At 56.2% G+C, this 230686-nt stretch carries 191 protein-coding genes, 10 tRNA genes, 6 rRNA genes, 1 pseudogene and 1 riboswitch (2 of these 209 only partly in view); of the genes and pseudogenes, 77 read left to right on the top strand and 131 right to left on the bottom strand.

The window, feature by feature from the left end; genetic code table 11:
- Positions 1–1747: the 5' portion of an oligopeptidase A gene (prlC, locus tag M2422_RS15790; protein ID WP_064673676.1), read on the bottom strand. The gene continues 296 nt to the left of window position 1, outside the view; only the first 1747 of its 2043 coding nucleotides appear in the window; the start codon lies at positions 1745–1747; its stop codon lies off the left edge, out of view.
- A 206-nt stretch (positions 1748–1953) separates the two neighbouring features.
- On the opposite strand from prlC, the gene M2422_RS15785 reads away from it, so the two are divergent.
- The 3 genes from M2422_RS15785 to M2422_RS15775 all read left to right on the top strand — a co-directional run bounded on the left by M2422_RS15785 (position 1954) and on the right by M2422_RS15775 (position 6051).
- Positions 1954–2796 (top strand): 23S rRNA (adenine(2030)-N(6))-methyltransferase RlmJ, encoded by an 843-nt coding sequence (locus tag M2422_RS15785; RefSeq protein ID WP_032640380.1) that lies wholly within the window; start codon positions 1954–1956, stop codon positions 2794–2796.
- 71 nt (positions 2797–2867) lie between these two features.
- Positions 2868–4220, top strand: a complete 1353-nt coding sequence (gene gorA / locus M2422_RS15780; RefSeq protein ID WP_033146863.1) for a glutathione-disulfide reductase — start codon at positions 2868–2870, stop codon at positions 4218–4220.
- A gap of 181 nt (positions 4221–4401) precedes the next feature.
- A complete protein-coding gene (locus M2422_RS15775) occupies positions 4402–6051 on the top strand; it encodes an alpha,alpha-trehalase (RefSeq protein WP_045355923.1) in 1650 nt (549 codons plus the stop codon).
- Positions 6052–6171: 120 nt separating this feature from the next.
- Here M2422_RS15775 and M2422_RS15770 read toward each other — a convergent pair whose 3' ends face one another.
- Positions 6172–7761: an STY4199 family HEPN domain-containing protein gene (locus M2422_RS15770; protein WP_032662140.1), complete on the bottom strand. Its 1590-nt coding sequence runs from the start codon at positions 7759–7761 to the stop codon at positions 6172–6174.
- A gap of 148 nt (positions 7762–7909) precedes the next feature.
- On the opposite strand from M2422_RS15770, the gene M2422_RS15765 reads away from it, so the two are divergent.
- The gene (locus M2422_RS15765; RefSeq protein WP_064673675.1) at positions 7910–8449 is read left to right on the top strand and encodes a GNAT family N-acetyltransferase; all 540 of its coding nucleotides are present in this window, start codon (positions 7910–7912) and stop codon (positions 8447–8449) included.
- Between the two features lie 71 nt (positions 8450–8520).
- A pseudogene (locus M2422_RS23890) lies at positions 8521–8619 on the top strand (lysozyme); the annotation flags it as partial.
- Between the two features lie 97 nt (positions 8620–8716).
- Here the strand turns inward: M2422_RS23890 and M2422_RS15760 are convergent.
- A complete protein-coding gene (locus M2422_RS15760; protein WP_259142586.1) occupies positions 8717–9475 on the bottom strand; it encodes an SDR family oxidoreductase in 759 nt (252 codons plus the stop codon).
- A 119-nt stretch (positions 9476–9594) separates the two neighbouring features.
- Here M2422_RS15760 and M2422_RS15755 point away from each other — a divergent pair, with 119 nt between their 5' ends.
- From M2422_RS15755 to M2422_RS15745, 3 genes are all read left to right on the top strand, one after another.
- On the top strand, positions 9595–10494 hold the full coding sequence (locus M2422_RS15755) for a LysR family transcriptional regulator (RefSeq protein WP_045404754.1): 900 nt from the start codon (positions 9595–9597) through the stop codon (positions 10492–10494).
- A 52-nt stretch (positions 10495–10546) separates the two neighbouring features.
- Positions 10547–11572, top strand: a complete 1026-nt coding sequence (gene yhjD, locus M2422_RS15750) for an inner membrane protein YhjD (protein ID WP_039263097.1) — start codon at positions 10547–10549, stop codon at positions 11570–11572.
- Between the two features lie 260 nt (positions 11573–11832).
- The gene (locus tag M2422_RS15745; protein ID WP_023309582.1) at positions 11833–13155 is read left to right on the top strand and encodes an MFS transporter; all 1323 of its coding nucleotides are present in this window, start codon (positions 11833–11835) and stop codon (positions 13153–13155) included.
- Between the two features lie 92 nt (positions 13156–13247).
- Here the strand turns inward: M2422_RS15745 and M2422_RS15740 are convergent, their stop codons facing one another.
- The gene (locus M2422_RS15740; protein ID WP_064673673.1) at positions 13248–15290 is read right to left on the bottom strand and encodes an AsmA family protein; all 2043 of its coding nucleotides are present in this window, start codon (positions 15288–15290) and stop codon (positions 13248–13250) included.
- A gap of 65 nt (positions 15291–15355) precedes the next feature.
- Entirely contained in the window at positions 15356–16129 is a 774-nt protein-coding gene (gene pdeH, locus M2422_RS15735; protein WP_064673672.1) for a cyclic-guanylate-specific phosphodiesterase, read from the bottom strand.
- Between the two features lie 229 nt (positions 16130–16358).
- Here pdeH and M2422_RS15730 point away from each other — a divergent pair, with 229 nt between their 5' ends.
- The gene (locus tag M2422_RS15730) at positions 16359–17288 is read left to right on the top strand and encodes a sugar kinase (protein WP_064673671.1); all 930 of its coding nucleotides are present in this window, start codon (positions 16359–16361) and stop codon (positions 17286–17288) included.
- A gap of 63 nt (positions 17289–17351) precedes the next feature.
- Here M2422_RS15730 and M2422_RS15725 read toward each other — a convergent pair whose 3' ends face one another.
- From M2422_RS15725 to bcsR, 9 genes are all read right to left on the bottom strand, one after another.
- Positions 17352–18845 (bottom strand): pitrilysin family protein, encoded by a 1494-nt coding sequence (locus M2422_RS15725; protein ID WP_064673670.1) that lies wholly within the window; start codon positions 18843–18845, stop codon positions 17352–17354.
- Between the two features lie 227 nt (positions 18846–19072).
- Complete coding sequence (locus M2422_RS15720; RefSeq protein WP_023309587.1) at positions 19073–20359, bottom strand: dicarboxylate/amino acid:cation symporter; 1287 nt, start codon at positions 20357–20359, stop codon at positions 19073–19075.
- Positions 20360–20518: 159 nt separating this feature from the next.
- On the bottom strand, positions 20519–22525 hold the full coding sequence (hmsP, locus tag M2422_RS15715) for a biofilm formation regulator HmsP (protein ID WP_064673669.1): 2007 nt from the start codon (positions 22523–22525) through the stop codon (positions 20519–20521).
- Between the two features lie 119 nt (positions 22526–22644).
- Positions 22645–26127 (bottom strand): cellulose synthase complex outer membrane protein BcsC, encoded by a 3483-nt coding sequence (gene bcsC / locus M2422_RS15710; protein WP_039263029.1) that lies wholly within the window; start codon positions 26125–26127, stop codon positions 22645–22647.
- Positions 26109–27215 carry a cellulose synthase complex periplasmic endoglucanase BcsZ gene (bcsZ, locus tag M2422_RS15705; RefSeq protein ID WP_064673668.1) on the bottom strand — a complete coding sequence of 369 codons (1107 nt, stop codon included), beginning with the start codon at positions 27213–27215 and terminating at the stop codon, positions 26109–26111. Before bcsZ ends, bcsC begins: the two co-directional genes overlap by 19 nt.
- 6 nt (positions 27216–27221) lie before the next feature.
- Positions 27222–29642 carry a cellulose biosynthesis cyclic di-GMP-binding regulatory protein BcsB gene (gene bcsB, locus M2422_RS15700; protein WP_064673667.1) on the bottom strand — a complete coding sequence of 807 codons (2421 nt, stop codon included), beginning with the start codon at positions 29640–29642 and terminating at the stop codon, positions 27222–27224.
- 10 nt (positions 29643–29652) lie between these two features.
- Positions 29653–32268 carry a UDP-forming cellulose synthase catalytic subunit gene (gene bcsA, locus M2422_RS15695; protein ID WP_029740462.1) on the bottom strand — a complete coding sequence of 872 codons (2616 nt, stop codon included), beginning with the start codon at positions 32266–32268 and terminating at the stop codon, positions 29653–29655.
- On the bottom strand, positions 32265–33017 hold the full coding sequence (bcsQ, locus tag M2422_RS15690; RefSeq protein ID WP_023333774.1) for a cellulose biosynthesis protein BcsQ: 753 nt from the start codon (positions 33015–33017) through the stop codon (positions 32265–32267). The genes bcsA and bcsQ overlap by 4 nt, the downstream gene beginning before the upstream one ends.
- An 11-nt stretch (positions 33018–33028) precedes the next feature.
- Positions 33029–33217, bottom strand: a complete 189-nt coding sequence (gene bcsR, locus M2422_RS15685; RefSeq protein WP_008503237.1) for a cellulose biosynthesis protein BcsR — start codon at positions 33215–33217, stop codon at positions 33029–33031.
- A 175-nt stretch (positions 33218–33392) separates the two neighbouring features.
- On the opposite strand from bcsR, the gene bcsE reads away from it, so the two are divergent.
- Genes bcsE through bcsG form a run of 3 tightly spaced genes read left to right on the top strand, consistent with a single transcriptional unit; the run spans position 33393 to position 36818 of the window.
- A complete protein-coding gene (gene bcsE, locus M2422_RS15680; RefSeq protein WP_064673666.1) occupies positions 33393–34955 on the top strand; it encodes a cellulose biosynthesis c-di-GMP-binding protein BcsE in 1563 nt (520 codons plus the stop codon).
- Complete coding sequence (bcsF, locus tag M2422_RS15675) at positions 34949–35146, top strand: cellulose biosynthesis protein BcsF (RefSeq protein WP_024908822.1); 198 nt, start codon at positions 34949–34951, stop codon at positions 35144–35146. Before bcsE ends, bcsF begins: the two co-directional genes overlap by 7 nt.
- Positions 35139–36818: a cellulose biosynthesis protein BcsG gene (bcsG, locus tag M2422_RS15670; protein WP_033146878.1), complete on the top strand. Its 1680-nt coding sequence runs from the start codon at positions 35139–35141 to the stop codon at positions 36816–36818. The genes bcsF and bcsG overlap by 8 nt, the downstream gene beginning before the upstream one ends.
- A gap of 48 nt (positions 36819–36866) precedes the next feature.
- Here the strand turns inward: bcsG and M2422_RS15665 are convergent, their stop codons facing one another.
- From M2422_RS15665 to pepQ, 12 genes are all read right to left on the bottom strand, one after another.
- Complete coding sequence (locus M2422_RS15665; RefSeq protein ID WP_064673665.1) at positions 36867–37859, bottom strand: glycosyl hydrolase family 8; 993 nt, start codon at positions 37857–37859, stop codon at positions 36867–36869.
- Between the two features lie 16 nt (positions 37860–37875).
- Positions 37876–38838, bottom strand: coding sequence for a bifunctional biotin--[acetyl-CoA-carboxylase] ligase/biotin operon repressor BirA (birA, locus tag M2422_RS15660; RefSeq protein ID WP_033146880.1), 963 nt, complete (start codon positions 38836–38838; stop codon positions 37876–37878).
- Positions 38835–39863 carry a UDP-N-acetylmuramate dehydrogenase gene (gene murB, locus M2422_RS15655; protein ID WP_064673664.1) on the bottom strand — a complete coding sequence of 343 codons (1029 nt, stop codon included), beginning with the start codon at positions 39861–39863 and terminating at the stop codon, positions 38835–38837. Before murB ends, birA begins: the two co-directional genes overlap by 4 nt.
- Before the next feature lie 126 nt (positions 39864–39989).
- Positions 39990–40105 (bottom strand): 5S ribosomal RNA (gene rrf / locus M2422_RS15650).
- Between the two features lie 67 nt (positions 40106–40172).
- A 23S ribosomal RNA gene (locus M2422_RS15645) occupies positions 40173–43078 on the bottom strand.
- Between the two features lie 171 nt (positions 43079–43249).
- Positions 43250–43325, bottom strand: a tRNA-Ala gene (locus M2422_RS15640).
- 42 nt (positions 43326–43367) lie between these two features.
- Positions 43368–43444, bottom strand: a tRNA-Ile gene (locus M2422_RS15635).
- A 69-nt stretch (positions 43445–43513) separates the two neighbouring features.
- Positions 43514–45055, bottom strand: a 16S ribosomal RNA gene (locus M2422_RS15630).
- Together the 16S, 23S and 5S rRNA genes with 2 tRNA genes alongside form the textbook arrangement of a ribosomal RNA operon.
- 354 nt (positions 45056–45409) lie before the next feature.
- On the bottom strand, positions 45410–45955 hold the full coding sequence (gene hemG / locus M2422_RS15625; RefSeq protein ID WP_048980580.1) for a menaquinone-dependent protoporphyrinogen IX dehydrogenase: 546 nt from the start codon (positions 45953–45955) through the stop codon (positions 45410–45412).
- Between the two features lie 10 nt (positions 45956–45965).
- Positions 45966–47417, bottom strand: a complete 1452-nt coding sequence (gene trkH / locus M2422_RS15620) for a Trk system potassium transporter TrkH (protein WP_023309600.1) — start codon at positions 47415–47417, stop codon at positions 45966–45968.
- Between the two features lie 41 nt (positions 47418–47458).
- Entirely contained in the window at positions 47459–48073 is a 615-nt protein-coding gene (locus M2422_RS15615) for an IMPACT family protein (RefSeq protein ID WP_064673075.1), read from the bottom strand.
- A complete protein-coding gene (pepQ, locus tag M2422_RS15610; RefSeq protein ID WP_045888442.1) occupies positions 48073–49404 on the bottom strand; it encodes a Xaa-Pro dipeptidase in 1332 nt (443 codons plus the stop codon). Before pepQ ends, M2422_RS15615 begins: the two co-directional genes overlap by 1 nt.
- A gap of 190 nt (positions 49405–49594) precedes the next feature.
- Here pepQ and fadB point away from each other — a divergent pair, with 190 nt between their 5' ends.
- Together fadB and fadA are read left to right on the top strand one after the other, a co-directional pair.
- Positions 49595–51784, top strand: coding sequence for a fatty acid oxidation complex subunit alpha FadB (gene fadB / locus M2422_RS15605; RefSeq protein ID WP_064673076.1), 2190 nt, complete (start codon positions 49595–49597; stop codon positions 51782–51784).
- A 9-nt stretch (positions 51785–51793) separates the two neighbouring features.
- Positions 51794–52957: an acetyl-CoA C-acyltransferase FadA gene (fadA, locus tag M2422_RS15600; RefSeq protein WP_008501515.1), complete on the top strand. Its 1164-nt coding sequence runs from the start codon at positions 51794–51796 to the stop codon at positions 52955–52957.
- A gap of 161 nt (positions 52958–53118) precedes the next feature.
- Here fadA and fre read toward each other — a convergent pair whose 3' ends face one another.
- Entirely contained in the window at positions 53119–53820 is a 702-nt protein-coding gene (gene fre / locus M2422_RS15595; protein WP_008501516.1) for an NAD(P)H-flavin reductase, read from the bottom strand.
- A gap of 42 nt (positions 53821–53862) precedes the next feature.
- Positions 53863–55353, bottom strand: coding sequence for a 4-hydroxy-3-polyprenylbenzoate decarboxylase (ubiD, locus tag M2422_RS15590; protein ID WP_161496003.1), 1491 nt, complete (start codon positions 55351–55353; stop codon positions 53863–53865).
- A gap of 173 nt (positions 55354–55526) precedes the next feature.
- Here ubiD and rfaH point away from each other — a divergent pair, with 173 nt between their 5' ends.
- The gene (gene rfaH / locus M2422_RS15585; RefSeq protein WP_033146887.1) at positions 55527–56018 is read left to right on the top strand and encodes a transcription/translation regulatory transformer protein RfaH; all 492 of its coding nucleotides are present in this window, start codon (positions 55527–55529) and stop codon (positions 56016–56018) included.
- Here rfaH and tatD read toward each other — a convergent pair.
- The 9 genes from tatD to udp form a co-directional block, all read right to left on the bottom strand.
- Positions 56015–56797, bottom strand: a complete 783-nt coding sequence (gene tatD, locus M2422_RS15580; RefSeq protein WP_064673077.1) for a 3'-5' ssDNA/RNA exonuclease TatD — start codon at positions 56795–56797, stop codon at positions 56015–56017. The two genes, rfaH and tatD, sit on opposite strands and share 4 nt — an antisense overlap.
- A gap of 41 nt (positions 56798–56838) precedes the next feature.
- A complete protein-coding gene (gene tatC / locus M2422_RS15575) occupies positions 56839–57609 on the bottom strand; it encodes a Sec-independent protein translocase subunit TatC (protein WP_023309607.1) in 771 nt (256 codons plus the stop codon).
- 2 nt (positions 57610–57611) lie between these two features.
- Positions 57612–58154, bottom strand: a complete 543-nt coding sequence (gene tatB, locus M2422_RS15570; protein WP_064673078.1) for a Sec-independent protein translocase protein TatB — start codon at positions 58152–58154, stop codon at positions 57612–57614.
- A gap of 3 nt (positions 58155–58157) precedes the next feature.
- Positions 58158–58412 carry a Sec-independent protein translocase subunit TatA gene (tatA, locus tag M2422_RS15565; protein WP_024908000.1) on the bottom strand — a complete coding sequence of 85 codons (255 nt, stop codon included), beginning with the start codon at positions 58410–58412 and terminating at the stop codon, positions 58158–58160.
- Between the two features lie 76 nt (positions 58413–58488).
- Positions 58489–60129: a ubiquinone biosynthesis regulatory protein kinase UbiB gene (gene ubiB, locus M2422_RS15560; RefSeq protein WP_064673079.1), complete on the bottom strand. Its 1641-nt coding sequence runs from the start codon at positions 60127–60129 to the stop codon at positions 58489–58491.
- On the bottom strand, positions 60126–60731 hold the full coding sequence (gene ubiJ, locus M2422_RS15555; RefSeq protein WP_064673080.1) for a ubiquinone biosynthesis protein UbiJ: 606 nt from the start codon (positions 60729–60731) through the stop codon (positions 60126–60128). Before ubiJ ends, ubiB begins: the two co-directional genes overlap by 4 nt.
- Before the next feature lie 13 nt (positions 60732–60744).
- The gene (gene ubiE, locus M2422_RS15550; protein WP_023309612.1) at positions 60745–61500 is read right to left on the bottom strand and encodes a bifunctional demethylmenaquinone methyltransferase/2-methoxy-6-polyprenyl-1,4-benzoquinol methylase UbiE; all 756 of its coding nucleotides are present in this window, start codon (positions 61498–61500) and stop codon (positions 60745–60747) included.
- 66 nt (positions 61501–61566) lie between these two features.
- The gene (gene rmuC / locus M2422_RS15545) at positions 61567–63024 is read right to left on the bottom strand and encodes a DNA recombination protein RmuC (protein WP_064673081.1); all 1458 of its coding nucleotides are present in this window, start codon (positions 63022–63024) and stop codon (positions 61567–61569) included.
- Positions 63025–63163: 139 nt separating this feature from the next.
- Entirely contained in the window at positions 63164–63925 is a 762-nt protein-coding gene (udp, locus tag M2422_RS15540; RefSeq protein WP_003860792.1) for a uridine phosphorylase, read from the bottom strand.
- A 255-nt stretch (positions 63926–64180) separates the two neighbouring features.
- On the opposite strand from udp, the gene M2422_RS15535 reads away from it, so the two are divergent.
- Positions 64181–64987 (top strand): dienelactone hydrolase family protein, encoded by an 807-nt coding sequence (locus M2422_RS15535; protein ID WP_023333795.1) that lies wholly within the window; start codon positions 64181–64183, stop codon positions 64985–64987.
- A 46-nt stretch (positions 64988–65033) separates the two neighbouring features.
- Here M2422_RS15535 and metE read toward each other — a convergent pair whose 3' ends face one another.
- The gene (metE, locus tag M2422_RS15530) at positions 65034–67295 is read right to left on the bottom strand and encodes a 5-methyltetrahydropteroyltriglutamate--homocysteine S-methyltransferase (protein ID WP_064673082.1); all 2262 of its coding nucleotides are present in this window, start codon (positions 67293–67295) and stop codon (positions 65034–65036) included.
- Between the two features lie 115 nt (positions 67296–67410).
- On the opposite strand from metE, the gene metR reads away from it, so the two are divergent.
- Positions 67411–68364, top strand: a complete 954-nt coding sequence (metR, locus tag M2422_RS15525; protein ID WP_023309616.1) for an HTH-type transcriptional regulator MetR — start codon at positions 67411–67413, stop codon at positions 68362–68364.
- On the opposite strand, the gene M2422_RS15520 is transcribed toward metR, so the two are convergent.
- The 3 genes from M2422_RS15520 to pldB all read right to left on the bottom strand — a co-directional run bounded on the left by M2422_RS15520 (position 68252) and on the right by pldB (position 71058).
- Positions 68252–69151 (bottom strand): carboxylate/amino acid/amine transporter, encoded by a 900-nt coding sequence (locus M2422_RS15520; protein WP_064673083.1) that lies wholly within the window; start codon positions 69149–69151, stop codon positions 68252–68254. The genes metR and M2422_RS15520 overlap by 113 nt on opposite strands.
- An 82-nt stretch (positions 69152–69233) precedes the next feature.
- A complete protein-coding gene (gene yigL, locus M2422_RS15515; protein ID WP_029741831.1) occupies positions 69234–70034 on the bottom strand; it encodes a sugar/pyridoxal phosphate phosphatase YigL in 801 nt (266 codons plus the stop codon).
- A gap of 31 nt (positions 70035–70065) precedes the next feature.
- On the bottom strand, positions 70066–71058 hold the full coding sequence (gene pldB, locus M2422_RS15510) for a lysophospholipase L2 (protein WP_033146896.1): 993 nt from the start codon (positions 71056–71058) through the stop codon (positions 70066–70068).
- 110 nt (positions 71059–71168) lie between these two features.
- Here pldB and rhtB point away from each other — a divergent pair, with 110 nt between their 5' ends.
- On the top strand, positions 71169–71789 hold the full coding sequence (gene rhtB, locus M2422_RS15505; protein ID WP_008501533.1) for a homoserine/homoserine lactone efflux protein: 621 nt from the start codon (positions 71169–71171) through the stop codon (positions 71787–71789).
- On the opposite strand, the gene rhtC is transcribed toward rhtB, so the two are convergent.
- From rhtC to pldA, 3 genes are all read right to left on the bottom strand, one after another.
- Complete coding sequence (gene rhtC, locus M2422_RS15500; protein ID WP_025757538.1) at positions 71786–72406, bottom strand: threonine export protein RhtC; 621 nt, start codon at positions 72404–72406, stop codon at positions 71786–71788. The two genes, rhtB and rhtC, sit on opposite strands and share 4 nt — an antisense overlap.
- Before the next feature lie 61 nt (positions 72407–72467).
- On the bottom strand, positions 72468–74297 hold the full coding sequence (gene recQ / locus M2422_RS15495; RefSeq protein WP_064673084.1) for an ATP-dependent DNA helicase RecQ: 1830 nt from the start codon (positions 74295–74297) through the stop codon (positions 72468–72470).
- 90 nt (positions 74298–74387) lie between these two features.
- Positions 74388–75257, bottom strand: a complete 870-nt coding sequence (pldA, locus tag M2422_RS15490) for a phospholipase A (RefSeq protein WP_023333803.1) — start codon at positions 75255–75257, stop codon at positions 74388–74390.
- A gap of 163 nt (positions 75258–75420) precedes the next feature.
- Between pldA and yigI the strand changes: the two genes are divergently transcribed.
- Together yigI and rarD are read left to right on the top strand one after the other, a co-directional pair.
- Positions 75421–75888 (top strand): acyl-CoA thioesterase YigI, encoded by a 468-nt coding sequence (gene yigI, locus M2422_RS15485; protein ID WP_008501538.1) that lies wholly within the window; start codon positions 75421–75423, stop codon positions 75886–75888.
- 51 nt (positions 75889–75939) lie between these two features.
- Positions 75940–76836: an EamA family transporter RarD gene (rarD, locus tag M2422_RS15480; RefSeq protein ID WP_023309622.1), complete on the top strand. Its 897-nt coding sequence runs from the start codon at positions 75940–75942 to the stop codon at positions 76834–76836.
- Between the two features lie 83 nt (positions 76837–76919).
- Here rarD and corA read toward each other — a convergent pair whose 3' ends face one another.
- From corA to M2422_RS15440, 8 genes are all read right to left on the bottom strand, one after another.
- On the bottom strand, positions 76920–77870 hold the full coding sequence (gene corA, locus M2422_RS15475) for a magnesium/cobalt transporter CorA (RefSeq protein WP_008501540.1): 951 nt from the start codon (positions 77868–77870) through the stop codon (positions 76920–76922).
- A gap of 151 nt (positions 77871–78021) precedes the next feature.
- Positions 78022–78078: a YsgD/CorL family protein gene (gene ysgD / locus M2422_RS15470; RefSeq protein ID WP_212743980.1), complete on the bottom strand. Its 57-nt coding sequence runs from the start codon at positions 78076–78078 to the stop codon at positions 78022–78024.
- A 149-nt stretch (positions 78079–78227) separates the two neighbouring features.
- Positions 78228–80390 (bottom strand): DNA helicase II, encoded by a 2163-nt coding sequence (gene uvrD / locus M2422_RS15465; RefSeq protein WP_033146899.1) that lies wholly within the window; start codon positions 80388–80390, stop codon positions 78228–78230.
- A gap of 107 nt (positions 80391–80497) precedes the next feature.
- Positions 80498–81214 (bottom strand): 5-amino-6-(5-phospho-D-ribitylamino)uracil phosphatase YigB, encoded by a 717-nt coding sequence (gene yigB / locus M2422_RS15460; protein WP_064673085.1) that lies wholly within the window; start codon positions 81212–81214, stop codon positions 80498–80500.
- On the bottom strand, positions 81214–82116 hold the full coding sequence (gene xerC, locus M2422_RS15455; RefSeq protein ID WP_064673086.1) for a tyrosine recombinase XerC: 903 nt from the start codon (positions 82114–82116) through the stop codon (positions 81214–81216). Before xerC ends, yigB begins: the two co-directional genes overlap by 1 nt.
- Positions 82113–82820 (bottom strand): DUF484 domain-containing protein, encoded by a 708-nt coding sequence (locus tag M2422_RS15450; protein WP_023309626.1) that lies wholly within the window; start codon positions 82818–82820, stop codon positions 82113–82115. The genes xerC and M2422_RS15450 overlap by 4 nt, the downstream gene beginning before the upstream one ends.
- Positions 82817–83641, bottom strand: coding sequence for a diaminopimelate epimerase (dapF, locus tag M2422_RS15445; protein ID WP_008501545.1), 825 nt, complete (start codon positions 83639–83641; stop codon positions 82817–82819). The genes M2422_RS15450 and dapF overlap by 4 nt, the downstream gene beginning before the upstream one ends.
- A gap of 35 nt (positions 83642–83676) precedes the next feature.
- Entirely contained in the window at positions 83677–83880 is a 204-nt protein-coding gene (locus M2422_RS15440; protein WP_048976899.1) for an LPS translocon maturation chaperone LptM, read from the bottom strand.
- Between the two features lie 135 nt (positions 83881–84015).
- Here M2422_RS15440 and cyaY point away from each other — a divergent pair, with 135 nt between their 5' ends.
- Entirely contained in the window at positions 84016–84336 is a 321-nt protein-coding gene (gene cyaY / locus M2422_RS15435) for an iron donor protein CyaY (RefSeq protein ID WP_023333807.1), read from the top strand.
- Between the two features lie 95 nt (positions 84337–84431).
- On the opposite strand, the gene cyaA is transcribed toward cyaY, so the two are convergent.
- Positions 84432–86975 carry a class I adenylate cyclase gene (gene cyaA / locus M2422_RS15430; RefSeq protein WP_023309629.1) on the bottom strand — a complete coding sequence of 848 codons (2544 nt, stop codon included), beginning with the start codon at positions 86973–86975 and terminating at the stop codon, positions 84432–84434.
- Between the two features lie 350 nt (positions 86976–87325).
- Here cyaA and hemC point away from each other — a divergent pair, with 350 nt between their 5' ends.
- The 5 genes from hemC to M2422_RS15405 all read left to right on the top strand — a co-directional run bounded on the left by hemC (position 87326) and on the right by M2422_RS15405 (position 92831).
- Positions 87326–88267, top strand: a complete 942-nt coding sequence (hemC, locus tag M2422_RS15425) for a hydroxymethylbilane synthase (RefSeq protein ID WP_059347446.1) — start codon at positions 87326–87328, stop codon at positions 88265–88267.
- On the top strand, positions 88264–89004 hold the full coding sequence (gene hemD, locus M2422_RS15420) for a uroporphyrinogen-III synthase (RefSeq protein ID WP_033146904.1): 741 nt from the start codon (positions 88264–88266) through the stop codon (positions 89002–89004). Before hemC ends, hemD begins: the two co-directional genes overlap by 4 nt.
- Positions 89005–89024: 20 nt before the next feature.
- Positions 89025–90245, top strand: coding sequence for a uroporphyrinogen-III C-methyltransferase (hemX, locus tag M2422_RS15415; protein ID WP_259141417.1), 1221 nt, complete (start codon positions 89025–89027; stop codon positions 90243–90245).
- 2 nt (positions 90246–90247) lie between these two features.
- Positions 90248–91447 carry a protoheme IX biogenesis protein HemY gene (hemY, locus tag M2422_RS15410; RefSeq protein WP_064673088.1) on the top strand — a complete coding sequence of 400 codons (1200 nt, stop codon included), beginning with the start codon at positions 90248–90250 and terminating at the stop codon, positions 91445–91447.
- 172 nt (positions 91448–91619) lie between these two features.
- Positions 91620–92831 carry a hypothetical protein gene (locus M2422_RS15405; RefSeq protein WP_064673089.1) on the top strand — a complete coding sequence of 404 codons (1212 nt, stop codon included), beginning with the start codon at positions 91620–91622 and terminating at the stop codon, positions 92829–92831.
- 507 nt (positions 92832–93338) lie between these two features.
- On the opposite strand, the gene M2422_RS15400 is transcribed toward M2422_RS15405, so the two are convergent.
- From M2422_RS15400 to trxA, 17 genes are all read right to left on the bottom strand, one after another.
- A tRNA-Pro gene (locus M2422_RS15400) sits at positions 93339–93415 on the bottom strand.
- A 45-nt stretch (positions 93416–93460) separates the two neighbouring features.
- Positions 93461–93546 (bottom strand) — tRNA-Leu (locus tag M2422_RS15395).
- 22 nt (positions 93547–93568) lie between these two features.
- A tRNA-His gene (locus tag M2422_RS15390) sits at positions 93569–93644 on the bottom strand.
- Positions 93645–93711: 67 nt separating this feature from the next.
- Positions 93712–93788: transfer RNA gene (locus M2422_RS15385), tRNA-Arg, on the bottom strand.
- Between the two features lie 102 nt (positions 93789–93890).
- Positions 93891–95276, bottom strand: a complete 1386-nt coding sequence (locus M2422_RS15380) for an amino acid permease (RefSeq protein WP_064673090.1) — start codon at positions 95274–95276, stop codon at positions 93891–93893.
- Positions 95277–95473: 197 nt separating this feature from the next.
- Positions 95474–96214 carry a lipopolysaccharide N-acetylmannosaminouronosyltransferase gene (gene wecG / locus M2422_RS15375; protein ID WP_029739560.1) on the bottom strand — a complete coding sequence of 247 codons (741 nt, stop codon included), beginning with the start codon at positions 96212–96214 and terminating at the stop codon, positions 95474–95476.
- A gap of 12 nt (positions 96215–96226) precedes the next feature.
- A complete protein-coding gene (wzyE, locus tag M2422_RS15370) occupies positions 96227–97579 on the bottom strand; it encodes an ECA oligosaccharide polymerase (protein ID WP_064673091.1) in 1353 nt (450 codons plus the stop codon).
- On the bottom strand, positions 97576–98655 hold the full coding sequence (locus M2422_RS15365) for a TDP-N-acetylfucosamine:lipid II N-acetylfucosaminyltransferase (protein WP_033146909.1): 1080 nt from the start codon (positions 98653–98655) through the stop codon (positions 97576–97578). The genes wzyE and M2422_RS15365 overlap by 4 nt, the downstream gene beginning before the upstream one ends.
- A complete protein-coding gene (gene wzxE / locus M2422_RS15360; protein ID WP_045888450.1) occupies positions 98652–99902 on the bottom strand; it encodes a lipid III flippase WzxE in 1251 nt (416 codons plus the stop codon). Before wzxE ends, M2422_RS15365 begins: the two co-directional genes overlap by 4 nt.
- A 1-nt stretch (position 99903) precedes the next feature.
- Positions 99904–101034: a dTDP-4-amino-4,6-dideoxygalactose transaminase gene (gene rffA, locus M2422_RS15355; RefSeq protein WP_023309640.1), complete on the bottom strand. Its 1131-nt coding sequence runs from the start codon at positions 101032–101034 to the stop codon at positions 99904–99906.
- A 4-nt stretch (positions 101035–101038) separates the two neighbouring features.
- A complete protein-coding gene (rffC, locus tag M2422_RS15350; protein WP_064673092.1) occupies positions 101039–101716 on the bottom strand; it encodes a dTDP-4-amino-4,6-dideoxy-D-galactose acyltransferase in 678 nt (225 codons plus the stop codon).
- Positions 101713–102978, bottom strand: a complete 1266-nt coding sequence (gene wecC / locus M2422_RS15345; RefSeq protein WP_064673093.1) for a UDP-N-acetyl-D-mannosamine dehydrogenase — start codon at positions 102976–102978, stop codon at positions 101713–101715. The genes rffC and wecC overlap by 4 nt, the downstream gene beginning before the upstream one ends.
- Positions 102975–104105: a non-hydrolyzing UDP-N-acetylglucosamine 2-epimerase gene (wecB, locus tag M2422_RS15340; protein ID WP_039264262.1), complete on the bottom strand. Its 1131-nt coding sequence runs from the start codon at positions 104103–104105 to the stop codon at positions 102975–102977. The genes wecC and wecB overlap by 4 nt, the downstream gene beginning before the upstream one ends.
- A 56-nt stretch (positions 104106–104161) precedes the next feature.
- Entirely contained in the window at positions 104162–105208 is a 1047-nt protein-coding gene (gene wzzE, locus M2422_RS15335; RefSeq protein ID WP_033146914.1) for an ECA polysaccharide chain length modulation protein, read from the bottom strand.
- Positions 105209–105221: 13 nt separating this feature from the next.
- Positions 105222–106325, bottom strand: coding sequence for a UDP-N-acetylglucosamine--undecaprenyl-phosphate N-acetylglucosaminephosphotransferase (gene wecA, locus M2422_RS15330; RefSeq protein ID WP_023309645.1), 1104 nt, complete (start codon positions 106323–106325; stop codon positions 105222–105224).
- Positions 106326–106567: 242 nt separating this feature from the next.
- Positions 106568–107827, bottom strand: coding sequence for a transcription termination factor Rho (gene rho / locus M2422_RS15325; RefSeq protein WP_008501566.1), 1260 nt, complete (start codon positions 107825–107827; stop codon positions 106568–106570).
- Positions 107828–108172: 345 nt separating this feature from the next.
- Positions 108173–108502, bottom strand: coding sequence for a thioredoxin TrxA (gene trxA / locus M2422_RS15320; protein WP_006179218.1), 330 nt, complete (start codon positions 108500–108502; stop codon positions 108173–108175).
- A 144-nt stretch (positions 108503–108646) separates the two neighbouring features.
- On the opposite strand from trxA, the gene rhlB reads away from it, so the two are divergent.
- Both rhlB and gppA read left to right on the top strand, forming a co-directional pair.
- On the top strand, positions 108647–109915 hold the full coding sequence (rhlB, locus tag M2422_RS15315) for an ATP-dependent RNA helicase RhlB (RefSeq protein ID WP_023309646.1): 1269 nt from the start codon (positions 108647–108649) through the stop codon (positions 109913–109915).
- Between the two features lie 6 nt (positions 109916–109921).
- Positions 109922–111406 carry a guanosine-5'-triphosphate,3'-diphosphate diphosphatase gene (gppA, locus tag M2422_RS15310; protein WP_048975637.1) on the top strand — a complete coding sequence of 495 codons (1485 nt, stop codon included), beginning with the start codon at positions 109922–109924 and terminating at the stop codon, positions 111404–111406.
- 58 nt (positions 111407–111464) lie between these two features.
- On the opposite strand, the gene rep is transcribed toward gppA, so the two are convergent.
- A complete protein-coding gene (gene rep, locus M2422_RS15305; protein ID WP_023309648.1) occupies positions 111465–113489 on the bottom strand; it encodes a DNA helicase Rep in 2025 nt (674 codons plus the stop codon).
- 112 nt (positions 113490–113601) lie between these two features.
- Between rep and ppiC (M2422_RS15300) the strand changes: the two genes are divergently transcribed.
- Positions 113602–113883 carry a peptidylprolyl isomerase PpiC gene (gene ppiC / locus M2422_RS15300; protein ID WP_064673095.1) on the top strand — a complete coding sequence of 94 codons (282 nt, stop codon included), beginning with the start codon at positions 113602–113604 and terminating at the stop codon, positions 113881–113883.
- Positions 113884–113933: 50 nt separating this feature from the next.
- Complete coding sequence (ppiC, locus tag M2422_RS15295) at positions 113934–114215, top strand: peptidylprolyl isomerase PpiC (RefSeq protein ID WP_023309650.1); 282 nt, start codon at positions 113934–113936, stop codon at positions 114213–114215.
- A gap of 92 nt (positions 114216–114307) precedes the next feature.
- Here ppiC (M2422_RS15295) and ilvC read toward each other — a convergent pair whose 3' ends face one another.
- On the bottom strand, positions 114308–115783 hold the full coding sequence (ilvC, locus tag M2422_RS15290) for a ketol-acid reductoisomerase (protein ID WP_023333828.1): 1476 nt from the start codon (positions 115781–115783) through the stop codon (positions 114308–114310).
- A 152-nt stretch (positions 115784–115935) separates the two neighbouring features.
- Between ilvC and ilvY the strand changes: the two genes are divergently transcribed.
- The gene (ilvY, locus tag M2422_RS15285) at positions 115936–116826 is read left to right on the top strand and encodes an HTH-type transcriptional activator IlvY (RefSeq protein WP_023333829.1); all 891 of its coding nucleotides are present in this window, start codon (positions 115936–115938) and stop codon (positions 116824–116826) included.
- Here ilvY and ilvA read toward each other — a convergent pair.
- The 7 genes from ilvA to ilvL form a co-directional block, all read right to left on the bottom strand.
- Positions 116823–118367 (bottom strand): threonine ammonia-lyase, biosynthetic, encoded by a 1545-nt coding sequence (gene ilvA / locus M2422_RS15280; RefSeq protein WP_155739947.1) that lies wholly within the window; start codon positions 118365–118367, stop codon positions 116823–116825. The two genes, ilvY and ilvA, sit on opposite strands and share 4 nt — an antisense overlap.
- A 2-nt stretch (positions 118368–118369) precedes the next feature.
- On the bottom strand, positions 118370–120220 hold the full coding sequence (gene ilvD / locus M2422_RS15275; RefSeq protein WP_064673097.1) for a dihydroxy-acid dehydratase: 1851 nt from the start codon (positions 120218–120220) through the stop codon (positions 118370–118372).
- A gap of 60 nt (positions 120221–120280) precedes the next feature.
- A complete protein-coding gene (ilvE, locus tag M2422_RS15270) occupies positions 120281–121210 on the bottom strand; it encodes a branched-chain-amino-acid transaminase (RefSeq protein WP_023309654.1) in 930 nt (309 codons plus the stop codon).
- Positions 121211–121228: 18 nt separating this feature from the next.
- Positions 121229–121492: an acetolactate synthase 2 small subunit gene (gene ilvM, locus M2422_RS15265; protein ID WP_024907956.1), complete on the bottom strand. Its 264-nt coding sequence runs from the start codon at positions 121490–121492 to the stop codon at positions 121229–121231.
- Positions 121489–123135, bottom strand: coding sequence for an acetolactate synthase 2 catalytic subunit (gene ilvG / locus M2422_RS15260; protein ID WP_064673098.1), 1647 nt, complete (start codon positions 123133–123135; stop codon positions 121489–121491). Before ilvG ends, ilvM begins: the two co-directional genes overlap by 4 nt.
- Positions 123136–123137: 2 nt before the next feature.
- Positions 123138–123188, bottom strand: a complete 51-nt coding sequence (gene ilvX / locus M2422_RS15255) for a peptide IlvX (protein ID WP_207389462.1) — start codon at positions 123186–123188, stop codon at positions 123138–123140.
- Positions 123189–123274: 86 nt separating this feature from the next.
- Positions 123275–123373, bottom strand: a complete 99-nt coding sequence (gene ilvL, locus M2422_RS15250) for an ilv operon leader peptide (RefSeq protein WP_001311244.1) — start codon at positions 123371–123373, stop codon at positions 123275–123277.
- A 341-nt stretch (positions 123374–123714) separates the two neighbouring features.
- On the opposite strand from ilvL, the gene M2422_RS15245 reads away from it, so the two are divergent.
- The gene (locus tag M2422_RS15245; protein WP_048975639.1) at positions 123715–125235 is read left to right on the top strand and encodes a YifB family Mg chelatase-like AAA ATPase; all 1521 of its coding nucleotides are present in this window, start codon (positions 123715–123717) and stop codon (positions 125233–125235) included.
- A gap of 30 nt (positions 125236–125265) precedes the next feature.
- Here M2422_RS15245 and M2422_RS15240 read toward each other — a convergent pair whose 3' ends face one another.
- The gene (locus M2422_RS15240) at positions 125266–125604 is read right to left on the bottom strand and encodes a DUF413 domain-containing protein (RefSeq protein WP_023309658.1); all 339 of its coding nucleotides are present in this window, start codon (positions 125602–125604) and stop codon (positions 125266–125268) included.
- Positions 125605–125722: 118 nt separating this feature from the next.
- Here M2422_RS15240 and hdfR point away from each other — a divergent pair, with 118 nt between their 5' ends.
- On the top strand, positions 125723–126544 hold the full coding sequence (hdfR, locus tag M2422_RS15235) for an HTH-type transcriptional regulator HdfR (protein WP_064673099.1): 822 nt from the start codon (positions 125723–125725) through the stop codon (positions 126542–126544).
- Between the two features lie 97 nt (positions 126545–126641).
- Here the strand turns inward: hdfR and M2422_RS15230 are convergent.
- The 9 genes from M2422_RS15230 to btuB all read right to left on the bottom strand — a co-directional run bounded on the left by M2422_RS15230 (position 126642) and on the right by btuB (position 134998).
- Positions 126642–126717, bottom strand: a tRNA-Trp gene (locus M2422_RS15230).
- Positions 126718–126770: 53 nt separating this feature from the next.
- Positions 126771–126847, bottom strand: a tRNA-Asp gene (locus M2422_RS15225).
- A gap of 55 nt (positions 126848–126902) precedes the next feature.
- A 5S ribosomal RNA gene (rrf, locus tag M2422_RS15220) occupies positions 126903–127018 on the bottom strand.
- 70 nt (positions 127019–127088) lie between these two features.
- A 23S ribosomal RNA gene (locus M2422_RS15215) occupies positions 127089–129994 on the bottom strand.
- 171 nt (positions 129995–130165) lie between these two features.
- A tRNA-Ala gene (locus tag M2422_RS15210) sits at positions 130166–130241 on the bottom strand.
- 42 nt (positions 130242–130283) lie between these two features.
- Positions 130284–130360, bottom strand: a tRNA-Ile gene (locus M2422_RS15205).
- 69 nt (positions 130361–130429) lie between these two features.
- Positions 130430–131971: ribosomal RNA gene (locus M2422_RS15200) — 16S ribosomal RNA — on the bottom strand.
- Positions 131972–132354: 383 nt separating this feature from the next.
- The gene (murI, locus tag M2422_RS15195; protein ID WP_259141389.1) at positions 132355–133206 is read right to left on the bottom strand and encodes a glutamate racemase; all 852 of its coding nucleotides are present in this window, start codon (positions 133204–133206) and stop codon (positions 132355–132357) included.
- The gene (gene btuB / locus M2422_RS15190; protein ID WP_047059189.1) at positions 133151–134998 is read right to left on the bottom strand and encodes a TonB-dependent vitamin B12 receptor BtuB; all 1848 of its coding nucleotides are present in this window, start codon (positions 134996–134998) and stop codon (positions 133151–133153) included. The genes murI and btuB overlap by 56 nt, the downstream gene beginning before the upstream one ends.
- 65 nt (positions 134999–135063) lie before the next feature.
- Positions 135064–135240, bottom strand: a riboswitch (cobalamin riboswitch).
- A 104-nt stretch (positions 135241–135344) separates the two neighbouring features.
- Between btuB and trmA the strand changes: the two genes are divergently transcribed.
- Entirely contained in the window at positions 135345–136445 is a 1101-nt protein-coding gene (trmA, locus tag M2422_RS15185; protein ID WP_047059188.1) for a tRNA (uridine(54)-C5)-methyltransferase TrmA, read from the top strand.
- 80 nt (positions 136446–136525) lie between these two features.
- Here trmA and M2422_RS15180 read toward each other — a convergent pair whose 3' ends face one another.
- Positions 136526–136885, bottom strand: coding sequence for a YijD family membrane protein (locus M2422_RS15180; protein WP_008501783.1), 360 nt, complete (start codon positions 136883–136885; stop codon positions 136526–136528).
- 9 nt (positions 136886–136894) lie between these two features.
- Positions 136895–137533: an HTH-type transcriptional repressor FabR gene (gene fabR, locus M2422_RS15175; protein WP_008501784.1), complete on the bottom strand. Its 639-nt coding sequence runs from the start codon at positions 137531–137533 to the stop codon at positions 136895–136897.
- Between the two features lie 196 nt (positions 137534–137729).
- Here fabR and sthA point away from each other — a divergent pair, with 196 nt between their 5' ends.
- Positions 137730–139130: a Si-specific NAD(P)(+) transhydrogenase gene (gene sthA, locus M2422_RS15170; protein WP_064673073.1), complete on the top strand. Its 1401-nt coding sequence runs from the start codon at positions 137730–137732 to the stop codon at positions 139128–139130.
- Here sthA and oxyR read toward each other — a convergent pair.
- From oxyR to argC, 4 genes are all read right to left on the bottom strand, one after another.
- Positions 139113–140030, bottom strand: coding sequence for a DNA-binding transcriptional regulator OxyR (gene oxyR, locus M2422_RS15165; RefSeq protein WP_023309664.1), 918 nt, complete (start codon positions 140028–140030; stop codon positions 139113–139115). The genes sthA and oxyR overlap by 18 nt on opposite strands.
- 336 nt (positions 140031–140366) lie before the next feature.
- Positions 140367–141740, bottom strand: a complete 1374-nt coding sequence (argH, locus tag M2422_RS15160) for an argininosuccinate lyase (protein WP_064673072.1) — start codon at positions 141738–141740, stop codon at positions 140367–140369.
- 103 nt (positions 141741–141843) lie between these two features.
- Entirely contained in the window at positions 141844–142620 is a 777-nt protein-coding gene (gene argB, locus M2422_RS15155) for an acetylglutamate kinase (protein WP_090420882.1), read from the bottom strand.
- Positions 142621–142626: 6 nt separating this feature from the next.
- Positions 142627–143631, bottom strand: coding sequence for an N-acetyl-gamma-glutamyl-phosphate reductase (gene argC / locus M2422_RS15150; protein WP_032662767.1), 1005 nt, complete (start codon positions 143629–143631; stop codon positions 142627–142629).
- A gap of 88 nt (positions 143632–143719) precedes the next feature.
- Here argC and argE point away from each other — a divergent pair, with 88 nt between their 5' ends.
- The 5 genes from argE to M2422_RS15125 all read left to right on the top strand — a co-directional run bounded on the left by argE (position 143720) and on the right by M2422_RS15125 (position 150560).
- A complete protein-coding gene (argE, locus tag M2422_RS15145; protein WP_064673071.1) occupies positions 143720–144871 on the top strand; it encodes an acetylornithine deacetylase in 1152 nt (383 codons plus the stop codon).
- Between the two features lie 271 nt (positions 144872–145142).
- Positions 145143–147794: a phosphoenolpyruvate carboxylase gene (ppc, locus tag M2422_RS15140; protein ID WP_023309665.1), complete on the top strand. Its 2652-nt coding sequence runs from the start codon at positions 145143–145145 to the stop codon at positions 147792–147794.
- A gap of 94 nt (positions 147795–147888) precedes the next feature.
- Entirely contained in the window at positions 147889–148653 is a 765-nt protein-coding gene (locus tag M2422_RS15135; RefSeq protein ID WP_064673070.1) for an AraC family transcriptional regulator, read from the top strand.
- A gap of 128 nt (positions 148654–148781) precedes the next feature.
- Entirely contained in the window at positions 148782–149444 is a 663-nt protein-coding gene (fsa, locus tag M2422_RS15130; RefSeq protein ID WP_033146928.1) for a fructose-6-phosphate aldolase, read from the top strand.
- Positions 149445–149456: 12 nt separating this feature from the next.
- The gene (locus M2422_RS15125) at positions 149457–150560 is read left to right on the top strand and encodes a glycerol dehydrogenase (RefSeq protein ID WP_064673069.1); all 1104 of its coding nucleotides are present in this window, start codon (positions 149457–149459) and stop codon (positions 150558–150560) included.
- 83 nt (positions 150561–150643) lie between these two features.
- Here the strand turns inward: M2422_RS15125 and katG are convergent, their stop codons facing one another.
- The 4 genes from katG to metB all read right to left on the bottom strand — a co-directional run bounded on the left by katG (position 150644) and on the right by metB (position 157681).
- Positions 150644–152824, bottom strand: coding sequence for a catalase/peroxidase HPI (gene katG, locus M2422_RS15120; RefSeq protein WP_033146930.1), 2181 nt, complete (start codon positions 152822–152824; stop codon positions 150644–150646).
- 147 nt (positions 152825–152971) lie between these two features.
- Entirely contained in the window at positions 152972–153859 is an 888-nt protein-coding gene (gene metF / locus M2422_RS15115) for a methylenetetrahydrofolate reductase (RefSeq protein WP_064673068.1), read from the bottom strand.
- Between the two features lie 226 nt (positions 153860–154085).
- Entirely contained in the window at positions 154086–156518 is a 2433-nt protein-coding gene (locus tag M2422_RS15110; protein ID WP_032662744.1) for a bifunctional aspartate kinase/homoserine dehydrogenase II, read from the bottom strand.
- Positions 156519–156520: 2 nt separating this feature from the next.
- Positions 156521–157681: a cystathionine gamma-synthase gene (metB, locus tag M2422_RS15105; RefSeq protein WP_033146933.1), complete on the bottom strand. Its 1161-nt coding sequence runs from the start codon at positions 157679–157681 to the stop codon at positions 156521–156523.
- A gap of 276 nt (positions 157682–157957) precedes the next feature.
- On the opposite strand from metB, the gene metJ reads away from it, so the two are divergent.
- Entirely contained in the window at positions 157958–158275 is a 318-nt protein-coding gene (gene metJ, locus M2422_RS15100) for a met regulon transcriptional regulator MetJ (protein ID WP_007369220.1), read from the top strand.
- A gap of 48 nt (positions 158276–158323) precedes the next feature.
- On the opposite strand, the gene rpmE is transcribed toward metJ, so the two are convergent.
- Positions 158324–158536 (bottom strand): 50S ribosomal protein L31, encoded by a 213-nt coding sequence (rpmE, locus tag M2422_RS15095; RefSeq protein WP_003862040.1) that lies wholly within the window; start codon positions 158534–158536, stop codon positions 158324–158326.
- Between the two features lie 200 nt (positions 158537–158736).
- Between rpmE and priA the strand changes: the two genes are divergently transcribed.
- The 7 genes from priA to rraA all read left to right on the top strand — a co-directional run bounded on the left by priA (position 158737) and on the right by rraA (position 166696).
- On the top strand, positions 158737–160932 hold the full coding sequence (priA, locus tag M2422_RS15090) for a primosomal protein N' (RefSeq protein ID WP_029739193.1): 2196 nt from the start codon (positions 158737–158739) through the stop codon (positions 160930–160932).
- A 119-nt stretch (positions 160933–161051) separates the two neighbouring features.
- Positions 161052–162077, top strand: a complete 1026-nt coding sequence (gene cytR, locus M2422_RS15085; protein ID WP_259141347.1) for a DNA-binding transcriptional regulator CytR — start codon at positions 161052–161054, stop codon at positions 162075–162077.
- A gap of 93 nt (positions 162078–162170) precedes the next feature.
- Positions 162171–163160 carry a cell division protein FtsN gene (gene ftsN / locus M2422_RS15080; RefSeq protein ID WP_064673067.1) on the top strand — a complete coding sequence of 330 codons (990 nt, stop codon included), beginning with the start codon at positions 162171–162173 and terminating at the stop codon, positions 163158–163160.
- A gap of 94 nt (positions 163161–163254) precedes the next feature.
- Entirely contained in the window at positions 163255–163785 is a 531-nt protein-coding gene (hslV, locus tag M2422_RS15075; protein WP_008501802.1) for an ATP-dependent protease subunit HslV, read from the top strand.
- A gap of 9 nt (positions 163786–163794) precedes the next feature.
- Positions 163795–165129, top strand: a complete 1335-nt coding sequence (hslU, locus tag M2422_RS15070) for an HslU--HslV peptidase ATPase subunit (RefSeq protein WP_023309685.1) — start codon at positions 163795–163797, stop codon at positions 165127–165129.
- Between the two features lie 68 nt (positions 165130–165197).
- The gene (gene menA, locus M2422_RS15065) at positions 165198–166118 is read left to right on the top strand and encodes a 1,4-dihydroxy-2-naphthoate polyprenyltransferase (RefSeq protein WP_033146936.1); all 921 of its coding nucleotides are present in this window, start codon (positions 165198–165200) and stop codon (positions 166116–166118) included.
- 92 nt (positions 166119–166210) lie between these two features.
- The gene (gene rraA, locus M2422_RS15060; RefSeq protein WP_032662736.1) at positions 166211–166696 is read left to right on the top strand and encodes a ribonuclease E activity regulator RraA; all 486 of its coding nucleotides are present in this window, start codon (positions 166211–166213) and stop codon (positions 166694–166696) included.
- A 586-nt stretch (positions 166697–167282) separates the two neighbouring features.
- Here the strand turns inward: rraA and zapB are convergent.
- Positions 167283–167522 carry a septal ring assembly protein ZapB gene (gene zapB, locus M2422_RS15055; RefSeq protein WP_010436935.1) on the bottom strand — a complete coding sequence of 80 codons (240 nt, stop codon included), beginning with the start codon at positions 167520–167522 and terminating at the stop codon, positions 167283–167285.
- Positions 167523–167932: 410 nt separating this feature from the next.
- Between zapB and M2422_RS15050 the strand changes: the two genes are divergently transcribed.
- The 4 genes from M2422_RS15050 to fpr all read left to right on the top strand — a co-directional run bounded on the left by M2422_RS15050 (position 167933) and on the right by fpr (position 172315).
- Entirely contained in the window at positions 167933–168778 is an 846-nt protein-coding gene (locus M2422_RS15050; RefSeq protein WP_014885705.1) for an MIP/aquaporin family protein, read from the top strand.
- 21 nt (positions 168779–168799) lie between these two features.
- Positions 168800–170308: a glycerol kinase GlpK gene (gene glpK / locus M2422_RS15045; protein WP_023309688.1), complete on the top strand. Its 1509-nt coding sequence runs from the start codon at positions 168800–168802 to the stop codon at positions 170306–170308.
- A gap of 153 nt (positions 170309–170461) precedes the next feature.
- Complete coding sequence (gene glpX / locus M2422_RS15040) at positions 170462–171472, top strand: class II fructose-bisphosphatase (RefSeq protein WP_032662725.1); 1011 nt, start codon at positions 170462–170464, stop codon at positions 171470–171472.
- A gap of 96 nt (positions 171473–171568) precedes the next feature.
- Positions 171569–172315 carry a ferredoxin--NADP(+) reductase gene (gene fpr / locus M2422_RS15035; protein WP_029739198.1) on the top strand — a complete coding sequence of 249 codons (747 nt, stop codon included), beginning with the start codon at positions 171569–171571 and terminating at the stop codon, positions 172313–172315.
- On the opposite strand, the gene M2422_RS15030 is transcribed toward fpr, so the two are convergent.
- A complete protein-coding gene (locus M2422_RS15030) occupies positions 172316–172735 on the bottom strand; it encodes a DUF805 domain-containing protein (protein WP_023293600.1) in 420 nt (139 codons plus the stop codon).
- A gap of 112 nt (positions 172736–172847) precedes the next feature.
- Between M2422_RS15030 and M2422_RS15025 the strand changes: the two genes are divergently transcribed.
- Together M2422_RS15025 and tpiA are read left to right on the top strand one after the other, a co-directional pair.
- The gene (locus M2422_RS15025) at positions 172848–173444 is read left to right on the top strand and encodes a DUF1454 family protein (RefSeq protein ID WP_033146940.1); all 597 of its coding nucleotides are present in this window, start codon (positions 172848–172850) and stop codon (positions 173442–173444) included.
- 111 nt (positions 173445–173555) lie between these two features.
- The gene (gene tpiA, locus M2422_RS15020) at positions 173556–174323 is read left to right on the top strand and encodes a triose-phosphate isomerase (protein WP_014172206.1); all 768 of its coding nucleotides are present in this window, start codon (positions 173556–173558) and stop codon (positions 174321–174323) included.
- 99 nt (positions 174324–174422) lie between these two features.
- Here the strand turns inward: tpiA and M2422_RS15015 are convergent, their stop codons facing one another.
- From M2422_RS15015 to cpxP, 6 genes are all read right to left on the bottom strand, one after another.
- Positions 174423–175727, bottom strand: coding sequence for an SLC13 family permease (locus tag M2422_RS15015; RefSeq protein ID WP_064673066.1), 1305 nt, complete (start codon positions 175725–175727; stop codon positions 174423–174425).
- Positions 175728–175800: 73 nt separating this feature from the next.
- On the bottom strand, positions 175801–176544 hold the full coding sequence (locus M2422_RS15010; protein ID WP_064673065.1) for a CDP-diacylglycerol diphosphatase: 744 nt from the start codon (positions 176542–176544) through the stop codon (positions 175801–175803).
- A gap of 107 nt (positions 176545–176651) precedes the next feature.
- Entirely contained in the window at positions 176652–177641 is a 990-nt protein-coding gene (locus M2422_RS15005) for a sulfate ABC transporter substrate-binding protein (protein ID WP_023309695.1), read from the bottom strand.
- Between the two features lie 208 nt (positions 177642–177849).
- Positions 177850–178812, bottom strand: coding sequence for a 6-phosphofructokinase (gene pfkA / locus M2422_RS15000; protein ID WP_023309696.1), 963 nt, complete (start codon positions 178810–178812; stop codon positions 177850–177852).
- Between the two features lie 174 nt (positions 178813–178986).
- Complete coding sequence (fieF, locus tag M2422_RS14995) at positions 178987–179880, bottom strand: CDF family cation-efflux transporter FieF (protein WP_064673064.1); 894 nt, start codon at positions 179878–179880, stop codon at positions 178987–178989.
- Positions 179881–180032: 152 nt separating this feature from the next.
- On the bottom strand, positions 180033–180539 hold the full coding sequence (cpxP, locus tag M2422_RS14990; protein WP_032662714.1) for a cell-envelope stress modulator CpxP: 507 nt from the start codon (positions 180537–180539) through the stop codon (positions 180033–180035).
- A 150-nt stretch (positions 180540–180689) separates the two neighbouring features.
- Here cpxP and cpxR point away from each other — a divergent pair, with 150 nt between their 5' ends.
- Together cpxR and cpxA are read left to right on the top strand one after the other, a co-directional pair.
- Positions 180690–181388 carry an envelope stress response regulator transcription factor CpxR gene (gene cpxR / locus M2422_RS14985; RefSeq protein ID WP_006179159.1) on the top strand — a complete coding sequence of 233 codons (699 nt, stop codon included), beginning with the start codon at positions 180690–180692 and terminating at the stop codon, positions 181386–181388.
- Positions 181385–182758, top strand: coding sequence for an envelope stress sensor histidine kinase CpxA (gene cpxA / locus M2422_RS14980; protein WP_023309731.1), 1374 nt, complete (start codon positions 181385–181387; stop codon positions 182756–182758). Before cpxR ends, cpxA begins: the two co-directional genes overlap by 4 nt.
- A 53-nt stretch (positions 182759–182811) precedes the next feature.
- Here cpxA and yiiM read toward each other — a convergent pair whose 3' ends face one another.
- Positions 182812–183486 carry a 6-hydroxyaminopurine reductase gene (gene yiiM / locus M2422_RS14975; protein ID WP_064673063.1) on the bottom strand — a complete coding sequence of 225 codons (675 nt, stop codon included), beginning with the start codon at positions 183484–183486 and terminating at the stop codon, positions 182812–182814.
- Positions 183487–183681: 195 nt separating this feature from the next.
- Positions 183682–184302 (bottom strand): superoxide dismutase [Mn], encoded by a 621-nt coding sequence (sodA, locus tag M2422_RS14970; RefSeq protein ID WP_004203668.1) that lies wholly within the window; start codon positions 184300–184302, stop codon positions 183682–183684.
- Between the two features lie 288 nt (positions 184303–184590).
- On the opposite strand from sodA, the gene rhaT reads away from it, so the two are divergent.
- Positions 184591–185625 (top strand): L-rhamnose/proton symporter RhaT, encoded by a 1035-nt coding sequence (gene rhaT, locus M2422_RS14965; protein WP_039264206.1) that lies wholly within the window; start codon positions 184591–184593, stop codon positions 185623–185625.
- On the opposite strand, the gene rhaR is transcribed toward rhaT, so the two are convergent.
- Positions 185626–186474, bottom strand: coding sequence for an HTH-type transcriptional activator RhaR (gene rhaR, locus M2422_RS14960; protein ID WP_064673062.1), 849 nt, complete (start codon positions 186472–186474; stop codon positions 185626–185628).
- A gap of 73 nt (positions 186475–186547) precedes the next feature.
- The gene (rhaS, locus tag M2422_RS14955; protein ID WP_064673061.1) at positions 186548–187384 is read right to left on the bottom strand and encodes an HTH-type transcriptional activator RhaS; all 837 of its coding nucleotides are present in this window, start codon (positions 187382–187384) and stop codon (positions 186548–186550) included.
- Positions 187385–187685: 301 nt separating this feature from the next.
- Between rhaS and rhaB the strand changes: the two genes are divergently transcribed.
- The 5 genes from rhaB (at position 187686) to rhaM (ending at position 192859) form a co-directional block, all read left to right on the top strand.
- The gene (gene rhaB / locus M2422_RS14950) at positions 187686–189155 is read left to right on the top strand and encodes a rhamnulokinase (protein ID WP_069303430.1); all 1470 of its coding nucleotides are present in this window, start codon (positions 187686–187688) and stop codon (positions 189153–189155) included.
- On the top strand, positions 189152–190411 hold the full coding sequence (gene rhaA / locus M2422_RS14945; protein WP_064673058.1) for an L-rhamnose isomerase: 1260 nt from the start codon (positions 189152–189154) through the stop codon (positions 190409–190411). Before rhaB ends, rhaA begins: the two co-directional genes overlap by 4 nt.
- 116 nt (positions 190412–190527) lie before the next feature.
- Positions 190528–191358 carry a rhamnulose-1-phosphate aldolase gene (gene rhaD, locus M2422_RS14940; RefSeq protein ID WP_047059155.1) on the top strand — a complete coding sequence of 277 codons (831 nt, stop codon included), beginning with the start codon at positions 190528–190530 and terminating at the stop codon, positions 191356–191358.
- A 41-nt stretch (positions 191359–191399) separates the two neighbouring features.
- Positions 191400–192548: a lactaldehyde reductase gene (gene fucO, locus M2422_RS14935; protein ID WP_064673057.1), complete on the top strand. Its 1149-nt coding sequence runs from the start codon at positions 191400–191402 to the stop codon at positions 192546–192548.
- A complete protein-coding gene (gene rhaM / locus M2422_RS14930) occupies positions 192545–192859 on the top strand; it encodes an L-rhamnose mutarotase (RefSeq protein WP_045888508.1) in 315 nt (104 codons plus the stop codon). The genes fucO and rhaM overlap by 4 nt, the downstream gene beginning before the upstream one ends.
- On the opposite strand, the gene M2422_RS14925 is transcribed toward rhaM, so the two are convergent.
- The 4 genes from M2422_RS14925 to M2422_RS14910 form a co-directional block, all read right to left on the bottom strand.
- On the bottom strand, positions 192847–194124 hold the full coding sequence (locus M2422_RS14925) for an MFS transporter (RefSeq protein WP_064673056.1): 1278 nt from the start codon (positions 194122–194124) through the stop codon (positions 192847–192849). The genes rhaM and M2422_RS14925 overlap by 13 nt on opposite strands.
- Before the next feature lie 44 nt (positions 194125–194168).
- The gene (locus M2422_RS14920) at positions 194169–196292 is read right to left on the bottom strand and encodes an alpha-galactosidase (RefSeq protein WP_064673055.1); all 2124 of its coding nucleotides are present in this window, start codon (positions 196290–196292) and stop codon (positions 194169–194171) included.
- Between the two features lie 104 nt (positions 196293–196396).
- Complete coding sequence (locus tag M2422_RS14915) at positions 196397–197392, bottom strand: LacI family DNA-binding transcriptional regulator (RefSeq protein ID WP_064673054.1); 996 nt, start codon at positions 197390–197392, stop codon at positions 196397–196399.
- 17 nt (positions 197393–197409) lie between these two features.
- The gene (locus tag M2422_RS14910; protein WP_033146956.1) at positions 197410–197958 is read right to left on the bottom strand and encodes a helix-turn-helix domain-containing protein; all 549 of its coding nucleotides are present in this window, start codon (positions 197956–197958) and stop codon (positions 197410–197412) included.
- 103 nt (positions 197959–198061) lie between these two features.
- Between M2422_RS14910 and M2422_RS14905 the strand changes: the two genes are divergently transcribed.
- Both M2422_RS14905 and M2422_RS14900 read left to right on the top strand, forming a co-directional pair.
- Positions 198062–198721 (top strand): AzlC family ABC transporter permease, encoded by a 660-nt coding sequence (locus M2422_RS14905; RefSeq protein WP_023309745.1) that lies wholly within the window; start codon positions 198062–198064, stop codon positions 198719–198721.
- Positions 198721–199044: an AzlD domain-containing protein gene (locus tag M2422_RS14900; RefSeq protein WP_033146957.1), complete on the top strand. Its 324-nt coding sequence runs from the start codon at positions 198721–198723 to the stop codon at positions 199042–199044. Before M2422_RS14905 ends, M2422_RS14900 begins: the two co-directional genes overlap by 1 nt.
- Positions 199045–199083: 39 nt before the next feature.
- Here the strand turns inward: M2422_RS14900 and M2422_RS14895 are convergent, their stop codons facing one another.
- A complete protein-coding gene (locus tag M2422_RS14895; RefSeq protein ID WP_033146958.1) occupies positions 199084–199296 on the bottom strand; it encodes a DUF1471 domain-containing protein in 213 nt (70 codons plus the stop codon).
- 114 nt (positions 199297–199410) lie between these two features.
- On the bottom strand, positions 199411–200247 hold the full coding sequence (fdhD, locus tag M2422_RS14890; RefSeq protein ID WP_064673053.1) for a formate dehydrogenase accessory sulfurtransferase FdhD: 837 nt from the start codon (positions 200245–200247) through the stop codon (positions 199411–199413).
- A gap of 373 nt (positions 200248–200620) precedes the next feature.
- Between fdhD and fdnG the strand changes: the two genes are divergently transcribed.
- The 4 genes from fdnG to fdhE are packed head-to-tail and all read left to right on the top strand — an operon-like array spanning position 200621 to position 206144.
- The gene (gene fdnG, locus M2422_RS14885) at positions 200621–203671 is read left to right on the top strand and encodes a formate dehydrogenase-N subunit alpha (RefSeq protein ID WP_259141308.1); all 3051 of its coding nucleotides are present in this window, start codon (positions 200621–200623) and stop codon (positions 203669–203671) included.
- 12 nt (positions 203672–203683) lie between these two features.
- Complete coding sequence (fdxH, locus tag M2422_RS14880; protein WP_010436855.1) at positions 203684–204586, top strand: formate dehydrogenase subunit beta; 903 nt, start codon at positions 203684–203686, stop codon at positions 204584–204586.
- The gene (fdoI, locus tag M2422_RS14875; protein WP_010436852.1) at positions 204583–205218 is read left to right on the top strand and encodes a formate dehydrogenase cytochrome b556 subunit; all 636 of its coding nucleotides are present in this window, start codon (positions 204583–204585) and stop codon (positions 205216–205218) included. The genes fdxH and fdoI overlap by 4 nt, the downstream gene beginning before the upstream one ends.
- Positions 205215–206144, top strand: coding sequence for a formate dehydrogenase accessory protein FdhE (fdhE, locus tag M2422_RS14870; RefSeq protein WP_023309751.1), 930 nt, complete (start codon positions 205215–205217; stop codon positions 206142–206144). Before fdoI ends, fdhE begins: the two co-directional genes overlap by 4 nt.
- Before the next feature lie 39 nt (positions 206145–206183).
- On the opposite strand, the gene M2422_RS14865 is transcribed toward fdhE, so the two are convergent.
- The gene (locus M2422_RS14865; RefSeq protein WP_080298642.1) at positions 206184–206555 is read right to left on the bottom strand and encodes a type II toxin-antitoxin system VapC family toxin; all 372 of its coding nucleotides are present in this window, start codon (positions 206553–206555) and stop codon (positions 206184–206186) included.
- Positions 206556–206557: 2 nt separating this feature from the next.
- On the bottom strand, positions 206558–206800 hold the full coding sequence (locus M2422_RS14860; RefSeq protein WP_023309753.1) for a ribbon-helix-helix protein, CopG family: 243 nt from the start codon (positions 206798–206800) through the stop codon (positions 206558–206560).
- A gap of 199 nt (positions 206801–206999) precedes the next feature.
- Here M2422_RS14860 and M2422_RS14855 point away from each other — a divergent pair, with 199 nt between their 5' ends.
- Positions 207000–207920 carry an alpha/beta hydrolase gene (locus M2422_RS14855; protein ID WP_064673052.1) on the top strand — a complete coding sequence of 307 codons (921 nt, stop codon included), beginning with the start codon at positions 207000–207002 and terminating at the stop codon, positions 207918–207920.
- An 8-nt stretch (positions 207921–207928) separates the two neighbouring features.
- On the opposite strand, the gene fabY is transcribed toward M2422_RS14855, so the two are convergent.
- The 6 genes from fabY to M2422_RS14825 all read right to left on the bottom strand — a co-directional run bounded on the left by fabY (position 207929) and on the right by M2422_RS14825 (position 212122).
- Positions 207929–208870, bottom strand: coding sequence for a fatty acid biosynthesis protein FabY (fabY, locus tag M2422_RS14850; protein ID WP_039264191.1), 942 nt, complete (start codon positions 208868–208870; stop codon positions 207929–207931).
- Positions 208871–208914: 44 nt separating this feature from the next.
- Positions 208915–209352 carry a D-aminoacyl-tRNA deacylase gene (gene dtd / locus M2422_RS14845; RefSeq protein ID WP_008501836.1) on the bottom strand — a complete coding sequence of 146 codons (438 nt, stop codon included), beginning with the start codon at positions 209350–209352 and terminating at the stop codon, positions 208915–208917.
- Positions 209349–210230, bottom strand: a complete 882-nt coding sequence (locus M2422_RS14840) for a virulence factor BrkB family protein (protein ID WP_033146965.1) — start codon at positions 210228–210230, stop codon at positions 209349–209351. Before M2422_RS14840 ends, dtd begins: the two co-directional genes overlap by 4 nt.
- Positions 210224–210823 carry a glucose-1-phosphatase gene (yihX, locus tag M2422_RS14835; protein ID WP_064673051.1) on the bottom strand — a complete coding sequence of 200 codons (600 nt, stop codon included), beginning with the start codon at positions 210821–210823 and terminating at the stop codon, positions 210224–210226. Before yihX ends, M2422_RS14840 begins: the two co-directional genes overlap by 7 nt.
- An 88-nt stretch (positions 210824–210911) precedes the next feature.
- Positions 210912–211382, bottom strand: coding sequence for a hypothetical protein (locus M2422_RS14830; RefSeq protein WP_033146967.1), 471 nt, complete (start codon positions 211380–211382; stop codon positions 210912–210914).
- Positions 211379–212122 carry a transcriptional regulator gene (locus M2422_RS14825; protein ID WP_064673050.1) on the bottom strand — a complete coding sequence of 248 codons (744 nt, stop codon included), beginning with the start codon at positions 212120–212122 and terminating at the stop codon, positions 211379–211381. Before M2422_RS14825 ends, M2422_RS14830 begins: the two co-directional genes overlap by 4 nt.
- Positions 212123–212667: 545 nt before the next feature.
- Between M2422_RS14825 and M2422_RS14820 the strand changes: the two genes are divergently transcribed.
- Together M2422_RS14820 and M2422_RS14815 are read left to right on the top strand one after the other, a co-directional pair.
- Positions 212668–213285, top strand: a complete 618-nt coding sequence (locus M2422_RS14820) for a hypothetical protein (RefSeq protein WP_064673049.1) — start codon at positions 212668–212670, stop codon at positions 213283–213285.
- Between the two features lie 71 nt (positions 213286–213356).
- Positions 213357–216203, top strand: a complete 2847-nt coding sequence (locus M2422_RS14815; protein WP_064673048.1) for an autotransporter outer membrane beta-barrel domain-containing protein — start codon at positions 213357–213359, stop codon at positions 216201–216203.
- A gap of 82 nt (positions 216204–216285) precedes the next feature.
- Here the strand turns inward: M2422_RS14815 and typA are convergent, their stop codons facing one another.
- Positions 216286–218109 carry a ribosome-dependent GTPase TypA gene (typA, locus tag M2422_RS14810; RefSeq protein WP_023333895.1) on the bottom strand — a complete coding sequence of 608 codons (1824 nt, stop codon included), beginning with the start codon at positions 218107–218109 and terminating at the stop codon, positions 216286–216288.
- A 378-nt stretch (positions 218110–218487) separates the two neighbouring features.
- On the opposite strand from typA, the gene glnA reads away from it, so the two are divergent.
- From glnA to M2422_RS14790, 4 genes are all read left to right on the top strand, one after another.
- Complete coding sequence (glnA, locus tag M2422_RS14805; RefSeq protein ID WP_023309763.1) at positions 218488–219897, top strand: glutamate--ammonia ligase; 1410 nt, start codon at positions 218488–218490, stop codon at positions 219895–219897.
- A gap of 171 nt (positions 219898–220068) precedes the next feature.
- Positions 220069–221118, top strand: coding sequence for a nitrogen regulation protein NR(II) (gene glnL, locus M2422_RS14800; protein ID WP_048981034.1), 1050 nt, complete (start codon positions 220069–220071; stop codon positions 221116–221118).
- Positions 221119–221129: 11 nt separating this feature from the next.
- Complete coding sequence (gene glnG / locus M2422_RS14795) at positions 221130–222542, top strand: nitrogen regulation protein NR(I) (RefSeq protein ID WP_023309765.1); 1413 nt, start codon at positions 221130–221132, stop codon at positions 222540–222542.
- A gap of 111 nt (positions 222543–222653) precedes the next feature.
- On the top strand, positions 222654–222764 hold the full coding sequence (locus M2422_RS14790) for a YshB family small membrane protein (protein ID WP_023333898.1): 111 nt from the start codon (positions 222654–222656) through the stop codon (positions 222762–222764).
- A gap of 72 nt (positions 222765–222836) precedes the next feature.
- On the opposite strand, the gene hemN is transcribed toward M2422_RS14790, so the two are convergent.
- Both hemN and yihI read right to left on the bottom strand, forming a co-directional pair.
- Positions 222837–224210 (bottom strand): oxygen-independent coproporphyrinogen III oxidase, encoded by a 1374-nt coding sequence (gene hemN, locus M2422_RS14785; protein WP_039264183.1) that lies wholly within the window; start codon positions 224208–224210, stop codon positions 222837–222839.
- Positions 224211–224398: 188 nt separating this feature from the next.
- Positions 224399–224914 carry a Der GTPase-activating protein YihI gene (yihI, locus tag M2422_RS14780; protein WP_064673047.1) on the bottom strand — a complete coding sequence of 172 codons (516 nt, stop codon included), beginning with the start codon at positions 224912–224914 and terminating at the stop codon, positions 224399–224401.
- Positions 224915–225491: 577 nt separating this feature from the next.
- On the opposite strand from yihI, the gene yihA reads away from it, so the two are divergent.
- Positions 225492–226121: a ribosome biogenesis GTP-binding protein YihA/YsxC gene (gene yihA / locus M2422_RS14775; RefSeq protein WP_029741470.1), complete on the top strand. Its 630-nt coding sequence runs from the start codon at positions 225492–225494 to the stop codon at positions 226119–226121.
- A gap of 312 nt (positions 226122–226433) precedes the next feature.
- Here the strand turns inward: yihA and polA are convergent, their stop codons facing one another.
- Positions 226434–229226, bottom strand: a complete 2793-nt coding sequence (polA, locus tag M2422_RS14770) for a DNA polymerase I (protein ID WP_259141287.1) — start codon at positions 229224–229226, stop codon at positions 226434–226436.
- A gap of 440 nt (positions 229227–229666) precedes the next feature.
- Between polA and M2422_RS14765 the strand changes: the two genes are divergently transcribed.
- A complete protein-coding gene (locus M2422_RS14765) occupies positions 229667–230575 on the top strand; it encodes an acyltransferase (protein ID WP_064673045.1) in 909 nt (302 codons plus the stop codon).
- Between the two features lie 23 nt (positions 230576–230598).
- On the opposite strand, the gene dsbA is transcribed toward M2422_RS14765, so the two are convergent.
- Positions 230599–230686: the 3' portion of a thiol:disulfide interchange protein DsbA gene (dsbA, locus tag M2422_RS14760; RefSeq protein WP_033146975.1), read on the bottom strand. The gene runs 536 nt beyond the window's last position; the window shows 88 of its 624 coding nt (coding positions 537–624); its start codon lies beyond the right edge, outside the window; its stop codon occupies positions 230599–230601.

Here is a 230686-nt window from a genome sequence, read left to right as displayed (position 1 = left end):
GCTTTTTAATCTCGGCCAGGGTCTCAAGGATTTTCGCACCCTGCTCCGGGCTAAACTCGGCGTGCAGGCGGAAATCGAACAGGCCGAACTCCAGCTGGCGCAGAATGAACATCGCCGCCTGGTAGTTTTTCGCCGCCAGCATTTTATCCAGCAGCTCTTTCGGCAGCGGTTCGCCGGTCTCGTAGTGGCCGGAGATAAACGCCAGCGCGTCCGGCTCCCAGCACCAGTTTTCCATAAACTGGCTTGGCAGCTCGACCGCATCCCACGGCACGCCGCTGATACCGGCTACGCCTGCGGTTTCGATACGGGTCAGCATGTGGTGCAGACCATGACCGAACTCGTGGAAAAGGGTGATCACTTCGTCGTGGGTGAACAGCGCCGGTTTGCCGCTTACCGGACGGTTGAAGTTACAGGTCAGGTAGGCGACCGGTTTTTGCAGGGAACCGTCGGCTTTACGCATCTGGCCTACGCAGTCGTCCATCCACGCCCCGCCGCGCTTGTTCTCACGCGCGTAGAGATCGAGGTAGAAGCTGCCGCGCAGCTCGTTTTTCTCGTCATACAGCTCGAAGAAGCGCACGTCCGGGTGCCAGACGTCAATATCGGTACGCTCTTTGGCGGTGATGCCATAGATGCGCTTTACCACTTCGAACAGGCCGTTAACGGCTTTGTTTTCCGGGAAGTACGGGCGCAGCTGCTCGTCGCTGATGCTGTAGAGGTGCTGCTTCTGTTTTTCGCTGTAGTACGCGATATCCCACGGCTGCAGCTCGTCCACGCCGAACTCGGCTTTCGCGAAGGCGCGCAGCTGGGCCAGCTCTTTCTCACCCTGCGGACGGGCGCGTTTCGCCAGATCGGTCAGGAAGTCGAGCACCTGCTGCGGGTTCTCCGCCATTTTGGTGGCGAGGGATTTATCGGCGTAGTTTTCGAAGCCCAGCAGCTGCGCCAGCTCGTGACGCAGGGCGAGGATTTCCGCCATTACCGGGCTGTTGTCCCACTTACCGGCATTCGGCCCCTGATCGGAGGCGCGGGTGCTGTACGCGCGGTACATCTCTTCGCGCAGGGCCTGGTTGTCGCAGTAGGTCATCACCGGCAGATAGCTCGGGATATCCAGCGTCAACAGGAAGCCTTCCTGCTCTTTCGCTTCAGCCTGGGCTTTTGCCGCCGCCAGCGCGCTTTCCGGCATACCGGCCAGTTCCGCTTCGTCGGTAATCAGCTTCGTCCAACCCATGGTGGCGTCGAGCACGTTGTTGCTGTACTGGTTACCCAGCTCGGACAGGCGCGCGGCAATTTCGCCGTAGCGGGTTTGTTTCTCTTTTGGCAGGCCAATCCCGGACAGCTCAAAATCACGCAGGGCGTTATCGACCGATTTTTTCTGCGCCGTGTTCAGTTCGGCATAGTGGTCGCCGTCGCGCAGGTCGCGGTAGGCTTTGTACAGCCCTTCGTGCTGCCCGACCCAGGTGCTGTACTCAGAGAGCAGCGGCAGGGTCTGTTCGTAGGCTTCGCGCAGTTCCGGGCTGTTTTTTACCGAGTTCAGGTGGCTCACCGGGGAGAAGATACGCCCCAGCACGTCGTCCACTTCGGCCAGCGGCTGACACAGATTTTCCCAGGTGTACGGCGCGCCCTGCGCTACCACGCTTTCTACCGCCGCGCGGCAGTTGTCCAGAGATTGCGTAACGGCTGGAACCACATGCTCAGGGAGGATTTTAGAAAACGGCGGCAACGAAAAAGGCGTCAGTAATGGATTGGTCATAAACGCTGTCCTGTTGAAATAGGTGAATGAAGCGCGCATCCGGCGCTGTGCATATGAGATCTAGAATGGGGTTAAGTGTAGAGGATTTCAATGCCGGACGTTGCGGAAAAGAGCCCGTGGCGCTGCGCTTACCGGGCCTACGGGTAATCTGCGCCGTTCTGCTGTAAACTGTGGCAAATCGTCAATTCAGCGGAATATCATTACCCATGCTCAGTTATCGCCATAGCTTCCACGCAGGCAACCACGCCGACGTCCTTAAACACACCGTTCAGAGCCTGATCATCGAATCGCTCAAAGAGAAAGAGAAGCCGTTTCTCTATCTGGACACGCACGCGGGCGCGGGCCGTTATCAGCTGAGCGGCGAGCATGCCGAGCGTACCGGTGAATATCTGGAAGGGATTGCCCGCATCTGGCAGCAGGACGACCTGCCTGCCGAGCTGGAGCCTTACATCGGCGTGGTGAATCACTTCAACCGCAACGGCCAGCTGCGCTACTACCCTGGCTCACCGCTGATTGCACGCCAGCTGCTGCGCGAGCAGGACAGCCTCCAGTTGACCGAACTGCATCCGAGCGACTTCCCGCTGCTGCGTTCCGAATTCCAGAAAGACAGCCGCGCCCGCGTGGAAAAAGCCGACGGTTACCAGCAGCTGAAGGCCAAACTGCCGCCGGTTTCCCGTCGTGGCCTGGTGCTGATCGACCCGCCGTACGAAATCAAAACCGACTATCAGGCAGTGGTAACCGGCATCCACGAAGGCTACAAACGCTTTGCTACCGGCACCTATGCCCTGTGGTACCCGGTGGTGCTGCGCGCGCAGATCAAACGCATGATCAAAGACCTGGAAGCGACCGGCATCCGCAAGATCCTGCAGATCGAGCTGGCGGTACGCCCTGACAGCGATCAGCGCGGCATGACCGCCTCCGGCATGATTGTGATCAACCCGCCGTGGAAGCTCGAAGCGCAGATGAACAACGTGCTGCCGTGGCTGCATAAAACGCTGGTCCCCGCCGGTACAGGCCACGCCACCGTCAGTTGGATCGTGCCGGAGTAATCGCAGTCATCGGTGGAAACTATTGATTTCAGGTATACAATCGCGGCAATTCACGATTAAGGACAAAAGCAATGACTAAGCATTATGACTACATCGCAATCGGCGGCGGCAGCGGCGGCATCGCCTCCATCAACCGTGCGGCCATGTACGGCCAGAAGTGCGCGCTGATTGAAGCCAAAGCGCTGGGCGGCACCTGCGTGAACGTGGGTTGTGTACCGAAGAAAGTGATGTGGCATGCGGCGCAGATCCGTGAAGCTATCCATATGTATGGCCCGGACTACGGCTTTGACACCACCATCAACCGCTTCGACTGGGACAAACTGATCGCCAGCCGTACCGCCTACATCGACCGCATTCACACCTCGTACGACAACGTGCTGGGTAAAAATAACGTCGATGTTATCCACGGTTTCGCCCGCTTTGTGGACGCGAAAACGATCGAAGTGAACGGCGAGACGATCACCGCCGATCACATCCTGATCGCCACCGGCGGTCGTCCGAGCCACCCGAACATCCCGGGCGTGGAATACGGCATCGACTCCGACGGTTTCTTCGAGCTGCCTGCCCTGCCAAAACGCGTTGCCGTTGTTGGCGCGGGCTATATCGCGGTGGAACTGGCTGGCGTGATTAACGGCCTGGGCGCGGAAGCGCACCTGTTCGTACGTAAACACGCGCCGCTGCGCAGCTTTGACCCGCTGATTGTCGATACGCTGGTTGAAGTGATGAACACGGAAGGCCCGACCCTGCACACCAACGCCGTGCCAAAAGCGGTGGTGAAAAACGCGGATGGTAGCCTGACGCTTGAGCTGGAAGATGGCCGCAGCCAGACCGTCGATTGCCTGATCTGGGCGATTGGCCGTGAACCTGCGAACGATAACTTCAACCTAGGCGTGACGGGCGTGAAAACCGACGAAAAAGGCTATATCGTCGTCGATAAATTCCAGAACACCAGCGTACCGGGCATTTATGCGGTCGGCGACAACACCGGCGCGGTTGAGCTGACGCCGGTCGCCGTTGCGGCGGGTCGTCGTCTCTCCGAGCGCCTGTTCAACAACAAGCCGGACGAGCATCTTGACTACAGCAACATCCCGACCGTGGTCTTCAGCCATCCGCCAATCGGCACCGTCGGCTTAACCGAGCCGCAGGCGCGCGAACAGTACGGCGACGACCAGGTGAAAGTGTATAAATCGGCGTTTACCGCGATGTACACCGCCGTCACCTCTCACCGTCAGCCGTGCCGCATGAAGCTGGTCTGCGTGGGCCCGGAAGAGAAGATTGTCGGCATCCACGGCATCGGCTTCGGCATGGACGAGATCCTGCAGGGCTTCGCCGTGGCGCTGAAGATGGGCGCAACCAAGAAAGACTTCGACAACACCGTGGCCATCCACCCGACGGCCGCGGAAGAGTTTGTGACCATGCGTTAATCCTGATGCCCCTCTCCGGAGGGGCATTTTTTTAACATTCATAAATCGTTGCAAAACGAATGCTCCGAAAATAGTGATCTACCGCACATATCCCTCCCCATCTACCGAAGCGAATGTCTACGCTTATAAGACGCCCGGATAAACCTGTCTTTTGAACACACAACCGGAGGTCCCTATCACCATGTTCAACCAGAAACTACAGGCTACCGAGAACATCGAGTTCGAGATTGCAGAAGAGCTGCGCTACGAGACCGATCCCTGCGAGTTGAAACTGGATGAAATGATTGAGGCGGAGCCGGAACCCGAAATGATCGAGGGGCTACCCGCCTCCGATGCGTTGACGCCCGCAGACCGCTATCTTGAACTGTTCGAGCATGTGCAGTCGACGCGGCTGTTTGCGGACAGTAAAACCTTCCCCGACTGCGCGCCGAAGATGGATCCGCTGGATATCCTGATCCGCTACCGCAAGGTCAGACGCCACCGGGATTTCGACCTGCGCCAGTTCGTGGAGAACCACTTCTGGATGCCGGAAACGTACGGCACAGAATATGTCTCCGACCCGGGACTCTCCCTGAAAGAGCATATTGATAACCTGTGGCCGGTGCTGACGCGCGAGCCGCAGGATCATATTCCCTGGTCTTCCCTGCTGGCCCTGCCGCAGGCCTATATCGTCCCCGGCGGGCGATTCAGCGAGACCTACTACTGGGATTCCTATTTCTCCATGCTGGGGCTGGCGGAGAGCGGCCGTAACGATCTGCTCAAATGTATGGCGGACAACTTCGCCTGGCTGATTGAACGCTACGGGCATATCCCCAACGGCAACCGCACCTATTACCTCAGCCGCTCACAGCCGCCGGTCTTTGCCCTGATGGTGGAGCTGTTCGAGGAGGACGGCGTGCGCGGTGCGAAACGCTATCTGGATCACCTCAAAATGGAGTACGCCTTCTGGATGGACGGCGCGGAGTCGCTGCTGCTTAACCAGGCTTACCGCAGCGCCGTGCGTATGCCGGACGGTTCACTGCTCAACCGCTACTGGGACGACCGTGATACCCCGCGCGACGAATCGTGGATCGAGGACGTTGAAACCGCGCGCCACTCGGGTCGTCCGCCCAATGAGGTTTACCGCGATCTGCGCGCGGGGGCGGCGTCCGGCTGGGATTATTCGTCCCGCTGGCTGCGCGATCCGTCGCGGCTCGCCAGCATCCGCACGACGCAGTTTATTCCCATCGATCTGAACGCCTTCCTGTTCAAGCTGGAAAGCGCTATCGCCAACATCTCGGCGTCGAAAGGGGATAAAGAGACGGCAGAGGCGTTCCGCCAGAAAGCCAACGATCGCCGCGCGGCGGTGAACCGCTATCTGTGGGACGAGGAGAGCGGCTGCTACCGAGATTACGACTGGCGACGCGAAGAGCTGGCGCTGTTTTCTGCCGCCAGCATTGTGCCGCTGTACGTTGGAATGGCGACGCACGAGCAGGCAGAACGTTTGTCGGATGCGGTCAAATCGCGGCTGCTGACCCCGGGCGGAATTCTGGCGACCGAATACGAAACCGGCGAGCAGTGGGATAAACCCAACGGCTGGGCGCCGCTGCAATGGATGGCGATTCAGGGGTTCAAGCAGTACGGCAACGACTCGCTGGGCGATGAGATCGCCTGGAGCTGGCTGCATACGGTGAACCATTTTTATAAGACGCATCACAAGCTGATTGAGAAGTACCACATCGCCAGCAGCACGCCGCGCGAAGGTGGCGGGGGTGAGTATCCGCTGCAGGACGGTTTTGGCTGGACGAACGGCGTGGTGCGGCGGCTGATTGGGTTGTATGGGGAGCCTTAAGCGGGGTGCGGTCTGGTGCCCTCACCCTAACCCTCTCCCCAGAGGGGAGAGGGGACTGCACGGTGCGCTCTTCATCTCCCTCGCCCCTATGGGGAGAGGGCTGGGGTGAGGGGAAAAATTTTAGCGAATCACTTCATAAATGGCAGTCTGAATGGACTGCCATTTTTTCGTGGTGGCATCCGGCTGCGACTGCGCGCGGCGTGTGGCCATGTCGAGATCGTGCTGCTGGCGTTTCACCACGGCAGGTACGGTGCAGAACGCTTTGAGATACTCTTTACGAACCGAGGTCAGAGACTCGCCGTTCGACATGGCGTGGCTGAGCGTGTTGATGAAGCGACGACACGGCTTCTCTTCCACCATGTTCTGGCGGTAGCGTAGCATCAGCTCCAGCACATCGTCATAGCCTGCCGACATCGCCTCTTCGGTCCAGGACAGCTTCCAGTCCATACCGCCCTGCAAAAATAGCAGGGTCACTCGGGTATCGTTGCGGTTAATGGCCGAGCGGAAATTATTCTCGTCCCAGGTGACCCCCATGCGCGTGAGCGTTTCGCGCGAGGAAGGCGTCTCGCGCATTTCCTGCGGAGGAGCCGCTTCAGCCGCGCTGGCGGTTGCAGGCTGCGGTTTGCTGCTGGTCACCAGCCAGAAGCCACCCGCCACGATGGCAATCACCATGACGCCAACCGCCCCCCATAGCGCACCGGAAATGAGCTGCTCGCGTTGTTCAGGGGTACGCGGCGCGCGCTGGGTCGGCTTTTCAATGGTGTCACGGACTTCAAACAGATCCCCACCGGTGACCCGATCCATTTTCTGTGCCTTTTCCCAGAAGGTATGCAATTCGCTGGCATCTACCGCCATGAATCCGGCCGGATTGACGCGCGTTCTCCCCTCTTCAAACGCGCGCTGAACGGGCCGCGCGATCTGCGCGTAGTAGTTATCCAGCAGCTGAATTTGCGCCGAGCTTAACGTTTTCTGAACGGTGATGCTGTTGCGGATTTGCCGGATGTCATCGAGGAAGGTTTGCAGCGTTTTGCGCGGTTCAACCAGCAGCGTCAGCATGGACGGGTCGCTGAACAGCGAAGCGTAATAGCGGCTGAACTCTTTTTTATCCACCAGCATCTGCGCCAGTTCACTGAACATCATGCCGCTCAGGACATCATTGATCTCGCCAAGCTTCAGCCAGCGCCGTACGCGGTCAGCGTTAAACAGGGTCTTAAGATGGTTGTTCAGCCGCACCTGATCGGGCCAGGCCTGCTGGATGAGCCCTTTGATCATCAGCTCAATCGCGCGTACCTGCTTGTGCGCCTGCTGCTGCTGGAGTTCGCTTCCCGGTGCCAGGTCGGTGCTGTAGGTCAACAGCGGCTGCTGCAGGCGAAGATGTTCCAGCGCGGTCACAAACCGCATCGCCGCAATAAGCTGGTTTTCACTCACATCCTGTCCGCTTTCATACTGCGGAACGCGCTGCTGCAGCAGGCGCAGCTGGAGCGTAAATTCCGACATCTCGGCATCATTGAGGTTGAGTTTTTTCGCAACGGCTCCCCAGCCGCCCAGAGCTAATCGCGCGCTGTCGAGTTGTTCCAGGAACCAGCGTGGATCTTTGCCCTCAGAAGCATGTACATTCAGAAGGAGTAAAATTTCCACCGACGCATGGCGAATGACCGCCAGACAGTGTTCAAACTGTTCGCGAATATGATGTGATGTGCTGAGAGTCATTGTTTTCCTTAAGCGACAACGAAGACATCCGGAATGGGCACGAAACGCCCTTTATTCTTTTTATTTATACGCGGTTAACCATACCTGACTTTCTGTTGAAATAAAGTGACAACCCTAAAATGATTTAAAATGTTTCAGGAGAATCTGAATGCCGGTTTTAATTACCTCTCGCCTGACCTGTTCGCCCCTGCAGGAGCAAGACTGGCCCTTTTTTCTGGCGCTACAGCAGCACCCGGACGTGATGCGCTTTGTGGCGGAAGGCCGCCCCGTCGCGGCGATCCGCGAGGCGTTTGATTCGCGCCTGGCCCCATGGGCACCGGGCAGCGCGCACTGGCTTTGTCTCGTCGTACGTGACACCGCCTCACAGGCCCCGCTGGGCGTTACCGGGTATATTCATCGGGAGGAAGACTGCGCCGAAGTGGGCTTCCTTTTCGCACCCGAGGCGCAGGGGAAAGGTTACGGCTTTGAATCCCTGAAAGCGCTTTGCGATTACGCTTTTGATCAGGGCGGTATACGGCGACTCACCGCCACCGTCACCGCGGGAAATGTCGCGTCAAGACGCCTGCTGGAAAAAGCCCGCTTTCGTCTGGAAGGTGAATTACACGAGAGCTATTACCTTGCGGGGCGCTGGCAAAATGACTGGCTATTTGGTTTATTACAGCAGGAATACCTGAATAATAATTCCTGACCAACCGCTTTTTAGCAGATATTTCCCGGACGTCGTTTCCTCTTCAGTGTCGCTATTAAGAGGAAACGAATATCAAACGTCATTCTCTGAAAATATTTTCTGCCGCCATTGCGTTAATAAATAAACATCAGGGTCTTTCTCTGGAGAAATATCGTGATGAAAAGGGGTTATCGGCTATGGCTGCCTGCGTTCTTTATCACTGTCAGTATGCAGACACATCCATACTAAGGGTTTCATTAAGGGGTTCCTTCCCCTTAAGCCCGTGCATCACAGGAACATACCGCCTGATACTTCAATACGTTGCGCATTCATCCAGCCCAATTTATCGCTGAGCAGTGCCGCAATGGCATCGCCAATATCGTCCGGCAGCCCCACCCGGCCCAGCGCCGTCTGCGAGGCCAGAAGCTGATTCAGCTCCGCGTTGTCGCGCACGCGTCCGCCGCCAAAGTCGGTTTCAATCGCGCCCGGCGCAATGATATTGACGGAAATTCCGCGCGCGCCCAGCTCTTTCGCCTGATAACGCGTCAGCACTTCCATCGCTCCCTTCATGGCCGCGTAGGTCCCAGAGCCCGGCTGGGTAAAACGGGCCAGCCCGCTGGAGACGTTGAGGATACGTCCCCCGTCGTTAAGCAGCGGCAGCAGGCGCTGGGTCAGGAAGAAAGGTCCTTTGAAATGAATGTTCAGCGCTTCATCAAACTGGGCTTCCGTCGTGTCAGCATAGGGCGCATATAAACCCGTTCCGGCATTGTTCAATAAATAGTCAAAGGTTTCGCGCTGCCAGACGGTCTTAAGGGTTTCCTGAAGCTGTCGGGCAAAATGATCAAAACTCGTGATATCCCCGACGTTGAGCTGTAATGCCGCTGCGTTGACGCCTTTTTCCTGAATTTCATGCACAATATCCAGCGCTTCCTGCTGGCTACTGTTGTATGTCAGGACAATTCCCGTTCCGTCTGCCGCCAGCTTTAACGCAGCGTTTTTACCCAGACCACGGCTACCACCCGTCATTAATGCGATACGTTCACTCATCATAAACCTCGTTTTGGCTGTTAAGGAGATTGAGAAAGAGCTTATTAGGTGATAGAAAATCAATAAAGATGGGTTAAAACGCTTCACTGTTTCATCAGAAACAACAATGAGCTTCCTCTATGGATAAAATTCACGCAATGCAGTTGTTCGTCCGCGTCGCGGAACTGGAGAGTTTTTCCCGCGCGGCCGAAACATTAACCCTGCCGAAAGGCAGCGTCTCGCGGCAAATTCAGGCCCTGGAAAACCGGCTTGGCACCCAGCTATTGCACCGCACCACGCGACGCGTCAGCCTGACGCAGGACGGCATGGTCTATTACGAACGGGCAAAAGATCTGCTGGCAAACCTTGATGAACTCGACGGTATGTTTCAGCACGATCCTTCCAGCATCAGCGGTCGGCTCCGCGTGGATATGCCCGTCGGCGTTGCTCGAAATTTAGTCATCCCCAAACTGCCTGCTTTTCTGCAGCACTATCCGGGCATTGAACTGGAGCTCAGCAGCAGCGATCGTCTGGTGGATGTGATCCGCGAAGGGTTTGATTGCGTGGTGCGCGTCGGCACATTGAAGGATTCAGGGCTGATTGCACGTCCGCTGGGCAAGCTGTCGGTGATTAATTGCGCCAGCCCGGATTATCTGGCGCGATTTGGCTACCCGGAAACGCTCGACGATTTAGGCTCGCACGCCGTGATCCACTACGCCGCGATGCTGGGAACCCGCCCGCAGGGCTTTGAGTTTTATAACGGCAGTGCGACGCAGTGGATAAAAACGGGCGGGGTGTTAACCGTCAACAGCACGGAAACTTACCAGGCTGCCTGTCTCGCCGGGCTGGGCATTATTCAGGTTCCGCGGGTTGGGGTGCGTGATTTACTGCGCGCGAAGAAACTGATTGAGATCCTCCCGCAATACCGGGCCGAACCGATGCCTGTCTCCCTGATTTACCCCCACCGCCGCAACCTCTCCCGCCGGGTCCATCTGTTCATGGAGTGGCTTACCGAACTCACAAAAGCTTACGTGGACTAGCCGCAAGCTATAATTCAAAAACACATCCAGCTCAACGAAAAGGAAAATGCGCGTGACGCCGGAAAACAATCCGCAACGACCGACTCAACATTTAGAGTATGACCCCATCAAAAAGATGGAAACCGAGCCTGAAGCGCCCGCAACGCCGGGAACAGCCAGCAAAGCGCTGGGTACGGTTACCAGCATGGCAGAAAAGATCCAGCAGCTTCCCATGATTGCGCACCTGATACGCGCCACAGAACGGTTTAATGACCGCATGGGGAACCAGTTTGGTGCCGCCATCACCTATTTTTCCTTCCTGTCGATGATTCCCATCCTGATGGTGTCGTTTGCGGCAGCCGGTTTTGTGCTCGCGTCGCACCCGACGCTGCTGCAGGATATCTTCAGTAAGATCCTGAATAACGTCAGTGACCCAACCCTTGCCAGCACGCTCAAGAGCACCATCAATACCGCCGTTCAGCAGCGTACCACCGTCGGCATCGTCGGTTTGCTGATTGCCCTTTACTCCGGCGTTAACTGGATGGGCAACCTGCGCGAGGCCATTCGCGCCCAGTCGCGCGACGTCTGGGAGCGTAAGCCGCAGGACCAGGAGAAAATCTGGGTGAAGTATCTCCGCGATTTTGTTTCGCTGATTGGCCTGCTCGTCGCGCTGATCGTGACGCTTTCCATTACCTCCGTGGCGGGCTCGGCGCAGCAGATGATCATCTCCGCGCTGTATCTTGATTACATCGAATGGCTCAAGCCCGCCTGGCGCGGCATTGGGCTGGCCATTTCCATCTTCGCCAACTACCTGCTGTTCTTCTGGATCTTCTGGCGCTTGCCTCGCCATCGTCCGCGCAAGAAGGCGCTGATCCGCGGCACGTTGATTGCGGCGATCGGCTTTGAGGTGATCAAAATCGTGATGACCTACACGCTGCCGTCGCTGGTGAAATCCCCTTCTGGCGCGGCGTTTGGCTCGGTGCTGGGACTGATGGCCTTCTTCTATTTCTTCGCCCGTCTGACCCTGTTCTGCGCGGCATGGATTGCCACCGCCGAGTACAAAGGCGACACGCGAATGCCCGGTAAAACGCACCGCTAGCCCCGCTCTCGGGCTGAAATTTCAGCCCGATTCATCATTTCAGCATATAAATCCAGTCCGTAACTTTTATTTAACTGAAAACCAGTTTAATTGACTGATATTTAAAATCTGTGAAGCATTTCATAGACGTGTTTTCGCTGGCCTGAAAATTATCCGCTTTTTGTTGCTTTTATCACCAGCACGCGGCTTTGTTACAGATTGAAATGTCGCTTTTGCTGTGCGTAATATGGCCTTTCGTTCGACAAAAATAAGAAAATATTATGCAAGCAACAGCCACCACACTCGACTCAGGAACGGAAAACGTTCCGGTAAACTCGCGCAATAAAGTTGTCGTCGCCTCGCTGATTGGCACCGCCATTGAGTTCTTCGACTTTTATATTTATGCCACCGCCGCGGTCATCGTCTTCCCGCATATTTTCTTCCCTCAGGGCGATCCGACGGCGGCCACGCTGCAGTCTCTGGCGACCTTTGCCATCGCGTTTGTTGCGCGTCCGATTGGCTCTGCGCTGTTTGGACACTTTGGCGATCGCATTGGCCGAAAAGTCACCCTGGTGGCCTCGCTGCTGACGATGGGCATCTCCACCGTAGCCATCGGTCTGCTGCCGACCTATGAAACCATCGGCATTCTGGCGCCGGTCCTGCTGGCGCTGGCGCGTTTCGGTCAGGGTCTGGGGCTGGGCGGTGAATGGGGCGGCGCGGCGCTGCTGGCCACCGAGAACGCCCCGGCGCGCAAGCGCGCGCTGTACGGTTCATTCCCGCAGCTGGGCGCGCCGATTGGCTTCTTCTTTGCCAACGGGACGTTCCTGCTGCTCTCCTGGCTGCTGACGGATGAACAGTTCATGAGCTGGGGGTGGCGTCTCCCGTTTATCTTCTCAGCCGTGCTGGTGCTGATTGGCCTGTATGTGCGTGTTTCGCTGCATGAGACTCCTGTTTTTGCGAAAGTGGCCGCGGCGAACAAGCAGGTGAAAGTGCCGCTGGGTACGCTGCTGACCAAACACGTCCGCGTGACCGTGCTGGGCACGTTTATCATGCTGGCAACCTATACGCTGTTCTACATCATGACCGTCTACTCCATGACGTTCAGTACCGCCGCCGCGCCGGTTGGCCTGGGCCTGCCGCGTAACGAAGTGCTGTGGATGCTGATGATGGCGGTGATCGGGTTTGGCGTGATGGTACCGATTGCGGGCCTGCTGGCGGACAAATTCGGTCGTCGTGCGAGCATGATTACGATCACCACGCTGATCATTCTGTTTGCTCTGTTCGTCTTCCCGCCGCTGCTGGGTTCCGGTAGCCCGGCGCTGGTGATGGCCTATCTGCTGATTGGCCTGAGCCTGATGGGGCTGACCTTCGGCCCGATGGGCGCGCTGCTGCCTGAGCTGTTCCCGACGGAAGTGCGTTATACCGGCGCGTCGTTCTCCTACAACGTTGCCTCTATTCTGGGCGCGTCCGTTGCGCCGTATATCGCCACCTGGCTGCAGGCGAACTATGGTCTGTTCTATGTGGGGGTCTATCTGGCGGCCATGGCGGCGCTGACGCTGATTGCGCTGCTGCTGACGCACGAGACGAAGCACCAGGCTCTGTAAGCTAAGCCGGGTGGCGGCTACGCCTTACCCGGCCTACGATTCAAATGTAGGCCGGGTAAGCGCAGCGCCACCCGGCAAAAACAGGCCGCACATTACTTCTTCATCTGCGACAAAATAGTCCGGCACTGATTGGCCTCGCCTTCTGACGGCGAAATCAACGCCAGCAGCGCTGCGGCCGGGGTGACCAGCGTCGCCAGGGCCGCAGCCACCGCACCGCGCGCAATCAGCGGTCCGGGCTTCACGCCCGCCTGCGGGTTTTTGAAGGTTCCGCGCACGTAAAGCGGCGAGCGCAGGGTGATGATGCGGATCCCCTTACTTTCCGGGTCAATCGTCAAATCAAGCTGCTCCGAGGCCATGCTAGCGGTCCCGGTCACGTTAATCACCGCGTTTTCCGTGTCGAAGGCAAATATCTGCGGACGCGCCACGCCGTTAACCAGATCCAGATTGGCCGCCGCGCAGTTCACCCGCACCTCGTCATCACCGAAGATTTGCCCGATGACGTAGTTACCGACGTTCAGCCCCAGGATCTCCATCAGGTTTCGGCTCACCAGCCCGTCGTTCATCAGCAGCTTCAGGTTACCATTGCCGCTGCCCAGCAGCGCCGCCACCGAGTTCCCCACACCGCGAATGTCGGCATCACCGTTCATTTCACCGAGGGTTTTCTGCATCAGCTCTACGTTCGGCATAAGCTCTTTCAGCTTCAATCGACGCGCCTGGATCTCCGCCCGTCCCTGCATCGGCTTCTTATCGCCTTCCAGATGAATGTTCGAGGAAATTGTCCCGCCCGCCATGCCGAACTTCAGCGGCTGCAGGCGCAGGTCGGCATTTTTGAGGAGAATATGGGTCGAAAGATTGCTGATCGGCAGCGTACTGCCATGTTCAATTTTTCCGCCTTTGAAGCGCACATCCGCATCCATCACGTTCCATTTGTCTGTTTCGAAACGATCGTATGGCAGCACTTTGCCCGCAGGCTGAACATCCTTTTTGACCTCTTTCGACCTGGTACCTTTACCCGAATCCACGCCAATCAGCGGACCAAGATCGGCCAGACGCAGCTGACGGGACTCGACATCCCCTTCCAGTTTCGGGCGCGGTTTTCCGGTGGTGTAGGTCAGCGTGCCGTGGATATCACTGTCGCCGATGCGGCCGTTGAAATCCCGGTAGTCAAAAACGGACGCTTTTTCGGTTTCGATTTTGGCAACCAGATGCCCGTCCGTTTCGAACGGCGGGGTATCCGGCAGCAGCACGCCGGTCAGTTCATACAGCTCGCCCAGAGAATCGCCGGCAAATTTGAGCTGAAGGTCGACGCCGCCCATATTCATCGGATCGTTGACCGTGCCAACGAACGCCACGCGGGTGTTACCGGAACGGAAGTCCGCCTGCACCGGGAACGGCGTGCCTTCGCTCCGCAGCGCCAGCATGCCGCCTATTTTCCCTTTACCACTGAGAGGCCGATCGTTGTAGCGTCCTTTTGCCGTCAGGCCGAAGACATAGTCACCTACGCTTGCCGCGTCGCCTTTTGCTTTTGTGCCCGTGACCTCGCTAAACGGCAGCGGTTTGCCCAGCGGATCGACGAGGATCTCCACATCCGCCTTGCTGACCTTATCGTCGATGGCGATCCGTCCGCGATCGAAAAGAATATTGTCGAGACGGAATGACCAGGAGGAAGGCTGGGCATTCGGATCTTTTTCGCTGTCGCTGGCAAGGTTAAACGTCCAGTTGTTGTTTTTTTCTGAAAGTCGGATCAGGCGCGCATCGGGCTGCTGAAGTTTGATCCACGGCAGATAGACCGTTTTGGTGAGGAGCGCCAGCGGAGCCAGCGTGGCTTCAACGCGCGGCAGGTGGATCATGGTGACGTCCGGGATATCCGGCGGGTTGCCGAGAATGATGTCGTCGGCATGGACGTGAGGCCAGGGGATCCAGCTGCGCCAGCCGGGCTCCTCTTTCTGACGCTCCCATACCACCCCTAAATCGCCGCGTATGGCGAAGGGGCGGTTCAGTTCGGTTGAGACTTTCTGGTTGATGGTCGGCTTGAGACGGTTCCAGTCAAACGTCGCAATAATGATGGCGACGACCACGATCAACAACAAGAAAATCCCTGCTGTCCAGGAGATTACCCTGGTTGTTCTCGTCATTTTTATCCCCTTTCCTGATGACCTGTCCTGTAAAACTATAGTCCAGACAAAGGGAAGCGGGCTTATCAGAGGGCCGTTATCACGCTATCGAGGCGATCCATGGGTACCGGGCGGGAGAGATAATAGCCTTGCGCCGCCGCTGCGGGGGAGTTTTGCACATCACGCCACTCTTCCAGTGTTTCCACACCTTCAACAATCACGCCCTGGCAATAGCGGTTCATCAGCTGTAATAACAGCGTAAACAGATTCCGCCCTTCCGGGGTTTGACGCAGCATAATGAACAGGTCGCGGGCCACTTTGATGTAGTCGTAGCGCACCTCACTCAGGGCGGAGAAGTTCGCCATGCCGGTGCCAAAGTCATCCAGCCACAGCGGGCCGTATTCGCATATCGACGCAAACGAGGAGTCCTGCGGCAGGCGGACATGCTCCACCAGCTCAAAGCGCATCCACGGCAGGGTGGCGATCAGCTCCTGCAATTTTGCGTTCTGACGCAGCGCCAGCAGGGTTGGACCATCGACGTTCACCGAGGCGAGGATATCGTGCTGTTCGAAAAAAGGTTGCTTCGTCGCCAGCATACGAAGCTGCTCTTCCAGCACGTCCAGACGCTGGCGAACGGCAACTTCGGCAAAATAGCGATCCGGCGCGATGCGCTGAGTAGGGTTTGAGGGATGCGTAACGACGGTCAAAATTTCAATTGCCATCAGTCGACCATCTGTTCGGTAGATCGGCTGATAGGTGTACGCACGCTCACATTGCAGCCAGTAGCGATGCTCCTGCAAGTTCTCAATACTTGCCTCAGGCGTAGTGCTCAGCCGCTGGATAACCTGCTCTGACTTCATTTCAGATGTCCTGTTGTTGGGATAGCCTTTCTGGACTCGTCACAGGATTATCGGCGCGACAATTGAGAACTTTATGTTCAATTCACCGGGAAAATGAAATTAAGATGACAGAAATGCGCGGGAACACGCGCTGGCTCAAATAAAATAATGGAACGTTGTTTTAATATAGTTGACCGGTTAATTCACTCAGCGCACACTGCTGATAATTCTTCTGTTCAGGTTCACGACTATGTCCAAAAAAATTGCCGTGATTGGCGAATGCATGATTGAGCTGTCACAAAAAGGCGCGGAAGTCAGCCGCGGATTTGGTGGCGATACGTTAAACACGTCCGTTTATATTGCCCGTCAGGTCGCGCCTGAGGCGCTCACCGTGAACTACGTGACCGCCCTGGGTACGGACAGCTTCAGCCAGCAAATGCTGGAGGCCTGGCAGAGTGAACATGTCGAAACGTCGCTGATTCAACGTATGGAGAACCGCCTCCCGGGGCTTTATTACATCGAAACCGACAGCACCGGCGAACGCACGTTTTATTACTGGCGTAACGAAGCCGCGGCCAAATTCTGGCTGGAGAGCGACGCGGCCGCAGCCATCTGCGAAGAGCTGGCGACCTTTGATTACCTCTATCTGAGCGGGATTAGCCTGGCGATCCTGAGCCCTACCAGCCGTGAAAAGCTGCTCTCGCTGCTGCGCGAATGCCGTGCAAACGGCGGCAAGGTTATTTTCGATAACAACTACCGCCCGCGCCTGTGGGCCAGCCGCGAAGAGACGCAGCAGGTCTATCAGCAGATGCTGCAGTGCACCGACATCGCCTTCCTCACGCTCGACGATGAAGACGCTCTGTGGGGTGAGAAACCGGTAGAGGACGTGATTGCACGCACGCAGGCGGCTGGCGTGAGCGAAGTGGTGATTAAGCGCGGGGCGGATTCGTGCCTGGTCGCGGTGGTGGGCGAAGCGCTGGTTGACGTTCCGGCAGTGAAGCTTGCCAGAGAGAAAGTGATTGATACCACGGCGGCCGGTGATTCATTCAGCGCGGGCTATCTGGCGGTACGTCTGACGGGTGGAACGCCGGAAGCGGCGGCACAGCGTGGGCACCTGACGGCCAGCACGGTGATTCAGTATCGCGGGGCGATTATTCCGCGTGAGGCGATGCCTGTTTAAGGAGGGTGCGGGCTGATGCCCTCACCCTAACCCTCTCCCACAGGGAGAGGGAATGTTTAAGCATTACTGCCCCTGCGGAATATCCGTCGCGTCCGGATGTAAATCATCAGCCGTGGCGGCCTGCGCGGGCTGCGGCGCGGTAGCCATAATGGAATCCCAGGTCTTCTGAAGTTCCTTCATGTCATATTCCGGCTCGCCCTTCGGTTGCAGGAGGATCAACGCCATCTCCTGCGACAGCTGCTGACGGAGGTCCTGATTGAGCATCTCGACGGTCAGACCGTTCAGGAAGTCCTGACGCAGTTTCTGATACTGTTCCGGCGCAATGTCCACCACCTGATTCTGCAGGGAGCGAATACGCTGGCTGATCAGAATGTCGGTATCGGCGCGAGCGTAGGTCGCAAACAGCTTCTGCAGCTCAAGTTTTTTCTGCGCCACGAGAGCGTTGAATTCCTCTTCGGAAAGCCCCTCTTTACGCACTTTTGCCAGCTCTTTTGCGACCACGCCCAGATTAGCATTCAGCTTATCGCCCGGCGATTCAACGTTGATGGCACACTGCGCACGCTGGAACAGCACGCGGCAGTCAAAACCAAGACCGATATTCTTCACGTTGTTCTTGCTCAGCGTCTGCTGAACGTGCCAGAACAGCGCTTCACGCGCCAGATCGGCACGCCAGTAGCGCAGCATCGCCGCGGACTCGCGGATGGGCTGCCAGGCGTAATCCCACATGACGGAGAGGCGATCCTGACGCACGGCGTCCGTCATAATGCTGACAGGCTCTGCACGCAGCGGAGAGAGCGTCGGGACAGGGGCTGGCGTTTCACGCTTGCCTTTCAGATCACCAAACGCTTTGTTGATCTGCTCCACCACCGCGCGGCTGTCCACGTTACCCACCACGATCAGCGTCATCGCGTCCGGGGTGTACCACTTCTGGTAGAACGATTTTACCTGTTCGGCATCCACCGGCTGTTTCAGCGGTTCGGCCGGGTCATGTCCCAGCAGCGTCGAGCCCTTCAGGCGGTAACGCCACCAGCCCTCTTTGGTATCCCCGGGCCAGGTCGCCACCATGTCGCTGTTGCTCAGCGCATAGTTGACGGTGTCCGGCGTAATCGCCAGATTGCCAGAGGCATCGGAGAGATACGTAAGCGCTTCTTTAAGCAGGTCGTTACGGTTATTAGGCAGGCTCAGGTTAAACATGGTGTAGTCATACGAGACCACAGCCGGAGGGAGCGGGCGTTTCGGATCGATGGCCTGCTGCCAAAGCGAACGCACCTGAACCGCTTGCAGGCTGCCGCTCTGCGTGAGCGCCAGCCGGGGAATAAAATGGCTAAAACCGGTTTGCTGAGTGCTTTCCGCGAGGGAACCGGTATTAATGGACAGACGGATTTCTACACGGTCACTGGGACGTTGCGGAGTGGCTAAAACCTGCCACTGAAAACCGTTCGCTAATGTCCCTTGTTGCCAGGCCGGGTCTGGCTGGAGCGCATCTGCCTGCACATAACTGGCTGCTGCCATCATCAGCAAACCGCCGGTTAAGAGTCGAATTTTTGTGCCCTGCATGTGAACCCCTGATCAACATTCCTGGTTAAAAAAGAGTGTTTCGCGACGCGCTTCACTCTTAAAGATGACGATGAAAACACGTCGATTAGACCGCGCGTTCGGCAAAACGTCACGGTCAGAAGTGAAATATACCCAAAAAAAATCTTGTCGAATTATGACAGGAACGAACAGTTATTATGCGCAGGAGCCCGCATCCCTACAAGGGAATACGGGCATTTGTGACAAGATTAAGAGGTTAAGCCAGGATTTTTGCTGTCAGTTGAACGGTTATTCAGAGTATCGTCGAGCTTTTTGTGATCCAGCTCTTTCACCCATTTCGCCACCACCACCGTCGCCACGCCGTTACCCACCAGGTTGGTTAACGCACGCGCCTCTGACATGAAGCGGTCGATACCGAGAATCAACGCCAGACCCGCCACCGGCAGGTGACCCACAGCGGAAATAGTAGCAGCCAGCACGATAAAGCCACTGCCCGTCACGCCTGCCGCGCCTTTAGAGGAGAGCAGGAGCACCACCAGCAGGGTAATCTGATGGAAAATATCCATATGGCTGTTGGTCGCCTGAGCGATAAACACGGCCGCCATCGTCAGGTATATCGAGGTGCCGTCCAGGTTGAAGGAGTAGCCCGTCGGGATCACCAGCCCGACCACCGATTTACGGCACCCCAGCTTTTCCATCTTGTCGAGCATACGCGGCAGCGCCGATTCTGAAGAGGAAGTCCCCAGAACGATCAGCAGCTCTTCGCGGATGTAGCGGATAAATTTGAAGATGTTGAAACCCGTCGCGCGCGCGATGGAGCCCAGCACCACGACCACGAAAAGGATACAGGTGATATAGAAGCAGATAATCAGCTGACCCAGCTGCACCAGCGTACCGACGCCATATTTACCGATGGTGAAGGCCATCGCGCCGAAAGCACCGATCGGCGCCAGGCGCATGATCATATTGATGATGCCGAAAATTACCTGGGAGAAGCTTTCGATCACATTAAAGATAAGCTGGCCTTTGCTGCCCAGACGGTGCAGAGCAAAGCCAAACATCACGGCGAACAGCAGAACCTGCAGGATGTTTCCGCTGGCGAACGCGCCAATGACGCTGCCCGGTATCACGTCCAGCAGGAAGGCCACCACGCCCTGATCCTTCGCCTGCTCGGCATACACCGCGACCGCTTTGGCATCCAGCGTTGACGGGTCTACGTTCATCCCCGCGCCCGGCTGCACCACGTTGACGATGATCAGACCGATAATCAGCGCAAGGGTACTGACCACTTCAAAATAGAGAAGCGCCACTGCACCGGTACGACCGACCGCCTTCATGCTTTCCATGCCAGCGATGCCCGTTACTACGGTACAGAAGATCACCGGAGCGATGACCATTTTGATGAGCTTAACGAACGCGTCGCCAAGCGGTTTCATTTGCGCGCCCAGCTCAGGGTAATAGTGACCCAGCAGAATACCGATGGCGATGGCTGTCAGGACCTGGAAATAAAGACTTTTGAAGAGTGAGGTTTTCATAAGGTGTCCTTGGGAAGAAAAACCACAGGCTTTGTAAGGTTATGGTTAACCTGCGGCTTTAAAATAACACCCACATAACAGGACAGAAATAAACTCAGTTCAAATTTGAAACACAAATGTTAAGAACTTTGAGCTGGCTCGCACAAGCCAGCAACAAAATTACACTTTTGCGTTATTGTCAGCACCAGAAAGGTATCGTTCTTCAAAGACATCCGAAGGAACAGCAGGGGCAAAAAGGAAGCCTTGTCCGCTCTCCACGCCCGCCTCTGCCAGCCATGCGCGTTGCGCTTCGGTTTCAATCCCCTCGGCAATAAGATGCAGGTTGAGGCTGCGCGCCATCTGGATAATCGCCTGCACCATGCTGCTGTCGCCAGGCAGACCGTCGACAAACGCTTTATCAATTTTGAGCACATCCACCGGAAGGGTTTTCATGTGCTGAAGCTGACGCAGCCCGGCGTATCCCATACCAAAATCGTCCAGCGCAATGCGAATGCCGGCATTACGCAGCGGTTTCAGAATTGCGACTGCCTGATTAGGATCGTCGATGCGTCGGCTCTCCGTCACTTCCAGAGTTAACGTATCAGGCTTGATTCGGTAACGATGGATCAGCTCCAGCATCTCTGAAACCATGGTCGGGTGCATAAGCTGCAGGGCAGACAAATTGACCGACAGCGGCAGCGTCACGCCGCGCTCCTGCCAGGCGGCAAGCTGACGGCAGGACTCCTCCAGCACCCAGTAGCCGACGGTAACCATCAGGCCGCAGGATTCAATGCGCTCAATCAGCCCTTCCGGCAGCTCCCATGAACCATCCGGCTGCTGCACGCGCAGCAGTGCCTCGGCGCTTTTCACTTCTCCCGTCAGCAAATTCACCTGCGGCTGTAGCCAGAGGGCAAACTGGCGGTTATCCAGCGCGGTCAGGATGTCGCTCTCTTCCGTCAGGCGCTGCTGCGCCTTTTCCATCTCTTCCGGCGCGAAGAACTGGATCTGATTTTTCCCTTTGCGCCGGGCGGTGAACGCCGCCGAGAACGCGCGATGATAAAGCTGCTCTGCCGTTAAATCGCCATAGTACATCGCAATACCGATACTGGCGCTTGGACGAAGCTGGATACCCTGAATGGGCAACCGCTCATTAATGACAGTGAGTACTTGCTGACCTAAAGTGATCGCATGCCAGGGTTCTTTTACGCCGTTGGCAATCACCACAAGGTCGTAACCGCTGACCTGGGTCAGCACCATGCGCGGGGCAAGGACAGACTTCACTTTTTCCACCAGGGTCAGCAGCAGCATTTCGCGCTGGCTCTCCCTGAGCACGCCAGCCGTGTCCTGCAGGGTTTCACAGGCGATAACCATCAGCGCCGTGGTTTGCTGACGGGCAACGGTCTGCTCCAGCATCGCCATCAGGAAGGCTTTATTGGGAAGCTCCGACACCGGGAAGCGCGTGGCGCTGCTGTTTAACTCATCCTGCTGGCGCTGAATGCGCTGCTGGTTGAGGTTGTAGCTGCGCACCAGCATGCCTATCTCATCGTCATGATGCAGACGCGGCAGCTCAAGCTGATGCCCCATCTGATCCTGCGGCGCAAGCGTATTCAGCTCGCGGGCGATACGGCGCAGCGGATGAACAATCAGCCGGTTAATGCACCAGGTAAGCGCCACGCTGAGAATAAGCGTCATAAGTAAGCAAGTGGTCACTAACGTAACCACCCAGCTCATGACGAATTTATACATGCGGTAGGAATCCGCCTGTAATACCAGGTAGGCCAGCGGCTGCGGATTGGCAGGGCGTTCAAGCGAATAAACGGGCAGCGAAATCTGCACCGGCAGTTCAAACAGGCGCATCACCATCATCGGGACGGGACGCTCCGGGATAAAGCTCATCCGCAGCGCCTGAAACTGATTGGGCAAGACCACATCGGCGCGGCTAACGACGCCGGCAGGCTGAATGCGTTTTAAAATGGTTTCCGCTTCGGGAATATCCCCTTTCAGGATAGCGGCAGAGAGCGGGCCGCGCACCGATCGCGCGATACTTTCTAACTGCGAAGCCGTGTTATAGCGATTCTGCTGTACGGAATGAAACAGCAAAATTACGCAGAAGAGCAGTACAAACAGCACGGTGACGGCAGAAACCATCGCCATCTGTTTGATTGTTAAGGAACGGCTGACACGCAAAATGACTCTCCACAAAACTCGAAGCGCAGGGCGCGCCAGGGTGTAAACCTGGCGCGCCTGAGTATACCCGATTGCCGCGCTATTAAGAGAGACTTACAAATGGATTAAGGATAATCCGATTACCAGTCCGCGTAAGGGATGAGCGGCTGCGGCGGTAAGTCCATATCGCCCTGCCAGCCTGCAGCAGAGTAACGCACATAGATCAGCGCATGGCTTGGGGTATAGTCTTTCGCTTCCTGAATATCCACGCCCATGCCCACAAACCAGTTGGACGTTACGCGGCGTTCGATAATGGCCCGCGCGGTATAACCCGTGCCTGAGGAGCTGCTGCCGGTTTCCATCACGCCCCGGTCGGTATAGCGGTCTGGCTCATCGGTCGGGATCAGATTCTGGATCGGGTAGCGCAGTTCGTCTTTGGTTTTCGAGTGAGACCAGGACACCGAGCCGCCCAGCTCCCAGGACCAGTTCTCCGTGCGTTTACGCCAGGTCACCGGCAGTGCGAAGGAGACATACTCCTGAGGACTGTAGTAGCCGCCCTGACCCAGGGTATAACCGCTCAGGTCTTTGTCGTAGTGCCAGAGCATATTGGAGACGCCGACCGTCAGGCGCTCGTTGTTTTTATTAATGAGCTTGTAGTAGTAACCCGTCATCCAGCGGACGCGCCAGTTATCTTCCACATTTTTACCCGTCAGCGTTTCCGCGTTCAGGCTTGACCAGACGCCGTTCGCTTCCCCTTTGTCATAGCTCATGCTTACGCCGCCACCGGTGGCACGTACGCCGCCCCAGGTGGTGCCGGTGTTGGTATCTTTTTGCCCGGCGAACGCCAGCAGAGAGCTGGAGATGGGGCGGCGGTGGGCGTTAACGGTATAGCCGATGGGGCCCAGATCGCTGCTGTAGCTGATGCCGCCCACCACGTCGACGACGTCAAAGCCCATTGGCGTGGTGCCAATATCCATCGCCCAGGTTTTATTCTGCCAGCCGACGGCGACGCTTGCGCCATTGTCGGACTGATGGGTGTTGCCGCTACACGGCGTTTCGTAGCAGGTCCCCCATTTTGGATCGTAGGTCCCGTTATTGTTATCAAATGAACCGGCGTCCATGTTGACCAGATCGCTTCTGAAGAACATGCGCCCGTCAGACAGCGGAGCATCCACCTGCAGCATGGTAGTGTGCGCTTTCAGGTCAGAATAGCCGCCCGTGCCGCTGGAGCCCCAGTAGTCGTGCTGCAGCGTGACGTTAACATCCTGCTGACGGTACAAGTCACCGGCATCGCTGCGCACGCCGCGCTTCAGCCAGTCGTCTTTTTCATCGTTACGCGTCAGACGAGTGAAACTGTCGTTGTCGGCCGGACGCGTCGTGGTGATGCCCGTCGACACCATCGCGTCTTTATAGGTTTCCAGCGCCTGCTGAGGCTGACCGTTTTGCGCCTGGAAACGCGCGGCATCACGTAACACCAGCGCGTTTTCCATGGAGCCGGGCTGCGATTTAGCCTGCGGAATGATTTTGTTGAAGGTCTGTTCTGCGGCAGCGGAATCGCCCAGACCTGCCTGCGCCATCGCGATCCGGCGCTGCATGTTGAGCGACAGCGGCTGGCCGTTTTGCGCGGCGGGCAGTTTCGCCAGCTCTGCGCGCGCGGCATCTTTGTCGCCCTGCGCGCTATAAATCTCGGTCAGGCCGAGGATCGCGTCTTCGTTCTGCGGTTCACGCTGCAGAACGGCGTTATACGTCGTTTTTGCCGACGCCAGATCGCCACGCTGCTGCGCCCAGTCCGCCAGCGTCAGGTCGATGCGGGTGGAGGTCGGCTGCTGACGCAGAAGGTTTTCCGCCTCCTGCTCTTTGCCGCTATCGCGCAGACGGTTGGCGGTTTCCAGCACCTGGTTGCTTTGCAGGCGGTCGGCAAGCTCCTGAATATTGCCGTTCCACTGGCTGCGCGGCAGCGTGTCCAGATGCGCCAGCGCGGCGCGGTCCTGATCGTTACCGGAAAGATAGAGCCCGCTGGCGTACACCTGATCCGGATCGGTCGGTTTCTGGCTGGCAAGCTGACGCATCAGGGTATCCGCCTGGCTGCGCTGACCCGCGCTGTAGAGATCGCGCGAGAGACGATAGGTTATCCAAACGTCGCCGGGAGAGAGCGCCAGACGACGGCGCTGAATCTCTGCCGCCTGGGCGTATTTTCCCTGATTTTCCAGCTGTTCTGCCTGAGCGGAGAGCTGCTCGTTGGTCAGACTGCGTTCAATATCATCAATGCTCCGGCGCTGGCTGGCGGAGAGAGACTGGATAAACTGCGAGGCCTTCTCCGGGGACTGCGCGCGGTAAATATTAGCCAGGCCGCGGACCGCATTGCTGTTGCCGCTGTCCATACGCAGCGCCTGGCGATAGTAACGTTCCGCCGCGTCATTATCTTTACGCGCCGCGGCGGCATCGCCCAACCCCAGCACGGCATAACTGTCGGTATTGTCGATACTGCGCGCCTGCTGATAGTAACGCTCCGCCTGCGCAGGGTTATTCGCCTTCAGGGCCGCATCGCCCTGCTGGATCAGCAGCCAGTAGCGGTTGACCTTCAGCAGACTGTCCCATTTACCCCGGTTATCGCTCTGGGGATCGAGGGCAATCGCCTTTTCAAACTGCGCCACCGCGCGGGCGCGGTCGCCTTTCTGGGAATAGGCCTGGCCAAGGGCACCCACCGCTTCACTGTCGGCATGGTTGGCGCTGACGGCTTTTTGCAGCTCAGCCACCGCCTTACTTCCCTGCCCGGCATCCACCGCCGCCAGCCCTTCCGCTTTCGCGCGGAACGCCGGGTCAGCGAGCTGTTTTTGCTGTTCTTCGAGCTGGGCACGCGCCGCCGCGACGCTATCGCCGTCACTGAATACGCTCAGGTATTTTTGCAGCGCGCTGACGCTGGCGCTGCTGGCAGGCTGGCCTTTGATTTGGTCATACCACATATCAGACGCCTGGCTGCGCCCGTTGGTCGATTTAGCCATCTCCTGCAATACCGCAAAGCCTTCATCACGGCGTCCGCTCTGGAACAAAAGCTGGGACAGCGTCGCCTGCAGCTGCGTATTTCCGGGGCTGCTGGTATTGATTTTCTTGAGCTGGTTAATGGCCGCATTCCGGCGAGCAGGATCTTTGGCGACCACATTCCAGTATTCCGTCGCCACGTCGCCGCCCGGCGGGTTGCCGTCAAACAGCTTGTCATAGGCTGCAATCGCCTCCTGCGTGTGTCCCGTGGTGGCGAGCAAACGCGCCTGCTGGAGCTGCTGGCGGCCATCCGGCGTGGACAGCAGCATCGTGTTGCGTGATGACTGGTATGCACTCGAGCCCGGCGCGATCCCTTTCAGACGATCCAGCTCTTTTTGCGCACCGGCGTTATCGCCCTGGCGCAGCAGGTAGCGAAAGCGTGCGGCAATGACGTCAGGGTTGTTCGGGTCAATCAGCTCAAGACGGTAAAGCGACTGACGAACCAAATCCTCACGCTGTGTCGATTCGCCCAGCCGAACCTGTTCCAGCAGCTGTTTCTGCTGCGGAGAGTTAGCGGCTTCAGCCATCGGCATCAGTGCCAGGCCAAGCGATAAAGTGAGTAGATTTACTGTGAACTTGCGCATTCCTGGCCCCAATCCGGTATTAATTCACCTTTTGCGGTGAAGCGAAAACGATGCTGATCCCATCCTTGCCCAAAGAGAGTCAGCACGTAGCTGTAATAGGCATTGTTATCGGGAAAATGGTCCGCAACGCGCTGGCGCTGAACCGCCTGGGCATCACGTTGTTGTAAAAACGGTAGCATGGCGGCAGAGAACCCGACCGGGCCATTCCCGGTGCGTTTACCCGTCGCCACATCCACTTTCTCCGGCGGCACACCCCGTTTCATTGTCTTTGCCGCCATCGGCTGGAAGCGCGTCAGCAGCCGGGCTTTCTGAGGATCTTTATCACTCATCATTCCCACCCAGAGATAAACGCGGATGGCGTCGTAGCCGCCCACCAGCGATTTATCCTGCTGTAACCGCCAGCCTTTGTTTTTCTGATACTGAACCCAGTCCGGCGAAAACCCTTTCGGCGCGCTCTCCAGCAGCAGACGCTGATTGGTTTCACGAAGCTGGGTCCACGGGGGACCAAAGCGCGTGAAATAACTCGCTAACTGCGGAGGAAGATAGCTGGGGTTAAAACGCCAGACGTTTTCATCGGCAAAACCGACTTTACCGGGAAGCAGCATTGCGCCGAGCCCCGGCACTTTCACCACTTCCTCACTGACAATGTGTTTCAGCAGCGCCTTACCCGTGCGGGTATAGTCCGGATGTTTCCACAACCGGCCCGCTTCGAGCAGAGACCAGGCGATCCAGACATCGGCGTCAGAGGCGGAGTTGGTATCAATCACCGCCCACGTCTCTTTATCTTTCTGGCCCCATAGCCAGGCGGGCAGATGGTCGTTGAGATTGCCGCTGGCAAGATTATCGCGCGTCCAGGTCAGCAGCTGGTCAAACGCGCTGCGATCGTTCGCCGCAAGGGCAAAGAACAAGGCGTAGCTTTGCCCTTCAGAGGTCGTAATTTTGCGCGTGTCGCTGGGATCAACGACACGCCCGCCCTCACTGATGTAATCCTTTTTAAACTGCTCCCAGGCAGGCCAGGTACAGGCGGCGCGAAGAGGAAGCGCCGCCAGCATCAACGCTGCTAATGCACACCAGCGAAAGGCTTTCATCACATCTTACTCATCCGGGTTCAGGCGACGACGGCTGATGATACGCAGCAGACGCCACAGCACCCATGCCAGCAAGACCACGCTGACCGCCGCCAGGATGGCGAGCAGAACCGGATGGTTAGCCAGCGCATACCACAGGCGTTCGAACCACGGCAGATGGCCCACGTAGTACACGTCGCCCACGCGCAGGCTATTGACGCCGGACTCACGGATCACCGAAACGGATCCAAACATCGCGGCACGTTTACCGCTGTCGTTCATGGCCGTATTGAGCAGTTCATATCCGCGCGGGCTGTCCGCCAGGAGAGCCACCACGCTACGCTGTTCGTTGTAAGGTGACTGGAAGCCCACCACCGCGGCCATTGCCCCCTGAGACGTTACCGTCGTCTGCGCGCTGGCCTGACGGTCGTTCATATCCGGCATAATGCTCGGGAACTCGGTCTGACGCAGCGGCGTGTTAACCCAGGACTGGGCCGCTTTCACCAGCAGATCGATACGTTTGTCATCCTTCAGCTTATCCGGAATGGTACCGATCACCATGATGTCAGCATCTTTGTTCTGGATCTGGCTGCCATCGTCCGTCAACGTGACGTTAATCGCCGGTAATCCCGTCTGTCCCCCAACGGTCGCCATGGTATCCAGCAGGGTCGTAACCTGCCCTTCGCTTGGCGCTTTTGGCATCACAACGATGGACTCAGAGAGATCGGCCATGCGGCTGAACGGGAAGCCCGCGTTAGCAAAGGCGCGCAGATCCGGCATCGCCAGGAAGTGATAGTACTTCGAGAAGTCGATAGTCGACTCATCGCCAATCACGACGTGGTTCTGTACGGGCTGGAAGGTGATGCAGTTTTCCGCAGAACCGCCAGGCATTGGGTTCATGTACTGGAAGTCAAAGCGCAGCTGGTTTATCGCGCCCAGCTTCAGTGCCGGGATGGAGACATCCGTTTTACCGTCCAGCAGCCCCTGCAACACCGGCAGGCGAAGCATCAGGCGGTTAGTATCCTGCGTGCTTTGCAGGCTGAACGATTGCAGGAACTGGTTGTTCAGGCTGATATCCATGCGCGAGCTGTCTTTGGTCGCTGGCGCGGTATAACGGTAGTTCAGATTGATATCAATGCCGTTGGTACGCAGCAGATACAGATCCGGCGGCAGATTCAGTGACAGGCTAATCGGCGCTGGCTCAAGCCCCGTCGCCTGCAGCTGTTCTTCATAGGTTTTCAGTTCGCCAAATGTCACCGCACGGTCGGTACGCACCCAGTTTGGCGCATCATAAGGTTTACGCGCCAGCAGCGGTTTGACCTCATCCACTACAACGCTGTTGCCACGGAAAAGGACGTTGCCCTGGGCAATCGCTTTTGCTGCCTGCACCAGATCTTTATCATCACGGCCAAACACCACCAGCAGCTTCACGTACGGGTTTTCCGGGTGGCTTATCATCTCAACGGTCGGCGCTTTGACGTCCGGATGATCGCGCAGGAAGGCCGGGCGTTTCGAGTTGGTCGCAAACACAATCGCATTTCTGTCCGGCAGTTTGTCATACATCGCCGGGAAGCTCTGTCCACGCCAGCCGGCACGTGAACCAAACCAGGACGCCACAATGGTGGCCGCCAGCTGCTCGGTCACGTCCGGGGATGATGCAAACACCATCGGCAGCGTGAGCGGACGGTTATCACGCGGATCGAAGAACGGAACCGGGAATGCCGAGAGATCGTTTTTCAGCGCCAGCGACTGGTAGGTCATCTGCAGCGAGGAGTTACGCCCGACGTCCATCCACAGCGTGTTGCTGGCCGGGTTTTCGCAGACATCGCGGTAGTGGCCGACAAATTCCAGACGGATACGGTTAAAGTCGGTGATGAACAGCGGGTTGATCGGCACCTGCGCCTGGGTTTTCTTGCCCAGCTGCTCTTTGGTGACCGGCAGTACGTCCATCAGCTCATCATTCAGGTAGACCTTCAGCTGGGACTGCGTCGGCAGCAGAGACGGCGACGGCGTGTATTCCAGGTTCAGCACCGCATTAGAAACGACCTCATCGCTACGCATGCCAAACTCAATGCCGCCGTTAGGGTTGATGCCGCGCAGCACCATACTGCCCGGAGGCGGTGCAATTTGCGCGAAGGTCAGCTTCACGTCCCGCGACGGCGCATTGTCCGCAACGACGGGCGCATTCGCCCCCCGGACGCCAGGCATCACCTGCCCGATGACCTGGCCGTCTGCCGGCAGGGTGTTCCCCTCCGTTGGCTGGTTCGGCATGATATTTTCTGTTTGACCAGGTGCCGCGGTGACAACCGGATCGGTTGCTTGCGCGACGACAGGTACCGTTGGCGCAGGCGTTGCCGCTGCGTTACCAGGAGCTGCGTTAGCCATTGTTGCGGGGAGAACATTCATCCCCATTGCCACTGCACATAACCAGGAAAGTTTTGTTTTCATCGCGTTATCATCATTGTTGAGCCATAACCGGGTCCGCCTGCTTCGCCTCATCCCGCTCAGGACGACGAGGAATGAACGACACGACCCAGGAAACCAGCGAAGTAAGTGACCGGAAAATTAATTTCACCGACGACGGGGCGAATTCTGCAAGGTGACGATAGCCACGGAACCCCAGCTTCAGAATATCCAGCAGGCTTTCCAGAGGTTTATCTTCCGGGAAGCTGTCCTGCCAGAGAGCCCACGTATCCGCGCGGGCAAACGTACACTGCACAAAATCGATATGTTGCTTTTTGGTCAACGGCATCAGCTGCAAACCGACTTCATTGCCCGCCACGCGCACAACCTGCGTCGGGAAGACATACTCCTGCTGGCCGCGCTTAAGCAGCAGGTTAACTTTCTGGCCTTCCAGCACCTTCGCCTGGCCGTTGATTTTGATCCCCAGACCACCGTCAGAGAAGTCGTGCACGGTACAGGAGAAGAGGTGGCCATCTTCACGGGCGATCGCCGCAGGCATGCAGATTTCAACGCGATGCGCGCGACGAACCTGTTTACTCTCCACCGACACCGCTACCGCGCCGCCGAGGATAATCAGGTTGTAGAAGACCCAGGCCATACTCACAAAGACGGTCAGGATTTCGTTTTCCGGGCCGTAGAAGTAACGCCAGATACCGGCGATGACGCCAACGATATTCAGCAATACCAGGAAGATATACGGACGGGAGATCACCCAGTCGACGTACTCTTCTTCCACCAGGCCGCCCTTGGCGGTGACGTTAAATTTCCCTTTGTGCGGGTTAATCAGCGCCACCATCGTCGGCGGTGCGATATACCAGGCCAGCACCGTTTCGTAGATTTCACTCCAGAAGGAATGGCGGTATTTACCCTGTATCTTCGAGTTCGTCAGGCTCGCGTGGATCATGTGCGGCAGAACAAACAGCGCAATCATCAGCGCCGGGGCGTAAATGATATAAGCGTGAAGGAGCAGGAACGCCAGCGGCGCGGTCAGGAAGATCAGCCGCGGGATACCGGATAAGAAGTGGAACATGGCGTTGACGTAGCAGAGACGTTGCGCCAGCTTGAGCCCTTTCCCAATCAGTGGGTTATCGAGACGGAAAATCTGCACCATGCCGCGCGCCCAGCGAATACGCTGACCAATGTGCGCCGACAGTGACTCCGTTGCCAGACCGGCGGCCTGCGGAATACGCATATACGCCGAGGTATAGCCACGACGGTGCAGGCGCAAAGAGGTATGCGCATCTTCAGTGACCGTTTCGACGGCGATACCGCCAATTTCATCCAGCGGCTTACGGCGGATAACCGCACAGGAGCCGCAGAAGAAGGTGGCATCCCACATGTCGTTTCCGTCCTGCACCAGGCCATAGAACAGCGTGCCTTCGTTCGGGGTTTTGCGGAAGCGGCCAAGGTTACGTTCAAACGGATCCGGCGAGAAGAAGTGGTGCGGCGTCTGCATCATCGCCAGCTCTTTCTCCTTCAGGAACCAGCCCATGGTCATCTGCAGGAACGAGCGCGTCGGCACGTGGTCGCAGTCAAAGATTGAGACAAACTCCCCTGTGGCATACTTCAACGCGTTGTTGATGTTCCCGGCTTTCGCATGCTCGTGAGTCGGACGGGCGATGTACTCGACGCCGACCTCCTCTGCGAACTGGCGGAACGCCGGACGGTTGCCGTCATCCAGGATCCAGACCTTGAGCTTGTCTTTCGGCCAGTCGATGCCCAGCGCGGCATAAATGGTGTTTTTCACCACGCTCAGATCTTCGTTGTAGGTCGGTACAAAGAGATCAACAGACGGCCACTGCGCGGTGTCTTTTGGCAGCGGAACCGGCTGGCGGTTGAGCGGCCAAATGACCTGGAAATAGCCCAGTACCAGCACGATCCAGGCGTAGGTTTCGGCAAACAACAGCACCAGGCCGCACACCAGGCTGACCGGGTCGTCCCAGTTCAGGGTTGAGGTATAACGCCACCAGATGTAGCGACAGGAGACGGTCAACGACAACACAATCAGCATCAGCGCCGAGAAGCGGCCCGGAATACGGCGGACCAGCAGCGCCACGCCCCACAGCAGGATCAGGAAGGTGAACTGCGCCAGAGGGTTGAAAGGCTGCGTAATACAGACCAGCGCCAGAATGAGCGAGAACACGACGATCACGCCGAGGATAAAACGCCGCAGGCCCGGGTGAAGATGCCCGAGCTCTTTATGGTTATCCAGATGGCTGGTCTTATCGCTTACGCTGTTGGGCAGTCTGTCCAGCCACTGGTGGTAGCGCTCACGTAACTGCTGAACCCGGGAGAAGCTGCGCCAGTGCGGCGTTATTTTCTCTGAGCGGGATGACGTGACCACCAGCCAGATGGCCTGAATGAGATAGCGCGCCGGATCCAAAGGACGCGGCCGGTTGGGATTAATATGCGGATATAGCTCACTGTGCCGGGCACGTATGCGCTGCCAGCGCGGGTGTTCGAGTGGAATAAACATCCAGGCCAGAATCATCCAGAAGCAGCCGAGCGCGGCGCTAAATGCCGAAGCACCGTGCCGGCGGAAATGCCGGTAATGTTCGCTCAAACGCGAACTGACCGGTGGGATGAGTAACCAGCTGGCGAGACGACTCATACAGAACTCCCTGCATGCTCCGCCCTGTTGGCAAAGTTCAGCAGACACCAGTTAGCCAGCGTCAGGATCTCTTCTGCCGCCAGTGAATCGCTGCGGTATTCGCCGAGCGGTTGCTTAGACGCTAGGCATTCCGCCATCCCCTCATCACGATGGATGACAATGGGAAGCAGACGGCGCTGGCTTTGCAGCCAGACCTGATACAGATCGTCCTGGATCTGGCTGCCAATGCGCAAATCGTTAATCAGAAGATGAGCGTTCTGAGGCAGCCCCTGCTGATGCAGGCGGATATGGCAGTTCGCATCGACGTTGACGATGGAAAGTATATGATCGCACTGGGCGATAAGCTGTCGAGTGAGCGTGCCGGCGCCGTGCGGCAGATCCAGCAGGATCCACTTGTAGTGCCCCTTTTCTTTCAGGGTTTGCAGCGCCAGCGTGAATTGCGAAAACAGGCGCTGATACGCGGCTTCATTCTCGCGTTCCGTGGTGGTCAGTTGCCCAAACGGCAGCAGATCAAGCTGGGAGGTATAGCGCATCCCCGCATCCTGCCAGTCTTTATCATCAAGCAGCGCGCGGGCCCAGCCCTCTTCACGAGAAAAGTCGACGTTAAACGACATACGCAACAAATTATCGGCGCAGGCGTCAATAACCAGCACCGATTCACCTAAAAGCTGTAATGACCACGCCAGCGCCGCGGTAACTGATGTGGTACCCACACCGCCACGGACACCCTGTAATCCGAGTATGGCCATCAATGGCTCCCTTATTGTTGATGGGCGAATTCAGCTAATAACGGCCAGCGTTTAATAGCCGCGGCCAACTGTTCCCGCTGGGAAATATCGGTGTAATCTATTTCAGGTAAAGAAAAGGCCTGCGTCAGCGCCAGAAAATCGTTTTGGAATGTGTAACCCAGAGTCGAGTCGACTGGGGTTCCAGGTTCGTTATTATCCATTCTTTTTCCATCCCTTTAAGGAAAATCGCACGCTAAAGAAGTTGCGGGGCTTCCTGCCCTGACAAATTTCATTTACATGCTAAATCTGATGTTCTTTAATTTCAATGTTAGGTTTATTTCTACGCTTTCGCTAGTAAACTGAGATACAGATAAATTAGACGAAAAGAGGGACACCGTGGACTCCATATTTTCTATTGGCATCCAGTCATTATGGGACGAATTGAGCCACATGCCAGTCGGAGGAGTCTGGTGGATTAATACGGACCGTAATGAAGATGCTATCAGTCTGGTAAACCAGACAATTGCTGCTCAGGATAAGGATTCCCGCGTGGCCGTCATTAGCATGGGCGAAGATCCGAAGAAAATTATTACGCTTGAAAGTGGTCGCGGCCCCCAGACGGTGCGATTATTTTCCATGACATCGGAAGCCGATAGTCTATACTTTTTGTCCCGCGACGTTCAGTGCTCTATTGATCCGGATCACTATTTTGTGATTCTGAAATGCGCAAATAACGTCCTGCAAAATATGCCCGCTGAAAAACTACTGCCCTGGCTGGAAAAAATCAATAAATGGGCAAAATTTCAAAATTGCACGCTATTGATAGTCAATCCCGGCAGTAATAATGACAAGCTGTTCTCACTTTTAATGGGCGAATATCGCTCCCTGTTCGGTCTGGCAAGCGTTCGTGACCAGGCAGGCAGCTATCTCTACGATATTGCATTCTGGTGTAATGAAAAAGGCGTGAGCGCCAGGCAACAGCTTACGCTGAAACATATTGAGGGCAAGTGGCACCTGGCGCAGCAGGAAGAAACCGTGGTGCAGCCGCGTAGTGATGAAAAACGCATCCTGAGCCATATCGCGGTTTTAGAGGGGGCACCCGCCCTGTCGGAAAACTGGACGCTGTTTGAATCTAACGAAGCCCTTTTCCATGAAGCCCGCACAACCCAGGCGGCAACCCTTATTTTCTCGCTGATGCAGAATAACCAGATTGAGACGCTGGCACGACAAATCCACACCTTACGCCGCCAGCGCGGCAGTGCGTTGAAAATCATCGTGCGCGAAAATAATACCAGCCTGCGCGCCACCGATGAGCGCCTGCTTCTCGGCTGCGGCGCCAATATGGTTATTCCATGGAATGCGCCGTTGTCACGCTGCCTGACGCTTATCGAAAGCGTTCAGGGCCAGCAGTTTAGCCGCCACGTACCGGAAGATATTTCCACGCTGCTCTCCATGACGCAGCCGATGAAGCTGCGTGGGTACCAAAAATGGGATACCTTCTGCGACGCCGTCGGCAACATGATGAACAACACGCTTCTTCCTGCTGACGGAAAAGGGGTCATGGTTGCCCTGCGTCCTGTACCGGGTATTCGCGTTGAACAGGCTCTCACCTTATGTCGCCCGAACCGTACAGGGGACATCATGACCATTGGCGACAATCGCCTGGTGCTGTTTTTGTCCTTCTGCCGGGTAAACGATCTCGATACGGCGCTTAACCACATCTTCCCTCTGCCTACAGGGGATATTTTCTCGAACCGTATGATTTGGTTCGAAGATAATACGATTAGCGCGGAGCTGGTGCAGATGCGTGCGCTCCAGCCTGAACAATGGGTTAAGCCGCTCGCTATCAAGAGCGATGCCAAACCGATCCTCAATGCCAGGCATGATGGACACGTCTGGCGTCGGGTTCCGGAACCCCTTCGCTTATTAACAGACAACGCGGAGAACGCATCATCATGAACATCAGCGATATCATTCAACTGGTTATATTCTGTGCGCTGATCTTTTTCCCGCTTGGCTACTATGCGCGCCATTCCATCCGCCGTATCCGTGATACGGCCAGAGTGCTGTTTATTAAACCTCGCTATGTAAAACCAGCCGGAACACTGACACGGGCATCACACGTCAAGGCAGACCGAAAACATGACTAATTCTACCTATACCGCTTCGTCACCCTCGCCGCTCTGGCAATACTGGCGCGGCCTTTCCGGCTGGAACTTCTACTTTCTGGTGAAGTTTGGCCTGCTGTGGGCAGGCTATCTGAATTTCCATCCCCTTCTCAACCTCGTGTTTATGGCCTTCCTGCTGATGCCGCTGCCGAATATCAGGCTACATCGCTTGCGCCACTGGGTCGCTATACCTGTCGGCTTTGCGCTGTTCTGGCATGATACCTGGCTACCGGGGCCGGACAGCATTATGAGCCAGGGGTCGCAGGTGGCGGGCTTTAGCGCCAGCTATGTCCTCGATCTGACCGAGCGCTTTATTAACTGGCAGATGATTGGCGCGGTATTTGTGCTGCTGGTTGCCTGGCTGTTCCTGTCACAGTGGATCCGCGTCACGGTGTTTGTCGTCGCGATTATGATCTGGCTTAACGTGCTGACGCTGGCTGGGCCGAACTTTTCGCTGTGGCCTGCCGGTCAACCGACCACCACGGTGACCACCACAGGGGGAAGCGCGGCGGCAACCGTCACAACGGCAGGCGATACGCCTGTGGTGGGTGATATCCCAACCCAGACCGCACCGCCTACTTCTACAAACCTGAACGCCTGGCTCTCCAGTTTCTATACCGCGGAAGACAAGCGACAGACTAAATTCCCGGATGCGCTGCCGGCGGATGCTCAGCCGTTTGAACTGCTGGTGATCAACATCTGCTCTCTCTCCTGGGCCGACGTGGACGCCGCCGGTTTGATGTCTCATCCGCTGTGGTCACACTTCGATATTCAGTTTAAAGATTTCAACTCTGCCACCTCGTACAGCGGCCCGGCGGCGATCCGCCTGCTGCGTGCAAGCTGTGGTCAGACATCGCATAAAAACCTGTATCAACCCGCCGGCAACCAGTGTTATCTGTTCGATAACCTCGCAAAACTGGGCTTTACGCAACACCTGATGCTGGGGCATAACGGCCAGTTCGGTAACTTCCTGAAAGAGGTGCGCGAACAGGGTGGTATGCAGGCACCGCTGATGGATCAAACCGGTCTTCCCGTCTCTCTGCTGGGCTTCGACGGTTCGCCCGTTTATGACGATACTGCCGTCCTGCAGCGCTGGCTTCAGACCATCGAAAAAGACAGCAATCCACGCAGCGCGACGTTCTTTAACACCCTGCCGCTACACGACGGTAACCATTTCCCGGGCGTGAGCAAAACGGCTGATTATAAAGTGCGTGCGCAGAAGTTCTTTGACGAGCTGGACGCGTTCTTCACGGAGCTGGAAAAATCAGGCCGTAAAGTGATGGTGGTTGTGGTACCTGAGCACGGTGGTGCGCTGAAAGGTGACAGAATGCAGGTGTCGGGTCTGCGTGATATCCCAAGCCCGTCCATCACCAACGTGCCTGCCGGCATTAAATTCTTTGGTATGAAGGCACCGCATCAGGGCGCACCGATTGAGATTACACAGCCAACCAGCTATCTGGCGATCTCAGAGCTGGTTGCCCGCGCCGTTGACGGGAAGCTGTTTGTGGAGGATAGCGTGAACTGGGATCAGCTCACCAGCAACCTGCCGCAAACCGCAGAGGTCTCAGAAAACGCTAACGCGGTCGTCATTCAGTATCAGAACAAACCGTACGTTCGCCTGAACGGCGGGGATTGGGTACCGTATCCGCAGTAACAAGGTATGACTTCCCTCTCCCCATCGGGGAGAGGGATAATGTCGACATTATTGCTGGGCGATCCACACCAGCATTTTCAGACTTGCCGAATAGTAGTCGTCTTTAGAGGTGATTTCGGGTTCACCGGAAGACTGCCCCATCGTGAAATCACGTACAGCCAGCAGGCCGCCTTCCATCATGTAGGGCGCATATTCGTTGGTCGCGACGTTAACCCAGGCGGGCGTTTGTTCCCGGGGGAACTGACCGAACCAGGCCTTCCACGGCGTCAGCAGTGGGCTTTGCTTATCAGACCAGGCAACGTACAGCGGAACACGAATCGCGTCATAGCTCATTCGCGGCGGCCAGCCTTTGGCAGGAGCCAGCTTGCCACCTGATGCCAGTGAAACCCAGTCAGTGGGCAGATTCGCTTTACCCGAGCCCATTTTCCCCAGCAGGCGTTTCCCGTCCTTAATCAAATCGCGCCAGACCGGCAAATGGCTGCGTCTGGCGAAAGCTTGCCAGGCCGGAAACACGAAATAGGAAGGATTAAGGACGACTTCACCCTCAAGCTTAAACCCCTGGACGCCGGGCAGCATCACGCGGTAACCGGCATAGCGGATCACGCTGTGGTCAATCAGTGCTTTGGTAATTGCATCCGATGCGGCGCTGTAGCGCTTGTCATGCCAGCGGGCGTCGGCTTTCAGCAACGCCCAGGCAATCAGCACGTCGCCATCTGCAGCGTTGTTTTTGTCGGCGACCGGGTTGGACTCTGCGGGGTTATAGCGCCAGTAAAACAGACCATTTTCTTTGTTCTTTAGCCGACTGTCTGTCCATTGCCAGAGCTTATCGAACGTGGCTTTATCGTCGTTGGCCACCGCCATCAGCATGGCAAAACCCTGACCTTCCGTATGCGACACGCCGCCATTACCGGTATCAACAATACGGCCTTCCGGTTTGAAAAAGCGGGCCTTGTAACTCTCCCAGGCCCGATCCGCATGAGAGAGAGGCGAAAACAGCACACTCATCATGACGGCCAGCGTTGCGCAGACGGGTTTTCGCATAATTAACTCGATCCGGTTATTCGGCACTTCGCAGTGAAATCTCACCGCCCATCCAGGGTTTGATCACGCCATCCTGCTCAAGAAGCAGCGCGCCCTGTGCGTCAATACCGCGCGAAGTTCCGTAGATCTCTTTATCACCAATCAGCAATTTCACCGGGCGGTTGATGAAGTTATCCAGCTTTTCCCAACGAGACAGGAACGATGCCAGCCCTTCCTGCTCAAAAAGCGTGAGTGAACTGCGCAACTCTTTAATCATACGCACGGCAAGGGTGTTGCGATCGATGACGATCCCCGCCTCCTGGAGGTTAGTCCAGGCCTGATTCACCACATCATTTTGTACATTGCGCATTACCATGTTGAGGCCTGCGCCGATGACGATTTGCGCTGCATCGCCCGTTTTTCCCGTCAGTTCGACCAGAATGCCGGCAAGTTTACGATCGTTGAGGTAGAGGTCATTAGGCCATTTAACGCGTACTTTATCCGCCCCCAGATCGTGCAGCACTTCCGCCATGACGATGCCGATGACCAGACTCAGACCAATGGCAGCGGCCGGGCCCTGCTCGAGTCGCCAGTACATGGACAGATAGAGGTTAGCGCCAAATGGCGAAAACCATTTGCGACCGCGACGGCCGCGACCGGCCTGTTGATATTCAGCAACGCAGGCATCGCCGGATTTCAGCTCAGGCAGACGATCCAGAAGATACTGGTTCGTCGAATCAATCACCGGCAGCACCGCAACATTGCCGTGTCCGATCTGGCTGCGGATCGCTTCTTCATTCAGCAATTGAATCGGCTCCGGCAGGCTGTAGCCTTTTCCGGGAACCGTGAACACATCAACACCCCAGTCGCGAAGCGTCTGGATATGTTTATTGATAGCAGCACGGCTCATGCCAAGCTGCTCACCCAGCTGCTCGCCAGAATGAAACTCACCGTCAGCAAGGATGCTAATCAGGGTTAAGGGAACGGTATTGTCCTTCACGCGATAGCCTCCACGGCATTAACTTCGCCTGTGCAGCCAATGAAGCGAACTTCTGGCTCCAGCCAGACGTTAAATTTTTCGCCCACACGCTGACGAACATAATGAGCCAGCTGTACAACATCATCGCTGGTCGCATCGCGTTGATTAATCAGCACCAGAGCCTGCTGCTGGTGAACGGCAGCACCGCCTACTGAAGTGCCTTTTAGCTGGCATTGATCGATAAGCCATCCTGCGGCAAGCTTCACGCTGCCATCAGCCTGAGGATAACGTGGCGCGGCTGGCCATCCTTCAAGAAAGACTTTTGCATTTTCGCTGCTGATAACCGGGTTTTTGAAGAAGCTTCCTGCGTTTCCGTTTACTTTTGGATCGGGAAGTTTGGTCATCCGCATATGGCAAACGGAATCAAAAACGTCGCGGGCGGTTACGGTAGCCGGATCGAGACGCGTTAAATCCCCGTAGGTCAACACGGGCTGCCAGTCCTTCGACAGACGCAGGCCCACGGCAACAATCACGTAGCGATCCTGATATTCATGTTTGAAGATACTGTCACGATAGCCAAACCGGCACTGTTCCGCCGTTAAACGCTTTGCCGTTCCGGTTGCCAGTTCGATGCAGTCGACATATTCACAGACATGTTTCAGTTCGATGCCGTAGGCACCGATGTTTTGAATAGGTGACGATCCGGCGCAGCCTGGAATAAGCGCAAGGTTTTCCAGGCCCGGCATCCCTTTTTCGAGGGTGAATTGCACCAGATGATGCCAGTTTTCTCCGGCCCCCACGTGCAGGTGCCAGCTGTCGGCACGCTCTTCCACATCAATTCCCATGATGCGGTTAACGATCACCGTTCCCGCAAAATCATCGAGAAACAGGACATTACTTCCTTCGCCCAGAATCAGTACGGGTTCGTTATTTTCAGTTGCGCTTTGCCATGCATCCAGCAATTGCTGTGCAGTATCGGCACGTACAATTTGTTTAGCATTGCGTTGAATGCCAAAGGTATTCCAGGGCTTAAGGGAGTGGTTCATAGACGCTATCCTGATGCAAAAACGCAGGTAGTTTACCGTATAAGCAGGGCGTTGGGGGATTAGTTTGTGCAGCCTATAAAAACGCAAAAAGGCCATCCTTGCGGATGGCCTCTTCACTTATTTGATGCCTGGCAGTTCCCTACTCTCACATGGGGAGACCCCACACTACCATCGGCGCTACGGCGTTTCACTTCTGAGTTCGGCATGGGGTCAGGTGGGACCACCGCGCTAAAGCCGCCAGGCAAATTCTGTTAATCTGTATCAGGCTGAAAATCGTGTCTGTCTTCGCCGAAACAGCTTCGGCGTTGTAAGGTTAAGCCTCACGGTTCATTAGTATCGGTTAGCTCAACGCATCGCTGCGCTTACACACCCGACCTATCAACGTCGTAGTCTTCAACGTTCCTTCAGGACCCTTAAAGGGTCAGGGAGAACTCATCTCGGGGCAAGTTTCGTGCTTAGATGCTTTCAGCACTTATCTTTTCCGCATTTAGCTACCGGGCAGTGCCATTGGCATGACAACCCGAACACCAGTGATGCGTCCACTCCGGTCCTCTCGTACTAGGAGCAGCCCCCCTCAATTCTCCAGCGCCCACGGCAGATAGGGACCGAACTGTCTCACGACGTTCTAAACCCAGCTCGCGTACCACTTTAAATGGCGAACAGCCATACCCTTGGGACCTACTTCAGCCCCAGGATGTGATGAGCCGACATCGAGGTGCCAAACACCGCCGTCGATATGAACTCTTGGGCGGTATCAGCCTGTTATCCCCGGAGTACCTTTTATCCGTTGAGCGATGGCCCTTCCATTCAGAACCACCGGATCACTATGACCTGCTTTCGCACCTGCTCGAGCCGTCACTCTCGCAGTCAAGCTAGCTTATGCCATTGCACTAACCTCCTGATGTCCGACCAGGATTAGCTAACCTTCGTGCTCCTCCGTTACTCTTTGGGAGGAGACCGCCCCAGTCAAACTACCCACCAGACACTGTCCGCAACCCGGATTACGGGTCTACGTTAGAACACCAGCCATTAAAGGGTGGTATTTCAAGGTTGGCTCCACGCAGACTGGCGTCCACGCTTCAAAGCCTCCCACCTATCCTACACATCAAGGACCAGTGTTCAGTGTCAAGCTATAGTAAAGGTTCACGGGGTCTTTCCGTCTTGCCGCGGGTACACTGCATCTTCACAGCGAGTTCAATTTCACTGAGTCTCGGGTGGAGACAGCCTGGCCATCATTACGCCATTCGTGCAGGTCGGAACTTACCCGACAAGGAATTTCGCTACCTTAGGACCGTTATAGTTACGGCCGCCGTTTACCGGGGCTTCGATCAAGAGCTTCGCGTTGCCGCTAACCCCATCAATTAACCTTCCGGCACCGGGCAGGCGTCACACCGTATACGTCCACTTTCGTGTTTGCACAGTGCTGTGTTTTTAATAAACAGTTGCAGCCAGCTGGTATCTTCGACTGATTTCAGCTCCACCCGCAGGGGCTTCACCTACATATCAGCGTGCCTTCTCCCGAAGTTACGGCACCATTTTGCCTAGTTCCTTCACCCGAGTTCTCTCAAGCGCCTTGGTATTCTCTACCTGACCACCTGTGTCGGTTTGGGGTACGATTTGATGTTACCTGATGCTTAGAGGCTTTTCCTGGAAGCAGGGCATTTGTTACTTCAGCACCGTAGTGCCTCGTCATCACACCTCAGCGTTAATAAGGTACCGGATTTACCTGGAACCTCCGCCTACATGCTTAAACCGGGACAACCGTCGCCCGGCTAACATAGCCTTCTCCGTCCCCCCTTCGCAGTAACACCAAGTACAGGAATATTAACCTGTTTCCCATCGACTACGCCTTTCGGCCTCGCCTTAGGGGTCGACTCACCCTGCCCCGATTAACGTTGGACAGGAACCCTTGGTCTTCCGGCGAGCGGGCTTTTCACCCGCTTTATCGTTACTTATGTCAGCATTCGCACTTCTGATACCTCCAGCATGCCTCACAGCACACCTTCAACGGCTTACAGAACGCTCCCCTACCCAACAACGCATAAGCGTCGCTGCCGCAGCTTCGGTGCATGGTTTAGCCCCGTTACATCTTCCGCGCAGGCCGACTCGACCAGTGAGCTATTACGCTTTCTTTAAATGATGGCTGCTTCTAAGCCAACATCCTGGCTGTCTGTGCCTTCCCACATCGTTTCCCACTTAACCATGACTTTGGGACCTTAGCTGGCGGTCTGGGTTGTTTCCCTCTTCACGACGGACGTTAGCACCCGCCGTGTGTCTCCCGTGATAACATTCTTCGGTATTCGTAGTTTGCATCGGGTTGGTAAGCCGGGATGGCCCCCTAGCCGAAACAGTGCTCTACCCCCGAAGATGAGTTCACGAGGCGCTACCTAAATAGCTTTCGGGGAGAACCAGCTATCTCCCGGTTTGATTGGCCTTTCACCCCCAGCCACAAGTCATCCGCTAATTTTTCAACATTAGTCGGTTCGGTCCTCCAGTTAGTGTTACCCAACCTTCAACCTGCCTATGGCTAGATCACCGGGTTTCGGGTCTATACCCTGCAACTTAACGCCCAGTTAAGACTCGGTTTCCCTTCGGCTCCCCTATACGGTTAACCTTGCTACAGAATATAAGTCGCTGACCCATTATACAAAAGGTACGCAGTCACACCACGAAGGTGCTCCCACTGCTTGTACGTACACGGTTTCAGGTTCTTTTTCACTCCCCTCGCCGGGGTTCTTTTCGCCTTTCCCTCACGGTACTGGTTCACTATCGGTCAGTCAGGAGTATTTAGCCTTGGAGGATGGTCCCCCCATATTCAGACAGGATACCACGTGTCCCGCCCTACTCTTCGAGTTCACAACCTGTGCATTTTCGTGTACGGGACTGTCACCCTGTACCGTGCGACTTTCCAGACGCTTCCACTAACACACAAGCTGATTCAGACTCTGGGCTGCTCCCCGTTCGCTCGCCGCTACTGGGGGAATCTCGGTTGATTTCTTTTCCTCGGGGTACTTAGATGTTTCAGTTCCCCCGGTTCGCCTCGTTAACCTATGTATTCAGTTAACGATAGTGTGACGAATCACACTGGGTTTCCCCATTCGGACATCGCCGGGTCAAAGGTTCATATCACCTCGCCGGCGCTTTTCGCAGATTAGCACGTCCTTCATCGCCTCTGACTGCCAGGGCATCCACCGTGTACGCTTAGTCGCTTAACCTCACAACCCGAAGATGTTTCACTTCTGATTGCGAAAATTTGAGAGACTCGAACACACCAATTAAGATGTGTCGTTTCAATTTTCAGCTTGATCCAGATTTTTAAAGAGCAAAACTTCGCAGTGCACCTTTTCAGGTTCACTCTGAAGTTTTCTTGTGTTCGCAGTAAAAGATGGTGGAGCTATGCGGGATCGAACCGCAGACCTCCTGCGTGCAAAGCAGGCGCTCTCCCAGCTGAGCTATAGCCCCATCGTTTATCATCTCTGTACCGCTCATCCTTTAAAAGGAGTTTGGTAGGCCTGAGTGGACTTGAACCACCGACCTCACCCTTATCAGGGGTGCGCTCTAACCACCTGAGCTACAAGCCTGCAGAGATTTTTACTGCTGTTTTTCATCAGACAATCTGTGTGAGCACTGCAAAGGCAGGTTCTTTAAGGTAAGGAGGTGATCCAACCGCAGGTTCCCCTACGGTTACCTTGTTACGACTTCACCCCAGTCATGAATCACAAAGTGGTAAGCGCCCTCCCGAAGGTTAAGCTACCTACTTCTTTTGCAACCCACTCCCATGGTGTGACGGGCGGTGTGTACAAGGCCCGGGAACGTATTCACCGTAGCATTCTGATCTACGATTACTAGCGATTCCGACTTCATGGAGTCGAGTTGCAGACTCCAATCCGGACTACGACGCACTTTATGAGGTCCGCTTGCTCTCGCGAGGTCGCTTCTCTTTGTATGCGCCATTGTAGCACGTGTGTAGCCCTACTCGTAAGGGCCATGATGACTTGACGTCATCCCCACCTTCCTCCAGTTTATCACTGGCAGTCTCCTTTGAGTTCCCGGCCGGACCGCTGGCAACAAAGGATAAGGGTTGCGCTCGTTGCGGGACTTAACCCAACATTTCACAACACGAGCTGACGACAGCCATGCAGCACCTGTCTCAGAGTTCCCGAAGGCACCAATCCATCTCTGGAAAGTTCTCTGGATGTCAAGAGTAGGTAAGGTTCTTCGCGTTGCATCGAATTAAACCACATGCTCCACCGCTTGTGCGGGCCCCCGTCAATTCATTTGAGTTTTAACCTTGCGGCCGTACTCCCCAGGCGGTCGACTTAACGCGTTAGCTCCGGAAGCCACGCCTCAAGGGCACAACCTCCAAGTCGACATCGTTTACGGCGTGGACTACCAGGGTATCTAATCCTGTTTGCTCCCCACGCTTTCGCACCTGAGCGTCAGTCTTTGTCCAGGGGGCCGCCTTCGCCACCGGTATTCCTCCAGATCTCTACGCATTTCACCGCTACACCTGGAATTCTACCCCCCTCTACAAGACTCTAGCCTGCCAGTTTCGAATGCAGTTCCCAGGTTGAGCCCGGGGATTTCACATCCGACTTGACAGACCGCCTGCGTGCGCTTTACGCCCAGTAATTCCGATTAACGCTTGCACCCTCCGTATTACCGCGGCTGCTGGCACGGAGTTAGCCGGTGCTTCTTCTGCGGGTAACGTCAATCGACAAGGTTATTAACCTTATCGCCTTCCTCCCCGCTGAAAGTACTTTACAACCCGAAGGCCTTCTTCATACACGCGGCATGGCTGCATCAGGCTTGCGCCCATTGTGCAATATTCCCCACTGCTGCCTCCCGTAGGAGTCTGGACCGTGTCTCAGTTCCAGTGTGGCTGGTCATCCTCTCAGACCAGCTAGGGATCGTCGCCTAGGTGAGCCGTTACCCCACCTACTAGCTAATCCCATCTGGGCACATCTGATGGCAAGAGGCCCGAAGGTCCCCCTCTTTGGTCTTGCGACATTATGCGGTATTAGCTACCGTTTCCAGTAGTTATCCCCCTCCATCAGGCAGTTTCCCAGACATTACTCACCCGTCCGCCGCTCGCCGGCAAAGTAGCAAGCTACTTTCCGCTGCCGCTCGACTTGCATGTGTTAGGCCTGCCGCCAGCGTTCAATCTGAGCCATGATCAAACTCTTCAATTTAAGTTTGATGCTCGTGAATTAAACTTCGTAATGAATTACGTATGTTCACTCAGAGACTTGGTATTCATTTATTGTCCGAAGACATTAAGAATCCATGTCACTTTGAGTGCCCACACAGATTGTCTGATAAATTGTTAAAGAGCAGTGCCGCTTCGCTTTTCGCAGCGGCGCGGGGTGTGCATATTACGCTTTCCCGCTTCAGAGTCAAGTGATTAATTTCGCTTTTCTCTGCTGACCCGGCGGCGTGTGTGCCGTTGTTCCGTGTCAGTGGAGGCGCATTATAGGGAGTTATTCCGACGTGACAAGCATAAAATACAAAAAACTTTTCGTTCGCTCACTTTTCAAACTTAACGCTTATTTATGTCGCGAATCGCCCGTTAAATGTGCGATTTCCCGCGCAAAACTGGCCACCTGCGACCAGTCGGTATAAACCACTTCTTTACGCGTATCGGTTTCACCCCCGGTCATCTTCATAATCAGGCGGATCATAAAGCGGTCATACCAGCGGTAGCGAGGGTAGCGCAGCGCGCCGGCAAAGACGGCGCACAGGTCTGGCTGCCACGGCGAGCTGAGTAAAAACTTGCGCGTGTAGCTGTTGGTCTGCGGCGTACGCTTCTCGGCTTTACGTGCGACCAGGTTGACCGAGTAAAACGCACCAGGCAATTTGTTGAGCACCGCCGTGTGCTTTTTCACAAAGCGATCCAACGCCGGATGGAAATGCCCGTAACGAATTGACGCGCCAATCACCACGCGATCGTATTCCTGCCAGGCAATCTGCTCCGCACGGTTCAGGTTCACCACATCCGAGTAAATACCCAGCTCTTTTAATTCCGACGCCAGACAGGCGGCAATCTCACGCGTTTGCCCGTCTCGCGTAGAGAAAAGAATCAATGTTTTCATCAACGGCTCCTTACTCGCGCCAGAATGTAGGGGTGAACAGCACCAGCAGCGTAAAGACCTCAAGACGACCAAACAGCATATTGGCGATGAGGATCCATTTCGCGACCGGGTTCATGCTGGCAAAGTTATCCGCCACAACGCCCAGGCCGGGCCCGAGGTTATTCAATGTCGCTACGACGGACGCAAAGGCGGAGAAATCATCCACCCCCGTCGCGATAATCGCCAGCATACTGACGATAAACACCAGCGCATACGCCGAGAAGAACCCCCACACCGCTTCGAGGATACGTTCCGGCAGCGCGCGGTTCCCGAGTTTGATGCTGTAAACCGCGTTCGGGTGGACCAGACGCTTCAGCTCACGGTTCCCCTGCTTAAACAGCAGCAGAATACGAATCACCTTCAGGCCACCGCCCGTAGAACCCGCACAGCCCCCGATAAATGCCGAGCATAACAGCAGCACCGGCAGGAACAGAGGCCAGCGCGCGATGCTGTCCGTGGTAAACCCGGCGGTCGTCGCCATCGATACCACCTGGAAGAACGCCTGATTTAGCGTGGTCAGCGCGGAGTTGTAGACATCATGGAACCACAGCACCAGGGTACAGATGATCACTAGCGTAAGCTGGACGCCAATGAACATGCGGAACTCCGGGTCACGCCAGTACACCTTCAGGCTGCGCCCGCTCAGTAAAGAGAAGTGCAGACCGTAGTTACAGCCTGAAATCAGCAGGAAAATGGCAATAATGGTGTTAATCGTTGGGCTGTCGAAGTAGCCGACGCTGGCATCATGGGTGGAGAACCCGCCGATAGCGATCGTCGCAAAGCTGTGTCCGATGGCGTCGAAAGCGGGCATCCCGGCAAACCATAGCGCCAGCGCACAGGCCACCGTCAGTAAGACATAGATAAGCCAGAGGGTTTTCGCCGTCTCGGCAATACGCGGGCGCATTTTATTATCTTTCAGCGGCCCGGGCATTTCGGCGCGATAAAGCTGCATGCCGCCAACGCCCAGAATAGGAAGAATAGCCACTGCCAGGACGATGATCCCCATCCCCCCGAACCACTGCAGCATCTGACGATAAAAGAGAATGGCGTGCGGGAGTGAATCCAGCCCCACCAGCGTCGTCGCCCCGGTGGTCGTTAAACCGGAGAAGGATTCAAAAAAGGCATCCGTGATGCTCAGGTTAGGCTGTTCAGAGAAGATGAAGGGCAGCGAACCGACGCTCCCCAGCACCGTCCAGAACAGGACCACAATCAGAAATCCTTCGCGAGATTTCAGCTCACCTTTCTGACGACGGTTTGGCCACCACAGCAGCGAGCCGATCGCCAGCGCGACAAAGAAGGTCTGGGTAAATGCCCGCCCCGCGCCGTCCCGGTAGATAAGCGCCACCAGTCCCGGGAGAATCATCGTCCCGGAAAAGAGTATGACCAGCAGTCCAACGATTCGGGTTATGGCACGAAAATGCATCTCTGCCGCTTCCTTTGGTATTCAAAAAAGTGAGGTGGGGATTATTCTTCAATCGGCAGCAATTGCAACGAACCACGACTAAAATCAGCCAGTTTTGCTGAAAAAGCAGCCAGTTCCGCCTGCGGAAGCGCCACGCGTAATTGCACCATTGCCTGGTAATCACTGTGCGCGATGACGCCGTTAAACTGTTTGAGCAGCGTTTCAATGCCCGATAGCTGAGCGTAATCGCACAACAAAGTATATTCGGTGAGCGGCGTTTTGCGGGTAGTTGTGAGCATATTCAGTGCCTGCTGAACTCCGCCGCCATAGGCTTTTACCAGCCCACCCGTGCCTAACAGGATGCCGCCGTAGTAGCGCACCACCACGGCGGTAATTTCACCCACGCCGCTGCCCATCAGCTGCGAAAGCATGGGTTTACCGGCCGTGCCTGCCGGTTCACCGTCATCGGAAAACCCCAGCTGTTGCGAATCGTCTGGCGGCCCTGCCACCCACGCCACGCAGTGGTGACGCGCGTCAGGATGCTCAGCCCGAACGGACTCGACAAACGCCTTTGCCGCCTCTACGCCGTCGGTATGCGCCAGCAGCGTAATAAAGCGGCTTTTCTTGATTTCCTCAACAAAGGTGACCGGTTCAGCCGGTATCAGCCAGCTTTCCATCAGGCCAGCTTCAGGTCTCGCGTCATATTCTCGATACCGTTCTCGTGAACCACCACGTTATCTTCGATGCGAATACCGCCAAACGGCTTCAGCGCGTCAATTTTTTCCCAGTTGAAGTGTTTGCTGAACTGGCCTTCACGCCACGGCGCCAGCAGGGATTCGATAAAGTAGATCCCCGGTTCAATCGTCAGCACCATACGCGGCTCCAGAATACGAGTGCAGCGCAGGTAAGGATATTTAGACGGTGCCGCCAGGTGCGTGCCGGTGTCATCCTGCATAAAGCCCGCAACGTCGTGAACCTGCAGGCCCAGCGGGTGGCCGATACCGTGCGGCATGAATGGCCCGGTTAGATCGTTTTCGACCATCGCCTCTTCGCTCATGTCTTTCACAATCTGATGTTTACGCAGCAGTTTTGCGATGCGCTGATGGAACTGGATGTGGTAATCCACATAGCTGGTTCCGGCCTTCATGGTGGCAATCAGCGCCAGCTGTTCATCGTTCACGTCTTTAATCAGCTGCGCGAAATCGGTATCCGCATTCGCCGCCCAGGTACGGGTCAGGTCGGCCGCGTAACCGTTGTACTCGGCGCCTGCGTCAAGCAGGAAGCTGCGCATCTCCGACGGTACGTGGTGATCCAGTTTGGTGTAGTGAAGCACGGACGCGTGCTCATTCAGCGCGACGATATTGCTGTACGGCACGTCGGTATCACGGTGGCCCGTCGCGGTCAGATAGGCCTGATTGATGTCGAACTCGCTCATCCCCGACTGGAACGCTTCGTGCGCGGCACGGTGGCCATTCACCGCCGTTTTTTGCGCTTCACGCATGCAGTAAAGTTCGTAGTCGGTTTTATACGCGCGGTAATAGTGCAGGTAATCCAGCACCCCTTTCGGATTGAGTTTGTCTGCCGGAATATCCAGACCCAGCGCACGCTCCGGAACAGGGCCAATATAGGCGATGTTGCCCCGCGCGGCAGGCAGCTGGCTGCCAATGCCGTCCGCTTTCGGCAGTGCAATCACATCAATCTCTTCCGTCCAGAAAGAGGTCGGCAGCGGTTCTACGTTGTGCCAGTAATCGACCGGCAGGTAGAACCACAGCTTCGGCTTGTTCACGCCATCCACCAGCAGCCAGCAATTTGGAACCTGAGTCACCGGCACCCAGGCTTTAAACTGCGGGTTCACCTTAAACGGATAAGCGTGGTCATCCAGAAAGGTATTCATCAGCTCGCCGGAGTGGATCAGCAGCGCATCCAGCTTAAAGCGGGCCAGTACATCGCGGGTACGTTCCTGTAGGGTAACGATATGATTTTTATAAAGCGAAGCCAGTGAGTCCATCATTCTTCCTTTCGTTTTTTTGACCTCAAGTCATCGCATCTTAGCACACCTCACTCCGGCTGCGTGATTTCCACCGACCGTGATCAATGCAGCATTTTCTTAATGAGTAATTTGCATTTTATTAACATAAATCCCACACTCCGATTCATCTGGTATGACCAGATCCAATTGCTGGATTCAGGAGACTGACATGCTCTACAAAGGCGACACCCTGTACCTCAACTGGCTGGAAGATGGCATTGCCGAACTGGTGTTCGATGCTCCCGGCTCAGTGAACAAGCTTGATACCGCGACGGTGGCCAGTCTTGGCCAGGCGCTGGATGTTCTTGAAAAACAACCTGAATTAAAAGGGCTGCTGCTGCGTTCGAACAAAGCGGCCTTTATTGTCGGTGCCGATATCACCGAGTTTCTTTCGCTGTTCCTGGTCCCGGAAGAACAGCTGAGCCAGTGGCTGCACTTTGCCAACAGCGTCTTTAATCGTCTGGAAGATCTGCCTGTCCCGACCATTTCCGCCGTTAACGGCTACGCGCTGGGCGGCGGCTGCGAGTGCGTACTGGCGACCGACTACCGTCTGGCGACGCCGGACCTGCGCATCGGCCTGCCGGAAACCAAGCTGGGCATCATGCCGGGCTTTGGCGGCTCCGTGCGTATGCCGCGCATGCTGGGTGCAGACAGCGCGCTGGAGATCATTGCCGCAGGTAAAGACGTCGGCGCAGAACAGGCGCAGAAAATCGGCCTGGTCGACGGCGTCGTGAAGCCAGAGAAACTGGTTGAAGGCGCACTCGCCATTCTGCGTCAGGCCATTAACGGCGATCTCGACTGGAAAGCCAAACGCCAGCCGAAGCTGGAGCCGTTAAAACTCAGCAAAATTGAAGCCACCATGAGCTTCACCATCGCCAAAGGCATGGTCATGCAGACGGCGGGTAAACACTACCCGGCGCCGATCACGGCGGTGAAAACCATTGAAGCGGCTGCTCGTCTCGGACGCGACGAGGCGCTGAAGCTCGAAAATCAGAGCTTTGTCCCGCTGGCGCACACCAATGAAGCTCGCGCGCTGGTCGGTATCTTCCTCAACGATCAGTTCGTGAAGGGTAAAGCCAGGCAGCTGACCAAAAACGTTGAGACGCCAAAACATGCGGCGGTACTCGGCGCCGGCATTATGGGTGGCGGCATCGCTTACCAGTCGGCCTGGAAAGGCGTGCCGGTAGTGATGAAAGACATTAGCGAGAAATCCCTGACGCTGGGCATGACCGAAGCGGCCAAGCTGCTGAATAAACAGCTGGAGCGCGGAAAAATTGACGGGCTGAAGCTTGCAGGCGTGATCTCCACCATTCAGCCCGTGCTGGAATACAGCGGTTTCGACCGTGTGGACGTAGTAGTCGAAGCCGTCGTCGAGAACCCGAAAGTCAAAAAAGCGGTGCTGGCAGAAACGGAAGACAAGGTTCGTCCTGAGACCGTGCTGGCCTCTAACACCTCCACCATTCCAATCAGCGAACTGGCGAGCGTGTTGAAGCGTCCGGAAAACTTCTGCGGGATGCACTTCTTCAACCCGGTACACCGTATGCCGCTGGTCGAAGTGATCCGCGGGGAAAAAACCTCTGACGAAACCATCGCTAAAGTGGTGGCATGGGCCAGCAAGATGGGCAAAACGCCGATCGTTGTTAACGACTGCCCGGGCTTCTTCGTCAACCGCGTGCTGTTCCCTTACTTCGCCGGTTTCAGCCAGCTTCTGCGCGACGGTGCAGACTTCCGCAAAATCGACAAAGTGATGGAGAAACAGTTCGGCTGGCCGATGGGCCCGGCGTATCTGCTGGACGTGGTCGGCATTGATACTGCTCACCACGCTCAGGCGGTGATGGCGGCAGGCTTCCCGCAGCGTATGCAGAAAGATTATCGCGACGCCATTGACGCTCTGTTCGACGCTAACCGCTTCGGCCAGAAAAACGGCCTGGGCTTCTGGCGCTATAAAGAAGACAGCAAAGGCAAACCGAAGAAAGAAGAAGATGCCGTGGTGGACGGCCTGCTGGCCGATGTAAGCCAGCCGAAAAGCGACTTCACCGACGATGAGATCATCGCCCGCATGATGATCCCGATGATCAACGAAGTGGTGCGTTGCCTCGAAGAAGGCATCATCGCCAGCCCGGCAGAAGCCGATATGGCGCTGGTGTACGGCCTGGGCTTCCCTCCGTTCCACGGCGGCGCGTTCCGCTGGCTGGACACGCTCGGCAGCGCTCGCTATCTCGATATGGCTCAGCAGTATCAGCACCTCGGCCCGCTTTATGAGGTGCCGGAAGGGCTGCGTAACAAAGCGCGCCATAACGAACCCTACTATCCAGCAGTTGAGCCAGCCCGTCCGGTTGGCGAGCTGAAAACGGCTTAAGGAGTCACAATGGAAAAGGTTGTCATTGTTGATGCGATTCGCACCCCGATGGGCCGTTCAAAAGGCGGTGCATTCCGTAACGTGCGTGCGGAAGACCTCTCCGCGCATCTGATGCGTAGCCTGCTGGCGCGTAACCCGGCGCTGGATCCTGCTGCGCTGGACGATATCTACTGGGGCTGCGTGCAGCAGACTCTGGAGCAAGGTTTCAACATCGCCCGTAACGCGTCGCTGCTGGCGGAGATCCCGCATTCGGTTCCGGCCGTCACCGTCAACCGCCTGTGCGGTTCGTCAATGCAGGCGCTACACGACGCGGCGCGGATGATCATGACCGGTGATGCGCAGGCCTGCCTGGTGGGCGGCGTCGAGCACATGGGTCACGTGCCAATGAGCCACGGGGTCGATTTTCATCCTGGCATGAGCCGTAACGTGGCGAAAGCCGCGGGGATGATGGGTCTGACTGCCGAGATGCTCTCTCGTCTGCACGGCATTAGCCGTGAAATGCAGGATGCCTTTGCCGCGCGCTCTCATGCTCGCGCATGGGCGGCGACGCAGTCCGGTGCCTTTAAGAATGAGATCATCCCGACCGGCGGCCACGACGCAGACGGCGTACTGAAGCAGTTCAGCTACGACGAAGTCATCCGCCCGGAAACCACCGTAGAAGCGCTTTCTACCCTGCGCCCTGCGTTTGATCCGGTCACCGGTACGGTAACGGCAGGTACTTCGTCGGCGCTGTCCGACGGTGCCGCCGCGATGCTGGTGATGAGCGAAAGCCGTGCCCGCGAGCTGGGCTTAACGCCTCGCGCACGGGTACGTTCGATGGCGGTCGTGGGCTGCGATCCTTCAATCATGGGTTACGGCCCGGTTCCGGCCTCGAAGCTGGCGCTGAAAAAAGCGGGATTAACCGCCAGCGACATCGACCTGTTTGAAATGAACGAAGCGTTCGCCGCGCAGATCCTGCCGTGCATTAAAGATCTGGGGCTGATGGAGCAGATCGACGAGAAAATTAACCTCAACGGCGGCGCGATCGCCCTCGGCCACCCGCTGGGCTGCTCCGGGGCGCGTATCAGCACGACGCTTATCAACCTGATGGAACGCAAAGATGCCCAGTTTGGTCTGGCAACGATGTGTATCGGGCTGGGTCAGGGTATCGCGACGGTGTTTGAGAGAGTGTAAGGCTATAACGTAGGCCCGATAAGCATCGCGCCATCGGGCTTTTGCCGGGAGGCGCTGCGCTTTCCCGGCCTACGAGAGGTATCTCACCGCCACTGGCGTCATTGGCGAAGAGAGACAGTTTAGTTGCCGTTCTTCCCGCCTGTCAGGGGCGGGTTTTTTATTTAAATGAAGGCAAACGCATCGCCAAACAGGCGGTCTTCACGCGCGTCACGTTCGTTGCAGAACAGGTCGCGGGCAATTTTCGCCATCTCAAAACGGCCAGCGATATAGATATCGTGCCCTGCCAGCGTGCCGTGATCCTGCAGCACCGCCGTCAGCACCGTCCCGCTGCGACCACGCCAGCCCTCTTCCGGCTGCTCAACCACCGGCTCAATGCGCAGGTTAGGATGGGTTACGCTCAGCGCTTCCAGCTCAGACAGGTCGTACAGATGTTTCTCTTCGCGGCCACCCCAGTAAATGGTGATGTCACGGTCTGGATTACGCGCCAGGGCGGTCAACAGAATAGAGCGCACATAAGAGAAGCCCGTACCGCCAGCGATCAGGATCAGCGGACGGTCTTCGTCATCGCGCAGCCACGCATCGCCGTGCGGAATATCCACCACGATTTCACGTTCCTTCAGGATCCGATCCATCACCGCCATCGCATACAGGTTAAGCTCTGACGCACCAATATGAAGCTCAATAAATTCCTGCTCCGCTGGCGTTGAGGCCATAGAGAAAGGACGCTTATCACGCTCATCCATCACAACCATCAGGTACTGACCCGCGCGGAAAGAGAATGGCGCTTCTGGCACTAAACGGACGCGATATACGGTGTCGGTGATGGCATCTACCGAGGTCACTTTACAGCTTAAGGTTGTCATTCGCTCTCTCTGTCGGGAAGTCTATAGGGCTTAACGGTCAGCTCAGGGTTTACCGTTATTCATTATGGCCAGCTCGTCCCAGATCGCGTCAATTCGCGCGGTCACTGCAGGATCTTTTTTGATCGGGCGACCCCATTCACGGTCGGTTTCGCCAGGCCATTTATTTGTGGCATCCAGTCCCATCTTTGAGCCAAGGCCGGAAACCGGCGAGGCAAAATCCAGGTAATCTATCGGCGTGTTTTCGACTAACACCGTATCGCGCGCCGGGTCCATTCGCGTGGTAATGGCCCAGATTACGTCATTCCAGTCGCGGGCGTTAACGTCATCATCGCAGACAATAACAAATTTGGTATACATAAACTGGCGCAGGAAAGACCATACGCCCATCATCACGCGTTTAGCATGACCAGGATACTGCTTCTTCATCGTGACCACCGCCATACGATACGAGCATCCTTCAGGCGGCAGATAAAAATCAACAATTTCCGGGAACTGCTTTTGCAGGATCGGCACAAACACTTCATTCAGCGCCACGCCCAGCACCGCCGGTTCATCCGGTGGACGTCCGGTATACGTGGAGTGATAAATCGCATCTTCACGCTGCGTAATGTGCGTCACGGTAAACACAGGGAAGTTATCCACTTCGTTGTAATAGCCGGTGTGGTCGCCGTAAGGGCCTTCTGGCGCCATTTCACCCTGCTCAAGGTAACCTTCCAGCACAATTTCCGCACTGGCCGGAACTTCGAGATCGTTAGAGATACACTTCACGACTTCGGTTTTCGTTCCGCGCAGCAGGCCTGCAAACGCATATTCAGAGAGCGTATCCGGCACCGGCGTGACGGCTCCCAGGATGGTGGCCGGATCGGCGCCTAAGGCGACAGACACCGGGAAACGCTCCCCCGGATGCGCAGCGCACCACTCCTGGAAATCCAGCGCGCCGCCGCGATGCGACAGCCAGCGCATGATCAGTTTATTCTTGCCAATCAACTGCTGGCGGTAAATACCGAGGTTTTGCCGCTCTTTGTGCGGGCCGCGCGTAACGGTCAGCCCCCAGGTGATCAGCGGAGCGGCATCTTCAGGCCAGCACTGCATGATGGGGATTTTAGTCAGATCTACCGCATCGCCTTCCAGCACTTTCTGCTGGCACGGCGCGCCGCGCAGGCGTTTGGTGGGCATGTTCAGCACCTGCTTAAACTGCGGCAGCTTGTCGAACAGATCGCGGAAGCCTTTCGGTGGCTCCGGCTCTTTCAGAAACGCCAGCAGTTTACCGACTTCACGCAGCGCAGAGACGTCTTCCTGCCCCATTCCCAGTGCAACACGACGCGGTGTACCAAACAGGTTGCACAGCACCGGCATGGAGTAACCTTTCGGATTTTCAAACAGTAATGCGGGGCCACCGGCACGCAGGGTGCGGTCAGCAATTTCTGTCATCTCCAGATAAGGATCGACAGGAAGTGTAATACGTTTGAGTTCACCCTGCTTTTCCAGCAGCGTCAGGAAGTCGCGGAGATCGTGGTATTTCATGCAGTTAATCATGGCCTCTCTGTAAGCGCTTCATTATACGGCGTAAGCCTGCTTGATGCTGTAATTTTGTTAAATAAGCGTGAACTTATGCGTTCTGTTCCATTTTCCCCCATTATAATCAACTTAGCGATCCCGCCAGGGTTTTGATATGCTTGCGCCCCGAACTAAGGGAAAGAGTGATTATGCAGGCCTGGTATTTACTGTATTGCAAACGCGGGCAACTTCAGCGCGCGCAGGAACATCTTGAACGTCAGTCTGTAAATTGCCTGACACCCGTGATCACGCTTGAAAAAATGCAGCGCGGGAAGCGCACAACCGTCAGTGAGCCGTTGTTCCCGAACTACCTCTTCGTGGAGTTCGACCCGGAAGTCATCCACACCACCACCATCAGCGCAACGCGCGGCGTCAGCCACTTCGTTCGTTTTGGTGCCCACCCGGCAACGGTTCCGTCGACGGTCATTCATCAGCTGTCGATTTATCAACAGCCCGAAGGGATCACCGACCCCGAAACTCCTTACTCGGGCGATAGCGTCGTGATAACCGAAGGCGCTTTCGAAGGCCTGCAGGCGATTTTTGCCGAACCGGACGGGGAAGCGCGCTCTATGCTGTTGCTCAATCTGCTGAACAAGCAGGTGCTGCAGAGCGTTAAAAACACCGACTTCCGCAAGCTTTAAACGTTTATCCCGAACAGATTACGCACGTTGTCATCCGTCTGCGCCGAAAGCCAGTGCGGATCCTCTCCGCGCCACTTCGCGACGCTCTCAACAATGTGCCCAAGATACGCGGGCTCATTTCGCCGCGATGCCGGTTTGGGTTTCATGTCGCGCGGTAGCAGATAAGGCGCATCGGTTTCGAGGAGCAGCCGGTCAGCTGGGATTACCGGCAATAGCTCACGAAGTTCAAGCCCGCGACGCTCATCGCACACCCAGCCGGTAATACCCAGATAAAGCCCTCGCGCCAGGCAATCCAGCGCTTCCTGCCGTGAACCGGTGAAACAGTGCAATACCGCGCCGGGCAGTTTCTCCAGCCACGGATCCAGAAGAGCCAGGAAACGCTCATGCGCGTCGCGGCAGTGCATAAATACGGGCATTCCAAGCTCTGCCGCCAGCGCAAGCTGGGCAGTAAACGTCTTTTCCTGCTCTTCAGGCGTGGAAAAGTTACGGTTGAAATCGAGACCGCATTCGCCGATCGCCACAACGTCTGGCGTCTTTGCCAGCCTGTACAGGGTGTCGCCACTTTCCGCGGTCCACTGGCTGCTGTCGTGAGGATGCACGCCAGCAGTAGACCAACAGCAATCGTAGCGTTGCGCCAGCTGCTGCGCCTGCTCGCTCTCATGCAGGTTGGTGCCCGTCAGCAGCAGTCCTTTCACCCCGGCGGCAAAAGCACGCGCAACCACCTCATCACGATCTTTCGCAAACTGCGAGCTGGTCAGGTTGAGTCCGATATCAAACATGCAAATCCCCATATAACAACCGCCCTGACGGGCGGCTGGTTTTACTCTTCAGTGGTCTTGTCGGACGTATCGTCTTCGTCATCCGCTCGACGTCCTTTACCCACGTAGAAACGCGAGAAGAAAACGCCGACCTCAAACAGACAGTACATCGGTATGGCCAGCAGCGTCTGCGAGAACACATCCGGCGGTGTCAGCAGCATGCCAACAACAAATGCGCCCACAAGGATATACGGACGCTTCTTACGCAGGTCATCCGGGGTCGTTACTCCTACCCAGCAGAGCAGCACAATAGCCACCGGCACTTCGAATGCCACGCCAAACGCCATAAACAGCGCCATCACAAAGCTGAGGTAGCTGGCGATATCCGTCGACACCTGGACCCCTTCCGGCGCGGTATGCGTCAGGAAGCCGAAGGCCAGCGGGAAGACAACGAAATAGGCAAACGCCATGCCGATATAGAACAGCAGCGAGCTGGACACCAGCAGCGGGATCACCAGCTTGCGTTCATGCTTATACAGCGCGGGCGCCACAAACGCCCACACCTGGTAAAGAATGACAGGTGCAGAAGCAATCAACGACACCCAGAAGGTCAGCTTGATGGGGGTAAAGAACGGAGAAGCAACATCTGTTGCAATCATCGTTGCGCCCAGCGGCATCTGCTTGATCAGCGGTGCAGAGACCACCTGATAGATATCGTTGGCAAAATAGACCAGGCACAGGAATATGAGTAAAACCGCAATAATGCAGTTTAACAGGCGCTTACGCAGCTCAATGAGGTGCGTAATCAGCGGTTGAGTATCATCTACTGCCATGTTTACGCTTTATCACTCGACGAGGGGGATGATTCGGAAACGGACGCAGCGGGCTTCACTTCCGCCGTTTTTGCTACCGGCTCTTCCGGCTGCGCCTGTTTTTTCAGTTCGGTTTCCTGCGGCGTCTGTTCTGGCGCGGCAGCCTGATGTTCAGCGCTGGCAGGCGTTACGCCCTCGCGCTGCTCCTCGCTGCCCTTCACCACCGGGTTATGGATGGTGTTCGCTTCATCGCTCGCTTTTTCAGGATCGTTAACGCTATAGGAGCGCTTCATCGATTCTGCCGCTTCGCGCAGCTCATCCATTGACGCTTTCAGTTCCGGCGTCAGGTTATCCATGCTCGCCTTCTCGACCTTTTTCAGGCTTTCCTGAAATTCCTGCAGCTTAAGTTCCTGCGCCAGTTCATTCTGAACGGTCGATGCCAGCGATCTCAGCGCACGAACCCAGCCCGCAACGGTTTTCACTGCCACCGGCAGACGCTGCGGCCCCAGCACAATCAGGCCAATCACAAAGACCAGCAGGAGCTCACTAAAACCAATGTCGAACACGACTTACACCTGCTCTTTATCGTGGCGTTTAGCGTCTTCCTTTTTGGCTTCTTCTTGCTTGTCGGCGATGGATTTAGCAGTAAAGTCAGCGTCCTGGCTGGTTTTATCCTGCTTGCTCTCATCATCGCTCATCGCTTTCTTGAAGCCTTTGATAGACGCGCCCAGATCGGAACCAATAGAACCGAGCTTTTTGGTGCCAAACAGCAGCACGACGATGACGGCAATGATCAACAATTGCCAGATACTGATACCACCCATACATGTTCCTCAGGGATAGATGATTAATGAGTCAGGCCGCATTATACGTATGCGACCCGTCGATAGCGACGCACGCTCAGCGCGTTTTTCGCCAGCCTGCTAGCCAGACTACCACTCCGCCAGCCATCAGCCAGGCGGGCATCATCTGCCAGTCCGGACGGTTGATCAGCAGCAGCGTACCGCTCAGCAGCAGCGTTGCGCCAATCCCAAAGAGATAGCGTGACTGCCCCTGGCGAACGCGGCTGGACTGAAGTTCGCGGGCGATTTTATCCATGCTGTGCTGAAGGTTCTTGCTCTGACGCAAACTGTCATAAACCAGTTCAGGAATTTCAGGCATTTTTTCTATCCAGAACGGGCCTTTCTCTTTCAGCGAGCGCACCAGCGCCGGAATGCCAACCTGATCCTTAATCCAGGTTTCAAGGAAAGGTTTCGCGGTCTTCCACAAGTCTAACTGAGGATAGAGCTGTCGGCCTACACCCTCAACGTAAAGTAATGTTTTCTGGAGTAAAACTAGCTGTGGCTGAACTTCCATATTAAAGCGGCGAGCCGTGTTGAACAGGTTTAACAGCACATGCCCGAAGGAAATTTCCGCCAGCGGTTTTTCAAAAATCGGTTCACAAACGGTCCGGATCGCGAACTCGAACTCTTCGACGTTGGTGTCCGGCGGCACCCAGCCGGAATCGACGTGCAGCTCGGCCACCTTACGGTAGTCGCGGTTGAAAAACGCGATGAAGTTCTCAGCCAGATACCGTTTATCTTCTTTGTTCAGCGACCCCACAATCCCGCAGTCGATACCGATATACTTCGGATCCTCAGGATGTTCGTAGCTCACGAAGATATTGCCCGGATGCATGTCCGCATGGAAAAAGCTGTCGCGGAACACCTGGGTAAAGAAGACCTGTACGCCTCGTTCAGCCAGGAGCTTCATGTTCGTTCCCTGTTTCTCCAGGGCGACCACATCCGAAACCGGAATACCGTAGATACGCTCCATCACCATCATGTTCTGGCTGCAATAGTCAGAATAGACTTCAGGTACATAGAGCATCGGGCTGTTTTCAAAGTTGCGACGCAGCTGAATGGCATTCGCCGATTCACGCAGCAGGTTAAGCTCATCAATCAGCGTTTTTTCATATTCCCGCACCACTTCCAGTGGACGAAGGCGACGCCCGTCCGGCAGCAAGCGTGGCACCCAGCGCGCCAGCCGATAAATCAGCTTCATGTCCGCTTTGATGACTGGCAGGATGTCCGGACGAATGACTTTAATAACGACTTCTTTGCCGTTTTCTTTCAGACGCGCGGTGTGCACCTGCGCGATAGAGGCCGATGCCAGTGGCTTAATGTCGAAATCGTCAAACCAGGTCTCGACGGGGACATTCCCCATCGCCTCTTCAATTTGCTTTTTCGCGCGCGCGCCGTCAAACGGTGCGACGCGATCCTGCAGCATCGCGAGCTCATCGGCAATCAGAGGCGGGAAGAGATCGCGGCGGGTCGACAGCATCTGTCCGAATTTAATCCAAACCGGACCGAGCTCCTGCAGCGCCAGGCGCAGACGCTCACCCAGCGGTTGACCTTTATGGCGATTGGGCATCCAGAACAGCATACGCCGCCAGATACGAAGCGGCAGCGTGATACGCATTTTGGGGATAAGCTCGTCGAGCCCGTAGCTCAAAAAGGTGCGAATAATAAAATAGAGGCGCCGAATTTCACCAGGCGTCATTTGCCCTCCAGTTTTTCCAGCCGTTTGGTTAACGCATCAACCGCACGCTCAACAGCAGCGGTCTCTTCCGCAAACCATGCAACTTCCAGTGGCCCGGGCGCCATTCGCCACTCCTCAGTCAGCACTTCCGCCGCATAGCGTTGCTGGCGCTGAAGGCTTTTACGCACAAAGGAGGCGCCACCATGAAGGACTTTCCCGATACCTTCGGCGGCAATGTCGCCGATAAAAGGCGCGAGCAGCTCCGCCGGATCGAACTCCGCCAGATCGGTGAGCGCAACGAAGTTCTGCACGACCTGAATGTCGCCCTCCACTTCCAGCTCACCGCTGCGGATAAGCGCCGTTAACTGCTGGCGATCGCGCAGTTTTGGCAGCACGCTCATGTGCGTGATGACCGAGCAGTCGGCTTCACCTTCCCACGCCCCCAGAACGTCAAGCTGGCGTTCGCAGAATACCAGCACAAGCGGCGTCGATAACTCTTTTAAAACAATGCGTAATACCTTCCCGTTAAGCCGCTGACGTGCAGCTTTCAGCGCCGGGGCGCGATACAGAAAAGCGTTCAGTACATTCTCGACGCCTGCGGAGACTAAGGGTTTAAAGGGCACGGGACACCTCCACTCAGAATTTGTAACCGCGATGCAGCGCGACGACACCGGCCGTCAGGTTGAAATATTCAACGTTCTCAAATTCCGCGTCCTGCATCATGGCTTTTAATGTGTCCTGATCCGGGTGCATACGGATAGACTCCGCCAGATAGCGGTAGCTTTCAGCGTCGTTAGCCACCAGCTCACCAATACGCGGCAGCACGTGGAAGGAATAGGCGTCGTAGGCTTTGCTCAGCGGCTCAATGATCGGTTTAGAGAACTCGAGCACCAGCAGACGTCCACCCGGCTTCAGCACGCGGTACATAGAGCGCAGCGCTTTTTCTTTATCGGTCACGTTACGCAGACCGAAAGAGATCGTGATGCAGTCAAAGGTATTGTCCGGGAATGGCAGCGCTTCGGCGTTTGCCTGCACATACTCCACATTCCCCACCACGCCGATGTTACGCAGCTTTTCGCGTCCCATTTTCAGCATGGAGTCATTAATATCGGCGAGAACTACGCGACCGGTTTCGCCCACCAGACGGGAGAATTTGGCGGTTAAATCGCCCGTGCCGCCGGCTAAATCCAGCACCGTTTGTCCACGACGTACGCCGCTGCAGTCAATGGTGAAGCGCTTCCACAAGCGATGAATGCCGAACGACATCAGGTCATTCATCACATCGTACTTCGCCGCCACGGAATGAAATACGTGGGCCACCATGTCAGCTTTCTGCGCTTTGGCGACAGTCTGAAAGCCAAAGTGCGTTGTGTCTTGTGAATCGTCAGCCATCTCAGAGCCTGCTTATCAGTAAAATGTTCGTGAAGTGTAACAGATTGGGCGCGTTTGCCCTACGTTTCAACCACCGTGAATGAAACGCGCAGGAGTCTCGTCTGGTGACAAATCCGCCGCTAACGTGTTGTCTTCACTGTTTGTCTTTTGTTCGTTCGCACCTTCTCGCAGGCGAAATTCTTCGTCCTGGGCGGTGGCCTGTTCGACCAATTCCGGATTAATCTCGCGTTTAACCTCAACCCCCAGGCTGCGGAATGATTCAGCCTGTGCCAGCAGATTGCCGCGTCCGGAGGCGAGTTTTTTCATCGCCTGGCGGTAGTTATCCTGCGCACGATCCAGGCTCTGCCCGACTGAAGACATGTCGTCCACGAAGAGGCGCATTTTGTCGTACAGCTTGCTGGCACGATCGGCAATCTGCTGCGCGTTGCGGCTCTGGTGCTCATAGCGCCACAGGTTCGCAATGGTGCGTAACGCCACCAGCAGCGTGGTGGGGCTGACCAGCATAATGTTATTTTTGAGCGCTTCGGTGATAAGTTCAGGCTGTCTGTCGAGTGCCAGCAGGAACGCGGGTTCTACCGGGATGAACATCAGAACATAGTCCAGCGAGCGCAGACCCGGCAGCTGCTGGTAGTCTTTTCTGCCGAGCAGGCGAATATGATTACGCACGGAGGCAATGTGCTCCTGCAGCGCAGACTCGCGGGTGTAGTCATCGTCCGCATTAAAGTAGCGTTCATACGCCACCAGCGTCATTTTGGCGTCAATCACCACATCTTTACCCTGCGGCAGCCGCACGATGACATCCGGCTGCATGCGCGAGCGGGCATCGTTTTCGATACTCACCTGCGTTTCGTATTCGTATCCTTCGCGCAGACCAGAGGCCTCCAGCACGCGGGTCAGCACCACTTCTCCCCAGTTGCCCTGGGTTTTGTTATCCCCTTTCAGCGCGCGGGTCAGGTTGACCGCTTCCTGCGCCATTTGCGCATTCAGCTGTTGGAGATTGCGAATCTCATGCGCCAGCGTGTGCCGCTCGCGGGCTTCCTGACCAAAGCTGTCCTGCACCTGACGGCGAAAACCGTCCAGCTGTTCGCGCAGCGGCGTCAGCAGGCTGTTCAGGCTCTGGCGGTTCTGTTCGTCAACGCGGCGGTTGCTGTGCTCAAAAATTCGGTTGGCGAGGTTCTCAAACTGTTCGCTGAGGCGCTGCTCGCTGTTGATCATCTGGCGGATTTTGTCTTCCGCATGCAGCTGGGTGGATTCAAGGCGGGTAGTGACTTCGCGGAGATCGGCCTCCAGCGAGGTGTTAATGTCTCGCAGGTTACGCAGCTCGTTGTTGAGCAGTTCGCACTCGTCGCGCCAGTGTTCGCTCAAAGCAAGCTGCTGTTTTGTCGCGCTTAAATCGGCGACCATCTCTTCTCGCTCGGCCAGCTGGTCGGCCTTCTGCTGTGCATGCTGGTAGCTGGAAATTAGCCAGCCAACCCCTAAGCCCACCAGCGCAATCACCGCGTAAATCAGGATTGAGATATCCACAATGCCCCCTGCATCAACGTATTACCCGCACAAAATAGAATTGTGCTGTATAAACGTCCAGTTTGAAAGGGTTTTCCTGCGAGGCGCTACGCAAAAAATAAAGGCCGAACGCGTCGGCCTTTGATTTCAGAAGAGAGGATTAGATCAGGCGACGCGCTGCTTCCACCACGATTTTCACTGCATGACTTTCGGTCTGCTTCATGGTTTCGGCGTTCGGGATCTCCTGCTGGGTGCGGTTGACGATCACGCCCGCCACCATACCGGCACGCAGACCCTGGCTTGCGCACATGGTCAGCAGCGTTGCGGATTCCATTTCGTAGTTCATCACGCCCATGGACTGCCACTCTTCCATTGAGCCTTTGAAACGGCTAACCACGCGGCCTGAGAAGGTGTCGTAACGCTCCTGGCCCGGGTAGAAGGTGTCGGAAGAGGCGGTGACGCCCACGTGGGTGGTTGCGCCCACGGATTTCGCGGCTTCAACCAGCGCGGTGGTGCATTCGAAATCAGCCACTGCCGGGAATTCCATCGGTGCAAAGTGCAGGCTTGCGCCGTCCAGACGAACGGACGCGGTCGTGACCAGCACGTCGCCGACGTTGATGTGCGGCTGGATAGCGCCGGTGGTGCCGATACGCAGGAAAGTACGGATGCCCAGCTGTGCCAGCTCTTCAACAGCAATAGACGTAGACGGACCACCGATACCGGTAGAGCACACGATCACCGCTTTGCCATCCAGCTCTGCGCGCCAGGTGGTGAACTCACGATGGGCAGCCAGCTTGACCGGCTTATCCATCAGCGCGGCGATCTTTTCCACACGCTCAGGATCGCCAGGGACGATAGCGAGCGTAGCCCCTTGTAAATCGTTTTTGGTGAGGCCGAGATGAAAAACATCAGACTTAGACATAGGTGACTCCTCTGTGGGTCGGTTAGTCAGAAGAAGTAAAACGGTACTTTACAGAAGCAGTAAGCATATTTTCGTGACACACCTCACCATGAATGAAAATGATTACATTGAATTTCCATAAAAAAGTGATTCACATCACATTAACAAGTTATAACGCCAGGTGCTGCACAAAAGATAGACCGTTTAAGGCACTGTGAGTTGTTAACCTGGTGTCTATATTTACCTTTGCGCTAACTCATTGGTACGGAGAATGCCATGACTGAAAAAACCGGTTTTGCACCTGCTGCGGCCCCACATGCTTCAACCATCGTGTCGACGCCAGAAGCGGCAATTACCGCGGGCGAGACCTCCATTCCCTCGCAGGGGGAGAATATGCCTGCTTATCACGCACGGCCAAAATCGGCAGACGGTCCGCTGCCCATCGTGATTGTGATTCAGGAGATATTTGGTGTTCACGAACACATTCGCGACCTCTGCCGCCGACTGGCGCTGGAAGGGTATCTGGCCGTTGCGCCAGAGCTCTACTTCCGTCAGGGCGATCCGAACGACTACAGCGATATTCCAACATTGCTCAGCAACCTGGTGAGCAAAGTCCCGGACGCGCAGGTGCTGGCCGATCTCGACCACGTCGCCAGCTGGGCGGCGCGCAACGGCGGCGATCCGCATCGTCTGCTGGTCACGGGTTTCTGCTGGGGTGGACGCATTAGCTGGCTGTATGCCGCGCATAACCCGCAGCTCAAAGCCGCTGTCGCCTGGTACGGCAAACTGGTGGGTGAGAAAACGCTGAATTCACCGAAACATCCCGTCGATATCGCCACGGAGCTAAACGCCCCCGTGTTAGGGCTTTACGGCGGTCAGGACACCGGTATTTCTCTGGATTCGGTAGAGACCATGCGCCATGCGCTCCGTGCGGCCAATGCGAAGGCAGAGATCGTGGTGTATCCGGATGCCGGGCACGCGTTTAACGCCGATTATCGTCCGAGCTATCACGCAGAATCAGCCAAAGATGGCTGGCAAAGAATGCTGGCGTGGTTTAGCCAGTACGGCGGTAAGAAAGCGTAATAAAAAAAGCCCGGTGGCGGCTATGCCTTACCGGGCCTACGCATCATCAAGCCTGACGCAAGTTTTGCGCCGCCTTCACCATGTTCGCCAGCGCCGCGCGCGTCTCCGGCCAGCCGCGGGTTTTCAGTCCGCAGTCCGGGTTCACCCACAGGCGCTCTGCCGGAATGCGCTGGGCCGCTTTTTTCAGCAGGGCTTCAATCCACTCCACGCTCGGCACGTTCGGGGAGTGAATGTCGTACACGCCCGGCCCGATTTCATTCGGGTAGTCGAACTCTTCAAACGACTCCAGCAGCTCCATGTCTGAACGCGAGGTCTCGATGGTGATCACGTCGGCGTCCAGCGCGGCAATCGAATCCATGATGTCGTTAAATTCGCAGTAACACATGTGGGTGTGGATCTGGGTGTCATCCTTCGCCACCGCGGCGTTGATGCGGAACGCCTCCACGCCCCACTGCAGGTAGGCATCCCAGTCGCTGCGGCGCAGCGGCAAGCCTTCGCGCAGCGCCGGTTCGTCAATCTGAATAATGCCAATGCCTGCCGCTTCCAGATCCGCCACCTCATCACGCAGCGCCAGGGCGATCTGTTTGGCAATGGTTTCACGAGTCACGTCTTCACGCGGGAACGACCAGCAGAGAATGGTCACCGGACCGGTGAGCATCCCTTTTACCGGCTTGTCGGTCAGGGACTGGGCATACTTCGCCCACTCCACGGTGATCGCTTCCGGGCGGCTGACGTCACCAATGACCACCGGCGGCTTCACGCAGCGGGAGCCGTAGCTCTGCACCCAGCCGTTCTGGGTAAAGACGAAGCCGTCCAGGTGCTCACCGAAGTATTCCACCATGTCATTACGTTCGGCCTCGCCGTGCACCAGCACGTCCAGCCCCAGGCGTTCCTGCTCGATAATCGCCTGCTTGATGTGTTCGGCGATGCCGGTGCGATAGTGATTCGCATCCAGATTGCCCTTCTTGAAGTCCAGACGCAGGCCGCGTATCTCCGTAGTTTGCGGGAAAGAGCCAATTGTGGTGGTCGGCCACGCAGGCAGATTAAAGCGGGCGCGCTGCGCTTCGGCGCGCACCTCGTAAGGGCTCTGCCGCTGGCTGTCCTGAGCGGTGATGGCCGCCAGGCGTTTTTCCACCGCCGGGTTGTGCACGCGCGCCGAGTGACGACGCGCCTGGATCGGGGCGCTCCATTCGGTAATCGCCGCCGTGTCGCCGCTGTTCAGCGCGTCGCGCAGCAGCGTCAGCTCTTCACATTTTTGCAGGGCGAAGGCAAACCAGCTTTTCACCTCGGCATCCAGACGGGTCTCCACGTTCAGATCGATCGGGCTGTGCAGCAGCGAACAGGACGAGGCCACCCACAGCTCACGTTTGCCGACGATGTCTTTGATTTGTGCGTATTTCTCGGTGAGATCGGCGCGCCAGACGTTACGGCCGTTGATCAGCCCGGCAGAGAGCAGCCAGTCCGCTGGCAAACGCTTGTGCAGCTCCGCCACATCATCTTTACCGTGTACGAGGTCAACGTGCAGGCCCTGGACCGGCAGCGCGGTAATGGTCTTCAGGTTCGGCGTCACGCCTTCAAAATAGGTCGTCAGCAGGAGTTTTACCTGACCGGTGAGCGCGTCATACGCCGGTTTGAAGGCATCGAGCCAATCCTGCGGCAGCTCAAGCACCAGCGCCGGTTCGTCGATTTGCACCCACTGAATGCCGCGTTTGCCCAGCTCACTCAGCACCTGTTTGTAGACCGGCAGAATATCCTTCAGCAGGCTGAGTCGGTCAAACGGCTCGCCCTTTACTTTGCCCAGCCACAGGTACGTTACCGGCCCGAGCAGCACCGGCTTCACCTGGTGGCCCAGCGCCAGCGCTTCATCCACTTCGTCCAGAAGCTGCGTCCAGGCCAGCCTGAACTGCTGGCCTTTGACGAACTCCGGCACCATATAGTGATAGTTGGTGTTAAACCACTTGGTCATTTCCGCCGCTGCCGCTGGCTCCCCCGTTGGCGCGCGGCCACGGCCGATGCGGAACAGGGTATCGATATCTACCGATCCATCTTTGTTCTGATGACGAGCCGGCACGTTGCCAAGCAGCAGGCTGGTCGTCAGAACATGGTCGTACCAGGCGAAATCGCCCACCGGCAGCAGGTCAATGCCCGCCTGTTTTTGCTGATCCCAGTGGCGGGCGCGCAGCTCGCGTCCTACCGCCAGCAGTTCTTCACGGGTGGCATTACCCGCCCAGTAGCTTTCTTGCGCTTTTTTCAGCTCGCGACGCAGGCCGACGCGAGGGAAACCGAGAGTGTGATTACGGATTGTCATGGTGTGCCCCTTGTGAAATTCGTTATTTAGACGTCCAGATGTTTACACTTCTATAATTGGCAGGTACTGTATATTCCTCAAGCGCAATATGTTCATGGCGAAGTGAAGGACTTTCATGATCGAGATTAAACACCTGAAAACGCTACAAGCGTTGCGGAACTGCGGTTCGCTCGCGGCGGCTGCGGCCACGCTGCACCAGACCCAGTCCGCCCTTTCTCACCAGTTCAGCGATCTGGAACAACGCCTCGGCTTCCGTCTTTTTGTGCGTAAGAGCCAGCCGCTACGCTTTACGCCGCAGGGTGAAATTCTTCTTCAGCTGGCGAATCAGGTACTGCCGCAAATCGCGAGCGCGCTGCAGGCGTGTAACGAACCGCAGCAGACCAAACTGCGCATCGCCATTGAGTGCCACAGCTGTATTCAGTGGCTGACCCCCGCGCTTGAGAACTTCCGCCAGAAGTGGCCGCAGGTGGAGATGGACTTCAAATCCGGCGTGACCTTTGACCCGCAGCCGTCGCTGCAGCAGGGCGAGCTGGATCTGGTCATGACCTCTGACATCCTGCCGCGCAGCGGCCTGCACTATTCGCCGATGTTTGATTATGAAGTGCGCCTGGTGCTGGCGCCGGACCACCCGCTGGCCGCCAAAACGCGCATCACGCCGGAAGACCTGGCGACAGAGACGCTGCTGATTTATCCGGTGCAGCGCAGCCGCCTGGATATCTGGCGACACTTCCTGCAGCCGGCAGGCATTAGCCCGCAGCTGAAAAGCGTGGATAACACCCTGCTGCTGATTCAGATGGTGGCGGCCAGAATGGGTATCGCGGCGCTGCCGCACTGGGTGGTGGAGAGTTTTGAACGCCAGGGTCTGGTGCAGACCAAAACCCTGGGTGAAGGATTGTGGAGCCGACTGTACGCCGCCGTGCGCGATGGCGAGCAGCGTCAGCCGATTACGGAGGCGTTTATTCGCTCAGCGCGGAACCACGCGTGCGACCATCTTCCGTTTGTGCGGAGCGCGGAGCGACCCATCGGCGATGGACCCACAGCGAAGCCAGGATCACCGCTCCCCCAATAAGGAAGCTCGGCCAGTGCGGCTGTTGCTGCCAGATGGCGAGGTTGACCAGCAGCCCTGCCGGAACATGCACGTTGTTCATGATCCCCAGCGTACCGGCGTCTACCTGCGTAGCGCCGTAGTTCCACATGAAGTACCCCAGCCCTGACGCCACTACGCCCAGCCAGACCAGAACGCCCCACTGCACGGCGGTGGTCGGCAGCTTTTGCGGATTACCGAGCATAAACCACGCCGCTACGGCGACAATCGCGGCGCCCATATAGAACCAGGCAAACGCGTTATGCTGCGGCATCGGACGGGTTTCCATCAGACGTTTGTAGCCCACCATGCCGATGGCGAAGCTGATGTTGGCGAGCTGGACGAACATCAGCCCGGTCCAGAAGTGATCGCTGACTTTGTCATAGCGAATAATCGCCGCGCCGATCACCGCCAGCGCCGCGCTCAGCAGGTATCCCCAGCGCAGGCGGCGCCTGCTGAGCAGGTCGTAAATCAGCGTGATATAGAGCGGCGTCAGCACGGTAAAGAGCAGGAATTCGGAGACGGACAGGTAGACGTAGGCCCGGAAGCTGAACAAATACATGATGCCGAGCTGCATCGCCCCCACCAGCATATACAGCACAATCGTTTTCAGCGATTGCCCGCGCTTGCGCAGAAACGGCAGGAAAACCAGCGCCGCCAGCCCCACGCGCATCAGCACCGAGAAGTAGCTGTCGACCGAACCGGCAAGGTATTCGCCAATCAGGCTAAAGGAGAAGGCCCACAGGATAGTGGTGATAATGAGTAGCGCCACAATGCTTGTCTCTCAGAAAGAAGGAGAGGCATTGTAGCGAACTCTTTAGTTGACAACTGAGCAATAAACAACCGAATGAAGATTATTCAAGGAACAGTTTGCGCAGATACTTCGGTACCGCGTTGTCAGCGTTAGAACCAATCACTTCCAGCTCAGGATGCAGATCCTTCAGACGCTGGTGCGCGTTCTGCATGATGCAGCCCTTGCCCGCCATCGAAAGCATCTCGGCGTCATTCATGCCGTCACCAAAGGCGATACAGTCTTTCAGCCCGAAGCCCAGACGTTTCGCAACCGCTTCCAGCGCGTGACCTTTAGAGACGCCACCCGCCATCACTTCCAGACAGGTCAGGGTTGAGAAGCTCACGTTGACGCGATCGCCCCAGCGGGCGTTGATCGCCTGTTCCAGCGGGAGCAGCTCTTCGTGGCTGTCACAGGTGAAGAACACCTTGCTGATCCCTTCCGGCTCCAGCAGGCCCGGTTCGTAGAGGGAGTAGTTGAATACCGCTTCCTTGAAGAAACGCATTTCATCCGGGCGGTGGCGGTTCATGAACCAGTCGTCGTCGCGGTAAACGTTAGTGACGATAGCCGGGTTGTTATGCACCACGCCGAACAGATCGGCGGCAATATCGCGATCCAGATTGTGGGTAAAGATCAGGTTGCCGTCGGTATCATGCACGCGCGCACCGTTGGAGGTGATCATGTACGATTTGATCTCAAGATTATCGCGGATCTGCCCCACGTCCACGTGGTGGCGGCCGGTGGCGAACACAAAGTTCACGCCACGGGCAGTCAGGAGTTTTAAGGTCTCTTTCGCATAAGGCGACAGGGTGTGGTCGGGGGAAAGCAGCGTGCCATCTAAATCAGATGCAACAACCTGGTACATAGGGATTTCAACCTCTGGTGGAAAACAAGAATCAATTATGCCTGTTGAAAAATTCAACAATGGCGTTAAGCGCGACTGAGCGCATAGCGTCCTTTTCAAAAAGGATCTCATGGAACGCGCCGTTAATGACCAGCGGTTTACCCCCTTCACAAGGGTGACCGGCTGCAGCGCGCAGTTCACAATAGCGGTCATGCATGCGGTTATCCACCACACGCTCTTCTTCCGCCTGGATCAGAAGCGTCGGCGTGTCATCATCGCCTACCCCCGCCAGCACCTGCTCACCGGCCAGAATCCCCTCCCGCACCCAGTGCCAGGTCGGGCCGCCGACGCGCAAGCGCGGTTCATCGGCATAAAAGCGCAGGTTGCGGCGATAACGCTGCCGGCTGTGGGTTAAGACGTTGATGGCGAACGGCAGCGCGCGCCAGCGTCCTGTGCCAATGGCGTAACCTTCACGAATGCGCTGATGGCCCTCAGCCCAGTCAAGAAGATGGCGCACCATCCAGTCAGGAAAACGGATGACGATACCGTACATCGGCGCGGTGAGCGCAATGGCGTCGCACTGGTGCGCGTAACGCTGCAAAAACAGCGTCGAAATGGCGCCGCCCATGGAGTGCGCAAGAATATACCGCTTGCGCCAGGGGCCAGGCTGAACGTCCTGCTGCCAGAACGCGGCAAAATCATCGACATAATCGCTGAAGCGATCGACGTGCCCACGGTGCGTATCCGGCAGCATACGTCCGGACAGCCCCTGTCCACGATGGTCGATGATCAGGACATCGAACCCCATATGGACCAGGTCATAGGCCAACTCGGCGTATTTAACGTAGCTTTCAATACGCCCAGGGCAGACCACTATCACCCGATCATTTTTTTCATTTCGGAAACGAACGAAACGCACCGGGACGCCCCCGATGCCCGTAAACTCATCTTCCTCACGCTGCCGCCAGAAATCGGTCAGCGGCCCCATAGAGAAAGCAGCAAAAGCGTTTTCTCGTGTTTCCCAGTCCTTTTTCTGCTGAAACATTGGGTTTCCACTCACGTAATCCAGGGAATATCGTTTTTTTCGTCACCGGTCACAAAATGACTCAATAATAGCGTATTGTGGCATAAAAATAGACGGTTCGGGAGTTTCAAATGACCTTCGAATGGTGGTTCGCCTACCTGCTGACATCCATTATCCTCAGCCTTTCTCCGGGTTCGGGTGCTATTAACACCATGACCACCTCCATCAACCACGGCTACCGCGGTGCGGCAGCGTCGATTGCCGGTTTGCAGACCGGGCTGGGCATTCATATTGTGCTGGTCGGGATCGGTCTGGGGACCCTGTTCTCCCGCTCCGTGCTGGCCTTTGAGGTGCTGAAATGGGCCGGGGCAGCGTATCTGATTTGGCTCGGCATCCAGCAGTGGCGCGCGGCAGGCTCCATCAACCTGAATACGCTCGCTCAGACGCAAAACCGCGGCCATCTGTTTAAGCGTGCGGTGTTCGTCAACCTGACCAACCCGAAGAGCATCGTTTTCCTCGCCGCGCTGTTCCCGCAGTTTATCGTTCCGCATCAGCCGCAGGTGATGCAGTACGTGGTGCTGGGCGCGACCACCATTATTGTCGATATCATCGTGATGATTGGTTACGCGACGCTGGCGCAGCGAATTGCGGCATGGATTAAAGGGCCTAAGCAGATGAAGGCCCTGAATAAAGTCTTTGGTTCGCTGTTTATGCTGGTTGGCGCGCTGCTTGCGTCAGCGCGTCACGCTTAGCGAGAAATGATGAGATGAATGCCGAAGCCGGCGAACAGCGCGCCGGCGAAGCCGTCAATCCACTTCGCGATACGCTGGTAGCCGCGGCGCATCGCCGGTAAGGCGAACAGGCTGGCCACGATGGTAAACCAGGCAAAGGTTTCAACGACGATCAGCAGGAAGATGCCCCAGCGTGCGCCCGCGCCGACGCTATCGCCGACAAACAGCGAGAACACCGAGCCGAAATAGATAATCGCTTTTGGGTTCGCCAGATTGGTCAGCAGCCCTTTTACAAAGCTGCGGCCGCCCGTAGCCAGCTCCACCTTCGGCTCTTGCGGTTTTTTCTCTTCTTTCTTCAGCGCCCCGCGCAGCATCTGATAGCCCATCCAGCACAGGTACAGCCCGCCGCCGACCATAATGATGTTATGCAGCCAGGCCATCTTCGCCAGGATAAGGTTCAGACCGAGCAGCGCAACGGCCGCCCAGACCATAACGCCCATGGTGATACCGAGCACGCCCATCATCGCCTCTTTGCGGGAGCGGCTGACGGCCGTTTGTGATACGAAGAAAAAGTCCGGGCCGGGGCTCATCAGCGCAACGATGTGCACTAACGCCACGGTGAGAAATAGCATTAACATAATTCGCTCGCGGGGAAATAATTTAGTGAGTCATCATCCTGGCACTTTTTCGCCCGGCTGACTACTCCTCATCATCACCGTCGGCGTGAGAGCGGATGAGCGCCATAAACTCTTTACCGAAGCGCTCCAGCTTGCGCGTTCCCACGCCGTTGACGCTGAGCATTTCGCTGGCGCTGAGCGGCATCTGCTCGGCCATCTCGATCAGCGTCGCGTCGTTGAACACCACGTAAGGCGGGATGTTTTCTTCGTCGGCGATGGCCTTACGCAGCTTGCGCAGTTTGGCGAACAGCTTGCGGTCGTAGTTGCCGCCGTAGGATTTCTGCATCACGCGTGGCTTCAGGGCGATGACGCGCGGCACGGCGAGCTTGAGTTCAACGTCACCGCGCAGGACCGGACGCGCCGCCTCAGTCAGCTGCAGGGCGGAGTGCTGGGCAATGTTCTGCGTGGCGAAGCCGAGGTGGATCAGCTGGCGAATGATACTCACCCAGTGTTCGTGGCTCTGCTCCTTGCCAATACCGTAGACCGGCAGCTTGTCGTGGCCCATTTCGCGGATACGCTGGTTATTGGCGCCGCGCAGCACCTCAACCACGTAGCCCATCCCGAAGCGTTGATTCACACGGTAAATGGTCGAGAGCGCTTTACGCGCGTCCATCAGGCCATCGTACTGTTTCGGCGGATCGAGGCAGATATCGCAGTTGCCGCACGGCTCCTGGCGGCCTTCACCAAAGTAGTTGAGCAGTACCAGACGGCGGCAGGTTTGCGCTTCGGCAAACGCGCCCATCGCGTTGAGCTTGTGGCGCTCGATATCCTGCAGCTGTCCCTGCGGCTTCTCTTCCAGACAGCGGCGCAGCCACGCCATATCGGCCGGATCGTAAAACAGCATCGCTTCCGCAGGCAGACCGTCACGCCCGGCGCGGCCGGTTTCCTGATAGTAGGATTCGATATTGCGCGGGATGTCGAAGTGCACCACAAAGCGCACGTTGGGCTTGTTGATCCCCATCCCAAACGCCACCGTTGCGACCACGATCTGCAGGTCATCGCGCTGGAATTTCTCCTGCACGTCGGCGCGGATGTGGTTCTCTAATCCGGCGTGATAGGCGGCGGCGCTAAAGCCGCGGTTTTGCAGACGCGCGGCGGTGTCTTCCACCTTCGCACGGCTGTTACAGTAGATGATGCCGGACTTGCCGCGCTGCTCCTGGACGTAGCGCAGGAGCTGATCCAGCGGCTTGAACTTTTCCATCAGCATATAGCGGATGTTGGGGCGGTCGAAGCTGCTGACCTGAATATAGGGGTCGTTCAGCCCGAGCAGACGAACGATGTCCAGACGGGTGGTGTCATCCGCCGTGGCGGTAAGCGCCATAAACGGCAGCTCGGGGAAGCGCTGACGCAGCTGGCCAAGAGCGGCGTATTCCGGGCGGAAATCGTGTCCCCACTGGGAAATACAGTGCGCTTCGTCCACCGCCAGCAGGACCGGGTTCCAGTGCGCCAGGTGGTCGAGGAAGTTATCCAGCATCAGGCGTTCCGGGGCGATATACAGCAGGCGGATCTGCCCGGTACGACAACCGGCCATCACCTCTTGCTGCTGCTCCCGGGTTTGGGTCGAGTTGAGACAGGCCGCCGCCACGCCGTTGGCGAGCAGCTGGTCAACCTGGTCTTTCATCAGAGAAATAAGGGGCGATACCACGACCGTCAGGCCGTTAAGCACCAGCGCGGGCACCTGATAACAAAGGGACTTGCCGCCACCGGTCGGCATCACCACCAGGCAATCACGACCTTCCAGCACCGTTTCAATGATGGTTTCCTGGCCGGGGCGGAACTGCTGGTAGCCAAAGGTTTCATGCAAAACCTGTTTAGCCAGCGACTCCTGATTCAATACTTCCGCCTGCGCCACGTTAACCCCATATGCCAGAAATGAAACAGGCGCTATTTTCAGCGCCTGAGAGAGAAACTTCAACGTTTAACGCAAAAACATTCGAACAGCCTAGAGAATATCGTTCAGCATCACGCCCACGCCGACGCGGGTCTGGTTGAAGTTGTAATCGATAAGCGACTCGCCGTAACCGCTGTACACCTGAGTATAGATGCGGACATGCTTCGTCATTGGATAGCTTAAGCCCACTTCCGCACCGCCGTAGCCGGTGTTCCAGTTGTACTGGCCTTTGGCGCTGAGCACAGCATCACCCAACTGATAGCCGACTTTAAGCTGGTAGTAGCCCATATATTTGGTGATATCCGGGTTGTCATCGGTTTCGCCCACCACATACCACGGCTTCACTTCCACCATCCAGTTACCGTTCTGCGCCATCAGACGCGTATAGGCACGGTTCCAGCTGCGGGATGTCGGGTCAGAGCGACCGTTGGAATCGTGGTTAAAGCCCACTTCGACGTCACGCAGCGTCCAGCCCGCAAACTCATAATCCGTTGCAAAACCGAGGAACAGCTGCGGCTCATAGTTGGTTTCACGGAACGGCGAGGACTCTCCGCTGTTAGACAGCTGCCACCAGGATTTCTGCGTGTAAGACGCCCCGAGCACCGAGTTCGGCCCCAGAATACCGCGCCAGAACGGGAACGCCAGGCTGAGCTGGAACTTCACCTCATCTTTACGCGCATTATCAGACCAGTTATAGGAGCTTATCGCCTCTTTGTTGAGATCGCTGGTCTGGGTGTAAATCACATAGTTGGTGTCATACGGATAGAGCGTGAACGGATTGTCATGCTCCTGAAGAAGGTTCGCGATAATGCTACCGTGAACGGCAGGTTTATCATGCACCTCTTTGATCGTTGCTTCCTGCGCATATGCTGTGAGGGGCAGCGCAACCGCCGCCAGTAACCAGGCCAGATACGTCCGCATCGGTGGTGTTCTCCTGCAAAAGAGTAAAATTAGCTGAATAGTTATGTGGCGAACATTCTACAGACTTCTGCGACAACTGCTGCATCCTCGTTTCTGAAAGTGGAATTCCTTATTGCTGAGGCATAAAATCAACATTTCGTTAACAATAAGGATGTGATGCCTCATGTCAGCCATGCTTACCGCCGAAGAAGTGTTAAAACTCGTGGGCGAGATTTTTGTTTACCATATGCCGTTTAACCGCGCGCTGGGACTGGAGCTGGAGCGTTACGAGAAAGATTTTGCCCAGCTGAGCTTTAACAACCAGCCGATGATGGTGGGTAACTGGGCGCAAAGTATTTTGCACGGCGGCGTGATTGCCTCCGCGCTGGACGTGGCGGCAGGTCTGGTCTGCGTGGGCAGCACGCTGACCCGCCATGACACCATCAACGAAGACGAACTCCGCCAGCGTCTGGCGCGCATGGGCACCATTGATTTGCGCGTCGACTATCTTCGCCCGGGGCGCGGAAATCGCTTTACCTGTACCAGCAGCCTGCTGCGCGCGGGAAATAAAGTTGCCGTGGCGCGCGTTGAATTACACAACGAAGAGCAGGTATATATCGCCAGCGCAACCGCCACTTATATGGTGGGTTGAGGCGGCAAAATCGGGTAAAATTAATTCACTTTTTTGTAACGGATTTTCCCGATGGATGCTAAACAGACGCGGCAGGGCGTTTTACTCGCCCTTGCCGCTTATTTTATTTGGGGTATCGCCCCGGCGTATTTCAAGCTTATCGCCTACGTTCCGGCCGATGAGATCCTGACTCACCGTGTTATCTGGTCATTCTTCTTTATGATTGCACTGATGAGCCTCAGCCGTCAGTGGTCGGGCGTCAAAACGCTGCTGCAAACCCCGAAAAAGATTTTCCTGCTGGCGCTCTCCGCGGTGCTGATTGGCGGCAACTGGCTGCTGTTTATCTGGGCGGTGAATAACCATCACATGCTCGAAGCGAGCCTGGGGTACTTCATTAACCCGCTGGTGAATATCGTGCTGGGGATGATTTTCCTCGGTGAGCGCTTCCGCCGGATGCAGTGGGTGGCGGTGATTCTGGCCTTCTGCGGCGTACTGGTGCAGCTCTGGACCTTCGGCTCGCTGCCGATTATTGCCCTCGGCCTGGCGTTCAGCTTTGCGTTCTACGGCCTGGTGCGTAAGAAGATTGCGGTGGAAGCGCAGACGGGGATGCTGTTTGAAACCCTGTGGCTGCTGCCCGTGGCGGCGATTTATCTCTTCGGCATCGCCGACAGCGCCACCAGCCATATGGGCAGCAACCCGTGGTCGCTGAACCTGATGCTGATGGCGGCGGGCGTGGTGACCACCATTCCACTGCTGTGCTTCACCGGTGCCGCGACGCGCCTGCGTCTCTCCACGCTGGGCTTCTTCCAGTACATTGGCCCGACGCTGATGTTCCTGCTGGCGGTGGTGTTCTACGGTGAGGTGCCGGGGGCGGATAAGATGGTGACGTTCGCCTTTATCTGGGTGGCGCTGGCAATCTTTGTTGCGGATGCGATTTATACCCAGCGCAGGGTGCGCAAAGGGTTGTGATGTTGCCCTCACCCTAACCCTCTCCCACTGGGAGAGGGAATTCGATCGTAGGGCGGGTAAGCGCAGCGCCACCCGCCAGATTTTTACAGCCAGTTCCTGCGTTTGAAATAGAGATACGGCGCCAGCCCCGCGAGGATCATGAAGATAATCGCCCCCGGGTAGCCAAAACTCCACTTCAGCTCCGGCATAAACTCAAAGTTCATCCCGTAGCTGGACGCCACCAGCGTCGGCGGCAGGAACACCACGGACACCACCGAGAAGATCTTGATGATGCGGTTCTGCTCGATGTTGATAAAGCCCATCGCCGCCTGCATCAGGAAGTTCACCTTCTGAAACAGGGATTCGTTGTGCGGCAGCAGGGATTCGATATCTCGTAAAATCTCCCGCGCCTGCTCCAGCTGACCGCCCGGCAGACGTGCCTTGCGCACCAGGAAGTTCAGCGCGCGCTGTGTATCCATCAGACACAAGCGCACCTTCCAGCCGATATCTTCCAGCTCCGCCAGCGTGGAGAGCGCTTCGTCGTATTCATCGCCCTGATGGCCTTCCATGATCACGCGGCTCAGCTTTTCCAGATCGCTGTAGATGTTTTCAATTTCGTCCGCCAGCTGTTCAATTTTGGTCTCGAACAGATCGAGCAGCAGCTCGTAAGCGTTACCGTCCACCATTGCCTGGCTGCGGGCGCGCATGCGGTAGAGGCGGAATGCCGGCAGCTCGCGCTCGCGCAGGGTAAACAGACGGCCGTCGCGAATGGTAAACGCCACGGTGGAGTTACCCGCGTGGTCTTCCGCATCTTCAAAGAAGAAGAAGGAGTGAATATGCAGACCGTCTTCGTCTTCAAAAAAACGCGCGGATGCTTCGATGTCTTCCAGTTCCGGGCGGGTTGCCAGGCTTTGCCCCAGTTCAGATTGTACGCGAAGGCGTTCATCGTCGTCCGGCTCGACCAGATCCACCCATACGGCATCAATGAGGGGCTGTGACTCTTCGGCTTCAAGCCGAGTCAGTCGGTTATTTTCGAGTTGAAATGCGCTCAACATGACCGGGACTCCCAATGCAAAAAATATCGGACAGTTCGGTGGGCACACAGAAACAAATTGGGTTTCAGACCATTAAACAGCCTGACTCAGCGCGACGGGAATAATGCAGGTCGCTGACAACCACTAAGGCCATCAGCAAGAGGAGATAGCCTTAGGAGTTGTTCCTGGATGACAGGGAATTGAGCCAGTATCTACTGGGTGTGTCCAAGGCGAATGTCCTCTTAGCGTAATCGTGCGCGCATGTTACGCCAGCTATAACTATGGCGTCAACACGCAACGGAACGCTGAAGGGCATTAATTGACCTTCGCTGTATAAGGCTAGCAGATTATTACAAAATAATGATATTTTTCTGAATGTTAGACTGTTTCCAGCTTCGCATAGGCCGCCACCAGCCATTTGATCCCCTGCCCCTGGAACGCCACCTGCAGACGGCTGTGCTCGCCGCTGCCTTCCAGATTCACAATGGTGCCTTCGCCAAACTTCGAATGGCGCACGCGCTGGCCTAGCTTGTAGCCGGTGTCGGTTTCCGCAATCGGCGAGCCCATGCGCTGATGGCTGACCGGACGGCTGATGCTCGCCCGCAGACGCACCTCTTCCACGCACTCTTCCGGCAGTTCGCCTATAAAGCGCGATGGACGGTGATAAACCTCTTTGCCGTACAGACGGCGGGTTTCGGCGTAGGTTAGCGTCAGCTTTTGCATTGCGCGCGTCACGCCCACGTAGGCCAGACGACGCTCCTCTTCCAGACGTCCGCCTTCATCCAGCGACATCTGGCTCGGGAACATCCCCTCTTCCATCCCGACAATAAACACCTGCGGGAACTCCAGGCCTTTGGCGGAGTGCAGTGTCATCAGCTGAACCGCATCCTGCCAGGTGTCCGCCTGCCCTTCACCCGCTTCCAGCGCGGCGTGGGAGAGGAACGCCTGCAGCGGCATCAGATCTTCGTCTTCTTCGTTGTAGCTGAACTGGCGCGTTGCCGTGACCAGTTCCTCTAAGTTCTCAATACGGGTCTGGCCCTTCTCGCCTTTCTCCTGCTCGTACATGGTTCGCAGGCCGGAGTCTTTAATCACCCGGTCGGTCTGCACGTGCAGCGGCATGTCGGCGGTTTCCTGCGCCAGAGCGTCAATCAGCTCAAGGAAGCGCTGTAATGCGCTGGCGGCACGTCCGGCGAGCGCTTTTTCCTGCAGCAGCTCGCGGCACGCCTGCCACAGCGTCAGCTGGCGATCGCGCGAGGCCTGACGCACGACGTCCAGCGTGCGGTCGCCAATCCCGCGGGTCGGCGTATTGACCACGCGTTCAAACGCCGCGTCGTCGTTACGGTTCGCAATGAGGCGCAGATACGACAGCGCATCTTTGATTTCCTGACGTTCGAAGAATCGCATGCCGCCATAAATGCGGTACGGCATGCTCACCTGCAGCAGCGCCTCTTCCAGCACGCGCGACTGGGCGTTGCTGCGGTAGAGAATGGCGCACTGCTCCAGCGCGCCGCCGTTGTCCTGCCAGGTTTTGATGCGGTTCACCACGAAGCGGGCTTCGTCGAGCTCGTTGAAGGCGCAGTAAATCGAAATCGGTTCACCGTCGACGCCGTCGGTCCACAGCTTTTTACCCAGACGCCCGTTGTTGTTTTCAATCAGGGCGTTGGCCGCGCTCAGGATGTTGCTGGTTGAACGGTAGTTCTGCTCCAGACGAATGGTTTCCGCGCCGGGGAAATCGTTGAGGAAGCGCTGGATATTTTCTACCTGCGCCCCGCGCCAGCCGTAGATCGACTGGTCGTCATCGCCCACGATCATCACCTTGCCGGTATCACCGGCCAGCAGGCGGATCCACGCGTACTGGATGTTGTTGGTATCCTGGAATTCGTCCACCAGGATATTGGTGAAGCGTTCGCGGTAGTGCTGCAGGATGTGCGGTTTGTTGAGCCACAGCTCGTGGGCGCGCAGCAGCAGCTCGGCGAAATCCACCAGGCCGGCGCGATCGCACGCTTCCTGGTAGGCCTTGTAAACGTTCTGCCAGGTCTGCTCGACCGGGTTGCCGAAGCTCTGAATGTGGTGCGGGCGCAGCCCTTCGTCCTTCTGGCCGTTGATGTACCACATCGCCTGACGCGGCGGCCACTGCTTCTCGTCGAGGTTCATCGCCTTGATCAGGCGCTTCAGCAAGCGGAGCTGGTCTTCGCTGTCGAGGATCTGGAAATCCTGCGGCAGGTTGGCGTCCATATGGTGCGCGCGCAGCAGGCGGTGCGCCAGGCCGTGGAAGGTGCCAACCCACATGCCGCCCTGGCTGGTGCCCATCAGCTGGGCGATACGGTGGCGCATCTCTGCTGCCGCCTTGTTGGTGAACGTCACCGCCATGATGGAGTACGGGGAGCAGTTCTCCACGCTCTGCAGCCAGGCGATACGGTGAACCAGCACGCGCGTCTTACCACTGCCCGCCCCAGCCAGCACCAGCATGTTGGTGCGCGAGGCGGCAACCGCATCACGCTGTTTGTCATTAAGGCTGTCGAGCAGGTAAGAAACGTCCATTGGCACCGTCACATAGTATTCAGGAACACAGCGAAGCGCCCGGTGGCGCTTCGCTTACCGGGCCTACAACTGCAAACCCCTGGTAATTTATACAATATTACTGGTGATTATATCAGCGTCGTGAGGGATGCCAACCGTGAAATTTCCACGTGCGGCAGAAGACGGCTGTCGGTTGCGGTCATCAGCTCCGCATTTTCCGGCTTGATCCAGCAGGCCTGCATCCCGCAGCGAATAGCACCGGCCACGTCCGTGGTCAGGTCATCCCCCACGTGCAGAATGTTACCCAGCGGCAGGTTAAGCTTATCCGCCGCCAGATGGTACATATCATTAAACGGCTTCGCTCGCCCTTGCGGGCCCGCGCGCAGCACAAATTCAAAGTAATCGCTGAGGCCAAACAGCTCGGGCTGGGCATTGCCGTTGGTGATGGCCACCAGCGGCCACTTTTCGGCAAGCTTCGCCAGCGTGTCGTGAGTCTCCTGCGGCACGTCGATACGGCTGCGCCATTTGGCAAAGTTTTCCATGGCCGCTTCGGCACCGATGGCCGCGTCCTGCGCGCTCAGGCCAGCATTGAGCATCGCCTGCTCGACCGCACGACGACGCCATTCGGTCACGTCGTGGTAAATGTCCGGCTCGGTTTCCCGCAGGGACTGACGAAGCTTCTGAAAGTCCTTGTTCTGTATCGCTTTCAGCGCGGGATGGTAGTTCTGCACAAACGCCAGCGACTCCTGCTCGGTACGCAGGATCACCTCGCGGTTGTCGTAAAGGGTGTCATCAAGGTCAAACGTCAGGGCTGAGATCTGACCAAGTGGGCGGTAAAAACGCATTATTTCCCCCGTTTGGCGCGTGGATGCGCCGCGTCATACACCGAGGCAAGGTGTTGGAAGTCTAAGTGGGTATAAATTTGTGTGGTCGACAGATTCGCGTGGCCAAGCAGTTCCTGCACGCCGCGCAGATCGCCGCTCGACTCAAGCATGTGTGTCGCAAAGGAGTGGCGCAGCTTGTGCGGGTGAACGTGGCTGTTCAGCCCCTGCTTAATGCCCCACTCCGCAAAGCGCTTCTGGACGTTACGCGCCGAGATCCGTTTGCCGAGCTTCGACAGGAACAGCGCATCCTCTTCGCTGCCAAACAGCCCGCGCAGGTCAAGCCAGTGCTCAATCCAGGAAACCGCATTGCGGCCAATCGGCAGGCGGCGCTCTTTGCTGCCCTTACCCATTACCCACACTTCACCGGACTCCAGATCGAGGTGTTTGATATCAAGATTAACCAGCTCGGACAGACGCAGCCCGGCACCGTACATCACCTCCAGCATCGCGCGGTCGCGCACGGCGAGCGGATCGTTAAGGTCGATATCCAGCAGGCGGTTTACGTCGTCGACGTCGATATTTTTAGGCAGATGGCGCGGCGCTTTCGGCGTGGCGATCCCCTTTGCCGGGTTGGCTTTTAAGCCCCCCTGGCTGACCAGCCAGTCGAAGAAACTGCGAAGCGCTGAGAGCCTGAGCGCCAGGCTCGCCGGGCTGAGATTTTTTTTACGGCTACGCACGACGAACCCGCGTACCGTCGCAGCGTCACATTGTTGCCAGCTTTTCAGGCCGATGTCGTCGGCAATCTGCATGATGGCATCAAGCTGACGCTGGTAGTTGAGCAGGGTAATGGGGCTAAGCTGACGCTCCACGCCCAGATAGCGCAGAAAGCGCGAGACGTCAGTGGCGAGCAGTCCGTCCATCATACGCGCTCAATCCAGCGCTCCAGCAGCTCGGGCAGCATCAGGGCGATCTCCTGCAGCAGGTGCGTGGCTTGCCCCTGCTCATAGTGATGCGCATCGCGGCTGGTAAATAACATGACTCCCAGATCGCCATCGCGCCCCATCAGCGACATCGCCACCGAGCCAATCGCTTTGGCTTCCGGTAACACCACCAGCAGCTCAGGCCCGTTCAGCGGCCCCAGATAGTGGTGCTCATGGCCCAGACGCTGAATGCGCAGCGGTTCAAACGCCTGACGGCTGAGCGCCAGATGGGTGAACCCCGACGGTGCGCCAATGCGCCAGCGGTCAGGGAAAAGACGAATCGTCGCGCCCGCCAGCCCCAGCTCGCGAGCCCAGCGGTGGAAGCGGCTGAGGAACTCGTCAAGACTGTGCGCCGACGCCAGACGCGCCTGCAGATGCAGCAGACGATAGAACAGGCTTTCGTTGGTGCTGGCCTGCTCCATCAGCAGCGTCATGTTCTCTTCTAGCTGATTGATGTGGTTGCGCGAGCGCGCCATGTGCCATTCGACCAGCGACACGGTCCCGCGAACCGGATGCGGCACGCGCATCTCTTCGACGACGCGTGCATTACGAATAAAAAACTCAGGATTGCGCAGCAGATAATCAACAACAGCTCTGTCGTCCAGTTCCGTCACTGTTTCCTGCAGTTCTTCCCCTGGTTGTTTCATAGATGGATAAACCCGTCATAGACATGTGCCGCCGGGCCAGTCATATACAGTGGATGACCCGGTCCTTTCCAGGCGATATCAAGCCGACCGCCCGGTAACTCCACGCGAACCTCTTCTGCCAGTAACCCCTGAGAGATGCCCACGGCCACCGCAGCACAGGCACCGCTTCCGCAGGCCTGCGTCTCGCCCGCGCCGCGCTCGTAAACCCGCAGGCGAATGTGCTCGCGCTTCACCACCTGCATAAAGCCGATGTTCGCGCGCTCCGGGAAACGTTCGTGGCTTTCCAGCACCGGGCCGAGCGTTTCGACCGCGGCGGTTTCCACATCATCAACCTGAATCACGCAGTGAGGGTTACCCATTGAGACGACGCCGCACAATACTGTCTGCTCGGCCGCACGCATAATATAGGTCTTTTCCGCTTTGTTTGCGCGAAACGGCACGACGGAGGGCTCGAAGTTAGGCTCGCCCATGTTCACGCGCACCAGCTCATCATCGGTGACGCTGAGCACCATGCGGCCATTGGCCGTGCTGACGCGAATATCACGCTTGTTGGTCAGCCCTTTCAGGCGGACAAAGCGGGCAAAACAGCGCGCGCCGTTGCCGCACTGGTTAACTTCGCTGCCGTCCGCGTTAAAAATACGGTAGTGGAAATCGAGGTCGGGATCGTACGGTGGCTCGACCACCAGCAGCTGATCGAACCCCACGCCCAGATGCCGATCCGCCAGGCGACGGATCAGTTCCGGGGAGAAAAACACATTCTGCGTTACCGCGTCGACGACCATAAAATCGTTGCCAAGGCCATGCATTTTAGAGAACTGCATCATTTGCTCCATTGCGCGGGTACAGAACGTTGTCGTCAGAGATTAACCTGAGTCGGGCCACCGTTGTCGCCACGATCGTTAGTATTTGGCGTGGTGGACTCAATGCCGCTTTGCACGGGTTTCGTCGGCGGCGGCGCGGTTTTATCCGCAGGTGGGAAGTACAGTGGTCCCTTCAGTCCGCAGCCAGTCAGGCTAAACAGCGAGATGAGAACGGCAAGCGTTCGGAAAGCGTTTTTCATTATAAAGTAGCCCGTAAGTTCAAATCTGTTTCTATCATCGCAGGAGAAGACACAAAAGCAAGAGTTTGCCGCTTTCCTGCAACGGGAATTATTTAGGGTTATACTGCCGGCATCACGAAAAACAGGAACAAAACCATGAACGACAGTGAATTCCATCGCCTTGCCGACAACCTGTGGATGACCATCGAAGAGCGTCTTGACGACTGGGACGGCGACAGCGATATCGATTGTGAAATCAACGGCGGCATTCTGACCCTGAGCTTCGAAAATGGCAGCAAAATTATTATTAACCGCCAGGAGCCGCTTCACCAGGTGTGGCTGGCCGCGAAACAGGGCGGCTATCATTTCGATCTGAAGGACGGGGAATGGGTTTGCGACCGTAGCGGCGTACCGTTCTGGGATCTGCTGGAACAGGCGGCGACCGCGCAGGCGGGTGAGGCTGTGAGTTTCAGATAGTTTTGTTGCCGGGTGGCGCTGCGCTTACCCGGCCAACGGGTTCGAGCTGTTGTAGGCCCGGTAAGGCGTAGCCGCCACTGGGCGAGCGAAAAGGCTCAGGAGAAATACTGCTGCAACAGCGGCGCGGTGTCCTGATTGGCAGGCGCGGCAGGCGTTACGGCCTGGGTGCGGAACGGGATCACCTGCGTACGACCGTCGACGTTCACAATCTGGTAGAACTGCGGCAGGTTAAAGTTGATAAAGCTTGAGCCATAGGTGAAACGGTCGTGCGAAGAGGAGTAGAAGCGGCTGACGTCGCGCACCAGCTCCTCTTTACTGCCTTCACAGTGGTGATACACCTCGGCGCGGTTGGTTTCATCCAGAATGTAGATGTTGAACCCGGCATCGTCGCCCGACTCTTCAAAGAAGAACTGAATAATCCCTTCGCTGGCGAATCCGTCCACCACCTGCGGGAGCTTAACGTGGTTGGTTTCCACCTGCACCGACAGGCCATGCAGCTTGTTGTGCGAAATCGCGCCGTAGAACTCGATGGCGTTTTCCAGCTTCTGTACCGACACGTTCAGACGTTCGAAGAACAGCCCCCAGGTCTGGCCGGAGACGCGTAGCGCTTTAAAGCGTCCGGTTTCCTGGCGGGTGCTGGAGAGACGCAGTTCGATACACTCAGAAACCAGCTGCTGCACGCGGGTACGAATTAAACCGCGCAGGTGCTGGCTGTAGCAGAACACCTCAACGCTGTCCGGCGGTGCGGCATCCTGGTGCATCTTGCCGAGAATCGTTTTCAGCGCTTCGATCATCGCCTGCTCGCCGTTGAAATGCAGGGTACGCACTTCGTTCCACGAGTTGCGGTACAGCAGATCGACGCTGCCCACCAGGCAGTTTTGCTGCTCGCCAAAGCTGAAGACGTCCAGCTTGCGGAAGTCAAAATGAACCACCTGATTGCGGAAGGCCGCCGTCGGGTCGTATTCCAGGTTGACGATAATCGCCAGATGGCGAATTTCGCACGGGCTGTAGAGCGCTTTCGGCGTTGGGGCAGGCAGACGCAGCGGGAAGTGGTGCGACACATCCGCGACCATCTCCTGCAGCTTAGCGAGATCTACCACCTCGTTACCTTTGATAAACAGGCGCGTGCGCGAGGTCAGCAGGCCGTTAAACCAGGCCCAGGCCACCAGCTTGTTCAGGTAGCGGTTATACTCCAGCGGCTGATGGCTGATGATTGAGTCCATGCTTGGCGCACGGTTATACAGATACCACCCGGTGCGGTTTGCGCGGCCCGGCGGCACGTAGATAAAGGTCAGGTTCGGTTCTGACAGGTCTGGCGAAATCTGCGGGTTAACCAGGGTGACTTTGCCCGGCAGCGCTTCAAACGCGGCGTACAGCTTACGGGTCAATACCCCGATGTCCTGCGGGCTGGCGGAAACGCTGAGGTTGTTACGGCGCGCAAAGCGGATCAGGTTACGATAGCTTTGCATCATCGCATCGAGCAGTTCGTTGTGCGCTTCACGCACCTGATCGATTTTCCAGTTGGCCCGGTTGTCGAGCATGGACAGACGCGCTTCGTCCCATCCCCACTCTTTCACTAACTGACTGACCACTTCACGACGCCAGCCCACGCAGGCGCGCTCGCGGCTCAATTTCTCACAGACTTTGAGATAGAAACATCGACGCACCAGGTCAAGACGCGTGGTGTCATCAATGGCTTTCAGGTATTCGGTCACGCGCTCCAGCATCATGCAGTAAGCATCCAGCCCGAAGGAGACGATCTCCCCGTCGTGCAGACGCTGCTTGATATCTTTCGCCAGCAGGCGCGGCGTAGGGTATTCCCAGGAATAGGCTTCCAGCAGCAGCGTTTTCAGCACCGCTTTGTACGGTGAGTCGATACTCTTATAGAGCTGCCAGAGGCTTGCGCCAAAGTACTCTTCGGCTGACAGAGAGCTGAGGCCGCCGAGGTCCAGCCATTCGTTTGGCGTCAGTACACCCTGCGCGTAAAGCGACATGACGTAGTCATCGTAATGCTCTTCTTCTTCGCAAGGGACCATATTCCACAGAATACGCTTCCCGGCCAGACGCACAGCAGTACGGTAAAATTCATCCAGCAGTAAGATGTGCTGAGTCGAGCCGCAGTCCTCACCACCCAGACTGCCGCTTTCATTATGGCGGAAACGGTTTTCATCAATCAGGAAGAAGCTTACTTCCACGCCGAGCGAGGCCGCCCAGCTCTCCAGCAGGCTGCACTTGCGTTGCAGCAGCTGACGCTCGTCGTTATCGAGCCAGGACTGATGGCAGACCCAGATGTCCAGGTCCGAAGAACAGCTTTGCCCTACCGATGAGGTGCTCCCCATAGAGTAAACGCCGGTAATCGGCAGTTCACCTTTTGGAGACTCCTGTGGCGGCATGCCGCGGTAGAGTTCCAGCTCGTTCAGGTAATGCTGTTGGGTTTCATCAGGCGTGAAAAGGCAAATGCCCTGGGGAACGTTACCGTCAAGGTAGCCAGGCATCAGCGGATGGTGATAGTGCAATAATGTCGGCAGCAGACTGTATACCTGCTGGAAAGCAGGGCCCATGGCAGCAAGCGCGCGATCCACACGCAGTTGATTAATGGCATCCAGTCTCTGTTTCAGAGTCTCAATATAGAGGTACAAGACGTATCGCCTGATGTTTCCGGGTGTCGCAAGCTATTCAAAACACGAATAACAGCGGACCCGCAGTATTTCAAAAAGATAACCGTTACCCTTTTTCGCCCTTATCATTTTTGGTGGTAGCGACGAAAAAATGGTCTAAAACGTGATCAATTTAACACCTTGCCGGTTGACCGTAAAGAAAGATGCGCTACATACAAGTGTAGCACCGTTCTGTACGTGTAAATTCCTGAATACGGCTATGGCTGACGAATACGCCGCCTTGTCCCTCTCACGCTTCATCAACCGTAAAACTGCCATCCCAGAGTCAACAATGTTAGGATGGTTAGCGATTGATAATGACGGTAACAAGCATGTTAGACAATGTTTTGAGAATTGCCACACGCCAAAGCCCCCTCGCGCTCTGGCAGGCACATTATGTGAAGCAGCGCCTTGAAGCCTGCCACAGTGGATTGCGCGTCGAGCTGGTGCCGATGGTCACGCGCGGTGACGTGATCCTCGATACGCCCCTGGCGAAAGTGGGCGGCAAAGGCCTGTTTGTCAAAGAACTGGAACTGGCATTGCTTGAGAACCGCGCCGATATCGCCGTACATTCAATGAAAGACGTGCCCGTCGAGTTCCCGGAAGGGCTGGGGCTGGTGACCATCTGCGAGCGCGAAGATCCGCGCGATGCGTTTGTCTCTAACCACTATGACTCCCTCGACGCGCTGCCGAAGGGTAGCGTGGTTGGCACGTCCAGTTTACGCCGTCAGTGTCAGCTGGCGGAACGTCGTCCTGACCTGATCATTCGCTCGCTGCGCGGTAACGTCGGTACGCGTCTGGGCAAGCTGGATAACGGCGATTACGATGCCATTATCCTCGCCGTTGCCGGCCTCAAGCGTCTGGGACTGGAGTCGCGCATTCGCGTGGCGTTGCCGCCAGAACTGTCGCTGCCAGCCGTAGGCCAGGGCGCCGTCGGCATCGAGTGCCGTCTGGACGATGCGCGTACCCGCGAACTGCTCGCACCGCTGAACCATGACGAGACCGCTATCCGCGTAAAAGCCGAGCGTGCGATGAATACCCGCCTCGAAGGAGGATGTCAGGTACCGATTGGCAGCTATGCTGAATTAACAGAAGGTGAACTGTGGCTGCGCGCGCTGGTGGGCGCTCCGGACGGTTCCCAGATGGTACGCGGCGAACGTCGCGGTAAAGCGCAAGATGCCGAGCAGCTTGGCGTGTCGCTGGCGGAAGAGCTGCTGGATAACGGCGCCCGCGAGATTCTGGCTGACGTTTATAATGGAGAGCCCCCTGCATGAGTATTCTTGTCACCCGCCCTTCTCCCGCAGGAGAGCAGTTAGTGAGCCGTCTGCGCACACTGGGGCAGGTGGCCTGGAGTTTTCCGCTCATTGAATTCTCCCCCGGTCGGGAGCTCTCTGCGCTCGCCGACCAGATGAATACCCTTCAGGAAGGCGACCTGCTGTTTGCGCTGTCGCAACATGCCGTGGAATTTGCCCACGCGCAGCTGCAACAGCAGGGTTTAGCCTGGCCACTTGCCCCCCGCTATTTCGCGATTGGCCGCACAACGGCACTGGCGCTGCATACCGTAAGCAGCGCGGACGTTCGTTACCCGTTAGATCGGGAAATCAGCGAAGTCTTGCTACAATTACCTGAATTACAAACTATTGCCGGAAAGCGTGCGCTCATTTTGCGCGGCAACGGTGGCCGCGAACTGCTGGGCGAAACGCTGCGTGAACGCGGTGCAGACGTAACGTTCGTTGAGTGCTATCAGCGCTGTGCAAAACACTACGATGGCGCGGAAGAGGCGATGCGCTGGCACGCGCGCGGCATTAATACGCTGGTGGTCACCAGCGGTGAAATGTTACAACAGCTTTGGTCGCTGATACCGCTTTGGTATCGCGAAAACTGGTTACTCCGCTGTCGGCTTCTGGTCGTCAGTGAGCGTCTGGCGAACCAGGCCCGGGAACTGGGCTGGCAGGATATTCGGATCGCTGATAACGCCGACAACGATGCGCTGCTGCGCGCATTACAATAACTCTCAAATGGGAAGCCATAATGACGGAACACGACAAATCCTCCGCCGTGGTTGAAGAGACCAGGGAGACTGTGGAGACGACGCCACAGCCAGAGACGACTGAGAAAACCGCTGAGAAGAAAAACGGCAGCAACAAAACGAGCCTCGCGCTGAGCGCGATTGCCATCGCCATTGCGCTGGCAGCAGGGGTTGGCCTTTACGGCCTGGTGAAGCAACAGGGTGCTAACCAGACGTCCACCAGCGATGCGCTGGTGAATCAGCTCACTGCCCTGCAAAAAGCGCAGGAGACGCAGAAAACCGAGCTCGAAACGGTGATTAAGCAGCAGGCCGCCGCGCTTGCCGAGGCGAACAGCAAACAGGAAGAGCTGGCTAAACAGCTGGGCGACGTGCAGCAGAAAGTCGCCACGATTTCCGGTACCGATGCCAAAACCTGGCTGCTCTCGCAGGCTGACTTCCTGGTGAAGCTCGCCGGACGTAAGCTCTGGAGCGATCAGGACGTCACCACTGCCGCCGCGCTGCTGAAAAGCGCCGATGCGAGCCTGGCAGACATGAACGACCCGAGCCTTATCGCGGCCCGCCGCGCGATCACCGAGGACATCGCCAGCCTCTCCGCCGTCTCGCAGGTGGATTACGACGGCATTATCCTTAAGGTGAACCAGCTGTCGAATCAGATTGATAACCTGCAGCTGGCGGATAACAACGACGACGATTCCCCGATGGATTCCGACGGTACCGAGCTTTCCAGCTCCCTGAGCGAATGGCGCATAAACCTGCAGAAAAGCTGGCAGAACTTTATGGACAGCTTCATCACTATCCGCCGTCGCGACGAAACCGCCGTGCCGCTGCTGGCGCCGAACCAGGATATCTATCTGCGCGAAAACATTCGTTCCCGCCTGCTGGTGGCGGCTCAGGCCGTGCCGCGTCATCAGGAAGAGACGTACAAACAGGCGCTGGATAACGTCTCGACGTGGGTACGCGCCTACTACAACACCGATGATGCGACGACCACCGCCTTCCTCGAAGACATTGATAAGCTGAGCCAGCAGAACATCACCATGAACGTGCCGGATAAGCTGGCCAGCCAGCCGATTCTGGAGAAACTGATGCAGACGCGCGTACGTAACCTGCTGGCGCAGCCGGGCGTACCGGCAGAGCCGTCGGGCGGAGCGGCACCTGCTCCGGCTCCGGCTCCGGCTCCGGCTCCGGCTCCGGCGCCTGAAAGCGCACCACAAGGAGAGTAATGATGCTAAAAGTTCTCTTACTCTTCATCCTGCTGATCGCCGGGATCGTGCTGGGACCTATGCTTGCGGGTCATCAGGGTTACGTCCTGATCCAGACGGATAACTACAACATTGAAACCAGCGTAACCGGCCTGACGATCATTCTGATCCTCGGCGTGTTGGTGCTGTTTGCGATCGAGTGGATCCTGCGCCGTATTTTCCGCACCGGTGCCCACACGCGCGGCTGGTTCGTTGGCCGTAAACGCCGCCGCGCCCGCAAGCAGACCGAACAGGCGCTGCTTAAGCTTGCCGAGGGTGACTATCAGCAGGTTGAAAAGCTGATGTCGAAAAACGCCGACCATGCCGAACAGCCGGTAGTGAATTATCTGCTCGCTGCCGAAGCGGCGCAGCAGCGCGGTGACGAAGCCCGCGCCAATCAGCATCTGGAGCGGGCGGCTGAGCTGGCTCAAGGCGACCCGATTCCTGTAGAGATCACGCGCGTTCGCCTGCAGCTGGCGCGCAATGAAAATCACGCGGCGCGTCACGGTATCGATCGCCTGCTGGAAGTGGCGCCACGTCATCCGGAAGTGCTGCGTCTTGCCGAGCAGGCGTATATTCGTACCGGCGCCTGGGGTTCGCTGCTGGACATCATTCCGTCGATGGCGAAGGCCGAGGTGGGCGACGATGAACATCGTGATGAACTTCAGCGTCTGGCATGGATTGGCCTGATGGATCAGGCGCGCGCCGACCTGGGCAGCGACGGTCTGAAAACGTGGTGGAAGAATCAGAGCCGTAAGACGCGCCAGCAGGTTCCTCTGCAGGTCGCCATGGCGGAACATCTTATTGAATGTGACGATCATGACACGGCTCAGGAGATCCTCCTCGATGGCCTGAAGCGCCAGTATGACGATCGTCTGGTGATGGTGATCCCGCGCCTGAAAACCAATAATCCTGAGCAAATCGAAAAAGTGCTGCGTCAGCAGATTAAAACCGTCGGTGACCGCCCGCTGCTGTGGAGCACGCTCGGTCAGTCGCTGATGAAGCACGGAGAATGGCAGGAGGCGAGCCTCGCCTTCCGCGCGGCGCTGAAGCAGCGTCCGGACGCGTTTGACTACGCGTGGCTTGCCGATACGCTGGACAAGCAGCACAAGCCGGAAGAGGCAGCCGCCATGCGGCGTGACGGATTGCTGCTAACGCTGCAAAATAACGGTACGCAGCAGTAAATAAAAAGGAGGCCAGAGGGTCTCCTTTTTTTATCGCCTTTCTCCTGCTACATTCTTTGCACCCACATCCGCAAACGAATCCGCCAATGTAACGATGTCTTTTCATTAACCTTTTTTCACACACGCGCACATTTTGCAGCGTGGACTAAATCGTTTTTGAAAGGAAATCTCAATGAACTCGCTTTTGTATGCGCTTATCCAGGCGCTGCGCTGCCACCGCTGGCTGCGCCTGCTTGCCTGTGCTTTTATCTTTTCTTCACTGGGGAATGGCTTAACCCAGGTCGTGGTCTTCGGTTTGCTGCTGGCGTGGTCAGCCCCGCCCGCTCTGCTCACACTCGCTTTTCTTTTCGCTACGGTACCAGGGTTCATCGGCAGTATCTTTGGCGAAAAGCTATGCTCACGCTTTTCGCCGATATCCCTGCTGATACTGACCGAGGGGCTGGGCCTGCTCGCCCTGCTCTTTCCCCTGCTTGGTGTGGGTTACCACAGCGTTGCCGCATTGCTCACCGTGCAATCCACCGAAGCCCTGCTCAGCGGGATGAGCTGGCCCGCGCTGACATTGCTCTTTAAGCGCGGTCTCAGCGAAGCGGAGTTGCCCGCTGCAACCTGTCTGGAAAATGTGATTTTTGCTTCTCAGGTGTTGTTAGGGACCGGCCTGGGCGTGGTGCTGTTTCAGAAGACATCCGTGTTTACCCTGCTGGCTATTGATGCCGCCAGCTTTCTGGGCTCATTAGTACTACTATGGCTGGCTGGGCGCCGGTTTTATCCGGCACCACATCCCACCGCTATGGAAAGGGGAGTTTCTGCAACATTACGCTGGCAGGCGTTGACCGTTCGGCAAAAACGCAGCCTGCTCATCCTGCCGGCGCTGGCTGCCGTCGGCTCACCGGCGATGGCGCTTCTTCCGGCACTGGCCCAGCAGCTTAGTCCTCAGGATGCGGCGGGCCTTGCTTTGCCTCTGCTTTTCGCGAGGAGTCTGGGGCAGCTTTGTGGCCCCCTGCTGCTAAAAAAAGAGAGCCTGATGCGCATTGCGGCCCACACGCCGCGAATAATCGTTTGCCTGAGCATCTTTCTGACCGCTTATGGCATGCTGCCGTTTTTGTCCGGGTGGACGGTATGCGCGCTGGGGATGATCTTTATCGCGCATCTGGCCTCGAATGTTCTCTTCGCAGCGGGCACGTTTGGGGTACTTAGTAGTTTTCCTCTCACGCAAACCGCTTCGGCCAGCGGTAAAGCCTGGCGCTGGCAAACGCTCAGCGCCTCTCTTTTCACCGGCATTGCAGCGGCGGTAGCTTCAGGGTTTGGCTCCGTACAGGCGCTCTATGCTGTCTCTGTATCGGCCCTGCTGATGGTTGCCCTGATCATGCGCCTGTATCGGGAATAAGGCATAAAAAAACGCCTGCTATAAAAGCAGGCGTTAAAACAGGTCTGTAAGACAACATATTTGGTGCTTCACTCAACGTTGTGTCCATGGTGTCTGATGAGGCCGAAGCGACATCTGTCAGTGGACGATAAGCACCGTAAATGGCTCTGCGTCATTCCTGAGTTTATGAGGCACTAAGGCGAACATAAGAGATGGAATGAGCATCTACACGCATATTATTGCACGTAACGTGCCAACATGACACCCAGAACTTTTACATGACGCAACATTTTAAGATAAAAGGAAATTATGCTGCCTGGCGCCGTCTTAGGCTCTACAACGTATCGGGAAAAGGCGGGAATATGTCGCCAGGAGGAGACAGCAAAACCCATAAATAATTATTTGTTTAATTTTCAATGATTTGCATGTCGCTGGATTGCGACAAAGAAAAAGGGCGCTGTCGGGGCATGACTACAGGAATGAGAGCTCGCAGAAAACAAAAAACCCCGCCGAAGCGGGGTTCAAAATTGGTCGGCGAGAGAGGATTCGAACCTCCGACCCACTGGTCCCAAACCAGTTGCGCTACCAAGCTGCGCTACTCGCCGATGTACTGCTTTTTGAATTTTTAGTTCAATTCATTTAAAAAGTCGTGGTGCGAGGGGGGGGACTCGAACCCCCACATCCAAAGGACACTAACACCTGAAGCTAGCGCGTCTACCAATTCCGCCACCTTCGCAATTCACAACTCTTTCAAATAATGGGGTGGCTAATGGGATTCGAACCCACGACAACTGGAATCACAATCCAGGGCTCTACCAACTGAGCTATAGCCACCACTGTATTCTTTCACGCGGTACTGACTACTTCTCAGACCACCGCAGCTCTAGCGCCGGGACTAAAATGGCGCGCCCGACAGGATTCGAACCTGAGACCTCTGCCTCCGGAGGGCAGCGCTCTATCCAGCTGAGCTACGGGCGCTTAGCGCCGTTGCGGGGCTGGATATTACGTACCTCCGTCCCCGCTGTCTAGTGCTTTTTTGAAAAAAATGCGCGTTTGGTTATGGTTTGCACATTTTGCCGCTTATTCCTCCACTTTCTGCGTGGTGCCGCGGCGACCCAGGCCAAAAAGCTTATATGCAGCCGTTACAGCCGCCAGGAAGATCATCCCGACAAACAGCGACATGCGGGTATCTTCATTAAAGTACATGCCGATTAATACGCAAATCAGGAACGCCATCGTCAAATAGTTCGCATAGGGGAACAGAATTGAGCGGAACGGATGGCTTTCGATCGCTTTTTTATGCGCATGGCGGAAACGCAGCTGGCTGATGAGGATAACAAACCACGGCACCATGCCCGGCAGTACGCTGGCGCTGTAGACGTAAACGAACACGCGCTGCGGGTTAGGAATGATGTAATTCAGGCAAGAGCCAATCAGCAGGATTACAATGGAGACCGCCACACCCGCCACCGGTACGCCGGCACGTGAGACTTTACTCATCGCCGCAGGCAGCTGGTTATTCTTCGAAAGCGCATAGAGCATACGCCCGCAGCTGTACATCCCGCTGTTACAGCCTGACAGCGCTGCCGTCAGGACCACAAAGTTGATGATACCCGCCGCCGCCGTGATACCAATTTTGGCGAAGGTTAAAACAAACGGGCTACCCGTCGTGCCAATTTCGTTCCACGGGAAGATGGTCACGATGACGAAGATCGCGCCCACATAGAAAATCAGGATACGCCACAGCACTTTGCCTACCGCGCTACGCAGCGTGACCTGCGGGTTTTTCGCTTCACCGGCGGTAATACCGATCAGCTCCACGCCCTGATACGAGGCCACAACGATACACAGCGCCGTCAGGAAGCCCTTCCAGCCGCCGGCGAAGAAGCCGCCGTTTTCGGTCAGGTTGCCAAAGCCGAGAGCGTGTCCACCGTTGCCAAAGCCGAAGAAAATCACGCCCAGGCCGACGATAATCATCACGATAATCGTGGTGACTTTGATCATTGCGAACCAGAACTCAATTTCACCGTAAAGGCGCACGGCGGCCAGGTTTGCCAGCGCCACCAGCCCCACGGCAATGAGCGCGGGTATCCACTGGACCATGTCCGGGAACCAGAACTGGACGTAGACCCCTATCGCGGTGATCTCTGAGATGCCCACCGCCATCCACATAAACCAGTATGACCAGGCCGTCAGGTAGCCGAAGAACGGGCTCATATAGCGATGCGCGTAAACGGCGAAAGAGCCGGTTACCGGCTCCAGGAAGAGCATTTCGCCCATGGAACGCATAATGAAGAAAACAAACAGCCCGGCGATAATATACGCCAGTAATACGGAAGGGCCTGCCCATTTGAGCGTGCTTGCGGAGCCCATAAACAGGCCCACGCCGATAGTGCCGCCCAGCGCTATCAGTTCAATATGACGAGCTTCCAGCCCACGCTGTAGCTCCGGTTGTTTCTCTGCCATAGATCCTCGATTGTGTTTGCTGTTTCCCGGCTTAATACCGGGTATTGTTTTTTAGGGGTACTAAAATACGGAGCGAATGGTTTCCTAAAATCTGCCAAATGGCAAACGATGCATTAAAAAAATGAATGCATTGCACAGATTATCAGCAGTTTTGCAGGCGAGTTGCAGCGCGAATAGCATATCGCGCTACATTTTGATTACATTTTCCCGGTGTAATGCCAGGCGAGGTAGCGAAGCAGACGGATCTGTCGTTTAATGCGCGTCGGTTGCGATAGCAGGCGGTACAGCCACTCCAGCCCCAGATTTTGCCAGACCTTTGGCGCACGCTTAACGTGGCCGGTAAAGACGTCGTACGTGCCGCCGACGCCCATGTAGAGGGCATCAGGACAGACCAGACGGCAGTCGCGCATCAGGATCTCCTGGCGCGGGGAGCCCATCGCCACGGTGACAATTTTCGCCCCGCTGTCACGAACGCGCTCAAACAGAGCCTGTCGATCTTCCGGTTTGAAGTAACCATCCTGGCTGCCGACAATATTAACATTCCATTGACGACGCAGTTTCTCCTCCGTCTGGGCCAGTATCTCCGGCTTTCCGCCAATCAGGAACACGGGCGTACCCTGTGCACCTGCGCGGGCCATAAGCTGCTCCCAGAGATCGGCCCCCGCCACGCGGGATACATTAGCGTCAGGATACTTTTTACGGATAGAGCGGACCACGCTGATCCCGTCCGCGTATTTAAATTCAGCCGCTTCAATCAGGCTTTTGACTTCCGCATTATCCTCAACCGCCAGCATTTTTTCCGCGTTGATGGCCACCAGCGTACCGGATTTCATCTGGCCGTCGGCGAACAGAAAGTCCAGCGCGTGCTGCATGTCGCGCCAGCCAATAAGCTGCAGGCCACGTAGCGCGTAGCGCGGTGCAGAAATTTTATCAGTCATTACTATCCTTACTCAGACTTGCGACAGCGTTGTGCTGCCCTGCCGTTCGCGCTTGTGCACAAGACCTGCGCTGTCAAACAGCCAGTACAACAGTTTGGCCAGCAACAGGCAGAGGCCGAAAACGACCATGAAGAACACCACGCGCGAAACGAACGAGTCCAGCCCTTCGCGCGCCAGAACGATCATATTGAAAATGGCACCAAAGCAGAAACTGTGCAAAATGGCGGCTTTATAGCGGTTGGTCTCTTCGTTGCCGCGCAGGTAAAGCCAGTCGAACCACTTGATAATCAGCCCCACGGCAACCGCCCCGGGCAGAATGAACCACGCCCCCCCCATCACCACCAGGGAACCAATCAGCGTTGGCGAGATTGCCAGACCGGAATGGTTGTTCAGCACTTCCCAGGTAAAGTAATTCGCCGTGTTAAGCACCACGCCGGGCCGGTCCGGCCATAGCCAGGAAGGGATAAAGACGTAGAAGTCTCGAACAATCGGCGCCAGCCCCTGGAAATCAATCTTGTCGTAGTTTTGCAGCAGCAATGCCAGGTTTTCCCACGGCGAGAAGGTATCGCGCGTCAGGTAGAGGAACGTGTAAAACGCCTCATCGCCCGCCACGTTCATCCCGTAGCGCTTCAGCGCCAGCCAGAACATCCCCACAATGCCAAACACGCCTGCCGCAACCAGCATCCACAGCGAGATCCAGCCGCGGATGATGCCGATAAACAGGAAGATGGCGAAGGCGATGATAATGTTCGCGCGCGTGCCGCCCACAATCATGTAGGTCAGAATGCCAAACGCGACGGTGCTGACCAGGAAAAACAGCCACGCTTTGCTGTCCTGGCGCAGGAAAAAGACCACCAGCATCGCCGGAATGAAGAAGTAGAAGAATCGCTTAAGCGCCACGCCCGAGACTTCGGCCGAAAAAATCTGGCTGTAGGAGTGGAGCTTAAACAGCAGAAAGCCGTTATGCATGAAGAAGATACCGACGCTGACCAGGGCGATGGTCATCAGCATCACCCACGTCAGGTGGGTTTCCACCCGATTCATGGTAAAAAGCGGCCGGCGCGGGGCAGCAGCCTGCGCTGAACGCAGACGCGTTTTATAGGTGACGTAGTAGACGGCATAGAAGCAGGTTGCCGCCAGAAGCGCCTGGAGCAGGATTTCCGGCGGCGCGACGCTCACGTCAAAACGGAAGACCAGAATGCTGGTCAGCGGGAAGCCGAAAAAGAAGGTCAGCAGAAACAGTAACGAGAAGAAAACGTTAAAGTTGAAGCGTATCCGGCGGAATTCAAACCAGGTGAGCGTGGCGATAAACAGGGCGCTCAGAAGCCAGACAACTAGTAAGCCGCTGAATTGCAACTGACTCATGCTTTGTCTCCTGAAGCGATACGCAGCGCACGGTGCCACGGCGTGAGGTAATTCGGGCTGAAAAAATCGATGCTATTTTTATCCACCAGCGTGAGCTGGCGTTGGGCTTCCCGTACCACCTCGACATTCAGCGTGTCTGAGGTAAACAGCACCGGAATATGCTGCTCGGCCATGTCCTGCCAGAACGGGTTGTCGCGGTTGAGCACGCACGGTACACCCGCCTGAATCAGCAGACACAGCGTGCCGATTCCCTGCTGTCGGGCAAAGATGAAATAGCCAAGATCGCATTTTCTCAGCAGCGCAAGATACTCATCAAATTCCAGCCTATCGCTGAGGATGTGCAGATTTTCTGCACTAAACAGCGCAAGTCCCTGCTGGCGAACCTCAGCAATATAGGCGTCGTTGTTGGCAGGATAGCCCATCGGCACCACCACGTTCACCGTGTCGCCGAACTGCTGATGCACCGCCCTGAGCGCCGCGACGTGTTCGTTACTGCGATCGCCGGAATTCCCCACCAGGATCGTCAGCTTGCCTTCACGCACCGCGTCATTCGCCATGGCGTTCAGGGCCGGATCCATGCGGGTTGGGAAATAGAGCAGTTCTCCGCGCACGTTCGGATGCTGTTTAGCAAAATAGTTGAGATCGCCACGGGTGGCAAACACACAGCCCACGCGCCCCTGCGCCATGCGGCGCAGCGGATAGAAAAGACGGAATTTCCAGCCGCGGGAGACTTCGTAGAGATCGGCTCCCCAGATATGCCAGCTGCACTGGGAGGGTTTAATCCCCCCGCTGAGCAGCGCCAGCCACAGGCCGGTATTGAACTGCCCGTGGAAAAAGAAACGTTGCTTACGATCCGCTTTGGCTCTGGCAACGACCGCCTTCGCCAGCGCGGCCTTATCCGGCCAGAAGCGAATCGTCAGCGCCGGAAACGCCTCGCTCAGGCCCTTATCCTGACCTGCAACCATAAACTCACGCGCATCAGGATTACCCGATGCCAGCTCGTCGTTGAAGAACCGCAAAACGGTCTGGTTATGGTGTGGGATATCCGATCCCAGGATGTGAATCAGTGCAGTCATGCGCGTTTACGCCACAATAAAAATACGCCGCAACAGGCGGCGAAATAAACGATATAGGTTGCCATGTAGGCCTGAGCCGCCCCCAGCGCACCGTGCGCGGGTATCAGCCAGTGTGAAAATGCTGTCAGTAACGCAAACTGGCTAATTTCCGCCAGGATATACATCCGCAGGGACGCTTTTGCAATCACCAGATAGCCAAAAACGTAAGCACCCACTTTCAGCACATCACCCACCAGCTGCCAGGCAAACAGATCGCGCATGGCGGTGAACTTCGCCGAGAACAGCAGCCAGATGGCGACATCGCGCAGTAACCAGACGGTAAAGCTGGCCGCCGCGACGGCTGGCAGCACAAAGCGCAGCGATCGGAAAATCTCACGGGTAATATCCTGTCTGGACGTCAGACGCGATAAGGTTGGCAGCAGGTAAACGCTAAAGGAAGCCGTAATAAACTGGAGATAGGCGTCGGAAATACTGCTTACGCCCTGCCAGATCCCCACTTCATCCCAGCTATAATGCGCCGCCAGCAAATTTCGCATCATCACGTAGGCTACCGGCAGCGTAACAGAGGTGATGAGCGCCATCAGGGTAAATTTACCCAGCTGGCTGGCAAGCATCGTGTCCCATTGCGGTTTCAGGTAGCTCAGAGGGATGACGCCCCGACGCATCAGCATAAATGCCGCAGGCACAACAACCAGTGCCGGGACCAGCGCCAGGCCCAGCAGTGCGCCTTCATAGCCGCCCAGGCGATAGCAAAAGTAATAGGCAATCACGCCGATGACGCTGCCCAGGATTAAGGCAAGCGCGTTCCCGGCGGCATCACGAAAACCTTTCATCAGCGCCAGCAGCAGGTTAGCCCAGGCAATGCCCATCTGAACCAACGCGACCAGACGCACCAGCCCCTGATAATGGGTGTGCCCGAACAATCCCTGGCTGATGGGCGCCGCCGCCAGCAGAAAGACAATCGCCATCAGGGTCGAAAAACCCGTGACCATCGCCGAAGAGGTACCCACCACTCTGCGCAGCTGAGCCGCATCATCGTGATACTGCGCAACGTATTTGGTGACGCCGTTAAAGATACCGGCACCGGCCAGCACGCCAAGGACGGTAACGAGCTGGCGGAAATTACCTGCCAGCCCGACACCAGAGGGGCCAAATGAGACGGCCAACAGCTTGACGACCAGCAGCCCGGCGCCAATTTTTACAAGCGTGGACGCGGCGGTCCACACCGATGCTTTTGCCAGAGACATATCAGCCGAAATAACTCAGAAGGGTATTAATCACCGTACGCTGGTTAACAGGCGCGAGGTTGTAGAACAGTGGCAGGCGAAGCAAACGCTCACTTTCTTTGGTGGTGTAACGATCTTCACCCGCGAACGTGCCAAACGCTTCGCCGGCCGGGCTGGAGTGCAGCGGGATGTAGTGGAACACCGCCATAATTTCGGCCTCTTTCAGCCAGGCGATGAGCTCGCTGCGGTCGTCGTTATCGCGCAGCTTGATGTAGAACATATGCGCGTTGTGGACGCAATCTGCCGGGATGGTCGGCAGCTCAATACGCCCGGCTTTGGCCAGAGGCTCAAGCGCATCGTAATACGTTTGCCACAGGGAAAGACGCTGAAGGTTGATACGTTCCGCCGCTTCCAGCTGCGCCCACAGATACGCCGCCTGCAGATCCGCCATCAGATAGCTGGAGCCGATATCGCGCCAGGTGTATTTATCTACCTGTCCCCGGAAGAACTGGCTGCGGTTGGTGCCTTTTTCGCGGATCACTTCCGCACGCTCCACGAGAGCCCGGTCGTTAATCAGCGTCGCGCCACCTTCTCCACCCGCCGTGTAGTTTTTGGTTTCGTGGAAGCTGAAGCAGCCAATGTGGCCGATAGTGCCCAGCGCGCGTCCCTTGTAGGTGGACATCACGCCCTGCGCGGCATCTTCCACCACGAACAGATTATGTTTTTTGGCGATGGCCATGATGGTGTCCATTTCACAGGCCACGCCCGCGTAGTGAACCGGCACGATCGCGCGCGTTTTGTCGGTGATCGCCGCTTCAATCAGCGTCTCATCAATGTTCATGGTGTCCGGGCGGATATCCACAAAGACGATTTTCGCTCCGCGTAGGACAAAGGCGTTCGCGGTGGAAACGAAGGTATAGCTCGGCATAATCACTTCATCACCGGGCTGGATATCCAGCAGCAGTGCCGCCATTTCCAGCGATGCCGTACAGGACGGGGTCAGCAGCACTTTGGCGCTGCGAAAACGCTGTTCCATCCACTGCTGACAGCGACGGGTAAAACCGCCGTCACCACAGAGTTTGCCGCTGCCCATGGCAGACTGCATATAGTCGAGTTCAGTTCCGACAACGGGTGGTGCGTTAAATGGAATCATCTTGTCACCTGTATAACCAGTAGGCGGTGGCGTCGATGTTGGCACCACTCGCAATGTAACGTTTAAGCGCGGCGGTGTTGCCCAGTTGGGTCGCGACCCGCAGCGTCACAAGCTGTTGCTGCTGCGCCCAGTGCAGCGCCGCCTGCATGAGTTTCTCACCCATGCCGCGCCCGGCTAATAAGCCGATACGCGCCTCGCGCTCGTTGAGCTTACGCAGCGAGACGAACCCCTGGATTTGACCGTCCCCTGCACGGAAAACCAGGCAGACGTGGTCAAAGGTGCCTTTGACCGCATTCTCTATCCACTGGGCATAGAAACGTCCGCTATCGTCAGGCGCATACCAGGGCGCACGAAAGCGGCTCTGAGCAAACGCCTGGGCCGCCATCTGACGCAGCACGGGGATGTCCTGCTCTGTTGCAATTTCCGCGCCGGACGCATCGTGCCGGGTAAGGTTAATGGAAAGGTCTACCTCACCTTCAACCAGCTGAAAGCCGTGTTGCTGGAGCGCATCAAGCAGATCGGCTCGCTCCGCCGGGATCTTAGCCTGCACCCGTTGCCAGGCGATAAAATCCGGTTCAGCCAGCACCGACGCATCATCACGCAGACGCACGATGGCCGACGGCAGGCCGAAAAAGGCACTCTCCCACTGCAGGGACTCGAGCACCCCATTCAGGCTGTTCAACGCCAGACACCTTTGGTATCCACAATATACTGCTGACGAACGGCATCGCCGGACGTTGCTTTAAACTCTTTATGATCCACCAGCAGCACCAGCACGTCCGCCGTCGCCAGCGCGTCGTCCAGCGCCGTCAGCGTGCAGTGTTGTCCCGCCAGTTTTGCCGGCAATTCATGGATATTCGGCTCAACCACCAGCGTTTCACCCTTGTGCCATTCGGCAATCATCTCGGCAATTTCCATCGCCGGGCTTTCACGCAGATCGTCAATATTGGGTTTGAATGCCAGACCAAAGCAGGCAATTTTCAGCTCGCTGGCGCGCTTGCCGCTCTCTGCCAGACAATCCGCTACCGTCGCTTTAACCTGATTGAGCACCCAGTGAGGCTTGCTGTCGTTCACTTCACGCGCGGTGCGAATCAGACGCGCCTGCGCCGGATTTTGCGCCACGATAAACCACGGGTCGACGGCGATACAGTGTCCGCCCACACCCGGACCTGGCTGGAGAATGTTCACACGCGGATGGCGATTGGCCAGACTAATCAGCTCCCAGACGTTAATCCCCTGATCGGCACAGATCAGCGACAGTTCGTTCGCAAAGGCGATATTGACGTCGCGGAAGCTGTTTTCCGTTAGCTTGCACATCTCGGCGGTGCGGGAGTTGGTCACCACGCACTCACCTTCCAGGAAAATCTTGTACAGCGCGCTGGCACGTTCGGAACAGACGGGCGTCATACCGCCAATGACGCGGTCGTTTTTAATCAGTTCGACCATGACCTGGCCTGGCAGCACGCGCTCCGGACAGTAGGCGATGTTGATATCCGCCTGCTCCCCCGCCTGCTGCGGGAAGCTTAAATCAGGGCGCGCGTCGGCCAGCCACTGTGCCATCTGCTCGGTAGCGCCGACCGGAGAGGTTGATTCCAGGATCACCAGCGCCCCTTTCTTCAGCACAGGCGCTATGGATTTTGCCGCCGCCTCGACGAACGCCATGTCGGGCTCGTGGTCGCCTTTAAACGGGGTAGGGACGGCAATCAGGTAGGCATCCGCTTCAACTGGCGTCGTGCTGGCACGCAGGAAGCCTCCCTCCACCGCCTCTTTCACCACACGGTCAAGATCGGGCTCCACAATATGAATCTCGCCACGGTTAATGGTTTCTACCGCCCGTGCGTTGATATCCACACCGACAACCTGTTTCTGACGAGAGGCGAACGCGGCCGCAGTAGGCAAGCCAATGTAGCCAAGACCGATGACAGAGATGGTAGTAAAACTCATAGCGATACCCGATTGTGTTTAAGTGCTTGCAAAATACGGCCACAAGCCTGCCCGTCTCCGTACGGATTATGGGCCCGGCTCATCGCCTGATACGCTTCATCGTCATGCAGCAGGCGCGTGACCTCTTCGACGATGAGCTGCGCGTTGGTGCCGACCAGCCGCACCGTACCGGCTTTGACGGCTTCCGGACGTTCGGTCGTTTCACGCATCACCAGCACCGGTTTGCCGAGGGATGGCGCTTCTTCCTGAATGCCGCCGGAATCGGTGAGGATCAGCCAGGCGTGGTTCATCAGCCAGACAAACGGCATGTAGTCCTGAGGTTCAATCAGAAGGACATTGTCGACATGGCCCAGGATCCGGTTAACCGGCTCGCTGACGTTAGGGTTAAGGTGTACTGGATAGACAATTTGCACATCGTCGTTCTGCGCGGCGATTTCAGCCAGCGCGTGACAGATTTGCTCGAAACCCCGGCCAAAGCTTTCGCGACGGTGGCCAGTAACCAGAATGGTTTTTTTGCCGTTGTGAAGGAACGGATAGCGGGCAGCGAGCTCTTTTTGAAGATCGCTGTTTGCCAGGACGCGGTCACGTACCCAGATTAACGCGTCAATGACCGTATTGCCGGTCACAAAGATTTTGTTATCGGCGATATTTTCACGCAGCAGGTTCTGACGCGAGTTTTCCGTTGGCGCAAAGTGGTACATCGCCAGATGACCCGTTAACGTGCGGTTGGCCTCCTCCGGCCACGGCGAATAAAGATTGCCGGTACGCAGACCCGCCTCCACATGCCCCACGGGAATTCGCTGGTAAAACGCGGCCAGGCTTGTCGCCACGGTTGTGGTGGTGTCACCGTGAACCAGCACCACGTCAGGCTTGAATGACTCCAGGATCGGCTTTAGCTCTTGCAGAATGCGACAGGTTATTTCCGTTAATCCTTGCCCCGGTTTCATAATATTAAGGTCGTAATCCGGGACGATGGAGAAGAGCGTTAAAACCTGATCGAGCATCTCACGGTGTTGGGCAGTGACGCACACTTTCGCTTCAATATCAGGATCGCAGGCCAGCGCATGAACCAGAGGTGCCATCTTAATGGCCTCCGGCCTGGTGCCAAATACGGTTAGTACTTTCACATCGATTCTCTTCGATTAGGCGATGAAGGCCGCAGCCTTCATCGTAGACGGCGTTCTTAGTTTTTGCGACGACGCGTTAACGCCACGCCAGCGCCCGTCAGTGCGCCTACAATCCCCCACATAATCATCAGGAATGCACGACGCGGACTATCGCGTTTTACAGGTTCTTCAGGCGTTCGCAAATAACGATAGGTCTGAAAACGCGGGTCCAGAGATGGACCGACATTAAGCGTATTGAGCATCGCGCGATTTTGATCGTAATCGAGGTCAAAATCAGGACCGACGGCCTGGAGGTTTTCCAGACGCGCCTGCAACATAGGGCGACCAAGGAGGAACATCTCTGAATCAGGCAGCTCATCGGCCGGCACGTCAGTCTCAGTACGGGAAATATTGCGCTGTTCCGCAATTTTCAGCGCCTGCTCAATGTTATGCACGCGGCGACCGAAAATGGTATTCGCCACCTCTTCCTGACGTTTCACCTGGGCTTTCATCTGGATAGTACGAGCCGCCCAGGCACCTTTAAGCTCTTCGTTAAGATGGCTTGCGGCACGCTGGCTGGCAAACGCGACGTACTGACGCAACAGGTTGTTGGCATCCGGCGCGGTTTCTGCAATCAGCTTGACGCTGTCATTCACGTTACGCAGCGCGTCGCCCGGCATAAACTGAATATTGTTAATCAGATCGTCCAGCAGGGCGGCGTCGGCTTTTGTATTATCAACCCGACGCTGCTTGTAGTAATCCGTCTGGGACCAGAAATCGCGTCGGGTATCCCACGAAGCCAGCTGCATCACAAACTCTTTATAGGCTTCATCCATAACGGAAGCCTGGTCTGGCGTAGCAAGACTGGCTTTGATGTCCAGGTTACGCAGGAATTGCTGCTGGGAATAGTATCCCCCGAGCATGTTAACCGTTGGCTTGTCTGTAATTGCCGTGGCGCTCCACTCTTGTTTTGCAAAGAACGTATAGGCCAGCGCTAACAGTGCAAACCCCAGCGCGATCCCCGCAATCCAAAGTTTGCCTGCCCATAACACGCGAAACAAACCCCGAATATCCAGTTCATTCTCAGTTACCACTGATTTCGCTCCCGCCAACGGTTGAGTCATCATAGTCCCGGTTTTACTTAGTTAATGTTGTATTTTTGCCACTGTTACGACGCATCCTGCGTTTAAGACGTTTAATAAATCGCGCTACTTTCCATGCGCGCTTAATGCAGTAGCCGTACAGGAAAAATGCCAGCAAGAATAATGCCAACATAACCCACTCAGGAATAATATGAGAATATTCTGCAGCTACACCAATCGCGGCCAAAATAGCGGCGGCCAGAGTAATCAGCACAAACGCCTGACGAGAAGTAAAACCCGCACGCATGATGAGATGATGAATATGTTGGCGGTCAGGAGAGAAAGGACTCATCCCCTTGCGCAGGCGGCGATACATAATCGCCACCATATCCATTAATGGAATGGCAATAATCCACAGCGCGGTTACGGGGCTTATCGGATGGGTTTGGCCCTGTGTGGTTTCAAGCAGGATCCAGATAACCGTAAAACCAATCAGCGTACTGCCCGCGTCACCCATAAAGACTTTATAGCGACGGCCCAGCACACCGAGATTTAAGAGAATATAAGGCAGAATGGCGGCAATCATGGCAAAACACCACATTGCCAGACTGTACTGACCATCAAACCATAAAATAATGCCGATAGCGGCGAACGAGACGGATGACAACCCACCGAGCAGGCCGTCAATGCCATCCACCATGTTGAAAGCATTGATTGCCGCCCAGACGGCAAAGAGCGTCAGGAAGAAGCCAAATGGACCCAGGACTAACTCCCAGGGGCCAAATACATAGCCGAGGCTTCGCAGATACAGTCCGCCCACTACCATCATCACCACGCCAATGGCCGCCTGAACGGTAGCGCGTATTTTCACCGCAATATCGAACCGGTCATCAAGGGCCCCGACTAACACCAGGACACCGGCGCAGGCAATGTAGAGGGCGGCATGCGGGATATAATAATCGGCAATACCAAACGTGAAGCAAATCCCTGCGTAAACAGAAATCCCGCCGACTAAAGGAATAAGTCCCTGATGGCGTTTACGAAAATTTGGCTTATCCACCAACCCTATTCGTTTTGCCACCTTGCGCGCAATGAACAAAAAACAGGTTGTGAATAAAAAAATACTGATCAGTTCAGTAACGGCGGTGAATAGATTCACAATGGATTGCTCTCAACAAATGTTAGTCCCGGAAGTATAACCATGAAGCCACAGCCTCAGAAGTAATAAAGATGGCTTCTGACTACTCCCTTTGTATATTTTTCAATCAATTATTTCTTTAGCTGCACAAACGACCCTATTGTCGCACCGACCGGTCAAAATTGGGAGTAGATGGTACTAGCGTATAGTCCATAAAAGAAAAACGCCACGTAAAAACGTGGCGTTCGCTGGCTTTATTTGCGTTACGAGCGTTTCATCATGTCGAAGAAATCGTCGTTGGTTTTGGTCATCGCCAGTTTGTTAATGAGGAACTCCATCGCGTCAATTTCACCCATTGGATGGATGATTTTGCGCAGGATCCACATTTTCTGCAGCTCTTCCTGCGTGGTGAGCAGCTCTTCTTTACGGGTACCGGAACGGTTGTAGTCGATAGCCGGGAAGACGCGTTTCTCAGCGATTTTACGAGAAAGGTGCAGTTCCATGTTACCTGTACCTTTAAATTCTTCGTAAATTACTTCGTCCATTTTAGAACCGGTATCGATCAGCGCCGTGGCGATGATGGTCAGGCTACCGCCCTCTTCCACGTTACGTGCGGCACCGAAGAAGCGTTTCGGGCGATGCAGGGCGTTAGCATCCACACCACCGGTCAGTACTTTACCTGACGCCGGAACGACGGTGTTGTAGGCACGCGCCAGACGGGTGATGGAGTCAAGCAGGATGATCACGTCTTTCTTGTGCTCAACCAGGCGTTTCGCCTTCTCGATAACCATTTCCGCAACCTGAACGTGGCGAGATGCCGGTTCGTCGAAGGTAGAAGCAACCACTTCACCTTTAACCAGACGCTGCATCTCGGTCACTTCTTCCGGACGTTCGTCGATCAGCAGCACCATCAGCACGCAGTCTGGGTGGTTATAAGCGATGCTCTGCGCGATGTTCTGCAGTAGCATGGTTTTACCCGCCTTCGGCGGTGCCACAATCAGACCACGCTGGCCGCGACCAATTGGTGATGCCAGATCCAGAACACGCGCGGTTAAGTCTTCAGTTGAACCGTTACCACGCTCCATGCGCAGGCGAGAGTTCGCGTGCAGCGGCGTTAAGTTCTCAAAGAGGATCTTATTACGCGAGTTTTCCGGTTTGTCGAAGTTAACTTCATTGACTTTCAACAGCGCAAAGTAGCGTTCACCCTCTTTAGGAGGACGAATCTTACCTGAAATGGTGTCACCAGTGCGGAGGTTGAAACGGCGGATTTGGCTGGGGGATACGTAGATGTCGTCAGGGCCGGCGAGGTAGGAGCTGTCTGCAGAGCGGAGGAAACCAAATCCGTCTTGCAATATCTCCAGCACACCGTCGCCAAAGATATCTTCGCCACTCTTAGCGTGCTGCTTCAGGATGGCGAAAATGATGTCCTGCTTGCGCATACGGGCCTGGTTTTCCAGTCCCATATTTTCGCCGAGAGTGATCAGCTCAGAAACCGGCGTATTCTTTAATTCGGTAAGATTCATAATGGTGTGGGTTCTTAAACTCGGGGTGATTCTCGAACTTAATGTTGTGAATGGTATGGCAGGGTCATCCATGCCTGTTTAGCGGCCATCAACTCATGTCTGTTCGCTGTCTGGTCACAGGGAAAGAACGCAGAACTGAAACGACAAGACGGATTGAGTGACAAGCCCGGAATTTAGCCACTTCACGCACTGTTCATGTTAACAACGGGAAGTATCGGGTAAAACAAGATTCAAACAACAAGATATGTTTAAAACGAAGTCATAGCTAACTTAGCACGACTTCAGCTGGGCGTCCAGAGTTCCACATCATTTAGCCGGGAGCCCTGAACGCACAGCGGAGAAACCTTACGCCAGGTTAGCGTCCAGGAACTCTTTCAGTTGACCTTTGGACAGCGCGCCCACTTTGGTCGCTGCCACTTCGCCGTTTTTGAACAGCAGAAGGGTTGGGATGCCACGGATACCGTATTTTGGTGCGGTGCCCGGGTTCTGGTCGATGTTCAGCTTGGCAACGGTCAGTTTGCCCTGATATTCGTCAGCGATCTCATCCAGAATCGGGGCGATCATTTTGCAAGGACCACACCATTCAGCCCAGAAATCGACGAGGATCAGCCCGTCAGCCTTAAGTACGTCCGTGTCAAAACTGTCGTCAGTCAGGTGAATAATTTTATCGCTCATATATAACTCCACAGGAATAAGCCTGGTACGTTGGTTTTGTCTCCACCAACGACGTGTTGATGTCGCATTAACCAACTAAAGGTTGACTTTATTTCACCGGATACGCTTTCGTAAAGCAATAGTAAGCTGATATTCTACCACACTATGAGCAAAACACATTTAACAGAACAGAAGTTTTCCGACTTCGCGCTGCACCCGAAGGTGATTGAAGCCCTTGAAAATAAAGGGTTTCATAACTGCACGCCCATTCAGGCCCTCGCGCTGCCGCTGACGCTGGCCGGTCGCGATGTTGCCGGGCAGGCGCAAACCGGTACCGGCAAAACGATGGCGTTTTTAACGTCAACGTTTCATTATTTACTTTCTCACCCAGCGATTGCAGACCGCAAAGTTAACCAGCCGCGCGCGCTAATTATGGCACCGACGCGAGAACTGGCGGTACAGATCCACGCAGACGCTGAACCCCTGGCGCAGTCTACCGGACTGAAGCTTGGCCTGGCCTATGGCGGCGACGGCTACGATAAACAGCTGAAAGTGCTGGAAAGCGGTGTGGATATCCTGATCGGTACCACCGGCCGTCTTATCGATTACGCCAAACAGAACCACATTAACCTCGGCGCAATCCAGGTTGTAGTGCTCGATGAAGCTGACCGCATGTACGATCTGGGCTTCATTAAAGACATTCGCTGGCTGTTCCGCCGCATGCCGCCGGCCAATCAGCGTCTGAACATGCTGTTCTCCGCTACCCTTTCTTATCGCGTACGCGAGCTGGCGTTCGAACAGATGAACAACGCCGAATATGTAGAAGTGGAACCTGAGCAGAAAACGGGTCACCGCATTAAAGAAGAGCTCTTCTACCCTTCCAATGAAGAGAAAATGCGTCTGCTGCAAACGCTGATTGAAGAAGAGTGGCCAGATCGCGCCATTATCTTCGCGAACACCAAACACCGTTGTGAAGACATCTGGGGCCATCTGGCTGCAGACGGTCACCGTGTTGGTCTGCTGACTGGCGACGTGGCGCAGAAAAAACGCCTGCGTATTCTTGAAGAGTTTACCCGTGGCGATCTCGATATTCTGGTCGCAACCGACGTTGCCGCTCGTGGTCTGCACATTCCGGCCGTGACGCACGTCTTTAACTACGATCTGCCAGACGACTGCGAAGACTACGTACACCGCATCGGTCGTACCGGTCGTGCGGGCGCAAGCGGTCACTCGATTAGCCTTGCGTGTGAAGAGTATGCGCTGAATCTTCCAGCCATTGAGACGTATATCGGTCACTCTATCCCGCAGAGCAAATACAATCCGGAAGCGCTGTTAAGCGAACTGCCGCCGCCTAAGCGTCTAACCCGCCCACGCTCCGGCAATGGTCCGCGTCGTTCAGGTGGCGCGCCGCGTAATCGTCGTCGTTCAGGTTAAGAAAATATGCTCAGCTCCACCTCGCTTTATGCGGCAATTGATCTCGGTTCGAATAGTTTTCATATGCTGGTTGTGCGCGAGGTGGCGGGAAGCATACAAACGCTGACGCGCATCAAGCGCAAGGTCCGCCTCGCGGCGGGCCTGAGCAGCGATAATCACCTCTCCCCTGAAGCCATGGAACGTGGCTGGCAGTGTCTGCGGCTCTTTGCCGAACGTCTGCAGGATATCCCGCACGCCCAAATCACCGTGGTCGCCACTGCGACACTCCGCCTGGCGGTCAACGCCGTGGATTTCATTGCCAGAGCGCAGGAAATTCTGGGTTGTCCGGTACAGGTTATCAGCGGTGAAGAAGAGGCTCGCCTGATTTACCAGGGCGTTGCGCACACCACGGGAGGTGACGATCGCCGTCTGGTGGTGGATATCGGCGGTGCCAGTACCGAGCTTGTGACCGGCACCGGCGCGCAGGCAACGTCGCTGTTCAGCCTGTCGATGGGCTGCGTGACCTGGCTTGAGCGCTACTTTACCGATCGGAACCTGGCGAAAGAGAACTTCGACGAGGCAGAAAACGCCGCGCGCGAGGTATTACGCCCGGTGATGGACGAGCTGCGCTATCACGGCTGGAAAGTCTGCGTGGGTGCCTCGGGTACCGTGCAGGCTCTGCAGGAAATCATGATGGCGCAGGGAATGGACGAGCGGATTACGCTTGCCAAACTTCAGCAGCTTAAACAGCGCGCCATTCAGTGCGGACGCCTGGAAGAGCTGGAAATTGAAGGCCTGACGCTGGAACGCGCGCTGGTCTTCCCGAGCGGGCTGGCTATTCTTATCGCCATTTTCACCGAGCTGAACATCCAGTGTATGACCCTGGCCGGCGGCGCGCTGCGCGAAGGTCTGGTCTACGGGATGTTACATCTGTCGGTCGATCAGGATATCCGCAGCCGTACCCTGCGCAACGTTCAGCGTCGTTTTCTGGTTGATATCGATCAGGCAGGACGCGTATCGCAGCTGGCGTCACGCTTCGCCGATCAGGTTGCTAACGTCTGGGATCTTGACCATCTGAGCCGGGATTTACTGCTGAGCGCCTGTGCGTTACATGAAGTGGGGCTGAGCATTGATTTTAAGCAGGCACCTGCTCATGCAGCGTATCTGGTGCGAAACCTGGATTTACCGGGCTATACGCCTGCGCAGAAAAAATTGCTGGCCACGCTGCTGCTGAACCAGACCAACGCCGTCGATCTCTCCTCTTTGCATCAGCAAAACGCCGTACCGCCTCGCGTGGCCGAGCATCTGTGCCGCCTGCTGCGTCTGGCGATCCTGTTTGCCAGCCGCCGCCGCGATGATTTGCTGCCGGCCATTAATCTGGTGGCCGATGACGAGAAGCTTTCGCTGACGCTGCCGGAGAACTGGATTGATCGTCACCCGTTAGGGGCAGAGATGATCGAGCAGGAGTGCCAGTGGCAGAGCTACGTGCACTGGGTGCTTGAGGTAAAGTAATACGCTGAACAGTACCGGGTGGCGGCTTCGCCTTACCCGGCCTACAACCCCTTCGAACTCATCCTTTCTCTTTGGCTTTTGCCAGCATGGCGCGGATGTTTGCCACGTTAGCCTGACCCTTGTGCATCCGCTCTTCTGCGGTAATCACTTTGCGCTCCTGTTCCCAGATCAGGTCATCCTGCGGCAGTTCCAGCAGGAAACGACTCGGCTCCGGGCGAACCAGTTCACCGTACTGGCGGCGCTCTTTACACAGCGTAAACGTCAGCTCTTTCTGCGCGCGGGTGATCCCCACGTAGGCCAGACGGCGCTCCTCGTCGACATTGTCTTCATCAATGCTGCTCTGGTGCGGCAACAATCCCTCTTCCATGCCGACCAGATACACATACGGGAACTCCAGCCCTTTTGACGCATGCAGCGTCATCAGCTGAACCTGATCGGCCTCTTCTTCGCTCTCGCCGCGCTCCATCATGTCGCGAAGGGTAAAGCGGGTGACCACCTGCGTCAGGGTCATCGGCTCGTCGATTTCAGAGCCCTCCAGCATTTCGGTCATCCAGCTGAAGAGCTGGTTAACGTTTTTCATGCGCATCTCAGCCGCCTTCGGGCTGGCTGAGGTTTCATACAGCCAGGACTCATAGTCGATGCCGTGAATGAGATCGCGCACTGCCGCCACCGGCTCCCGCTCCGCGAGACGCTGCACTTCGCCGAGCCAGTGGGTGAAGCGGGTTAACGAGTCATACCCGCGTCCGGTTAACGTCTGGCTCAGCCCCATGTCGAAGCTGGCGGTAAACATACTTTTGTTGCGGGTCATCGCCCACTCGCCGAGCTTTTGCAGCGTCGCCGGGCCAATCTCGCGTTTAGGCGTATTCACGATGCGCAGAAACGCGCTGTCGTCATCCGGGTTTGTGAGCACCCGCAGATAGGCCAGCAGATCTTTGATTTCTGGCCGTGAGAAGAACGACGTGCCGCCCGAAATTTTGTACGGAATGCGGTTCTGCATCAGCATCTTTTCAAAGACGCGCGACTGGTGATTGCCGCGATAGAGGATCGCGTAATCCTTATATTCGGTTTTGTTGACGAAGTGGTGAGCGATGAGTTCGCCCGTCACGCGCTCCGCTTCATGGTCCTCATTGTTGGCGCTGAGCACTTTCAGCTCCGTGCCGTAGCCCAGTTCGGAGAAGAGACGCTTCTCAAACACGTGCGGGTTATTGGCAATCAGGATATTTGCCGCCTTCAGGATACGCCCGGAGGAACGGTAGTTTTGCTCCAGCTTAATCACCTGCAGGGCGGGGAAATCTTTGCTCAGCAGCACCAGGTTTTGTGGGCGCGCACCGCGCCAGGAGTAAATTGACTGGTCGTCATCGCCTACCACGGTGAAACGCGCGCGCTGCCCCACCAGCAGCTTCACCAGCTCGTACTGGCTGGTGTTGGTGTCCTGATATTCATCCACCAGCAGGTAGCGGATTTTATTCTGCCAGCGCTCGCGCACCTCTTCATTGCGCTGCAGCAGCAGCGTGGGCAGCAGGATCAGATCGTCAAAGTCCAGCACGTTACACGCTTTCATATGCGCATCGTACAGACCGTAGCAGTGGGCGAAAATCCGATCCCGTTCGCCTTTGGCGATCGCCGCGGCCTGGGCCGGCGTCATCAGATCGTTTTTCCAGTTCGAGATCGTCGAGATCAGCTGCTGCAACAGCACCTTGTCATCTTCGATCAGCCCCTCGGTGAGCTCTTTGAGCAGCGCCACCTGATCGGTATCGTCAAAAAGCGAGAAGTTGGACTTCATTCCCAGCGCCGCATACTCGCGTTTGATGATATCCAGCCCCAGCGTGTGGAAGGTGGAGATCATCAGGCCGCGCGCCTCTTTACGGCCCAGCGTCTGGCCGACGCGCTCTTTCATCTCGCGCGCCGCTTTATTGGTAAAGGTGACCGCCGCAATGTGTCGCGCCTGATATCCGCAGTTGTGGATCAAATGGGCGATTTTGTTGGTGATCACGCGGGTTTTACCCGAACCGGCCCCTGCCAGCACCAGGCATGGTCCAGTAACGAATTCGACCGCTTGTTGTTGTCCAGGGTTTAAACGCATGGGAGTGTTGCTCAATCTTCGAACGGGGTGTGGATTGTAGCAGAAAGCCGGGCGCAGATTTACCGGCTAATGATAAAGTGGAGAAATCGCGTTTAACCCGTAGAGCAGAACCATGAAAAAGACCGCAGCAGCCCTGCATATTCTGGTAAAAGAGGAGAAACTGGCTCAGGAGATCCTGGCCAAGCTGGAGCGCGGCATCAGCTTTGATCATCTGGCAAAGCGCTACTCTAAATGCCCGTCCGGGCGCAATGGCGGGGATCTCGGCGAGTTTCAACAAGGTGCGATGCTCGGCCCGTTCGATCGGGCGGTCTTTAGCTGCCCGCTTCTGAAGCCCTACGGCCCGGTAAAAACCAAATTTGGCTACCATATCATTAAGGTGCTTTATCGCCGCTGACGCGTGGTATATTGCGCCCCGATTTATTTCAACCTATTCAAGGCACGATCATGGCAAAAACAGCAGCAGCAGTGCACATCCTTGTTAAAGAAGAGAAACTGGCTTTAGATCTTCTGGAGCAGATTAAAAACGGTGCCGACTTCGGCAAGCTGGCGAAGAAGCATTCCATCTGCCCGTCAGGCAAACGCGGCGGCGATCTGGGTGAGTTCCGCCAGGGCCAGATGGTTCCGGCGTTCGATAAAGTGGTGTTCTCCTGCCCGGTGCTGGAGCCAACCGGCCCGCTGCACACGCAGTTCGGCTACCACATTATTAAAGTACTGTATCGGAAATAAACAGCAAGGCCTTCTCTTAGAGAAGGCCTTGAATGTTTCACCCTCTCCCAGTGGGAGAGGGGCGGGGTGAGGGCATCAGCCCGCACCAGGTGTTAACCCGCTACCGCGATACGCTTCATATCGGTCATGTAGCCACGCAGTTTGTGACCCACTTTCTCGATCTGGTGGCTGCGAATCGCTTCGTTCACATCACGCAGCTGCGCGTTATCCACGGCACCTTCCGCAATCGCTTTACCCAGATCGCCCGTCTGCAGAGTGGTCATAAACTCTTTCAGCAGCGGTACGCAGGCGTAAGAGAACAGGTAGTTACCGTATTCTGCGGTATCAGAGATCACCACGTTCATTTCGTACAGACGCTTACGGGCGATGGTATTCGCGATCAGCGGCAGCTCGTGCAGAGATTCGTAGTACGCGGACTCTTCGATGATGCCGGAATCCACCATGGTTTCGAACGCCAGCTCAACGCCTGCTTTCACCATGGCGATCATCAGTACGCCTTTATCGAAGTACTCCTGCTCGCCGATTTTACCTTCGTACTGTGGCGCGGTTTCGAACGCGGTTTTACCGGTCTCTTCACGCCAGGTCAGCAGGTTTTTATCGTCGTTCGCCCAGTCTGCCATCATGCCGGAAGAGAATTCACCGGAGATGATGTCGTCCATATGTTTCTGGAACAGCGGCGCCATGATGGTTTTCAGCTGTTCAGACAGCGCGTAAGCACGCAGTTTTGCCGGGTTGGACAGACGGTCCATCATCAGCGTAATACCGCCCTGCTTCAGCGCTTCGGTGATGGTTTCCCAGCCGAACTGAATCAGTTTTTCCGCGTAGGCCGGGTCGGTGCCTTCTTCCACCAGCTTGTCGAAGCACAGCAGAGAACCGGCCTGCAGCATGCCGCACAGAATGGTCTGCTCACCCATCAGGTCAGATTTCACTTCGGCAACGAAGGAAGATTCCAGCACGCCCGCACGGTGGCCGCCGGTCGCCGCTGCCCACGCTTTGGCAATCGCCATGCCTTCGCCTTTCGGATCGTTTTCCGGGTGAACTGCGATAAGCGTCGGCACGCCGAAGCCACGTTTGTACTCTTCGCGTACTTCCGTACCCGGACATTTCGGTGCCACCATCACCACGGTGATGTCTTTACGGATCTGCTCGCCCACTTCAACGATGTTGAAGCCGTGGGAGTAACCCAGCGCGGCGCCGTCTTTCATCAGCGGCTGTACGGAACGCACTACGTCAGAGTGCTGTTTGTCCGGGGTCAGGTTAACCACCAGATCCGCCTGCGGGATCAGCTCTTCGTAGGTGCCCACTTTGAAGCCGTTTTCGGTCGCTTTACGCCAGGAAGCACGCTTCTCGGCAATCGCTTCTTTACGCAGGGCATAGGAGATATCCAGACCGGAGTCACGCATGTTCAGGCCCTGGTTCAGACCCTGTGCGCCACAGCCGACGATGACCACTTTTTTACCCTGAAGGTAGCTCGCGCCATCGGCAAATTCGTCGCGCGCCATGAAGCGGCATTTGCCCAGCTGCGCCAGCTGCTGGCGCAAGTTCAGTGTATTAAAGTAGTTAGCCATGGGTGATACCTCGTGATGTTGTGTGTCTTATTGTTCGGTTCGCGCTTCAGCGAGAATGTACCCACATTACAACAGGAAATTTATTGCGGAAATTGATATATTCACAACGTCATATTGCAATTTTTGCAATGTAAAAAGAGGGAGTGGAATCGGTGGATTTACGCGATCTGAAAATGTTCCTGCACCTGGCGGAAAGCCGCCATTTTGGCCGCAGCGCCCGGGCGATGCACGTTAGCCCCTCCACGCTTTCACGCCAGATCCAGCGCCTTGAGGAGGACCTCGGCCAGCCGCTGTTCGTGCGCGATAACCGCACCGTCACCCTCACGGAAGCGGGTGAAGAACTGCGCATTTTTGCCCAGCAAACGCTGCTACAGTACCAGCAGCTGCGACACTCAATTGACCAGCAGGGGCCGTCGCTTTCCGGCGAGCTGCATATTTTCTGCTCCGTGACCGCCGCCTACAGCCATCTGCCGCCCATCCTTGACCGCTTCCGCGCGGCGCATCCGTCGGTTGAAATTAAGCTCACCACCGGCGACGCCTCCGACGCAATGGAAAAAGTGGTGACGGGCGAAGCGGATCTCGCCATAGCAGGGAAACCCGAAACCCTGCCGGGCGCGGTGGCATTCTCAATGCTGGAGAATCTGGCGGTGGTACTGATTGCCCCGGCGCTGCCCTGCCCGGTGCGTAACCAGGTGTCGGTGGAAAAACCGGACTGGTCGACGGTGCCGTTTATCATGGCCGATCAGGGGCCGGTGCGCCGCCGCATAGAGCTGTGGTTCCGTCGTCAGAAGATCAGCAACCCGTCGATTTACGCCACGGTTAGCGGCCATGAGGCGATGGTGTCGATGGTAGCGCTGGGCTGCGGCGTGGCGCTTCTGCCGGAAGTGGTGCTGGAGAACAGCCCGGAACCGGTGCGCAATCGCGTGATGATTCTGGAGCGCAGCGACGAGAAGACGCCGTTTGAGCTTGGCGTGTGCGCACAAAAAAAGCGGCTGCATGAGCCGCTTATTGATGCGTTCTGGACGATATTGCCGAACCACTAGCCTGCCAGGAAGAAGCGGAAGGCCGGGTTATGGGTTTCGTCGTGGCACTCATAGCCCAGCTCGTTCAGCCGCGTTTCGAAATCCGGCTCGTGCTCGCCCAGTTCGAACGCCGCCAGCACGCGGCCATAGTCGGTGCCGTGGCTGCGGTAGTGGAACAGGGAAATGTTCCAGTGCGTGCCCAGCGTGTGCAGGAACTTGAGCAGCGCGCCCGGTGATTCCGGGAACTCGAAGCTAAACAGACGTTCCATGAGCGGCTTCGATGGACGCCCGCCGACCATGTAGCGCACATGCAGCTTCGCCATCTCATCGTCAGAAAGATCGACCACGCTGTAGCCGCCCTCATGCAGCAGGTTGAGGATCTCTTTGCGCTCCTCCACGCCGCGGCTCAGACGCACGCCGACAAAAATGCAGGCGTCTTTGGCATCGGCAAAACGGTAGTTAAATTCCGTCACCGAACGGCCGCCCAGCAGCTGGCAGAACTTCAGGAAGCTGCCCTTCTCTTCAGGAATCGTCACCGCCAGCAGCGCTTCCCGCTGTTCACCCAGCTCGCAGCGCTCGGAAACGTAGCGCAGACCGTGGAAGTTCACGTTCGCTCCAGACAGCACGTGCGCCAGCCGCTCGCCGCGAATGTTGTGCTGCGCGATGTATTTCTTCATTCCCGCCAGCGCCAGCGCGCCTGACGGTTCCGCCACCGCACGCACATCCTCGAACAGATCCTTCATCGCCGCGCAGATGGCGTCGCTATCAACCGTGACGATATCGTCGAGATACTCCTGACACAGGCGGAAGGTTTCATCCCCAATGCGCTTCACCGCCACGCCCTCGGCAAACAGCCCGACGCGCGGCAGATCTACCGGATGACCCGCATCCAGCGCCGCTTTCAGGCAGGCAGAGTCTTCCGCTTCAACGGCAATGACTTTGATCTGCGGCATCAGCTGTTTGATCAGTACCGCCACGCCTGCGGCCAGGCCACCGCCGCCCACCGGGACGAAGACGCGGTCGAGATGGGCATCCTGCTGCAGCAGTTCCAGCGCCAGCGTGCCCTGCCCGGCAATCACCATCGGGTGGTCGAACGGCGGCACCCAGGTGAAACCCTGCTGCTGCGCCAGCTCAATCGCTTTGGCTTTGGCTTCGTCAAAGTTGGCACCGTGGAGCAGCACCTCGCCGCCGAAACCGCGGACCGCATCGACTTTGATATCTGCGGTAGCAACCGGCATCACGATCAGCGCTTTCAGCCCCAGACGGGCAGACGAGAACGCCACGCCCTGGGCGTGGTTGCCCGCCGACGCGGTAATCACGCCGCGCGCTTTCTGCTCGTCGGTCAGCCCGGCCATCATCGCGTAGGCGCCGCGCAGCTTGAAGCTGTGCACCGGCTGGCGGTCTTCGCGCTTCACCAGAATGACGTTGTCGAGGCGCGAAGAGAGTTTTTCCATTTTCTGCAGGGGCGTGACCTGCACGGCTTCATAGACCGGCGCGCGTAACACCGCTCTCAGGTATTCCGCCCCCTCAGGGGCGGCGGATAAGGGTTGTGACTCGGCCATCATTAGCCCCCAAGTTTAGATTTATCGCGCACCGCGCCTTTATCTGCACTGGTGGCAAGGCTCGCGTAGGCGCGCAGAGCGAAGGAGACTTCACGCTGGCGGTCTTTCGGCGTCCAGGCTTTGTCGCCGCGGGCTCCCTGCGCTTCACGACGGGCCGCAATTTCCTGGTCGCTCAGCTTCAGCTGAATGCCGCGATTCGGAATGTCGATTTCGATCAGGTCGCCATCTTCGATGATGGCGATGTTGCCGCCGCTTGCCGCTTCCGGCGAAACGTGGCCGATAGAGAGGCCGGAGGTGCCGCCGGAGAAACGTCCGTCGGTGATCAGCGCACACGCTTTACCGAGTCCCATAGATTTCAGGAAGGTGGTTGGGTAGAGCATCTCCTGCATGCCCGGGCCGCCTTTCGGCCCTTCGTAGCGAATGACAACCACGTCGCCTTCCACCACTTTGCCGCCGAGAATCGCGTCTACCGCTTCATCCTGGCTTTCGTATACCTTCGCCGGACCGGTGAATTTCAGGATGCTGTCGTCCACGCCTGCGGTTTTCACGATGCAGCCGTTTTCCGCGAAGTTACCGTACAGCACGGCCAGACCGCCGTCTTTGCTATAGGCATGTTCCAGCGAGCGGATGCAGCCTTCGGCGCGGTCGTCGTCCAGAGTGTCCCAGCGGCAATCCTGCGAGAACGCCTGGGTGGTGCGAATCCCGGCAGGACCGGCGCGGAACATCTTTTTCACCGCGTCGTCTTTGGTCAGCATCACGTCGTACTGGTCCAGCGACTCAGGCAGCGTCAGGCCGAGCACGTTTTTCACTTCACGGTTCAGCAGCCCGGCGCGATCCAGCTCGCCCAAAATGCCCAGCACGCCGCCCGCGCGGTGTACGTCTTCCATATGGTACTTCTGGGTGCTCGGCGCGACCTTACACAGCTGCGGGACTTTGCGGGACAGCTTGTCGATGTCGCTCATGGTGAAGTCGATTTCGGCTTCCTGCGCGGCAGCCAGCAGGTGCAGAACGGTGTTGGTGGAGCCGCCCATGGCGATATCCAGCGTCATCGCGTTTTCGAACGCGGCTTTGCTGGCGATGTTGCGCGGCAGCGCGCTGGCGTCGTCCTGCTCGTAGTAGCGTTTGGTCAGCTCAACGATGCGCTTACCGGCGTTGAGGAACAGCTGCTTACGGTCGGCGTGGGTCGCCAGCAGCGAACCGTTGCCCGGCTGAGACAGGCCCAGCGCTTCGGTCAGGCAGTTCATGGAGTTGGCGGTGAACATACCGGAACAGGAGCCGCAGGTCGGGCACGCGGAGCGTTCCACCTGGTCGCTCTGCTCATCAGACACTTTCGGGTCCGCGCCCTGGATCATCGCATCGACCAGGTCGAGCTTGATGATTTTGTCGGAGAGCTTGGTTTTCCCCGCTTCCATCGGGCCGCCGGAGACGAAGATCACCGGAATGTTCAGGCGCAGGGAGGCCATCAGCATCCCCGGGGTGATTTTGTCGCAGTTGGAGATGCAGACCATCGCATCGGCGCAGTGGGCGTTAACCATATACTCTACGGAGTCGGCGATCAGCTCGCGCGACGGCAGTGAATAGAGCATGCCCCCGTGCCCCATCGCGATACCGTCATCCACCGCAATGGTGTTGAACTCTTTTGCCACGCCGCCAGAGGCTTCGATTTGCTCGGCAACCAGCTTACCGAGATCGCGCAGGTGCACGTGGCCCGGTACAAACTGGGTGAAGGAGTTCACCACGGCGATAATCGGCTTGCCGAAATCGGCGTCGGTCATTCCGGTGGCGCGCCACAGCGCGCGGGCTCCCGCCATATTACGGCCGTGGGTGGTGGTGGCTGAACGATACTTAGGCATGCTTTATTGACTCCCGTCTGACTATTTAATGGGACGGTGCGTGCCGTCCCAAATTTATGCTTAGTGATTAACCTGATCCAACCAGCCGTATTTATCTTCTGTCTCGCCGGTGAAGAGGCCGAAGAACGCTTGCTGAATACGTTTGGTGACCGGGCCACAGCGGCCTTCGCCCACCTGGATACCGTCCACGCTGCGTACCGGCGTGATTTCAGCCGCCGTACCGGACATGAACACTTCATCCGCCAGATACAGGGATTCGCGGGACAGCACCTGCTCGCGCACTTCGATACCCAGATCTTTCGCCAGCTTGATGATGGCGTCACGGGTGATGCCCGGCAGCGCGGACGAGGTGAACGGCGGCGTGAACAAAATGCCGTCTTTTACTTCAAACAGGTTTTCGCCCGCACCTTCAGAGATGTAGCCATTTACGTCGAGGGCGATCCCTTCCTGATAGCCGTGGCGGCGCGCTTCGCTACCGACCAACAGAGAAGAGAGATAGTTACCGCCTGCTTTCGCGGCGGTCGGGATGGTGTTTGGCGCCACGCGGTTCCAGGAAGAGACCATTGCGTCGATCCCCTGCTCCAGGGCTTCTGCACCCAGGTAAGCACCCCACGGGAACGCGGCAATAATCACATCTGTGGTATAGCCGGCTGGCGGGTTCACGCCCATACCGACATCGCCTACGAAGACCAGCGGACGAATATAGGCGCTGGTCAGGTTGTTCTTGCGAATCACGTCGCGGCAGGCTTCCATCAGCTCATCAACGCTTTGTGAAACCGGGAAACGATAAATTTTGGCTGAGTCATGCAGACGCTGCATGTGTTCGCGATGGCGGAACACCACTGGCCCTTTGTGAGAATCGTAGCAGCGGATGCCTTCAAATACGGAGGTACCGTAGTGCAGCGCGTGGGACATCACGTGGACCTTCGCGTCCTCCCAGCGAACCATCTCACCGTTGAACCAAATGTAATCAGCTTTTTTTGTCGTCATTTTTTCGTCCTGTCACGCTTAAGCGCGGATTTGTTGTGATGTGGTTGTGCTCTGGCAGATGGCAACATGGGCAACGTCTACCAGCTTTGATAACTGACTAAACAGTAAGTCGACCGACCGCGGGCTGGCAACGGTTAATTCGATACTGATATTCCGGGCGTCAGTGGCCGTCTCCATATTCATAGAGCAAATCTGAAAACCACGATGACGCACCACACGCAAAACGCGTTCTAAGGTTTCCGGGTTGAAGCGAGCCTGTACGGCGACCTGATGCTGCATCATGATAATTTCTCCATCATTTGTGAGTTACTGGCACCAGGCGGTACCAACGGCCAGACGTTCTCGAGTTCGTCGATTGAGACATGAAGCAGGTAAGGCCCATCGCTGTTCAGCATGGTGTCGAGCGCCGCTTCAACCTGATCTTTACGGGTGATGTGCTGACCAGGGATGCCGAAGGCGCTGGCCAGGGTGAGGAAATCGGGGTTATCGGTGAGAGTCGTTTCGCTGTACCGCTCCTGGAAGAACAGCTGTTGCCACTGGCGAACCATCCCTAAACGCTGGTTGTCGAGCAACACGATCTTGAGCGGCAACTGCTTGCGCTTAACGGTGCCGAGCTCCTGAACGTTCATCATGAAGGAGCCGTCACCGGAGATACAGATAACGGTATCGTTCGGGCGGGCAACCTGCGCGCCAACGGCTGCCGGCAGACCGAAGCCCATCGTCCCTAACCCGCTGGAGGTGATGAAGTTTTCCGGACGGGTGTAGGTCATGTGCTGCGCGGACCACATCTGGTGCTGGCCTACGTCGGTGGTGACGACGCTGTCAGCCGGTTTACGGTCGGACAACTGCTTCAACAGCAGCGGCGCGTAGATGGCCTCGCCGGGATGGTCGTAACGCCAGGCGTGCTCGGCGCGCATGTCTGCGGTGTGCTGACGCCATGCGCTGATATCCAGCGGCTGCTGCAATGCCGGTAACAGCGCGTTGAGATCGCCCTGCAAGGCGACATGCGCCTGACGCAGCTTGTTCATCTCCGCCGGGTCGATATCCATATGGATGACTTTGGCGTTCGGCGCAAAGGTATTCAGCTTGCCGGTAACGCGGTCGTCAAAACGGGCCCCTACAGCGATGAGCAGATCGCACTCCTGCACCGCCAGGTTTGCCGCTTTGGTGCCGTGCATCCCCAGCATGCCCAGATAGTAGGGGTAATCCGCGTCGACTGCACCGAGACCTTTCAGCGTGCAGGTCGCTGGCATCTGCGTTGTTGCGATAAATTCGCGCAGGGCAGGAACGGCCTGCGCCATGCCTACGCCACCGCCGACGTACAGCATCGGCTGTTTCGCCTGGGCCAGCATCTGACGGGCCTCTTCAACTTCCGCTTCCGGAAACGCATCGTCGCTTTCAACGGTAGAGAAGTGAGGTTCCAGATCGCCGAGAGCCACCTGGATATCTTTCGGGATATCAACCAGAACCGGACCGGGACGACCGGAGTTTGCCACGTCGAACGCTTCTGCCATTACGCGCGGCAGCTCTTCCAGAGACTGGACGAGGAAGCTGTGTTTGGTGCAGGCCAGCGATAAACCGAGGACGTCAACTTCCTGGAAAGCATCGGTACCGATGAACGGCGACGCCACCTGCCCGGTGATGGCGACAACGGGAACGGAATCCAGCAGCGCGTCAGCCAGGCCGGTGATCAGGTTCGTTGCGCCCGGGCCTGAAGTCGCCATACACACGCCGGTTTTACCGGTCGCGCGGGCGTAGCCAATGGCAGCCATCGCTGCGCCCTGCTCGTGTCGGCACAAGAGATGTTCCACGCCGCCGTCATACAGTGCATCGTAAATCGGCATAATTGCGCCACCCGGATAACCGAATACGGTTTCGACTCCCTGCGCGCGCAACGCATGTACTACCCACTGTGCCCCATTCATAGTTAGTTCCCCGTCATAAATCGGGAGAAACAGAATTTTGTGCTAGTCTTCATTCTCTGCTCCTCATTTACATTTTTTAGTCATAAAAAAACCCCCGGACCTTTCGGTGCGGGGGTCTTAGTTCGTTAAGGCTTGATTTCTAAGCCTTTCCTCGTCCAAGTGCAGCCCCGCACGGTGGGATAATAATCACCACCACGCTAATCACGACCAGGCTAATCACTCGTAGAAGGGCTGTCATTTTCAGTTCTTTTTGCATCTTGTTCGAAGGAATACCTAAAGAGTTATCACAGTTTTTAAATCAAACACAAGATTTATTTATGACGGATTTGATTAGGCCGCGAATCATATTTCTTAAAACCGTTGTTTTATATACGGAAATTAGAAAATGAATATTTTTCATTTTTTCACTGCGGTTCTTAGCGTCAAAACGGGGCTTTTTACATTCTGCGAGGAGGCTTCCACGGTTATGCAAGGGTTTCAGTGTGCGCTTAAAATCCCTGAACAGGCGGCGTAAATTCGCAAAATGACGCTAAACAGACAAAGCAGGTGCTGGCATAGTCACGCCAGGAGGTAGTGCAAATGTCACTGTCAGTTGTTTATACGCGTGCGGCTCTCGGGGTAAAGGCACCGCTTATTTCCGTCGAGGTTCATTTGAGCAATGGGCTACCCGGACTCACGCTTGTCGGGTTACCTGAAACGACGGTTAAAGAGGCCAGGGATCGCGTTCGCAGCGCAATAATAAATAGCGGTTATACCTTCCCCGCGAAGAAGATCACCATCAACCTTGCCCCCGCCGATTTGCCTAAAGAGGGGGGACGATACGATTTACCTATCGCAATTGCCCTTCTCGCGGCTTCTGAGCAGCTTAATACGACACGGCTAGGCTCGTATGAGTTCGTTGGCGAACTCGCGCTCACAGGCGCGTTAAGAGGCGTTCCCGGTGCGATATCGGGAGCGCTGGAAGCCATACGAGCAGGGCGGCAAATCATTGTCGCCAATGAAAACGCATCAGAAGTGAGTCTTATCGCCGAGAAGGGGTGTCTCATCGCCGGGCATTTACAGGAAGTTTGTGCCTGGCTGGAAGGGCGACATGAACTGTCCGAGCCGGAGGAGTGTGATGATGTTATAGCGGATGCACCAGAGGATCTCAGCGAGATTATGGGACAGGAGCAAGGGAAACGGGCGCTGGAGATTACGGCTGCAGGTGGACACAATCTTCTGTTAATTGGGCCGCCAGGTACGGGTAAAACCATGCTGGCAAGCAGGTTGAGTGGGTTACTTCCACCGCTCAATAATCATGAAGCGCTGGAAAGCGCCGCCATATATAGCCTTATCAGTTCGACGTCGTTGCAAAAACAGTGGCGCCGTCGTCCTTTTCGTTCCCCGCATCATAGCGCTTCACTGACGGCAATGGTCGGCGGCGGGGCGATTCCGGGGCCGGGAGAGATCTCGCTGGCACACAATGGCATTCTGTTTCTTGATGAACTGCCTGAATTTGAGCGCCGTGTGCTGGATGCACTAAGAGAGCCCATTGAATCCGGTGAGATACATATCTCACGCACGCGAGCCAAAATAAGCTATCCCGCACAGTTTCAGCTGGTCGCGGCGATGAATCCCAGCCCGACGGGTCACTACCAGGGCAACCATAACCGCTGTACACCAGAGCAAACGTTGCGCTATCTGGGTAAGTTATCCGGCCCGTTCCTCGACCGTTTCGATTTATCCCTCGAAATTCCCCTTCCCCCGCCGGGTCTGCTCAGGCAAACGGGCATAACGGGTGAAAGCTCAGCGGAGGTACGCGAACGGGTGATTGCAGCCCAGACACGGCAGTACGCTCGTCAGAACAGGCTGAATGCACGGCTGGATAATGCGGGGATCCGGCAGTTTTGTTCACTTAACGTTGAGGATGCGGGATGGCTGGAGGAGACGTTAACGCGGTTCGGGCTTTCCATACGTGCGTGGCAGCGTTTGCTGAAGGTGGCCAGAACTATTGCTGACGTAGAAGGGTGCACTGACATTGAGAGAAAACATTTGCAGGAGGCGCTGAGCTACCGCGCTATCGATCGTTTGCTGCTGCATTTGCAGAAATTGCTGGCATAAAAAAAGGGGCCGTAGCCCCTTCTCTTCATTTTAGTCATCAGACTCGGTGTAGTCTTCTGCACCTTCCATCTGCGGCTTGCCGCCAGACAACGTATGGAAGCGCTTAGGACGCTTAATGCGCGCCATGTACTTGATCCATACGCGTTCAGCTTCAGACTCCGGCTCACGCTCACCACGGCAAACAGAAACAAACTGTTTTTCGTCTTCGGTTGCAGGTTCACGCTTACCCAGATCCAGCTCGTTAAAGGCATAACCATGGCGCTCAAGCAGTTGAGCTTCTTTGATGGTGAAATCGCCGTGACGAGAGAACCCGCGCGGATAATGTTTATTGTCGAAAAAACGATTAGTCGTCGTAAAGCTTTCCGCCATCCTACACGCTCCTAATTCTTTGGCCGAGCTATTTATGGCGCGGAGTATTAGTTACGCTTGACAGAGTGTAAAACAAAACATTTAAATCATAACGACAAATAATTTTGCGGAGAAAGATGTGGATACGGAATTGCTTAAAACTTTCCTTGAAGTGAGCAGAACACGTCACTTTGGGCGAGCAGCTGAAGCCCTTTACCTGACGCAGTCAGCAGTCAGTTTTCGTATTCGACAGCTGGAAAATCAACTGGGTGTGAATCTTTTTACCCGCCATCGCAACAATATTCGCTTAACGCCTGCCGGTGAGAAACTGCTGCCGTACGCAGAAACGCTCATGAATACCTGGCAGGCGGCACGTAAAGAGGTGGCACATACTTCGAGGCATAATGAGTTCTCGATAGGAGCCAGCGCTTCTCTGTGGGAATGCATGCTAAGTCAGTGGCTTACCCGGCTGTATCATTCACATGGCCACCTGCAATTTGAAGCCAGGATTGCGCAACGGCAGTCGCTGGTTAAGCAACTTCATGAACGCCAGCTTGATCTTCTGATCACAACCGAAGCCCCCAAGATGGACGAATTTAGCAGCCAGATTGTGGGCCAGTTTGGCCTGGCACTTTATGCGTCCGAACCTTCGATGATGAAGGCAGACCTGACCTATTTACGCCTGGAATGGGGACCGGATTTTCAGCAGCACGAGACGGGACTGATTGCACCTGATGATGTTCCGCAGTTAACGACCAGCTCGGCAGAGATCGCCTGTCAGCAGCTGCCCCTGCTGAAAGGTTGTACCTGGTTACCTGTTCGCTGGGCAGACGCTAAAGCAGGGCTGCACACCGTGATGGATTCCACCACGCTTACCAGGCCGCTGTATGCAATTTGGCTGCAAAACAGTGATAAGCAATCACAGATAAAAGATCTGTTAAAAATCAATGTAATGGATTGATGCATCAGCCAGCAGGGATGCTGGCTGAAATTAAGAAGAGAATTATCTGCCGTGTTTCAGGCAAAAAAAATCCTTTGCCGAAGCAAAGGATTCTATATGGCAGGGGCGGAGAGACTCGAACTCGCGACACCCGGTTTTGGAGACCGGTGCTCTACCAACTGAGCTACGCCCCTAAAGTTTTTTGCCATTAAGCCTGCCAACAAGGCAGGCTTAATGTCTTAATAAGTGGCGGAACGGACGGGACTCGAACCCGCGACCCCCTGCGTGACAGGCAGGTATTCTAACCGACTGAACTACCGCTCCACCGAAGACTGCTGTAACCACCGGATTTATGCACCGGCTTACTACTTAATTTGATGCCTGGCAGTTCCCTACTCTCACATGGGGAGACCCCACACTACCATCGGCGCTACGGCGTTTCACTTCTGAGTTCGGCATGGGGTCAGGTGGGACCACCGCGCTAAAGCCGCCAGGCAAATTCTGTTAATCTGTATCAGGCTGAAAATCGTGTCTGTCTCATCCGCCGAAACAGCTTCGGCGTTGTAAGGTTAAGCCTCACGGTTCATTAGTATCGGTTAGCTCAACGCATCGCTGCGCTTACACACCCGACCTATCAACGTCGTAGTCTTCAACGTTCCTTCAGGACTCTCAAGGAGTCAGGGAGAACTCATCTCGGGGCAAGTTTCGTGCTTAGATGCTTTCAGCACTTATCTTTTCCGCATTTAGCTACCGGGCAGTGCCATTGGCATGACAACCCGAACACCAGTGATGCGTCCACTCCGGTCCTCTCGTACTAGGAGCAGCCCCCCTCAATTCTCCAGCGCCCACGGCAGATAGGGACCGAACTGTCTCACGACGTTCTAAACCCAGCTCGCGTACCACTTTAAATGGCGAACAGCCATACCCTTGGGACCTACTTCAGCCCCAGGATGTGATGAGCCGACATCGAGGTGCCAAACACCGCCGTCGATATGAACTCTTGGGCGGTATCAGCCTGTTATCCCCGGAGTACCTTTTATCCGTTGAGCGATGGCCCTTCCATTCAGAACCACCGGATCACTATGACCTGCTTTCGCACCTGCTCGAGCCGTCACTCTCGCAGTCAAGCTAGCTTATGCCATTGCACTAACCTCCTGATGTCCGACCAGGATTAGCTAACCTTCGTGCTCCTCCGTTACTCTTTGGGAGGAGACCGCCCCAGTCAAACTACCCACCAGACACTGTCCGCAACCCGGATTACGGGTCTACGTTAGAACACCAGCCATTAAAGGGTGGTATTTCAAGGTTGGCTCCACGCAGACTGGCGTCCACGCTTCAAAGCCTCCCACCTATCCTACACATCAAGGACCAGTGTTCAGTGTCAAGCTATAGTAAAGGTTCACGGGGTCTTTCCGTCTTGCCGCGGGTACACTGCATCTTCACAGCGAGTTCAATTTCACTGAGTCTCGGGTGGAGACAGCCTGGCCATCATTACGCCATTCGTGCAGGTCGGAACTTACCCGACAAGGAATTTCGCTACCTTAGGACCGTTATAGTTACGGCCGCCGTTTACCGGGGCTTCGATCAAGAGCTTCGCGTTGCCGCTAACCCCATCAATTAACCTTCCGGCACCGGGCAGGCGTCACACCGTATACGTCCACTTTCGTGTTTGCACAGTGCTGTGTTTTTAATAAACAGTTGCAGCCAGCTGGTATCTTCGACTGATTTCAGCTCCACCCGCAGGGGCTTCACCTACATATCAGCGTGCCTTCTCCCGAAGTTACGGCACCATTTTGCCTAGTTCCTTCACCCGAGTTCTCTCAAGCGCCTTGGTATTCTCTACCTGACCACCTGTGTCGGTTTGGGGTACGATTTGATGTTACCTGATGCTTAGAGGCTTTTCCTGGAAGCAGGGCATTTGTTACTTCAGCACCGTAGTGCCTCGTCATCACACCTCAGCGTTAATAAGGTACCGGATTTACCTGGAACCTCCGCCTACATGCTTAAACCGGGACAACCGTCGCCCGGCTAACATAGCCTTCTCCGTCCCCCCTTCGCAGTAACACCAAGTACAGGAATATTAACCTGTTTCCCATCGACTACGCCTTTCGGCCTCGCCTTAGGGGTCGACTCACCCTGCCCCGATTAACGTTGGACAGGAACCCTTGGTCTTCCGGCGAGCGGGCTTTTCACCCGCTTTATCGTTACTTATGTCAGCATTCGCACTTCTGATACCTCCAGCATGCCTCACAGCACACCTTCAACGGCTTACAGAACGCTCCCCTACCCAACAACGCATAAGCGTCGCTGCCGCAGCTTCGGTGCATGGTTTAGCCCCGTTACATCTTCCGCGCAGGCCGACTCGACCAGTGAGCTATTACGCTTTCTTTAAATGATGGCTGCTTCTAAGCCAACATCCTGGCTGTCTGTGCCTTCCCACATCGTTTCCCACTTAACCATGACTTTGGGACCTTAGCTGGCGGTCTGGGTTGTTTCCCTCTTCACGACGGACGTTAGCACCCGCCGTGTGTCTCCCGTGATAACATTCTTCGGTATTCGTAGTTTGCATCGGGTTGGTAAGCCGGGATGGCCCCCTAGCCGAAACAGTGCTCTACCCCCGAAGATGAGTTCACGAGGCGCTACCTAAATAGCTTTCGGGGAGAACCAGCTATCTCCCGGTTTGATTGGCCTTTCACCCCCAGCCACAAGTCATCCGCTAATTTTTCAACATTAGTCGGTTCGGTCCTCCAGTTAGTGTTACCCAACCTTCAACCTGCCTATGGCTAGATCACCGGGTTTCGGGTCTATACCCTGCAACTTAACGCCCAGTTAAGACTCGGTTTCCCTTCGGCTCCCCTATACGGTTAACCTTGCTACAGAATATAAGTCGCTGACCCATTATACAAAAGGTACGCAGTCACACCACGAAGGTGCTCCCACTGCTTGTACGTACACGGTTTCAGGTTCTTTTTCACTCCCCTCGCCGGGGTTCTTTTCGCCTTTCCCTCACGGTACTGGTTCACTATCGGTCAGTCAGGAGTATTTAGCCTTGGAGGATGGTCCCCCCATATTCAGACAGGATACCACGTGTCCCGCCCTACTCTTCGAGTTCACAACCTGTGCATTTTCGTGTACGGGACTGTCACCCTGTACCGTGCGACTTTCCAGACGCTTCCACTAACACACAAGCTGATTCAGACTCTGGGCTGCTCCCCGTTCGCTCGCCGCTACTGGGGGAATCTCGGTTGATTTCTTTTCCTCGGGGTACTTAGATGTTTCAGTTCCCCCGGTTCGCCTCGTTAACCTATGTATTCAGTTAACGATAGTGTGACGAATCACACTGGGTTTCCCCATTCGGACATCGCCGGGTCAAAGGTTCATATCACCTCGCCGGCGCTTTTCGCAGATTAGCACGTCCTTCATCGCCTCTGACTGCCAGGGCATCCACCGTGTACGCTTAGTCGCTTAACCTCACAACCCGAAGATGTTTCACTTCTGATTGCGAAAATTTGAGAGACTCGAACACACCAATTAAGATGTGTCGTTTCAATTTTCAGCTTGATCCAGATTTTTAAAGAGCAAAACTTCGCAGTGCACCTTTTCAGGTTCACTCTGAAGTTTTCTTGTGTTCGCAGTAAAAGATGGTGGAGCTATGCGGGATCGAACCGCAGACCTCCTGCGTGCAAAGCAGGCGCTCTCCCAGCTGAGCTATAGCCCCATCGTTTATCATCTCTGTACCGCTCATCCTTTAAAAGGAGTTTGGTAGGCCTGAGTGGACTTGAACCACCGACCTCACCCTTATCAGGGGTGCGCTCTAACCACCTGAGCTACAAGCCTGCAGAGATTTTTACTGCTGTTTTTCATCAGACAATCTGTGTGAGCACTGCAAAGGCAGGTTCTTTAAGGTAAGGAGGTGATCCAACCGCAGGTTCCCCTACGGTTACCTTGTTACGACTTCACCCCAGTCATGAATCACAAAGTGGTAAGCGCCCTCCCGAAGGTTAAGCTACCTACTTCTTTTGCAACCCACTCCCATGGTGTGACGGGCGGTGTGTACAAGGCCCGGGAACGTATTCACCGTAGCATTCTGATCTACGATTACTAGCGATTCCGACTTCATGGAGTCGAGTTGCAGACTCCAATCCGGACTACGACGCACTTTATGAGGTCCGCTTGCTCTCGCGAGGTCGCTTCTCTTTGTATGCGCCATTGTAGCACGTGTGTAGCCCTACTCGTAAGGGCCATGATGACTTGACGTCATCCCCACCTTCCTCCAGTTTATCACTGGCAGTCTCCTTTGAGTTCCCGGCCGGACCGCTGGCAACAAAGGATAAGGGTTGCGCTCGTTGCGGGACTTAACCCAACATTTCACAACACGAGCTGACGACAGCCATGCAGCACCTGTCTCAGAGTTCCCGAAGGCACCAATCCATCTCTGGAAAGTTCTCTGGATGTCAAGAGTAGGTAAGGTTCTTCGCGTTGCATCGAATTAAACCACATGCTCCACCGCTTGTGCGGGCCCCCGTCAATTCATTTGAGTTTTAACCTTGCGGCCGTACTCCCCAGGCGGTCGACTTAACGCGTTAGCTCCGGAAGCCACGCCTCAAGGGCACAACCTCCAAGTCGACATCGTTTACGGCGTGGACTACCAGGGTATCTAATCCTGTTTGCTCCCCACGCTTTCGCACCTGAGCGTCAGTCTTTGTCCAGGGGGCCGCCTTCGCCACCGGTATTCCTCCAGATCTCTACGCATTTCACCGCTACACCTGGAATTCTACCCCCCTCTACAAGACTCTAGCCTGCCAGTTTCGAATGCAGTTCCCAGGTTGAGCCCGGGGATTTCACATCCGACTTGACAGACCGCCTGCGTGCGCTTTACGCCCAGTAATTCCGATTAACGCTTGCACCCTCCGTATTACCGCGGCTGCTGGCACGGAGTTAGCCGGTGCTTCTTCTGCGGGTAACGTCAATCGACAAGGTTATTAACCTTATCGCCTTCCTCCCCGCTGAAAGTACTTTACAACCCGAAGGCCTTCTTCATACACGCGGCATGGCTGCATCAGGCTTGCGCCCATTGTGCAATATTCCCCACTGCTGCCTCCCGTAGGAGTCTGGACCGTGTCTCAGTTCCAGTGTGGCTGGTCATCCTCTCAGACCAGCTAGGGATCGTCGCCTAGGTGAGCCGTTACCCCACCTACTAGCTAATCCCATCTGGGCACATCTGATGGCAAGAGGCCCGAAGGTCCCCCTCTTTGGTCTTGCGACGTTATGCGGTATTAGCTACCGTTTCCAGTAGTTATCCCCCTCCATCAGGCAGTTTCCCAGACATTACTCACCCGTCCGCCGCTCGCCGGCAAAGTAGCAAGCTACTTTCCGCTGCCGCTCGACTTGCATGTGTTAGGCCTGCCGCCAGCGTTCAATCTGAGCCATGATCAAACTCTTCAATTTAAGTTTGATGCTCGTGAATTAAACTTCGTAATGAATTACGTATGTTCACTCAGAGACTTGGTATTCATTTATTGTCCGAAGACATTAAGAATCCATGTCACTTTGAGTGCCCACACAGATTGTCTGATAAATTGTTAAAGAGCAGTTGCAACGCTGCGTTAAGCTCACCGTTGCGAGGTCCCGTATATTACGTTTTCCTCATTCAGAGTCAAGCGATTATTTTTGCTTTTCTCTGCCGGCGTTCACCTCTGAACCCCGCTAACCCGGCGGCCTGTAAGCCGTTGTTCCGTGTCAGTGGAGGCGCATTATAGGGAGTTCTCAGACGTTGACAACCCCTCTTTTAAAAAAAACTTTCAACCGTCTCTTTTTTGCTCAAAACCGTGCTACAGCGCCAGTTTTTCGAGCATTTCAAAGCCATAACGGCGTAAAACGGGTAAAAGTTGCTCAGTCTCTTTCGTGATGGCCATACAAAACGCGATATTCGCATCGGTAGATTTCGCATCCGGCGCTTCATGCTCCAGCAGCCAGGCCGTACGACGGGCGATAGCCGCACCGGAATCCACCAGGCGCGTCCCCTCCGGCAATACCTCTAATAACTCTTCCTGTAATAGCGGGAAGTGGGTACAGCCCAGCACAACGGTATCCGGAGGCTCTGGCATCCGCAGCCACGGACGAAGAATACGACGCAGCTCGTCGAGTGATACCGCCTTTCCATGCAGCTTCGCTTCAGCCATCTCCACCAGCTCAGCCGAACCCAGCATCGCAATCTGGCATTCGTTGGCAAAACGGTCGATCAGCTCGCGGGTATAAGGACGCTTTACCGTGCCTCGCGTTGCCAGCAAACCCACAATGCCGTTCGCCGTCAGGCGCGCGGCAGGCTTTATCGCAGGAACGACACCCACAACCGGGAACTGGAATTTTTCACGCAGGGCGGGAAGAGAAACGGTGCTCGCCGTATTACAGGCGATGACGGCCAGCGCAAGGGGATAGCGCTTTTGTACCGCGGTGACGATTTCAACCACACGCTCAACAATAAAATCTTCGCTCTTTTCCCCATACGGGAAAGCGACGTTATCGAAGGCGTAGATGTAATGGAGATCCGGCAGGAGATGCCGAATCTCATCATAGACCGAAAGCCCACCGACGCCGGAATCAAACACCAGCAAGGTGGGACGCGGATTAGAAGGTGTAGCTGCCAGACAAGGTGTATTCCCGTCCTGCAGTTTGGTAGCCATAAACTGTCTCGTAATCTTTATCGAACAGGTTGGCTATTTTACCACGAACTGTGAGATGTGAGGTGACAGGATACGAAACTGCGACATCCCACAGGCTGACACCGCCCATTTTTACTTTCTCAGACGGATAAGCACCAAAGTCAGTGTCGTAACGCGTACCGAGATAGTGATAAGTCAGGCTCCAGTCGAAATCATAGATCTGCGTGTCGAGCTGATATTTCACCTGCTGTTTAGCACGACGGTCCAGAAGTTCGTTGGTTGCGGCATTGCGGGCATCCACATAATCGTAGCCAACAGTATGCGTCAACGGACCCGTATCAAACGATGCTGTCGCTTCCACACCTTTAATGCGCGCTTTACCGACGTTGTAATATTGCTGAAGGTTATTATCGAAGTCGATGAGATTATCGACGTCATTACGGTAGCCGGAAACGCGCCAGCTCACGCCGGCCGTCAGGCCTTCAAACGCACCTTCCCACTGCTTGCTCTCTTCGGGATCAAGATGGTCATTGCCATAGAAACCATAGAGTTGACCCAGATTCGGTGCTTTATAGGCCGTACCATAAGAAGCAACGAAGCGGTAACCCTCCACGAACTCCCAGGCCGCACTACTTTGCCAGGTGCCATGGCGACCGAACTGAGAGTTGTCATCGCTGCGAACCGCTCCTTCCAGAGTGAAGTCACCAAACTGCTGCAACCCGGTCAGGTAAACGCCGGTGTTACGCAGGTCGTAGCCGTTGGTCACGTAGTTTGTACCCGGCTCGGTGCTCTGCTTCTGCCAGTCAACGCCCGCGCCAATGTTTCCATGGCCAACATCAACGGAGTTCAGCCACTGGACGTTGTACTGCTTGATTTCATCCAGTGTGGCTGTCGAATCGTAGCGGCCCAAATTTGGGTCGTAGTTATAGTCCTTGCTGTGACTATAGCTGGTGAGCAGCTGTGAATGGAAGATGTCATCGTTGAAGCGCAATCCTGCATCCCAGGTCTGACTATAGAGCTGGCGGGTATCGACCAGTACGTCAGGGGTAAATGAACTGTAGTAACCGTCGTAGGCAGTACGGTTGCTATAGCCAAAGCCGCGAACAAATCCGCTCCACTGCTCCGAGAATGCGTGATCCACTGCACCATAGAGCGTTTTATTCATAAAGCCGTCGCGATCGGTCTGGGCAAGGCCACCATTGTTGCCGTCCGCAACCACATCAAACCCTTTGGTATAGGTGTAATCACCCGCAAGCGTGACGCGCGTGCTGTCGCCCAATGTTTGCTGAGTACTGCCGCCATAATTCTGGTAACCATGCGACCCTACACCTGCATTCAGCGTGGTACCGTCCTTCGCGCGAGTGGTAATAATGTTTACGACTCCGCCGATCGCGTCCGAGCCGTATACTGCCGAACGCGGTCCACGAACATATTCGATACGCTGCACCAGGGAGATCGGGAACTGGCTGAGATCGGACGACCCCGTAACGCCCGCCTGGTTAAGGCGGATCCCATCAACAAGGATCAGGACATGGCTGGAGTTGGTGCCACGTATAAAGAGAGAAGAGAGTTGCCCCATCCCGCCATTTTGCGCCGTATCCACGCCGGGCAGGCGACGCATAACATCAAGGACTGAGGTTGATTGCCAACGGTCAATATCGGCACGCGTAACAACGGAGGTTGCAGCCAGAATAGTTTTTTCAGGTTGTTCAAAACGATTTGCCGTCACCACCAACGAGTCGGCGCTATCCTGCGCCCAGCCCGAAAATGCCGTGACGGACAACGCCGTCAACAGCGATACTTTTTTAATCATTGTTAAAGCATCCACAATATAAGAAGGATGCCGCAGGCCTCATCGATAGCACGCGATGATGAAACCAAATGCGACGTGATCCCGGCAGGTCTTCGGGCTAGGTGGCTATATAAGGATGAAGACTTCCCATTTTCACAGTGTCTACAACACTCATCCCGCCAGACTTTACCGCTGCGCGTCAGCTCCAGATTTACACTGGATTCCCTTTTCACTCTCAGGAGACCGGAAACAGAATGCTACAATTAGACACGTATGGATGTCCAGACAGCTATTGCCCATTAAATCTGGACATCCCCTGAACAATGCCTACAATCACCGCGTAATTCTTTATCATTCAGGACGCATCATGACCCCAGAACACCTCCCGACAGAACAGTACGACGCGCAGCTGGCAGAGAAAGTCGTCCGCCTGCAAAGTATGATGACGCCTTTCAACGCGCCCGTTCCCGAGGTGTTCCGCTCTCCCGTCAGCCACTACCGCATGCGCGCCGAGTTCCGCATCTGGCACGACGGCGACGACCTGTACCACATCATTTTCGATCAGCAGACGAAATCCCGTATTCGCGTGGACAGCTTTCCGGCGGCGAGCGAGCTCATTAACCAATTGATGACGCTGATAATGGACGGCGTGCGCAACAATCCGGTACTGCGTAACAAGCTGTTCCAGATTGACTACCTGACCACGCAAAGCAATCAGGCGATTGTCTCCCTGCTGTACCACAAAGCGCTCAATGACGAGTGGCGCGAGCAGGCAGAAGCGCTGCGCGATGCGCTGCGCGCGCAGAACATCAACGTTCACCTGATTGGCCGCGCGACAAAAACCAAAATCATGCTGGATCAGGACTACATCGACGAGCGCCTGCCGGTGGCAGGTAAAGAGATGGTGTATCGTCAGGTCGAGAACAGCTTTACCCAGCCAAACGCTGCGATGAACGTGCAGATGCTGGAGTGGGCGCTGAAGGCGACGGAAGGGTCAACGGGCGATCTGCTTGAGCTCTACTGCGGTAACGGCAACTTCTCCCTGGCGCTGGCGCGTAACTTCGATCGCGTTCTGGCAACGGAAATCGCCAAGCCGTCGGTGGCTGCCGCGCAGTACAACATCGCTGCTAACCATATCGACAACGTGCAGATCGTTCGTATGGCCGCAGAAGAGTTCACGCAGGCCATGAACGGCGTACGCCAGTTTAACCGCCTGGAAGGGATCGATCTCAAGAGCTACCAGTGTGAGACAATTTTTGTCGACCCGCCGCGCAGTGGCCTGGACAGCGAAACCGAGAAGATGGTGCAGGCGTACCCGCGTATTTTGTACATCTCCTGTAACCCGGAGACGCTGTGCAAGAACCTCGAAACATTAGGCCAGACGCACAAGGTTGAACGTCTGGCGCTGTTCGATCAGTTCCCGTATACGCACCATATGGAGTGCGGCGTTTTACTTACCGCACGGTGATCTGTAGGCCGGATAAGCGTAGCGCCATCCGGCGTTTTTGGCAGGTGGCGCTTCGCTTACCTGCTCTACAAATAAATTCATTACTCCGGTAACTGGCTCTTGCGGCTACGCATGCGCGAGCCAATCCAGAACACCAGCGCCACAGACAGTACCGCAGGGAAGAAGTTAGAGCCGATATCCGGATACTCCGCGCGAACCACCGTGCTATACAGCAATACGCCCAGAATAAAGCAGGCAGCGGCCAGCCCCGGTAACCCCACCGGCATGGTGCGGTTCAGGTAACGTTGATGCAGGCAGTAAACCGTCAGCACCAGCGCAATAAGCGGGAAAATCGAAAATGGAACAATTGAGCTAAAAATAGCGGCAAACGTACCATTAATGGATAAGCCAGCGATCAATGCCAGCAACAGCGTCCCTTTATCCTGACCTGACTGTTTCATTACTCACCTTCACTCTTCGGTTTGATGTGCCAGTTTCTCTTGTTCACGGCGATACCAGTAGTACGCGCCTTTGGAGATCATCCTGAGCTGCAATACCAGTCGCTCTTCGAGCTGTTTGCGTTGTTCAATGCTGACATCCAGCGCTTCGGCACCCGCGCTGAAAACAATCGTCACCATCGCCTCGGCCTGTGCTTCAGTAAACGCACGCGGCATATGGTTTTCGAGTTCAAGATAGTCGGCAAGTTCCGCGATGAAGTGCTGAATTTCACGCGCGACGGCGGCACGAAACGCCGCCGATGTGCCCGAACGCTCGCGCAGAAGCAGACGAAACGCGTTGGGGTTATTGCCGATAAATTCCATAAAGGTCGATACGGAGGTGCGGATCACGCTACCCCCTTTGGCGATACGCTGACGCGCCTGCCGCATCAGCTGGCGCAGCATCAGACCGCTCTCGTCGACCATAGTCAGGCCCAGTTCATCCACATCACGGAAATGACGATAGAAGGACGTTGGCGCAATCCCGGCCTCGCGTGCGACTTCGCGCAGGCTCAAACTGGCAAAACTCCGCTCAGCACTCAGTTGACTGAATGCGGCTTCCACCAGCGAACGCCGGGTTTTCTCTTTTTGTTGTGCTCTTACGCCCATCACGATAGTTGAATCCTTCCAAAGGCCTGATGGCACTATACCAGAGAATAAAATTAATCTGTTTGCCTGGCTTTGTGAATGATTGTTTACGTGCGGTTTGTGCTCCACTGCCCGAAAAAAGCACAACGATAATTGGGTTACTCTGGCAATGATGTTATGATTCTGTTGCTTTTATGTATAAGAACAGGTAAGCCTTACCATGCCACATTCCTACGATTACGACGCAATAGTTATTGGTTCCGGCCCCGGCGGCGAAGGTGCTGCTATGGGTCTGGTGAAACAGGGAGCCAGAGTAGCGGTCATCGAGCGCTACCATAATGTCGGCGGCGGTTGCACCCACTGGGGCACCATCCCTTCGAAAGCCCTCCGCCACGCCGTTAGCCGCATTATCGAATTTAACCAGAACCCTCTTTACAGCGACCACTCCCGACTTCTTCGTTCATCCTTTGCTGACATCCTGAATCACGCGGATACCGTTATTAACCAGCAGACACGCATGCGTCAGGGATTTTATGAGCGTAATCACTGTGAAATTTTGCAGGGCAACGCGCATTTTGTGGATGAACACACCCTGGCACTCGAATGCCACGACGGTTCGGTTGAAACCATCACGGCTGAAAAATTTGTGATCGCCTGCGGCTCACGCCCTTACCATCCGGCCGACGTGGACTTCTCGCACCCGCGCGTTTACGACAGCGACTCGATTCTGAGCCTGCACCATGAGCCTCGCCACGTCATTATCTATGGCGCAGGGGTCATTGGTTGCGAATATGCGTCGATCTTCCGCGGAATGGACGTCAAAGTTGACCTGATCAACACCCGTGACCGCCTGCTGGCGTTCCTCGATCAGGAGATGTCGGACTCTCTCTCCTACCACTTCTGGAACAGCGGCGTGGTGATTCGCCACAACGAAGAGTACGAGAAGATCGAAGGCTGTGACGACGGGGTGATCATGCACCTGAAGTCCGGTAAGAAGCTGAAAGCAGACTGCCTGCTGTACGCCAACGGTCGTACCGGCAACACCGATTCACTGCAGCTGGAAAATATCGGGCTTGAAACCGACAGCCGCGGTCAGCTGAAGGTCAACAGCATGTATCAGACCGCCCTGCCGCACGTTTACGCGGTCGGCGACGTGATTGGCTACCCAAGCCTGGCCTCAGCCGCTTACGACCAGGGACGCATCGCCGCACAGGCGCTGGTAAAAGGCGAAGCGACGGCGCACCTGATCGAAGATATTCCGACGGGGATCTATACCATCCCGGAAATCAGTTCAGTCGGGAAAACCGAGCAGCAGCTGACGTCAATGAAGGTGCCTTACGAGGTGGGACGTGCCCAGTTTAAACATCTGGCGCGGGCGCAAATCGTGGGGATGAGCGTGGGAACGCTGAAGCTCCTGTTCCACCGCGAGACCAAAGAGATCCTCGGCATTCACTGCTTTGGTGAACGCGCGGCGGAAATCATTCATATCGGCCAGGCGATAATGGAGCAGAAAGGCGGTGGTAACACCATTGAGTACTTCGTTAACACCACCTTTAACTACCCGACCATGGCGGAAGCCTATCGGGTAGCCGCGCTGAACGGCTTAAACCGCCTGTTTTAACGCGCTGTCAAAATGGCCATCCATCGAACCACGGATGGCCTCTGCCAGCTGCTCATAGCGGCTGCGCAGCGGTGAACCCGGACGATACACCAGGCCGATAGTGCGACGCGGCTCCGGCTTAATGCACGGCAGATAAACCACGCCATCACGTTTACGCTCGCGCGGCACGGCCAGCGCAGGCAGCAGCGTAATACCGCTTCCCGCCGCGACCATATTACGCAGCGTTTCCAGGCTGGTTGCGCGGAAATGGGTATCCTCATCCGCACCCGCTTCGAAGCAGAAGCCCATCGCCTGATCGCGCAGGCAGTGGCCATCTTCCAGCATCAGCAGCTTTTCACCGGCCAGATCGGCCATCGGTACGCGATCGCGGTTCGCCCACGGGTGATCTTCATAGATCGCCAGCATCATCGGCTCATCGAACAGCGGCACTTCAATAAAGGCTTCACTCTCTTTCACCAGCGCCAGAATGGCGCAGTCGAGCTTGCCGCTGTCTAACTGCGCCAGCAGCTGATGGGTTTGCGCTTCATGCAGGTACATTTCGAGTTTCGGGAACGTCTGGTGCAGCATCGGAATGATGTGCGGCAACAGGTACGGGCCAACGGTTGGGATCAGGCCGATATGCAGCGGGCCGGACATCGCCTCCCCCTGCTGGCTTGCCATTTCCTTGAGCACTTTGACCTCGCGCAGCACGGTGCGCGCCTGATCCACCAGCAGAAGACCTGCCTGTGTGAACAGAACCTTACGACTGGTGCGCTCCAGCAGCATCACGCCCAGCTCGTCTTCCAGCTTGCGGATCTGACCGCTCAGCGTGGGCTGGCTGACGTGGCAGGAATCTGCCGCGCGGCGAAAGTGACGATGCTCGGCTAACGCTACCAGGTATTCAAGATCACGAATATTCATTATTCATCCTCCGTCGCCACGATAGTTCATGGCGATAGATAGCATAGCAACGAACGATTATCCCTATCAAGCATTCTGTTGAATAATACACCACATAGACGAGGCGGCACGTGTTTGACCCTTGACGTCCCCGCACCGTCAGCGAGTTTCTCTCAAAACTCGAACAACTAAAGCCAACGTGAACTTTTGCGGACCCCGTGGTCCGCTTTTTTTTGCGTAAAAGAGCCCGGGGATAAAAGCAAAATGGCAACCGAAGTTGCCATTTTTAGTGTTTGCTCCCTCTCCCCGTGGGAGAGGGCCGGGGTGAGGGCACCAGCCCGCACTGTTCAAACCAAATCAAACCAACCGGTTTTTCGCATCCGCTATCGCCTGCGCCACCTGCTTCGGCGACACGCCGCCTTTCGCGGCACGTTTATCCAGACAAGACTGCAGCGCAAGGATCGGATACACATCATCCCCGATAACCGCGCTGAACTTCTGCAGGTCTGCCAGCGCCAGATCTTCCAGTGGTTTACCCTGACGAATGGCTTCCACCACCGCTTCACCCACAATGTGGTGCGCTTCACGGAAAGGTACGCCTTTCGCCACCAGATAATCCGCCAGTTCGGTAGAGTTCGCATAGCCCTGCTGCGCCGCTTCCTGGCAGCGCGGACGTTTCACCTGAATGCCGTCCAGCACCAGGGCGCCCATATGCAGACAGTCCAGCCAGGTGTCGAGCGCGTCGAACAGCCCTTCTTTGTCTTCCTGCATGTCTTTGTTATACGCCAGCGGCAGCCCTTTCAGGGTCATCATCATGCCGGTCAGCGCGCCCTGCACGCGGCCACACTTGCCGCGGATCAGCTCCAGCGCGTCCGGGTTTTTCTTCTGCGGCATCAGGGAGGAGCCTGAGGTCACGCGGTCGGACAGCTCGACGAAGCCCGCTTCGCCAGAGTTAAAGAAGATCAGGTCTTCGGCAAAGCGCGACAGATGCACCATTCCGATAGACGCATTGGAGAGCAGCTCCAGCACGTGGTCGCGGTCGGACACGCTGTCCAGGCTGTTACGGGTGGCGGAGGCAAAGCCCAGCCAGCCTGCCAGCTGTTCACGGTCGATTTCATACGCCGTACCGGCCAGCGCGCCGCTGCCCAGCGGGCTGACGTCCAGACGCTTCAGGGTATCCTGCAGACGGCTTTCGTCACGCGCCAGCATCTCGACGTAGGCCAGACACCAGTGAGCGAAGGTCACCGGCTGCGCGCGCTGCAGGTGGGTATAACCCGGCATCACCGCGTCCTGGTTGTTCTGCGCGGCCTCCACCAGCGCACTCTGCAGCTGACGGCTAGCCGCCAGCAGTTCGCCAACGGTATCTTTGCACCACAGCTTCAGATCGGTGGCGACCTGGTCGTTACGACTGCGGCCGGTATGCAGCTTTTTACCCAGCTGGCCGACTTTGTCGATAAGTTTGCCTTCCACCCAGCTGTGAATATCTTCAGCATCGCTTTCGAGGATCTGCTGCGGGTTAAGACGCACCTCTTCCAGCAGATTGTTCAGCGCTTCTTCCAGCTGTAATTGTTCGTCGGCGGTCAGTACGCCCACCGTCACCAGCGCCCTGGACCAGGCCACAGAGCCGACAATATCCTGTTCGGCCAGGCGGTAGTCGAAGCGCAAAGAGTCGTTGAACTGTTTGAACCGCTGATCCGCTGCCTGTGTAAAACGCCCACCCCAAAGTGCCATAACATGCTTCCTTTATTCGTTAGTTCTGCCGGGTGGCGCTTCGCTTACCCGGCCTACGGTCTTGTAGGCCCAGCAAGCAGAGCACCGCCGGGCATTAAATCGATTACGCCAGAATACGCGTGCCAATCGGCGTGCCGTTAAACAGCGCCGGCAGTTGTTCCGCGTGACGCCAGGAGGCGATATCCACCGGACGGCCCAGCGTGCGTGCGGCATCCAGCGCGGCGTTCACTTTGACGATCATGCCGTCGGTAATAATGCCCTGGGCAATCAGCTGCTCGGCTTTCTCAGCCGTCATTTCCGCAATGCGCTGGCCTTTGCCGTCCAGAATGCCGCTCACGTCGGAGAGCAGGATCAGATCCGCGCCCAGCGTTGCCGCCAGTGCCGTCGCCGCCTGGTCAGCGTTGACGTTCATCAGCTCGCCCTCTTCGGTCACGCCGATAGAGCTCACCACAGGCAGGAACCCCCCTTCCAGCAGCGTGTTAATCAGCTTAGGTGAACCCGGCTGCGCCAGTCCAACGTGGCCGAGCTCTTCGTCGAGCTGGGTCACTTTTACGCTATCGCCATCGCCCAGATAGAGGCCGACGGATGCGATGTGGTGTTTCTTCGCCCACGCCAGCAGCGTTTTGTTCGCCGTACCCGCCAGCGCACCGGTAATGATGTCAATCTGGTCAGCAGGCGTGACGCGCAGGCCGTTCTTCTTTTTCACCGGCAGGTTGAGCCCTTTCATCAGCTCATCCACCACGCAGCCGCCGCCGTGCACAATCACCAGCGGACGCTGGTGTGATTCGCGATAGTTCACCAGCGCGGTAAACAGACGCTCCAGCGCTTCTTCGCTGTCCAGCAGTACACCACCGAGTTTGATAATTAATGGGTTCATCATCACACCTTAAATAAGAGCCTGCGTTTCCGGGAAACCGAAACGAATATTTGCACACTGCATTGCCTGTGCGGCAGCGCCTTTGAGTAAGTTATCTTCCGCGGCGACCACAATCAGATGCTCGCCCTGCACGGCAAAGCCGATGTCGCAGAACGGCAGGCCGACCACGTTTTTCAGCGCCGGCACGCCTTTATCGTACAGGCGCACCAGCGGTTTATCCGCATACGCCTGCGTGAAGGCCTCGTTCACCTGCTCTTTGGTCACGCCCGGCTTCAGGCGGCAGGTAATGGTTTCGAGGATCCCGCGCGGGAAGCTGCCCAGATGCGGCGTGAAAATGACGTCCGCGCCCAGATGCGTCGTGATTTCAGGGTGATGACGGTGATTAAACACGCCATACGGCTGAAGGCTCACTTCGCAGAAGCTGTTGGAAATAGCGGCCTTGCGTCCTGCACCGCTCACGCCGCTGGTGGCGTTGATCACCGGCCACTGGCTCAGATCCAGCAGGCCTGCGTCGATCAGCGGCTTCAGGGAAAGCTGCGCCGCCGTCGGGTAGCAGCCCGGAACAGCAATCAGGTCCGCTTCTTTCAGTTTATCTGCGCTCCACTCCGCCAGGCCGTACACCGCTTTTTCCAGCAGATCCGGATGCTGATGGGTGAAACCGTAATATTTTTCGTAAAACGCACCGTCGTTCACGCGGAACGCGCCGGAAAGGTCAAAGACCACGCAGCCAGCCGCCAGGAACTGCGGCGCCAGGTCGTGGCTGACCTCGTGCGCGGTGGCTAAAAACACCACGTCGACGCCGTCGGTAAACTCGCTGATGTCAGACATGGGCTGCAGCGGCAGATCGACAAGACCCTTAAGCTGCGGATGCAAATCGGAAATTAACTTTCCTGCATCATTGCTTTGCGCTGACACGGTCAAAGCGGTTATGGTCATATGTGGATGGCGATTCACGTAGCTTACAAGCTCTGCGCCCGCATAACCGCTAGCGCCTACAATCAGCGTATTCAACATCGGGTTCCTTTATGCTCAACGTTAATGTATTTTTATTCACATTTATTGCATGAATATTGATACTATCACGACCTAAGGTGTGTCAACAATGAAAATGAACTTACCGCCATTTATCGAGATCTACCGCGCCCTGATTGCCACTCCGTCCATCAGCGCAACGGAAGAAGCGCTGGATCAGAGCAATGAGTCTTTAATCAATCTGCTGGCGGGTTGGTTTAGCGATCTTGGGTTTAACGTTGAGGTTCAGCCCGTTCCCGGAACACGCCACAAATTTAACCTGCTCGCCAGCACCGGAACCGGTGCGGGCGGCCTGCTGCTGGCCGGTCATACCGACACCGTGCCGTTTGACGATGGCCGCTGGACGCGCGATCCGTTCACCTTGACCGAGCACGACAACAAGCTCTATGGCCTGGGCACCGCCGACATGAAAGGCTTCTTCGCCTTTATCCTCGACGCGCTGCGTGACGTGGACGTGACGAAGCTGAAAAAACCGCTCTACATTCTGGCGACCGCCGACGAAGAAACCAGCATGGCGGGCGCGCGCTACTTCTCTGAAAACACGTCGATTCGCCCGGATTGCGCGATCATCGGCGAGCCGACGTCTCTGCAGCCGATTCGCGCGCACAAAGGCCATATCTCTACGGCCGTGCGCGTGCTGGGTCAGTCCGGCCACTCCAGCGACCCGGCGCGCGGCGTGAACGCCATCGAGCTGATGCATGACGCCATCGGCCGCATCATGACCCTGCGCGACGATCTGAAAGAGCGCTATCACTATGAGGCGTTCACCGTGCCGTATCCGACGCTGAACCTCGGCAGCCTGCACGGCGGCGATGCCTCCAACCGTATCTGCGCCTGCTGCGAACTGCATATGGACATCCGCCCGCTGCCGGGCATGACGCTGAGCGATCTCGACGGCCTGCTGAATGAAGCGCTGGCTCCGGTGAGCGAGCGCTGGCCGGGCCGCCTGACGGTCGCCGAACTGCATCCGCCGATCCCGGGTTACGAATGCCCGCCGGATCATCAGCTGGTTGAAGTGGTGGAAAAGCTGCTCGGTGAGAAAACCGACGTGGTGAACTACTGCACCGAAGCGCCGTTTATTCAGACGCTTTGCCCTACGCTGGTCCTGGGCCCCGGCTCCATCAACCAGGCCCACCAGCCGGATGAATATCTGGAAACCCGCTTCATCAAGCCAACCCGCGAACTGATTACCCAGGTTGTGCATCACTTCTGCTGGCATTAAAACCGCACCGAAGAGTCCCCTCTCCCAGTGGGAGAGGGTTAGGGTGAGGGCAACAAATCGCATGATCTCCGTCACATTCCCATAAGCATCTCTTATCTGACGCAATGCGAATTAAATTTCGTAAATTGCCCGCATTTATTCGTTTGCTGAACCGTTTTCGCAGCAATTGACGACGGGGGTTTTACGTGGCTTTATAAAGGGAGATGACAAAATAATGTCCAGATGATTTTCGCCTGGGCATAAACAAAAATGATGGGGTGACTGGGTTTTTATGAACGAACAATATTCCGCGTTGCGTAGTAATGTCAGTATGCTCGGCAAAGTGCTTGGAGATACCATCAAAGACGCGTTGGGGGAGAACATCCTCGACCGCGTTGAAACCATCCGCAAGCTGTCTAAATCTTCCCGTGCCGGTAACGAGGCCAGTCGTCAGGAGCTGCTCACCACCTTGCAGAACCTCTCTAACGATGAGCTGCTGCCCGTTGCACGCGCATTCAGCCAGTTCCTGAACCTGGCTAACACCGCTGAGCAATACCACAGCATTTCGCCAAACGGCGAAGCGGCAAGCAACCCGGAAGTCATTGCCCGCACCCTGCGTAAACTGAAAGACCAGCCAGACCTCAACGAAGCCACCATCAAAAAAGCGGTGGAATCGCTTTCGCTGGAGCTGGTGCTGACCGCACACCCCACTGAAATTACCCGTCGCACCCTGATCCACAAAATGGTGGAAGTGAACAACTGTCTGAAGCAGTTGGATAACAAAGACATTGCCGACTACGAACGTAACCAGCTGATGCGCCGTCTGCGCCAGCTGATTGCCCAGTCCTGGCACACCGATGAAATTCGTAAGCATCGTCCAAGCCCGGTCGACGAAGCCAAATGGGGCTTTGCGGTGGTGGAAAACAGCCTGTGGGAAGGGGTGCCTAACTACCTGCGCGAGCTGAACGAACAGCTGGAAGAGAACCTCGGCTACCGCCTGCCGGTCGACTTTGTTCCGGTGCGCTTCACCTCCTGGATGGGCGGCGACCGCGACGGTAACCCGAACGTGACCGCGGAAATCACCCGTCACGTCCTGCTGCTGAGCCGCTGGAAAGCGACCGACCTGTTCCTGAAAGACATTCAGGTGCTGATCTCCGAGCTGTCGATGGTTGAAGCGACACCGGAACTGCGCGCGCTGGCCGGAGAAGAAGGCGCCAGCGAGCCGTACCGTTTCCTGATGAAGAAACTGCGTGGTCAGCTGATGGCCACTCAGGCCTGGCTGGAAGCGCGTCTGAAAGGTCAGCGCCTGCCAAAACCAGAGGGTCTGCTCAGCCAGAACGAACAGCTCTGGGAGCCGCTGTATGCCTGTTATAAATCACTGCAGGCCTGCGGGATGGGCATCATCGCTAACGGCGAACTGCTCGACACCCTGCGCCGCGTGAAGTGTTTCGGCGTGCCGCTGGTGCGTATCGACGTGCGTCAGGAAAGTACCCGTCATACCGAAGCGCTGGGCGAACTGACCCGCTATCTCGGCATCGGCGACTATGAAAGCTGGTCCGAAGCCGACAAACAGGCCTTCCTGATCCGCGAGCTGAACTCGAAGCGCCCTCTGCTGCCGCGCAACTGGGAGCCAAGCAACGAAACCCGCGAGGTGCTCAACACCTGTAAAGCGATCGTGGACGCACCGAAAGGATCGGTGGCCGCCTATGTGATCTCCATGGCGAAGACCCCGTCAGACGTGCTGGGCGTTCACCTTCTGCTGAAAGAAGCAGGAATCGACTACGCTCTGCCGGTCGCCCCGCTGTTTGAGACCCTCGACGACCTGAACAACGCCAACGACGTCATGACCCAGCTGCTGAATATCGACTGGTACCGCGGCTTTATTCAGGGCAAACAGATGGTGATGATTGGCTATTCTGACTCCGCGAAAGATGCGGGCGTGATGGCGGCATCCTGGGCGCAGTATCAGGCGCAGGACGCACTGATCAAAACCTGCGAGAAAGCCGGTATTGAGCTGACCCTGTTCCACGGACGCGGTGGCTCGATTGGCCGTGGCGGCGCGCCTGCACACGCAGCGCTGCTTTCACAGCCGCCGGGAAGCCTGAAAGGCGGCCTGCGCGTCACCGAGCAGGGCGAGATGATCCGCTTCAAGTACGGTCTGCCGGAAGTGACCATCAGCAGCCTGTCGCTCTACACCAGCGCTATCCTGGAAGCAAACCTGCTGCCACCGCCGGAGCCGAAAGCATCCTGGTGCCATATCATGGACGAGCTGTCTGATATCTCCTGCGATCTGTACCGCGGCTACGTGCGTGAAAACAAAGATTTCGTTCCTTACTTCCGCTCGGCAACGCCTGAGCAGGAGCTGGGTAAACTGCCGCTGGGCTCACGTCCTGCGAAGCGTCGCCCGACCGGTGGCGTAGAGTCTCTGCGCGCGATCCCGTGGATCTTCGCCTGGACGCAGAACCGTTTGATGCTGCCCGCCTGGCTGGGTGCCGGTGCCGCGCTGCAAAAAGTGGTGGAAGACGGTAAACAGAACGAACTGGAAACCATGTGCCGCGACTGGCCGTTCTTCTCTACCCGTCTGGGCATGCTGGAGATGGTCTTCTCGAAAGCTGACCTGTGGCTGGCGGAATACTACGACCAGCGTCTGGTGAAACCAGAGCTGTGGGCGCTGGGTAAAGAGCTGCGCGAACTGCTGGAAGGCGACATCAAAGTGGTACTGGACATCGCCAACGACTCACATCTGATGGCGGACCTGCCGTGGATTGCCGAGTCTATTCAGCTGCGTAACATCTACACCGACCCGCTGAACGTCCTGCAGGCAGAGCTGCTGCACCGTTCGCGTCTGGCGGAAGAAGAAGGTAAAGAGCCGGATCCGCGCGTTGAACAGGCGCTGATGGTGACGATTGCGGGCGTTGCTGCGGGAATGCGTAACACCGGCTAATACTCTATGCCCGGCGGCGCCGCGCTTGCCCGGACCTGTGACTGGTAGGCCGGGTAAGCGTTAGCGCCACCCGGCACATTTCGGTAGTCTTCTCATGCATTCCGATATCACCCGAATTTTGGCAGACCTGGTAAACCGCACGCTACCGCTGGGTCAGATTCATTTCTCAGCGCTGTCTGAACAGCATTCCCGAACATCTCCCTGCCTCGTCATTACCCTTGATGCCCCCTGTGAGGCGATATTTTCATCCTTTGGACACTTAACGCATCCATCGTCTAATGCCCTGAGCATACATTTCGGTAAGCAGCTGCTGACTATCGAGTTACAGCATGACAATACGCTTGTGCAGCAGCTCCAGGTTGCCCGCCGCGGTCCGCGAACGGGTGCTTTTCTTCTGCAGACGCTAGCCGAATTACAGATGCAGCCGGATGAGCAAGAGACCGCGATACTGGTGGTATTAAGCTTGCTCAGCCACTGCCGGGATCTGCTTGGCAGCGACATCCACACCGCCAGCCGCAGCCGCGCCCTGTTTGAGGCCATTCGCCGCTTCATCGAAGAACATCACGCTTCGGCGTTAACCCGTGAATCCGTCGCGCAGGCGTTCTACGTCTCGCCGAACTACCTTTCCCACCTCTTTCAGAAGATTGGCAACGTGGGGTTCAACGAATACCTGACGCAAACGCGACTCGAACACGCGCGCCAGCTGCTCAAAGGCTACGATCTTAAAATCAAAGATATCGCCGCACGCTGTGGGTTTACAGACAGCAATTACTTCTGCCGTCTCTTTCGCAAGCACACCGAACGCTCTCCTTCCGAATATCGTCGCCAGTATCACAGCGAGCTGACCGCCAAAAAATAGCATTGTGATCGCTCTCGCACTTCGCTAAGGACATTACATTTGTCCAGTATTTGGCAAAATTGGCCTGTATCCGCCCTGCCTGCCCGCGTCTTATCCTTTATTCAACCTTTCTGACTTAAGGAAAAATAATGGAACTGTACCTGGATACCGCCAACGTGGCGGAAGTTGAACGCCTGGCGCGGGTCTTCCCCATTGCGGGGGTCACTACCAATCCGAGCATCGTTGCCGCCAGCCGTGAATCCATCTGGGACGTGCTGCCGCGTCTGCAAAAAGCCATCGGACCGGAAGGCACGCTGTTTGCTCAAACCATGAGCCGCGATGCCGAAGGGATGGTGGCGGAGGCCAAACGTCTGAGTAACGCCGTCCCGGGCATCGTGGTGAAAATCCCGGTGACGGCTCAGGGGCTCATCGCGATTAAGGCGTTGAAAAAAGAAGGGATAGCCACGCTGGGGACCGCCGTTTACAGCGCGGCACAGGGCCTGCTCGCCGCGCTGGCAGGCGCGAAATATGTCGCGCCGTATGTAAACCGCGTTGACGCTCAGGGCGGTGACGGCATTCGCATGGTCCAGGAGCTGCAATCCCTGCTGGAACTGCACGCGCCGGAAAGCAAAGTGCTGGCCGCCAGCTTCAAAACGCCGCGGCAGGCGCTGGACTGCCTGCTGGCGGGATGCGAGGCAATCACGCTTCCCTTAGACGTAGCGCAACAAATGCTCGGCACGCCAGCGGTAGAGTCAGCCATAGAGAAGTTCGAGCAGGACTGGAAAAACGCGTTTGGTAACCTCAACCTCTAAGGGAGAACTGTTATGGACCGTATCATTCAATCGCCGGGAAAATATATCCAGGGCGCTGATGTGCTTACCCGTCTCGGCGACTATCTGAAGCCTCTGGCCACTCGCTGGCTGGTTGTCGGCGATAAATTTGTGCTGGGTTTTGCCGAAGAGACCCTGCGTCAGAGTTTTAAAAAAGCCGAACTGCACGCCGAAATCGCGCCGTTTGGTGGCGAATGTTCACAAAATGAAATCGATCGGCTGAAAAAGCTGGCAGACAGCGCCGACTGTCTGGCGGTGCTGGGTATCGGCGGCGGTAAAACGCTCGATACCGCCAAAGCGCTGGCCCATTTTATGGATGTTCCGGTCGCCATTGCGCCAACAATCGCCTCCACCGATGCGCCGTGCAGCGCCCTTTCCGTCATTTACACCGACAGCGGTGAGTTCGATCGCTACCTGATGCTGCCGCACAACCCAAACATGGTTATCGTCGATACCAAAGTGGTCGCGGGCGCGCCGGCACGCCTGCTGGCCGCCGGGATTGGCGATGCGCTGGCAACCTGGTTTGAAGCACGCGCTTGCTCGCGCAGCGGCGCGACCACCATGGCGGGCGGCAAATGTACGCAGGCTGCACTCGCGCTGGCCGAGCTGTGCTACAACACGCTGGTGGAAGAGGGTGAAAAAGCCATGCTGGCCGCGGAACAGCATGTGGTTACACCGGCGCTGGAACGCATTATCGAAGCCAACACCTATCTCAGCGGCGTAGGCTTTGAAAGCGGCGGGCTGGCGGCGGCACACGCTATTCATAACGGAATGACGGCGGTACCGGACGCGCACCACTTCTATCACGGTGAAAAAGTGGCGTTTGGTACGCTCACGCAGCTGGTGCTGGAAAACGCGCCGGTAGAAGAAATAGAGACCGTCGCCGCGCTTTGTCACAGCGTTGGGCTGCCGATCACGCTGGCACAGCTAAATATCAAAGAGGATATTCCGGCCAAAATGCGTTTGATCGCGGAAGCCTCCTGTGCCGAAGGGGAAACTATCCACAACATGCCCGGCGGCGTAACGCCGGATCAGGTATATGCGGCGCTGCTGGTGGCCGACCAGTATGGGCAGCGGTTCCTGCAGGAGTGGGAGTAAATAGCGTGAATAAAAATCCCCGCATCAGCGGGGATTTTTTTGCCCGTAGGCCGGGTAAGCCTTAGCGCCACCCGGCACAAGGGTTACTGCAGGTCGAACCGGTCCAGATCCATCACCTTCGCCCATGCGGCAACGAAGTCGCGGACGAACTTCTCGCTGGCATCGCTGCTGGCATAAACCTCTGCCAGCGCGCGCAGGACGGCGTTAGAACCGAAGACCAGATCGGCGCGGGTGGCGGTGTATTTCACTTCACCGCTGGCGCGATCGCTTCCGGCAAACAGTTCATTAGATTCGTCGGTTGCCTTCCACTGGGTGTTCATGTCCAGCAGATTCACGAAGAAATCGTTGCTCAGCACGCCCTCGCGGTCGGTAAACACGCCATTCTTGCTGCCATCAAAGTTTGCACCCAGCACGCGCAGGCCACCGATCAGCACCGTCAGCTCAGGCGCGGTCAGCGTCAGCTGCTGGGCTTTGTCGATCAGCAGTGACTCAGTGGTGGACACATCCACCTGCGCACGGTAGTTGCGGAAGCCGTCGGCAATCGGTTCGAGCAGGTTAAACATCTCGATATCCGTCTGATCCTGACGCGCATCCACGCGCCCTGGCGTAAACGGAACGTTGACGTAAACGCCTGCCGCTTTCGCCGCCTGCTCAACGCCCACGACGCCCGCCAGCACGATGATATCGGCCAGGGAGGCTTTGTTGGTGGTGCGCTGGATAGCTTCCAGAGCCGGCAACGCGCGAACCGCTGCGGCGTTCACATCCCAGTCGCGCTGAGGAGCCAGCGCCAGACGCGCGCCGTTGGCGCCGCCGCGCTTGTCGCCGCCGCGGAAGGTCGACGCTGATGCCCAGGCAACGGAAATCAGTTCGCTCACGGAGAGGCCAGAGGCAGCGATTTCCGCCTTCAGGCTTTCAATGTCTTCTTTCGACGGATTGAAGACCGCCTGCGGCAGCGGGTCCTGCCAAATCAGATCTTCTTTCGGCACTTCCGGGCCAAGGTAACGCGATTTTGGCCCCATATCGCGGTGGGTCAGCTTGTACCACGCGCGCGCGAAGGCTTCGTTGAAGGCCTGCGGATCGTTCAGGAAGCGGCGGGAAATTTTCTCGAATTCCGGATCAAAACGCAGCGTCAGGTCGGTGACCAGCATAGTAGGTTTGCGTTTTTTCGACGGGTCGAACGGGTCAGGCATGATTTCCGGCGCATCCACGGCTTCAAACTGAATCGCACCCGCCGGGCTGCGGGTCTGCACCCATTCGTATTTGAACAGGTTCTCGAAGAAGTAGTTGCTCCACTGGGTCGGGGTTTGCGACCAGATAACTTCCAGACCAGAGGTAATGGCATCTGCGCCAATTCCCGTGCCGTGCGTGCTGGCCCAGCCCAGGCCCTGCGCTTCAATCGGCGAGGCTTCCGGGTCGGTGCCGACGTGCGTGGCTTCACCCGCGCCGTGGGTTTTGCCGAGGGTGTGGCCGCCCGCGATCAGCGCAACGGTCTCTTCGTCGTTCATCCCCATGTTGCCGAAGGTGGCACGAATGGCCGCCGCAGCAGACAGAGGTTCACCGCTGGCGTTTGGCCCTTCCGGGTTCACATAAATCAGGCCCATTTCGGTGGCGGCGAGAGGTCGCTTCGCCAGCGCCTCCGGGTCACGGTGGGTTAGCCAGGCTTTTTCATCACCCCAGTTCACGTCCAGGTCTGGTTCCCAGACGTCTTCACGCCCGGCACCGAAACCAAACGTACGGAAGCCGGAGTTCTCCAGCGCCACGTTACCCGCGAGGATAAACAGGTCGGCCCAGGAAATTTTTTGGCCGTATTTTTGCTTGATTGGCCACAGCAGACGGCGCGCCTTATCCAGGCTCACGTTATCCGGCCAGGAGTTCAGCGGCGCAAAGCGCTGTTGACCGCGGCCTGCGCCACCGCGCCCGTCAACGGAGCGATAGGTCCCCGCGCCGTGCCAGGCCATACGGATAAACAGGCCCGCATAGCTGCCCCAGTCGGCAGGCCACCACGGTTGAGAGTCGGTTAAAAGGGCTTTGAGGTCGCCTTTAAGGGCGGAGTAATCAAGTTTGCTGAATTCTTTGCGGTAGTCGAAGTCTTCACCCAGCGGGTTCGAACGATTGGAATGTTGATTAAGAAGATCGATGCGGAGTTGTTTTGGCCACCAGTCGCGGCTGCCTGTACCTGCTCCCGCGCTGTGATCGACGCCGCCCTGGTGGAACGGGCATTTGCCGACCGATGCCGCTTTATTGGTCTCGTCTGACGTGCTCATCGCTATGCTCCCTTTTACAGTGTTACCGTTACGATATACACCACTAGCAATAAGTTATAGTTGAATTAATCCACAGATTCGATAGCTAATACCTTTTAACTATTCGCGTAACTAAAAAGCCCTCGTAATACGAGGGCTTTGCGCTTATTACGCCGGACGAACGCCCAGCGTATGGCAAATGGCGTAGCTCATCTCCGCGCGGTTCAGCGTATAGAAGTGGAAATCTTTCACCCCTTCACGGCTTAAAATTTTCACCATGTCCATCGCGATATTGGCCCCCACCAGCTTGCGGGTTTCCGGGTCATCGTCCAGCCCTTCGTACATTTTGGACATCCACAGCGGAATGCGGACATTGGTCATATCGGCGAACTTCTTCGCCTGTTTGAAGTTAGAGACCGGCAGAATACCCGGGATAATTTCAACGTCGATGCCCGCGGAGACGCAGCGGTCACGGAAACGCAGGTAGCTTTCCACATCAAAGAAGAACTGGGTAATGGCGCGGTTCGCACCGGCGTCCACTTTACGCTTGAGGTTCAGCAGATCGGCCTGGGCGCTTTTCGCTTCCGGATGCACCTCAGGATAAGCGGCAACGGAGATATCAAAGTCAGCCACCTCCTTCAGCAGCGCGACCAGATCGGCGGCATACATGTCCGGCTTACCGCTGCCCGGCGGCAGGTCACCGCGCAGAGCGACGATATGACGAATGCCGTTATTCCAGTAATCCTGGGCGATGGCCCGCAGCTCGTCGCGGGTCGCGTCGATACAGGTGAGGTGCGGCGCCGCTTCCAGACCGGTACGATCTTTGATGCCTTTAATGATGCTGTGCGTACGGTCACGCTCGCCGGAGTTAGCACCGTAAGTCACGGAGACGAACTTCGGCTTCAGGCTGCTGAGACGATCGATAGAGCTCCACAGGGTTTGCTCCATTTCACTGGTGCGCGGCGGGAAAAATTCAAAAGAGACGTTAATCTGGCCGTTTACTTCGGCCAGGCTCTGATTCAGTGCTTCCCGCTGGTTGGCGTGAAAAAAGCTCATACCTTACCTCTATCAATCGCATGTCGTTATTTGTTGTGTTGTGAACTTCTATACGTTTAGACGTCCAGATGTAAAAATGACGGAAAAGCGGAGGGACGTCAACATAAATAATCAACAATAACGGTGAGGTTTGCTCAGGGAATATGAGGGAAATTCAGGATGAGGGTGAGTGCGGTCTGATGCCCTCACCCTAACCCTCTCCCACAGGGAGAGGGAAATTCAGGCTTTACAGCAGCTTAGCCAGACGGTTGATGTCGGACTGAATGGCTCCAGCGGTGACATCACGACCCGCGCCAGGGCCGCGGATCACCAGCGGGTTATCGCGGTACCAGCGGCTTTCGATGGCGAAGACGTTATCGCACGGCAGCAGCGCCGCCAGCGGATGTTCAGGACGCACCGCCTCGACGCCGACTCGCGCTTTTCCGTTGGCCTCGAAACGCGCCACATAGCGCAGTACCAGCCCCATCTCGTTCGCCGCTTCCAGACGCTGTACCATCTGCTCGTTAAGCTCTTCACCATTTTCAAAGAAATGATCCACAGAACCTTCTTCACAGCCGGCAGGCACCAGCGATTCGACGCGTACGGCGTCCGGTTCGATGTCATAACCGGCTTCACGCGCCAGGATCACCAGCTTACGCATCACGTCTTTGCCGGAAAGGTCAACGCGCGGATCGGGCTCGGTTAAGCCCTGCTGCCACGCCTGATCCACCAGGTCAGTGAACGGTACGGTGCCGTCAAACTGCAGGAACAGCCAGGAGAGCGTGCCGGAGAAGATACCGCTCAGCGCCAGAATGCTGTCGCCGCTTTCAATCAGGTCACGCACGGTGTGGTTAACCGGCAGGCCAGCCCCAACGGTGGCGTTATAGAGCCAGTGGCGCCCTGTTTTTTCAAACGCATCGTGGATCTGGCGGTATTTATCGGTGCTGCTTGCCCCCGCCAGCTTGTTCGCACTGATGACGTGGAAACCGTGGCTGGCGAAATCCAGATACTGATCCGCAAGCTGTTCGCTGGCGGTAACGTCCAGCACCACCAGATCGTCATACGGGTGTGCGCGCATCCAGAGGAACAGCGACTCTTCATCCTGCTCTACCGCTTCATCATTAAAGAACGCAAGCGCGCGGCTGGCGTCCAGCCCTTCGTAGTTCAGGAGGCTGCGGCGGCTGTCCACAACGCCCGCGAGAATGAATTCGAATCCGGTACGCGCCGAGAGCGTCACCTGTTCGCGGGCGAACAGTTCCAGCCAGCGGGAACCGATGTTGCCTTTCCCGAACAGCACCAGGCCGATGCGCTTTTCCGCGCGGAACAGGGAGGTGTGCAGACCCTGAATCAGGCTCTCGGTTGGGCCTTTACGCAGGACGGCGACCAGGCTGATGCCCTCTTCCGACTGCCAGGTGAATTCCACCGGCTGGCCTTTCAGCTGCTGCCAGAAGCGGTGGCAGTGCAGCGGGTTACGGGTGACGCCCGCGCCCACCATCGCCACCAGCGCCAGCCCCTGACGCAGGCGAAGCTCGCCCGGCAGGCCCGCTTCATCCAGAATTTTCAGCGCGCTGTCCGCCACTTCCGCGGTATAGCAGAACTGCAGCAGCTGGCGATCGTTATGCACGCCAACGGCCAGCGGACGCACCTGGGCGCGTTTGAGGATCGTGTCGATATCTTTATGCGCCAGCTTGAAGTCCTGGCCTGCAGGCACCTGGAACTCAATCAGGCAGATGTCGTCGTGGCTGGTGACAATACGCGCCCCGGTACCGGACGCCAGTACGCGCTCAATGCGCGTGGAGCCTTGATCCGGGGTGTAACTGCAGCGCAGCTGGAGGTCGATATCGCTGCCGGAAACCGGCTGCAGCGTGCGCGCGTGCAGTACCGGCGCGGCCAGACGCGCCAGCTCGCTGGCTTCGTCGAGACGCAGCAGCGGCAGCAGGCAGGCATCTTTTACTTTGCGCGGGTCCGCGCTGTACACACCGGCCACATCGCTCCAGATGGTGACGCGGGACACGCCCGCCAGGGCACCAATCTGCGTTGCCGAGTAGTCCGAACCGTTACGGCCCAGCAGCACGGTTTCGCCCGCGTTGCTGCGGCTGATAAAGCCGGTGACGACAATACGTTTGCCCGGGTGCTGTACCAGCAGCTGTTGCAGCAGCGGGTAGGACAACCCTTCATCCACCTGCGGCTGCGCGGCGCGTTCGGCGCGCAGGAAATCACGCGCGTCGAGCCAGGCCGCTTCCACGCCCAGGTGTTGCAGCACGGCGGCCATCAGGCGCGCGGACCACACTTCACCGTGGCCCACCACTTCGGCATACACCGCGTCGGTAATTCCGCTGTCCAGCAGGGCAGCCAGACGCTCAAGGTCATGCGTAAAGGCGCTGATCAGCCCGTCCGCCACGTCCGCAGGCAGCAGGCCGGCAATCAGCTCGCTCTGGTAACGGCGTAAGGACTGTTGCACCTGATGCGCAGAAAGGCGATCGGTCTGGCTCAGTTTCAGCCAGCTAATCAACTGGTTGGTGGTGCTGCCCGCCGCCGAGACAACCATCATGTCACCCGGCTGTGAATATTCCGTCATGATCCCTGCAACGCGCAGGTAACATTTCACATCAGCAAGACTACTACCACCAAACTTGTGCAGTTGACGACCCTTCGCCCCTGCCTGCGCTATCACACTCATGATTACCCCTTGGCTGCGATCCGGAAGGCATTTTCCAGATCGGCAATTAAATCTTCAGAATCTTCAATGCCGGTTGAGATACGCAGCAGCGTCTCAGAAATTCCGGCGGCGGCACGAGCTTCCGGTGCCATACCTGCGTGCGTCATGGTCGCGGCGTGGGAGATCAAGCTTTCAACCCCACCTAAGGATTCCGCCAGCGTAAACAATGACAGCCCGCTCAGGAAGCGACGCAGCGTTTGCTCGTCACCGTCCAGTTCAAAACTTAACATCGCGCCAAACCCTTTCTGCTGACGCGCGGCAATCTCGTGCCCCTGATTTTCCGGCAGCGACGGGTGATAAAGCTTTTTCACCAGCGGCTGGGTTTTCAGGAAATCGACAATCGCCTGGGCATTGCGCTGCGCCACGTCCATGCGCGGCGACAGCGTGCGGATGCCGCGCAACAGCAGATAGCTGTCGAAGGCCCCCGCGGTGACGCCAATATTATTGGCCCACCATGCCAGTTCGGTGACAACGTCGGGATCTTTGGCAATCACCACGCCCGCCACCACATCAGAATGGCCGTTCAGATATTTAGTGCATGAATGCAATACCAGATCGGCACCCAGTGCGAGTGGGTTCTGAAGGGCCGGACTGAGGAACGTATTATCCACTACACTTATCGCTCCCGCATCCCTTGCGAGCTGACAAATTTTCGCAATATCGACAACGCGCAACAATGGATTGCTTGGACTTTCCACCAGAACCAGCTTCGGTTTCTCTGCCAGGGCCTGTTTCAGCGCCTGTTCGTCGTTTTGATCGACAAACAGGACGCGATAGCAGCCGCGTTTCGCCAGGCTGTCAAACAGGCGATAGCTGCCGCCGTAGCAGTCGTGCGGCGCAACCAGCAGATCGCCGGGTTTCAGGAACACCGTGGTCACCAGGTGAATGGCGGACATCCCCGTATTGGTTAATACTGCACCTGCGCCACCTTCCAGCTCGGCCAGCGCGCGCTGGGTCACGTCACGCGTAGGGTTGCCACGACGCGAATAATCATGCGCGCGGGGTTCATTAAATCCGGTGAAATTATAGGTACTGGAAAGATGAATCGGCGGGACAACGCAGCCGTACTGCTCGTCATCATTTAATCCGCTACGCACTGCAATAGTGGCCTGTTTACGCGTCATGGTGAGGGCTTCCTGGCGAATGAGGTGAAAAGTCAGGCACCAGAGTAAACATTGAAAGTATGGACGTCAATACATCTGGACATCTAAACTTCTTTGCGTATAGATTGAGCAATGCGCAAATAGCCGTTAAAATTATATGCTTTAGTGCACGCTGCAGCGGCAATATCCGTGCCACGGTATCGTCTCTACGGTAAACTAGACAAGATTGCGGTTCAAAACGGGTGGTTACAGGTTTTGCACCTTTAAATAAATGACTGAGAGGATTAAAGGTATCTCATGGCTGAATGGAGCGGCGAATATATCAGCCCATACGCTGAGCACGGTAAGAAGAGTGAGCAAGTAAAGAAAATTACGGTTTCCATTCCTCTGAAGGTGTTGAAGATCCTCACCGATGAACGTACGCGTCGTCAGGTGAATAACCTGCGCCACGCGACCAACAGCGAACTGCTGTGCGAAGCGTTTCTGCATGCGTTTACCGGTCAACCGTTGCCGAACGATGAAGATCTGCGTAAAGAGCGTAGTGATGAAATCCCGGAAGAGGCGAAGGTGATCATGCGTGAACTGGGTATTGACCCGGATACGTGGGAATACTGAGAAGCGGATACAAAAAAGGCACCTTGCGGTGCCTTTTTTTCGGGAAACTTATTTAGCGCCCGGGATGCTGAAACGCTTGTTGAAGCGGTCAACACGGCCACCGGTTGCAACGTCACGCTGCTTACCAGTGTAGAACGGGTGGCATTTGCCGCACACGTCCAGGTTCAGATCGTGACCCACGGTAGAGCGGATCTGGATAGAGTTACCGCAAGAACAGTTTGCAGTAATCATTTCGTATTTCGGGTGAATATCTTTTTTCATGGGAGAACCTCAGTTAAGGCCGCGTCGCTCTTCCAGCCCTAACGCCAGACACCACGCGATGTTGATTGTAAGTTCTTTGGCGTAAAGTACACCAAAGGCGGCGAATCATACAGAATTTGACCAACGTATGCAAACTGATCCGCACGCCGCTTTTACTAATGTGTATACTAACGCGCCACTTTTCAAGTCAGGAAGATTCGATGCCCGTCGCTCACGTTGCCCTGCCCGTTCCGCTTCCCCGCACCTTTGACTACCTGCTGCCCGACAGCATGAGCGCCAAAGCGGGCTGCCGCGTGACCGTGCCGTTTGGCAAACAGCAGCGCGTGGGGATCGTCGTCTCCGTCAGCGATAAAAGCGAATTACCGCTTAACGAGCTGAAGTCGGTCGTTGAGGTGCTGGACAGCGAGCCGGTTTACTCCACCAGCACCTGGCGACTGCTGCTGTGGGCGGCGGATTATTATCATCACCCGATTGGCGACGTGCTGTTCCATGCCCTGCCAATTATGCTGCGCCAGGGCAAGAGCGCCAGCCATGCGCCGATGTGGTACTGGTTTGCCACCGAGCAGGGCCAGGCGGTGGATATCAACAGCCTGAAGCGATCGCAGAAACAGCAGCAGGCGCTGGCGGCGCTGCGTCAGGGAAAAATCTGGCGACATCAGGTCGACGAGCTTGAGGTCAGCGAAACGGCGCTACAGGCCTTAAGAAAGAAAGGGCTGAGCGAACTGGCCAGCGAAGCTCCCGCTCTTTACGACTGGCGGGAGAGTTTCTCCGTTTCAGGGGATCGCCTGCGTCTGAATACCGAGCAGGCCACCGCCGTGGGCGCGATTCATAGCGCCTCCGATCATTTCTCTGCCTGGCTGCTGGCGGGGGTCACCGGTTCCGGCAAAACCGAAGTCTACCTGAGCGTGCTGGAAAACGTGCTCGCGCAGGGCAAACAGGCGCTGGTGATGGTGCCGGAAATTGGCCTGACGCCGCAAACCATCGCCCGATTCCGCGAGCGCTTTAACGCGCCGGTTGAGGTGCTGCACTCCGGCCTGAACGACAGCGAACGCCTCAGCGCCTGGCTGAAAGCGAAAAACGGCGAAGCGGCGATTGTGATCGGCACCCGCTCGTCGCTGTTTACGCCGTTTAAAAATCTTGGCGTTATCGTGATCGACGAAGAGCACGACAGCTCCTATAAACAGCAGGAAGGCTGGCGCTATCACGCCCGCGACCTGGCGGTTTATCGCGCGCACAGTGAGCAGATTCCTATTATTCTCGGGTCCGCAACGCCGGCGCTCGAAACGCTGCACAACGTGCGCCAGCGTAAATACCATATGCTGCGCCTGACGCGTCGGGCGGGGAATGCCCGCCCGGCCATTCAGCACGTGCTGGATCTGAAAGGTCAGCAGGTTCAGGCCGGGCTAGCGCCGGCATTGATTACCCGCATGCGCCAGCACCTGCAGGCGGGGAACCAGGTCATTCTGTTTCTGAACCGCCGCGGATTCGCCCCCGCCCTGCTGTGCCACGACTGCGGCTGGATTGCCGAGTGCCCGCGCTGCGACCACTACTATACCTTCCACCAGGCCCAGCGGCATTTGCGCTGCCACCACTGCGACAGCCAGCGCCCGGTGCCGCGCCAGTGCCCGTCGTGTGGTTCAACCCATATCGTACCGGTCGGTCTGGGGACGGAACAGCTGGAACAGGCGCTTGGCCCCTTCTTCCCGGACGTGCCTATTTCGCGTATCGACCGGGACACCACCAGCCGCAAGGGCGCGCTGGAACAGCAGCTGGCGGAAGTGCATCGCGGCGGCGCGCGCATCCTGATTGGCACCCAGATGCTGGCCAAAGGCCACCACTTCCCGGACGTGACGCTGGTCGCCCTGCTGGACGTGGACGGCGCGCTGTTCTCGGCAGATTTCCGCTCAGCCGAGCGCTTCGCCCAGCTGTATACCCAGGTGGCAGGGCGCGCCGGTCGCGCCGGTAAACAGGGCGAAGTGGTGTTGCAAACGCACCATCCTGAGCACCCGCTGCTGCAAACCCTGCTGCATAAAGGCTATGACGCCTTTGCCGAGCAGGCGCTGGCCGAACGCCAGACCATGCAGCTGCCGCCGTGGACCAGCCACGTCATCATCCGCGCGGAAGATCACAATAACCAGCAGGCGCCGCTTTTCCTGCAGCAGCTGAGAAACCTCCTGCAGGCCAGCCCGCTGGTGGATAATCAGCTGTGGATCCTGGGCCCGGTGCCGGCACTCGCACCAAAGCGCGGCGGACGTTTCCGCTGGCAAATCTTACTTCAGCACCCCTCACGTGTTCGCCTGCAGCATATCGTCAGCGGCACGCTGGCGCTCATCAACACGCTGCCGGAAGCGCGAAAAGTGAAGTGGGTACTGGACGTCGATCCCATCGAAGGCTGAAGACGGATCGAAAAATTTAACGCTCCTCACACTTTTTATGAAAATTCTGTAACCGATTCCATTAACTATCTGTAAAAATGGTGATGTCAGAAGTTCGGTGTTCAGGCGAGGAGAAGACGTTGAAGTCCAGGAAAGAGGTTGCACCGGCGACCATGAAAGACGTTGCCCAGAAAGCACAAGTCTCTACGGCAACGGTATCCCGCGCATTAATGAACCCGGATAAAGTCTCCCAGGCGACCCGTAACCGGGTAGAGCAGGCTGCGCTTGAAGTGGGCTATTTCCCACAGGCGATGGGGCGTAACGTCAAACGCAATGAGTCGCGCACCATTCTGGTGATTGTGCCGGATATCTGCGACCCCTTCTTCAGCGAGATTATCCGCGGTATTGAAGTTACGGCAGCGGAACAGGGTTACCTGGTGCTGATTGGCGACTGCGCTCACCAGAACCAGCAGGAAAAAACCTTCATCGATCTCATTATCACCAAGCAGATCGACGGCATGCTGCTGCTTGGTTCCCGCCTGCCGTTTGATGCCAGCATTGAAGAGCAGTGTAATTTACCGCCGATGGTGATGGCCAACGAGTTTGCGCCGGAGCTGGAGCTGCCGACGGTCCACATTGATAACCTCACCGCCGCGTTCAACGCCGTAAACTATCTTCAGGAACTGGGGCATAAGCGTATTGGCTGTATTGCCGGGCCTGAAGAGATGCCGCTGTGTCACTATCGCTTACAGGGCTACGTGCAGGCGCTGCGCCGTACCGGCGTCACCGTCGATCCGCACTATATTGCGCGCGGTGATTTTACCTTCGCCGCGGGTGGACAAGCTCTGGAGAAACTTCTGGACCTGCCTGAGCCGCCAACCGCCGTATTTTGTCACAGCGACGTGATGGCGCTGGGCGCATTGTCGTACGCCAAACGCCGCGGCCTTCGCATACCGAAAGATTTATCGATCATCGGATTCGACAATATTTCGCTTTCAGAATTTTGCGATCCGCCGCTCTCAACGGTCGCTCAGCCGCGCTACCAAATCGGCCGCGAAGCGATGCTCCTTCTGCTGGATCAGCTTCACGGTCAAACAGTTAGCAGCGGCTCGCGGTTGCTGGACTGCGAACTGATTGTCCGCGGCACTACCCAGGCATTGACTTAAAGTAAACGTCTTTCGGATACCCTTATCTGGTCAAAGCCCCGCCGCTTAAGTAACATGGCGGACTGACGAACGAATAAATACAGCGAAACGATAGTGGCACAACGAGATTATGTACGTCGCGGCCAGCCGGCACCTTCGCGACGCAAAAAGAGTAGCTCAAGGAAAAAGCAACGTAACCTGCCTGCTGTCTCGCCAGCAATGGTCGCTATTGCTGCGGCTGTAGTCGTCGCCTTTATTGGTGGCCTGTACTTCATCACGCACCATAAAAAAGAAGAGTCTGAGGCGCTTCAGGCCAGTAAAGTTGCCGGAAATGGCCTTCCTCCGAAGCCTGAAGAGCGCTGGCGCTATATCAAAGAGCTGGAAAGCCGTCAGCCCGGGGTGCGTGCGCCAACCGAACCTTCTGCGGGTGGTGAAGTGCAGAATGCGAATCAGCTGACGGATGAACAGCGTCAGCTGCTGGCCCAAATGCAGGCCGATATGCGCCAGCAGCCTACGCAGCTGAACGAAGTGCCGTGGAATGAGCAGACGCCGGCACAGCGCCAGCAAACGCTGCAGCGACGTCAGGCGCAACAGCAGATCCAGCAGCAACAGCAACAGCAGCAGTGGGCGCAAACCCAGCCGGTGCAGCAGCCGAAAGCACAGCCGCGGGTAACGGAACAGCCATACCAGCAGCCGACGCGTACGGCGCAGTCTCAGCCAGTCCAGCAGCAGCCGAAAACGCAGCCGCAGAAACAGGCGGCTCAGCCGTATCAGGATCTGCTCCAGACGCCAGCGCATACCACCGCGCAGCAGCCGAAAACTCAGCAGGCCGCGCCGGTGACCGAAGCGCCGAAGCAGACGGCTGAGAAAAAAGATGAGCGTCGCTGGATGGTACAGTGCGGTTCGTTCAAAGGCGCGGAGCAGGCGGAAACGGTACGTGCGCAGCTGGCCTTTGAAGGGTTTGATTCGCGTATTACCACCAATAACGGCTGGAATCGCGTGGTGATTGGTCCGGTCAAAGGCAAAGAAAATGCCGATGGCACCATTTCTCGTTTGAAAATCGCCGGCCATACAAACTGCATTCGACTCGCCTCCGGGGGTTGAAACCCCCAAAATCCCCCCCATCTATCATTTAATTCAGCCCTGAGCACAGGCTCAGGGCTTCTGTTTCCCGATTCTGTAACCAGGGGGTCTGCTCGTGACAACAATAGTAAGTGTACGCCGTAACGGCCATGTGGTAATCGCCGGTGATGGCCAGGCCACGCTGGGTAATACCGTCATGAAAGGCAACGTGAAGAAAGTGCGCCGCCTCTACAACGACAAAGTGATCGCCGGTTTTGCTGGCGGCACGGCGGACGCCTTTACGCTGTTTGAACTGTTTGAACGCAAACTGGAAATGCACCAGGGTCATCTGGTGAAAGCTGCCGTTGAGCTGGCGAAAGACTGGCGTACCGACCGCATGCTGCGCAAGCTCGAAGCGCTGCTGGCAGTGGCCGATGAAACCGCCTCGCTGATCATCACCGGTAACGGTGACGTCATTCAGCCGGAAAATGACCTGATTGCCATCGGCTCTGGCGGCCCTTATGCCCAGGCTGCAGCCCGCGCGCTGTTGGAAAATACCGACATGAACGCGCGTGATATCGCGGTGAAGGCGTTGGATATTGCAGGTGATATCTGCATTTATACCAACCACAACCACACCATCGAAGAATTGACCTCCAAAGCGTAAGGATCTCCCATGTCTGAAATGACCCCACGCGAAATTGTCAGCGAACTGAACAAACACATTATCGGCCAGGATAACGCCAAGCGTTCCGTGGCTATCGCCCTGCGTAACCGCTGGCGTCGTATGCAGCTTGATGAAGAGCTGCGCCACGAAGTGACGCCGAAAAACATTCTGATGATTGGCCCGACCGGCGTCGGTAAAACCGAAATCGCCCGTCGTCTGGCGAAGCTGGCTAACGCGCCGTTCATCAAAGTGGAAGCCACCAAGTTCACCGAAGTGGGCTATGTAGGTAAAGAAGTGGACTCCATTATCCGCGATCTGACCGACTCGGCGATCAAGATGGTGCGCGTCCAGGCGATCGAGAAAAACCGCTATCGCGCGGAAGAGATGGCCGAAGAGCGCATTCTCGACGTGCTGATCCCACCGGCAAAAAACAACTGGGGCCAGGCAGAGCAGCAGGCGGAACCATCCGCGGCGCGCCAGGCATTCCGCAAAAAACTGCGTGAAGGCCAGCTGGACGACAAAGAGATTGAGATCGATCTCGCTGCCGCGCCAATGGGTGTGGAAATCATGGCGCCTCCGGGCATGGAAGAGATGACTAGCCAGCTGCAGTCCATGTTCCAGAACCTGGGCGGCCAGAAGCAGAAAGCGCGTAAGCTGAAAATCAAAGACGCGATGAAGCTGCTGATTGAAGAAGAAGCGGCGAAGCTGGTAAACCCGGAAGAGCTGAAGCAGGACGCTATCGACGCGGTTGAGCAGCACGGTATCGTGTTTATCGACGAAATCGACAAAATTTGTAAGCGCGGCGGCAACAGCTCCGGCCCGGACGTGTCCCGCGAAGGCGTTCAGCGCGACCTGCTGCCGCTGGTTGAAGGCTGCACAGTCTCCACCAAGCACGGCATGGTGAAAACGGACCACATCCTGTTTATCGCTTCAGGGGCGTTCCAGGTTGCCAGCCCGTCGGATCTGATCCCCGAACTGCAGGGGCGTCTGCCTATCCGCGTTGAGCTGCAGGCGCTTACTACCGAAGATTTCGAACGTATCCTGACCGAGCCAAACGCCTCTGCTACCGTACAGTACAAAGCGCTGATGGCGACCGAAGGCGTGAACCTCGAGTTCACCGAAGACGGTATCAAGCGTATTGCCCAAGCCGCATGGCAGGTCAACGAAACCACCGAGAACATCGGTGCGCGTCGCCTGCATACCGTGCTGGAACGCCTGGTAGAAGATATCTCTTATGACGCGAGCGACCTTAACGGCCAAACCGTTACCATTGACGCAGAATATGTGAGTAAACATCTGGATGCGTTAGTGGCAGATGAAGATCTGAGCCGTTTTATCCTATAATCGCGGTTACTGGATTCTCATCACGTTTAATGGGGGCTAATGCCCCCATTTTTATTGGCTAAATACTTATGACTGACATCAGCCGTACTCAGGCGTGGCTCGAAAGTCTGCGCCCTAAAACGCTTCCTCTGGCCTTTGCCGCAATTATCGTCGGCACCGCCCTTGCCTGGTGGCAGGGTTATTTTGATCCGCTGGTCGCCGCGCTGGCACTGATTACCGCCGGCCTGCTGCAAATCCTCTCCAATCTCGCCAACGACTACGGCGACGCGGTAAAAGGCAGCGACAAGCCGGACCGCATAGGGCCACTGCGCGGAATGCAGAAAGGGGTGATTACCCAGGCGCAGATGAAACGCGCGCTGATTATCACCGTGGTGCTGATCTGCGTATCCGGCCTGGCGCTGGTGACGGTGGCGTCTAAGACCACCAGCGATTTCATTGGCTTCCTGGTGCTGGGTTTACTGGCCATTATCGCGGCCATCACCTACACCGTCGGCACGCGTCCTTACGGTTATATTGGACTCGGGGATATCTCCGTACTGGTGTTCTTCGGCTGGCTGAGCGTGATGGGAAGTTGGTACCTGCAGGCGCATACGGTGATCCCTGCCCTATTCCTGCCCGCGACCGCCTGCGGTCTGCTGGCGACGGCGGTGCTCAACATCAACAACCTGCGCGACATCGACAGCGATCGCGAGAACGGCAAAAACACTCTGGCGGTTCGTCTGGGGCCGGTCAATGCGCGCCGCTATCACGCCTGTCTGCTCATTGGCGCGCTGGTTTGCCTGGCGCTGTTTAACCTGATTTCCTTGCAGAGCCTGTGGGGCTGGCTGTTTGTGCTTGCCGCGCCACTGCTGATTAAGCAGGCCCGCTTTGTGATGCGTGAACTCAGCCCGTCCGCCATGCCGCCGATGCTGGAACGCACGGTAAAAGGCGCGTTGCTGACTAACCTGTTGTTCGTCATCGGGATTGTTTTAAGCCAGACGCTGCGTTAGCTGACAAATATCAATTAACAATTGATGATTTTGCCAACAACGCATTTCGCACGATATACTGAACACATTCGCAGCAACTGAGCGTTAAACCTATGAAATACGATACCTCCGAGCTCTGTGACATCTACCAGGAAGATGTCAACGTCGTTGAACCGCTGTTCTCCAACTTTGGTGGGAGGTCGTCGTTTGGCGGTCAAATCGTCACGGTGAAATGTTTCGAGGACAACGGGTTGCTGTACGATCTGCTCGAACAGAATGGCCGTGGCCGCGTTCTTGTGGTCGATGGCGGCGGTTCCGTGCGCCGTGCATTAATTGATGCTGAACTGGCCGGCATTGCCGTTCAGAATGAGTGGGAAGGCCTTGTGGTGTATGGTTCCGTACGTCAGGTGGACGATCTGGAAGACCTGGATATCGGGATTCAGGCCATCGCTGCCATACCGGTAGGGGCGGCGGGTGACGGCATCGGCGAAAGCGACGTGCGCGTCAATTTCGGCGGCGTGACCTTCTTCTCCGGGGACCATCTCTACGCCGATAATACCGGCATTATCCTGTCGGAAGATGCGCTGGATATCGAGTAGTTAAAAGTCAGCGAGAACCATAAAAAAACCGCCAACAGCAATGTGGCGGTTTTTTTGTCCCCTCAGGATTCGCGGTCCGTTGGGAAGTTTTGCAGACTAACACCAGGGAGTTTCATCATACTCTCGTCCAAACCTTCGGCAACCCCTCAGAACCTTTATAAAATCCTAATTGTCTATGAATACCTTAACTCCACGGTTGATGCTCATTATGATGAAGCGTCCCTTTCCGCCATCTCGCAAATGGGCATCGGTCCAGGGAAAGGTGTATTCACTACCGTAAAGCAGGCTAATACCAGGGCTTGTGTCCACCGACTTATCACCGGTGGTGAACGGTGGAGCGGTTAGCTGCAGGGACCGCATAATGAAACGCTATTTATGTATCGCGTTCATTGTCGCCAGCGTACTCGTTGTAAAGAGTGATGAACCGAATGTGTTCGTTGCTTTTGCTATGACAGCGCAGGACAAGTAGCGTTAAGGCCGCCTTTGGCGGTCTTTTTTATGGTGAGCCCCGGCTGACATCAAATCATAAAAAAAGCCGGGTGGCGGCTTCGCCTTACCCGGCCTGTTCAATTCATCCCGTAGGGAATTAGACCTCTTCCATACGTCCCAGCAGCGCCTGCAGGCGATCCTGCCAGCCGTTCTGCTGTTCGCGCAGCTGGTTGTTTTCGCGCTCCAGTTCTTCGCGGCCGTGCTGAGCGTTCTGAACTTCCTGCGCCAGGCTGTTGTTCTTTTCTTTCAGCTCTTCAATTTCCATCTGCAGCAGGGTGATGGTGTCAATCGCCTGCTGTACTTTCGATTCCAGTTTCTCAAACACTTCTAAAGACATGATGCTACCTCTCCTGAATTGCAAGGCGACGCTTTAACATAAACGCGCACGACATATACCGTCGATTGTATGGAGCGCGGCGCTCTGTGTCCAGCGACACGCCGCGCAGATCGCGGTTTGCAACACTTTTAGGTCTGGTCCTGGTGTGTTCGCGTCATATACCCCTAAATTGTTAACTGATTCGTTAATGAAATGATTCAGCTCACATTCCTGCACTGATCCTGTACTGATGCAAAAATGTGCTTTATGGCGCGAAAACGCTCATTTTATTGACGCAGACCACACATTTTGATTTCGATATTTCTCGTTTTTGCTCGTTAACGATAAATTAACACTATGTCTACAGGGCATCGTGGCTGTCACGGGCGGCCATGCTAACAATAAACATCAATTTCTTCAGGATTCCGATTATGAGTCAGACATCAACCTTAAAAGGCCAGTGCATTGCCGAGTTCCTTGGTACCGGGTTGTTGATATTCTTCGGAGTGGGCTGTGTCGCTGCACTGAAAGTGGCGGGTGCCAGTTTTGGTCAGTGGGAAATCAGTATCATCTGGGGTCTGGGCGTGGCGATGGCCATCTACCTGACTGCAGGGGTTTCTGGTGCACATCTTAACCCGGCGGTGACAATCGCACTGTGGCTGTTCGCGTGCTTTGACGGACGCAAAGTTGTTCCTTTCATTCTTTCTCAGTTTGCCGGCGCGTTTTGCGCAGCGGCGTTAGTTTACGGGCTTTATTACAATCTTTTCATCGACTTCGAACAGACGCATCATATGGTACGCGGCAGTGTCGAAAGTCTGGATCTGGCAGGTATCTTCTCAACCTATCCAAACCCGCATATTAATTTTGTGCAGGCGTTCGCAGTTGAAATGGTGATTACCGCTATTCTGATGGGCGTTATCCTGGCGCTGACCGACGACGGAAACGGCATTCCGCGCGGCCCGCTGGCACCCCTGCTGATTGGTTTGCTGATTGCGGTAATTGGCGCATCCATGGGCCCGCTGACCGGATTCGCGATGAACCCGGCACGTGATATCGGACCAAAAGCCTTCGCCTTTATCGCTGGCTGGGGCGACGTCGCCTTCACCGGTGGCAAAGACATTCCTTACTTCCTGGTACCGCTGTTTGCGCCGGTTGTCGGGGCTGCGCTGGGTGCGTTTAGCTACCGCAAATTAATTGGTCGCCACTTACCGTGCGACACCTGTGTGGAAGAGGAGAAGGAAACGACTTCTACCGCACAACAAAAAGCTTCGCTGTAATCTGACTACGGGACACATACCATGACCGAAAAAAAATATATCGTTGCGCTCGACCAGGGCACTACCAGCTCCCGCGCTGTCGTAATGGATCATGACGCGAACATCGTCAGCGTGTCACAGCGCGAATTTGAGCAAATTTATCCTCGTCCAGGCTGGGTAGAACATGACCCAATGGAGATTTGGGCGTCACAAAGCTCCACGCTGGTCGAAGTGCTGGCGAAAGCCGATATCAGTTCCGACGAGATTGCCGCGATTGGTATTACCAACCAGCGTGAAACGACGATTGTCTGGGAACGTGAAACCGGTAAGCCCATTTACAACGCTATCGTCTGGCAGTGCCGCCGTACATCCGAGATCTGCGAACAGCTGAAGCGCGACGGTATGGAAGAGTACGTGCGCAGCGCCACCGGTTTGGTGGTTGACCCGTATTTCTCCGGCACCAAAGTGAAATGGATCCTCGACCACGTAGAAGGTTCACGCGAGCGTGCTAAACGCGGCGAGCTGCTGTTCGGTACCGTCGATACCTGGCTTATCTGGAAGATGACCCAGGGACGCGTTCACGTGACCGACTACACCAACGCCTCGCGTACCATGCTGTTCAACATCAACACCCTGGAGTGGGATGACAAGATGCTGGACGCGCTGGACATTCCGCGCGCGATGCTGCCTGAAGTGCGTAAGTCTTCCGAAGTGTACGGCCAGACCAACATCGGCGGTAAAGGCGGCACCCGTATTCCTATCGCCGGTATCGCCGGTGACCAGCAGGCGGCGCTGTTCGGCCAGCTGTGCGTCAAGGAAGGGATGGCGAAGAACACCTACGGCACCGGCTGCTTTATGCTGATGAACACCGGCGAGAAGGCGGTGAAATCAGAAAACGGCTTGCTGACCACCATCGCCTGCGGCCCGCGCGGCGAAGTGAACTATGCCCTGGAAGGTGCGGTGTTCATGGCGGGTGCATCCATTCAGTGGCTGCGCGACGAGATGAAGCTGATCAGCGATGCGTTCGACTCCGAGTACTTCGCGACCAAAGTGAAAGACACCAACGGCGTGTACGTGGTGCCTGCGTTCACCGGTCTGGGCGCGCCGTACTGGGACCCGTATGCACGCGGCGCAATTTTCGGCCTGACGCGCGGTGTGAACTCTAACCACATTATTCGCGCTACTCTCGAATCCATCGCCTACCAGACACGCGACGTGCTGGAAGCGATGCAGGCTGACTCTGGCATTCGTCTGCACGCCCTGCGCGTGGACGGCGGTGCGGTAGCGAATAACTTCCTGATGCAGTTCCAGTCCGACATTCTCGGCACCCGCGTTGAGCGCCCTGAAGTGCGTGAAGTGACGGCGCTGGGCGCGGCATACCTTGCCGGTCTGGCGGTAGGCTTCTGGCAGAACCTGGACGAGCTGCAGGAAAAAGCGGTTATCGAACGCGAGTTCCGCCCGGGCATCGAAACCACCGAGCGTAACTTCCGCTACAGCGGCTGGAAAAAAGCGGTGAAACGCGCCCTGGCGTGGGAAGAGCACGAAGAGTAATCCCCCTCACCCCGGCCCTCTCCCCAAAGGGGAGAGGGTGTTTTAAGTCCCCTCGCCCCTTTGGGGAGAGGGGCTCCAACCGCACCGGCCCCCTCACCCCTCCCCACTCTGTGATAAACTTCGTGCAATTCCTTTTGATTGCACGAGTACCTCATGAAACGTGAACTTGCTATCGAGTTTTCCCGCGTCACCGAAGCGGCCGCACTTGCAGGCTATAAATGGCTGGGCCGTGGCGACAAAAATACCGCAGACGGCGCAGCCGTCCATGCCATGCGTATTGTACTTAACCAGGTCAACATTGACGGCACCATCGTGATCGGCGAAGGCGAGATCGACGAAGCGCCGATGCTCTACATCGGTGAAAAAGTCGGTACCGGCAAAGGCGATGCCGTGGATATCGCGGTTGACCCGATCGAAGGCACCCGCATGACGGCGATGGGTCAGGCCAATGCGTTAGCGGTGCTGGCCGTGGGCGATAAAGGCTGCTTCCTCAACGCGCCGGACATGTACATGGAAAAGCTGATTGTCGGTCCAGGCGCGAAAGGCGCAATCGACCTTAGCCTGCCGCTGGAAGAGAACCTGCACAACATCGCCAAAGCCCTGGGCAAACCCCTTAGCGAACTCACCGTCACCATTCTGGCGAAACCGCGCCACGACGCCACTATCGCGCAGATGCAAAAGCTCGGCGTGCGCGTGTTTGCTATCCCTGACGGTGACGTTGCCGCCTCGATCCTGACCTGCATGCCGGACAGCGAAGTCGACGTGCTCTACGGCATCGGTGGCGCGCCGGAAGGTGTGGTCTCCGCGGCAGTGATCCGCGCGCTGGATGGCGATATGCAGGCCCGTCTACTGCCCCGCCATGAGGTGAAAGGCGACAGCGAAGAGAACCGCCGTATCGGGGAAAACGAGCTGGCGCGCTGCGAAGCGATGGGCATCGAGGCCAATAAAGTGCTGGCTCTGGACGAGATGGCGCGTAGCGATAACGTTGTCTTCTCGGCGACCGGCATCACCAAAGGCGATCTGCTGGACGGCATCACCCGCAAGGGCAATATGGCCACCACTGAAACACTGCTGATTCGCGGTAAATCACGCACCATTCGCCGCATCCAGTCTATCCACTATCTCGACCGCAAAGACCCGGACGTGCAGACGCACATTCTGTAAAACCGTTTGATCGATAGAGCTTTCCGGCCCTGACGGGCTGGAAATTACCACCACAAGTACGGAAGATAGAACAGAGAAACAGCACAGGAGAAGATCATGGCGGACTGGGTAACAGGTAAAGTCACAAAGGTACAGTTCTGGACCGATGCGCTATTTAGTCTCACCGTACATGCTCCCGTTCACCCGTTTAAAGCCGGGCAATTTGCGAAGCTGGGACTGGATGTCGACGGCGAGCGCGTGCAGCGCGCCTACTCTTACGTTAACGCGCCTGATAACCCGGATCTCGAGTTCTATCTGGTCACCGTTCCTGACGGTAAGCTCAGCCCGCGCCTTGCCGCCCTTAAGCCCGGCGACGAGGTGCAAATTGTGAGTGAAGCAGCAGGCTTCTTTGTGCTCGAAGAGATCCCTGACTGCGACACGCTCTGGATGCTGGCAACCGGTACGGCCATCGGCCCTTATCTCTCTATTTTGCAGTACGGCAAAGATCTGGAGCGCTTTAAAAACATCGTGCTGGTTCACGCTGCGCGCTACGCCGCAGACCTGAGCTATTTGCCGCAAATGCAGGCGCTTGAACAGCAGTACGGCGGGAAGTTAAAGATTCAGACGGTGGTCAGCCGTGAAACCGTAGCAGGAGCGCTTACCGGCCGCGTGCCGGCGTTAATTGAGAGTGGAGCCCTGGAAGACGCGGTGGGTTTGCCGCTGAACGCTGAAACCAGCCACGTCATGCTGTGCGGCAACCCCCAGATGGTGCGGGACACGCAGCAGCTTCTGAAGGATACCCGGCAGATGACGAAACATCTTCGCCGCCGACCGGGCCATATGACCGCCGAACACTACTGGTGATCAGCGGTATTTCACCTCGACGGTGTCTTTACCGTATTTATTTTCGCTCTGGGTGCCAATAAACGCGCCCAGATCGACAATCATCATCACGAAGATGACCGACGGCAGCAGCCTGCCCACAACCCACGGCAGGATGGACGGCAGCATCGCCCAGTTTCCCGCCACCAGCATCCACGCCAGAATAATCAGAAATGCCCACGCGCCGGAACGCCCGCGATCGTGCAGCCGTTTTACGACAACCGCCGCCGTTGGCCATAGCAGGCAGACCAGCGCGAAGGCCGCCGTTTGCGTGCTCAGCCAGGCGTTGTAAGCCACGAAAAACAGAAGCAGCATGGCGACAACCCACGTCACCATCCAGATCCAGAAATCACGGCGTCCAATACGCCCTTTGAATGAAAACAGCCACTGCTGTATGGTCATGTAAGGTTCCTTATTATCGTATAGCGCGCATTTTACCCTGGAGTTGTGACCTTTTGACAAGCCGACCAGATATCGTTTTAATCATGAGCACTTACGGCCAGGGGCAATGTTAATGAAAAGTTCGGCACGTTCTCTTTTCCTGTGTTTAACGCTGCTCAGCGCGGGTTATCCCCTGCACGCCGCCGAAACCACAGCCCCGACCACAGCACCCTATCTGCTGGCGGGCGCGCCGTCGTTCGATCAGTCTATCAGCCAGTTTCGTGAAACCTTCAATCAGACCAACCCCACGCTGCCGCTGGATGAGTTTCGCGCCATTGATGGCTCACGCGATACCCCCACACTGACCCGTGCGGCAAGCAAGATTAACGAGAATTTGTATGCTTCCACGGCGCTGGAGCGCGGTACGTTAAAAATCAAAAGCATGCAAATCACCTGGCTGCCGATACAGGGGCCAGAGCAGAAAGCCGCTAAGGCGAAAGCGCTGGAGTACATGAGCGCGGTACTGCAGGCCTTTACCCCTGCGCTGACGAAAAAGCAAAGCCAGCAAAAGCTGCAAAAACTCCTTACCGCCGGGAAAAACAAGCGTTACTACGCTGATACCGAAGGCGCAATCCGCTATGTTGTGGCGGACAACGGCGAAAAAGGACTGACCTTCGCTGTTGAACCGATTAAGCTGGCACTATCTGACACCCTCGGCGGGGCGAATTAATGACAAAAAGCAAAGCCTTTCGAGGGAAAATCTCTATACTGATTCACAGACCATGCTGCCCGACAGGGTGGCCATATTCCTTAATTCGCTTATTTAGCGTGGAGAATTGAAATGCGACATCCTTTAGTGATGGGTAACTGGAAACTGAACGGCAGCCGCCACATGGTAAACGAACTGGTTGCGAACCTACGTAAAGAGCTGGCTGGCGTGACGGGCTGCGCGGTTGCTATCGCTCCGCCGGATATGTACCTGGATCTGGCTAAACACGCCGCTGACGGCAGCCACATCATTCTGGGCGCGCAGAACGTTGACGTTAACCTGTCTGGCGCGTTCACCGGTGAAACCTCCGCTGAAATGCTGAAAGATATCGGCGCGAAATACATCATCATCGGCCACTCCGAGCGTCGCACCTATCACAAAGAATCCGACGAGTTCATCGCGAAGAAATTTGCCGTGCTGAAAGAGCAGGGTCTGATTCCGGTTCTGTGCATCGGTGAAACCGAAGCGGAAAACGAAGCGGGCAAAACCGAAGAAGTGTGCGCACGTCAGATCGACGCAGTGCTGAAAACCCAGGGCGCGGCAGCGTTCGAAGGCGCAGTAATCGCATACGAGCCAGTCTGGGCGATCGGTACCGGCAAATCTGCAACCCCTGCGCAGGCTCAGGCGGTTCACAAATTCATTCGTGACCACATTGCTAAAGCCGACGCGAAGGTCGCTGAGCAAGTGATTATCCAGTACGGCGGTTCCGTAAACGCCTCCAACGCTGCTGAGCTGTTCACCCAGCCAGACATCGATGGCGCGCTGGTTGGCGGTGCATCCCTGAAAGCTGACGCTTTCGCGGTGATCGTTAAGGCAGCAGAAGCGGCTAAACAGGCGTAATTGCCTTTGTGGCGGGTGGCGCTTGCGCTTACCCGCCGCTCTTCTCCTCCCTCTCCCTTAGGGAGAGGGGTGGGGTGAGGGGAAACACCTCGCACCGAACTACACTTTCCCCAGCAAACTAAACCACAGATAATCCAGCGGCAGCAGTACCAGATACGTTGCGATAGCCAGCGCCAGACAGAGCACCATCCCCGCCCTTGCAGGCACCTTCCCGAGCCCCATAGCCACGACAATCGGCGACGCCTGATACGGCAGCAGCGGCGTGGAATAGCCCAGCACCTGAATCATGATCACCGACAGCAGCGGAAAACCGGTCGCGTCCGAAAAACTCTGCGCCAGAGTGGTGTACAGCGCCGGAACGCCGTTGGCGGTCATAATGAAGTTGAGCGCCGTGGTAATACCGGTCAGCGCCAGGAAACTGGTGAACGGCCTGTCTGCATCCAGCGGCATAATGCGAAGCAACGCCTCGCCCACGGCCGTTCCGATACCGGTTTGCGTCACCACGATCGCCAGCCCAAGAATGCCCGCGACGTAAATACAGGTGCGCATGTTCACGCCCGCAGAAAACTCTTCCCCGGTGATAAAGCCAATGCGCGGCAGCATGACGACGATCGACGCCGCCAGCCCCGTCCACGCCGGCCCTACGCCGTGCCAGCTCTCCGTGACCCACATCCCCAGCACCACCGCCAGCAGCCAGGCAAGACGCTTTTCATCCCGCCCCATAGGATCAGACGGCGCCTGTTCCTTCGGCGGTTTTGGGCTGCCGGGAAATAGCCAGCAGATGAGGCCAATCAGAATCAGGCCTTTGAGGATACCGAGCACCGGCGTGTGCAGCAGCAGATACGGGACATAGTTCAGATGGATGCCGTACGAGCCTTCCGCCGCACCGCTCATCACCAGGTTAGGGACGTTTGCAGGCAGGATCGTCGCCGAAAGCTGGAAAGTCCCGAACCCCACCGCCAGCGCCAGCCCGAACCAGGCGCGGGAGCCGTCGGCGATACCGGCGCGTTTTGCCATCGCCGCGACAATCGGCATCAGCAGCGCAATACGTCCCATGTTCGACGGCATCACAAACGCCAGCGCGTAGCTCAGCAGCACCACGCTCGCCACCATCATCACCCAGGAGTCGGTGAGCTTTGCCGACAGCGCCCGGGCGGCCCTGTCCGCCAGTCCGGTTTTACGGATCGCCACGCCGAGCACAAAGCCGCTGAATACCAGCCAGAAAGCAGACGAGGCAAAACCGCCGAAGATGACCTCCGGCGGGGCGATTCTGGCGGTCATCGCCGCCGTGAAGAACAGCAGCGCGGTGATAAATTCCGGCAATAGCGACGTCGCCCACAGCACGATGGTGACGCCAACGATCAGTGAGGGCAGCAGCAGAGGATACGTTAACCAGAGCGACATACCTGTCTCCTGTAGAATTTTTCAGCAAGTCTACGGTGACAGGCAGCCCGAGTAAACGCGATTTATGGTGGGGTTACTTCAGGATAGTGCATTGATGATCCTGCAGTTCCTCCGCGGACGCGCGGTTAAGCGTGAGCAGGTTACGCTCGGTCGCAAGCAAAACAAAAGAGCCATCCGACTGCTGCGCCATTGCCAGCGCGAAACGCCCCATATGGTCGCGCGCTTCCGGCAGCTCTTCCGCCAGCATCATAAACGGGCTGCGCTGGACCAGTTCATTCTCCGTTACGCGACGAGCAAGATATTCATGTCCTTCCAGCCCCCCGGGAAGAGGCAGCCACTGGGTGCTGATTTCTCCCTGTGCCGCGTTGAGCTTCTCGCGCACGTCCGGGCGCAGGCAGGAGATATGAATATGAAAATGGTTCTGCGTGCGGCCAGTCGGCGAGTTAATCGTCAGCGAAATGGCGCTGTCAGGCACCTCGGATCCATGCTTCAGGGTCATAAAGCTGCGCGACTGCCACGCCAGCCAGAAAAAGTTCGGCGTATGAGCTTCGGTCAGCAGCGGGCTCTCGGTGCCGTTGATGCGATATGTCGGCATCAGCAGGTATTGCAGCGGCCCGTTGCGATCTTTAAATACCACATAGCCTGCATCCGTTTTCACCTGCGCACAGGGTGCCGGGTTACGGTTCTGGATCTGATTCGGCACACACTGGTCGAGAACGATATGGCGCAACGCATTCGGATTACCCGCCTTCATCCAGTACACGCCGCCAGCGGCAAGGGCGATGACAATGAGGATCAATAAGATAATTTTTTTCACAACGCGTTCCCTGTTTTCAATAGAGGCAAAAGAGTAACGCAAAATGATGACCAAATAAAAAACCCGGCGGATTTCTCACGCCGGGTCACCGTGTCACAGGCTAATGGTTAGCGCTGGCTAATTTGGTCGAAGGTACCGCCATTGGAGAAGTGCTCTTTCTGCGCTTTCGTCCAGCCGCCGAACACATCGTCAATAGTGAATAGCTTCAGTTTTGGGAACTCCCCTTCGTATTTCTTGGCGACCGCCGCATCGCGTGGACGATAGAAGTTTTTCGCCGCAATTTCCTGGCCTTCTGGCGAGTACAGATACTTCAGGTAGGCTTCCGCCACCGCTTTGGTATCTTTCTTCTCAACCACTTTATCGACCACGGAGACGGTCGGCTCAGCCAGAATCGATTCGCTCGGGGTCACGATCTCAAATTTGTCTTTGCCCAGCTCGTGGGTGGCCAGCAGGGCTTCGTTTTCCCAGGCAATCAGCACGTCGCCAATCCCGCGCTCGACGAAGGTGTTGGTGGCGCCACGCGCACCGGAGTCCAGCACCTCAACGTTTTTATACAGCGCCTTCACGAATTCCTGCGCTTTGGCCTGGTCGCCATTGTTGTGATGCAGTGCATAGCCCCACGCGCCGAGATAGTTCCAGCGAGCGCCGCCGGAGCTTTTCGGGTTCGGGGTAATCACAGAAACGCCCGGTTTGATCAGGTCGTTCCAGTCTTTAATTTGTTTCGGGTTTCCTTTACGCACCAGGAAGACGATGGTCGAGGTGTAGGGCGCGGAGTTATCCGGCAGGCGTTTGATCCAGTTTTTGTCGATGCGGCCGCGCTCGGCGATCGCGTCGACATCGTAGGCCAGCGCCAGGGTCACCACGTCGGCTTCAATACCGTTTATCACGGACGTCGCCTGCTTGCCGGAGCCGCCATGCGACTGACGAACCACCACGTTGTCGCCGGTTTCCTGTTTCCAGTGTGCCGCAAACGCTTTGTTGTATTGCTCGTACAGTTCACGCGTCGGGTCGTATGACACGTTCAGTAACTGGATATCCTTAGCCAGAACGCTGGTCGATGCCAGCAATAATGTTAAACCCACGCCCCATTTATTCATCGCCCAGCTCTCTTGTGTAGTGTTTTGATGAATGCAGCGTGCCAGAAAGCGAATCGAGGATTAAAGAATAAAAAAAGATTGGCTATAACGTAGTGGAATAAAAAAGCGTGCGCGCATAAAAAAGCCGGGTGGCGGCTACGCCTTACCCGGCCTACGAGTCGTGCTTTGTAGGCCCGGTAAGCGCAGCGCCACCGGGCAACAGAACCGATCAGTACAGTTTTTTCGCGCAGTCCAGCCAGTCACCTTTGAACGGACGCTTCATGTTTTCAATCGCGTCGATGATGTCGTGGTGAACCAGTTTTTCGTTCTGAATACCGACGCAGCGGCCGCCGTGACCCTGCAGCAGCAGATCGATAGCGTACGCGCCCATACGGGACGCCAGAATACGGTCGTAAGGGCCTGGGGAACCGCCGCGCTGGATGTGACCCAGCACGGTCGCGCGGGTTTCGCGTTTGGTTTCGGCTTCGATGTACTTCGCCAGCTCGTCAACGTCACAGATGTGCTCGGTGATAGCCACGATCGCGTGTTTTTTACCTTTCGCTATGCCCGCTTTGATTTCAGCCACCAGATCTTCACGGCTAAATTCGACTTCCGGCACGACGATAAATTCACAACCGCCCGCAATGGCTGCCGCCAGCGTCAGGTCGCCACAGTAACGGCCCATCACTTCAACGATAGAGATACGCTGGTGAGAAGAAGAGGTGTCACGCAGACGGTCAATCGCTTCAACAACGGTACCCAGTGCAGTAAAGAAGCCGATAGTGTAGTCAGTACCTTTGATGTCGTTGTCGATGGTGCCCGGCAGACCGATGCACGGGAAGCCCATTTCGGTCAGACGTTTTGCACCCATGTAGGAGCCGTCACCACCGATAACCACCAGGGCGTCCAGGCCGCGTTTCTTCATGTTTTCGATAGCCACTTCACGAACGTGTTCATCACGGAATTCCGGGAAGCGCGCGGAACCGAGGAAAGTACCGCCACGGTTGATCATGTCAGACACGCTGTAACGGTCGAGCTGAACCATACGATCTTCATACAGGCCCAGATAACCGTCATAAACGCCAAAAACTTCCAGGCCTTCCGTCAGCGCTGCACGGACAACACCACGAATTGCCGCGTTCATGCCCGGCGCATCACCGCCGCTTGTCAACACACCGATTTTCTTAATCATGACTACCTCTGAACTTAGGAATGCAAAATTGAAATCTGTTGCCGGAAGAAACTTATCGACCAACGAATACTGCAAATAGTATATCAATCCCTTCCAGCTGAATTGATTCAGGTCAGACCAAACGGCGGTAATTTATACACAAAATGCTGGCCTGGCTCACTTTTTTACAACGAATTACGAAAGCCCAACATGACCGGGTACAACCGAGCAGGGATCCTGGTGAATGATGACGTCTGAACCAGGAAAACGCTGCAAAATCGCCTGCTCGACCTGCTCAGCAACAACGTGAGCCTGAACCAGTGGCAGGTTGTCTTCCATTTCAATATGAATCTGAATAAAGCGGGTCGGCCCTGACTGCCGCGTTCGAAGATCGTGTGCACCTCTGACGCCGGGCCAGGAGGTCACGATAGAAAAAATTTCATTACGTTCTGAGTCCGGGAGGGCGCGGTCAAGCAGTGATTGCACCGCTTCATACCCCATCCGCAGGGCGCTATATAAAATATAGATACCAATCCCTAACGCAAATAACGCATCGGCGCGATGCCAGCCATACCAGGCCAGACCGAGCGCAATAAGAATAGCCCCATTCATCATAACATCAGATTGATAATGAAGCATATCCGCCCGTACAGCCTGACTTTGCGTTTTGCGAACAACCCAGCGCTGGAACGTTACCAGAACAAGTGTGCATATAAGCGCAACGATCGTCACAACTACGCCTACGCCGGGATCGTTCATCGGTGTCGGCGAAACGAGATGCTGAATGCCGGTTAAAAACAGGAACAGCGCAGAGCCGGAAATGAACATACTTTGCGCCAGCGCGGCCAGCGACTCCGCTTTACCGTGCCCAAATGTGTGCTCTTCATCCGCTGGCTGCAGCGAGTAACGCACCACCAGCAGGTTGGTCAACGAGGCGGCAATGTCCATCAGCGAGTCCACGAGCGCCGCCAGAATACTGACCGAGCCGGTATACCACCAGGCAAAGATTTTAATCAGTAACAGGCTGGAGGCCATGACGGTCGCCGCAATGGCGGCCCGGCTTACCAGTCTTCCATAGGATTGATTCATAAACGCTCCTGTCATGTCATGCCGCTAGTATAACGGAAGCATGGGGAGTCTAAGGATGAATAAACGGTTAACAGGGCGGATGCGGGGCAAAAAAAACCCCCACATCATGTGGGGGAAGACAGGGATGGTGTCTATGGCAAGGAAAACAGGGTTTACTGGTTACTACGGGTACTGCTATTGCTACTGAAAAACGTCGTTTCTGAGCTTCGCTGCATCCGTGCAACCTCACGCAGCTGGTCCATTCGCTGCTGATGTCTGGCATTCAAAACCGCTTGCTGCTCGGGCGTTAGCAGATGGAACATCTGGTTGCGGACCTTCGCCATCTCTACCTGGCGGGCAACCTGTTCCTGTGCCATTTTTTCGGCCTGAGCGCGTACAGCGCTTTCGTCAAAATTTTCTGCGGTGACAAGGCGATGCATTGTCTCCATTTCGCTAACATTAACAGGGGGCTGGTCGTGTCGTGCCCTCTGCATCAGATCTCGCATCTGTTGACGCTGATGTTCGGTTAAACTTATGCCGTCAAACATATGGCTTTGGCTGCTGTTCTGCGTTGCGCCCTCTTGTAAGGGACTGTTATCGCTGATGATAGCTTCAGCAGCCTGGCTAAACGCACTGAACGCCAGCGTTGAGGCCATGACGGCAGCGGTAACTTTGCGCATCACTTGCTCCCAAAATCTTTCGTGTCGCGATTCAACGAGAGACAGTCTACGATTCAGGCTGCAAACATGCGTCAGGGGGTGTAAAACAACGTAAAGTCATGGATTAGACAGCCTTGATGTCGTAATTTCTGCCTCGGAGGTATTTAAACAATGAATAAAATCCTGTTAGTTGATGATGACCGAGAGCTCACATCCCTTTTAAAGGAGTTGCTCGACATGGAAGGTTTCAACGTCCTGGTTGCCCATGATGGCGAGCAGGCGCTGAGTCTCCTTGACGACAGCATCGATTTACTTTTGCTCGACGTGATGATGCCGAAGAAAAACGGTATTGATACGTTGAAAGAGCTTCGCCAGACACACCAGACTCCCGTAATCATGCTGACCGCACGCGGCAGCGAACTTGACCGCGTACTCGGCCTTGAGCTGGGCGCGGATGACTATTTACCCAAGCCGTTTAACGACCGTGAACTGGTTGCCCGTATTCGCGCTATCCTGCGTCGTTCCCACTGGAGCGAACAGCAGCAAAATACCGACAACAGCTCACCTACTCTTGAAGTCGACTCCCTGAGCCTCAACCCGGGCCGTCAGGAAGCGAGCTTTGATGGCCAGACGCTGGAACTGACCGGCACGGAGTTCACCCTGCTGTATCTGCTGGCGCAGCACCTCGGCCAGGTGGTATCGCGTGAACATCTAAGCCAGGAAGTGCTGGGCAAACGCCTCACCCCGTTTGACCGCGCCATCGACATGCACATCTCTAACCTGCGCCGTAAGCTGCCGGAGCGTAAAGACGGTCACCCATGGTTTAAAACCCTGCGTGGTCGCGGTTATCTGATGGTTTCCGCTTCATGATAGGAAGCTTAACCGCCCGCATCTTCGCCATCTTCTGGCTGACGCTGGCACTGGTTTTAATGCTCGTTTTGATGTTGCCAAAACTCGACTCACGCCAGATGACGGAGCTTCTCGACAGCGAGCAACGTCAGGGCGTGATGATCGAGCAGCACGTGGAAGCCGAGCTGGCAAACGATCCGCCAAACGATTTAATGTGGTGGCGCAGGCTGTTTCGCGCTATCGACAAGTGGGCGCCGCCCGGACAACGCCTGCTGCTGGTGACCAGCGAAGGCCGCGTGATTGGGGCCGATCGCAATGAAATGCAGATCATCCGCAACTTCATTGGCCAGGCGGATAATGCCGATCATCCCCAGAAGAAGAAATATGGCCGCGTAGAGATGGTAGGGCCTTTCTCCGTCAGGGACGGAGAGGATAATTATCAGCTCTACCTGATCCGTCCGGCGAGCAACTCCCAGTCTGATTTTATCAACCTGCTGTTTGACCGCCCTCTCCTGCTGCTGATTGTCACCATGCTGGTCAGCTCACCGCTGCTGTTATGGCTGGCGTGGAGCCTGGCAAAACCGGCGCGTAAGCTGAAGAATGCCGCCGATGAGGTGGCGCAGGGTAACCTGCGACAACACCCTGAACTGGAAGCAGGTCCGCAGGAGTTCCTTGCCGCCGGAACCAGTTTTAACCAGATGGTGAGCGCCCTCGATCGTATGATGACCGCACAGCAACGTCTGCTGTCGGATATCTCGCACGAGCTGCGTACCCCGCTTACGCGCTTGCAGCTTGGCACCGCGCTGCTGCGCCGCCGCAGCGGTGAGAGCAAAGAGCTGGAGCGTATTGAAACGGAAGCGCACCGCCTGGACAGCATGATCAACGACCTGCTGGTCATGTCGCGCAATCAGCAGAAAAACGCGCTGGTCAGCGAAACGGTGAAAGCGAATCACCTCTGGCACGAGGTGCTGGACAACGCGGCGTTCGAAGCGGAACAGATGGGTAAATCCTTTACCGTCAACTTCCCGCCGGGCCCGTGGCCGCTGTACGGTAACCCCAACACGCTGGAAAGCGCGCTGGAGAACATCGTGCGGAACGCTCTTCGCTACTCGCATACGAAGATTGAGGTGGCGTTCTCGGTGGATAAAGACGGGATCACCGTCATTGTCGATGATGACGGCCCAGGCGTGAGCCCGGAAGACCGCGAGCAGATTTTCCGTCCGTTCTATCGTACCGATGAGGCGCGCGACCGGGAATCGGGCGGCACGGGACTGGGTCTGGCGATTGTTGAAACCGCCATGCAGCAGCACCGCGGCTGGGTGAAAGCCGACGATAGCCCGCTGGGTGGGCTACGGTTAACGCTTTGGCTACCGTTGTATAAGCGTTCGTAGCTGTTAGTGCCGGGTGGCGGCTTCGCCTTACCCGGCCTACTTTCTGCGGAGGACTATTTCCCCCACAATCTCCGCGAATTATCCTCGATCTTGCTGCTTAAACGCCGCTTCTGCATCGTTCTTGTCCAGCTGATGGATAATCCCGCCGCCGACAGCAGGCGGTGATACTGTTCGTCGTCAAACGGCATATGCCAGGCAATGGCGCAGGCGTCATAAACAGACACATCGCTCAGGCGCGACGCCAGCTCAAGCGGCGCGTCCGCTGAAACCTGCCCAGCCAGCACCACGCGATACAGCCAGCCGGTTTTACCCGCTTTTTGCAGCTGGGCCGACATATCCTGAATACCGAAGTGGTAGTTGAGCTTGAAGCACGGCGAGCGTGGCTGCGTCACCTGAATCAGGGCATCGCCCCAGCGGTAGATATCACCGATAAACACGTTCTTTTCGGTGAGCCCTTCGGTGGAGAGATTCTCGCCAAACGCGGGAGCAACAAAGAGGTCCGTCTGCTCGGGAAACTCGGTTTTCCAGTGCTGATAGTGTTCACGCGGGTAGTGGCACAGCGCGCGATCGGGCCCGCCGTGGATTTTCTTTTCGGCCTGCTCGTCACCCGCAAGCCCGAGGTCGGTTAACGTCAACTCACCGTCGACCTGAATTTTGGCGATGGCACTCGGGCGGCTGCCGTCGTACTCCCTTACCTTGCCTGTAAACACGTTCACCGGGTAATGCATTGCTGCTCCTTTATATGCCCTAAATAATTCGAGTTGCAGGAAGGCGGCAAGAGAGTGAATCCCCAGGAGCTTACTCAAGTAAGTGACTGGGGTGAGCGAACGCAGCCAACGCACCTGCAACTTGAAGTATGACGGGTATACAGATACAAAAAAAGCGAGTCATAAGACTCGCTTCTCACAGGCGTCAATGCAACCTTATTTTTTAGCGGCGAAACGCGCTGCTGCTTCGTCCCAGTTCACCACGTCCCAGAAGGCTTTGATGTAGTCCGGACGACGGTTCTGGAATTTCAGGTAGTAAGCGTGTTCCCACACGTCCAGACCCAGGATTGGGAAGCCGGATGCGCCAGAAATCGCTTCACCCATCAGCGGGGAGTCCTGGTTAGCAGTAGAAACCACCGCCAGCTTGTCGCCTTTCAGAACCAGCCACGCCCAGCCAGAGCCGAAACGGGTTGCAGCGGCTTTTTCGAATTCCGCTTTGAAGTTGTCAACGGAGCCGAAGTCGCGCTCGATAGCCGCTTTCAGGTCGCCCTGCAGGGTGGTACCGGTCTTCAGGCCTTTCCAGAACAGGCTGTGGTTAGCGTGGCCGCCAGCGTTGTTACGCAGAACGGTTTTCTTGTCCGCTGGCAGCTGGTCCAGTTTGGTGATCAGCTCTTCAGCAGACAGGTTAGCGAACTCTGGCAGGCTTTCCAGCGCGGCGTTCGCGTTGTTCACATAGGTCTGGTGGTGTTTAGTGTGATGGATTTCCATCGTCTGCTTGTCGAAATGCGGTTCCAGTGCGTCGTAGGCATACGGCAGGGATGGCAGTGTATAACTCATAATCCTCTCCATTATTGTCGGGCGGCACAGCTGTTAATGCCGCGTAAGCAGTTGGTTCATTATAGTTAATTAAATGATATTGAAAATGATTATCAATGCCGTAGTTTTTATAAGGTTATTCGTTTTTCGATTAATCGCGAAATTGTGAGTCTGCTCACGCGGTTAACGTGCTGATTGCCATCCAGAACACATCTGCGGCAACCTTCTGAAGGTCCCCAAACCGCCTAATTTTTACACTCCTCAAGTCGGTGGGAAGCCACTGACGATAAAAACGATGAGGGTGTAAAAATGAATCATGCGATTACGATGGGTATCTTCTGGCATTTGATAGGCGCTGCCAGTGCAGCCTGTTTCTATGCTCCGTTTAAAAAAGTGAGAGGCTGGTCATGGGAAACCATGTGGTCCGTTGGCGGTATCGTGTCCTGGCTGATTTTGCCCTGGACCATTAGCGCCATGCTGCTGCCCGATTTCTGGGGCTACTTCTCCTCCTTCAGCGCCGCCACCCTGCTGCCGGTGTTCCTGTTCGGCGCGATGTGGGGCGTCGGCAACATCAACTATGGCCTCACCATGCGTTATCTTGGCATGTCGATGGGGATTGGTATCGCGATTGGCATCACGCTGATCGTCGGTACCCTGATGACGCCAATTCTCAACGGCAACTTCGACGTGCTTATTAATACTCAGGGTGGGCGGATGACGCTCCTGGGCGTGCTGGTGGCGGTCATTGGCGTAGGAATTGTGACGCGCGCGGGGCAGTTGAAAGAGCGCAAGATGGGCATTAAAGCTGAAGATTTTAACCTGAAGAAAGGTCTGCTGCTGGCGGTGATGTGCGGCATTTTCTCGGCCGGCATGTCGTTCGCCATGAACGCCGCCAAACCGATGCACGAAGCGGCTGCCGCGCTGGGCGTCGATCCGCTGTACGTTGCGCTACCAAGCTATGTCGTGATTATGGGTGGCGGCGCGATGGTTAACCTGGGCTTCTGCTTCATTCGTCTGGCAAAAGTAAAAAACCTGTCGGTAAAAACCGATTTCTCGCTGGCAACATCGCTCATCATCACCAACGTGCTCCTCTCGGCTCTGGGCGGCCTGATGTGGTATTTGCAGTTCTTCTTCTACGCCTGGGGCCACGCCAGCATTCCGGCGCAATACGACTATATAAGCTGGATGCTGCACATGAGTTTCTACGTACTTTGCGGCGGGCTGGTTGGGCTGGTGCTGAAAGAGTGGACGAACGCCGGACGTCGTCCGGTTGGCGTACTGAGCCTCGGCTGCGTGGTGATTATTATCGCTGCCAATATCGTCGGCCTCGGCATGGCAAACTGATTACGCCCCCTTTCGACTGCGATGACGCCACTGTACCGGCGTCATCCCCACCTCGCGGTTAAACACCACTGAAAAGTAGTTACTGTCCTCAAAGCCGCAGCGCATCGCCACATCACTGACCATCCACTCCGTATGCTGGAGGAGATATTGTGCATGGCAGATGCGCAGCTGGCGCAGGTAGTGGTTCACCGTCATCCCGGTCAGGGTGCGGAAATGCTGGCGCAACGCGCGCTCGCTGCACTGTTCCTGCTCGCAGAATTTATCCAGTACAAAGTTTTTATTCAGGCTGCCCGCAAGCCGGGTGATGAGCTTATCCAGCAGCGCTTCCTGCGTTGTGGCGGAGGGGTTATCAGTGGCGTAACGATGGCGCTTCAACGTCATCACCAGCTGGGCGAAAAGCAACTCCGCCAGCTGGTTAGCAACGGGGTCGTTCTTCTGGCTCTCCTGCTCCAGTTGAGAAATAACCTGCCGTACCTGAGCCATGCCGCTACTGCTTAAGCGCCAGTGCGGAGAACCCTTAGCATCAAGAAAGCCCGGAATGCTCGCGGCCCAGTCCACGTTAAGCTTGAGCCTGTCCGGACAGTAAATAACGTTCTGCAGCACCAGGTCGTTAACCGAGGCGTAGGAGTGTTTATCATCCGCGCGAATGTAGAACAGGTCTCCGCGCGTGATGCGGTAGGGACGGTCGTTGAGGATGTGCAGGCCGTTACCGCGCCAAACCAGCACCAGCTCGCAAAACTCGTGGGTATGTTCGGCAAAGACGTCCTGCGGGTAGCGATCGGCCACCGTGACGGCCTGACTCGCGGAGGCAAAAAAATCATCTTTGCGAAGAATTAACTGAGCAGCCACACCACGACCTCTACGCCGAATAACCTGACACTATTAGCTTTTTTGCGGAAATAAAACGGTGACTGCCCTCGCGTTACTGAAGCATCGCGTCTTTTCCCTGGCGAATATCGCGCGGAGACCAGTTAAATTCCCGGCGAAACAGCGTTGAAAAGTGATTGCTGTCGCCAAAACCGCAGCAATAGGCAATATCCGTGACGCTATCGTCGGTATGACGTAAAAGATGACGCGCTTTGATCAGGCGCAGACGGTTAAGGTAGCGTTGCGGCGTCAGCCCGGTGTGCTGTTTAAGCTGGCGATGCAGGGTCCGCAACGACAGGGAAAAATCATCCGCAAGCGTTTCCCAGCAGACATCCTCGGCAAAATGATCTTCCAGCCAGGCCATCAGATAGTTCAGGCGCGCGTTGTTATCTTCCAGCCCTTCCACCAGGCTGCTGCGGCGCAGCAGCACCAGAAGCTGCATAAACAGCAGTTCGCGCGTGGCAATGGCGTGCGTCTCCTGCCCGTCCTCGCTTCTCTCCATCTGGCTCACCAGCTGACGCACCTGCTGCAGGATGGACTGATTCACCCGCCAGTGCGACGGATAGTGTCCGTCTTGCTCCTGGGGCAACAGCTGGCTCAGCCCCGAAAGAAACTGGAACGCGTCCGGGGAACGGTAAAGCACATTCGTCAGACACAGGTTGTCGGTATGTTCATACAGGTGCCGGTCGTGGTCGCGCACGAAGCACACCGTACCGCCGCTGATGGTATAGGGCTGGCCATTGAAAACATGAATACCCGTCCCGCGCTCAACAATCACAATTTCGTGAAAATCATGATGATGCTCCGGGAACGCAGCCTGAGGAAGCCGTGGCTCAATCGCGACAGGCGAACCTCCTGAAGGAAAAAAATCCACGCAGTGCAGTATGGTCATAACGGCCCCCACCAATGAAAAATGTTCTCAAAATAGTAATTAAGGCCTCCCACACTCACCTTCAATTTTTGGCAGTAAACCTCGCAAAAGCTGTCCATTTTTCAAGAAACAGGGGGAAAGATCGGGAAATGCGCCCAGCGTCACACTGCCTGAGCATCCCGCCACTGCTCGAAACTGTGAACGCCCTCACATTCACCTTTGCTTTCTTGCCAGCGCGAGATTTGGCCTGTCAGTGGTGAGAAGGTGACTTTTTCTTCCCTTTTTTACACTCACCGCTAATGACTTAAGAAAGGACCCGACCATGACTTTTCGCCATTGTGTGGCTGTCGATTTAGGCGCATCCAGCGGCCGCGTAATGCTCGCGAGCTGGGACCGTGAGCAGCACGCGCTTTCGCTTCGCGAAATGCACCGTTTCGCCAACTGCCTGCAAAAGCAGGACGGTTTTGATACCTGGGATATCGATGCCCTGGAGGCGGAGATCCGTACCGGACTGAACAACGTCTGCAACGACGGCATTCGCATCGACAGCATCGGCATTGATACCTGGGGCGTAGACTTCGTTCTGCTTGATAGCCATGGCGAGCGCGTCGGCTTGCCGGTTTCTTATCGCGACAGCCGCACCGACGGCCTGATGGCGAACGCTATCGCCCAGCTTGGCAAGGACAACATCTACGGGCGCAGCGGCATTCAGTTTCTGCCGTTTAACACGCTTTATCAGCTGCGTGCTTTGGTCGAGCAACAGCCGGAGCTGGTCGCGGATGTGGCCCATGCGCTGCTGATCCCGGACTACCTGAGCTATCGCCTGACCGGCAACATGAACTGGGAATATACCAACGCCACCACCACGCAGCTGGTCAACATCAACTCGGATAGCTGGGACGAACATCTGCTGGCCTGGACGGGGGCCTCGCCTTCCTGGTTCGGCACGCCAACCCACCCGGGTAACGTGATCGGTCACTGGATTTGCCCCCAGGGGAACGCAATCCCTGTCGTTGCCGTCGCCAGCCACGATACCGCCAGCGCGGTAATAGCGTCCCCACTTGCAAGCAAAGACGCGGCTTACCTCTCGTCCGGCACCTGGTCGCTGATGGGCTTTGAGAGCAAAACCCCGTACGCCAGCGATGCCGCGATGGCGGCAAATATTACCAACGAAGGCGGTGCCGAAGGCCGCTACCGCGTACTGAAAAACATCATGGGGCTGTGGCTGCTCCAGCGGGTGCTGAAAGAGCAAAACATTACCGACCTGCCCGCGCTTATCGCCGAAACCGAGAAGCTGAAGGCCTGTACGTTCCTGATCAACCCGAACGATGACCGCTTTATCAACCCGGCGCACATGAGCGCCGAAATTCAGGCCGCCTGCGTCGAGGGCGGGCAGCCGGTGCCGTCGAGCCCTTCAGAACTGGCGCGCTGCATTTTTGACAGCCTCGCCCTGCTGTATGCCGACATCCTCAGCGAGCTGGCGAGCCTTCGCGGAAAACCGTTCAGCCAGCTGCATATCGTGGGCGGCGGCTGCCAGAACCAGCTGCTGAACCAGCTCTGCGCCGATGCCTGCGGCATCACCGTGGTGGCGGGTCCCGTGGAGGCCTCCACGCTCGGGAATATCGGCATTCAGCTGATGACCCTGGACGAACTTTCCAGCGTTGATGACTTCCGTTCTGTGGTGGCGGCTAACGCCAGCCTGACCACCTTCACCCCCAATCCCTGCCGTGAAATTGCTCGCTTTCGGGCGCAGTTTCAGCAAAACCGACTGACTAAGGAGCTTTGCGCATGACAACTCAATTAGAACAAGCCTGGGGCCTGGCTAAACAGCGTTTCGCCGCCGTCGGCGTGGATGTCGAAGAGGCGCTGCGCCAGCTCGACCGTCTGCCCGTCTCCATGCACTGCTGGCAGGGCGATGACGTCGCCGGTTTCGAGAACCCAGGCGGTTCCCTGACGGGTGGTATTCAGGCCACCGGTAACTACCCCGGCAAAGCGCGTAACGCGACCGAACTGCGCGCCGACCTGGAGCTGGCGCTGAGCCTGATCCCGGGGCCAAAACGCCTGAACCTGCATGCGATTTACCTCGAATCCGACGAGCCGGTGGCGCGCAACGAAATCAAACCGGAACACTTTAAGAACTGGGTGGAGTGGGCGAAAGCCAACCGGCTGGGCCTGGACTTTAATCCGTCCTGCTTCTCACATCCGCTGAGCGCGGACGGTTTTACCCTCGCCCACGCGGACGGCGACATCCGCCAGTTCTGGATCGACCACGTGAAGGCCAGCCGCCGCGTTTCGGCCTATTTCGGCGAACAGCTCGGCACGCCGTCGGTGATGAACATCTGGATCCCGGACGGCATGAAGGACATCACCGTCGACCGTCTGGCCCCGCGCCAGCGCCTGCTGGCCGCGCTGGATGAGGCCATCAGCGAGAAGCTGGACCCGGCGCACCACATCGACGCCGTAGAGAGCAAGCTGTTCGGCATTGGCGCCGAGAGCTACACCGTAGGCTCAAACGAGTTCTACATGGGTTACGCCACCAGCCGCCAGACCGCGCTGTGTCTGGATGCCGGCCACTTCCACCCAACCGAGGTGATCTCCGACAAAATCTCCGCCGCCATGCTCTACGTGCCGCGCCTGCTGCTGCACGTCAGCCGTCCGGTGCGCTGGGACAGCGATCACGTGGTGCTGCTGGATGACGAAACCCAGGCGATTGCCAGCGAAATCATCCGTCACGACCTTTTTGACCGCGTACACATCGGCCTCGACTTCTTCGATGCTTCCATCAACCGCATCGCAGCGTGGGTTATCGGCACCCGCAACATGAAGAAAGCCCTGCTGCGCGCGCTGCTGGAGCCTGTCGCCGCGCTGAAACAGCTGGAGGCTAACGGCGACTACACCGCGCGTCTGGCGCTGCTGGAAGAGCAGAAATCCCTGCCGTGGCAGGCGGTGTGGGAGATGTACTGCCAGCGTAACGACGCCCCGGCGGGCAGCCAGTGGCTGGACAACGTACGGGCATACGAGAAAGACGTGTTGAGTCAGCGCGGGTAATTTTGCCCTCACCCTAACCCTCTCCCACAGGGAGAGGGAACTTTTACCCCCTCTCCCTGTGGGAGAGGGCCGGGGTGAGGGTTCAACCTCACCGCGATAACTGGAAAATGAAGACTATGCAGACCATCACCACTTCCTGGTTCGTCCAGGGCATGATCAAAGCCACCTCCGACGCCTGGCTGAAAGGCTGGGACGAGCGCAACGGCGGCAACCTGACGCTGCGCCTGGACGACGCGGATATTGAACCGTTCGCGGCCGATTTCCACCAGAAGCCGCGCTATATCGCGCTGAGCCAGCCGATGCCGCTGCTCGCCAACACGCCGTTTATCGTCACCGGTTCCGGCAAGTTCTTCCGTAACGTCCAGCTCGACCCGGAGGCCAACCTCGGCGTGGTGAAAGTGGACAGCGACGGCGCGGGCTACCACATTCTGTGGGGTCTGACCGACGAGGCGGTACCCACCTCCGAACTGCCGGCGCACTTCCTCTCCCACTGCGAGCGCATCAGGGCGACGAACGGCAAAGACCGCGTGATCATGCACTGCCACGCCACCAACCTGATCGCCCTGACCTACGTGCTGGAAAACAGCGCCGACTTCATCACCCGTAAGCTGTGGGAAGGCAGTACCGAGTGTCTGGTGGTGTTCCCGGACGGCGTGGGCATTCTGCCGTGGATGGTGCCGGGTACCGACGAAATCGGCCAGGCAACCGCCGTTGATATGCAAAAACATGCTCTGGTGCTGTGGCCGTTCCACGGCGTGTTCGGCAGCGGCCCAACGCTGGATGAAACCTTTGGCCTGATCGACACCGCCGAGAAATCAGCGGAAGTGCTGGTGAAGGTGTACTCCATGGGCGGCATGAAGCAGACCATTTCCCGGGAAGAACTCATCGCCCTCGGCAAGCGCTTTGGCGTGAGCCCGCTGCAATCCGCGCTGGATTTGTACGCATAACGCCTTCGCAGGACAAACGTTGATCGTTAAGGAGAATTATCATGAGCTTTATGTTGGCACTTCCAAAAATCAGCCTTCACGGCGCGGGCGCAATCGGCGATATGGTCAACCTGGTAGCGAACAAACAGTGGGGAAAAGCGCTGATTGTCACCGACGGCCAGCTGGTGAAGCTGGGCCTGCTCGACAGCCTGTTTACCGCGCTGGACGCCCATCAGGTGTCGTATCACCTGTTCGATGAGGTGTTCCCGAACCCGACGGAAGCGCTGGTGCAAAAAGGATTTGCGGCATACCGGGACGCGGAGTGTGATTACGTGATTGCCTTCGGCGGCGGCAGCCCGATTGATACCGCCAAGGCGATTAAAATCCTCACCGCCAACCCCGGCCCGTCAACCAATTATTCCGGCGTCGGCAAGGTGAAAAATGCGGGCGTGCCGCTGGTGGCAATTAATACCACCGCAGGCACGGCGGCGGAGATGACCAGCAATGCGGTGATCATCGACTCCGCACGTCAGGTGAAAGAGGTGATTATTGACCCAAACATCATCCCGGACATCGCCGTGGACGATGCCAGCGTGATGCTCGATATTCCCGCCTCCGTGACCGCCGCAACCGGTATGGATGCCCTGACCCATGCCATTGAAGCCTACGTGTCCGTTGGCGCGCACCCGCTGACCGACGCCAACGCGCTGGAAGCAATTCGCCTGATCAACCTGTGGCTGCCGGAAGCGGTCGAAGACGGTCATAACCTTGAGGCGCGCGAGCAGATGGCGTTTGGTCAGTATCTGGCGGGCATGGCGTTTAACAGTGCAGGTCTCGGCCTTGTGCATGCCCTGGCGCACCAGCCGGGCGCGACGCACAACCTGCCGCACGGCGTGTGCAACGCCATCCTGCTGCCGATCGTCGAAAGCTTTAACCGCCCGAACGCGGTCGCGCGTTTTGCCCGCGTGGCGCAGGCGATGGGCGTCGATACCCGCGGCATGAGCGATGAAGCCGCCAGCATGTCCGCCATTCAGGCGATTCGCGACCTGAGCGCTCGCGTCGGCATCCCTGCGGGCTTTAGCCAGCTCGGCGTGACCAAAGCCGATATTGAAGGCTGGCTGGATAAAGCGCTCGCCGATCCGTGTGCGCCGTGCAATCCGCGCGCCGCCAGTCGTGAGGAAGTTCGCGAGCTCTATCTGGAGGCACTATGATCCGCAAAGCCTTTGTGATGCAAGTAAACCCGGACGCGCACGAGGAGTACGCGCGCCGCCACAATCCAATTTGGCCGGAGCTGGAAAAGGTGTTGAAAGACCACGGCGCACACCACTACGCCATTTATCTCGATAGGGCCCGCAGCCTGCTGTTTGCGACCGTAGAGATTGAATCGGAGGAGCGCTGGAGCGCGGTAGCGAATACCGACGTCTGCCAGCGCTGGTGGAAACATATGGGCGACGTCATGCCGTCGAACCCGGATAACAGCCCGGTGAGTACCGAGCTGAAAGAGGTCTTTTACCTGGACTGATGTGTTAACGCTGCTGCCCCCGCGGCGGCGGCGATCTCCTGCCTGCTGCTCAGCGTAAACGCCGACACCACCGTAATCGCCAGCACGAAACACCCCAGCATCAGATACGTCTCCTGGAAGCCGATCCGGTCATACATATTCCCGGCAAAAGCGGAGAGGAAAATGGCCGCCGACTGCTTGGAGAACTGGAAGCCGATCAGATAGATAGTCGCTGACAGTCGGGTATCAAACACCCCGGTGATGTACTTAAATGCGCCCACCAGCAGGAACGGGACTTCCAGCGCGTGCAGCATCTTGAGGGCAATCACCTCCACGGCGGTGGTGGCGAACGAGGAGCCGATAATGCGCGTCGCCATAATCACCCCGGCGATCAGCAGCGTGTTCTTCGCGCCGATGCGGTTAATGATCCACGGCGAGCAAAACATAATGATGGCGTTACAGATTTCCCCCGCAGTCGTTGCGAAACCAAAGGCGCGGGTTCCTTCCTGCGGCGTGGCGAAGAAGGTTTTAAAGAAGGTGGCAAACTGCTGGTCGAAAACGTCATACACGCAGGCCACGCCAATCACATAGAGGATAAACATCCACATTCTGCGCTGGCGGAACAGGTTGAACACGGTTTTGGCGGTGATTTGCGGCTGGTTCGCTCCCAGGGCATCCATGACCTGCGCCGTCTGGTTGGGCTTTGGCTTCGCCACCACCAGCAGCAGCATCAGCAGCAATGCCGCTCCCGATCCCATCCAGAAAACGTACGACGGATCGATGCCGAACAGGATGCCGCCCGTTGAGGCGCACAAGCCCCAGCCGAGGCAGCCAAACATCCGCGCCTTGCCGTACTCAAAGAAGCTGTTGCGGCTCACGCGCTCAATGTAGGCCTCAATCGCCCCCGATCCGGCCGAAAATACAAAACCGATATACAGCCCGCCGCTCAGCGCGCCCAGCCAGATATTGACTTTCAGCAGCGGCGCGAAGACGTACAGGAAGAACGGCGCGAACAGAAACAGCAGCACCGCGATGATCCACAGGAGGTGTTTTTTTAGCCCCAGCTTGTCCGAAATCACGCCCAGCACTGGCTGGAAGGCGATAGCCGACAGCGAGATGCAGGAGAAGACAATCCCGGTGTGGGTTTTATTCAGGCCGATGATGTCCGACAGCCAAATCGGCAGGAACGGAAAGCAGGTGGCCATGATGAAGAAGTAGAGAAAGAAGAACAGCCCAAAGATCCAGAAGTTAGGGTTGTATTTGTAGGTACAGGTTGTTGTGTTCATTATTTTTATCCTCAACGGAGGGCCGGCTGCCCGGCCCGTCACCCTTACACGCGTTCAACGCCAATCAGAATGGCGGTTTCCGGATCCAGAATCGGCAGCGCAATGCCCGCCTGCATCAGCCACTCGCCGCTCACCGTTTGCGGCGTTTCCATCCACGCCGGCAGCTTGCGCATGGTGTGCCCTCCTTCACCCGTAATCTGAATATTCGGGTGATCGAGCAGCGTGACGCGGTACCGCGCGCTGGCCTCCAGCCCCGCCATGCGCAGCGGCATCATCAGGCTGTAGTCCGGCATCGCGAGCTGGCTGACCATAAACAGCCCCTGAGCCTTATCTTCGCTAACAATACCCTGCGCCAGCGTGGTGGCGTCCGGCATATCAATTCGCCACTGGGTGCCGTGATGAATGACATTCCGCCACTGCTTGTGCAGCGCGGCGTAATGGCGATAGCCTTCGCGCTCCCGTGCGTCCACGGTGAGCGGATCCAGCTCCAGCCCCATATGGCCAAACAGAGCCGTCAGCCCGCGAAACTGGATGCTATGCTGGCGGAAGGTGGCGTGGCATTGATGATGACCGATATGCGCACCCATCACCTCCGGCGGGAAGAAGTAGCTCATGCCGCGCTGGATGGTGCTGCGCTCCAGCGCGTCGTTGTTGTCGGACGCCCAGAAGCGGTGGCTGCGGGTCAGTACCTCATAATCAATGCGACCGCCGCCGGAGGAGCAGGATTCAAACTCAATATGCGGGAAGCGCTCGCCCAGCACGTCCAGCAGGCGGTAAAACTGACGGGTCTGAGCGTCGGCGGCGGCTTTACCGTTGTGTCCAGGCTGCACCAGCTCGCGGTTCATGTCCCACTTCACGTAGTCGACCGCATGCTCGCCCAGCAGCCAGCTCATGCGCTCCACCAGGTAATCAAAGGCCTCCGGGATGCTGAGATTGAGCACCAGCTGGTGTCGTCCGGTCGCCCGGGGATAGCCCGGCAGCGCCAGTACCCAGTCAGGATGCGCACGGTACAAATCTGAATCCGGGTTAATCATCTCCGGCTCAACCCAGATGCCAAACTCCATGCCGAGCCGTTTGACGTGGTCGATCACCGGCGTCAGGCCGTTCGGGTATTTTTTCTCGTCCAGATACCAGTCGCCCAGCGCGGCATGGTCGTCATTGCGGCCTTTGAACCAGCCGTCATCGATGATGAAGCGCTCCACGCCCAGCGCGGCAGCCTCGTCGGCCATGCGCTTAATGTAGTCCGGATCGTGGTTGAAGTAGATCCCTTCCCAGGTATTGAGGTGCACCGGGCGCGGTTTGTTTTCCGGGAAGCGGATGACGTTGCTGCGCAGGTAGCGATGAAACGGCTGGCTCATGCCGTTCAGGCCCTGCGTGGAGTAGCTGGCGTACAGGCGCGGCGTCCAGAGCGTATCGCCCTCCTCAACCGCCATTTCACCCGGCAGGTAGAGCGCTTCGGCCTGAAGATAGCGACGACCGTCGGTTTTCGCTTCCGCGCGCAGGCGGTGATTACCGCTCCAGCCCAGATGCACGCCCCAGACGTCGCCCTGCATTTCGCTGAACGACGGCGTACCGGCAATCAGCGCCGGGAAGTGCTCGTGGGAGGTTTTACCCCGACGGTTTTCAATCACGAAGCTGTCGTGTTCAAGCTTTACGCGGTGCGGCTGAAACTCTCTGATCCAGCGTCCGTGGAAGGCCATCACCTCCTGCGCGCGCTCGGCCACCGGCAGCGTGACGGCGAAACGGTCAACCTGCCAGGGGATCGCTTTCAGGTTCGTTAAACCGTGACGAACCACCAGCACGCCGCTGACATCCAGCGCCAGCTCGCTGGTCAGGCGCAAGCCCGCATGCTCATCTTCGGCGGTAATCGTCAGGGTGTTTACGTCCTGATGCACCTGCGTGGTTTTGAACACCGGGGAACCGTCCAGCCCCTGGCGATGACCCTCAATGCCAGGCGAACCAAACAGACCATGCCCCAGCTCGGCCATCAGCGTGACCGGGGAGTCGACGTCAAGCCTGCCGTTGGCAACAGGACGTGCGAGAATAGCAACATCCTGAGGCGAAAAGTGCTGAAGGTGAGGCCCCCAGTAGAGAATTTCGGCGAACGGATGGGTTTTGATCACCACGTCTACCGTCGTGGTTTCGAGTCGTAAAACGGGATCTTGCATCAGACATCTCCTGTCATCGGGATGATCTGAGTGTTGATCCGAAACGTTTCGGATACAAACCAAAACGTTTCGGTTCTGTGATCGGGTTTAAAATTTTGCGGTATTTAGGCCGTCTGGCCCGGAGAGAATTCAGGCTGCCAGAGCACCTGAAGCTGTTCAATATCGTCGCCGCTAATCAGCTGGCGCACCATATTGGCAATCTGTTTCCCGACGCCCTGGCGGGTGGACTGGATCACCGACGCCACCTCAATATCAACGATGCTGTCCTGCGGCAGGCCATCATAGACCACCAGCGAGACGGCGTTGTCGCCGGATAAACGCCCCATCTGCGCCAGCGCCATCGCCGCGCCGTCGCCGTGGGTGTTGCAGTCGGTGATGATGGCCGTTGGCGGCTGCGGCAGGGCAAGCAGTTCTTTCGTGGTGGCATACCCGACGCGGCGCGAAGGCGGCATGGCGCGCAGCCATTCGCTGGAAAGCCCGGCTTCCCGCAGGGCGTCGAGATAACCCTGACGGCGCTGGGTGATAAACGCCTGATTGTTGCTTTCGCCAAGTAGCGCGATACGCTTATGGCCTTTCTCGATCAGCCAGCGGGTCGCCTGCCAGGTACCGGCATAGTTGTCGAAGTCAAACCACGCATACGGCTGCGGGAGGTGGCTGCGCCCAAGCGCCAGGAAAGGAAAACCGGCGGCCTGAAGCTGCACAAGACGCGGATCGTGATCCAGCGTGTGCGCCACGATCAGCGCGTCGACGCGTCGGCTTTGCACCATGCGCATATAGCTGTGCTTATCCGCCAGATCGTCGTCGGCGATGAGCAATAAGTCGATCTCATGTCGCGCCAGTTCATGGCTAATTTCGCCGACCATGTCCATAAATACGCTGTTATTGAGCGGAACAGGATGTACGGGAAACACCAGCCCGACGGCGTCAATTTTGCCCATCTTCAGGCGGCGGGCAAAGGTGTTTGGTCGGTAACCACGGCGCTGAGCCTCAGCTTCCACGCGTGCGCGCGTCTCGGCGGAGACGTCGTCATATCCGTTGAGGGCGCGGCTGACGGTGGTGACTGACAGCCCCAGTTCTTTAGCAATGGCTTTAAGCGACATGAGTTTCCGTATCTCTGTTAGTTTTGTTCCGCCACCAGCAGCGCGTGCGTATCCGGCTCCAGCGCCTTAAAGATATGTGGCAGATCGGCGGGATAACAGATGTAATCTCCCGGGCCGAGTTCTTCGGCCGCGTCGATCAGGCCCACTAACGCGCGCCCCTGCGTCACAATAATGTGTTCAACGGACCCCGGCGGATGCGGCTGGGAAATGCGGTCTGCGCCCGGCTGGGTAAGCAGGAGGTATACGTCGCGTCGCGCGCCAGGCGGACATGCCGCCAGCAGTATCGCCTCGTAGTTGGCCTGTCCGGCAACGACCTTCGTACCTTCACCACGACGGATCACCTGAGTGGTAGGCTGCTGTGGTTCAAGCAGGCGGGCAAAAGGAATATCCAGCGCCACGCAAAGCGACCACAGCGTTTCGAGGCTAGGGTTACCGTTGCCTGACTCTAGCTGAGAAAGCGTGGATTTTGCGATCCCGGCACGGCGAGCGATTTCCGCCAGTGAAAGCCCGGTTCGCAGGCGTTCTCGCACCAGGCTTTTGGCGATTACGCTGATTGGCTGCGTCATAAAACGACCTCTTTGTTCTTTAAATCGAACGAATCGTTCATCTTGAAAAACACTTCTGTTGCGTTCATTATAATGGATACCCGTTCGATATGGCTAAAAATGTATGAAGCATCATCTCTCTTGCCTGAAAGGCGACACCATAAAAGCAATCATCCTGGTCTGCCTCGCGGTCGGCGTGGTCGGGATGTCATACGGCTCCCTGGCGATGGCCTACGGTTTTCCGGTCTGGGTACCGTTTGTACTCTCCATCACCGTACTCGCGGGCGCGTCAGAGTTTATGTTTATTGGCATCGTGGCAAGCGGCGGTAACCCGCTGGCGGCCGCAGCCGCGGGGTTACTGGTCAACGCGCGGCACGTGCCGTTTGGCGTGACGGTGCGTGAACTGGTCGGCAAACGTGGCCTGAGCCTGTTGGGCTGCCACATCATGAACGACGAAAGCGTGGTGTTTGGCCTGTCGCAAAAAACGCCCGAACAGCGCAAAGCGGCGTACTGGCTATGTGGTTTAGGCGTGGCGATTGTCTGGCCACTGGGGGCCCTGCTGGGCGCTATGGTCGGCAAGCTGCTGCCGGATCCGGAAACCATCGGGCTGGATGCGGTATTCCCGGCCATATTGCTGGCGCTGGTGGTTCCCGCGTTTAAAAACCGTACCACGCTGATCCGCGCCTGCAGCGGCGCCGCGCTGTCACTGGCCGCCGTGCCGTTTGCCCCGGTGGGATTACCGGTGCTGCTCTCCTTACTGGGTCTCGCTGCGAGGAAAAAATAATGGGAAATATGACGTTTTTTATTCTCGGCATCGCCATTTTGTCTGCGGGAACGTATCTGATGCGTCTTGGCGGGGCGAAACTGGGCAGCAGGCTGGCATTGTCAGAGCGTTCACAGGCGCTGCTGTCAGATGCGGCAACGGTATTGCTGTTTTCCGTGGCGCTGGCGACCACCTTTTATGAAGGTGACCACTTTGCCGGCATGGCGCGCGTGCTGGGCGTGGCGTTTGCGGTATTTCTGGCCTGGCGGAAAATGCCGTTAATTGTGGTGATCGTGGCGGCGGCAGTGGTAACCGCGCTGCTGCGCGTGGCGGGCATAAACTAAAAAAGCGCCCCGGGGGCGCTCTTTCGACGGTGTGACAGCTTATTTAGTCAGTTCAGCAGTCATGTGTACGCGGTTACCTGAGAACGCCTGGGTAATTTTGTAAGATGATGCGCCAGCATCCTGAGCCTGAGCCGCGATTTTAGCTTCTGCGCCATCAATGGTAGAGGCGGTAGCGGTCACGGTCTGTGCAGCGAAAGAACCGAAAGAAGTAGCCAGAGCGATTACAGCGACAAAAGTTTTGATGCTTTTCATGATATAAACCCTTTCATTAAGTTGTTTAGGTAAGGCACCGTGCCTTGATGAGATAAATACTAGACCTCATCACGAACAACTAAAAGCGGAAGGATTTGCTATTATCATTCAAAATTATTGATTAACAATTAATCGCTGCGGATGGGTATAAATCGTCGCCCTTCCCGGCTTGCAGAAGCCCACCAGCGTCAGGTTGCAGCGTTCCGCCACCTCCACCGCCAGCGTGGTCGCCGCCGACACCGCGAACAGAATTTCCACACCGCACATCGCCGATTTTTGCACCATCTCATAGCTGGCGCGACTGGAAACGAGTGCCGCCCCCTGCATCCAGACATCACTTTCACGCGCACGGCGACCGAGCAGCTTGTCCAGCGCCACGTGGCGGCCCACGTCCTCGTGGCCCCCGGCAATATCGCCCGACGGCAACACCCATGCCGCCGCGTGCGTGCAGCCGCTCAGCTGGCCGATGGGCTGTACATCGTTCAGGTGCTCGAGCGCATGGTCGAGGTGAGCCAGATTAAAGATCTGAGTAAACGGCAGTGGCGCAACGGGTTTGCCAATATCATTGAGCTGCTCAACGCCACACACGCCGCAGCCGGTACGCCCGGCCAGCGCGCGGCGGCGCTCTTTCAGCCCCATAAAGCGGCGGCTGGAGAGTTCGATTTGCACTTCAAGGCCGTTGCAAGCCTGCACCACATCCATGCCGTAGATCTCCTGCGGATGGTCAATGATGCCTTCCGAGAGGGAAAAACCGATGGCGAACAGCTCGAGATCTTTCGGCGAAGCCATCATCACCACATGGGAGATACCGTTGTAAACGAGCGCAACGGGCACCTCTTCCGCCAGAAAATCCGGCGTGGCATGGGTAATGTGGGGCGGTCTGTGTACCGACAGTTCCACAATGCCCGCAGGCAGGGGGGACGAGTGGGGAGCACGGTTTTGTTTAGACACAACGGTATTCCTGAACAACCACGGAGGTGAGCCTGCTATTGCATCACAAACAACAGGGCTTACGCATAGTATGGATCAACTTTTCAGCATCAAGTTTACCTACTCACTTGTGAGAGGTACAACAAAACGCATGCTACACCCCTTTAACATGCGGGGTTAATAATGTGATTAATATCACACTTTATAGTCAACAGGGTGATAATACGTTCACTTTGTATTAACGCCATTAGAACAGCTGTACCGACATTGTGGTATTCTGATGATATCCCTCGTGGAATTGAGGGATTAACGCAAATTTTTCTCCTTTGCGGTCAATTCTCAACCGCGAAGTTAAAACTACATATGTAAGCAATGTCGAAACAAGGAGTGACCCATGCAGGTCAGCAGAAGGCAGTTCTTTAAGATCTGCGCTGGCGGTATGGCAGGCACCACGGCAGCGGCACTGGGCTTTGCGCCCGGCGTAGCGCTGGCGGAAACGCGGCAGTATAAACTGCTGCGCACCCGTGAAACCCGTAATACCTGTACGTACTGCTCTGTCGGTTGCGGGCTGTTGATGTATAGCCTCGGCGACGGTGCTAAAAACGCCAAAGCGTCTATTTTCCATATCGAAGGCGACCCGGATCATCCGGTCAACCGCGGCGCATTGTGCCCGAAAGGGGCCGGTCTGGTGGACTTTATCCACTCCGAAAGCCGCCTCAAGTTCCCTGAATATCGCGCGCCTGGCTCCGATAAATGGCAGCAAATCAGCTGGGAAGAGGCGTTCGACCGCATCGCAAAACACATTAAAGAAGACCGCGATGCCAACTTTGTTGAGAAGAACGCCGACGGCGTCACGGTCAACCGCTGGCTCTCCACCGGGATGCTGTGTGCCTCTGCTTCCAGCAACGAAACCGGTTATTTAACCCAGAAATTTACGCGCGCACTCGGTATGCTCGCGGTCGACAACCAGGCGCGTGTCTGACACGGACCAACGGTAGCAAGTCTTGCTCCAACATTTGGTCGCGGTGCGATGACCAACCACTGGGTCGACATCAAGAACGCCAACCTCATTGTGGTGATGGGCGGTAACGCCGCTGAAGCGCACCCTGTCGGGTTCCGCTGGGCGATGGAAGCCAAAATCCACAACGGTGCGAAACTGATTGTGATCGATCCCCGCTTTACGCGTACTGCGTCAGTGGCGGATTTCTACACCCCAATTCGTTCAGGTACTGACATCACTTTCCTGTCAGGCGTATTGCTGTACCTGATGACCAACGAAAAATATAACCGCGAATACACCGAAGCCTATACCAACGCCAGCCTGATCGTGCGTGAGGATTACCACTTCGAAGATGGCCTGTTCAGCGGTTACGACGCCGAAAAACGCAAATACGATAAAACCAGCTGGAACTACGAGCTGGATGAAAAAGGCTTTGCGAAGCGCGACACCACCCTGCAACATCCGCGCTGCGTGTGGAACCTGCTGAAAGAGCACGTTTCCCGCTATACGCCGGAGGTGGTTGAGAATATCTGCGGTACGCCGAAGGCAGATTTCCTGAAGGTGTGCGAGCTTATCGCCGAGACCAGCGCGAAAGATAAAACCGCGTCGTTCCTGTACGCCCTCGGCTGGACGCAGCACTCCATCGGCGCGCAGAACATCCGTACCATGGCGATGGTTCAGCTCCTGCTCGGCAACATGGGGATGGCAGGCGGCGGCGTGAACGCCCTGCGCGGTCACTCCAATATTCAGGGTCTGACCGACCTCGGCCTGCTGTCTCAAAGCCTGCCGGGTTACATGAACCTGCCAAGCGAGAAACAGACCGACCTGCAAACCTACCTGACGGCCAGCACGCCTAAACCGCTGCTCGAAGGCCAGGTAAACTACTGGGGCAACTATCCGAAGTTCTTCGTCTCGATGATGAAAGCCTTCTTCGGCGACAAAGCGACGGCTGAAAACAGCTGGGGCTTTGACTGGCTGCCGAAGTGGGACAAGGGTTACGACGTTCTGCAGTATTTCGAGATGATGCACCAGGGCAAAGTGAACGGCTATCTGTGCCAGGGCTTTAACCCGGTTGCCTCGTTCCCGAACAAGAACAAGGTTGTTGAGTCTCTGTCGAAGCTGAAGTTCCTGGTGACGATTGACCCGCTCAATACCGAGACCTCAACCTTCTGGCAGAACCACGGTGAATCGAACGACGTCGATCCGTCGAAGATTCAGACCGAAGTGTTCCGTCTGCCGTCGACCTGCTTCGCGGAAGAGAACGGTTCTATCGTCAACTCCGGACGCTGGCTGCAGTGGCACTGGAAAGGTGCGGACGCCCCGGGCATCGCCATGAACGACGGCGAGATCCTGGCCGGTATCTTCTTACGCCTGCGTAAGATGTATGCGGAAGAAGGCGGCGCGAACCCGGAACCGGTGCTTAATATGAGCTGGAACTACTCGACGCCGGAAAACCCAGCGCCGGAAGAAGTGGCGATGGAGAGCAACGGTAAGGCGCTGGCGGACGTTATCGACCCGGCCACCGGTACCGTGCTGGCGAAGAAAGGCGATCAGCTCAGCACCTTCGCGCACCTGCGCGATGACGGTACCACGTCAAGCGGCTGCTGGATCTTTGCCGGTAGCTGGACGCCGAAAGGCAACCAGATGGCCAACCGCGATAACGCCGACCCGTCGGGCCTTGGCAATACGCTGGGCTGGGCATGGGCGTGGCCGCTCAACCGCCGCATCCTCTATAACCGCGCATCCGCTGACCCGCAGGGCAACCCGTGGGATCCGAAGCGTCAGCTTCTGAAGTGGGACGGCGCGAAATGGGGCGGCGTGGATATTCCGGACTACAGCACTTCCGCACCGGGCAGCGACGTTGGGCCGTTTATCATGCAGCCTGAAGGGATGGGGCGTCTGTTTGCTATCGATAAGATGGCGGAAGGTCCGTTCCCGGAACACTACGAGCCGTTTGAGACGCCGCTGGGTACCAACCCGCTGCACCCGAACGTGGTCTCTAACCCGGCAGCCCGTATCTTCAAGGGCGATTTCGAAGCGCTGGGTAAAAAGGACAAGTTCCCGTACGTGGGTACCACCTACCGTCTGACCGAGCACTTCCACTACTGGACCAAGCACGCGCTGCTTAACGCCATCGCGCAGCCGGAACAGTTTGTGGAGATCGGCGAGAAGCTGGCGGGCAAGCTCGGCATTGCCCATGGCGATACCGTGAAGGTCTCCTCTAACCGCGGCTATATCAAGGCCAAGGCGGTGGTGACCAAGCGTATCCGCACGCTGAACGTTCACGGTCAGCAGGTGGATACCATCGGTATTCCGATCCACTGGGGCTATGAGGGCGTGGCGAAAAAAGGGTTCATTGCGAATACCCTGACGCCGTTCGTCGGCGATGCGAACACGCAGACGCCGGAGTTTAAGGCCTTCCTCGTGAACGTGGAAAAGGTGTAACGGAGACGACTTATGGCTTATCAATCTCAAGACATTATCCGTCGTTCCGCGACAAACAGTTTCACGCCCGCGCCTCAGGCGCGGGACCACCAGCAGGAAGTGGCGAAGCTTATCGACGTGACCACCTGTATCGGCTGTAAAGCCTGTCAGGTGGCGTGCTCGGAGTGGAACGATCTGCGTGACGAAGTCGGTCACAACGTCGGGGTGTACGACAACCCGGCGGACCTGACCGCCAAGTCCTGGACGGTAATGCGTTTCTCCGAAGTTGAGCAGAACGACAAACTGGAATGGCTTATCCGCAAAGACGGCTGTATGCACTGTGCGGATCCGGGCTGCCTGAAGGCATGTCCGTCAGAAGGGGCTATCATTCAGTATGCCAACGGCATCGTCGACTTCCAGTCCGAACAGTGTATCGGCTGCGGCTACTGCATCGCGGGCTGCCCGTTCGACGTACCGCGCCTGAACCCGGAAGACAATCGCGTCTACAAATGCACGCTGTGCGTTGACCGCGTCACCGTCGGCCAGGAGCCTGCGTGCGTTAAGACCTGCCCAACCGGCGCTATCCACTTTGGCTCCAAAGAGGATATGAAAACGCTGGCGGCAGAGCGCGTGGGCGAGTTGAAAACCCGCGGTTACGACAACGCGGGCCTGTACGATCCGGCCGGAGTTGGCGGTACGCACGTCATGTACGTGCTGCACCACGCCGACAAGCCGAACCTGTATCACGGCCTGCCGGAGAACCCGGAAATCAGCGCCACCGTGAAGTTCTGGAAAGGCATCTGGAAACCGCTGGCAGCGGTCGGTTTTGCTGCCACCTTCGCAGCGAGCATCTTCCACTACGTCGGCGTTGGTCCGAACCGCGCGGAAGAGGAAGACGACAACCTGCATGAAGAGAAAGACGAGGTGCGCAAATGAGAAAACGTGACACCATCGTGCGCTACACCGCGCCGGAACGCATCAACCACTGGGTCACCGCCTTCTGCTTCATGCTGGCGGCGATAAGCGGGCTGGGGTTCTTCTTCCCGTCCTTCAACTGGCTGATGCAGGTACTGGGTACGCCGCAGCTGGCGCGCATCCTTCACCCGTTCGTGGGTGTGGTGATGTTTGCCTCGTTTATCATCATGTTTTTCCGCTACTGGCACCATAACCTAATCAATCGGGATGATATCTTTTGGGCGAAGAATATTCGTAAGATCGTCGTCAACGAGGAAGTGGGTGATACCGGGCGTTATAACTTCGGCCAGAAATGCGTATTCTGGGCGGCGATTATCTTCCTGGTCCTGTTGCTGGTGAGCGGCGTGATCATCTGGCGTCCGTACTTTGCGCCTGCTTTCTCAATCCCGGTGATCCGATTCGCGCTGATGCTGCATTCATTTGCCGCAGTGGCGTTAATTGTGGTTATCATGGTGCATATCTACGCCGCCCTCTGGGTGAAAGGCACCATTACCGCGATGGTGGAAGGATGGGTAACCAGCACGTGGGCGAAGAAACATCACCCGCGCTGGTACCGTGAAGTCCGCCAGAAACAGGAAAAGTCATCTGAATGAGTATTCGCATAATCCCGCAAGATGAGCTGGGGTCGAGCGAGAAACGCACGGCGGATTATATTCCGCCGTTGTTATTCCCCAGACTCAAGAACCTCTACAACCGCCGCGCAGAGCGTCTGCGCGAGCTGGCAGAGAACAACCCGCTGGGTGATTTTCTGCGCTTTGCCGCGCTGGTTGCCCACGCGCAGGAAGTGGTGCTGTACGACCACCCGCTGCAAATGGATCTGACTGCGCGCATCAAAGAAGCCAACGCGCAGGGCAAGCCGCCGCTGGACATTCACGTCCTGCCGCGCGACAAGCACTGGCAAAAGCTGCTGCATTCTCTGATTGCCGAGCTGAAGCCGGAGATGAGCGGCACCGCGCTGGCGGTCATTGAGAATCTGGAAAAGGCCTCTGACCTGGAGCTGGAAGAGATGGCGAGCGCGCTGTTTGCCTCCGACTTCGCTCTGGTGAGCAGCGATAAAGCGCCGTTTATCTGGGCTGCGCTGTCGCTCTACTGGGCGCAAATGGCAAGCCTGATCCCCGGTAAAGCCCGCGCCGAATACGGCGAGGCGCGCCAGTTCTGCCCAGTCTGCGGCTCCATGCCGGTATCGAGCATGGTGCAAATCGGCACCACTCAGGGGCTGCGCTACCTGCACTGCAACCTGTGCGAAACCGAGTGGCACGTGGTGCGCATCAAGTGCAGCAACTGCGAGCAGACCCGCGATCTGAACTACTGGTCGCTGGAAAATGAAGAAGCGGCAGTGAAAGCCGAAAGCTGCGGCGACTGCGGCACTTACCTGAAGATTCTGTATCAGGAAAAAGACCCGAAAGTCGAAGCGGTGGCCGACGATCTCGCCTCGCTGATTCTGGATGCGAAGATGGAGCAGGAAGGCTTTGCCCGCAGCTCGATCAACCCGTTCCTGTTCCCGGGTGAAGGGGAGTAATTCCCTCTGACAGTGCCGGGCGGCGTAAGCTTGCCCGGCCTATAGTTGGTAAGGTGAAACGACTCCAGTAATGCCCGAAAAGTCTTTCGTGTTTCGAGAAATCAACGGACAATTTCTGCTCTGAGCTGTGGCCAGAATGATAGCATCAGGCAGTTTCATTCCATGCTTCTCGCGCAGAATTACGCTTCTTTCAGCGATATCTCGGGTGATATCAATAATCTCAAATACGCCCATCACTGTCGCAGTTTTCGCTTCGTGACCATGTTTGCGGGCCCCCACCATGACTTCCATCCATGTGATCAGACTAATGGCTCGATGCGAAGCTGTGCGATCAATTGCATCCGCAGCCTCAACGCGATTATTAAAAAGATCGATGAGTATATTGGTATCGAACACCGCCATGTGCTCCATGATTACCACTCCTCACGCAGCTTGCGTTCATACTCAAGCCCATCTTCCTGCTGATTTCCCCACAAACCAAGCGCATCGCGGATAACCGATGAACTTTGCTGGTCAAGATATTGCTCAATGGCTTCCCGAAGCAATTCGGCACGAGGCCGGTTACGCAGCTGCTTCAGATTATCCAGTCGTTGAATTACGTCATCAGACAAATCGATCAGAATTCTGCCCATATCAAGATCCGCGGAAAGACTCATATATCACCTTAGTATATCACTATTGTCTATTTTCAAGGCAACATACGCTTTCATTCAGAAGGGTTAAAGCCCGTAGCTATAGTTTTCCTGCTATTTGCGAAGCGCTTTCCAGATTTTTAGTCCTCGGCAATTTTCTTATTTTCTTTTGAATCAAACCAGGTTATAAAGCTGTATATCCATACAGTTAAAGGGAGTTTTCATGGCACTGGAACAGGGTATTGCGCAGCTGGTTCAGGGATTTATCGCTGCAGGCCGGCCTTCGTCACGTCGACAGACCATTGAGGTACGACGAGCAGGGTACATTGCCAGCACGGGGCTTGCCGGGAAGACAGAAACGCGCGTTCAGGTAGAGGCGCTAGTGCTTGAGGGCCTTACCATTCGGGTATTTTCACCTCTTAATGCCCCTGAAATATTGCCTGCTGCCATCTACTATCACGGCGGATGCTTTATCAGCGGCGGCTTTGATACCCATGACAACCAACTCCGTCAGTTAGCCTGCTACGGCAATTGCCGGGTGATCGCGGTTCAGTACAGGTTGGCGCCGGAGCATACCTTCCCCGCCGCACATGACGATGCTGAAAGAGGTGCAGATCTGGTCTGGAAGTATGCGGACAAATTAGGCGTGGATAAGAACCGGCTCACCCTCTGTGGAGACAGCGCGGGAGGGCATCTGGCGCTGGTGACGTCATTGCGGCTCAACGCTAGAGGACAATGGAAACCCGTACAGCTCATTCTTATCTATCCTATGCTCGACGCCACCGCCAGTTTTGAAAGCTATGCCCTCAATGGCACGGATTATATTATCACCCGCGATACCCTGCTCAGCGGGTATGAAATGTATCTCGCAGAGACTGACCGCCAGCATCCGGAAGCCAGCCCGCTGTGGCGCGATGATTTTTACGGGCTTCCGCCAGTGCATATCATTACAGCAGAGTACGATCCGCTGTGCGATGAGGGAGAAATGTTGTATCAGCATCTCACTGAGCAGGGTGTGAAGTGTACCGCTCAGCGCTGGCTGGGCGTCATCCATGGCTTCTTTCAGCTTGGCGGCGTCAGCCAGTCAGCGCGAGACGTTATGCGGGATATCGCCGGGCGGATTAACCACGCCCGAGGAGAGTGAACAGAAGATTACTCCTCCTCGTTCCCACCCTCTTCATACGCGCCGAAGGGCTTCGCCGGAAGAACAATGTAGGTGCCTTCAAACACAGCACCCGGTGTTTTATCGCCAAACAGTTCAACCTGCATTTGTACGCGGGCTTTGCGGCCGCGCGCCAGACGGTCCAGATCGCCACCCAGTGACCCCAGATCGGCCACGGCGCTCGGCTTGCCGCTTATCGGTGCGCTATAGCGGATGTGAGCATCAGCAAGAATAATGGTGCCGCCCAGATGGCGCTCGCGAAGCATCAGCCAGATGAGCCCCCAGCCGGTGAGCGTCGCGAGGGAAAACAGACTTCCGGCAAACAGAGTGTGGTGCGGATTCTGATTGCCGGTTTCCGGCATGGTGGTAATAAATTTTTGTCCGGTGTACTGCTGAATGCGCACGCCCATTTTTTCGCTGAGCGGAATGTGCTGATACCAGGCCTGCTGCAGCTGTCCACACCAGTCGGCGCGATGAAGAATATCATCCAGCGTGGCGATGGGTTTGATCATCAAAAAATGACGAATCGGCGTGGTTTGTGGGGTCGTGATTTCCCCCTGATTCACAAAGCCGAGCTTGGCGAAAAAATCTACGGCATCTTCGCGGGCGCTACAGGTAACACGCTTAACGCCTTCCTGACGGGCGACGGACTCAAGGGTCATCGCCATTAGCGTTCCCAGACCTTTGTCCTGAACGGAGGGATGAACTGCCATAAAGCGAATCGACGCTTCGTTATCGGCGTTGATATACAAGCGCCCGACGGCGACGAGGTTACCCTCTTCGTCCATCACCATCTGATGGTGGGCCATCGCATCCCAGGCGTCGCGTTCCGATCCTTTTGGCTGATGCAGTGGCTTGCGCAGCATTTCCCAGCGGAACTGGTAATAAGCGTCTAACTCTTCTTCCGTTTGCGGTACTCGAAGGTGATACATAGCTGTACTCTCTCTTGTTACCCGCGGCCACGCCGCCAGTTGGCTCATACCTGGAGCCAGAATGTGACGGGGCCATCGTTCACCAGCGAAACCTGCATATCTGCAGCGAATCGTCCGGTTTGCGTATTCATTTCCTGCTGGCGACAACGCTCAACAAAGTACTCGTAAAGTGCTTCTGCACGATCCGGCGCGGCGCCTTTGGAGAAGCTCGGACGCATGCCGCGCTCGGTATCCGCAGCCAGCGTAAACTGGGAAACCACCAGCACGCTGCCGCCCGCCTGCTGGACGTTCAGGTTCATCTTGCCTTCCGCATCGCTGAAAATACGGTAGCCCAGCACGCGCTCACACAAGCGGTTGGCTTTTTGTTCGTCGTCATCCTTTTCGACACCTAACAACACCAAAAGTCCTGGGCCAATTTCACCCGTCACCTCTCCCTCCACGGTGACGCTGGCACGGGTTACGCGCTGTATCAATGCAATCATGGTTGGTCTGCTTCTAATTGTTTTTCAGCTTCTGCTGCTTTTTTAAGTTCGCGGTACACACCGAGAGTGACAGTTATTTCGGCACCAAGCAAGACGATACACCAGGTCCAGTAGACCCAGACAAACAAAATGGGGATCACCGCCAGCACGCCGTAAATCAGCTGATAGGACGGAAACATGGTGATGTAGAGGGCAAATCCTTTTTTACCGAGCTCAAAAAGCAACGCCGCCACCAGCGCGCCCACAACCGCATCACGGTTAGGCACGCGCGTGGTCGGCACGACGCTGTAGAGCAGCCAGAACGAGAGCCACGACAGGATCAGCGGGAAGATGCGAAGCGCATTATCAATTACGCCGTTTAAATCACTCGCCCAGCGCAAGGAGAGAAGATACGAACTGATCGCCAGGCTCGCCCCGGCCAGCAGCGGCCCCAGCGTGAGAATCATCCAGTACACGGCAAAGGAATAGACCTTTGGCCGCGCTTTTTTACTTCGCCAGATTGTATTCAGCGCATTATCAATGGCGTACATCAACAGCAGCGCGGTAACGATAAGACCGCACGCCCCCACTGCCGTCATCTTGCTGGAATTGGCAACAAACTGCTCAATGTAGTTCTGGATGACATCCCCGGTTGCAGGGATGAAATTCGCGAAGACAAAATGACGAAGCTGCAGGCTGACGTCCGCAAACATCGGAAAGGCGGAAAACAGGGCAAAGATGACCGCCACAAGCGGCACTAATGAGAGCAACGACACGTAGGCGAGGTTACCCGCCAGCGTGGTCATGTTGTCCTCGTCAATACGGTGCCAGAGCAGTTTCAGCCAGGCCCTCAGGGGGCGAGTATGATGCGTGGCTTTTTGATGAACGGTTTTTAGCATAGCTGCTTCGCAAAGTAGTTTGGTATCGTCTCTTTTCCGGTCACCAGAATTGACGTTATACCCAACTGGTTAGCTCCCTCTATATTATCGGCGTTGTCGTCAAAAAAGACCGCATCGGCCGCGGTGAATCCTTCCGACTGGAGAACAGCCTGATAAATGCGTGCTTCAGGCTTACGCATGCCCATCTCCTGCGAGAGATAGATCTTATCGGCCGCCGCCTTAACTTCAGGATATTCCTCAGGCCAGAACGTGGTGTGCAGACGGTTGGTATTGGACAGCACAACGACCCGATGGCCCTGCTCGCGGAGCTTGTGCATGATGTCGATCGCTTCAGGCCGGATGGCGACAAATACTGCCTGCCAGCCGTGAGAAAACTGCTCGTAGCTTAACGGTAGGTCCATCTCCTGGCAGAAACGTTCAGCAAATTCTTCATCGTCGATCTCGCCGCGTTCATGCTGATGGAAGGTCTCGCCAATCGCGAAATTCTGCTTCAGTGTCGCCAGCGGAACGCGGCTAAAGTCGCTCCATGCACCCAGCACGCGATTAAAATCGATATCGACGATTACGTTTCCTAAATCAAAGATATAAAGCATGTTTATCTCCTGCTCGCCGTGGAGAGATAACTGTAGCGGGAATAAAGAGATTTGACTATGCGTGCAGTCTAAGGTGTGCGATCGATTTCTACGGCGCGCTTTTACGACAGTAAAGTGAAGGGACGTTTGACGCGGCAAAAAGCCAGGCCCCCCGATACTCATCGATCATCAGGCTCAGCTCTCTTCCCGGCGTGCGATAAAAACCCGGCAGCGTGGCGTTGATATCAGCCTCATCCGCATTATCGGCGAAGGTTTTAACAATACGATCGTTATTTAATACGCGCGCGTTCTGATGATAGCTGTAGTGAAAATAGATGGTCCGGTTAACTTCAGAAACCGTCTGACCAAATAATTTACCGTTAATGACGGTGGATCCCTCCCGATGCTGCATCCGCCAGGAAACCGTACCCACAAATCGGTTTTTACCAATCGTCCATTCCACATCCCCCGTACAGCGTATCGGCGAACTCGAGAAATGCGAATACGCTAACCAGCCGCTGGTGATAGCGGCCCCCAGAAACGCCGCCAGAAAAATAATACGGTTCCGGAATGTCTTCATTGCTCATGCGCCCAAAAATAATGCGTGGTACATAATGCTGCCGCATCCCGTCGCGCATCGTTATTACAGACAAACGCCGCGATTCGCTCCGTTTTACTATAGCCGATCAGAAAAACGTATCTTTTTTCGGCGCACAGACCGGGATGATTTTTTAACAGGCGCAAGTAATGATCCTGAACAGGTTCATTAGGTGCATAAAAAAGCTGGCAGGCGTTGTTCGTACTGCCCGTTGAAAGTGGCATGTAGTGGCTAAACGGCATGTTCTGGTAATGCTTATATAATATCCCCCCGTTGATAAGCGCGATCAGCAAAAGCACAGCGGTGGTTATTATCAACCAGACCGGCATCTGCATCGCGGTATCATCAGCTATTTCCGCCTCGTTATTAACCATCACGGGCTCAGCGGTTGGGGTAAATACTTCAACCTGGGTGGCTTCGGAAAGCGTAAGCCCGCGGCGAGAAATCGTTTTTACCGTATCGCGCGGCAACCCCACCTCAGCAAGCGCATTGCGTAATGTCAAAATGGCCTGGTAAAAGGTATTCGGTGTTGTGACGTCATTGCGCTCCCCCCATCCCACCACCATTAACTTATTTTGCGAAATTATTTTTCCAGGATGGGTGATGAGATAAAGAAAACAGAGATTGGCAGGAAGCTGCAATTGTATCGTTCGCCCGGTAATATTATTTACCAGGGTTTTGTTTTCTGGGTCATACTCGACCAACTTGTTAATGAGATACAATTTTCCTTTCCTCAGAAATAACAATACATAACTCTATACACCAAAAACATATACGTATATTTAACAACAGTATAGGTCAGATGGATTAGGACGCGATACCGCCCCATCTAAGATTAAAAACAACATATTATTTTTCAATTAGTTACAAGGCACTTTTCTTAGGTTTACCTCATCTAAAACGACATAATGAGATTTCATTACACTTCGCCAGCCCAAATAATTATATTGAGCCGCAACCAGAGAAAAGACTGACGTTGCGGCAGACTGAGGAAACGAATCTTTAGCTATTAGTGCTATTTCGTGTACCTCCTTCCTGGATTTTTTTTGCCGAATAATCTTAAAGGAGTGACAAATATTCCTGGAGCACTTCTGCCAGGTGATATTTTTTCGCTATGACGACGGACTGACTGAATAGATAAGCCCAGGAATTTATTTCCCTGATACTCTTTTTCATAAACAAGACAGGATAACTGGATATGTTTCAAGATTGACACATTTGAACGGCAATGAAATATTGGCAATGAAAAAAGACAGGAGTGGACTGGATGATAACATCGTCGAAAACAGTTGCCCGCTGTATAAGCTGTGAATTGTCCTGTCAGTTATTTCCAGATAACGCAGTACGATCACAATATTGTGGTAATGCCTCGTTCGCAGTTTGGCCGGTTGGTAATCATTTCCTGCAGATTGCAGTTGTAAATAAAATATTACGCAGGAACAAGAATCACCTGTCACGAGGGTTTATTTTTGTAGACTTTTCGATGTACAACCTGCGCGTACTGGCCGATCCGCAATGGATTGAACGCCTGGCGATAACTAACATGAACATCGTTATAATCTCGGACCGTAAACTAGAGGCATTGGCTAATTACTTACTCACTCACCACAGTGAAATAAAGGGAGTTATTTATTCAGACGATAATGACGTTATATTGCAGGATAAAATCAACCACCTTTTCTCCGGAAGACGGGTAAATAGCAGACGTGGAAGTAAGTTGAATGCTGTCGAATTTACTTTGCTTAACAGGTTTTTATCAGGAGCATGCCTCCAGGAGATTATAAAAACAGACAGCATTGATGTTAAAAAAATTTATGTTCATAAAATACGACTTGAGAGGAAGTTAGGTACCAGCATTCATAAAATTCTCATTTCTATTTTGTAATTTCAACCTCTTAGCATACCCACAATTAATCGCGTGGAGGATGTTCTACGCCTGAAAGAAAGGGGGCAGTCATGCCATATTTAATGAAACACTCACCTGTCGCAGTTGCGATTTCACTGGCGTTATCGTCAGCGTTATTTACCGCGCATGCAGCGGTAATAGATTTTGCTAATTTACCTGCCTCCGGAGCAGTAACGGAGTTGCCTGCAGAAATACAGGCGCTAATTCCTGCAACGGCAAACGCGAACTTTAGCAAAAATACCGGCGATCCTAACTATGTCTACCAGTACAGCCCGGGTAATATCCCGATCTACGGAGATGGGATCACCCTCGAAGGACCGGGGGCGGAAGCCTTTGAGCATTCAGTCACCGTTATTCAGAACTCCACGTCCGGCAGCCCGGGGGTAATATTTGGTGACGATCTGACTATTCGCACCCAGTCAAAAGTGGCTGCCAATAATGGTAAAGACGTCGACGGCATTCGTACCCATGGTATGAACACGCCGGACAACCCGGTGTTTATTATTACCGGAGACCGCACCCACATTTACGTTAATGGCCAAAGCGGTGACGGCATCAATGCCGGGTACAGCTCCTTCAGCCAGGGCTCTCTTGGCTCCGCCAATATTTATGTGGGTGACGATCTCTATATCGAAACCACCGGCAGTACCGGTCGCGGCATTAGCGCCTATGCATTGAATGATGCTTCAAAGGCCAAAAATAACGTTATCGTCGGCGATCGTGCGCATATTGTGACGCGTGGTACCTACGCAGAGGGGATTCGTACCAACCAGAGCGGCTCATATGTCCGTCTGGGGGATGAGGCCACCATCGAAACGTACGGCACATCGGCCTACGGCCTGTATGCGGGCTCTGCATCCAAAATTGAGCTGGGAAAAAAAGCGACGATTACCACCGACGCGGCCAGCGCCTCCGGGGTTTATTCTACCGGCTCGTCAACCATCACCTTTGATGAAGGCGCGACCATCACCACCAACGGTGCCAGCGCGCATGGCGTCTATGCATACACAGGCGCGGTGAATATTGGGGATAACGTCACCATTGCGGTCAACAGCAGCGAGAAAACCAGCAGCTCCGCGCAAGCGCCGCACGGGATGTATGCCTGGTCACGCGGCGTGATAACGCTCGGGGGTGGCGCAACCATTACCACCGCAGGCCAGCGCGACAGCGGTAGCTACGCCCTGAACGCCAGCAACGGTGGCGTGATTGATGCCTCCGCGGGCGGAAAATTCATCCTCAACGGGGATATCCTTTCCGCTGGCGGCGTCGCGGCCACCAGCACTGCCGCAGCGCAAAACAGCGCGATCGCGCTCACCATGCAGGACAACTCTCTCTGGAACGGGGCGTCTTACATTGAGAGCAACGCCAACGGTACCGGGACTATCGCGCTTACGATGAATGATGCCGTGTGGAATATGCGCGACAGCTCCACGCTGACCAGCCTGACGCTGAATGCGGGCGGTACGATTAATTTCCAGCATGCTGATGATGCGGCGTGGCAAACCCTGACCATCAGTGACGATTTTATCGGCAACGGCGGCAAGCTGGTTTTCAATACCGTGCTGTTTGACGACACATCGGAAACGGACAAACTGATCGTTGAAGGCAACACCTCCGGCCATACCGGGGTGGAAGTGAACAACATTGGCGGTACTGGCGCACAAACCATTGAAGGGATTGAAATCGTCAGCGTTGGCGGCAACTCTGACGGGACGTTTGAGAAGGCCAGCCGTATCGTGGCGGGGGGTTATGACTATAACGTTGTGCAAAAAGGTAAAAACTGGTTTCTGACCAGCCTGGTTGAGCCCGTTGACCCGCCGGTCGACCCGGTAGACCCACCTGTTGACCCTGTGGACCCGCCCGTCGACCCGGTGATTCCGCCGCAGGAACCGGTCCCCCCTGCTGCACCACCGAAAAGCGAGCATCAGTATCGCCCTGAATTTGGTAGCTATCAGGCGAACAGCTATGCGGCAAATACGCTGTTTATGACCCGCCTGCACGACCGTCTGGGTGAAACGCAGTACACCGACCTGCTCACCGGCGAGCAAAAAGTAACGAGCCTGTGGATGCGTAACGTCGGCGGCCATACGCGTTTCAGAGACGGCAGCAGCCAGTTAAAAACGACCGCCAACCGCTACGTGCTGCAGCTGGGTGGTGATGTCGCCCAGTGGAGCACCGACGGCCTGGATCGCTGGCACCTTGGCCTGATGGCGGGCTACGGCAACAGCCAGAGCCGGAGTGCTTCCAGTCTAACCGGATACCACTCGCGTGGCGAAGTGAATGGCTATAGCGTCGGTTTGTACGGTACCTGGTACGCAAACGACGCGGATAAAAGTGGAACCTACGTTGATAGCTGGATGCTGTATAACTGGTTCGACAATAAGGTGATGGGGCAGGATCAGGCGACTGAGAATTATCGCTCCAGCGGCGTAACCGCCTCTGTAGAAGCTGGCTATAGCGTTAAGATGGGCGAAAGCGGCCGCAACAGCTACTGGATCCAGCCGAAAGCGCAGGCCGTTTGGATGGACGTGCAGGCTGATGACCATCGCGAACGCAACGGCACGCGGGTGAAAGACGAGACTCAGGGGAATCTGATGACACGTCTCGGCGTGAAGGCCTATATCAGCGGACATAACGCGATTGACGACGGTAAATCCCGTACCTTCCAGCCGTTTATCGAGGCGAACTGGATCCACAATACCCAGACCACGCGCATCCGCATGGATGACGTCAGCAATCAAATGCGCGGTGCTCGCAATATCGGCGAGTTAAAGACGGGCGTAGAGGGACAGATTACACCTCAGCTTAGCGTTTGGGGCAATGTGGCTCAGCAGATAGGCGACAAAGGCTACAGCGATACCCAGGGGATGCTGGGGGTGAAATACAGCTTCAAATAATAATAAAAAAGCCGCTGATCGCTCAGCGGCTTTTTAGTTGCCGGGTGGCGCTCACGCTTACCCGGCCTACGGATTGACCGTATTACTCTTCTTTCGCACCGCGCATAGCACGTTTACGATCGTTCTCGGTCAGGTGACGTTTACGGATACGAATTGACTGTGGAGTCACTTCTACCAGTTCGTCATCATCGATGAATTCCAGAGCCTGCTCCAGAGTCATCTTGATCGGTGGAACCAGAACCGTTGCTTCGTCAGTACCGGACGCACGCATGTTGGTCAGTTTCTTACCGGTCAGGCAGTTTACGGTCAGGTCGTTAGAACGACTGTGAATACCGATGATCTGGCCTTCATAAACTTCAGCACCGTGACCCAGGAACAGCTTACCGCGATCCTGCAGACCGAACAGCGCAAACGCAACCGCTTTACCCTGACCGTTGGAGATCAGCACGCCGTTGTTACGCTGGCCCACTTCGCCTGGACGCACGTCGTCGTAGTGGCTGAAGGTGGAGTACAGCAGACCGGTACCGGAGGTCATGGTCATGAACTCTGAACGGAAGCCGATCAGACCACGGCTTGGGATCACGTAGTCGAGACGTACGCGGCCTTTGCCATCTGGATTCATGTTTTTCAGGTCGCCTTTACGCTCACCCAGAGCCTGCATCACAGAACCCTGGTGCTGCTCTTCAACGTCCAGCGTCACGTTTTCGAACGGCTCTTGTTTACGGCCGTCGATTTCGCGGAAGATTACTTTCGGACGGGAAACCGCCATTTCGAAACCTTCACGACGCATGTTTTCGATCAGTACAGACAGGTGCAGCTCACCACGACCAGAAACGCGGAATGCATCGGCATCCTGGGTTTCTTCAACGCGCAGCGCAACGTTGTGCACCAGCTCTTTGTTCAGGCGGTCAAGGATCTGACGAGAGGTAACGAATTTACCTTCTTTACCACAGAACGGAGAGGTGTTGACGTTGAAGAACATGGATACGGTTGGTTCATCAACGGACAGAGCTGGCAGCGCTTCGACGTTCTGCGGATCGCAAATGGTGTCGGAGATGTTCAGTTCACCCAGACCGGTGATAGCGATGATGTCGCCCGCTTCCGCAACGTCACTCTCGATACGCTCAAGACCCAGGTGAGTCAGTACTTTACCGACTTTACCGTTACGGGTTTTGCCTTCGCTATCGATGATAGTAACCTGCTGGTTAGGCTTCACTTTACCGCGCTTGATACGACCAATGCCGATTACGCCAACGTAGTTGTTGTAGTCGAGCTGAGAGATCTGCATCTGCAGGGTGCCGTCGAGATCGACGTTTGGTGCAGGAACACGGTCAACAATCGCCTGATACAGCGGGGTCATGTCTTCAGCCATGTCTTCGTGGTCCAGACCTGCGATACCGTTCAGCGCAGAGGCGTAAACGATAGGGAAGTCCAGCTGCTCGTCGGTCGCGTCGAGGTTAACGAACAGGTCGAAGACCTGGTCAACAACCCAGTCAGGACGCGCGCCAGGGCGGTCAACTTTGTTGATAACAACGATTGGCTTCAGACCATGGGCAAAAGCTTTTTTGGTCACGAAGCGCGTCTGTGGCATTGGGCCATCCATTGCGTCAACGACCAGCAGAACGGAGTCTACCATGGACATTACACGTTCAACTTCACCACCGAAGTCGGCGTGCCCTGGGGTATCAACGATGTTGATACGGTAGTCATTCCATTTAATCGCGGTGTTTTTCGCGAGGATGGTAATCCCACGCTCTTTCTCCAAATCGTTGGAGTCCATCACGCGTTCTTGGGTTTCGGCACGCGCATCAAACGTACCGGATTGCTGCAGCAGCTTGTCGACCAGGGTAGTTTTACCATGGTCAACGTGCGCGATGATGGCGATGTTACGCAAATTTTCGATCACAACTTTGCCTCAGGCATTTAGAAATAGCGCGTTATTGTACACGGATTAATCGCACTACAAAACAGGATCACAAACATCCCCCGCAAACAAGTATTGCAGAGATGCTTTGTGATCGCTTTCACGGAGCGGTAAAAGGGCACTTTAACGTAAATTGCACCAATATGGTGCTCAATGTTCACATTGAAGCACTATACTGGTGCAACAAATCCATTGTGGTGCAGCCCTTTTGCACTATGGTGCGCATGATAACGCCTTTTTGGGGTGATTTAAAAGTTGGCACAGATTTCGCTTTATAAAAAATACATGGCACCAGCCAGTACAAACAGAAATTGAAGACCTCGTTACCACGACGACAATGACCAATCTGGAGAGTTAAGTATGTCCGCTGAACACGTTTTGACGATGCTGAACGAACATGAAGTGAAGTTTGTTGATCTGCGCTTCACCGATACCAAAGGTAAAGAACAGCACGTCACAATCCCTGCTCATCAGGTGAACGCCGAATTCTTTGAAGAAGGCAAAATGTTTGACGGCTCCTCCATTGGTGGCTGGAAAGGCATTAACGAATCCGACATGGTTCTGATGCCAGACGCGACCACTGCGGTCATTGATCCGTTCTTCGAAGAACCAACCCTGATCATCCGTTGCGACATCCTCGAGCCAGGCACGCTGCAGGGCTACGACCGCGACCCACGTTCTATCGCGAAACGCGCTGAAGAGTACCTGCGTTCTACCGGCATCGCAGACACCGTTCTGTTCGGGCCAGAGCCAGAATTCTTCCTGTTCGATGACATCCGTTTCGGTGCCTCTATTTCTGGCTCCCACGTGGCTATCGACGACATCGAAGGTGCATGGAACTCCTCCACCAAATACGAAGGCGGTAACAAAGGTCACCGTCCTGGCGTGAAGGGCGGTTACTTCCCGGTTCCTCCGGTCGACTCTGCACAGGACATCCGTTCTACCATGTGTCTGGTGATGGAAGAGATGGGCCTGGTTGTTGAAGCTCACCACCACGAAGTGGCGACTGCTGGTCAGAACGAAGTGGCAACCCGCTTCAACACCATGACCAAAAAAGCGGACGAAATTCAGATCTACAAATACGTTGTGCACAACGTTGCGCACCGTTTCGGTAAAACCGCGACCTTCATGCCAAAACCAATGTTTGGCGATAACGGTTCCGGTATGCACTGCCACATGTCTCTGTCCAAGAACGGTACCAACCTGTTCTCTGGCGACAAATATGCCGGTCTGTCCGAGCAGGCGCTGTATTACATCGGTGGTGTTATCAAACACGCTAAAGCGATCAACGCCCTGGCGAACCCAACCACGAACTCCTACAAGCGTCTGGTCCCGGGCTACGAAGCGCCAGTGATGCTGGCCTACTCTGCACGTAACCGTTCTGCTTCTATCCGTATTCCGGTGGTGGCTTCTCCTAAAGCACGTCGTATCGAAGTTCGCTTCCCGGACCCAGCGGCTAACCCATACCTGTGCTTCGCTGCACTGCTGATGGCCGGTCTGGACGGTATCAAGAACAAGATCCACCCGGGCGAAGCGATGGACAAAAACCTGTACGACCTGCCGCCAGAAGAAGCGAAAGAGATCCCACAGGTTGCTGGCTCTCTGGAAGAAGCCCTGCAGGCGCTGGACGCAGACCGCGAGTTCCTGACTGCAGGTGGCGTATTCACTGACGACGCTATCGATGCTTACATCGCCCTGCGTATGGAAGAGAACGACCGCGTGCGTATGACGCCACACCCGGTAGAGTTCGAGCTGTACTACAGCGTTTAATTAAAGTTGTTTTACCCGGCGTGATAAGCGCCGGGGGTAGTTGCCGTGGAAACTTTTAGCCCATCTCCGGATGGGCTTTTTTCTCCACCAACAACCTGATCTCACGCGCTTTTTACGCCGAAAACGCTATACTGCACTAAATTAGTGCAAACGACTCCAGGAGACTGCTGAATGGCAACTGGCACGCTGCCCGATGCTGGGCAGATCCTCAATTCTTTGATTAACAGCATATTGCTGGTCGATGACGAGCTGGCCGTTCATTACGCCAACCCGGCGGCGCAGCAGCTGCTCGCCCAAAGCGCACGTAAACTGTTCGGCACCCCGCTTCCTGAACTCCTGAGCTATTTTTCACTGAATATTGGCCTGATGCAGGAAAGTTTGCAGGCCGGCCAGGGGTTTACCGATAACGAAGTGACGCTGGTGATCGACGGGCGCTCGCACATTCTGTCGCTAACCGCGCAACGTCTTCCCGAAGGCCTGATCCTGCTGGAAATGGCGCCGATGGATAATCAGCGTCGACTGAGCCAGGAGCAGCTTCAGCACGCGCAGCAGATTGCCGCCCGTGACCTGGTGCGCGGTCTGGCGCATGAAATCAAAAACCCGCTGGGTGGATTACGCGGCGCGGCGCAGCTTCTGACCAAGGCGCTGCCCGATCCCGCGCTGGCGGAGTACACCAACGTCATCATTGAGCAGGCGGACCGTCTGCGGAATCTGGTAGACCGTCTTCTCGGTCCGCAGCAGCCGGGAATGCACGTTACTGAAAGCATCCATAAAGTGGCTGAGCGGGTGGTGAAGCTCGTCTCAATGGAGCTGCCGGAGAACGTCACGCTGGTACGTGATTACGATCCAAGCCTGCCGGAACTGGCCCATGACCCAGACCAGATTGAGCAGGTCCTGTTGAATATTGTGCGTAATGCCCTGCAGGCGCTTGGGCCTGGAGGCGGCGAGATTATTTTACGCACCCGCACCGCCTTCCAGCTCACGTTACACGGCGTGCGCTACCGGCTGGCGGCCCGTATCGACGTTGAGGATAACGGGCCCGGCATTCCATCGCATTTGCAGGACACCCTGTTCTACCCGATGGTAAGCGGTCGCGAAGGCGGGACCGGCCTGGGCTTATCCATTGCCCGCAGTTTGATCGATCAACACTCCGGGAAAATTGAATTTACCAGTTGGCCGGGACATACCGAGTTTTCGGTTTTCCTGCCGATTAAAAAATAAAGGTGACGTTTATGCAACGAGGGATAGTCTGGGTAGTCGATGACGATAGCTCCATCCGTTGGGTGCTTGAACGCGCGCTCACTGGGGCAGGATTAAGCTGCACGACGTTTGAGAGCGGCAGCGAAGTGCTCGACGCACTCACCACCAAAACGCCAGATGTTCTGCTTTCGGATATTCGTATGCCGGGCATGGACGGGCTGGCGCTGTTAAAGCAGATCAAACAACGCCACCCTATGCTTCCGGTCATCATAATGACTGCGCACTCCGATCTGGATGCCGCAGTGAGCGCCTATCAGCAAGGGGCGTTTGATTACCTGCCCAAACCCTTTGATATCGACGAAGCGGTGGCGCTGGTTGAGCGCGCGATTAGCCATTATCAGGAGCAGCAACAGCCGCGCCACGCACCCGATTTTGGGCCAACGACAGATATCATCGGTGAAGCGCCGGCGATGCAGGACGTGTTTCGCATTATCGGTCGTTTGTCCCGCTCGTCCATCAGCGTATTGATTAACGGTGAGTCGGGAACCGGTAAAGAGCTTGTGGCGCATGCATTGCACCGCCACAGCCCGCGGGCAAAAGCGCCGTTCATCGCCCTGAATATGGCGGCGATCCCGAAGGATTTGATTGAGTCCGAACTGTTCGGCCATGAAAAAGGGGCATTTACCGGCGCCAATACCATTCGCCAGGGGCGGTTTGAACAGGCTGACGGCGGTACGCTGTTCCTGGATGAAATTGGCGATATGCCGCTGGATGTCCAGACCCGCCTGCTGCGCGTGCTGGCCGACGGGCAGTTTTATCGCGTGGGAGGCTATGCGCCGGTAAAGGTGGACGTGCGCATTATCGCCGCGACCCACCAAAACCTGGAGCAACGCGTTCAGGAAGGAAAATTCCGTGAGGATTTATTCCACCGTCTGAACGTCATCCGCGTTCATCTGCCGCCGCTGCGTGAACGTCGGGAAGATATTCCCCGCCTGGCGCGCCATTTCCTGCAGGTGGCCGCTCGTGAGCTGGGTGTGGAAGCCAAGCAGCTTCACCCGGAAACCGATGCCGCTCTGACGCGTCTGGCGTGGCCGGGCAACGTGCGTCAGCTGGAAAACACCTGCCGCTGGTTAACCGTGATGGCCGCCGGGCAGGAAGTGCTGATTCAGGATTTACCGGCCGAGCTGTTTGAAGCGACCGCGCCTGAAAGCAGTACCGGGCACGCGCTGCCGGACAGCTGGGCGACGCTGCTGGCGCAGTGGGCCGACCGCGCGCTGCGTTCCGGTCATCAAAACCTGCTGTCTGAAGCTCAGCCGGAGATGGAGCGTACGCTGTTAACTACCGCGCTTCGTCATACGCAGGGCCATAAGCAGGAAGCCGCTCGCCTGCTGGGATGGGGACGTAATACCCTGACGCGCAAGCTTAAAGAGCTGGGAATGGAGTGATCGCACGCCGCTGTGTAAAGGTTATTCATTGAGCGCAAATTGCCGTTATTTTGCGCTTTACTGTTCCGATGAGTTTTGTATGATCGTGCCCGGAAATTGGGGGTGAACATCATGCTGGAAACAATCGTGAATATGCTCTCTAGCGGAGCCGCTGAAAGCCACACGCCACAGACAGCCGTTGCGGCCATGTTGTGTGCGGCGTTGGTGGGGCTGTTTAGCTAGCGAGTTGAACGTAAAAGCCGGGTGGCGGCTTCGCCTTACCCGGCCTACGTTTTGTGCATTTTGCAATGCGCCTTAAATTACCCGCGAGAACTGCTGCAGTCGCGCTTTCTGACGTAGATACGCGTCAAAGCACATGCAGATATTACGGATCAACAGACGCCCTTTCGGCGTGACCTCAATCGCGCTCTCCGACACATCCACCAGCCCGTCTTTCGCCAGCGGTGCAATCAGCTTCAGGTCTTCCGCAAAATAATCGCTGAAGTGCAGATCCCACTGCGACTCAACGTCGCTGAAATCGAGACGGAAATTGCAGATTAGCGCCTTAATCACATCGCGTCGGATGCAGTCGTCGCGCGTTAACGCAATGCCGCGCCACAGCGCGTTGCCCGTTTCATCAACCTGCTGGTAGTAAAGCTTCAGCTCTTTCTGGTTCTGCGCGTAACAGTCGCCAATCATGCTGATAGCGGAGACGCCCATCCCCAGCAAATCGGTATCGCCCTGGGTTGTGTAGCCCTGGAAGTTACGGTGCAGAACGCCTTCACGCTGCGCAATCGCCAGCTCGTCATCCGGACGGGCAAAGTGATCCATCCCGATAAACTGATAGCCGGTTTCGGTCAGCGAGGTAATGGTTTCCTGCAGGATATCCAGCTTCTGCTGGGCAGAAGGAAGATCGGCATCTTTGATTTTTCGCTGAGCGGCAAAGAGCGTCGGCAGATGCGCATAGTTAAAGACGCTCAGGCGGTCCGGGTTGAGTTCGGCCACGCGCTTCAGGGTGAAGGCGAAGCTTTCCGGCGTTTGCTTTGGCAGGCCGTAAATCAGGTCAATATTGGTCGAGGTGAAACCAATCTCGCGCGCGTGATTGAGTAAGGCAAAGATAAATTCTTCGTCCTGCTCGCGGTTCACCAGACGCTGAACCTCTTTATTGAAATCCTGCACGCCCATGCTCAGACGATTGAAGCCTTCAGCGCGTAAGTGATCCAGTACATCCAGCTCAATTTCACGCGGATCGACTTCGATCGAGATTTCAGCGTCGGCGTTAAAACTGAAATTGCCGCGCAGCAGGGTCATCAGGCGGCTGATTTGCGCTTTATTCAGATAGGTTGGCGTCCCGCCGCCCCAGTGCAGCTGGCTGACGTGACGGCCAGCAAAAAGCGGCGCGCGATGGACAATTTCTTGTTCGAGCGCATCAAGATATTGGTCGGCTTTGTGCTGCTGACGGGTAACGATTTTATTGCAGCCGCAGAAGTAGCAAAGCTTGTGGCAGAACGGAATATGGACGTAGAGCGACAGCGGACGCTCAGGATAGCGCGCGACAGCCTGCTGGAAATCAGCCTCGCCGAAGGCATCGGAGAACTCCAGCGCGGTGGGGTATGACGTATAACGCGGCCCGGAATAGTTATATTTCTGGATTAGGGCCAAATCCCAGTCGATAGTTGGTGCTGACATGCTCACTCCTTCCGTTGGTGTCGCGTTCGTATACGGCGGCCCGTTCTGGCCCCATCGCGGGCCATCATTCGGGTGCGCAGCCACTTCTGTCGCCGCGACAACCGCCGTAGTTTAACGAATAACCACACCAGATAACATATAACCGGAAGGGTTATAAGCAGGACTATCGTGCCTGCCGGGTGCAAATGTTAGTTTCCACCCTTCAGAAGACGCATCATATCTTCCTGCTTTTCGTCTTCTTCTTCATCTTCGTCATCGTCGTATGACAGGCCCAGCTTCTGCATCAGTTCATCGATACGATCCAGTTTGGCATCCACCCATGACTGCTCTTCAGCGGTCAGGGTTTCACCCTCTTCAAGACGTTCCAGCAGCGCGTCCAGGCGCTCATCGTTCTCCAGCAAATCCAGCTCAGCCTGCGGTGAAAGCATAGGTTTCTCGCTCTTTGGTTTGTGCTGCTTAGTGACCAGGGTGTCTGTCACGCCCAGTGGAATGGGAGTTTTACTGCCGATACGAGGGTCTTTCTGCTGTTTGCCTTTTGCAGAAGCACCCGCTGCACCACCACCGTTGGCACGGCTACCCGCAGCGTGACCGCGATGTTTTTTGTCGCGTTTGCGATCGCGCGCTTCCTGGTTCAGTTCTTCGCGCGTTTTGCGGCGTGCTTTTGCAGGGCGTTTCGCGCCCGCAGCGGAGGTTGGTTTTTTCATGATGTTTTATCTTTAAGTCGTTTTCTTCAGTATAGAATTGCGGCGAAATCTAGCAGAAAGCAAGCAAAGAAAAAAGGCGACAGAGCAATCTGTCGCCTTTTTTCCTGACTCACAACCCTTAGCGGGTCAGACATTCCGTGTTTGCCAACAACAAACCCTGTTTATCCCTTGGCTAATACCGTCCGTGATACGGTTCCATTTCCTTTTAAAACGCCTCCAGGCGCTGGTCATCCTGACAATCCTGCGTCTTCGCCTCCTGGCGCTCCTGACCCTAATCCTTAAGTCGATTTCCTGTTGGCTTCCTCGCCCTGACGCACACTTTACCTTGTTCCGTTAAACTAACAAGCAACGAAACGGTACAAAAAGGATTTTTCAGACAATTACCCGGAAATAAGCTTATGATTTAAAACAGTTTGGATTTTTTGACGCCTGCGAATTCTCTGAAATCTCCCATAGCATCACTGGCCGATCTCTCACACCGATTGGGGCATTCGCCTACAGCTCATAGCAATCAGAAAAGCCTTTTGGCTGCATTCGGGTATAATCCCCTTCAGATTACGATTTTGGAGACGACCACGTGACTACCTGGAACTACCAACAGACGCATTTTGTCACCAGTGCGCCCGATATTCGCCACCTTCCTTCTGATACCGGTATTGAAGTGGCATTTGCTGGCCGCTCCAATGCGGGGAAATCCAGCGCCCTGAATACGCTGACCAATCAGAAGAGCCTGGCGCGTACCTCAAAAACACCTGGCCGTACCCAGCTGATCAACCTTTTTGAAGTCGCAGAGGGCAAACGCCTGGTCGACTTACCGGGCTACGGTTACGCGCAGGTACCGGAAGAGATGAAAATCAAGTGGCAGCGTGCGCTGGGTGAATACCTGGAAAAACGCCTGTGCCTGAAAGGTCTGGTGGTGCTGATGGATATTCGCCATCCCCTGAAAGATTTGGATCAACAGATGATCGACTGGGCTGTAGCAAGCGATATCGCCGTGCTGGTGCTGCTGACGAAAGCCGATAAGCTGGCGAGCGGCGCGCGTAAAGCGCAGGTGAATATGGTTCGCGAAGCGGTGCTGGCGTTCAACGGTGATGTGCAGGTTGAGCCGTTCTCCTCGCTGAAAAAGCTGGGCGTGGACAAGCTGCGTCAGAAGCTCGATACCTGGTTTAGCGAGCTGGAACCCGCGACGGAAGCGGAAGAAGAGTAATACCGAGCGCGGCGATAGCCGCGTTTTTTTTTGCCTGAATTTTTCTTTGCCGCAATAAAAAACGCCCCAGTCATTACTGACTGGGGCGGCTAAAATATTCAGCCAAATCCGATTACGTGAAGTAAAAGGTCTGAAAGATAGAACATCTTACCTCTGTACCCTACGCCGACAACTCTACCCCTTTTTGTGCTGCAGAAAAAGCACTTTTTGTAGTTTTTTTTCATTCTTTACATAGGGAATTCTAATGATTGTCACAAAACGCGCGTTGTTATGTTGCAAACTTACATAAAAAGCGCGTTATGCGAAGAACCCTTAGTGAGCCTGATCCCAGTTTTCGCCACTTCCCACTTCCACCAGCAACGGCACGTTGAGCGTCATGCTGCTTTCCATCAGTTCGTGGATCTTCTTCGACACGGCGTCGAGGTCGTCTTTGTGCACTTCAAATACCAGTTCATCGTGTACCTGCATGATCATTTTCACGCGAGGCTTCTCTTTTTCCAGCCAGGCATCAACGGCGATCATTGCACGCTTAATAATGTCCGCCGCGGTACCCTGCATCGGGGCATTGATCGCCGCTCGCTCTGCGCCAGCGCGACGCGCCGCGTTGCTGGATTTGATGTCCGGTAGGTAGAGACGGCGGCCATCCAGGGTTTCGACGTAACCTTTTTCCTTCGCCTGCGCGCGGGTGCGTTCCATGTATTCCAGCACGCCCGGATAACGCTCGAAGTAGAGATCCATATACTTCTGCGACTCTTTACGCGGAATGTTGAGCTGGCGCGAAAGACCAAATGCGCTCATGCCGTAAATCAGACCGAAGTTGATCGCCTTAGCACTGCGGCGCTGCTCGTTGGTCACGCTGTCCAGCGGCAAGCCGAAGACTTCCGCCGCGGTTGCCCGGTGGATATCCTTCCCTTCGGCAAACGCGGTCAGCAGGCCTTTGTCGCGGGACAGATGCGCCATAATGCGCAGCTCAATTTGCGAGTAGTCAGCAGAGACAATCAGATAATCCTCTGGTGCGATGAAAGCCTGACGAATACGGCGGCCTTCTTCGTTACGTACCGGGATGTTCTGCAGGTTAGGATCGGTTGATGAGAGACGACCGGTCGCCGCGACAGCCTGATGGTACGAAGTGTGCACACGACCCGTTTTCGGGTTGATCATCAGCGGGAGCTTGTCGGTGTAGGTAGACTTCAGCTTCGCGAGGCCACGGTACTGCAGAATCACTTTTGGCAGCGGGTAATCCAGCGCCAGCTCTTCCAGCACCTCTTCAGAGGTTGACGGCGCGCCGCCAGGAGTTTTCTTCAGCGGCTTGATGCCCTGCTTTTCAAACAGAATGGTTTGCAGCTGCTTCGGCGAAGAGAGGTTAAACGGCTCGCCTGCAAGCTCATGCGCTTTTTGCTCGAGCTCGGTCAGACGCTGCGCCAGCTCCCCGGAGTGGTTATGCAGCACCGTTGGGTCAATCTTCACGCCGTTGCGTTCAATGCGTGACAGAACGGGTACCAGCGGCATCTCGATATGCTGGAACACGTTCAGCGGACCTTCATGCTTCTGCAGTTTTGGCCACATCTTCAGGTGCAGCTGTAGCGTGACATCAGCGTCTTCCGCCGCGTAGCGCCCCGCTTCTTCCAGAGCAATCTGGTTAAAGGTGAGCTGATTTTTCCCTTTACCGGCAATCTCTTCAAAGGTGATCGTTTTGTGCTTGAGCCAGCGGTCAGATAAGGAATCCATATCATGGCGGCCCGCGACGCTGTCCAGAATGTAGGATTCAAGCATGGTGTCGAAGGCAATCCCGCGCAGTTCAATGCCGTAATTTTGCAGAATGCCGCGATCGTACTTGAGATTTTGCCCGACCTTGAGCGCCTTTTCGTCTTCCAGGATCGGCTTCAGCAGCTCAAGCACGCGTTCACGGGAGATCTGCTCCGGCGCATCCAGGTAATCGTGCGCCACAGGGACGTAGGCGGCAATACCCGGCTCTGTCGCAAATGACAGGCCAACCATATTGGCAGAGATGTTATCGAGGCTGTCGGTTTCGGTATCAAAGGCGAAGACGGGCGCCTTTTTCAGTTTCTCGATCCAGGCGATTAGCTGTGACTCTTCAAGAATGGTTTCGTAGTTGTCGAAGGAAAGCGCCACGGCTTCTTCTTCCGCCTGCTCTTCTGCGTCAACGACGATTGTCTCCTTCGGCTTTGCAGCAGGTTTGGCCCCTTTCGCCTGCAGCCATTTACCGGCTTCCACGTCAGCGGTCCAGCGCTTGAATTCGTATTTCTTAAACAGGCTCAGCAGATCGTCAGCGGAAGGCTGTTGCACTTCAAGCTGCTCACAGCCCAGCTCCAGTTCGACATCGGTTTTGATTGTGGCCAGCTTATAGGAGAGATAAGCCACCTCTTTGTTCTCTTCCAGTTTTCCGGCCATGGTTTTTGCGCCACGGAAGGAGAGCCCGGCGATTTTGTCTGACTCCGCGTAGAGCGTATCCAGTCCACCCAGCCCCTGGAGCAGCGCCTGCGCGGTTTTTTCACCGACGCCAGGGACACCCGGGATGTTATCCGAGGAGTCGCCCATCAACGCGAGGAAGTCGATAATCAGCTCAGGCGGCACGCCGTACTTTGTGACCACTTCTTCTGGCCCCAGAATGGTGTTGGTCATGGTGTTAATCAGGGTGATGCCTGGCGTCACCAGCTGCGCCATATCTTTATCACCGGTGCTGATCAGCACAGGACGCCCCATCTTTTCTGCTTCACGCGCCAGCGTGCCGATGACGTCATCGGCTTCAACGCCAGAGACGGCCAGCAGCGGCAGCCCCATCGCTTTTACCATGGTGTGCAGCGGCTCAATCTGCGCGCGCAGATCGTCAGGCATTAGCGGACGGTGAGATTTGTAATGCTCAAACAGTTCGTCGCGGAAAGTTTTACCTTTCGCATCAAAGACCACAGCCGCATGGGTTGGCTGATACTGAAGGATCAGGCTGCGCAGCATGTTCAGCACGCCGTACATTGCGCCGGTGGGTTCCCCTGCGCTATTGGTCAGAGGAGGAAACGCATGATATGCCCGATACAGGTAAGAAGAGCCATCGACGAGAATAAGAGGGTTTTCTGGGATCTGAACCATAATGTCCGTGCCTTTAATCAATTTATGGGTAAAGGATGCCACAGAAGGATGAAAACATCAGGTATTAGCGCCAGATACAGGAAAAGATTTTGCGATCGTGAGGATCGCTCGCAAAAATCAAACTGTGGATAAGTTTGTGTATATTTTCACTTCATATGAATAACAGACGTAAAAAATACATATGCGTTAATTTTTAGATCTTAATTATCATGCTGTTATAGCATTAGATCTTATCTATATGGTCAACTGATGGCAATTTAGTCTATGTGGATATAAGCCTTGTTAAGCGCGCAATCACAGAGAAATCGTCTGCGACAGGGTAAAAGCGGCCAAATCATCACGTCAAAGCGCCATTAATTTGTCTGTTTTCTGGTAAAATCAGCGCCCGGCGTTGCATAGCCGACCGCTCACTTACAGCTAACTACCTGAAAAAGCTCATCATGCCGAGATTGCTCGCAGCAATAACATTACTGTTAAGCATCATTTTAACTATCCTGGTGACTGTCGCCTGCTCTGTGCCGATCATCATCGCCGGGATCGTTAAACTGCTGCTGCCTGTTCCCATGGTGTGGCGAGCCGTGTCCGCATTTTGTAACTTCATGATGTACTGCTGGTGCGAAGGACTGGCGATACTGCTGTGCCTGAACTCGCATCTGAAGTGGGATATCAAAGGGCTGGAGAGTCTTAACAAGAAGAACTGGTATCTGCTGATCTGCAATCACCACAGCTGGGCGGACATCGTGGTGTTATGCGTACTTTTTCGCAAACACATCCCGATGAACAAATATTTTCTGAAACAGCAGCTCGCCTGGGTGCCTTTTATCGGGCTGGCCTGCTGGGCACTTGATATGCCGTTTATGAAACGCTATTCGCGCAGCTATTTGATTCGTCATCCCGAGCGTCGCGGCAAAGATGTGGATACCACGCGCCGTTCCTGCGAAAAGTTTCGCGCGCATCCAACGACCATCGTGAACTTTGTTGAAGGCTCCCGGTTTACGGAAGAGAAGCATCAACAAACTCGCTCCCCTTACCAGCATCTGCTGCCGCCAAAGGCTGCGGGTATTGCGATGGCGCTTAACGTGCTGGGATCACAGTTCGATAAACTCCTGAACGTCACGCTCTGCTATCCGGAAAACGATAAGACGCCGTTCTTCGATATGCTCAGCGGCAAACTGACGCGCATTGTTGTGCGTGTCGATCTGGTCCCGATAGATGCCGGGCTGCACGGTGATTACGTTAACGATAAGAATTTCAAGCGTCGTTTCCAGCAGTGGCTTAATACGCTCTGGAAAGAGAAAGACGAACAGATAAACAATATTAAATCTTCATACAAAAACGCCGGTCAGTGACCGGCGTTTTTACATCAGCGAAATTACTTCTTCTCAACCAGGTATTTCACGGTATCAGCATACTGCTGTACGAAGATATCCATGCTGCTGGTGTCCATGCCCTGCATGTTC

The sequence above is a fragment of the Enterobacter sp. SLBN-59 genome (assembly GCF_024807915.1).
Classification (GTDB): Bacteria; Pseudomonadota; Gammaproteobacteria; order Enterobacterales; family Enterobacteriaceae; genus Enterobacter; species Enterobacter asburiae_B.
This window is presented reverse-complemented; position numbering and strand designations above follow the sequence as displayed.

What these genes read in the sequence shown, in the direction of transcription:
- M2422_RS15785 (WP_032640380.1), top strand. Translation starts at nt 1,954, where the DNA reads ATGCTCAGTTATCGCCATAGCTTCCACGCAGGCAACCACGCCGACGTC.
- gorA (WP_033146863.1), top strand. Translation starts at nt 2,868, where the DNA reads ATGACTAAGCATTATGACTACATCGCAATCGGCGGCGGCAGCGGCGGC.
- M2422_RS15775 (WP_045355923.1), top strand. Translation starts at nt 4,402, where the DNA reads ATGTTCAACCAGAAACTACAGGCTACCGAGAACATCGAGTTCGAGATT.
- M2422_RS15770 (WP_032662140.1), bottom strand. Translation starts at nt 7,761, where the DNA reads ATGACTCTCAGCACATCACATCATATTCGCGAACAGTTTGAACACTGT.
- M2422_RS15765 (WP_064673675.1), top strand. Translation starts at nt 7,910, where the DNA reads ATGCCGGTTTTAATTACCTCTCGCCTGACCTGTTCGCCCCTGCAGGAG.
- M2422_RS15760 (WP_259142586.1), bottom strand. Translation starts at nt 9,475, where the DNA reads ATGAGTGAACGTATCGCATTAATGACGGGTGGTAGCCGTGGTCTGGGT.
- M2422_RS15755 (WP_045404754.1), top strand. Translation starts at nt 9,595, where the DNA reads ATGGATAAAATTCACGCAATGCAGTTGTTCGTCCGCGTCGCGGAACTG.
- M2422_RS15745 (WP_023309582.1), top strand. Translation starts at nt 11,833, where the DNA reads ATGCAAGCAACAGCCACCACACTCGACTCAGGAACGGAAAACGTTCCG.
- M2422_RS15740 (WP_064673673.1), bottom strand. Translation starts at nt 15,290, where the DNA reads ATGACGAGAACAACCAGGGTAATCTCCTGGACAGCAGGGATTTTCTTG.
- pdeH (WP_064673672.1), bottom strand. Translation starts at nt 16,129, where the DNA reads ATGAAGTCAGAGCAGGTTATCCAGCGGCTGAGCACTACGCCTGAGGCA.
- M2422_RS15730 (WP_064673671.1), top strand. Translation starts at nt 16,359, where the DNA reads ATGTCCAAAAAAATTGCCGTGATTGGCGAATGCATGATTGAGCTGTCA.
- M2422_RS15725 (WP_064673670.1), bottom strand. Translation starts at nt 18,845, where the DNA reads ATGCAGGGCACAAAAATTCGACTCTTAACCGGCGGTTTGCTGATGATG.
- M2422_RS15720 (WP_023309587.1), bottom strand. Translation starts at nt 20,359, where the DNA reads ATGAAAACCTCACTCTTCAAAAGTCTTTATTTCCAGGTCCTGACAGCC.
- bcsC (WP_039263029.1), bottom strand. Translation starts at nt 26,127, where the DNA reads ATGCGCAAGTTCACAGTAAATCTACTCACTTTATCGCTTGGCCTGGCA.
- bcsZ (WP_064673668.1), bottom strand. Translation starts at nt 27,215, where the DNA reads ATGAAAGCCTTTCGCTGGTGTGCATTAGCAGCGTTGATGCTGGCGGCG.
- bcsB (WP_064673667.1), bottom strand. Translation starts at nt 29,642, where the DNA reads ATGAAAACAAAACTTTCCTGGTTATGTGCAGTGGCAATGGGGATGAAT.
- bcsA (WP_029740462.1), bottom strand. Translation starts at nt 32,268, where the DNA reads ATGAGTCGTCTCGCCAGCTGGTTACTCATCCCACCGGTCAGTTCGCGT.
- bcsQ (WP_023333774.1), bottom strand. Translation starts at nt 33,017, where the DNA reads ATGGCCATACTCGGATTACAGGGTGTCCGTGGCGGTGTGGGTACCACA.
- bcsR (WP_008503237.1), bottom strand. Translation starts at nt 33,217, where the DNA reads ATGGATAATAACGAACCTGGAACCCCAGTCGACTCGACTCTGGGTTAC.
- bcsG (WP_033146878.1), top strand. Translation starts at nt 35,139, where the DNA reads ATGACTAATTCTACCTATACCGCTTCGTCACCCTCGCCGCTCTGGCAA.
- M2422_RS15665 (WP_064673665.1), bottom strand. Translation starts at nt 37,859, where the DNA reads ATGCGAAAACCCGTCTGCGCAACGCTGGCCGTCATGATGAGTGTGCTG.
- murB (WP_064673664.1), bottom strand. Translation starts at nt 39,863, where the DNA reads ATGAACCACTCCCTTAAGCCCTGGAATACCTTTGGCATTCAACGCAAT.
- hemG (WP_048980580.1), bottom strand. Translation starts at nt 45,955, where the DNA reads ATGAAAACATTGATTCTTTTCTCTACGCGAGACGGGCAAACGCGTGAG.
- trkH (WP_023309600.1), bottom strand. Translation starts at nt 47,417, where the DNA reads ATGCATTTTCGTGCCATAACCCGAATCGTTGGACTGCTGGTCATACTC.
- M2422_RS15615 (WP_064673075.1), bottom strand. Translation starts at nt 48,073, where the DNA reads ATGGAAAGCTGGCTGATACCGGCTGAACCGGTCACCTTTGTTGAGGAA.
- pepQ (WP_045888442.1), bottom strand. Translation starts at nt 49,404, where the DNA reads ATGGACTCACTGGCTTCGCTTTATAAAAATCATATCGTTACCCTACAG.
- fadB (WP_064673076.1), top strand. Translation starts at nt 49,595, where the DNA reads ATGCTCTACAAAGGCGACACCCTGTACCTCAACTGGCTGGAAGATGGC.
- fadA (WP_008501515.1), top strand. Translation starts at nt 51,794, where the DNA reads ATGGAAAAGGTTGTCATTGTTGATGCGATTCGCACCCCGATGGGCCGT.
- fre (WP_008501516.1), bottom strand. Translation starts at nt 53,820, where the DNA reads ATGACAACCTTAAGCTGTAAAGTGACCTCGGTAGATGCCATCACCGAC.
- rfaH (WP_033146887.1), top strand. Translation starts at nt 55,527, where the DNA reads ATGCAGGCCTGGTATTTACTGTATTGCAAACGCGGGCAACTTCAGCGC.
- tatD (WP_064673077.1), bottom strand. Translation starts at nt 56,797, where the DNA reads ATGTTTGATATCGGACTCAACCTGACCAGCTCGCAGTTTGCGAAAGAT.
- tatC (WP_023309607.1), bottom strand. Translation starts at nt 57,609, where the DNA reads ATGGCAGTAGATGATACTCAACCGCTGATTACGCACCTCATTGAGCTG.
- tatA (WP_024908000.1), bottom strand. Translation starts at nt 58,412, where the DNA reads ATGGGTGGTATCAGTATCTGGCAATTGTTGATCATTGCCGTCATCGTC.
- ubiB (WP_064673079.1), bottom strand. Translation starts at nt 60,129, where the DNA reads ATGACGCCTGGTGAAATTCGGCGCCTCTATTTTATTATTCGCACCTTT.
- ubiE (WP_023309612.1), bottom strand. Translation starts at nt 61,500, where the DNA reads ATGGCTGACGATTCACAAGACACAACGCACTTTGGCTTTCAGACTGTC.
- udp (WP_003860792.1), bottom strand. Translation starts at nt 63,925, where the DNA reads ATGTCTAAGTCTGATGTTTTTCATCTCGGCCTCACCAAAAACGATTTA.
- M2422_RS15535 (WP_023333795.1), top strand. Translation starts at nt 64,181, where the DNA reads ATGACTGAAAAAACCGGTTTTGCACCTGCTGCGGCCCCACATGCTTCA.
- metE (WP_064673082.1), bottom strand. Translation starts at nt 67,295, where the DNA reads ATGACAATCCGTAATCACACTCTCGGTTTCCCTCGCGTCGGCCTGCGT.
- metR (WP_023309616.1), top strand. Translation starts at nt 67,411, where the DNA reads ATGATCGAGATTAAACACCTGAAAACGCTACAAGCGTTGCGGAACTGC.
- yigL (WP_029741831.1), bottom strand. Translation starts at nt 70,034, where the DNA reads ATGTACCAGGTTGTTGCATCTGATTTAGATGGCACGCTGCTTTCCCCC.
- pldB (WP_033146896.1), bottom strand. Translation starts at nt 71,058, where the DNA reads ATGTTTCAGCAGAAAAAGGACTGGGAAACACGAGAAAACGCTTTTGCT.
- rhtB (WP_008501533.1), top strand. Translation starts at nt 71,169, where the DNA reads ATGACCTTCGAATGGTGGTTCGCCTACCTGCTGACATCCATTATCCTC.
- rhtC (WP_025757538.1), bottom strand. Translation starts at nt 72,406, where the DNA reads ATGTTAATGCTATTTCTCACCGTGGCGTTAGTGCACATCGTTGCGCTG.
- pldA (WP_023333803.1), bottom strand. Translation starts at nt 75,257, where the DNA reads ATGCGGACGTATCTGGCCTGGTTACTGGCGGCGGTTGCGCTGCCCCTC.
- yigI (WP_008501538.1), top strand. Translation starts at nt 75,421, where the DNA reads ATGTCAGCCATGCTTACCGCCGAAGAAGTGTTAAAACTCGTGGGCGAG.
- rarD (WP_023309622.1), top strand. Translation starts at nt 75,940, where the DNA reads ATGGATGCTAAACAGACGCGGCAGGGCGTTTTACTCGCCCTTGCCGCT.
- corA (WP_008501540.1), bottom strand. Translation starts at nt 77,870, where the DNA reads ATGTTGAGCGCATTTCAACTCGAAAATAACCGACTGACTCGGCTTGAA.
- uvrD (WP_033146899.1), bottom strand. Translation starts at nt 80,390, where the DNA reads ATGGACGTTTCTTACCTGCTCGACAGCCTTAATGACAAACAGCGTGAT.
- yigB (WP_064673085.1), bottom strand. Translation starts at nt 81,214, where the DNA reads ATGCGTTTTTACCGCCCACTTGGTCAGATCTCAGCCCTGACGTTTGAC.
- xerC (WP_064673086.1), bottom strand. Translation starts at nt 82,116, where the DNA reads ATGATGGACGGACTGCTCGCCACTGACGTCTCGCGCTTTCTGCGCTAT.
- M2422_RS15450 (WP_023309626.1), bottom strand. Translation starts at nt 82,820, where the DNA reads ATGAAACAACCAGGGGAAGAACTGCAGGAAACAGTGACGGAACTGGAC.
- dapF (WP_008501545.1), bottom strand. Translation starts at nt 83,641, where the DNA reads ATGCAGTTCTCTAAAATGCATGGCCTTGGCAACGATTTTATGGTCGTC.
- M2422_RS15440 (WP_048976899.1), bottom strand. Translation starts at nt 83,880, where the DNA reads ATGAAAAACGCTTTCCGAACGCTTGCCGTTCTCATCTCGCTGTTTAGC.
- cyaY (WP_023333807.1), top strand. Translation starts at nt 84,016, where the DNA reads ATGAACGACAGTGAATTCCATCGCCTTGCCGACAACCTGTGGATGACC.
- hemC (WP_059347446.1), top strand. Translation starts at nt 87,326, where the DNA reads ATGTTAGACAATGTTTTGAGAATTGCCACACGCCAAAGCCCCCTCGCG.
- hemD (WP_033146904.1), top strand. Translation starts at nt 88,264, where the DNA reads ATGAGTATTCTTGTCACCCGCCCTTCTCCCGCAGGAGAGCAGTTAGTG.
- hemX (WP_259141417.1), top strand. Translation starts at nt 89,025, where the DNA reads ATGACGGAACACGACAAATCCTCCGCCGTGGTTGAAGAGACCAGGGAG.
- hemY (WP_064673088.1), top strand. Translation starts at nt 90,248, where the DNA reads ATGCTAAAAGTTCTCTTACTCTTCATCCTGCTGATCGCCGGGATCGTG.
- M2422_RS15405 (WP_064673089.1), top strand. Translation starts at nt 91,620, where the DNA reads ATGAACTCGCTTTTGTATGCGCTTATCCAGGCGCTGCGCTGCCACCGC.
- M2422_RS15380 (WP_064673090.1), bottom strand. Translation starts at nt 95,276, where the DNA reads ATGGCAGAGAAACAACCGGAGCTACAGCGTGGGCTGGAAGCTCGTCAT.
- wecG (WP_029739560.1), bottom strand. Translation starts at nt 96,214, where the DNA reads ATGACTGATAAAATTTCTGCACCGCGCTACGCGCTACGTGGCCTGCAG.
- wzyE (WP_064673091.1), bottom strand. Translation starts at nt 97,579, where the DNA reads ATGAGTCAGTTGCAATTCAGCGGCTTACTAGTTGTCTGGCTTCTGAGC.
- M2422_RS15365 (WP_033146909.1), bottom strand. Translation starts at nt 98,655, where the DNA reads ATGACTGCACTGATTCACATCCTGGGATCGGATATCCCACACCATAAC.
- wzxE (WP_045888450.1), bottom strand. Translation starts at nt 99,902, where the DNA reads ATGTCTCTGGCAAAAGCATCGGTGTGGACCGCCGCGTCCACGCTTGTA.
- rffA (WP_023309640.1), bottom strand. Translation starts at nt 101,034, where the DNA reads ATGATTCCATTTAACGCACCACCCGTTGTCGGAACTGAACTCGACTAT.
- wecC (WP_064673093.1), bottom strand. Translation starts at nt 102,978, where the DNA reads ATGAGTTTTACTACCATCTCTGTCATCGGTCTTGGCTACATTGGCTTG.
- wzzE (WP_033146914.1), bottom strand. Translation starts at nt 105,208, where the DNA reads ATGACTCAACCGTTGGCGGGAGCGAAATCAGTGGTAACTGAGAATGAA.
- rho (WP_008501566.1), bottom strand. Translation starts at nt 107,827, where the DNA reads ATGAATCTTACCGAATTAAAGAATACGCCGGTTTCTGAGCTGATCACT.
- trxA (WP_006179218.1), bottom strand. Translation starts at nt 108,502, where the DNA reads ATGAGCGATAAAATTATTCACCTGACTGACGACAGTTTTGACACGGAC.
- rhlB (WP_023309646.1), top strand. Translation starts at nt 108,647, where the DNA reads ATGAGCAAAACACATTTAACAGAACAGAAGTTTTCCGACTTCGCGCTG.
- gppA (WP_048975637.1), top strand. Translation starts at nt 109,922, where the DNA reads ATGCTCAGCTCCACCTCGCTTTATGCGGCAATTGATCTCGGTTCGAAT.
- rep (WP_023309648.1), bottom strand. Translation starts at nt 113,489, where the DNA reads ATGCGTTTAAACCCTGGACAACAACAAGCGGTCGAATTCGTTACTGGA.
- ppiC (WP_064673095.1), top strand. Translation starts at nt 113,602, where the DNA reads ATGAAAAAGACCGCAGCAGCCCTGCATATTCTGGTAAAAGAGGAGAAA.
- ppiC (WP_023309650.1), top strand. Translation starts at nt 113,934, where the DNA reads ATGGCAAAAACAGCAGCAGCAGTGCACATCCTTGTTAAAGAAGAGAAA.
- ilvC (WP_023333828.1), bottom strand. Translation starts at nt 115,783, where the DNA reads ATGGCTAACTACTTTAATACACTGAACTTGCGCCAGCAGCTGGCGCAG.
- ilvA (WP_155739947.1), bottom strand. Translation starts at nt 118,367, where the DNA reads ATGGCCGAGTCACAACCCTTATCCGCCGCCCCTGAGGGGGCGGAATAC.
- ilvD (WP_064673097.1), bottom strand. Translation starts at nt 120,220, where the DNA reads ATGCCTAAGTATCGTTCAGCCACCACCACCCACGGCCGTAATATGGCG.
- ilvE (WP_023309654.1), bottom strand. Translation starts at nt 121,210, where the DNA reads ATGACGACAAAAAAAGCTGATTACATTTGGTTCAACGGTGAGATGGTT.
- ilvM (WP_024907956.1), bottom strand. Translation starts at nt 121,492, where the DNA reads ATGATGCAGCATCAGGTCGCCGTACAGGCTCGCTTCAACCCGGAAACC.
- ilvG (WP_064673098.1), bottom strand. Translation starts at nt 123,135, where the DNA reads ATGAATGGGGCACAGTGGGTAGTACATGCGTTGCGCGCGCAGGGAGTC.
- ilvL (WP_001311244.1), bottom strand. Translation starts at nt 123,373, where the DNA reads ATGACAGCCCTTCTACGAGTGATTAGCCTGGTCGTGATTAGCGTGGTG.
- M2422_RS15245 (WP_048975639.1), top strand. Translation starts at nt 123,715, where the DNA reads ATGTCACTGTCAGTTGTTTATACGCGTGCGGCTCTCGGGGTAAAGGCA.
- M2422_RS15240 (WP_023309658.1), bottom strand. Translation starts at nt 125,604, where the DNA reads ATGGCGGAAAGCTTTACGACGACTAATCGTTTTTTCGACAATAAACAT.
- murI (WP_259141389.1), bottom strand. Translation starts at nt 133,206, where the DNA reads ATGGCTACCAAACTGCAGGACGGGAATACACCTTGTCTGGCAGCTACA.
- btuB (WP_047059189.1), bottom strand. Translation starts at nt 134,998, where the DNA reads ATGATTAAAAAAGTATCGCTGTTGACGGCGTTGTCCGTCACGGCATTT.
- trmA (WP_047059188.1), top strand. Translation starts at nt 135,345, where the DNA reads ATGACCCCAGAACACCTCCCGACAGAACAGTACGACGCGCAGCTGGCA.
- M2422_RS15180 (WP_008501783.1), bottom strand. Translation starts at nt 136,885, where the DNA reads ATGAAACAGTCAGGTCAGGATAAAGGGACGCTGTTGCTGGCATTGATC.
- sthA (WP_064673073.1), top strand. Translation starts at nt 137,730, where the DNA reads ATGCCACATTCCTACGATTACGACGCAATAGTTATTGGTTCCGGCCCC.
- oxyR (WP_023309664.1), bottom strand. Translation starts at nt 140,030, where the DNA reads ATGAATATTCGTGATCTTGAATACCTGGTAGCGTTAGCCGAGCATCGT.
- argH (WP_064673072.1), bottom strand. Translation starts at nt 141,740, where the DNA reads ATGGCACTTTGGGGTGGGCGTTTTACACAGGCAGCGGATCAGCGGTTC.
- argB (WP_090420882.1), bottom strand. Translation starts at nt 142,620, where the DNA reads ATGATGAACCCATTAATTATCAAACTCGGTGGTGTACTGCTGGACAGC.
- argC (WP_032662767.1), bottom strand. Translation starts at nt 143,631, where the DNA reads ATGTTGAATACGCTGATTGTAGGCGCTAGCGGTTATGCGGGCGCAGAG.
- argE (WP_064673071.1), top strand. Translation starts at nt 143,720, where the DNA reads ATGAAAATGAACTTACCGCCATTTATCGAGATCTACCGCGCCCTGATT.
- ppc (WP_023309665.1), top strand. Translation starts at nt 145,143, where the DNA reads ATGAACGAACAATATTCCGCGTTGCGTAGTAATGTCAGTATGCTCGGC.
- M2422_RS15135 (WP_064673070.1), top strand. Translation starts at nt 147,889, where the DNA reads ATGCATTCCGATATCACCCGAATTTTGGCAGACCTGGTAAACCGCACG.
- fsa (WP_033146928.1), top strand. Translation starts at nt 148,782, where the DNA reads ATGGAACTGTACCTGGATACCGCCAACGTGGCGGAAGTTGAACGCCTG.
- M2422_RS15125 (WP_064673069.1), top strand. Translation starts at nt 149,457, where the DNA reads ATGGACCGTATCATTCAATCGCCGGGAAAATATATCCAGGGCGCTGAT.
- katG (WP_033146930.1), bottom strand. Translation starts at nt 152,824, where the DNA reads ATGAGCACGTCAGACGAGACCAATAAAGCGGCATCGGTCGGCAAATGC.
- metF (WP_064673068.1), bottom strand. Translation starts at nt 153,859, where the DNA reads ATGAGCTTTTTTCACGCCAACCAGCGGGAAGCACTGAATCAGAGCCTG.
- M2422_RS15110 (WP_032662744.1), bottom strand. Translation starts at nt 156,518, where the DNA reads ATGAGTGTGATAGCGCAGGCAGGGGCGAAGGGTCGTCAACTGCACAAG.
- metB (WP_033146933.1), bottom strand. Translation starts at nt 157,681, where the DNA reads ATGACGCGTAAACAGGCCACTATTGCAGTGCGTAGCGGATTAAATGAT.
- metJ (WP_007369220.1), top strand. Translation starts at nt 157,958, where the DNA reads ATGGCTGAATGGAGCGGCGAATATATCAGCCCATACGCTGAGCACGGT.
- rpmE (WP_003862040.1), bottom strand. Translation starts at nt 158,536, where the DNA reads ATGAAAAAAGATATTCACCCGAAATACGAAATGATTACTGCAAACTGT.
- priA (WP_029739193.1), top strand. Translation starts at nt 158,737, where the DNA reads ATGCCCGTCGCTCACGTTGCCCTGCCCGTTCCGCTTCCCCGCACCTTT.
- hslU (WP_023309685.1), top strand. Translation starts at nt 163,795, where the DNA reads ATGTCTGAAATGACCCCACGCGAAATTGTCAGCGAACTGAACAAACAC.
- menA (WP_033146936.1), top strand. Translation starts at nt 165,198, where the DNA reads ATGACTGACATCAGCCGTACTCAGGCGTGGCTCGAAAGTCTGCGCCCT.
- rraA (WP_032662736.1), top strand. Translation starts at nt 166,211, where the DNA reads ATGAAATACGATACCTCCGAGCTCTGTGACATCTACCAGGAAGATGTC.
- zapB (WP_010436935.1), bottom strand. Translation starts at nt 167,522, where the DNA reads ATGTCTTTAGAAGTGTTTGAGAAACTGGAATCGAAAGTACAGCAGGCG.
- M2422_RS15050 (WP_014885705.1), top strand. Translation starts at nt 167,933, where the DNA reads ATGAGTCAGACATCAACCTTAAAAGGCCAGTGCATTGCCGAGTTCCTT.
- glpK (WP_023309688.1), top strand. Translation starts at nt 168,800, where the DNA reads ATGACCGAAAAAAAATATATCGTTGCGCTCGACCAGGGCACTACCAGC.
- glpX (WP_032662725.1), top strand. Translation starts at nt 170,462, where the DNA reads ATGAAACGTGAACTTGCTATCGAGTTTTCCCGCGTCACCGAAGCGGCC.
- fpr (WP_029739198.1), top strand. Translation starts at nt 171,569, where the DNA reads ATGGCGGACTGGGTAACAGGTAAAGTCACAAAGGTACAGTTCTGGACC.
- M2422_RS15030 (WP_023293600.1), bottom strand. Translation starts at nt 172,735, where the DNA reads ATGACCATACAGCAGTGGCTGTTTTCATTCAAAGGGCGTATTGGACGC.
- M2422_RS15025 (WP_033146940.1), top strand. Translation starts at nt 172,848, where the DNA reads ATGAAAAGTTCGGCACGTTCTCTTTTCCTGTGTTTAACGCTGCTCAGC.
- tpiA (WP_014172206.1), top strand. Translation starts at nt 173,556, where the DNA reads ATGCGACATCCTTTAGTGATGGGTAACTGGAAACTGAACGGCAGCCGC.
- M2422_RS15015 (WP_064673066.1), bottom strand. Translation starts at nt 175,727, where the DNA reads ATGTCGCTCTGGTTAACGTATCCTCTGCTGCTGCCCTCACTGATCGTT.
- M2422_RS15005 (WP_023309695.1), bottom strand. Translation starts at nt 177,641, where the DNA reads ATGAATAAATGGGGCGTGGGTTTAACATTATTGCTGGCATCGACCAGC.
- pfkA (WP_023309696.1), bottom strand. Translation starts at nt 178,812, where the DNA reads ATGATTAAGAAAATCGGTGTGTTGACAAGCGGCGGTGATGCGCCGGGC.
- fieF (WP_064673064.1), bottom strand. Translation starts at nt 179,880, where the DNA reads ATGAATCAATCCTATGGAAGACTGGTAAGCCGGGCCGCCATTGCGGCG.
- cpxP (WP_032662714.1), bottom strand. Translation starts at nt 180,539, where the DNA reads ATGCGCAAAGTTACCGCTGCCGTCATGGCCTCAACGCTGGCGTTCAGT.
- cpxR (WP_006179159.1), top strand. Translation starts at nt 180,690, where the DNA reads ATGAATAAAATCCTGTTAGTTGATGATGACCGAGAGCTCACATCCCTT.
- cpxA (WP_023309731.1), top strand. Translation starts at nt 181,385, where the DNA reads ATGATAGGAAGCTTAACCGCCCGCATCTTCGCCATCTTCTGGCTGACG.
- yiiM (WP_064673063.1), bottom strand. Translation starts at nt 183,486, where the DNA reads ATGCATTACCCGGTGAACGTGTTTACAGGCAAGGTAAGGGAGTACGAC.
- sodA (WP_004203668.1), bottom strand. Translation starts at nt 184,302, where the DNA reads ATGAGTTATACACTGCCATCCCTGCCGTATGCCTACGACGCACTGGAA.
- rhaT (WP_039264206.1), top strand. Translation starts at nt 184,591, where the DNA reads ATGAATCATGCGATTACGATGGGTATCTTCTGGCATTTGATAGGCGCT.
- rhaS (WP_064673061.1), bottom strand. Translation starts at nt 187,384, where the DNA reads ATGACCATACTGCACTGCGTGGATTTTTTTCCTTCAGGAGGTTCGCCT.
- rhaB (WP_069303430.1), top strand. Translation starts at nt 187,686, where the DNA reads ATGACTTTTCGCCATTGTGTGGCTGTCGATTTAGGCGCATCCAGCGGC.
- rhaA (WP_064673058.1), top strand. Translation starts at nt 189,152, where the DNA reads ATGACAACTCAATTAGAACAAGCCTGGGGCCTGGCTAAACAGCGTTTC.
- rhaD (WP_047059155.1), top strand. Translation starts at nt 190,528, where the DNA reads ATGCAGACCATCACCACTTCCTGGTTCGTCCAGGGCATGATCAAAGCC.
- fucO (WP_064673057.1), top strand. Translation starts at nt 191,400, where the DNA reads ATGAGCTTTATGTTGGCACTTCCAAAAATCAGCCTTCACGGCGCGGGC.
- rhaM (WP_045888508.1), top strand. Translation starts at nt 192,545, where the DNA reads ATGATCCGCAAAGCCTTTGTGATGCAAGTAAACCCGGACGCGCACGAG.
- M2422_RS14925 (WP_064673056.1), bottom strand. Translation starts at nt 194,124, where the DNA reads ATGAACACAACAACCTGTACCTACAAATACAACCCTAACTTCTGGATC.
- M2422_RS14920 (WP_064673055.1), bottom strand. Translation starts at nt 196,292, where the DNA reads ATGCAAGATCCCGTTTTACGACTCGAAACCACGACGGTAGACGTGGTG.
- M2422_RS14915 (WP_064673054.1), bottom strand. Translation starts at nt 197,392, where the DNA reads ATGTCGCTTAAAGCCATTGCTAAAGAACTGGGGCTGTCAGTCACCACC.
- M2422_RS14910 (WP_033146956.1), bottom strand. Translation starts at nt 197,958, where the DNA reads ATGACGCAGCCAATCAGCGTAATCGCCAAAAGCCTGGTGCGAGAACGC.
- M2422_RS14905 (WP_023309745.1), top strand. Translation starts at nt 198,062, where the DNA reads ATGAAGCATCATCTCTCTTGCCTGAAAGGCGACACCATAAAAGCAATC.
- M2422_RS14900 (WP_033146957.1), top strand. Translation starts at nt 198,721, where the DNA reads ATGGGAAATATGACGTTTTTTATTCTCGGCATCGCCATTTTGTCTGCG.
- M2422_RS14895 (WP_033146958.1), bottom strand. Translation starts at nt 199,296, where the DNA reads ATGAAAAGCATCAAAACTTTTGTCGCTGTAATCGCTCTGGCTACTTCT.
- fdxH (WP_010436855.1), top strand. Translation starts at nt 203,684, where the DNA reads ATGGCTTATCAATCTCAAGACATTATCCGTCGTTCCGCGACAAACAGT.
- fdoI (WP_010436852.1), top strand. Translation starts at nt 204,583, where the DNA reads ATGAGAAAACGTGACACCATCGTGCGCTACACCGCGCCGGAACGCATC.
- fdhE (WP_023309751.1), top strand. Translation starts at nt 205,215, where the DNA reads ATGAGTATTCGCATAATCCCGCAAGATGAGCTGGGGTCGAGCGAGAAA.
- M2422_RS14865 (WP_080298642.1), bottom strand. Translation starts at nt 206,555, where the DNA reads ATGGAGCACATGGCGGTGTTCGATACCAATATACTCATCGATCTTTTT.
- M2422_RS14860 (WP_023309753.1), bottom strand. Translation starts at nt 206,800, where the DNA reads ATGAGTCTTTCCGCGGATCTTGATATGGGCAGAATTCTGATCGATTTG.
- M2422_RS14855 (WP_064673052.1), top strand. Translation starts at nt 207,000, where the DNA reads ATGGCACTGGAACAGGGTATTGCGCAGCTGGTTCAGGGATTTATCGCT.
- fabY (WP_039264191.1), bottom strand. Translation starts at nt 208,870, where the DNA reads ATGTATCACCTTCGAGTACCGCAAACGGAAGAAGAGTTAGACGCTTAT.
- dtd (WP_008501836.1), bottom strand. Translation starts at nt 209,352, where the DNA reads ATGATTGCATTGATACAGCGCGTAACCCGTGCCAGCGTCACCGTGGAG.
- M2422_RS14840 (WP_033146965.1), bottom strand. Translation starts at nt 210,230, where the DNA reads ATGCTAAAAACCGTTCATCAAAAAGCCACGCATCATACTCGCCCCCTG.
- yihX (WP_064673051.1), bottom strand. Translation starts at nt 210,823, where the DNA reads ATGCTTTATATCTTTGATTTAGGAAACGTAATCGTCGATATCGATTTT.
- M2422_RS14830 (WP_033146967.1), bottom strand. Translation starts at nt 211,382, where the DNA reads ATGAAGACATTCCGGAACCGTATTATTTTTCTGGCGGCGTTTCTGGGG.
- M2422_RS14820 (WP_064673049.1), top strand. Translation starts at nt 212,668, where the DNA reads ATGATAACATCGTCGAAAACAGTTGCCCGCTGTATAAGCTGTGAATTG.
- M2422_RS14815 (WP_064673048.1), top strand. Translation starts at nt 213,357, where the DNA reads ATGCCATATTTAATGAAACACTCACCTGTCGCAGTTGCGATTTCACTG.
- glnA (WP_023309763.1), top strand. Translation starts at nt 218,488, where the DNA reads ATGTCCGCTGAACACGTTTTGACGATGCTGAACGAACATGAAGTGAAG.
- glnL (WP_048981034.1), top strand. Translation starts at nt 220,069, where the DNA reads ATGGCAACTGGCACGCTGCCCGATGCTGGGCAGATCCTCAATTCTTTG.
- glnG (WP_023309765.1), top strand. Translation starts at nt 221,130, where the DNA reads ATGCAACGAGGGATAGTCTGGGTAGTCGATGACGATAGCTCCATCCGT.
- M2422_RS14790 (WP_023333898.1), top strand. Translation starts at nt 222,654, where the DNA reads ATGCTGGAAACAATCGTGAATATGCTCTCTAGCGGAGCCGCTGAAAGC.
- hemN (WP_039264183.1), bottom strand. Translation starts at nt 224,210, where the DNA reads ATGTCAGCACCAACTATCGACTGGGATTTGGCCCTAATCCAGAAATAT.
- yihI (WP_064673047.1), bottom strand. Translation starts at nt 224,914, where the DNA reads ATGAAAAAACCAACCTCCGCTGCGGGCGCGAAACGCCCTGCAAAAGCA.
- polA (WP_259141287.1), bottom strand. Translation starts at nt 229,226, where the DNA reads ATGGTTCAGATCCCAGAAAACCCTCTTATTCTCGTCGATGGCTCTTCT.
- M2422_RS14765 (WP_064673045.1), top strand. Translation starts at nt 229,667, where the DNA reads ATGCCGAGATTGCTCGCAGCAATAACATTACTGTTAAGCATCATTTTA.